Source organism: Pseudomonas brassicacearum (assembly GCF_000585995.1).
Classification (GTDB): domain Bacteria; phylum Pseudomonadota; class Gammaproteobacteria; order Pseudomonadales; family Pseudomonadaceae; genus Aquipseudomonas; species Aquipseudomonas brassicacearum_A.
The window spans coordinates 4,232,437-4,463,122 of record NZ_CP007410.1; the positions used below are offsets into that span (position 1 = coordinate 4,232,437).

The window sequence follows — 230,686 nt, forward strand, 5'->3', positions numbered from 1 at the left end:
GATAAATAGGTACTTGCCGTCGTACTTGCCGTCGGTCATGGATAAATGCGGGTGGTGGCAGTCGCCGTTCTGGAATTTGGCGCTGTCACCCATGATCCGCTTGCTTTCGTTAGTCAGGCCCCAGCCGGTGGCGGAATCGATGTTGAACACCGGAATGCGCAACAGCTCGCGCATCGACGGGATGCCCATGATCCGCACTTCGCCCTGGTGGCCACCACTCCAGAAACCATAGTAATCATCCAGATCGCCCGGCCCCACGTGGACCTTCGATTGCGCGTCCTTGGCCGCTGCCGCCCAGGTTTCACGGGTGAATACCACGCTACCCAGGGCCGTGGCGCCGGCCAACGCGACGCTGGCTACGGCACTCGTGCCGAGGAAACCGCGACGGCTCAGGCCGGTCGATTCCGTCTCCTGCTTTGCTTTCATGGTTTCATGATCGCTTTTCGACTTGTTATCGCTCATGGGTGTTGCTCCATCGGGGGCAGATATGAAAAAGCTCGGTCAATCGAGTCTTGATACCTCGTTTGCAGCGAGGTGGCTCAGGGCTCGAACACTTGCACAACAGGAATCAACTCTTCGCGATCCAGCACTGGCGCAGGTTTGCTCCGCGTTTTGCGCTTGTTCTTGATGACCAGTGGCGGGCATTTGTTTTCGTTGTGATAGGTCATCTGGCAATCGAGGCAGTAGTGGCACTCGTTGGCGTTGATATGGCCGTCCGGGTGGATTGCCTGGATTTCGCATTCCTTGGCGCAGAGCTGGCAAGGGGTACCGCACTCTTTTCGGCGTTTTAGCCAGTCGAACAGCCGCAGCTTGGTCGGAATCGCCAGCGCCGCGCCCAAGGGGCAGACGTAGCGGCAGTAAACCTTGCGGGTAAAGATATTGATCACCAGCAACGCCACCGCGTAGGCCACGAACCACCATTGGCGATCGAATTTAAGGGTGATGGCGGTCTTGAACGGTTCCACCTCGGCAAATTGCTCGGCAGTGGTCATCGACTCCAAGGAGATGCCGAACAGCAGCAGCAGGATGATGTACTTGATCGCCCACAACCGCTCATGGACCGCGAACGGCAACTCGTATTGCGGAATCTTCAGCTTGCGCGCGGCTTCGTTGATCAACTCCTGCAAAGCGCCGAACGGGCACAGCCAGCCGCAGAACACACCACGGCCCCAGAGCAGGATGCTGGCGGCGGTGAAGGTCCAGAGGATGAAAATGATCGGGTCCGTGAGAAACAGTTCCCAGCGGAAGTTCTCGAACAGGGCATGGACGAACGTCAGCACATTGACCACAGAAATCTGCCCAAGGGCATACCAGCCGATGAACACCACGGTGAAGACCAGATAAACCCGACGCAGCCAGTGGAGGAAGCGTGGGTATTTGGTAAAGGAGTCCTGCAGGAACAAAATCACCATCAACACGGCAAGGGCCGTGCACAGTACCCCGATCTGAAACGCTTTCTGGTACCAGATATTCACCCAGGTCGGCCGGTTGGCAACCTCGATGGCAGCCAGTTCTTCGGCAGTGGGCGGTGGCCGCAGGAGGTATTGCTCGGGCATCTGGTAAGACAGCTCGAAGCTACTGAACACGCCGCTGACTGCGCCTGTTTGACGACGTACCAGCAATTCCAGCGACCAGGGCGATCCCGGATCGAACCGGGCCGGTTCACGCACAATGAAAATCGACATTTCATCGAATTCCGGCATGCCCTTGGCAAACACGTCGGAGAGCCGCTGGTGGTCCATGTCGCGGAAACTGATGACATTGCCGAACTGGCGCAATTGCACCCGGTCGAAAATTCCGCCGCGCACATAACCCGAGCCCTTGTAGGAGAACAGGCCGCGGCCCAACACCGCGATGGCCTGCTCGCCCGGCTTTAGATCCTGCATGAGGAAACGGTATTGATTGTCGCCTAGCAGATTGCGACCGATGGCTGGCGGGTTCAAATCGGCGATGTACAGCTCAATAAAGGTGTCATCGACTTGATCGGCGGCGGCGTTGTCGATACCTTCGGCTTCGGTGCCCTTGAAGGCGGCATCAACCTGGCCACGGGTCAGGTTCAACCGGCGCACCGCGCCGTTACCGGTCAATTGCTCCCAGGTGGCGGGTTCGTAAAAGTCCTGGCGCACAGTGGCGGGCTTTTGTGCTGCGCCGGCCCTGTCCTCGATCAGCTTCAGCGATACGGCGACCTTTTGCGCGGCGCGCATGATGATCTCATTGACCACCATGACGGTCACCGTCGCACCGGAGATCCCATCAACGGTCACCGCCTCTAGATCACTGGACCGGCCAACGACCACCCTTCGGTCGGCCTTGACCCCTTTGTATTTGGCATCGAAAGCATGAAGCTTTTCCACGGGAATGCCGATCAGCAAAATCGGCTCATGGTGCTCCAGCACGTAGGCATCCTGGATGACGCCGTGGGTATCGAGGATGACCTGCATGTTGATCGGTTTGCCCGAGTAAGCCGGAATATCCACCACGTCCTGACTCTGGAACACGTAACCGAGCACCTCTTTGCCGGTGCGGATGGTGCGAACCTTGAACTCGCCGTCAGGCTCGGAAAGTCCATCGCTACCGGGAAATATGGCTTCTACACGCTGCTGCTCGAGCCCGCCATAATCCTTCGCCTGTAATCCGAAAAACCCATCGAACATCAGGCACAACAAAATGATCAGCCCATAGTGAAATGGACGCCGGACACCGGGCATTGGGAGTTTGGAAGCACGCATGGATTCGCTGAGCGATCGACCTCTGAAAAAACACCCGTCGAGCAACGATTATGCTCAATCGCTCTTAACTGAAATTATGTGATCAACACTCCTCCTTACTCACGAAAATAGCAATCATATTCTATAAACGGGTCAAACCAATTATCAGCACCAGTGGTTCAATATTTATTTAAAAGATTATCCAGTAGACAAATAGCATCTCCCAACAGGTCGATATATTTTTCCTCATGGCACGAAAACCTCTCGTGACGGGCATTCATGCCTGATTTTATCGCCTTTCGTCTAAAATACAGATTTGAATAGATTATTTATTGACTATGACCGAAATTTCCGCCCCCCCCCCCTGCAAATATAATTTCAGGCGACGGACCATCAATCGATGGTGAAGCGTTTAACCCTACGCCTAAGCCTTCCAAGAGACAGTAAACGGAGTCGATGTTCATTGTCATAGTTAGCACTCTTGGTATTGTTGGACCGAGCCAATATTCAAGTTGCAGCAACTTACATATCCGAATCGCGCCCACACTAATGGACTCTGGATCAGATAAAGTTTTCATAACTATGGCGACCATGCATCGTCCGAAGAACTTGAACAGGCTTTTTTTGCGTTTGCAAGAACTCAGTCAGGACCAGCGATGCGATCCTATGTGGGAGGCCGTCTGGTGGCGTTGTCATCGCAGAATCATAGCGGACTACCTTCTCTTTGATTACTAGCTTTTCCAAGGCAAGAGCTCGGATATGAAGGCAGACTAATTCGGCACCCGACAACTCTGGAATCTCGGTAGCCGCCATGATTGCAGTTCTACTGCTGCTCCCTTGTTGCCCGCGCCGATGCGTCGCACCTTCTCAGGAGGTGGATTGTCTATTAGCGGCGCTTCACCGTCTGTCCCGTAAGCTGGCGCCGAATAAGCCACCAGTCGAGAAGTCATATTGACTATTGTTTTGTCATTATGACCCTTTCCGGACTAGGTCGTAATGACCATTCAAATACTTAACTAATTGATATTGTTGAATAAAATTCTTGGCCCGTTTTGTGTATTGAGTATTGAACTTAACGCAAACCCCAAAGGGACAATGTCATGACTCGTTCAATCGCGCTCAGTTTTACCCTGTGTACTCTACTGTCTCCGCTATGCCTGGCAGACCAGATAATCCGTGAAGTCCCCGACACAACTGCCGGCAAGGGTTTCGGCGCCTTGACCGGAATGATGGTTGGCGCGGTAGGGGGGCCGATTGGTGCATTAGTCGGCGCAGCTGGCGGTTTTTTCGCAGGCAGTGCGGTGCAAACAGGGATTGGTAAATCTGAAACCGCTTATCAAGTAAAAAACACACAAGGTGAGACTAGTACAGTGCGCTCACCCAATGCCAGATTTGAAGTCGGGCAGCAGGTCACGCGTAAAGGTGCGCGACTGGTGGCAGTTGAGGAGTAAGAAGCCGGAACAGTTTCATGCGACTAATAGCCCCCCCTTTTTAGGCCCGCTTGCGGGCCTTTTTAAGTCGTTTTTGATATCTATCATTAACGATTCGATGTTTGATCAGATTCCTAAATGGATTCCCACCGTTCGGACTTTTTCGAGCTGCGCCGCCCTTGATTACTCGATCGACTCTATCTAGATCGGAAATTTGAATCCCGGATCATGAAAAGAGACGAAATACCGATCTCAAAATATCATGAAGCCATCGAGCTTACGGTTGACCATGACTGAATGCCATGCGCCTCCGCCCTCAATAGAGATATGCTGATCATTTGCTTCACCTGATTATTTCAATTTCTTCTATGTATCCGTCACTACGACTTGTTAAAATTTCATAGAATTTCTTGACAGCCATGCAAAGCCTACTACCCTCAAGATCATTCATTCTCACAACTTGAACCACCACACTCAAATATGCAGCGCTTGGTATCGTTAATAATACCCAACCGGCAGAGCGCTTTTCCAAGAACTTTCCAACTGCACTTTCTACTCGGGATGCAGCCGTGCAAAAAGCTTTGAAGATAGTCAGCTATGCCGTGCTCGTGCTGATGGCCAGCGCGGTCGTTTATGCCAGCGTTATCGGCATCACCTATTGGACGGGTATCGGCGTCTAGGGAGTTCGCAATGAACAAACGCCAGACACGCTCGTTCGCGCTGATATCGACGGCCATCGCCGCCATTGTGTTTCTTGGCATGACGGTTGATAGTCACCGGCAGTTTCCAAAATTGACCAACGCTCAACAGATCACGCCAGAAGTCACTCGCGGCAAGGATGTATGGCATGAATACAATTGCATCAATTGCCATACGTTGTTTGGTGAAGGCGCGTATTACGCTCCGGACCTTACGAAAATCACCCAGCAGCGCGGCACCCCCTATCTCACCGCGTTCCTCAAAGACCCCTCAAAGTTTTATGACGAGCAACGTCATCGCCGGTTGATGCCGAACCTAAAACTCAACGACGAAGAAATCGCGGCGTTGATCGCCTTTATGGATTGGGTGAGCAAGGTCGACAATCAAGGCTGGCCGCCGCGGCCGATCCTGGTGACCGGCACGTCGATTCCCGGCATGGACCTCACCGTTGCGCAACAGAATGTCGCCGGTGGCAACCAGCCACCCGCCGCACGCCCGGTGTCCGACAAGGAAGACCCGATCGCCCTGGGCGAGGCGCTGTTTCGAACCACGGCCACACCGGTGTGCAGCGCTTGTCATTCGATTGCACCGGGAGTCAATCTCGCCGGACCGACACTGGCCGGGTTGGCTGCTCGGGCCAAACAGGTCATTGCCTCGCCTGACTACAAGGGCAAGGCCAAGGACGTCGAAGGCTTCATCCGCGAATCCATCGTCACGCCAAGCGCGTACCTGCATCCGGGCGACATGTATTCCGCCAATGGCATGTCTTTCATGCCGGACACCTTCGCCAAATCGCTAACGCCCGAACAGATCGATCAACTGGTCGCCTATCTGGCGTCGTTCCAGTAATCAAAGGGGATGACCATGCGTTACAGATCTCAATCCGTCGCTTACTGGTACTTCGCCGTTGCCATGGCGCTATTCGGTCTGCAACTGGTATTCGGCTTGCTCTCGGCGGCCAAATACCTCGGACCGGATCCCCTGATGGACGTGTTGCCCTTTGATGTCACCAAGGCAATACACACCAATCTGTTGATCGTCTGGGTACTGACCGGGTTCATGGGGGCAACCTACTGGATGGTGCCGGACGAGTCCCGTGGCGAGTTGCACAGCACCAAACTGGCGTATATCCAGCTCGGGTTGTGGACGGCCATGGGGGTCACCGCCGTGCTGGGCTATCTGTTCGGTTATGGCACCGGGAACAAACTGCTCGAACAACCGCTGCCGCACAAGATCGTGATCGTGATCTGCATGCTGATGTTTCTCTACAACATCGGCATGACCATCAAGAAAGCCGGGCGTTTCACTGCCACCGAAGGCGTTCTTTTGTTGGGCCTGGCCAGTGCCGCCGTGCTTTATTTGCCTGCACTGCTGCATTATGAAAACTACGTGGTATCGATCTACTACCGCTGGTGGACGATTCACCTGTGGGTCGAAGGTGTCTGGGAAATGATCCAGGGCGGCTTTCTGGCCTATCTGCTGATCAGACTGTCCGGTGCTGATCGCGAGGTCATGGAGAAGTGGCTGTACGTGATTGTCGGCCTGGTGTTCATTGCCGGTATCCTTGGCACCGCCCACCATTATTACTGGATCGGCGTCCCCCATTACTGGCTTCCATTGGGCGGTTTCTTCAGTGCACTTGAGCCTATGGCGCTGGTCGGTATGGCGATCTACGCCTACAACGCCATGCGCCGCTCCGGCCTCTCTCATCCCAACAAACTGGCCTTGCACTGGACCATGGGCAGCGCCCTGTTCACCATGTTTGGCGCTGGCCTCCTCGGTCTGGCTCATACCTTCCCCGACGTCAACAAATGGACCCATGGCACCCTGATTACCGCAATGCACGGCCATGCGGCCTTCTATGGGGCCTATGCCATGATAGTCCTGGCGATGATCACCTACGCACTTCCAGGCATGACCCGTCGTCCCGTGGAAGAAAGCAGTATCGGTTATTGGGCATTTTGGCTGCAGTTGGGAGGGATGTTCGGCATGACCCTGTCATTTGCCACTGCGGGCATTGCTCAGGTGTACCTGGAACGCATTCTCGGCATGGGCTATCTGGATGTGCAGTTGAAGATTCAGGTGCATTTCCTGATGCTGGTGGCGACGGCGTCGATGTTCAGCCTGGGTGTCGGGCTGTTTATCTTCGATTTTTTCCGCCATGCGCCGCAATTCAATGTCGATGAAGCCGATCCGGTTCTGGTGCCTCGTGCGTCGGGCGCAGCGTTGTAATGGATCGTTCGCGAATGCAGCAGAACCTGTCGGCCGCAGAATCCGCGCCGCAGCAAGCTGAACCCTATTACCAGTCCAGCGGCGACGAGGTGGCGATCTTCGATCAATGCCATGCACAGCAGCTGGCTGTCATGCTCAAAGGACCCACCGGGTGTGGCAAGACCCGTTTTGTCGAACACATGGCCTGGCGTCTCAAGCGCCCGCTGATCACTATTTCCTGCCATGACGACTTGAGTGCCAGCGACCTGGTCGGGCGCTTCCTGATCGGTCACCAAGGTACCCACTGGACGGAAGGCCCGCTGACCCGGGCGGTGCGCGAAGGCGCTATCTGTTACCTGGATGAGGTGGTCGAAGCGCGGCAAGACACCATTGTCGTCCTGCACCCGCTGACCGACCACCGACGCATTCTGCCCCTGGACAAAATCGGCGAAATCGTTGAAGCCTCGCCACACTTTCAATTGGTGGTGTCCTACAACCCCGGCTACCAACGAATACTCAAGGATTTGAAGCCGAGCACTCGACAGCGCTTTGTGGCGCTGGATTTCGATTTCCCGCCGGCCGAGCGCGAAATCGCCATTGTCATCCATGAAGGTGGAACCGACTACGCCATCGCCCACGCGCTGGTCACCCTCGCCCAGCGAATACGCGCCCTGCAGGACCGGGGCCTGGCGGAAGTCCCCAGTACCCGTCTGTTGATTGCCACTGCGCGACTGATTACCAGCGGCATTGCTGCGCCCATCGCCTGTCGGGTCGCGTTGATCTCGCCGCTGTCCGACGACGCGGTACTGGTCGCTGCCATGCGCGACCTTGTCGACCTGACATTTATCTAAATGGCCGAAGCCGAGGACCTCATTACCGATGTTGCACGTCACGCGACGGTGTATGCACAGGCATTGTGGCGTCGTCACCGCCCCCCCTCGGAAACTGAAAAAATCGTCACCCTCGGGGATGTCGCACAACACCTCGACTTGCTGATCAAGGCAGTGTTCAACACCCACTATTCGCTGCGCGTCGCGCAACCGCCCTCGCCCCCTACGCTGTTGAAGAAACTTTTTGTGCGTCACGAAAAGCCGTGTCAGCAAAGCGCCGTCCCAGCGACCGATGGCGTGACTATATGGCTACCGCAGGATTTGGGAAGCAGCGAGAATCCGCCCACCCTGAAGCGTTATAGAGCCCTGGCCTTGCAACAAGCGATGCGCGCCCAACGAGGCAGTGCAAACGCCCTGTCAGCCCTCGACAACCCGATGCAGCGCAGCGTCTATCTACTTCTCGAAGCTTGGGCGGCTGATGCGGATTTGATACGCCTGTTGCCGGGATTGGCGCCCTCGATCCATGACTTGCGCCAGCATGCCCTGGCGACCCGCCCGCCGCTTCACACCTTTCCCAGCCAGCGACAACCCCTGGAAAACTTCCTGCGTTTACTGCTGAACAATGAATGCGGCGCGCCTCTGGAAGAGTTGGCGACCCCCACCCACACCGCCGATTCGCTGCAACTGTCGGAAGCACTCGCGCAACGTCTCCTCCTCTGCGAAGAATCTCACGGGCTCGGCCCAGACAGGCTTCTCCTTGATGCCTGGACCGGCGACCTGCGCGAACCGTCGGCGGGTCAGGAAGTCTCGCCCCCGCCCGGTGAAGTCGACACCGACGATGCCCTGCCACGCAGTGCCCGCCTCACACGTCAGCCCACTGCGCGCGAGGCCTGTGCCGATGAGGACGACGATCAGGAACAAGGCCTATGGATGGTGCAACCCGCCGAACCGCTGGAAAAAGCCGAAGACCCCATGGGCATGCAGCGCCCGACCGACCGGGATACCGATACCCCTGCGGCTGATTTCGCTGAGTCTTTGTCCGAACTCAACGAAGCCCGGCTGGTGGTGACGGCAGGTCGCCCGAAAGAAGTGCTGCTGTCCCTCGACCCGCCACGGACCCGATTTCAGCACCGTGCACGGGACCTCGCAACCCACGCGATCAGCTATCCCGAATGGGATTATCACCACCAGGTGTACCGTGATCCGGGGGCGACCCTGCAACTGTGTCCTGTTCGGGAAGGCCCGCAGCAATGGGTCAAGCGAACCCTTGATGCTCATCGTCCGGTGCTGGATGCCATCCGTCGGCAATTCGAAAGTCTGCGGGCCCAACGCGTCAGGCTACGCAAACAATGGGACGGAGACGAAATCGATCTGGAAGCGTATATCGACGCTTGCGCCGAGGCCCGAGCTGGCCTGAGCATGCCGCAGGCGCTGTATCAGACCCAGCGTCGTGGCCGTCGCGACATGGCGATCATGTTGCTGATCGACGTCAGCGGCTCCACCGACAGCTGGCTGTCCTGCCATCGTCGGGTCATTGATGTCGAGCGCGAAGCGTTGCTGCTGGTCTGCCTGGCGCTAGAGAGCCTGGGCGAGCCTTATAGTGTGATGGCGTTTTCCGGCGAAGGGCCGCAGCGGGTCACGATCCGAACTCTGAAAACCTTCGATGAGCGTTACAGCCTTGAAGTCGGTCGGCGCATAGCGGCTCTCGAACCGGAACGCTACACCCGGGCCGGCGCCGCCCTGCGCCACGCCAGCACGTTGCTGATGCGCGAAGCTGCCACGCACCGTCTCTTATTGCTGATCTCCGATGGCAAACCCAACGATGTTGACCAGTATGAAGGCCGCTACGGCGTCGAAGACATGCGTCAGGCCGTAACCGAAGCCAAGCTCCAAGGCATCTATCCCTTCTGTTTGACTATCGATCGCCAGGCGGCGAACTACCTGCCAGCGGTATTCGGCTCGCGGCAATATGCCTTACTGCACAGACCCGAGTTGCTACCCAGTGTGCTGCTGGACTGGATCAAACGACTGGTATCAGCGTGAACGAGAGACGCCCGCCAAGGTTTTTTCATGGCAGGCGGTTTTCGGCTCATGACTGAAGTTTCCCGTCAGTGGGGAGATGACTTCATGACTGCGCCTTTTCCTGAATCCATTGGTTCCTCCTGAAGATAGGTCAGAAGGTGTAAACCTTATTCAGGACGAGGCACTGCGATGACGCGCACAGTAACTTCTAAACCTAAATCTTTGAATGCAGAGCAAGCTGTGTCGCGCAGGCCAGGCCGCGCAGTGCCTCGATGGCGCCTTTGGCATCAGCCAATACACCGAGGCCGGGTGCTCAATAACCGGGAGCAGGCCTCCACGACGCTGGATCCGACAGAAATCCAGAGCCAGATCAAAGGTTGCACGCATCAAGCCACAAGCCTTTACACCCACCAATGCCGTTGTCGAACTGAAGCAGGCCTCGATCATTGGCGAATAGTCTCTTGCATACCGAATGGAGGATGGTTGTTCATATTTCCGACAGCTTTCGAAATCTCACTGCACGGTCGACGCTGTTGACCATTTGGGATGCAGCATGAATCGTCAAAGGGTGCTGGGTAAAACCCGGTCTAGGCCGAATGTAGCCAGCCATTTCACGCGCGACCGTAAGCTGTTGATCCGTCCCTTGGGCGAGCAACGCGATAACCAGATTTTCCAGTGCAATCACACGAACACGAAGGTGAACCAACTCGGTATTTGATAATTCAGGAAACTCATTAATGCCTTGGGTGGGAAAAGCTTTTGATGTGTCTTCAGCGTCCCATCTCGAAAGCGTCATCTGAAGTTGTTGTGCAACAACCGACGATGGGGTCTTGTCTTTAGGCATAAGAGGACTCTCCAAAGAGAAGGCGAATTGTGGAGGTTCAAGCCATCACCAGCCTTTTGATCCCCTTCACGCCGGGCAACAACTCGGGTCTGGGCAACAAGGCGGATTGACGCGCGCCAAATACCGCAGGCAGATAGTTTGCTGCCTGCCGGTGGATGGTCAAACAGAAGGAATAGATGCCTTGTAAATCAGCTTCGGTGACTGCCTGGCGCATGTCTTCTACACCATAACGACCATTATGCTGATCGATATCATTAGGTTTGCCATCGGAAATCAACAATAGCAGACTATGACTGCTCACTTCGCGCATCGTAAGGTGCTGGCGTGGCTTATGGCGAACCCTGCCCCGGTGTAGCGTTCCGGTTCGAGTGCGGCAATGCGCAGTCCGACATCGTTGCCAGCCGCGAATGCTTGAGGCGCTCAGCGAGTACTCTGCCGTCTTCGACCACGATCGTCGGCCCGCCATCGAGCACACGGAAAAACCAGCGTGAGCGCTGTTTGACCAATGAGAAACCAATGTCAATGGCGTCAACGTGACAATGACCAAAACGGCGTTGGTCAACGAAAAATCATCGCCCAGCAACACCTGCTGAGCGGCCTCGCGGATCACCATCAATAACACTAGGTCGAAGGTAGTGAGTTGCGCCGGGGAGCGCCTGCCGACGATCTGAACAGAATCATCAACATCAGGTAAATGGTGTGGGACGGTCAAGAGCCCACGCCATATCGAGTTCTATCGTGTGGCAAACGACGACGTGATCGAAGTCGTCCGACTCCTGCATGACGCCCTAGAAGTGCAACTGCACCTGACCAACGACTGAACACCGACCTGGCTCAAGGGGTTAACTGGCCATGAACAGCGAAAGTCAGCCCCCTCTACATCTGAACCTGAGCGCCTAGCTGTCAGTCGACGGAGCAGTCAATTGAAGCGGGAGGTTCTGGGTCCGACCGGATGTTTGAGGCCCGCAACCAGAAACAAAATGCTCAACTTGCATACCACTTTCAATGCTGAGCAACCGCTTTTTAGGCATTTTTCATGACCAGGAGCCTAGCGATCAGCACCCTGGCCACATCATACAGAACGGGAGCATCCCAAGACCAATTTCAGGAAAGGTACTAAGCGAAATACGAGGCTGCTTGATCGCCTACACTCATGCACTTCAACGCAGTGTGGAAAAGCCAGAGTTGGCGCGAAGCCTTTCCTCACTCAATCAGTTCATCGAGATGAAAGAGCGAGCCGGCCGGGAGCGCGCGACATTGGGGGTGGTGTTCAACCAGAACCGTGTAGATTCAGAACTGCTCTCAACCTTCAGCCGAAACCTCGGCGAATTTTCAGCTTATGCTGAGGGCTTTCGCGGCAGTGCCGATGAGGCCTACGTCCGTCAACTGGACGATAAGATGGCGGCAGCCGACGCTATGGAAGTGGCTAGGCTTCAGCGACTGATTTTCGAAACGCCTATGGGCCACTCGCTCGACGTCCCAGCCGAGTCTTGGTTTAAGCTATCGACAGCCAGAATAGACCAGATGAGTGACGTCGAAAATGCGCTCAGCCTGCACATATGCAAGTTGGCCAATCAGGCGCACGACCACGCATATTTCGTGTTATGGGTTGTCCTAGGCTCGGTAGGCGGTGCAGTGGCGGCAGTGACCCTGCTGTCGTACTGCATCATCCGTAACATTAGGGCAGCAGTAGGCGAAGTCAATAACGTGCTGATCGCTCTTTCCGAAAGAGAACTCACCAGCCGCGCCACTTATGAGGGGCGGGATGAGTTCGGCACAATTGCCAACAACCTAAATCGCACGGCCACCGAGCTCAGTCAAATTATTCAAGAAATTGGAACCGCGACCGCGCAAGTGGCCACTGCAGCAGAAGAGTCTTCGGCTGTCACATTTCAGACCAGCCAGAGCCTTGAACGCCAACGCCAGGGAACGGAACTGGTGGTCACGGCCATCAATGAGATGAGCGCTACGGTTCGTGATGTTGCGCAGAGCACCGGCGATGCGGCAGCCCTGTCACAACAGGTGAGCCAAAGCACCGAAAAAGGCAGAAAAGAAATCGAGGCGACCGTCCGTGTCATCCAAGACCTGTCCGAGCAAGCGGATCAAACCGCCGCCATCGTTGTCGAGCTGAAAAATGAAAGTGATTCGATTTCCACTGTGCTAGACGTTATCCGTGGCATCGCCGAACAGACTAACCTGCTGACTCTGAACGCAGCCATCGAAGCTGCGCGGGCCGGCGACCATGGACGTGGTTTCGCGGTGGTCGCGACTGAAGTGCGTACGCTTGCTCAAAGAACCCAAGAGTCCACTGGAAACATCCAAGACATGATCACCAAACTGCAGGCTGGCTCGGATCGCGCCACCAGTTCGAAGCAGGAAACCTTGAGCAAGACGCGCACCGGTGCCTCCAATATCGAGCGCGCGGGGGAACTACTGGCGGAGATTGCCGTGGGCGTTTCGAGCATCAGCGACCGCAACATGCAGATCGCCACCGCTGCCGAGGAGCAAAGTGCCGTTGCGGAAGATATCAACCGAAATGTGATGGAAATCAACGATGTCGCTATTCAGGTCAGCGCCGGAGCTGATCAAACAGCAGCGACTAGCCCGGAGCTAGCCAGGTTGGCAGAACACCAACAAGTCATGGTGAGTCGTTTCAAAATGACTTGATATTCTTATGTACCCAGCTCGTTGGTGAATACTGATCTTTACTATTTTCTAACTCAAGCGCAGCGATAGGACGTCGCTGCGGAACCGGGAGCAAGCTCCCTCTCCCTAGAAAATAAATAGTAGATGAAGAACAGGACTTGCCGCTGTTGGACTCATATGGGACATAGCCGCTCGTCATAAAAACTGGACAAATAGGCCAGTTTGATTTTTCTGTCCTAGTATAAATTCAGGTTCGGCTGGAGAAGCCCCAATGTCGTTGGCTGAAGAACGCAAACCTGATCGCCGCAAGGAAACCCGGCTGTTCCTCTTCCTTGTCGTGTTCCTCTTTCCGCTGCTGTCGGTCGCCATCGTCGGCGGCTACGGTTTCCTCGTCTGGTTTTTCCAGATGCTGTATGGCCCTCCTGGCCCACCCCTCTGACCGGTGGCTTTTTCTTGAGGCTATTGGAGCCCGTTCATGGACGAAACCTTGCATATCGCCAGTCTTGTCGTACTTGCCCGACCGGAGATGTTCGACGCGGTCAAGGCCAACCTGCGCCTGCTCGATGGCCTGGAACTGCATCAGGAAAGTGCCGCCGGAAAACTGGTGGTAGTGCTTGAAGCCGTGCATGAAAGCCAGATCCTGCAACGCATCGACCAGATCAACAACCTGCCCGGCGTACTCAACGCGGCGTTGATCTATCACGAACTCCTCGAGCCCGAAGGAGACATCGAATGAGCATGACCCGCCGTGCATTCGTCAAGACCCAGGCCGCCGCCATTGCAGCCGCCGCTGCGGGCCTGCCGATCGTAACCTCTTCCAGCAACCTGGTAACCGAAGCGGATATGGTCACCCTGGACTGGAACAAGGCGCCCTGCCGGTTCTGTGGCACCGGGTGCAGCGTGATGGTCGCGACCCGGGATAACCGGGTGGTCGCCACCCATGGCGACGTGAAGGCCGAAGTCAATCGTGGGCTCAACTGCGTGAAAGGCTATTTTCTTTCAAAGATCATGTATGGCGTTGATCGCCTGACCCAGCCGCTGTTGCGCATGAAGAACGGTCAGTACGACAAGCAGGGAGAATTCCAGCCGGTCAGTTGGGAGCAAGCCTTCGACATCATGGAGCTGAAGTTCAAGCAAGCCCTGAAAAACAAGGGGCCGGAATCGGTCGGTATGTTCGGCTCCGGACAGTGGACGGTCTGGGAAGGCTACGCCGCCAATAAACTGATGAAGGCCGGCTTTCGCACCAACAACATCGACCCCAACGCCCGCCATTGCATGGCTTCGGCGGTGATGGGGTTCATGCGCACCTTTGGCGCCGATGAACCCATGGGTTGTTATGACGACATCGAAGCCACCGATGCCTTCGTGCTCTGGGGCTCGAACATGGCCGAGATGCACCCGGTGCTCTGGAGCCGGGTCACCGATCGCCGCCTGAGCCAGCCCCATGTGAAAGTGGCGGTGCTGTCCACCTTCGAACATCGCAGTTTCGAGTTGGCCGACATCCCCATGGTGTTCAAGCCGCAAACCGACCTGCTGATTCTTAACTACATCGCCAACCACATCATTGAAAGCGGCGCGGTGAACCAGGATTTCATCAGCAAGCACACTCGCTTTGCCCGGGGTGCCGACGACATCGGCTACGGCCTGCGTCCTGACGACCCACGGGAAACCAGCGCGAAGAATGCCGGCAAGGCCAACACCTGGACGGATATTGACTTCGAGGCGTACGCCGCCTTCGTCAAGCCTTACACGCTGGAGCGAACCGCCAGGGAGACGGGGGTTGCACCTGAGCGACTGAAAAGCCTGGCGCAGTTGTATGCCGACCCCAAGCGTAAGGTCGTGTCGTTCTGGACCATGGGGTTCAACCAGCACACGCGTGGCGTCTGGGCCAACAACCTGATCTACAACATCCACCTGCTTACCGGCAAGATCAGTGAGCCGGGCAATAGCCCGTTCTCGTTGACTGGTCAACCGTCGGCCTGTGGCACGGCACGTGAAGTGGGGACTTTTTCCCACCGACTACCGGCCGACCTGGTGGTCACCAATCCCAAGCATCGCGCCACCGCCGAGAAAATCTGGAAGCTGCCCGCCGGCACCATCCAGGAAAAGCCCGGCTTCCACGCGGTGGAACAGAGCCGCATGCTCAAGGACGGTGTGCTCAACGTGTGCTGGACCCAGGCCAGCAACAACATGCAGGCCGGACCGAACATCATGCAGGAAGTCCTGCCGGGTTGGCGCAACCCGGACAATTTCATGATTGTCTCCGACGTCTACCCCACCGTTTCCGCCCAGGCCGCCGACCTGATTCTGCCCAGCGCCATGTGGGTGGAGAAGGAAGGCGCCTTCGGTAACGCTGAACGACGCACGCAATTCTGGCATCAGTTGGTGACGGCACCGGGAGACGCCCGGTCGGACCTGTGGCAGTTGATGGAATTTTCCAAGCGCTTCACCACCGATGAAACCTGGCCCGCCGAATTGCTCGCCAAGGCACCTGAGCTCAAGGGCAAGACCCTCTTCGAGGTACTGTTCAAAAATGGCCAGGTGGACCAGTTCCCCGTCGAGCAGTTGGAAGCCGGCTACAAAAACGATGAAGCCAAGGCCTTTGGGTTTTACCCGCAGAAGGGGCTATTCGAGGAGTACGCCCAATTCGGTCGCGGCCATGGACATGACCTTGCCGCGTTTGACCGTTACCACAGTGAACGGGGCCTGCGCTGGCCGGTGGTGGATGGCAAGGAAACCCGCTGGCGTTATCGCGAGGGGCTGGACCCCTATGTGGAGAAAGGCAGCGAGGTGCAGTTCTATGGCTATCCGGACAAGAAGGCGATCATTTTCGCCCTCCCCTACGAACCGCCGGCCGAGGCACCGGATGCGGACTACCCGTTCTGGCTGAGCACCGGGCGCGTTCTTGAACACTGGCACACGGGCAGCATGACCCAGCGAGTCGAAGAACTCTACAAAGCCGTGCCGGATGCGCTGGTGTACATGCATCCCGAGGATGCCAAGGCCTTGAAAGCACGGCGCGGCAGTGAAGTGAAGCTGATCAGCCGACGCGGTGAGATCCGTGCGCGCATCGAAACCCGCGGGCGCAACAAGCCGCCTCAAGGATTGGTATTTGTGCCGTTTTTCGACGCCAACAAGCTGATCAACAAGGTCACGCTCGATGCCACCGACCCGATCTCCAAGCAAACCGACTACAAAAAGTGCGCGATACGCATCGAGTTGGTCAGCGTGGCCTGAGGAGAACCCTGATGCTTTTTCGAATGCTGCCCTTGTTTCTGCTTGCCGCGATTGGCGTGGTGATCGCGGCTGAAATCGACTACCCGCTCGACGCGCCAGCTCCGGATGGGCGTCGCCCCGGCGGCACTCTGTCCCAGAACATGCCCGCCCCGCCCATTACCGATGAAGAAAACAAAGACCTCAAACGCGAGCGTAATTACCCGGACCAGCCGCCGACCATTCCCCACACCATCCGTGGCTATCAGGTCGACGCGAACGGCAACAAGTGCCTGTCCTGTCACAGCCGTGCCAACAGCGCACGGACCCAGGCAACGATGATCAGCATCACCCACTACATGGACCGCGATGGCCAAGCGCTGGCGGCCGTCTCACCACGTCGGTACTTCTGCAACCAGTGCCATGTACCGCAGGCGGACGTGAAGCCTTTGGTGGGAAACAATTTCGAGACAATCGACAAACTGCTGCAAGACAACGCCAACGCCAACGCCACGAAGAAACCTTGAGGAGGCAACATGAAAGCACTGTTCGCCTTGCTCAAGGACTACTGGGGCGTCCTGCGTCGTCCGAGCCTGTATTACAGCCTGGGTTTCCTGACGCTTGGGGGCTTTATCGCCGGTATCGTTTTCTGGGGCGGCTTCAACACTGCCCTGGAGGCGACCAATACCGAGACGTTCTGCGTGTCCTGCCATGAAATGCGTGACAACGTGTTTGTCGAGCTCAAGGACACGATCCACTACACCAACCGCTCCGGCGTACGCGCCAGTTGTCCGGACTGTCACGTGCCACACGAGTGGACCCATAAGATCGCGCGCAAGATGCAGGCCTCCAAGGAGGTCTGGGGCAAGATTTTCGGCACCATCGACACCCGCGACAAATTCCTCGCCCTGCGACGTGAACTGGCCGAGCACGAATGGGCCCGACTCAAGGCCAACGACTCGCGAGAATGCCGCAATTGTCACAACTTCGAATTCATGGACTTCACCCGGCAAAGCAAGCGCGCCTCGAGCATGCACTCGACCTCACTGGCCAATGGCGAGGCAACCTGCATCGATTGCCACAAGGGCATTGCTCATAAGCTGCCTGACATGAGTGGGGTGAAAGGTTGGTAATCAAAGTGGTCGGGAGCCAATAGTCTTTTGTGAGAATGAATCCCCTCCATCGATATCAGTGCAAGGTGCTATTGGCAGCACGGTCACCGCCTCGATTTAAGCGATGGCGACTGAACTGTCCTGAAGGTGTCTGGACGGGGCTGACGCCACAAAGGGAAGCAAAACTAGATCCCGAGCGAAAGCAATCGCTGTTGTCTCCAGCTGTCGGTAGAAGCTGGGCGGCTGTCTCCTTTTCGATATACATCGCCCCAACAGATCCAGCAGCTACGCTTCACTTCTCTACCCCCTTTGTCTAAATTGATTTTAGGAAAAACGGGTTAGGTTCCTCCGAATTCGAATGCACACCAAGCCTTTGTCGCCCAGCCCGACCGATGGGCAACATAGTCGATGGCGCACGCTCTCCGGAGCAACAAGCAAAAGGATTTCGAAACCTACTTCGTCTGATAGGGTCGACGGAAATAGAGGGCGATAACGCCTCAGCCAGCGAAGGGCAAACTTGCGTGTACGGAGTACGGAACGTCCAGCGAACCTTTCGATTAGCCAGTCGGGGCGTTATGTAGTGGCTGGCTAACCTGGACGGCAGAATTCCCCTCTCCGGCCCTCCACTCATCCCGATGCATAGATAGGCTTAAGGGAGCACGCCGTGCCGCCGGTCAGTGCAATGGCGTAGAGGCGTGAGTCTATGGGCACAAAGTTAGCATTCAGATGTGTTGCACGCGATCGCTCTCAAGCCCGGCGACGGTAGACCGACGGTGTTGGCATAACCCGATTCAGCATTGCTTGAACCCCATCGCACGACGGCAACATCTTCGGGTGGTGCCGCGCGCCTCTCCCAAAAGCCGAGGATCTGCAGCACATCAACGCTAAAACGACGCTCAGGAGGTGTTTTGCAGGTTCAAAAGCTTGGCATTGCGCTCAAGGCGCCGCTGATCGCGGGGATCGATACCCTTCGCGACCAGCGCCCTGGCGATATCACGCAGAGCGCGAGCATCGCGTAGCGCTCGCTTATTCAACCGCCCTTTGTTTCCACCCCTTCCGCTGCTACGCTCTTGAGTCCTTGATTGGAGCCAAAACGATGCCCAGCGAATATTCACTTTCTGATGTTCTTGAGCGGCTATATCAAAATCAGCTCGCCTTGGAGGCTGCGGTGATGGAACTGACCTTGAAGGTAGAAAACCAAAGTGCAACAGATATTGGCGCCAACGTCCGAGGGGCACTTCACACGATCGGCGAGAACGCCGGACATATCAAACAGGGCTTGGCTAAGCTGAGAGCCCAGGGTCACTGATCAGCGGACCCAACGCGCCGGCGAGCTTGGCGGTTATCCTGCACAGCATAAAGGCTGGACTCGCCGAAGTCTCAGACTTCCCGCGCGTTGCGCGGCGACATCGTTAAGATACGGGGGCTCTCAACCTTTCGTTATAAGAAGCGGCGCACCTTGAGAATCTTGCCCGAAGCTACCTTATGCTTGGGCTTGGCCACTCGAATAACCTTGTGCTGACCATCGCCTACTGTCTCAACGAGCATGCCATCACGGACTTCCATCACACTGAATCCGGCCGCCAGCGTATTGATATAAGCCGCATGAATTGCGCCCTTCGCCATGGCTGGAATTTTATCTTCCAGCCGGCTCACCAGTTCATCATTCAACGGTTGGTTGGCGATCATAACGAGCTCCGCATCCAAGGCCAGCACGGAGCCAGCCATCGTGTCCCTGCTGCGATCTGGGACAAGCACCGTTCGTTCCTGGGGATGCACACGAGACCTATTGATCGTCGATGTTTCATCAGGCCCGTACCAAACTACCGCCAATGCCCCTGAAAAGCCCGCTGACATCAGCGTTGATCTTGAGATTGGGGAATGGCAATTCCTACCTCATAGAGCGAATTCGAGGGTCAATGTTTGGCCCTTTTGACTCAGCTTTTTCCCGCGATGATAACGACCCCAACCCGCTCTGCCAGATTGAGCACCGTGTCGAACACAGTCGAGTCGCCGGTCAAGCTGCGTGATGCCCCCTGCGGATGGAGTGCGCCGTCAGGAATCCGGTCACCAAAGAGCACCACCGCACGTGCCGAATCATCTTGTCGCGACACCCAAGACAGCCCTTGCGCATCTGGACACTGACGGTGGATTGCCTCGGCCCATTTGCGCGTCGCAGGATATTGATCTTTCTCAGTGTCGATCAATTGCTTGCGTGTGATGCCCAACTTACGCAGGGGCACGCTGGACAAATCCACCACGTGCAGCGGTTGGCTAACCTGGACGGCAGAATGCACCTGTCCATTTAGCTTGCCTTTGTCGAAGCTCTTGAAGCCAGCCGTATGGGGAACGTCGTGAAAGACAGTCTCCATCAAGGCGCACTCAACCGTCGTGCCGCCATACAAGGTAGGAATCGCCCGCCCCTGATCATCCTGGATCGGGCTGAAGCGTGCGTTGCCGTGTACACCGGGATTGAATTGATCAGGCTGATACTTATCCTGATGCACACGATGAAGCACATCGCCTTTGGCGATCACGGTGAAAGTGACGTGCAACGTAGCCGCAGGCGCTGGTGTGACGGACGCCGTCAAATCGGTGACAGGCGTCGCCCTACCCTCACTGGACTCGGTACGCTGCTTAGCCATGGACAATGCCCTGGATTTCATCCTGTGCGGCAGCAATCACCCGATCAGGCGCCGATGCCAGCAAGTCCTGGGGCCTTTTGCCGCCCAGAAAACTGTTATCTGAGCGGAACCAGTAAGCCATACCCCAGCCGTCCTTATGGCCAGCGAAAGCCTCAATAACTTTGGCTAATGCCTTGAACGGCCGATAGCCCGCATCCGGATCCAAGCCATAACCAGGGAAATAGTCGACCCCACCGTGACTGATGGCAAAGATTTGCCCCTGTTTTTTCCATTTGTTGGGCTGGGCACTCGGGTTGCGGGTACTCAACTGGGCCACCTGGGCGATGTCCGCGGCGGTCAGCCAATCACCGCTTTCCAAGACTGTTTTACGGGCTTGGACCAGCATTGCCGCTTCCTTGAGCAGGCGAGGCGACGGCGGCTTACGCGTCACAAACACCTCGGCCAGTCGCTCCAGCGACTTCGGATCCTGACGCTCCTGCAGCACCTCATACATTGAGGAGGCCACATTGGCGAAGTTTTCCGCCAACACCTCAAATACGCTGAGGTTGACCTGATCGAAGGACACGACCAGCACTCGGTCCGCATGCGAGCGGCTCAAGCTGGCCCGAGCCTCCTTAGGCGTACCGATCAAGGTGGAGACGCCCGATTGCTCTGTAACGCTCATGGAAATCCCCTCATCAGTTATCTGCGCTATTCAATCCTAGCATATCTTTGATAACCCCAGCCCTGGCCTAGCCTCCATTCATCCGGATGCATAGATAGGTTTGAGGGAGCGCGCCGTGCCGTCGCTCAGCGCATGGCGTTGAGGCGAGAAGCCCAAGGACACAACCTTGACATTCAGATGCTGCGAGCGAACTCGTTCAAGACATGCGTTGGAAACCGCAAGGAGCGGCATAGCAATGTGGCGCCGTCAGCAGACCACAATCTCATCACTGCAAACAATTCAGCGCACCACGAGATTGAAACTGCATGACGTCAACGCCTAAGGCCGCCCTGGAGGTGCTTTGACTCGATACTCATCACGCCCTACCGGGTACGAACTACTCCAAAGCCAAGAGCTTTTTAACTTCTGCGATGATGACATCTATGTCGAATGGCTTTGGCAACACCACATCAAACAAATCGGATCTCTGCATACCGATGTGTGCCTGAGCACCGCTCATTAAGATGATTGGCAAATGGTTGCTGGAAGGAAGAGCTCGCACAGCTGTGGCGAATTCTTGGCCGTCCATAACCGGCATCATGAAGTCGGTAAGAATCAAGGCTGGCCGCTCCCTTTCGAGCACCTCGAGTCCTTTCCGGCCATTGCTGGCTTTTACGACCATGAAGCCCTCATCCTCCAGCGCGAAGCTGAGAATGTCAGCGATCAAATATTCGTCGTCGACGACCAGAATGGTGGTAATTTTTTCAACCAGTTCAAAGACTTATGAAATTGAACCAGGCAAAGGCTCAGTCGCGACTGAAGGTTCATTTCTCAAAGCCTTTTTCAGGAAAACATCTTGATCACGAATGACCACCTCAAATCGCGAGGGGTCATAAGAACTATCTCGTACTTTAAGAATGGAAAGCGTCCTGCTTAGTTCAGAGCGACTCTCAAAGAAACGCATGAGCATCAGGTTATCGACGATGCTTGATAGGTCAGAGTTCGGTGAACTGACCTCGGAACCGAATAGGTCACGCATTTCCCATGAAGCGAATACCGTAACGCCCCTGGAGCGCAGCTCGTTCATTAGGGCGCTGTAGAAGTCTGTAATCCGTCCCGGATTTGTCGAAACGCGCGTCATGCCGCTCAGACTGTCGATGAACAGGCGCTTGATGCCCTTTTCTTTAACGATGCTCAACAGTCTTGAGCCGAGTCCATCCAACAAACCTTCAGTGGTGGGCTGCCAGACGATACTCAGCGCACCGCTTTCTTCCATGGCTTCAATGTCGATGCCCAGCGAGAGCCCTTTCAGTCGTAACCGCTGTGGACTTTCATAGAATCCAAAATGTAGGCCTGGGGCATCTGCCGTCGACTTAGCCAAAAACTTGAGACCCAGCGTCGTTTTACCGATCCCGGATGGCCCCATGACCAGAGACACACTAGAGCTGTGTAGGCCCCCGCCCAATATGTCATCCAGTGAATCAATCCCACTGGCGATACGCGTCATGTCTGCACTGTCGGACGACGAAGGACGACTGTACAAGCTTTCCAGGCGCGGGTAGACAACTAAGCCGTCATCATTGATTTCGCACTCGTGGAGGCCGGTCAATGCGCTGCTGCCTCGCGTCTTGCGTAGTTGAATACGACGTACCGAACGAGAACCGAATAGCTCTTCTCCCATTTCGATCACACCATCGACCATCGTGTGCTCTGGACTACCATCGTCAAGCCGCGAACTGGTGAGGAACAATACGGTACAACCAGCGAACGCTGCGTGGCCTTGCAGCTCTAAGATGAATTTCTTGGTATCGATAGGCGAGTCGGCCTTCGAGCGTGCATTGAGCAAACCATCGACGATCATGACGGTAGCCTTCTGCCGACTGATCTCACGCCGAAGCAATTTTACTACTTCATCCAAACCTTCGTTTTCCAGCGTATCAAATGCGCTGACGAACTGGATTTCAGCCCCAACTTTGGATGAGTCGAAAAAGCTCAAAGTAGAGAGAAACTGAAACAGACGATCATGTGACTCGGCCAGCAAGGTGGCGACTAAAACACGACCTCCATTGCGTACGTGATGGAATCCAAGCTGGTTGGCTAGGATAGTCTTGCCTGAACCTGGGCGGCCTTGGACTATGTATGAAGCACCCTCGACCAGCCCTCCATTAAGCAGAGCGTCGAGCCCGTCGATTCCGCTTTGAAGGCGTTTTAGCTTTTCCACAATGTGACCCTGATCTGAAAAACAGGCTTTTTTAGCCGGATGAACGAAATGCTACCGCCATTCCTAATTCGAGGCTATTCAGGTTGAGTAGAAAGTTGACGAGGAAGATCGTTCGCTTTGGGTGCTAAGTAACCACCCAAAAGCGAACGCTTCCGGTCCTAAGCTGCCAGTCGATGCAGCTTTTCGCCTAGCCTTCGCTAGGATTGGCTTGTCTCAGACATGGCCGATGAACGGGCGAGTTCTCGGCGGCATAAAATGACGTTAACGAGGCTCCAGCCACCTATAGTGCTAGCTGTATTTCTGACTTATCCTCTGATCCCTACAATCCCGAGGCTGCATCATGGATAGACTAAGTAGGGCCGAAATAGAAGATGCCCTGGGCCGCTTACTGCCTGGTAGCACGGTCAAATGTATCTTGTGCGCTGACGGTACTGCCTCACTTACGGTAACCGGTGAGACCGGGGAGTCATTTGCAGTTGTGGGATTGGTGAGAAGCGACTATCGAGGTGAAGCTGGATTAAAAATCCTCGCGAAACATATCTTTGGAGATATTCAGCTAGCCCGACAGGGCTTGAAAACCCACAGAGCGCAGCCGCTCGACAATCTCAACAATCAATCCAGCATGACCATCCCGCTGCGACACAAAGTCCGCCACTAGACGGGTTTCTGTTTGATCTTTTTCGCTAAACTCGTGTACGAAACTTCCGCGATGGATCGGGCGTAGAACGCTACAGCTTCCTCAGCAAGCCCGCGCCATTCAATGTTAAGCGCATGCGGACAATTCGACGCAGTGACTATGACGCCCTCGCTAAGCAGGCTGAGCGCGAGCTGCTGGAATGCTTCGGCGACCTGAAGATTATGCCCTGATTTCCCGCCGCATCACATGGTCTAAGTAATCTCCAGGGGGCCACGTTGAGGATTTGTAGGCATCAAGCCTTGCGATAAATACCCAGTCGAGCCGTAGATGGAAGGGGTAACAGCTTCGTCGACGTGAGAGTCATGGCCCTCCCTACACCGAACGCTAGCGCTGTACTCATAGACTCCCCCGGCCGCTCCTTATAGTACTCCTCAAAAAGCATCGAACCTTCTCCGTCGTAGGCACCAACAAACAATTGAACCGCCCCAGCGCGGGAAGTCCGCACCTGCACATCAATCTGCCCCCCGTCTGAGAGCAAGCCATCGTGACAACGATTGTGAAGCTCGCTATCGGACCATTCCCAAAACACTCGCCTTCGTTGTTTTAAATACATCTGTCGTGGCCTTGGGGAATTATTTTTATCTTTTACTCCTTATTTAATCTGAAAAGTAAAGAAATCGAACTTTTTATTGAACTATAATCGCGCGGCGCGGTATTAGCAGGCCCGTGCCTCTTCTTACCAGCTTGCCGGTGAACCGGGCGAGAATGTCGATAAAAAATCTGCTGCGCGATGCTGCGATTGGCGCCAAGTTCGGCTTTAGAGAGCGAATTCGAGGGGCGCTGCTCGGTCATTTTTGACTCAGTTTTCCCCGCGATGATGACGTCCGATCAGGTCCGCCAAATCTAGCACCGTGTCGAACACACTCGAATCCTCAGTCAAGCTGCGCGATGCCCCCTGCGGATGGAGCGCACTCTCAGGAATCCGGTCACCGAAAAGCACCACCGCACGTGCAGAGTCATCTTGTCGCGACACCCAAGACAGCCCTCGTACATCAAGGTATTGACGGCGGATCACCTCTGCCCATTTGCGAGCCGCGGGGTATTGATCTGTCTCAGAGTCGATAAATTGCTTGCGAGTGACGCCTAGCTTACCCAGGGGCACGCCGGACAAATCAGCCAAGTGCAGTGGCTGCACCTGACCCGCCCTCCACTCATCCCGATGCATAGATAGGGTTAAAGGAGCACGCCCTGCCGTCGGACAGTGCAATGGCGTAGAGGCGAGAAGAAGGACACGAAGTTAGCATTCAGATGTGTTGCACGCGGTCTCTCTCAAGCCCAGCGACGGTGGAACGAGAGTTGGCATAACCCGATTGTATGCGTCCGGCAAAGTCATCTAGCATAAGTTTGCCAGCTCGGCGAAACCTCAGGAACTCAGTCCCAAAGAGGCTGCATGCTAGGTCTGGTATAACCCCAAACGCGTGGCACTCCATCCTCTAGAGAAAAGGGAAGGTTGTGCTTTCTTAGCGTGGAGAGTAGCCAATCCAGTGAAACCGCTCTGAGTTCGATCCACTCAATTTCTGCTACCGGATGGATGTGGTAATGCCATTCTCGCTCCCAATCTGTGCAGTAATCGCTTGGAGCTAAGGTACTGTGCAATCTGAACTCTGGCTTCATTTGCGGGGCGTTAATCATTGCGTTGATCAGCTCAGCCCATCTGGTGTTGTTCATGACGGGAAAAATGATGCCCGCAGTCAGCAGCCTGCGAATTTTCGCTTTTGTAATCTCGTCGAGTTCAGGCAGCTGATACATAAGATTCGCGCAATTGTATGAAGTGAGAACAGTCTAACCCAACACACATTGCGTGATTAAACGGGCGCCCACCTGTGTGGCAGCAACTCAGTAATCTCACTCATCCGCTGCGTCGGCAGGCGATTGAGGACATCTTTCAAGTACGCATACGGATCATGTCCATTGAGACTTGCCGACTGGATCAAACTCATGATCGCAGCTGCACGTTTACCGCTGCGTAAAGAGCCCGCGAACAACCAGTTCGAACGCCCAAGTGGCCAAGGCCGGATTTGGTTTTCGCACCAATTATTGTCAATTGGGACGGCCCCATCATCGAGATAGCGCGTCAGCGCTATCCAGCGTTTGAGGCTGTAATCCAAAGCCTTGGCAATGGCCGATCCCTCAGGTACAAGCTGCCTCTGGGCGATCATCCAGGTATGAAGTACGTCGATGATTGGCGCTGCTTTCTCTCGCCGTATTCGCTGCCGATCGCCCGGTTCCAGCTCGCGGACTTCTCGCTCAACTTCGTATAAAGCTGCGATGTAGTGCAATGCCTTTTCGGCGATCTGGCTCTTGTTGGTCGCGTGCAAGTCGAAGAACTTGCGTCGTGCATGGGCCATGCAGCCGATCTCCGTAACACCCAGTTCAAATCCTGCTTTGTAGCCAGCGAAGTCATCGCACACCAGCTTCCCGTTCCAGTGGCCGAGGAAGTTCCGGGCATGTTCGCCAGCACGGCTCTGACTGAAGTCATAAATGACGGCCGCCAGATCGGAGAACTGGCTGGTGGCATAAGCCCAGACATAAGCGCGATGAGTTTTCTTCGCGCCTGGCGTCAGCATTTGTACCGGGGTTTCGTCGGCGTGGACGACACCATGCGTCAGCACGGCTTCACGCAGCGCGTCCACCAGCGGCTGCAATTGCACGCCGCAGTTGCCCACCCATTGCGCCAAGGTCGAGCGAGCAATAGGTAGTCCGGCGCGGCCGAAGATTTTCTCCTGCCGATACAGCGGCAGATGGTCGGCAAACTTGGCCACCATGACGTGGGCCAGCAGGCCCGCTGTCGGTATGCCTTTGTCGATAACATGCGCCGGTACCGGCGCCTGGATCAGCGTTTCGCATTGTTCGCAGGCCCATTTCCCACGGATGTGGCGCTCGACCGTGAACACGCCGGGCGTGTAGTCGAGCTTTTCGCTGGCATCTTCGCCGATGCGTTTTAAGGCGCAGCCGCACTGGCAGTGGCTGTTTTCCGGTTCGTGATGGATCAACGTGCGAGGGAACTGCGATGGCAGCGCAGCGCGCTTGGGCTGCTGGCGAACTTTGGCTTCGACTGCTGCTGGTTGCAGCGCCTCAAGTTCGGCTTCGATAGCCGCGATATCGGTGTCGATCAAGTCGTCGAGCAAGCTGGCTTGATCCGAACTTAGCTGCTCGCTACGCTTGGCAAATTTGAAGCGTTTGAGCAACGCGATCTCGTGGGCCAGCTTCTCGTTGACCGACTTGTGATGGGTAATTTGCTTGTCCATCGTCTCGACACGCTGGATCAACTGCGCCGCCAAGGCACGCAGTTCTTCAGGGTTTAATTGATCGAGATTCGGATGCGAAGTCATGCCGCCGATTTTGCCAGAGAGGGCTAATGGCGGCGATAGACTGATGGGCCAATTGCGCTGGCAAGCGCGCCATGGCGGGTGTTAAAGCGTCGAGATAATTCCGCCTGCACCGACGCGTTGCCAAGGTAAACCGAGTACCAGGGCCTGAAGTTGCTCGGCATCCAACTCAACTTCGGAGCCGTGGCGCACACTAGGCCAAAAGAAGCGCCCTTGATTCAAGCGCCGGGCTGCAAGCCAAATCCCTACACCGTCATGCACCAACACTTTCACGCGATTGGCGCGGCGGTTGGCGAACAGATAAGCACAGTGCGGCTTCGCCGCACCGAACACCGCCACGACCCGCGCGAGTGCGGTTTCAGTGCCGGCGCGCATGTCCATGGGCTCGGTGGCGAGCCAGATGAAGTCGATGCGGATCATCGCAGCAGGTCTCGCAGGAAAGCAGAACACGCCGCTGCGTTTTCTGCCGGCCAACTCACCACGACTACGCCTTTTGAATGAGGCACTTCAATCCTAATCGTGGCAGGAAGGGCTTGATGCACCGCTGCCGATGGCGATGCCTTGATCGGGATGAAGGCGGTTTGCAACGCCAGAGTTTTCTGCGCATGCACCCGAATCCATTTATGGACGAGGTTGGCATTGAGGTTGTGGGTCAAAGCGACATTGGCAATCGAGATGTCAGGCTGTGCGCACTCGGCAATGACCTGGGCCTTGAAGGACTTGGAATAGGAACGACGTTCTTGTGACATGGGCGTCCGCTTAAAAAGGCTAGAAATGGTGTCCACTTAAATTTAGGTGGACACCATCGCCTCAAGCGACGGTGTCAGGAAGGTGTATTGCCCGGACGGTTACACCCGATTCAGCATTGCTTGAACCTCAGTGCTCGACGGCAAAATCTTCGGGTGGCACCTCTCTCCCAAGGACCGAGGATTTGCAGCACATCAACGCTAAAACGACGTTCAGGAGGTGCTTTGCAGGCCCAACAGCTTGGCATTGCGCTCAAGGCGTCGCTGATCGCGGGGATCGATACCCTTCGCGACCAGCGCCCTGGCGATATCACGCAGAGCGCGAGCATCGCGCAGACCTATTTCAGGATAAGTACCGAGCGAAATACGAGGCTGCTTGCCCGCCCAGGAAAAGCGGAAGTGCCAGCTCTTGGTGCCTTTCGTATTCACGAAAAGTGCGAGGCCATCAAAGTCAGGAAGGGTATAGTTTTTGGCGCGAGGTTTGGCGTGCCGGATCGCCGTATTGGTAAGGACCATCGTATTAACTCCCTCATGTGAAATGAAGGTGTGTTGTACAGTTTTCAGAGTACCAAGCTGCTCAAAAAACTGATTTACCAAGCGTCGAATTGATGTACTAAAAAATGTACTAAAAAATCGTGGATGCTAATGTATCAGAGTAGACTTTACTGGAACGAAAAAAGAGGCCGAGGCCTCTTTTTTTGACTTCTAAATACTTCAATGGAAGTCTATAGAAAAATAATTGGAGCGGGAAACGAGACTCGTATCTGGTGTCCGACTCGTTGAAATATAAGGGGTTTCTTTTCTTTGCTGGGCAGGAGAAGACTTGATTCTGGACTTGTTTTTAAACTGTATCAAGAGCAAAAGTAGTCGCAATTCCAAGCCAAGCTGTCGAGATCTATTGACAGCCAATCGGGGGGAGCAGTCATTCAACCAATGACCTCTATTTCGCTGGATTGGCTCGGAGCTACATACCGCCGAAAAAAGTGCGGCCCCACACCCTCCAACCTTCACGTTGACAGTCGACCGCTTAAACAAGAGCGTTTTCGGTGATTGAATGCTTCTCTCGTGCTGTCTGACAGTTGCGCCGATCGACTGGCCCGATTATATCGAAATATGTCCTTCAGGCCACTATTGTGATACGACGCAGTAGGCAAGAATGCGGTTCTCTACAGATTAATAGGATCAAATCCAATGATTTTCAGAAAACTGCCCCTGGCACTCAGCTTCGCTTGCGCTACTGCCAGCACATGGGCATTCGCCAATACAGATATCTCGCCCGCACCGATCACGACCCAAAAAGTGGATTTTCAGCAAATTCGTAACGCAACAGTGAAAATCACCTACGGCGACACAACGTTTCTGATCGATCCGATGCTCGCGAAAAAGGGAACCTATCCTGGTTTTGAAAATACGTACCGAAGCGATCTCCGCAACCCAATGGTCGATCTCACCGAATCACCTACCGAAGTAATCACTGGCGTGGATGCTGTCATCCTCACACACACGCATCTTGACCATTGGGACGATGCCGCACAGAAAGCGCTGCCTAAGGAAATCCCTCTATTCACTCAAGATGAGGACGATGCGAAACTGGTTCGTTCCCAAGGCTTTAAAAATGTGCACGTACTGACTGGCGAAGCTGAGTTTGGCGGAGTCAAAATCACTAAGGCAGGTGGTCAGCACGGCACCGATGAGATGTATGCCGTGCCTCCCCTCGCGAAACTTCTGGGCGAGGCAATGGGCGTTGTGTTTCAAGCCCCAGGCTACAAAACTCTTTACCTTGCCGGCGACACCATCTGGCGAAAGGAAGTAGATCAGACCATTCAAAAATATCAGCCCGAAGTTATCGTACTTAATACCGGGAAGGCGAAGGTGAATGGGTTCGATAGCGCAATCATCATGGGCGAGGACGACGTCCTACACGCATCCCAAGCGGCAAAAAACGCGAAGATAGTCGCCGTGCATATGAATGCTATTAACCACACCTCGCTAACACGTGAAGCGCTGCGCATTTACGTCAAGAAGCAAGGTATCGAAAGTCGCGTCGACATTCCAGAAGACGGTGCTTCGCTGGAATTTTGACTTAAACCTTCCAGGGGCGGGGTAATAGTTCTTTACTCCCGATCCCAGCTTAATCTCCAAATTATTGGACAATCGACGGGAGACCGTTCATGAAACGAGGTCTTGTAGTGGTTGACCTACAAAACGAATATCTACCTACCGGCAAATCACCGCCAAGTACCATTCTTCGAAATTGAACTGCACTTCCTGCTAGATCAACCCCACTCTGGTAGCCTGCTTGAAAGTATTTTTGCACTAAGCCACTTTGCAGCGCGCCTTCGGCCAGGAGCAATTTATTAGCAGAACTTTTGAGAAGTTCCTGAGCCTCAGCACTGGCCAAATCCGTATTTTTGTTGGTTCTGTATATAGATATAGAAACTAATAAAAGCACTATCAAGCCGAGACATGCACCCACCATTACAAGCATGCGAAACTTAATTGAATCCCTGAGCAAGATCATCGCATATCCTCGAAATTAGTACGGAGACCACATCAAGAGATGCAAAGTCGATCCGCGCTGATCGCTTCCATTATTTTTCAGTGAGCAATACGAAAAGACCTCATGGCCAAGAGAACAAGAGTTTGCTCCCAACGAATCATGAAGTCCTCAACGCTCTAAATCTTCCTAAACTTTATTCAGTCAAGAACATTAGCAAGCTACATGGATAGGCCCTGAGTGACTTGAAAACCCTCAAGGCCTGCGGTACCTACTCAATAGGCTCGTAAGGAAGCCCCACGTAATTTTCTGCAATCGTCCGGCGTCCAGCCTCAGAACGGACAAAGTAGTCGAGCTCGGCCTGCTTTATTCGCTGCCCAAAATCATCATTACCAGGGAAACGATGCAGTATTGAAGTCATCCACCACGAGAAGCGCACGGCCTTCCAGATTCGGCGCAGACAAACTTCAGAATAGCGTTCGAGAAGATCCGTACGCCCCTCTTGGTAAACCTTAACAAGAATGCGACTGAGTGTGCTCACATCGCTGGCCGCAAGGTTAAGGCCTTTTGCACCGGTTGGAGGCACAATATGCGCCGCATCACCCAGTAGAAAAAGGCTCCCGTACTGCATAGGCTCGACAACGAAACTCCGAAGTGGAGCAATACTCTTTTCAATGGATGGGCCAGTCATGAGCCGGTGAGCTATTTCTGTAGGGAGCCGTTTTTTCAGTTCCTGCCAGAAACGATCATCAGACCATGCTTCGACTTTCTCATCGGTAGATACCTGAATGTAATAGCGGGTACGCGTAGGCGACCGCATGCTGCATAAAGCGAAACCGCGCTCATGGCTGGCATAGATGAGTTCCTCACTCACAGGAGGTGTATCCGCTAACACCCCCAACCAACCGAATGGGTAGACACGTTCAAACTCCTTGAGAACCCCTTCCGGGATTGTCTTGCGCGACACGCCATGAAACCCATCACAGCCTGCGATGTAGTCACAGTCCAAGCGAACAGTCGATCCATCATGATCAAAGGTAATGTAAGGCGCCAGTGATTTCATATCTTGCGGTTGTACGTTCGTGGCGCTGTAGTAAGTAATACCTCCGCTGGAGCTTCTAGCCTCCATTAGATCGCGAGTGACTTCGGTCTGACCGTAAACCATTACCGTTTTACCGTTGGTCAAACCTCTCAAGTCTATATGCTCACAACGCCCATCGAACGCCAAGTCAAATCCGTCATGAACAAGACCTTCGCGATCCATTCGCTCAGCAACACCCGCCTGTCGCAGCAAATCTACAGTCCCTTGCTCAAGCACGCCGGCACGGATACGCCCCAGTACATAATTAGGGCTCTGCCGTTCGATGATGACATTATCAATACCAGCCTTTAGGAGCAGTTGACCAAGCAGTAGACCAGAAGGGCCAGCGCCGATAATTGCAACTTTTGTTCTCATCGTTTTCGTCCTAAACGGGTGAATGCCACCATGGCGATTCTTTGTAATTTTCAGCTAAGTCGAATGCTTTATGCCGCAACTGACACAAAGCCAAACTACTAACCCACGCATGCGATTATTGGCGAAGGGATCTAGAAGGAAGTTCCTACGATGAGCTGTACGTACGTATTGATGTCATCACCACCTAACTGCGAACCTCCTTGGCTGGCAGCTTTCTCCGGCTTATACAATCCCAACACCGGACTGACGAAAATATGATCAGTTATCGCTACCTCGGCATATATGTCGAACTCCCTTCCGCCGAGGTTCGCTAGGCTACGATCAACCGGATCAAAATCGAAGTAAAGCGCTCCTAACGTAAGGTTTTCACGTGGAGTGACCTTCAAACCGACATGATGGACGCGCGTATTACTGTTGAAAGGGCCTGCATAGTTAGAGGCCACTTCACCCTGAAACCATGTGCCATACCCACGGCTATTGCCATAGAACAATGGGTCGAATGATTCAGAGAAGCGACTATAACGATAAGTGGCTATGGGCGACCATGGGATAGCTGCAAAAGTCCAACTGCCCTCAAGATACCAGGCGTTCTCTCGACCACTGTCTCGGGATTGAGTGGCATATTCGACCGCAAGATTTAAATTCTGGACTCCTAGAGAGCCTGCTCCCCGTAGACTGACGGTTTGCATACCGTCACGCTCTGATTGGAACGGGGTTGCAAAACGCTCATTGACATCGAGACCTTTGATGTACGTGAGACCCAAAGCTCCCTCATCGGCCACATGCTCTAAAGTAGCCACAGCTAACTTGGTTTCTGCTTGGGCTCGATTATTTGAGCCCAGCCACATGAGGTCTCCCCTCCACCCCTTTTCCCCACCCACACGAAGCACAGCTGTCTTATCAAACGCCTTACGAGCAGCTAAATAATAAGCGCCGCCCCGATCATAGTTATCACCGAGATCGACATCGCCCAGGCTAAGTGCATCACCTTTAATTAAGAATCCGTCCCCAACAATCACTTCCTGGCGACCGGTGGAAATCTCAATACCATTTTCGCCAAGGCTAGGAAAAATGCTTCCTGAGCGCCAACCAAGATAGGCATCTTCAACCGCGGTCCGCCGCTCAGTGCCTTCCGTGAAGCCTGCTGCATCGCCGTCACCCCACGTCCCTGAACTCAGAAGGCTAAAAGCGCCATACACACTTGCTTTGCCCTCAAGTTCGCTGCTTCCATTTAGCCCATACTTGACAAAGCCTTCTCGCCAGTTCGAAGAGTCAGAATCCCGCGTCCCAGTCGTGGCGTAATTTTCGTCACTGTGCATCGCGGCAAATACGGCCTCGACCTTAGCATTAAGTACCTGGCCGCCCTGATTGTAGAGTTCGTAAGCCCGGGACTCTAGCGGAAGAGCCAATGCACCTACGGCTAAAGCGACCGAGGCATATCCACATTTCTTAGCTTCATATTTAAACGACATAACGAACCCCTTATCTTATATTTATTATTGGATTTTACGCTAGAGAATTACTGCAACATTCAAAAACAAATATTCCCACAGTACGACTCGATACTTTTTCCCACACAGTCAGCCATAAATTCACCTTCGGGCAGACTGATTTTTTGGGCGTAGCGGTCTTCTTGGCAATGGCGTTTTGCTGATCGAATGATCGCCAGTTAAGATTAAGTCGCGCACACGCGCAGATGCAGATTAAGCATACGTATCTCATGAGCTGTGCCTAATTCGCGCGTGACTACGTGCCATCGAGCAAACGTCGGTTCAATCACCGGCTATGATCGAACGATCAGCGTTTGAGGATTGCCAGCCTGAACCGCTGGGAGAAAAATCGGGGTTACCAATAACAATTCAAATCCCGTGTTCAGGGGAGGCCTGTATGCAAAGTGAGCCAACACAGCCTGGGCTCAAGCCCAAGTCTTTAGGTGTCTCCGACATCGTCTTTTTTGTAATTGCAGCTGCGGCGCCGCTCGGCGCTACGCTTGGTGCTGGCCCTGTGGTTTTCGCCATGGGAGGCACAGGCGCTCCCGGCATCTATCTGATCGCCTCGCTCGTATTGCTGCTGTTTGCAATTGGATTTGCAGCGATGAGTCGCCATGTGATCAGTGCAGGAGGCTTCGCCGAGCTAGTGACTCACGGATTAGGGCGAGCGGCTGGCAACGCAGCTGGTGGAATTGCGCTGCTTGCGTATATCACCATGTTGACTGGCATTTACGGACAATTCGCTGCCTTTGGGGCAGACCTTGCTATGTCGATTGCGGGATTGCAGGTGGACTGGCGCGTCGTAGCTCTCCTTATCATCGGACTGGTAGGAATCTTCGGCTACATGGACGTTAAGGTGTCAGCCAAGGTGTTAGGCGTGCTGATGATCTTCGAGATCCTGATCTTGCTTGTCTTTGACGTCGCGGTCATAGCCCAAACGAATGCAGAGAGCTTCACTTGGAATGGCTTCATGCCCTCTCAGATATTCACTCCTGGTCTCGGGGTGGCATTGATGTTCGCGTTTTGTTGCTTTGTAGGGTTCGAGTCCACAACCATTTACGGAGAAGAAGCTAAGAACCCAAGTCGCACCGTTCCCCTTGCTACGTATGTAGCTATCGCCATTATCGGTATCTTTTACACGCTTACAACTTGGTGCCTCGGCCTGGCTTATGCAAATAGTGACGTCCAAAGTGTTGCCGGCGCAGACATGATCAATTTTGTGTTTAATGCCAACACACAGTACGTAGGCCCCCTTTCCACAGAAGTCATGAAAATTCTGGTAGTCACGAGCGTGTTTGCGGTCTTGCTCTCCTTCCACAACGCTCTCAGTCGCTACCTTTTCGCACTGGCTCGCAACCATTTCGTACCTCGACAGCTCAGCCGAGTACATCCCAAACACGCAAGTCCGCACGTCGCTAGCGTTGTGCTTTCAATCACAACCCTTGTTGCAGTGGGATTATTTATGGTCACCAATGCCGACCCAATCCAGCATCTCTATCTGTGGATGGTTGGGCTTGGCACCCTCGCCGTTCTCGCCCTACAAACCCTAGGTGCTGCCGCAGTCGTCGGATTCACTCTCAAGACTCAAAAGTGCAGCAGGTGGCAAGGGATAATCGCCCCAACGCTAGGTGGATGCGGATTGGCAACTGCTGTTTTTCTCGCCGTGGCGAATTTTGACGAGCTGACTGGCGCTAAGGAAGGTATCGCAACTCTGCTGCCTTGGCTCGTTGTGATAGCGGCATTGGCAGGAGTTATTAACGGACTTAGGGCCAAAGAGAAATTTCCTGTCACACCAGTAGTTTCGTAGAACGGCAACCTTCCAACTATTTAAATTGAACAACAGTTACAGATGATTCCTTACTCGCGGAGTCATCTCGTGAAGGCTGCGACGCAAAATTAATTCCACGTCGCCAATAAATTCGGAGAATAACTTGAACAATCATCAACCTTATAGCGACTTCAATCTGCAGCTAATAGGAGGCGTTTGGCGGGAAGGTCGGACAGGACGATCAATGACTGTTAGCGATCCTTTCACCCAGCAGACTCTGCTCGAAATCCCTTTGGCCAACAAGGAAGACTTGAACGAAGCTTATGCAAGAGCTAAAACAGCCCAGCCTGCTTGGGCGGCCATGGGGCCGTCCGCGCGAGCCGGAGTGCTGCTAAGAGCAGCTCAGATTTTTGATAAGCGCCACGACGAGTTGGTTAATTGGATCATTTCGGAATCAGGAAGTACGCGCATAAAAGCCGAGATTGAATGGGCGTCAGCGAAAGCTATCACTTTGGAAGCTGCTTCCTTTCCAAGCCGGGTTCATGGTCGCATCGTGGAGTCCGATGTGCCGAACAAGGAAAGCCGAGTATATCGACGCCCGCTCGGCGTAGTTGGCGTGATTAGTCCATGGAACTTTCCATTCCATCTCACCCAGCGATCGCTCGCCCCGGCATTGGCACTCGGTAACGCCGTAGTTGTGAAACCTGCCAGCGATACTCCAGTAACCGGAGGCTTGCTGCTTGCACGCATCTTTGAAGAGGCCGGGTTGCCAGAGGGTGTGCTCAGTGTAGTGGTAGGGGCGGGCTCGGAGATTGGAGACGACTTCGTGCTACATCCAATACCGAGCTTTATATCCTTCACTGGGTCCACGCCGATTGGCCAGAATATAGCCCGCCAGGCAAGCAGCGGCGACTACTTGAAACATGTCGCGTTGGAACTAGGCGGTAACAACCCCTTTGTGGTGCTCGCTGATGCGGATCTCCAGCAAGCAGTTCATGCGGCTGTTGTTGGCAAATTTCTGCATCAGGGTCAAATCTGCATGGCCATCAATAGGATTATCGTGGAGGAGCCGATTTACGACTCATTCGTTTCCCTGTTTATCCAGCGCGTGAGCCATTTGGTAATCGGTGATCCTAAAAATTCGGCAACCTCGGTTGGGCCCGTCATCAACCGGAAACAGTTTGACGGATTGGTACGCAAGATCGAACAAGCGAAGTCAGAAGGCGCAACGTTGGCTTACGCTGGCGAATCTGCAGGACTGGTATTTGCGCCGCACGTTTTCACTGAGGTGACATCCGATATGGAGCTGGCCTACGAAGAAATTTTCGGGCCTATTGCAGGAATAATGCGCGCGAGGGATGCCGATCACGCATTAGAACTGGCTAACGCTACTCGTTTTGGACTTTCCGCTGCGGTCTTCTCAGGTGACATTGACCGCGGCGTCCATTTCGCGAGGCAAATCCATTCTGGCATGGCCCATGTGAACGACATGCCTGTGGCAGATGCCCCTAACGTCCCATTTGGTGGGGAAAAGAACTCAGGCCTCGGAAGATTCAATGGCGACTGGGCAATCGATGAGTTCACCACCACTCAATGGGTGTCTGTCCAGCGGAAACCACGCCATTACCCCTTCTGAGAATCCCCTCCAGTTGATTGACTGGAGGGCCAGAACAACACACTCCTGGGGGGCGCGAGCGGCTAAGCAACTTCGAAGCGACGAGCCTCAGGAATACATGAAAGAGAGTTTTCAAGGGTTTCTGTCACACAGCGTCGCAGCGATCTAACAGCTGGCGACCTGTTGCCAGCAAGTGTCGCCAAAGCCAACGAGCTCCTTGGCGCGTCAGCCAATGGCACATACCGCACGCCCGGGTGACTGAACAAGCGTGTGGCGGTAAGTGGGAAGGTATCAAACGCGCCACCATAGGCGACCGCAGCCAAACTCTCTGGAATCGATTGGACATACGCGCCAATCCGGCTAGCCTCCTGCCGCTCTGAGCCCAAACTCCAGTAAGCGGCCCATTCAGTCGGGGCTCCCTCTCCCGCTACTGCAAACGGTTGCTCGATCAGATCTGAGATTGTAAGGATCGAGGCCTGCGCCATTTCGTGGCTGGCCGGTACGGCAGCCACTCGCGGCTCGTCAAACATCACATCGAGTTCAAGACGCGGGTCGCTGATCGGTAGCCTGACGAGGGCGGCATCCACTTTGCCCGAGATCAGCGCCTGCACTTGGTTTGTCATGGACAGCTCAGTAAACACTAGCCGAATGTCAGGATTACTCTGCTGGAATAACGTAAAAATAAGGTGAGTAAGTTCGCCCGCTGCATCGCCAAAGAAGCCTAACTTCAATACACCCCGGCTGTTTTCAGCAAGGGCACGGCATTCCAGGATCGTATTGTTCATGTTTCCCAAAAGCGTTCGAGCTTGCTCTACGAATCGCTGGCCTGCCTCCGTCAAAGAAACACGATGACTGGTGCGTTCAAACAATTTGAAGCCTAGCTCGCTTTCAAGTTTGGCAATTTGAGCGCTCAGGCCAGATTGAGCAATGTTCTCGATTTCGGCTGCCTTGCCGAAATGAAGGGTCTCAGCAAGCCTGGTTGCCAAGAGAAGCTGTCTAGTGTCCATTGAGGGGTACCCTCTATTCACGGAGCGTGTATGAACCTAACATCTAGCAAGATTCATGCTAATTTTTGACTTCACTGGTGAATAGCGATGGCTATCGATCTGTGGGTTAGCCGGGGGCCTTTACCTAGGCCGACACCGCTCCCCAATCGAGCAAATCGCAAAAAAAACGCACTCGCGTAGCATATCTATGACGTTTGACACTCTTGCGCAATGAGCTCTAGGTTCAAAATGCCGATCAAGAACCCGTAGTACCTTCGCGCCCCCTCAGAAACGTTACTAGCCAGTACGCATCATGGGCAGGTAGGAAGCAGTCGGTAACAAAGCCTTTTCCCACGGTAACACACCGGCGCCCCAGCCTCGGCTGCGCCGAAGCAGCATTACTTCCCAATTCAAGCCCTTCAGTTTGAGTCCTTTCGATTCAGGAAATTGAAGAGGCTACGCATTATTTTTAACGATATAGCTTTCAGTCTATGGAGGCTTCTTGAAAATACCAGCGATCACGAAACCTGATCAAACGATCTACAAATGACCATTGCTCTGATACTAACAGGAAAAATACTATGGCCTAAGCTTTAGTCAAGTGCACAGGAACAGAAGCTGTACTAGTGATTATAATCCGGAACAATCCGGCAGCTCATGAATTTTAATTTCGGCGTCGAATCCCAAGATAGAAATATGCATAAACCATTGGCAAGTCTGAGACTTTCAAAACAACCATAATTTAAGTAACTTTGGAAATAGCCATGAAGCTTAATTACCAGCAGTCGCTAAATAATTTCTCTGAAGCCTTTCACCTTTCAAAGAAAGAAACCTCGAAAGGAAAGGAATACATTCCAGGAGGTTTTAGCAGACGAACATTTGGCTATGGCCCACATGCGATTTTCATCGATAAGGGCGAGGCTCAATATCTTCATACTATCGAAGGAAAAAAGCTACTCGACCTCAATAATAATTTCGCTACTAATGTATTGGGCCACAATCATCCAGCGATCATAACGGCAATTCACGAAACGCTGCCAAATGGATTCTCATTTGGAAACCCTACGAATCACGAGCTCGATCTTGCCAAGCTGATTTGCGAGCGCATTGACTCCGTTGAGCAGGTTAAATTCTTTTGCTCTGCCAGTGAGGCATGCTTGAGTGCCGTGCGGATCGCACGAGGCTATACTGCGCGTAAAAAAATTGCGAAATTTGAAGGTGGTTACCACGGTTTTTCCGACGACCTAGCGATCTCGGCTCACCCTAACCCGAACAATTTCCCCGGCCCGGATACTAATCCTAAGGCACTTCCAGATTCCGATGGGATCCCTGCGTATAAAAGCGACAACGTCATCGTTTTAACTCAAAACGACTTCGAGTCTTGCGAAAAAATTCTCCGGGGCAATGCGGAAGAAATCGCGTGTCTGATCATGGAGTTACAGACCTGCGCGGGAGGTATCGTAGAGCTCGATAAAGATTTCGTGCAAAAGCTTCGAACTCTTACAAAGGAACTGGGAATCCTTTTAATCGCTGATGAGACCATCACACTTCGAGCGAATATAAAGGGTCTGCAAAGCGAGTATCAAATCAAGCCAGATTTGACAGTCCTCGGCAAAATGATCGGTGGGGGCCTACCTATCGGGGCGGTGGGCGGTAGCAAAGAGGTTTTTCGAGTCATCGAGGAAAACCAGGTCATGATCTCGGGCACCCACCATGGCCACCCATTGGCATGCGCAGCGGGCATTGCCTGCCTTAAGGCCATGGATGAGAAGGCTTATGCACGACTCAACGAAATGGCGGCTAAGATCAAATTCGAGCTGAATACTTGGGCGAAAGAATCCAAATATCCGTTTACCGTTTTCGGCTCCTTTTCGGTATTCGCCTATGCATTCACTAGAGAGCTAGGTCAGACCATCAACACGCATCGTGACTACTGGCATAAAATCGACGAAAACAGCATGGGCATCTACGCATTGGAAATGGCGACTCGCGGCTACTATCCTGTCCACCGTGGCCAGGTAGGACTCACACTTCCGATGACTGACGAGGACGTCGACGGCTACATCGAGACCACAAAGGACATTATCCGTCTAATTTACTCCTAGCCATCAAAGGCTTGCGTATCCGTATCGGATACGCAAGCCTTTGTTATCAGCATTCAAAAAGCAAATTTCTGACTATCACTCTACAAATGTCCTTAATAGCATTTGTTCGCTGATGAACTGTAAGCCCGCTCCGGATAGTCAATATCTGCTCGCTGACCAGAAGACTAACACCGTCATTGCCAAACTCTCCTCTCTCAATTATTCCGTTAGCCTGCTGGGCGTGAACAAGGTGCGACACTGCGATTTATTTCTCGAAGCCTGAAAATAAGAAAATTTTATTTTAAGACAAAGAGTTACGGAAAAACTAGCAGCACGGAAACTTGTAATTGAAGATACCTGCGTTATTGATGAGAGCATCCACACCACCAAATTAGTTGTCCGCTACGCCAACCTACGCTATACCCGTAACTGTTCTGGCGATGTCACCACCATGTACACGAACTTTACTGCCTGGGGCATAATTTTCTTGCGGCCCCGGTAATCTTTTCGGCATCCCTGCCACCTAACACAAACCAGGAGAAAGATTATGTTGATATCCTACGCAGAGCGGCTGAGGCCTGATCAGTGATCAGTGATCAGTGATCAGTGATCAGTGATCAGTGATCAGAACTGGGATTTAAAGGCCAATTTGAGATCCCAAATTATAAACTATCTGCAATCCGACGACGGCTCCATTGCTGCTAGCCTCGGCCTGTGGATTGTAGAAGTTGCTGGGGTTGAACACGTACTGCACGCTTGGCTGGAGTGCTAGATAAGGTGTCGCCTGCCACACCATGTTGAGCTCTACTCGCGACTCTCCTTTCGACACTCCTTGGTCAACACCGGTGGCCAGAAGTCGCTGGTCATGCTGATATTGAACTTGCTTGTCTCCCAAACGTAGATAGCTCGCTTTCAAGCTGACTGAATCTTGAGGGCGCCCGAATGGGCCAACACGGGTTACACCTGCCTCCACGAAGTGTTCGAAAGGCTGTAGATCGTCAGCACTCCAAGTCCATGCGCCGAATACTTGCCACGCTTTGTCTGGGTTTCCGGCAGAAGAACCGCCTTCGCGAGATAGCGTTTGCATAAAGCGGTAAATTAAGCCGCTGCTTCCACGACGGGTCGAGCCATCCAATATGTCGGTCTGTTCGGAGGTATTGTAAAAACTATTAAGCTCGTAGTGATAGGCCAAGGGAGTCTGCGCGAAGTTTTTTTGAGCACCGATGCCTGCCAACCAAGTGATACCACTCGCGTCGCCCGGGTCCCAGTTCCACCCCTTGGTGCGTTTGATGTAATGAGTAGGGTTGGACTCGAAAGCGCCAGCATGTATGTACTGACCATTGTCGAATGAGTAACGCGAGTAACCGCCCCAGCTACCGTATGGGTAAGGTAATATTCCGGTGGTGTTTTCAATGATTGGGTCATTACAAGTAACCCAGTTTTCGCAATTTATGATGTAAAAATGCCGCTTAGGATTGCTACGACCAACGTCGATCTCAAGATGGTTATCCAACAGCATTTGTTGGTATTCAAACTTCGACAGATATCCCTTGTCGATGTCGTTACGCATAGCTGCGCCACCTAGTGCACTACCTGTGGCTCCTTGCCAAGCGTTAGCAGTCGGCTGACCTTCATTGCGCATCCACGGAAAGAATGTGTATTCAAACTGGAACGTGCCGCCTGTCAACCCCATGATTTTTGACATGTCAAAATCGGCGCCAGCGAAAACTGCACCAGCGTTGGCGAATGTATGGGGACGAGGTCCAGTGTTAAGGTTCTCCAGCATCAGATCGATAACGATCAGGTGTGCCTTGACTGGACTACTGTCTGTGGTCGACGAATCGGCCCATGCCGAGTTCGCCATACTACCCAAAGCCAAACCAGCGGTTACACAAAATCGGCGCGCAGAAGTACCTGCGACGAGTGAGATCGCGTTCATTCATTTAATCCGAGAAAGGTTTTTGGTCGCGCAGCCAGTGCAGTTGCGCTTAAGGTAAGACCAGCCGATCAGTGTGCGATGGGCGAAAGTGGGCCAGGCCCCCAGATCGACTCAAGCGTGCGACCGATTGCCAGAAGTTGGGCATCCGTTCCAGGCAATCCGTCAATCTCCATTCCTACTGGAAGTCCGGACTCTTTCCCAACACCTACGGGAATACTAAGACCAGGCATCTTCACGTTGCTGCTCGGGTCGGTATTTCGAATAATCCGACCAAATTTTTGAGGCGTTCCGGCGTCAGGGCCGGCCTTGATTGCCACCTCTGGAACCGTGGGGAACAGAAGAGCATCGAGCTTGTTCTCCTCGAATGTCTTTTTATAGAGAGCTAGCAAGGCTGGGATACCCGTCTTGATCGCTTGCGCATAAGCCGGGCCGCCAGGAATCATCTTTCCATCAGACCCAACGACATTACCAGGCACCACCATAGCCGAGAAAATACCTTGGACGTCGGGACTCGAAATTTTGGTGGCCAGGGTTTCGAATGACACTCCGGTGGATTGTGATTTCAGGTAGTCAGTCAGGGCCTTACGCGCTTCCATTATCGCAACTGGCGTTGCCACAGCTGATGCCAATTGCCCCATACCCGGCATGCTGACTGAGACGATCTCTACTCCCGAACTGCGGAGCTTCTCTACAGCGGCGTTAGCTTGTGCCGAGACTTCCGGTTCTAGATCAGCCCAGAAAAAATCTGGAATGCCCAGTCGAATATGATGGGCAGGTATTGGCTTCAGAAGAGAGGCACCGCTGAGAATCGAATCCAGCAGTATGATATCTCCGACGCTGTTGGCCATTGGACCTGCCGTATCGCGACTGGTCGAAATAGGTGTGATGCCTACACTGCTGTATCGCCCAACCGTTGGGCGAAATCCAACACAGCCATTCAACGCGCAGGGCGCACGGCTTGAGCCACCTGTGTCCGTTCCCATTGCGATCGGAATCAACCGAGCCCCCAGGGCGGCGGCACTCCCCGATGACGAACCACCGGCAATGCGAGAGTTATCAAACGCATTGCGTACACCGATCAGCCGTGGAAGATGAAAGGCAGTGTTGTAACCGGTAGCGCCAAACGAGAGCTCATGCATATTGGTCTTGCCGATCACAATGGCGCCTGCGGCCTGAAGCTTATCGATAATCGGCGCATTTACCTTCGGAAAGAAATTAACGAGAGCTGGAGTACCGGCTGTGTTCGTAAAACCAATGACCTGAATGTTGTCCTTTATCGCTATAGGGACGCCACCCAAGGGAAGGCACTGCTCACCCTTAGCGAGTCGCGCATCAGCAGCACGGGCCTCGCTCAAGGCTCTCTTTGGGTTTAAAGAAATGAAAGCGTTGAGCTCGGGATGCGCGCCAATGCGGCCCAGCCAGTAGCTGACAACCGATTGACTGGAAACCTTCTTCGCGCAGATGGCTTGTGCCGTCTGCTCAGCGCTCATCAAGTAGAAGTCTTTCGGTATGTCCGACGCCGATACGCCAGCGCTTGCTGCCATAAGGCCGATCGCTAAGCAAGAGAGTCTGGTCTTCACGGATATTCCTTGCGAATCATTCGATCCCCACTGCAGGTCTCGATTATTCATTTACGCACATGGAAATATCCGTCAAACATCCTCATTAATGAGGAGGTGTCAGTGCGCGCCCATACGCATGGCAAGCTCGGTTCGATTACCAGAGTTTGTCTTGATCATCGCGTTCTTCAAATGAGTTCGAACCGTGGTGAAACCTATGGACATTATACGGGCGATCTCTTTATCGCTCCTACCTGCCGCAACGTGCTCTACAACAGCCCGTTCTCGTGGACTCAAAGCACCCTTAGGAGGCATTTCAGCTGCAAGTGCTTTCTGAAAATAGGGTGTTAGCGCGTTAAGCAGTGAAAGCTCTCTAATTCCAAACGCAGGTTGATCGACGCTACGCCATATGCGCAAATCACCCACATCCCGACCTTGGTTGAAGAAGAAAATGTTCACTCCATGGTGCATCCAGCACGGCTTGAGGAATTCGGCGTAGAGCTCACTTTGCTCTAAGCTTCGCCGGCTGATCACGTCGTCGACACAGATAGCTTGGCGCCTGGATCTCAACGCCGGTGTTAAGATATCGTTCACGTGAATTCGCTTGTCATACTCCCTAAGCATTTGCGCATCAATATTGACCGCCGCGCAACGGGTCGATCGACTCAGTCCGCTATCCCAAAGGTACGAAGCTCCAAAGTCTGACCGCAGTAACAGCGTAACATCACCAAGCACCTGCTGACGCACGTCGTCACCCGCGCCACCTGTGCGGAGTCGCCAGACGACTTGAGCGAATAAGTCAAGCTCATAACTCGTCATAGTCATTTGGTTGATTTGCATGGCATGCCTCTGTAATTAACCCGGACGTCCGAGCAATTTCTGGGCCTGATTGCGTTGTCTGGTAATGCCAAGAGCCTCAAAAAATCGTGATATCGGTCGTGATTTCACTAGCGTAGGGCTCTTGCACTTATCTCGCTGCGATTTTCAGCCGGTTAGAAAATGGTTCCTATAGCACTGCTGATTGACACAGTTTTCTCCCTTTTTAGGTGAGTCGAATATTCTCCCCAAACGATATGTAGCTTCGATAAGTAACGTTCTTGGCACTGCGACTTCACTTAACGACGACGCAACATAGCCATGATCAATAGATTGCCTGACCATCTCCCGCTGAGCCACTGACGTCGAACGCTAACGCCAACAACCAGACAAAGGCCTACTGCACAGCCTTGCCCTCGTCAATGGAGTCTTGGCTGTCCAGACCGTCCCAGCGAAGCTGGCCCATCAGCACATGGAGCATCTGGCCCCAGGCCTTGCTTAAGGAAATCTTGCCATTCCGCAGAACCCCAAAATTGGCAATTGAAGCCAATATTCCCGCGGGTGCGCTGAACATTTTGATCGGTGGCGGCTCTAGTAGGCAGAGGTTTGGTCGACCCCACGGGCACAGACAAGGTTTTTCGTTCACCGGCTCGATACCGACCGGTATCGCTATCGGCGAGAGTGCCATGGGGCCAGACTGACCCGTACCACGCTTGAACTGGGCGAAAACTCCGCACGCTTCCTGCGTGATGTCGCGCTGGTCAGGGCTATAAGCGGCATTATCGAAGCCGAATTCCTGCATCCTAGAAAATCTGCGCTACCAGCAAGCTTTCCTCTGTCCATCGCTTCCAGCTCAATCCAATCATGGACGAACTGCCGCAATGCATGGGCAAACTGAACATCAACTCGCCCCTGGGTAAAAGCACTGATTCAGTCCGGTCACTAACCGCGCGCGTCAACTTAAACCCGGTTATTTTTTTTAAAGGCTTGCGCATAAACAGCACAATGATGCACACCATGACCGGATTTCTGCCGACGCACGAGACCATCGCGCTCCAGCCGACTGAGAACCCCGGTCATGCTTGGCACGAGAATGCAAGCATGGTGAGCAAGCTGATGGCTCTCAGGCGCCCCCTGCTGACGCGATATCCGAATGATCCGCCATTGCTGTTCCGTCCGATTGTGCTTGTTAAGTGCCGGTCGAAAAAAAGCCATTGCGGCTTCGCGGGCTTGCAATAACGCCAGTGTCAGGGAAAGTCTGGGGGAGCCATATCGAAATACTTGAATGGGCGATTCGGCAGCTTAGTATCGCCAGCCTACCGGCCCAGCGCCCGCTTGCCCATCCCTCCCTCGGTCAAGATCAATGCATCTGCTGCCGAAGCGCTCTGAAAAGTGCAATTAATTCACCGTAAAAGCCATTTTTACGTACCCAATCGGCGGCCATGATCATCAGCACAAGATCAATAAGACAACAGCCAATTCACCTATGCTCTGCTCAACGCAACCCCGGCTACCGCTGGCGATACTCCCCTGGAATGATCTGCGCGTAGCGCTGGAAGAACCGACAGAAGTAAGCCGGATCCTTGAACCAAAGCTGATAGCAGGTTTCATTGGCGGAACTGTCTGTGAACAGCAGCAGACGCTTAGCTTCCTGCATCAGACGTTCCATCATAGACCGTTTGGGCGGCAGGGCGGCCATCCTCCGACACACGTCATTGAGCCGTGCTTCCACCACTCCGATACCGTCAGCGTAACGCGACAAGGGTCAATGTTGCAGGGAATGAGCTTCAATCGATTCATTGAACCGGTGGAAAATTTTCATATCCTCGTGCCAAGCCGGCCTTGCTTCCAACGAGTTGGAAAACAGGCACAACAAATTCACCATGGTCAGTCGCGTCAAACTATCCAGCGCCGCGCTGCGCCCGGGACGATAACTCACCATCTCTACTCTCACTCAACTCCTCGAACAAATAATCAAGGTTCCGGCACCAGTCATAGAGGCGGCCAGTACAGCTTCGAGGTGTTCGCCGAGATCAAAAACGCATGTATTTCGATGGGCGGTCATCACCTTCCACGCTGGGGGATTGAGCAATACCGGAATCCCCCTAAAACAACAACGATTTCAGGAGAATTATCATGGGCGAAGTCGTCCTGGCCGCGAAAATCTGCCACGTCCCCTCGATGTATTTGTCGGAGCTGCCCGGCAAACACCATGGCTGCCGTGAGGCGGCGATTGCCGGCCACAAGGAAATCGGCCGGCGTGCCCGTGAACTGGGCGCCGACACCGCCGTGGTGTTCGACGTGCACTGGCTGGTCAACAGCGCCTATCACGTCAACAGCGGCGAGCACTTCAAGGGTGTCTACACCAGCAACGAGCTGCCGCACTTCATCAAGAACATGGAGTACGAATACTCAGGCGCCCCGGAACTGGGCGAACTGATCGCCGCCGAAGCCAATGCCGTCGACGTGCGCACCCTGACGCACAACATACCAAGCCTGGAACTGGAATACGGCACGCTGGTGCCCATGCGCTACATGCACATGGATGTCCCGCAAGACCAGAAACTCAACGTTGTGTCGATTGCCGCCTGGTGCGCCTGGCATCGCCTGCAAGACAGCTTCGCCTTCGGCGCCGCCGTGCGCCGGGCCATCGAAAAAAGCGATCGCAAGGTGCTGGTGCTGGCGTCCGGCTCGCTGTCCCACCGTTTCTCCGATGATCGCAACGCCGAAACCAACATCCACAACTGGACGCGGGAATTCGACAAACAGGTCGACCTGCACGTCGTCGAAATGTGGCGCCAGGGCCGCTGGAAAGAGTTCTGCGCGATGCTCCCGGACTATGCCGAACACTGCTTTGGCGAAGGCAAGATGCATGACACCGCGATGCTGCTGGGGTTGCTCGGCGGGCCGGATTACACCAAGCCCGCCGAGATCATCACCGAACCCTTTGGCAGCTCGGGCACCGGGCAGATCAACGCCATTTTCCCTGTTTGAGCGCATGGCCGCCCGGCATCCCGCGCGGCCTGAAGGAGCCACCATGCCCCACTTCATTGCTGAGTACACCGACAACATCGAGCAACACGTGGACCTGCCCGGCCTGTTCGAACAAGTCCACGCCACCCTGGGCGATAGCGGCGTGTTCCCGCTGGGCGACATCCGCAGCCGTGGCGTGCGGCTGGACACCTGGCGCATGGCCGACGGCAAACACGACTACGCCTTCGTACACATGACCCTCAAAGTCGGCCATGGCCGCGACTTGGCGACACGACAGGCCGTCGCCCAACGCCCGTTCGATGTCATCACCGCGCACTTCGCCGACCTGCGAGCCCAACGCCTGCTGGCCTTGTCGTTTGAAATGGTCGAATTGCACGAGCAGCTCAACTTCAAGCAAAACAATGTGGCGCCTTCCTCAAGGCACAGGTGAGTTAACCCGCCCCAGCCCGTTCGTCCCATCGGCCTCTCAAACAAAAAGTATAAAACCATGAGCACAGCCAACACCGCCGACACTCTTGCGACCATCGCCCGCGACCGCACCCACAGCGCCATCACCTGGCGGCTGATGCCGCTGTTGCTGATCTGCTACCTGTTCGCCCACCTAGACCGCATCAACATCGGCTTCGCCAAGATGCAGATGAGCGCCGACCTCAACTTCAGCGACACCGTCTACGGGTTCGGAGCCGGCCTGTTCTTCATCGCCTACGCGCTGTTCGGCGTGCCAAGCAACATGGCCCTGGACCGCGTCGGCCCACGGCGCTGGATCGCCACGCTGATGGTGGTGTGGGGCGCGCTGTCGACCTGCATGTTCCTGGTCGACAGCGCGAGCGGCTTTTATGTACTGCGCTTTTTGCTCGGCGTGGCCGAGGCGGGTTTCTTTCCGGGCATCCTGGTATTCCTGAACCGCTGGTACCCGGCCGGTCGGCGCGCACAAATCACTGCCTTGTTTGCGATAGCGGTGCCGATGGCCGGGGTGATCGGCGGGCCGCTCTCGGGCGGCATCCTCGAACACTTTCATGACCTGGGCGGCCTGCGCGGCTGGCAGTGGATGTTCGTGATCGAGGGCGCACCGGTCATCCTGCTCGGGCTGGTGGTGCTCAAATGCCTACCGGACAGTTTCGAGAGCGTCACTTGGCTGACACCTGCGCAAAAACTCCAACTGCGCGAACAACTGCACAGCGAAGAACAACGCAAATCCATCACCTCGTTTTCCGCGATTCTGCACAACCGGCAGGTGTGGTTGCTGGTGGCGGTGTATTTCGCGGTGATGCTGGCGGTCAACACCCTGGCGTTCTGGATGCCGACGCTGATCCACGGTGCCGGGGTCGGCAGCGACGGCAAGGTCGGCCTGCTCAGTGCGGTGCCGTACCTGGCCGGGTGCTTTTTCATGATCGGCTGCGGGCGCTCGTCTGATCGGCACCGCGAACGCCGCTGGCACCTGTGCATGCCGTTGCTGATGGCGGCGGGCGGCATTGCCCTCGCCGGGCTCGCCCCTGCCAATCCAACCCTGGTGCTGGGCGGCCTGATCATCGCCGGCATGGGCGCCAGTGCGGCGTTGCCGATGTTCTGGCAACTGCCGCCGGCGTTCCTGTCCAACCACACCCAGGCCGCCGGCATTGCCTTGATCAGCTCTTTCGGCAGCATCGCTTCGTTCTTCGCGCCCTACCTGATCGGCTGGATGCGCGACACCACCCACAGCGCCAGCCTGGCCCTCTACGCCCTGGCGCTGCTCATTGCACTCGGTGGCGTGCTGGTGCTGCGCACCCAGGCAGCCATCGTCAACCCTCACTAAGAGATCCTTGTCATACTCGATCAACAGCTTATTCAGCAAGCCGCCGCGCGCCTAGACCGCGCAGAGCGTTCAGGCGAGAAGGTGCGTCAGTTTTCTCTGGACCATCCAGGGATCGCCATAGAACACGCTTATGCCAAAAATGCTGGAGATGGGTATGAATTGCCTACCGGTTTTAAGCCTCAGCCATGTCTCGACGATTCTTAAGGATCAAATCCAACTCAACAGCTATTTCATCAGCAGCGGACAGCAATCATCGCCTTGCCCACGTCCATAAACGATGACGCCAATGCAGGACGGTATGAACAAGCAACCAATACCCAAGCAGCCTTACTAACCGGCAGCAAAGCCATGGCCATCGTTGCCTGGGGTCAAACCATTGAGCGCACATTAGGTGACAACCCAACACATTTACCGGACATGCTCGCGTGATGGGTTGAGCAATATACTCATGGCTGCAACTCGTTGGGTAATGGACCTTCAGCTTCGAGGATTCGAACACTTGAGGGTTGTCGCCCCAACGAAGATGTACGCAATTTGGCTCAGGGAAACGCTATTGCTAGCACAGTGATAAAGAGTATGGACAGAGGATCTGAGGCGGACATGGCCCGCCGTTGATCCAGCTCCGAATTAGAGCTTGTATGTCCTTCATCAGAACAGGGCTCCCTAACTAGGCTCAGTCCGTCCGTTATCAAACGCAGCAAGTCTTCTTTCTTAGCGCGCCCGACTATCGTCAGTATGGCCGCCGCTTCGACCATGTGCTGTTCGGTCCATTTGATTCAGCTTTTTCCCGCAATGACGGCGGCCCCAATACGGTCAGCCAGATTGAGCACCGTGTCGAACACAGTCGAGTCGCCGGTCAAGCTTCGTGACGCCCCCTGCGGATGGAGCGCACCGTCAGGAATCCGATCACCCAAAGAGCACCACCGCACGTGCCGAATCATCTTGTCGTGACACTATGACAGTCCTTGCACATCAGACCATTGACGGTGGATTGTCTCAGCCCATTTGCGTGTCGCGGGGTACTGATCTTTCTCAGTGTCGATCAATTGCTTGCGCGTGACGCCCAACTTACGCAGCGCCACGCTGGACAGATCAACCAGGTGCAGCGGCTGGCTGATTTGAACAGCAGAATGCACCTGCCCAGCCAGCTTGCCTTTGTCGAAACTCTTGAAGCCAGCCGTGTGGGGAACGTCGTGGAAAACGGTCTCCATCAAGGCGCAATCGACTGTCGTGCCGCCATACAAGGTGGGAATCGCTCTGCCCTGATCATCCTGGATCGGGCTGAAGCGTGCGTTGCCGCGTACACCGGGATTGAATTGATCTGACTGATATTTATCCTGATGCACACGATGGAGCACGTCGCCCTTGACAAGCACCGTGAGAGTCACGTGCAGCGTAGCCGCAGGCACCGGAGTGACGGACGCCGCCAAATCCGTGGCAGGCGTCGCCCTACCCTCACTGAACTCGATACGCTGCTTAGCCATGGACAATGCTCTGGATCTCATCCAGTGCGGCAGCAATCACCCGATCAGGCGCCGGTGCCAGCAAGTCCTGGGGCCTTTTGCCGCCCAGAAAACTGTTATCTGAGCGGAACCAGTACGCCATACCCCAGCCGTCCTTGTGGCCAGCGAAAGCCTCAATGACTTTGGCTAGTGCCTTGAATGGCCGATAGCCTGCATCCGGATCCAAGCCATAACCAGGGAAATAGTCGACCCCACCGTGACTTATGGCAAAGATCTGCCCCTGCTTTTTCCATTTGTTGGGCTGGGCACTCGGGTTTCGGGTACTTAATTGTGCCACCTGGCCGATGTCCGCGGCGGTCAGCCAATCACCGCTTTCCAACACCGCTTTGCGGGCTTGAACCAGCATTGCTGCTTCCTTGAGCAGGCGAGGCGAAGGAGGCTTACGCGATCTGCTTGGTGCTCTCAGCGCACCAGAACCTCGCGTGCTAACACTCCATTACACCACTGAAAGATTGCATGACATCAACGCCGAAGGACCGCTTCGTATGGGCTATGCATGGCCAACCGTATGGCATCACGCTCAGACCATCCCTACTGCGCTTGCATGTATGGGTCGTAGCAGGCACTCGATGTTCATGGCCGCAGCACACTTTAGTTCCTGCGCGTCGTCTCGACCTTGAAGGGCGGACGCTAGCGCTGATTCGGCCCTACATCGCGTACTCGGAGTCATCTTTTAAATGCTACACGTGAGTTTTGCTGAGTGGCTCGTAGATTTGTACGACGCCAAAGGATTGTGCCGACGGATAGTTAATGAAATTAAATTATCACCTGCTCGCTGGGATAGAAGGCGCCAAGCAGCTCAATGAAGGACTGACGCAACCAACGATTCGCCGGGTCATGGTGGAACCGCGTATGCCAGTACAGGTGGATGTCGTAACCGCAAATGTCCCAAGGCAGGCGGACCAGGCGCACATCGGTGATTTCGGCGAAACGGCGGCCGACCGCCAGAGGCACGGTGGCGATCATGTCGGACTCGGCCACCAGAAACGGCACGCCCATGAACCGTGGCAGGCTGAAACGCACCCGGCGCGTGACGCCATGGGCGGCCAGTTCACGGTCCAGCACACTCATGCCACGCTCTTCGGCCTGGACCGCGACGTGCACGGCCCCCTGGTACTGTTCGGCGCTTATGCTGTCGCCGATAGTGGGATGATCGTTACGCACGATGCACACGAATGAGTGACTGTACAGCGCCCGGTGCCGGATCGAGGTGTTGAGCAAGCGCGGGAAATAGCCGATGGCCGCGTCCACCTCCCCGGCGTCCAACCCCTCCTCCAATTGCTCCGACGACAAGGCCTGGGTGCGAATTCGCAAATTTGGCGCGGTTTTGTCGAGCATGCGCATCAGTCGGGGCAGGAACACCATTTCACCAATGTCCGACATGCACAGCACCAGTTGTCGGTCGGAGTGTTCGGGGACGAACCCCGTGGACGGCAACACTTCGCTGCTGACCATCTCCAGGATGCGTTGCACCGGCTCGGCGATCTGCAGGGCCCTGGCGGTAGGCTGCATGCCGCGGGAGGTCCGGATGAACAAAGGATCGTCGAACAACGTGCGTAGCTTGGCTAGGGCGAAACTCATGGCAGGCTGGCTGAGGCCCATGAGATCACCGGCCAGGGTCACGCTTTGCTTTTTGCGCAGCGCATCGAAGACCTTCAGCAGGTTGAGATCGACGTCCTTGATATCCATATTTTGGATTTTATCTATAAGTGAAATAAGGTTTTCGGATTCTAGGTCGAAGCCTAGACTCGGCACAAGATCGTTAACTCGATTAACCGAATTGGCATCCTCATAACAATAACGGAGCACACCATGCCCAAGAAACTGCGCAGCAATTTCCCCTATGGCTCCTATTTATGGGCTGTGCGCGCCGCCCAGTGGCGTGCCTTGGGCATTGACGAAAGCGAGTTGGAGAAACCCAAGATCGCTATCGTGAACTCATCGTCCAACCTGGCGATCTGCTTCAGTCACCTGGATGGCATCGCGGAGGTCCTCAAGCAGTCAATACGCGAGGCCGGTGCCCTGCCCTTCGAAATTCGCACCGCCGCGCCCAGCGACTTCATCACCGGCGCCGGTGCCGGGGGCGCCTACATGCTCGCCGCCCGCGACCTCATCACCAACGACATCGAAGTCGCGGTCGAAGGAGCGCAGCTCGACGGCATGATCTGCCTGGCCTCTTGCGATAAAACGGTACCCGGCCAACTGATGGCGGCCGCCCGCCTGAATATCCCGACCCTGGTGGTGGTGTGCGGGTACCAGCCAAGCGGCGAATACAACGGCAAGCATGTCGATATCGAAGACGTGTTCATCAGTTCCATGCATGTGGTGACTGGCAAATTGCCGGTCGAGGAGCTGGCCGGCATGGCCCGCAATGCCATCAAGGGCCCCGGGGTCTGCTCGGGGATGGGCACCGCCAACTCGATGCACCTGGTGTGCGAAGCCCTGGGCATGGCCCTGCCTGGCAGCACGCCAATTGCCGCCAACAGCCCGCAGATGTTCGACTTCGTGCGCCAGGCCGGCCAACGTATTGTGGAAATGATCGAGGAAGACCTCAAACCCCGGGATATCCTGACCCCCCATGCCTTCGCCAACGCCGTCGCGACCATTCTCGCCGCGGGCGGCTCCGTCAACACCATCAAACATATGCAGGCGGTGGCCGCCGAAGGCGGCGTTGAGGTCGACGTCTACCAACTCTTCAGGGACCTGGGAAACAAGGTGCCGGTGCTGGTCGGTGTACGGCCGGTGGGAGAACACAGCATCGAGCAAATGGAGGCCGCGGGCGGTGGGCGTGGGCAGCTCAAGCGCCTGGAACCGCTGTTGCATGGAGACGTGCTGACGGTCACCGGAAAAACCCTCAAGCAAAACCTGCAAGGGGTGACCGTCAGTGATGACGCGGTGATCCGCCCGTTGGACAACCCCTTCGCCACCCAGCCCGCCATCGTGATGCTGAGCGGTAACATCGCGCCCCAGGCGGGCATCGTCAAATACGGCATCGACCCGAACAAGATGCGCCGCTTCGAAGGCCCTGCGATCTGTTTCGAGCGCTCCGCCGATGCCATCGAAGCCTTGCAGGATGGGCGCATACAGCCTGGCCACGTGGTGGTCATGCGCGGTGCCGGTGTGCGCGGCGGCCCGGCCATGGGCGGCGGCGCTTCGAAAGTGGTGTTCGCCATCGACGGCGCCGGGCTCGGCGACCACGTGGCCATGCTGACAGACGGCCACCTTTCAGGGTTGGTGTGCAAGGGCCTGGTGGTGGCCGAAGTCGCCCCTGAAGCGGCCGTCGGTGGTCCGTTGGCGCTGGTCGAGGACGGCGACATCATCACCATCGATCTGGACCACAACCGCCTCGACGCCCATATCAGCGAAATCGACATGCAGGCGCGGCGCGCCCGTTGGCAGCCTCTGGCACCGCAGTTCGGCGGCGGCTGGCTGGATATCTACCGCCATAACGTGTCCTCCATGGAACGCGGTGCGGTACTGATCAAGCCGCGCGACATCACCCACGCCGGAGAGCAACCGCAATGAGATTGCGCGACGACGAGAAAGCCATGCTCGCCGGCGATCAAGGCCCGGCGGTGCAGAAAGCCATGGATCTGCTGGTGCGTTATGGTGAGGCCCTGGATGCACAGTGCTTGGTGGATACCCGGAATGTGGCCGGAACCATCGGTGCCACCACCCCTTTCCTGCGTCAGTACGCCGAGCGTGAGGGTGGCATGGACGCGGTGTTCAGCGAGTTCAACCTCGACAGCGCCGAGGTGGTCCAAATCCCCAAGGTCAAGGTATTCAGCAGTCACCTGCAGCAAGGCATCGACCCCAGGCACGCCAGCCGCCAAGGCATTGGCGAAGACGTGGTGCGCATTTATGAAACCGGCCAGGCCTACAGCAGCGGCCTGGGCGTACAGCCGTTGAATACCTGCACGCCTTATCAAGTCGGCAACGTACCGGTGAAAGGCGAGCACTGCGCCTGGATGGAATCCTCAGCGGTGATCTATATCAACTCGGTCCTCGGCGCCCGAACCAATGCCGAGGGCCGGGAAAGCACTGGCGCGGCGATGCTGACCGGCAAGATCCCCTATTGGGGCCTGCACTTGGACGAGAACCGTCGCGGCACCCACCTGATCCAGTTGGATATAGACGTGAACACCACCGCCGACTGGGGACTGCTCGGCTACTGGGTCGGTGAACAGGTGCAGGATTGCATCCCGGTCATCGAGGGTGTGAGCCACCAGCCCAACCTGGCTCGCCTCAAGCACTTCGGCGCGGCGGCAGCTTCCAGCGGTGGCGTGGAGATGTATCACCTGGTCGGGGTCACGCCTGAAGCACCCACCCGCGAGCAAGCGTTCGGCGCTACCCGGCCTTCAGCCACCTTGCGCTTTGGTGAAGCCGAACGACGCTGGGCCTACGAGCAAGTCAACGTCACGGGGCACGATGCGCAAGTCGATTTCGTCATGCTGGGCTGCCCGCATTACAGCCTCGAACAAATCTGGGAAATCTGCCAACTGCTGGAAGGCCAGCGCCTGAATGCAAACACCGAGCTCTGGATATTTACCGCGGCGTCGATCAAGCAACTGGCTGACGTGGCCGGCTACACCCGCATCATTGAGCAGGCCGGTGGTCATGTGATGACCGATACCTGCTCGGCAATCGGCAAGGTGCTGCCCAAGGGCACGCGGGTGGCGGCCGTGGACTCGGCCAAACAGGCCCATTACCTGCCGGCGATCATGGGTATCCAGGCGTGGTTCGGCACCACCGCCGAATGCATCCAGGCGGCCATCGACGGTCGTTGGAAAGGAGTACTGAAATGAGCGCGACCTTTACGCTGCGAGGCCGCAAGGTCGTTGGCGGCTGCTTCGAAGGTGAAGCCTTGGTGACCCGTGACCGCATCTCTGGCTGGGGCGGCATCGACCCACGCAGCGGCACGATCATTGAGACCCGCCACGAACTCAAGGGCATCAGTTTTGCTGGCAAGGTCCTGGTGTTTCCGGGCGCCAAGGGCTCGTCCGGCTGGTCCTCGCAGTTCCATATCGCGCGTCTCGCCGGCGTGGCCCCTGGCGCCATGCTGTTCAATGAAATGACCGCAAAAATGGGCCTGGGCGCGGTGGTCGTACACGCACCCGCCATGACCGGTTTTACCGAGGACCCGCTGGAGCGGATCCGTACCGGGGACTGGGTGCGCGTCGATGCCGACGCCGGGATCGTCGAAGTGACCCCGCGCCTATCGCGCAGTGACCCGCCCATACCGCAACAGCCCAACGGTCCGCAACGAACGCCGGCGCCGTCATAACCCGAAGATACCTGCTGAACACAACCGCTCCCCGTGGCCACCGGCCAACGGGTTCGGGCTCGGCTGCCTTTTTTACACCTCAAAGGAAGTTTTATGGCTCATGTCATTCGCACGGTACGCCGTACCAGCGCCCCCACCCCTCAACACCTGCAGGCTGACGTGTGCATTGCCGGCGCGGGTATTTCCGGTATTTCCGCCGCCCTGGAGGCCGCCGCGCTCGGCAAGCGGGTCGTGCTGTTCGATGCCCTGCCCATGCTCGGCGGCCAGGCGGTCGGTTCGATCATCGGGACTTTTTGCGGATTGTTCTCCAACGGTCCGAACCGCCAGTTGCTGACCCATGGCATCGCCGACGGCATCCTTCGCGACCTGGGCGCCTCGGGCGATTTGCACCAATCCATCGGCCCCTTGACCACCGTGGTTTACTATGACGAGGTGGCCCTCGGTCGCTGGATGGGGCAAAAGGTGCTCGACGCTGGCATCACCGTGGTGCTCGGTGCGGTGTTGCGTGACGTGGTGCGCGAAGGCACGCGGGTCCAGGAAGTGGAGTTGGCCACCCGTTATGGCGACGTCCGCGTGGCGGCCAATGGCTTTATCGATGCCAGTGGCGATGCGGCACTGGTCTGGAACGCCGGGCTCGCCTGTCGCGAGCCGGATACGCCCATCTATGGCACCCAGATGTTCGTCCTCGAGCATATCAATGAAGCGCACCTGCCGACTCGCGCGCAATTCACCGAACGGGTCAAGGAAAAAGCCAGGCACTACGGCATCGAGCGCGACGACGGCTTGTTCTTCCAGTTCCCTGGACGCGGCACGGCGGCGTTCAACATGACGCACATCGAAACGCCCCTGGATCCGATCGCCGCGTCTCACGTCGCCATCGCCGGGCGCCAACAGGTGGACCAGGTGATCAACTTTCTCAAAGCGGAGTACCCCCAGGCCTACGGCAAGGCCAGGGTACGGGCGTATGCACTGCCAGGCATTCGCCAGACCCGCTGGATCGTCGGCCAACATCACCTGACCGCCGATGAAGTACGAGCCGCGACGATGTTCCCGGATGCGGTGGCGCGCACGTCCTGGCCGGTGGAATTGCACGGCAACAGCACCGGTTATCAGTGGGAGCCCTTTGGCGACGATCATGTCCACAGTGTGCCGCTGCGCAGCATGCTCCCCGAAGGCAGCGATAATCTGGTGGTCGCGGGCCGCTGCATCGACGCCGACGCGGCCGCGCTGTCGAGTGTGCGCGTGATGGGACCGTGTATCGCCATGGGGGCCGCCGCCGCCCACGCGCTGGATCTGGCTGGCCCGGACGGCCGCCTGAGTGATATACCCGCGCAAGTCTTGCGCGAACGGCTGGCCTTCAATCTGGAATAGGTTTTCAAGCAGTTCGATGCGCCCACCGCGTGAACGGGGGGCGCCACTCCGACAACAATAAGAAATACAGTGGAGAACGCACATGTCACAGTCCCGTACCCTGGATGTCGCGGCGCTTATAGAGGCGCGCAAACTGTCACGGTTCAACTACGTGGTGATTCTGGTTTCGGTATTGATCACCTTCCTCGATGGCTTCGACTTGCTGGTGCTTTCCCATACCGCCTCCTACATCGCCGATGAGGTCGGTCTGGACAAGATCCAACTGGGCGAAATTTTCTCCATCGGCCTGCTGGGCATGATGCTGGGCGGGTTCTTCTTCGGCTACCTGGGTGATCGCATCGGACGGCGTCCCACCATTCTGTTCTCTACTTGCTCGTTCGGCCTGTTGACGTTGCTGTTTGTCATGGCCGACAGCTACGCATCGCTGATGGTCCTGCGTTTTTTCAACGGCTTCGCCCTGGGCGCCATGTTGCCGTTGTGCTGGGCCTTGAACATCGAGTTCGTCCCCAAGCGTTACCGCTCCACGGTGGTGACCATCATCATGGTCGGGTTCAGCCTCGGCAGCGCGATGGCCGGCCCGCTGACGGTGTGGCTGGCGCCGCATATCGGTTGGCAGGGCGTGTTCGTGTTCGGCGGCGTGGTCACGCTGTTCGCCTGGGTGCTGTTGTTGTTCACCCTGCCCGAATCGGTGCGTTTCCTGGCCAGCAAGCGTAAGGCTCCGGAGAAAATCGCTGCGATTCTCAAGCGCATGGACCCGAACCTGGACGTACGCAGCACTGACCAATTCGTCCTGTTGGACGAGCCGGACATCGGTCGCCAGGCATTTCGGGTCAGCCAGCTGTTCATCGGTCGCTTGAAATGGATCACGCCCATGATCTGGCTGGGCTACTCCGCCAGCTCCATGGCCATGTATTTCCTCGCTTCCTGGAGCCCGCTGGTCTACCAATACGCCGGATTTGATCGCGCGACAGCGTCGTGGGTCAGCTCGCTCGCATCGTTCAGCGGTGCGATGGCGGGCCTGGCGATGATGCGTTTCGTCGATACCCGTGGGCCGTACATGGTGATGATCTATCCGTTGCTGGCCTTGCCTTTCCTGCTGGTACTGGGCATCACCGGCATGCAAGGCACCGCGTTCCTGATGTTGAGCCTGGTCGGCGGCGTGTTCGTCAAAGGCTCTCACTATGGAATCCTCAGCATCGCCGGGGTGTTCTACCCCAGTGCCATTCGCGCCAATGGCGCCGGCTGGGCCACCTCCATCGCCAAGATCGGCTCGATCCTCGGCCCATTGCTCGGCGCCTATGTACTCAACAGCGGCCTTCCGGTGGTCAAGAGTTTCCTGGTCCTGGCGATCTGCCCGGCCATGCTGGCGGCCTGCGCCTTCGTCATCGGCCACCTGACTCGCCGCCCTCCTGCGGCAGACCCGTTGCCCGCCCCGTCTCAAACCTGAGCACCTTCCTGCCGGCTTACAGCGCCTGACCCAGGCACCCCGTGTCGCGTCGCTATCGACGCGGTCAGGCAAAACTCGTCCTGAATAATCCTACTGATCCTGAGACCAATAAAAATGAACAGGAACCTTCTCCTTGCCACCGCCCTGACGCTCTGTGGCCCAGTCACCTGCGCCCATGCGGACTTCATCAAAGACAGCAGCGCGACCCTGACGACGCGCAACTTTTACTTGAATCGCGACTTCCGCCAGAGCGACGCGCCTCAGGCCAAGGCCGAGGAATGGACCCAAGGCTTTATCGCCGAATTTCAATCCGGCTACACCGACGGCACGGTGGGCTTCGGCCTCGATGCCCTGGGTGAACTGGGTATCAAGCTCGACTCCGGCGCGGGCCGTCGTGGCAGTGGGCTATTGCCTTATGGCCCCGACAGCCATCAACCGGTGGACGACTACAGCGAACTGGGGCTGACCGCAAAAATGCGCCTGTCCAAGACCCAGCTCAAGGTCGGCACGCTGATGCCGATTCATCCGCTGGCGTATTACAGCGATACCCGACTGCTGCCCTCCACCTTCACCGGTGCCTACCTGACGTCCGGCGAGCTCGACAACTTGACCGTCACCGCAGCCAGACTGACCAAAGCCAATGGCCGCGACTCATCCAGCAACGACGACGTCAGTTATGCCGGCCAAAGCAGCGATCACTTGGACCTGCTCGGCGGCGATTACACCGTCGGCAAGCAGTTGACCCTGCGTTACCACTACGGTGAGCTGCAAGACATCTACCGTCAGCAGTTCGCCGGCCTGATCCATGTATTGCCCTTGGGGGAAGGCGTGAGCCTGCGCTCCGACCTGCGCTACGTCGACAGCGACGATGTCGGTGTTGGAAAAGCCGGGAGGATCGATAACCGCAACTTCAACGGCATGTTCACCCTGACCGTCGGGGCCCAGCGCTTCTCTGCGGCGTTCCAGCGCCTGTCGGGCGAGAGCGTGTTTCCAGTCATCGATACCGGTACGCCCTATGTGGCGAACCTGGTCACCTACAACTCGTTCACCAAAGCCAACGAAAAGTCCTGGCAGTTGCGCTACGAATATGACTTCGCTGCGCTCGGCGTGCCCGGCCTGACGTTCATGACCCGTTACGTGAAAGGCAGCGATATCCATACGCGCACGGTCAGCGACGGCAGTGAGTGGGAGCGTGACACCGACCTGGCTTACGTCTTCCAAAGCGGTGCCTTGGAAGGCCTGAACGTGCGTTGGCGTAACCTCACCTTCCGCTCCGGGAATGGCCTGACCCAGCGACTCGATGAGAACCGCCTGATCGTGGCTTACACCTGGAAACTGTGGTGAGCCCCGCCCACCGGAACCCGCTCGCATACGTCTTACCGGGAGAACACTTATGACGTCGTCACGCGCCATTGATGTCGCCGCCCTGATCGAGGGGCGCAAGCTGTCGGGCTTCAACTATCTGATCATCTGCGTGTCGGTGTTGATAACCTTCCTCGATGGTTTCGACTTGTTGATGCTGTCCCATACCGCCGCCTATATGGCCGAGGAAATCGGCCTGGACAAACTGCAACTGGGCAACATTTTTTCCATCGGATTGTTCGGCATGATGCTGGGCGGGTTCTTTTTCGGTTATCTCGGCGACCGGATCGGCCGCCGTCCGACCATCATTCTGTCCACCAGCGCCTTTGGTGTGCTGACGCTGCTGTTCACCTTTGCCGACAGCTACGCCTCGCTGCTGGTACTGCGTTTCCTCAACGGTTTTGCCTTGGGTGCCATGCTGCCGCTGTGCTGGGCACTGAATATCGAATTCGTGCCCAAGCGCTACCGTGCCAGCGTGATCACTATCATCATGGTCGGCTTCAGCCTGGGGGGCGCGGCAGCCGGTCCACTGACCGTATGGCTCGCCCCGCAGTACGGCTGGGCCAGTGTGTTCGTGCTGGGCGGCATCGCCACGCTGCTCTCCAGCGTCCTGTTGTTTTTCACCCTGCCGGAGTCGGTACGGTTCCTGGTGAGCAAACAGAAACAACCGCAAACCGTGGTGGGCATCCTCAAGCTCCTGGATCCCGGCATCGATGTGCGCGCCGGGGACCGCTATTTTCTCGCCGATGAAATCGACATTGGCCGCCAGCCATTTCGGGTCGGGCAACTGTTCATCGGCAAACTGAAATGGATCACGCCCATGATCTGGATCGGCTTTGGCGCAAGCTCCATGGCCATGTATTTCCTCGCGTCATGGAGCCCTCTGGTGTATCAGTATGCGGGCTTCGACCGGGCTACTGCGTCCTGGGTAAGCTCCTTCGCGTCCTTCAGCGGCGCCATGGCCGGGCTGGTGCTGATGCGAGTGGTCGACACCCGGGGGCCCTATGCGGTGATGATCTACCCCCTGCTCTCATTACCCTTCCTGCTGGCGCTGGGCATTGGCGACCTGCAGGGTAACGCCTTCATTGCGCTGAGCATGGTCGGCGCCATTTTCGTCAAGGGCAGTCACTACGGCATCACCAGCATCGCCGGGATTTTCTACCCCAGTGCCATTCGCGGCAACGGCGCCGGATGGGCAGCCTCCATGGGCAAGTTTGGCTCGGTATGCGGGCCGCTGCTCGGTGCTCATGTGCTCAACAGCGGCATGCCTGTCGTGAAGAGCTTCGCGGTATTGGCTCTGTGTCCGGCGGTGCTTGCCGTGTGCGCCTACACCGTGGCGCGCATCGATAGGCGCTCGTCCATGAAAGCCGAGGCAAGCTCCTGCACAACCTAGAAGTACAACTCAGCAAGGTACAAAGAAAGCACTTCAAGTCACTCGTCTTTGCTTTACGTCTGACGGAGTTTCTCCCTCAACGATTCAGCGCCGTTTTAGCGCGTTGCTGAGAGGAAGAGCCAGAGGTGTAAATACGGCTATTTGAGGTCTCGCTGCCTGAGCGATTAAGAGATTTGCGCGAAGATATCTTCGACGCCGGCTTTGCTCGCTCTGAAGATGTTGGAGGCCCAGGCTGTATGACAAACACCTTTGATCGTTGCCATGGCCGCGCGTAGCCCGATTTTGGCCTTGCGGCGAACTCCACTGGCAGAAGCATTGAGGTAGGCGATGGTCGCTGCAACCCATTTAATCGAAGCGCTTTGAGGTTCGCATAACGCTAGTCCTATTTACAGTTGAAATCGACATGAGGCACGGGCTATGTCGCCGATGATCCGGGTTGTCCGCATCACCGGCGATTGGCTTTTATTGTCCGTTTTTAACCCGACTCCAAACACGCGTGCGCAGCCGGTCGGTCTCCAGCGGCATCGCTTCCAGCACGAAGAGTTTCTTCATCACGCTTTCAGGCGGGTACACCATTGGGTCGTTGAGAATGGCCTTGTCGACCATGCCCTCAGCGGCAGCGTTGCCGTTGGCATAGTGCACGTGGTTGCTGATGTCAGCCATGACGTGGGGGTCCAGCAGGTAGTTCAGAAACGCGTAACCGGCCGCTTCATTCGGAGCATCGGCGGGCATGGCGACCATGTCGAACCACATCGGTGAGCCTTCCTTGGGGATGGCGTAAGCAATCTGCTGGCCATTGCCGGCCTCATTGGCTCTGGCGGCTGCCTGCATCACGTCGCCAGAAAACCCCACGACCAGGCATACGTCACCCGTTGCAAGATCGCTTGTGTACTTGGAGTTGTGGAAGTAATTCACATAGGGCCGCACTTTGAGTAGCAGGGCCTGGGCCTTCTCGTAGTCGGCCTTGTCCTTGCTGTGATGCGCAAGCCCCAGGTAGTTCAAGGCGATGGGAAGGATCTCGGGGCCGTTGTCGAGCATGGCTACGCCGCATCGGGCGAGTTTTTTCATGTTCTCCGGCTTGAACACGATGTCCCATGAGTCTATCGGTACATCGCCCAGGACTGCCTTGACCTTGGCCACGTTGTAGCCGATGCCGGTGCTGCCCCATAGGTAGGGAAAACCGTATCGGTTGCCCGGATCGTTGGCCTCCAGAACCTTCATCAGCGTCGGGTTGAGGCTCTGCCAGTTCGGCAGTTTGCTGCGGTCCAGCGGTTTCAGCGCACCGGCCTTGATCTGCCGGGCCATGAAGTGGTTGGAGGGAAACACCACGTCATACCCGGAACGGCCGGCCATCAGTTTGGCGTCGAGGACCTCGTTGCTGTCGTACACATCATACTGAGTCGGGTGCCCGGTATGGCTGGTAAAGTTTTGCAGGGTATCTGGGGCAATGTAACTGCTCCAGTTGTAGATCCTGACGGTGTCTGCCGCCTGAGCGGTGGACGCGATCAACAGTAGCGGAACGATCGACTTCAACATACGAGACCTCAACCTTTGTTCTTTACGTTATGGGTGAAGGCAGTTCAGAAAATCAGCACGTAGCTTTTGCGAACGGTTTCTTGTATATCCCAGACTCCCGTGGTGTTCGCAGGCAACATCAATGCGTCGCCGGCCTGGATATGAAGGATCTCACCGCCATCCGGGGTGAAGGTGCAGCGCCCCTGGATGAAATGGCAGAACTCCTGTTGCACGATCTGGCGCCGCCAGCGGCCGGGGGTGCATTCCCACACCCCGGCTTCGACGCCGTCATCGCGCTCAACGCTTGTCGTGGCAACCTGTGAAACCGGCTCACCCAGCGGTATACCGACAGCGCCCGATTCCACGAGAGACAAGCGTGGGGTGTCGCGAAAATGATCGATCTTCATGGGAACGGCTCCTTGGACTTCATCAGACGTTCCATGCAACCCGCCAGGCCCTCGGCCATCCGGCGACGCCAGCGCGGTACATGGAGGTTGGCCAGTATCCGATCCTCGTGAACAAAGCTCTGGATAATGGCGTTGTAACCCAGCCAGCGCAGGGGCTCTGGCTCCCAGCGCGGCAACGAGGCCAGCGGACGGTCGGACCACACCCAAGGCTGGCGGGTCAGTTCGTTGTCCTGACCAAGAATCAGCGCGGCCACGGTGCGACCACCCAGGTTGCTGGCGCCTACGCCTTCGCCGCCATAGCCACCGGCGAGTGCAATTTTCTGGCGGCGGTCGGCCAGCATGTGCGGGTGAAAGCGCCGCGCGACGCCCAAGTTGCCGCCCCAGGCATGAGTCAGACGAACATTGCGCAAAATCGGGAATAGTTCGCTAAACAAGTACTGACGCAACTCACGTTCGGCCTGACTGAGGTTGAAGTCACTGCGCAGGCGACCTCCAAAGCGATAGCCACCGCGGGCACCAAATACCAAGCGGTCATCGCGGCTGCGCTGACCGTAGGTGACCTGTCGGCTGTTTTCGCTGAAAGCCTGGCCACGGCTAAGTCCAATTTCGGCCCACACATCGGCCGGGAGCGGCTCAGTTGCAACGATCAGGCTCTGGGCGGCCAGTTGATATTTGTTTAACGGGGGCAAGGCACTGGCATATCCCTCGACTGCCGGCACCACCCAATCGGCGCTCACCCGACCGTGCTCGGTTCGAACTTGGCCTGCCGTCCAGTCGAGCACAGCGCTTTGCTCGAAAATCCGCACACCCATGCGTTCCACGACATCGGCTAGCCCCCGTACCAACCGGGCAGGTTGAAGGGTCGCGCAGTGAGGTGAATACAGGGCGCCGTACGCCTGGGCCACATTCAATTGTTCGCACAAGGCCTGAGCGCTCAACCAGCGATAATCGTCCTCACCCAGGCCTTGGGCACGGGCGGCAGCGAGTTGTTCGCGCAGGCGCCGTTCTTGCTCGGGATACCGCGCCGCGCAGTACAGCACGCCACCTTTACGCAGTTCGCAATCGATGCTTTCGACGTGGCACACCCGCGCCACTTCATCGGGGATTCCGTGCAGCAGTTGATATCCTGCATGACGTTGGGCGGCGGGCAAGGGCCCCAGGAGTCGGTCTTCGCCGAGCAGATTCCCCATCAACCAGCCGCCATTGCGGCCGGAGGCGCCGAAACCGGCAATCTGTGCTTCAACTATGACGATATCCAGGTGCGGTGCTTGCTGCTTGAGGTAATAGGCCGTCCAAAGGCCGCTGTAGCCGGCACCGATGATCACCACATCGGCTCGCAGATCCTGATGCAACGTCGGACGCGGCGTCAGCGCCTCGTCGACTTGCTCCATCCACAAACTCACACCACCCCAACCAGCCATTACCTGCTCCATCGTTTGATTGCCGACAGAGCTTAATGCGCAGCGAAGGGGCCTGTGTTATCTGCGGGTACGCGCGCAATTGGCCTTCAACCAGGCTTTTGGTGTGCAGCCGGTATGGCAGCGGAAAGCCTTGTAGAACGCAGAGGTGGAATTGAATCCGGCAGCCACTGCGAGGGCATCGATGGGTGCGTTTTCGTCGTAACTGGCGAGGCGTTCAAGGAGGTAGGCCAAGCGAGCCTGAGTCACGTAGCGATAGAAGCTTTGCCCGAGCACTTGATTCAATAAGTAAGACAACTGATTACGGCTGTACCCGGTGGCGCTGGCGATCCGTGCAAGATCCAGGTCAGGGTCCAGGAATGGCTGCTGGCGGGTAAAGTAATCAGCCAAGTCTCGCGCCATGAAGCTCAACTGGCGCGCCGATAGCCCTAGCTTACTGATGGCGGGGGCGCGACGCCCGGCGTGCGGCTCGCCGTCGCGCACGAGTGACGCGTATTCGTTGACACGCAGGATCTGACCCTCACATACGATGATCGCTTCGCTGGTGCGAAAGACCACCCGCTCGCCACTGCCCTTCAGAGCGGTCTGGTACTGGATGAATGCCGTGCAGCCGTCAGCGCGGATGCGGTCATTGTGCTCAAGATATTCATCGGGATGGCGCGGCAATGTGCCAGTGATGTAGGCGCGCAGCTCGGTCAGGCCCATGCTGCGATTCTGGAAAAAATCGTTGTACTGCACATGCGGGTGATAGAGCGCGAGTATCGCCTCCAGGTCGCGGTGCTTCCAGGCCATGTGATAGCGCAGCACCACCTCGAGGGTGAGCTTCGTCTGTTCGGCGGTATCTGACGGGACGAGGAGCATGGGTTGACGGGCCTTATGACTGGGCGGCACCAGTCTAGTCCTTGAGTGGTTGAGCGAACAAACTCAGGCACGCCCAGGCGCACATGATTGAGCGAGCGGAGCCTCTAGCTGCCTGTGGCTCTGCCATGCTTGCCACCCAGCACCAACGCAACGCCGCCCAGTACAGCAATGGATGCCAACACCATCCTTACGCTCAGGCTTTCCCCCAGAAAAACGATGCCCGCCAGCGAAGCCAGGATGGGCACGCTCAGCTGCACCGTCGCGGCTTGAAACGCTGCCAAATGACGCACCGCGACGTACCAGACCGCGTAGCCGACGCCTGACGCCAGCGCGCCGGAAAGAACCGCATAAAGTATCCCCTGCGGATCCCAACGCAGCGCAGAGAGAAACGGCAAGCTTGCCATCAAGACCAGGGGAATCGAGCGCAAGAAGTTGTCGGTTGTGGTGGCCAGCGGATCGGCGACAGTTTTGCCAAGCAGTGAGTAGATCCCCCATGCCACCCCCGATAACAGCATCGTGAGTGCGCTAACGGGGTCAGGTGCTGCGGCACCTGGAAGCAGCAGGCTAACCAAGCCAACAATCGCCAGCACAAACCCAACGACTGCCAACGTGTGCATCCGCTCGCCTTTGAACACGCCGTACAGAACCATGCTCAGTTGAACCGCGCCAAACAACAGCAGCGCCCCCGTCCCGGTCTCCAAATGACGGTACGCGAAAGAAAAAGCAAAGACGTAAACGAACAAGGCTGCGGCGCCCTGCCAACTGCCTTTGCCTATGGTTGAGGTCCGCCTCAAGGCACACAACAGCCATAAAACCGATGCCCCGCTGGCCAGCCGGACCACGCTGAAACTCGCGGCATCGATGTTGGTGTGCTTAAGCGCCAGGCGGCACAGCAGCGAGTTCGCGGCAAAGGCGAGCATGGCGAAACAGATCATCGCGATCAATCTTGCCGAAGCTGACGAGCTGGACGCCTTCGTTACGGGGTTGCTTATTGTCATGGTCGATCCCAATGCCTAGGCAGGCTCTCAGAACTCTTGACGCCACCGCGCCCTTAAAAACACGTTAAACGCCTCTGTACCGATCGGTCAATACAACTATCTTCCTGCAACCATGGGATGAGCTTCGCCCGTTTGTATCCTTCACCGCGCACGCATGGGTATGATTGGCGCTCAACCGGTTGGAATTGACCCATGGGAAAAAAGAACGCCGTCGTCGCTGCCGAACCTGCTGAAACAAGCACTAAGGAGCGGATACTGAAGATCGCTGCGCAGCTGTTCTCGACGCGCGGGTTTCACGCAACCGGCATGGCTGAGTTGGAAAAAGCCACTGGCCTGGCTCGAGGCGCGCTGTATTACCACATCGGCAGCAAGGAAGAGTTGCTGTTCGAAATCACCAGCCGGTATTTGCGAGTGCTCATCGCAGAAGGTACGCCCCTGTGCGAGAGCGACCAGCCTGCAGAAGATAAATTTCGCCAATTCTCGGCCATCGTGATGCGCACGATTGTCACCCACCTGGCCGAAATGACGGTGTGTTTTCGAGAAGTGTATTCGGTCATTGGCGAGCGCCAGACTGAATTGCTCGACCTGCACCGGCAGTATGAAAAGCTCTGGTCGAATATCCTCAAGGCTGGCGTGAGCGAGGGGACCTTCCGCACATCTGACTCGTTAGCCGTGAAGGCTATTCTTGGTATCCACCACTACAGCTACTTGTGGATCAAGCCCGGTGGCCCGCGCTCTCCGGAATCCATCGCGACGTTCTTTTGCGACACCCTCCTGCCCGGACTGAAGGTTGAGCCGCGCCCGGCTTGACTGTTATCAGCGGCGCTTCAAGTGCGCCGCTTTCCTCGCTCCCCTCATTCACGTGCCATCACCGATGGTCGTCCTTGCGACTGGACCACGCGCGTTTTTCGTTCTAGGCTTACCTACAGACCGACCGATCGGTCTGTAGAATCGCCGTTGGGTCCAGCCCGACAAAGGAATCAGAGGGAACAACAATGACAAAAAAATCCATGGTCCCCGCCAAGCAAGACATGCCTCAAACATCTTTGGCTCGCAGGGATTTCTTGATTAAAAGCGGGGCCGTTATCGGTACTGCTGCCTTTGCTCTGGGCGATAGCGACCTGGTCAGCGCAGAGACGACCAACGTCGCCCCTCTTGATCCGAACCTGCCCCTTGAAGTCCCGCAATGGACCCGTAGCCTTGGCGCTCCCACTGCAAGCCCTTATGGCAAACCTTCAACGTTCGAAACCAAAGCGGTCAGGAATTTATATCCCGGCCTGAAGGACACGATGTCCGCCTACAGCACCTCGCCACTTCAAGAGTTGGACGGCATCATTACCCCGAACGGCCTGTTCTATGAGCGCCATCACGCGGGCGTCCCGCAAATCGATCCGGCGCAACACCGGCTGGTGATCCACGGCCTCACCGAAAACGCCTTGATCTTTACCGTGGACGAGATACGCCAGTTCCCCGCCGTGTCACGCGTGCACTTCATGGAGTGTTCGGGCAATCCATCGTTTCTACCTCCCTGGGGCAAAACCGCCGCCGAAGTCAGTGGCCTGGTGAGTTGCGCTGAATGGACGGGCGTTCCCCTGAAGACCCTGCTGGATGAAGCAGGGCTCAAGCCGCAAGCCAAGTGGATCATCGCCGAAGGGGCGGACGGCGCGGCAATGACACGCAGCATTCCCATCGAGAAATGCCTGGACGATGTGATGGTTGTCTACAGCCAGAACGGCGAGCGTCTAAGGCCGGAACAGGGCTACCCGCTGCGCCTGTTTGTCCCCGGCTACGAGGGCAATACCCACATCAAATGGCTACGCCGACTTCATGTCACCGATGCGCCCGCCTACAGCCGGGAAGAAACCGCCAAATACACCGACTTGATGGCGGACGGCAAAGCTCGGAAGTTTTCCTTCGTCATGGAGTGCAAATCGCTGGTGACCTACCCTTCCGGCACCCAGAAACTGACACGCAAGGGCCTGCATGAGATGCGTGGCATCGCCTGGAGCGGCCACGGCAAAATCACCCGCGTTGACGTTTCCGTCGATGGCGGCAATAACTGGACGCAAGCCAAATTACAAGAACCCATTCTGACCAAGGCGCTGACTGTCTTCAGGGCGCCTTTCGAATGGAACGGCCAGGAATTGATGATCATGAGCCGCGCCATCGACGAGACCGGCTATGTTCAGCCGATGCTGGAACAGTTGATTGATGAACGTGGCAAGGTCTCTTTCTACCACAACAATTCGGTGCAACCGTGGCGTGTTTCCAGCAATGGGGAGGTGACCAATGGACGGGCTTAAAGGTGGATCGTTTCTCATCGGTTTGCTGTGCGCCTGTGCGCTGACTCATGCCTCGGCACAATCCCAATACGGTTTGGGCACCAAGGCTACCGAAGCGCAGATCGCCAGTTGGAACATCGACGTGGCGCCCGACGGCAAGGCCTTGCCTCCAGGGCGCGCAACGGTGGCTGATGGGGAAAAGGTCTACATGAGCAGCTGCGTCAGCTGCCATGGCGTGAAGCTCGAAGGTGGCATCGGCCCCGCGTTGGCGGGGGGCGCTGGAACGCTGACGACTGAAAAACCGCTCAAGACAGTCGGCAGCTATTGGCCCTATGCAACGACGCTTTTCGACTACATCCGCAGAGCCATGCCCTTCCAGGCGCCACAGTCATTGTCCAACGAACAAGTCTATGCGGTGACCGGCTACATCCTGCACATGAACAAGCTGCTGGACGCCAACGCGACCGTGGATGCATCGACCTTGGCGGATGTAAAGATGCCGAATCGAGACGGTTTTTATACCGACGACAGACCGGACAGCAAGGCGGTTGCCTGTATGTCGAACTGTTTAAAAGCTCACTGACGGATCAAAAAATGTAAAATCCGCTCGCCGATAAACCGTTCCTTCTCAACGAGCTTTGCTGATGAAGCTGGCCAGCCGCGAAAAATCGATGATTGCCTGGGTGCTGTACTTCAGCATCCTGTTCGGTTCGTTGCTGTGCGCGATGGGCCATGGACAAATGGCCGGCTTGCGATTGAGCGGTTTGGACGGCGGACTGTTTTGCTCTACTGACGGCGGGGCAATATTCGAGGGCCTGCAGGATGTGCCCGCCCCTTCGCTGCCCGTCGTCGCTGATTGCGTCATTGCGAGCCTGTTCGGTGCGATCCTGCTGGCGGCGTTTTTCGGGCTGCTCGCCCTGCTTGCCGGCGAGCCAACCAAGCCCTTGCCCGCACAACCGACCCGTTGCCTACCCAGGCAGCGATGGCCCTTGATCAATCCTCGCGCCTCCCCCGCCCTGCTTCCCTCGCCTTGACATCATCACCACTTGCCGCTGCATGACGCGCGGTCGGTGTGTGCTCATCGAATTAAGCCAGGAAGCTTTTCATGTTTCGCTTGACTACTTTAGCGCTGCTCGCGGGCAGCACCTGCGCGTGGGCGCAAGACACGACACTGAACTTACCCACCAGCTACATCAACGCCTCGGCCGACCAGCCGAAACCGGCCACCAGCCTGGACCTGGACACCCCCATCGAAAGCGGCTCGCGCCTGAACCTCAGTGCTCGGGAAAATCCCGCCTCTGTGAGCGTGGCCGATCGCAAGACAATGGAACGCATCGGGGCACGCAACTTTCAGGACGCGGCGAACGCCCTGCCTGGGGTGAACGCTTCCGCGCCGCCCGGCTGGGGTGGCTATGTGTCGTACCGTGGTTTCAACGGTGCCCAGATCAGCCAGTTGTTCAACGGCATCAATCTGCAATACGGCGGCGCAGCACGTCCGGTCGCCGCCTGGATTTATGACCGGGTGGAATTGCTCGGCGGCCCCTCCTCGTTCCTCAACGGCAGCGGTGCCGTGGGTGGCAGCCTGAACGTGATCACCAAGCTTGCCAACCGCGACGAAGATACCTTCGAAGGCCGGATGAGCTACGGTCGCTACGACACCTGGGAAACCGCGGTCGGCTTCAATAAAGCGCTCAACAGTGGCGATGGCCCACGCCACTACGCGCGCCTCGACTACAGCCGCACCAACAGCAACGGCTACATCGACCGCCAGGAGAACGGTGCGGGCAACCTGGCCTTCTCGCTGCTCAGCGACATCAACGACCGACTCTCCCATACGCTGGCGATCGAGTACCTGGAGGAGAAGGAAGACAGTCCCTACTGGGGCACGCCGGTGCTGCAACCGCTGACCGGCAAGCTGCAGATCGACAAGCGCAACCGCTTCAACAACTACAACGTCGAGGACGGTCGCTACGAGCAGAGCACCCGCTGGATACGCTCGATCACCGACTACCAGCTGGACGACAACACCCAATTGCGCAATACCTTCTACCACTACGATGGCCAGCGCGATTACCGCAACCTTGAGGTCTACCGCTACAACAGCGACAACAGCGCCATCGCCCGCTCCGGCGGTTACCGCCAGCGGCACGACCAGGAGGTCAACGGTGACCGCATCGAGCTGACTCACCAGGCTCAACTGTTCGGCCTGGCCAGCGATTGGGCGCTGGGCGTGGATTACAACACCAACCAGCAAACCAACTACCCGTTGTCCAAAGGCGCCTTCGACACCATCGATCCAGATGGCTTCGAGCCGGGCCACTTCCTGGACATTCCGGGGATGGATGCACCGCGCAGTAAAGGTCGCAGCACTTGGACTGATACTTCTTCGGCGTTCGTCGAGAACCGCACGCGCCTGACCGAGCAACTGGCACTGATCACTGCGCTGCGCTATGACCATATCGATTTCGAGGTGGTCGATCATGCGGCGCAGGCCAGGCTCGACAAGCGTTGGGATGCAATCACGGGACGCCTGGGCCTGGTGTACGACCTGACGTCGAATGTCAGCCTTTATACCCAATATAGTACGTCGGCCGAGCCGCCGGGAGGGACGCTTACCAGCGCCTCCATTGCCCAGGTGGGCGACTTCGACTTGAGCACCGGTCGCCAATTCGAGGTGGGCAGCAAGTTCGATTTTCTTGACGGTCGCGGCTCGGCCACCGCCGCGGCCTACCGCATCGTGCGCAAGAACATCTCCGTCCCCTCCTCGACGGTGCCCAACACCACCGAACAAGCGGGTCAACAAACCTCCACCGGCATAGAGCTGGCCGCGTCATTCAAGATCACGCCCAAGCTATTGGCGGCCGGTAACTTCAGTTGGGTAAGGGCTGAGTACGACGAGTTCAATGAAACCATCGCCGGTGTTGTGTTCTCGCGCAAAGGCAAGAATCCGGTGAATATTCCCGACCGCGTAGCCAATCTCTGGCTGACCTATGACGTGGCTCCTGACTGGCAGCTCGGGGCTGACGTGCGCTATGTGTCGTCGGTCTACGCCAACACCGCCAATACGACCTGGGTGCCCTCGTACACTGTCTATGGTTTGTCCATGACCCACGATCTGGACAAACACGTACAGGTCAGCGCGCGCCTGCGCAACCTGACCGACGAGGTCTATGCCCGTTTCATCCACCAGAGCAACACCCAGTATTACGTGGGCGAGCCGCGCAGTCTGGAAATCGCTGTGCAGTGGAAGTACTGACGACCCCGAACGGAATGCAGCACACGGTCTGGCGACCTGACAGGTCTAATCATGATTCGGAGCGCAGTCCTTCCCGCGTTGATCAGCCTGTTTGAATGGCCCGCTGGACGGGACCGCCAGGGACGGCGGCTTTCACTGTTTTTTCTCTGGGCTCAACGCTCATGGGGCTTACCCTCTAATCGGCAATTGAGCGTCCATTGTTCGTACGGACTAAAACTTGAAGCGCCCGACCAATCCTTGAAGTTGGCCAGAAATGGCCGTCATTCGCCCCGATCCGGCATGGGCTGAATGCGCGAACTCCTCTACCATCTGCGCATCGGCGTGGATCTGTGCGATGTGCCGATTGATCTCCTCCGCCACTTGATGCTGCTCCTCTGCCGCCGTGGCGATCTGGGTGTTCTGGTCGCGAATCGAGTCCACTGAAGCGCGGATCTTGTCGAAGCTGTCGCGGGCCCGCTGGATCCGCTGCACGCTAGCCTGGGACGCTTGCAGGCTGCCTTGCATCTGCTGGGTGACTTCCTGGGTGCGGCGAGCGAGGTTACCCAGTAGGCTGTCTATTTCGCCGGTAGAGTCGGAGGTGCGACGAGCCAGGGCGCGAACTTCATCCGCGACCACTGCAAAGCCACGCCCTTGATCACCCGCACGGGCGGCTTCGATGGCGGCGTTGAGCGCCAGCAAGTTGGTCTGCTCGGCAATCGAGCGAATGGTGTCGAGAATCGCATTGATGTTATTGCTGTCTTGCTCGAGCAGCTGCATGGTCTGGGTCGATACCTGCAGCTCCTCACTGAGCTTGAGCACGCTGCCGGTGGCTTCGCTGATTTGCTTCTGGCCATCGTGCACGTCGCGGTAGCCTTCGTCAGCACTCGACGCCGCGGCACTGCAGGAACGTGCGACCTCATTGGCAGTGGCGAGCATTTCATTGAAAGCGGTGCTTACCAATTCCACCGCCTCACGTTGGCGGCCGGCAGCCAGGTTCATGTTATTGGCGACTTCGTTGGTGTCAGCGGCAGCGACTTGCAGATCGGACGACGCATTGCCAATACGCTTCACCAACTGAGCGATCATGCTTAGAAACTGATTGAACCAACCGGCCAGGTTGGCAGTTTCGTCCTTGCCCCGTACTTGGAGTTGACGTGTAAGGTCACCTTCACCTTCGGCAATCTCTTGCAACCCATCAGCCACGCCACGAATCGGGCGCACGATCACGCTGGCAAAACCAGCACCAACGATGGCGAACACCACGGCCAATGCAACAGCGATGGCTGCAATCAACCAGGTCAGGCTCATGGCGTCGGCCATCACTTCATCACGCTTGATCAGGCCAATAAAACGCCATCCCAGGCCATCGGAACTCAGGACGTTGACCATGTATGGCACACCATCGATCTCGACTTGAGTCACCCCATCAGCGCTTTTGGCCAATTCGGCATAGCCGGGTCCTAGCTCACCTAACGGCTTGAAATTGTTTTTGGCATTTGCGGGATCGACCAAGACATTGCCATTGGCCTCGACCAACATCAGGTAACCACTCTTGCCCAACTTGATGGCTTTGACCAATTCAGTCAGTTGCTTGAGCGATACGTCCACGCCAACGACGCCCACCGCGGCACCGCTCGCGTCATTGATCGTGCGGACCGTGCTGACCAGCACCATGTCATCGGGTGCCCAGTAATACGCGCCCGTCCTTACGGTTGAGCCTCGTGCGGCTTCCATGGCAGCCTTGTACCAAGGTCGCACCCGTGGGTCGTAGCTGGCCATTGTCTGGTCATCGGGCCAACCTGCAAAACCTCCGTCATTGAGTCCAAGGGAAATGGAAGCCGTGGTTGGGTGGGTTTCTGCGAAACTGTCGAATACCACCTGGATCTGTCGATCGACCTTCGTCACAGGCGTTTTCGGGGCGTCAGCGGCCGTATAGTTCTTCAATCCCTGAACGTTGGCGATCCGAGGGTCTTTGGCAAGGTATTCGACGTTTTGGCGGATGCTGTCGAAAAACTGCCGCATCCCGCGGTCAATCTGCCTGATTTCGCGGCCACTGCTATCCAGGAAACTGGCTTGCGCTGCGCTACGCAAGTTCAGTACGACAACCATTGCGACCAATATGACTGGCGCGCAGGCGATAGCGGCAAACGCCCACGTGAGTTTCTGTTTGATGTTCATGAGTATTCCTGGGCAGGCAGATGGAACGTGGGCGCCCATGGGTAAAAGCGCCCGCGGCGAGTGCCGTAAACGTTGCTCACACGACGTGGAAACGAGACAACTCGGTCGTCATTTTTCTTTCAGATAATGCCTGCCCTCCTCTCAAGAGGAGGGACGAGAAGGCCGACGCATCGTCAATTCAGAAACGCCCAGGAGCGAAGGGTGCCGGCTCTACCACTGGTGTTTCTCCCATCATTAATTCCGCAAGCAGCCGGCCACTGACCGGACCTAGCGTAAAACCTTGATGAGCATGGCCGAAGTTGAACCAGAGCCCCTTATGCGACGGCGCGGCACCAATGACCGGTTTCATATCAACGGTACAAGGTCGCGCACCGCTCCATGGCGTCCGCTCAACCTGAGATCCCAATGCCAAGAGTTGTCGGGCCGCGCTTTCGGCCTTCCCTAGCTGCACTGGGGTCAGAGGCGCATCGAGACGGGCGAATTCGGCCCCCGTTGATAGACGCACACCACGCTTCATCGGCGCCAACATGTAGCCTTGCTCGGTATCAAGCACGGGGCGACTCAAGTTTGCCCCGTCGGCGAAATGGGCGTGATAACCACGCTTGATAAACAACGGGATGCGGTAACCCATGGGCCTCAGCAACTCTTGGGCCCAAGGACCAAGCGCCACGACGACCTGTGATGCTTCGACCGGCCCGGACTCGGTGGAGACTCGCCAGCCAGCTCCCGCTTGGCGCAATGAACGGGCATCGCCGCGTTCAAACTGTCCGCCCTCACGCAAGAAGAGCTCGGCATAGCGTTGCACCAGCTCTCCCGGATCAACACAGGTCCAAGGTTGAAGCCAGTGAATCCCCCCAACGAGAGCTTCACCCAAAGCGGGTTCTGCGAGCCTGAGCCCGGCGCCGTCCAACGCTTGCGACAATACACCGTGCGCACTCACACGCTGGGCGCTCTCCATCGCCTTTTCATATTTTTCCGGGGTTCGAAAAGCTTGAATCCAACCTTTGCGCACGATCAGGTGTTGGGCCTCGCTTTGCTCGATCAACTCGGAGTGCTCGCTGATTGAATGCTCGACCAAGGTCCGAAAGGCGTCCGCAATAGCTTGGTAATGCCTTGGCGCTGAGTTGGCCCAATACCTGGTCAGCGTAGGCATGTACTCCGGCAGCGCACGCAGATGATAATTGACGCCGATATCGCGCTTGGTCACCACTCTCATCAGGCTCGCCAGGTCCCTTGGGAACCCGTACGGTTCAACGGCCTCGCGCTGGATGATCCCGGCATTACCGTATGACGTCTCGCGCCCGGGCGCCCCCTTGTCTACCAAGGTCACCGCACAGCCCCGGCGTTGCAGATGCAGGGCCGTGCTTATACCAACGATGCCGGCACCCAGTACTACTACTTGTTTGTCGTTCACGCTGCCTCCAACTCAAGCACGCTGCTGCGCGATGACACTGATTTCAACCAACGCATCCACCACGAGGCCGGCACAGACGGTAGCGCGAACAGGCAAATTGGCCGTGAAAAACGAAGCATAAATCCTGTTGAACTCGGCGAAGTTACTCCGCTCGGTCAAGTACACCGTGACGCTCACAACGTCATCCAACGACAGTGACTCAGCTTCCAGTGTTTGAGCAATGCGCATCAAGGTCAGGCGCGTTTGTGCCTCGATACCCTCCGGGAAGCTGCCATCCTCATTGAACGGCAACTCTCCAGACAAAAACACGAGACCTTGGCTGTGGCGGACTTTTGAAAAGGGCAGATTGCTAACCGTCATTGTGGTGATTCTCTCTAAGCGGACTTATGAACGCGCCTATAACAGGCGCCATTTTTAGCCATCGACTCGACCGAGCGTGTCACAGCAGATCGGAAATCGGTCTACAAGCTTTATCGATGGATAAGTATATACAGGACTAAGCATTTAACGTGCCTGTTAGACAAGGACCCCCTTCAGACCCCTGATCCGAAGTGGATCGAGCACTACTTCTGTCCAAAATACTGTCCGCAGAAAGCCTTACCATGCGCTTCCTTTCGACTCATCAATGAGATACCGGAAACACTCCGATGCAACCTTCAGTTACACCTGAAAAAATATTCATGTGAGCCCCCCCTGGCCTGGAAGGCGTTTACGAGCAGCGATCAACAGAAAAGATAAGGCTTGGCCTGAACATTGCGTTGCCTATATATACAGGATCATACAGCACCACTTCCTTGTGGCCCTGCACCTAAGAGGTAATCAATGAAAAAACTGCACCAGATGACTGCCGCGACTACCGAAGGGATGAGCCTCGCAGACCGGATCGCCGAATTGGCGACACTCTTCCACTACAGCCTCCCGCACGAAATCCTTCAAAGCGCTGAACAGCCGAGCCCGCAGCGTCCCCTGCGGCACCATCCAGATCGCAATACCTTCCAGCAAAATTCCCGAGAGGTTAGCCTTGTATGAACGCCAACGACCTGACCCTGCTTGCTCGCGCTGAAGTACGCGAATTGGCCAGTTACAACGCCGGCCTCGCCGCTGATGCAGTGCGCAAACGCTTCGGTCTGACACGCGTCGCTAAATTGGGCAGCAATGAAAACCCAATGGGCACCGCCCCCGCTGTCAACGCCGCGACCACCCAAGCCTGCCATGAGATTGCGCTGTACCCCGACTCTGGCTGCCAGGCACTACGCTCCGCACTCTCGGAAAAACTTGATGTTCCGGAAGATCGCTTCGTGTTCGGCAACGGTTCTGAGGATTTGCTGAGTGTCATCAGCCGAGTGTTTCTGGACCATGATGATGAAGTGGTTACCGTAGTGCCCTCCTTCGGCTTGCATTTTATTTTTCCAGTGGCAGCCGGCGCTCGGGTAATCGGTGTCCCCATGACCGACCAAGGCACTTTTGACGTGGCGGCCATGATTTCCGCCCTTACACCGCATACCCATGTGCTGATGTTTTCCTGCCCCTCCAATCCGGTTGGCTGCACCTTGAGCGCAATCGAATTGAAGCAATTGCTCGATGCATTACCTCCGAAGTGCTTGCTGGTGTTTGACGAAGCCTATTACGAATACGCCCAATGGGAGCCTGAGTACCCAGACTGCCTCGGCTTGATCCAGGCCAGCGGCAAGCCGTTTATCCTGCTTCGAACCTTCTCCAAGGCCTATTCATTGGCAGGTTTACGCATCGGCTATGGCATTGTCAGCGACCCGCTACTGGCCGATTTGATCAATCGCCTGCGCACCCCCTTCAACGTAAACCGAGTGGCCCAAGCCGCTGCGGTCGCCGCGCTGGCCGATGAAAATCATCTGAATGCTGGCCTCTCCCACGTCGCCAGCGAACGCCGACGACTGGAGATCGCACTGCAAGAGCAAGGCATCACAACTGCCCCCTCCATGGCTAACTTCCTTTTTTTCAGCACCCCTTATCCTGCCGAAGTCATCAACCAGGCATTGCTGCGAGAAGGGGTCATCATCAAGCCTTGGCGCGAAGCGGGATATACTCAGTACTTGCGGGTATCTATAGGAAGCTGTGAGGATAACGATCTTTTCCTCCATTCCTTGGCAAGAGTCCTTGCCGCACAAGAGACACGGACCGACTGATGATCAAAAATGCACCACAAGCGCTCTACCGACGCGCGAAGGAATTTGTGCTGGACCAACTTCGAGCGGGCGTTTGGAAACCTGGCGACCTGATCTACTCAGAGAACCAGTTGGTGCAAGAGCTGGGCATCTCGCGCATGACCGTCAATCGAGCCCTGCGCGAGCTGACCGAAGAAGGTCTATTGGTGCGGATTTCAGGTGTTGGAACATTCGTAGCCGAAAGCAAGCCGCAATCGAACCTGTTGCGCATCACCAACATCGCTGACGAGATTCTCGCTCGGGGTCATAGTTACGGCTGTCGCGTCCTGCACCTGGGACGCGAATCCGCATCGATGTCAGTCGCTTCCGCCCTGGGCCTGCCCACGGGCTCTTCGGTTTTTCATCTGGTTTGTGCGCACAGCGAAGAAGACGTGCCAGTGCAGCTTGAGGATCGTTACGTCAATCCCGAGCTGGTGCCAGAGTTCCTGAAACAAAAATTCGGCGAACACCTGCAACCGGCCAAATACCTTTTGCAAGTCATCAAGCCCGACGAAATGGAACATATCGTAGAGGCCTGCCACCCCAGCGCAGAGGAGAGCAAACATCTGCAAATCGATGCAACTGAACCTTGCCTGGCCCTCATACGCCGGACTTGGAGCCAAAACAAAATTGTCACCTTTGTGCGGCTCGTCCACCCCTCCTCCCGCTATCGACTGGGTAGTCGCTTACCCATGAATGCAGCTCACAGAGACGTCTGACTCTTCGACACATCTGCCGTAAAACTTGACCAGCGCCGCTTCCAAAGGGCGTCGGTCGCTTTCTGATTCATACATCACAATAGACCCAGGCCCTACGCCCGTAGTGACCGGAAAAACGAAACTGATCACCCCCTCCCCTCAGCGTTTCCAGCCCTTCTTCCACCCATGCACATCCGAGCAGATAAATGGCTGCTTGATTGGCTATGCCTGTATGTACAAGTATGTATTTACGCGGTAAAGTCGATCCGTCACCTCGACACGCTTAAACCAAAAAATGGGCTCTGTGTACCACTCCCATAGCGACACACACGAGCTCCGTACCGCATCCGTGCGCTCAAGCGCTCTTTGGTCCTTAGGAATAAAAACAATGAAAAAATCTATTTTGACCCTCTCCGTACTGGCGTTGTGTGTGGCTGGCAGCTTTGCCTCGGCCAAGGAGTACAAGGAGTTGCGGTTCGGCGTTGACCCCTCTTATGCCCCTTTCGAGTCCAAAGCTGCCGACGGTAGCCTGGTGGGCTTTGACATCGACTTAGGCAATGCGATTTGTGCTGAATTGAAAGTGAAGTGCAAATGGGTCGAGAGTGATTTTGACGGCATGATTCCCGGCCTGAAAGCCAACAAATTCGACGGCGTGATCTCCGCCATGACCGTGACATCCTCGCGCGAAAAGGTCATCGACTTCTCCGATGAGCTGTTCTCCGTTCCTACCTCCTTCGTTTTCAAGAAAGGCTCCGGCCTGACCGAAGATATCAAGACGCTCGTCGGCAAGACGGTTGGTTATGAGCAAGGCACCACAGAGGAAGCTTATGCAAAAGCCGTACTGAACAAGGCCGGGGTCAAAACCCAAGCCTATGCCAACCAGGATCAGGTCTATTCGGACTTAGTGACTGGCCGTCTCGATGCCTCGATCCAGAATATGTTGCAAGCCGAAATGGGCTTCTTGAAGTCGCCGCAAGGGGCGAATTTTGAGGTAAGTAAAGCAGTCGAGCATGAACTGTTGCCCGCGAAAACCGCGGTAGGTCTCGCCCAAGGCAACGCCGATCTCAAGGCCCTGATAAACAAAGGCATCAAGGCACTGCATGAGGATGGCAGCTATGTAGCCATCCAGAAAAAACACTTTGGTGATCAGAATATCTACAGCGGTAAATAACACGCTGCGCCCATTTTCGGATGGGCGTTTTTTCTTGATTGACGAAGGGCTGTCCAATGCTAGAAAACCTATTGCAGACTCTAGGCTTCAGCCTAAAGGGTTTCGGCCCGCTGTTGCTGCAAGGCTCCTGGATGACTGTCAAATTATCCGCACTGTGCTTGTTGCTGAGCGTGGGCCTGGGCTTGATCGGTGCCAGCGCGAAACTCTCGAAGTCAGCCTTGCTACGCATCCCTGCGCAAGCCTACACCACGCTTATCCGCGGCGTGCCCGACCTGGTCTTGATGCTGCTGATCTTCTATAGCCTTCAGACGTGGCTGACGAATCTGACCGATGCCTTTGGCTGGGAATATATCGAAATCAATCCGTTCAGCGCAGGGGTCATCACCCTGGGCTTCATCTACGGTGCGTATTTCACCGAAACCTTCCGCGGAGCGATTCTCGCCGTTCCAAAGGGGCAATTAGAAGCAGCCACGGCCTATGGCCTGACCCGCGCCCAACGATTCCGCCTGGTGCTTTTCCCGCAAATGATGCGCTTTGCATTACCGGGCATTGGCAACAACTGGATGGTGATCCTGAAAGCGACCGCACTGGTCTCGATCATTGGTCTGGCTGACCTGGTCAAGGTTGCCCAGGATGCAGGAAAGAGTTCCTATCAACTGTTCTTCTTCCTGGTCCTTGCAGCGTTGATCTATTTGGTTATCACCACCGCATCAAACTATGTCTTGCGCAGGCTGGAAAGTTTTTACGCCGCAGGCACTCGGGAGGCCGTGCGATGATCGAGCTATTGCAAGAATATTGGAAACCCTTCCTGTACCACGATGGTTATCACATCACGGGCTTGGCGATGACATTATGGCTGCTCAGTGCCTCGCTCTTCTTCGGCTTCTTGATGGCGGTCCCGCTGTCGATTGCCAGGGTATCAAGCAACCTTTTCGTGCGCTGGCCCGTGCAGTTCTATACCTATTTGTTCCGTGGCACACCTCTGTATATACAGCTACTGATCTGCTACACCGGCATCTACAGCCTCGCTGCGGTGCGCTCCCAACCGCTTCTTGATGCATTCTTTCGCGATGCGTTGAACTGCACCATTCTGGCCTTTGCCTTGAACACTTGCGCCTACACTACGGAGATCTTCTCCGGGGCGATTCGCAACATGAATCATGGTGAAGTCGAAGCAGCGAAGGCCTTTGGGCTTCGAGGATGGAAGCTTTACACCTATATCATCATGCCGTCTGCATTGCGTCGCTCACTGCCGAACTACAGCAACGAAGTGATACTGATGCTGCATTCCACCACGGTCGCTTTCACCGCCACGGTACCGGACATCCTCAAGGTTGCCAGAGATGCCAATTCAGCAACATTTCTGACCTTCCAATCGTTCGGCATCGCCGCAGCGATTTACCTCGTTATCACTTTCTCTCTGGTCGGTCTGTTCCGTCTGGCTGAGCGCCGTTGGCTGTCATTCCTCGGCCCAGCTCATTAATTCAGGGTGCTTGAATATGTACAAACTGACCGTAGAAAACCTGCATAAAAGTTATGGCGACCACGAAGTCCTCAAGGGTGTTTCACTGAACGCAAAGGCCGGCGACGTCATTAGCCTGATCGGTGCCAGCGGGTCGGGCAAAAGCACCTTTTTGCGCTGTATCAACTTTCTGGAAATCCCTAGCAACGGCGCCATGAGCCTCGACAATCAGCCCATACGCATGATCCATGACCACCACGGCATGCGCGTTGCAAATGCAGATGAACTGCAGCGGCTGCGCACGCGACTGGCGATGGTATTCCAGCATTTCAATCTGTGGAGCCACATGACCGTGCTCGACAACATCACAATGGCCCCTCGCCGAGTGTTGGGGGTCAGCAAGAAGGATGCAGAGGAGCTGGCTCGGCGTTACCTGGACAAGGTTGGTTTACCATCGCGAGTTGCCGATCAATACCCGGCCTTTCTCTCGGGCGGCCAGCAGCAGCGCGTCGCGATAGCCCGGGCGCTGGCCATGGAACCGGAAATCATGCTGTTCGATGAACCCACTTCTGCCCTGGATCCTGAACTCGTGGGAGAAGTGCTGAAGGTCATTCAGGGCCTCGCCGAAGAAGGCAGAACCATGATCATGGTGACGCACGAAATGAGCTTCGCTCGTAAGGTATCGAACCAGGTGTTGTTCTTGCACCAAGGGCTCGTAGAAGAGCAAGGGCCGCCTGAGGAAGTGCTGGGGAACCCTAAGAGCGAGCGTTTGCAGCAATTTCTCAGCGGCAATCTGAAATAACCGAAGTGCCTTAAGCCGACTGGACACTTACCGCGCCTGAAAAATGTTTTCAGGCGCGCGATTGCGGCCGGAATGGTTCGCCGTTCTGTTGACTAGAAGAGCCCCGTGCGAGAGCAATCCCAGCGTCTTGCTATGGCTCAGCTCATGATCCCTGGCTGAAACTGTCACGGCGCGCCCAGTGCGCAAAGCTTGATGGCAAAACCTGCATCAATGCCATTCGAACGAAAAAAACTAATCACGTGAAGATAATCATGCCGACAACAATAGCGGTCAAAAATCTGCTTGATTAGGCTTGTATATACATGATTATATTTACTCGCCTGATGTAGCGAAAACCAACAATAAGCTGCAAGTCATTTCGAGAGGATTACCGGTGAGCAAACCACTCCATTTCCGCAATATCGAAATCCGCGCCCCTCGCGGTAACACGCTGACCGCCAAGAGCTGGCTGACCGAAGCGCCGCTGCGGATGTTGATGAACAACCTCGATCCGGAAGTGGCCGAGAACCCCAAGGAGTTGGTGGTCTACGGTGGCATCGGCCGCGCGGCGCGCAACTGGGAGTGCTACGACAAGATCGTCGAAAGCCTCACCAACCTGAACGACGACGAAACCCTGCTGGTGCAATCCGGCAAGCCGGTGGGCGTGTTCAAGACCCACAGCAACGCCCCTCGCGTACTGATCGCCAACTCCAACCTGGTGCCGCACTGGGCCAGTTGGGAGCACTTCAACGAACTCGACGCCAAGGGCCTGGCCATGTACGGCCAGATGACAGCCGGCAGCTGGATCTACATCGGCAGCCAGGGCATCGTGCAGGGCACGTATGAAACCTTCGTCGAGGCTGGTCGCCAGCATTACGATTCCAACCTCAAGGGCCGTTGGGTGCTGACCGCCGGCCTGGGCGGCATGGGCGGTGCGCAACCGTTGGCCGCGACCTTGGCCGGCGCATGCTCGCTTAACATCGAGTGCCAGCAGGTGAGCATCGATTTCCGCCTGAAAACCCGCTACGTCGACGAGCAGGCCAAAGACCTCGACGACGCCCTGGCGCGCATCGAGAAATACATCGCCGAAGGCAAGGCGATTTCCATTGCACTGTGTGGGAACGCGGCGGAAATCCTGCCGGAAATGGTCCGTCGTGGTGTGCGTCCGGACATGGTCACCGACCAGACCAGCGCCCACGATCCCCTCAACGGCTATCTGCCGGCCGGCTGGACCTGGGACGAATACCGTGCCCGCGCCAAGACCGAGCCCGCCGCCGTGGTGAAGGCCGCCAAGCAATCGATGGCCGTCCACGTCAAAGCCATGCTGGCCTTCCAGAAAATGGGCGTGCCGACCTTCGATTACGGCAACAACATCCGCCAGATGGCCCAGGAAGAGGGCGTCGAAAATGCCTTCGACTTCCCGGGTTTCGTCCCGGCCTACATCCGTCCGCTGTTTTGCCGCGGCATCGGCCCGTTCCGCTGGGCGGCGCTGTCGGGTGACCCGCAGGACATCTACAAGACCGACGCCAAGGTCAAGGAACTGATCCCCGACGACGCCCACCTGCACAACTGGCTGGACATGGCCCGCGAGCGCATCAGTTTCCAGGGCTTGCCGGCACGGATCTGCTGGGTTGGCCTGGGCCAGCGCGCCAAGTTGGGCCTGGCGTTCAACGAGATGGTGCGCAGCGGTGAGCTGTCGGCGCCGATCGTCATCGGCCGTGACCACCTCGACTCCGGTTCCGTGGCCAGCCCGAACCGTGAAACAGAATCCATGCAGGACGGCTCCGACGCCGTTTCCGACTGGCCGCTGCTCAATGCCTTGCTCAACACCGCCAGTGGCGCGACTTGGGTATCGCTGCACCACGGTGGCGGCGTCGGCATGGGCTTCTCCCAGCACTCGGGCATGGTGATCGTCTGCGATGGTACCGATGAAGCGGCCGAGCGGATTGCCCGCGTGCTGCACAACGATCCGGCGACCGGCGTGATGCGCCATGCCGATGCCGGTTACCAGATCGCCATTGATTGCGCGAATGAGCAAGGCTTGAACCTGCCAATGATCACTCTTGTTAAAGGAGCCAAAGCATGAAAACACTTAACGTTATCCCAGGCCAATTGAGCCTTGCCCAACTGCGTGCCGTTTACCAGCACCCAGTAAAAATCACCCTCGACCACAGTGCCTCTGCGCAAATTGAAGCCAGTGTCGCTTGCGTGGAGCAGATCCTCGCCGAGAATCGCACCGCCTACGGTATCAATACCGGTTTCGGCCTGCTGGCCTCGACCCGTATCGCCAGTGAAGATCTGGAAAATCTGCAACGTTCGCTAGTACTGTCCCACGCCGCTGGTGTGGGTGAGCCGATCAGCGATGCGCTGGTGCGGTTGATCATGGTGCTCAAGGTCAATAGCCTCAGCCGTGGTTTCTCCGGCATACGCCGCGTGGTGATCGATGCTCTGATAGCATTGATCAACGCCGAGGTGTATCCGCATATTCCGTTAAAAGGTTCGGTCGGCGCATCTGGTGACTTGGCACCTTTGGCGCACATGTCCCTCGTGCTGCTGGGAGAAGGCAAAGCCCGTCATAAGGGCGAATGGCTGGAAGCCACCGAAGCACTGAAGGTGGCCGGTTTGGCGCCGTTGACGCTGGCTGCCAAAGAGGGTTTGGCGTTGCTCAACGGTACCCAGGTGTCCACTGCTTATGCTCTGCGCGGTTTGTTCGAGGGCGAAGACCTGTTTGCAGGCGCCTTGGCCATCGGTGCGTTGACGGTCGAAGCTGTCTTGGGCTCCCGCTCGCCGTTTGACGCACGTATCCATGCCGCTCGCGGCCAGAAGGCCCAGATTGATACAGCTACTGCTTATCGCGACCTGCTGGGCCAAAGCAGTGAGGTCGCCGATTCGCACAAAGACTGCGGCAAGGTCCAAGATCCCTACTCTCTACGCTGCCAACCTCAAGTCATGGGCGCATGCCTGACCCAGCTCCGTCAGGCCGCGGAAGTATTAGTCGTCGAAGCGAATGCCGTATCCGATAACCCACTGGTCTTTGCCGTTGAAGGTGACGTGATCTCTGGCGGCAACTTCCACGCCGAGCCAGTGGCCATGGCCGCAGACAATATGGCATTGGCCATTGCTGAAATCGGCTCGCTGAGCGAGCGCCGCATTTCGTTGATGATGGACAAACACATGTCACAACTGCCGCCGTTCCTGGTAGCCAATGGCGGCGTGAACTCGGGCTTCATGATTTCTCAGGTGACAGCAGCAGCGCTGGCCAGCGAGAACAAGGCGCTAGCTCACCCCCATTCCGTAGACAGCCTGCCCACATCCGCCAATCAGGAAGATCACGTGTCGATGGCACCCGCCGCCGGCAAACGGTTGTGGGAAATGGCTGAAAACACCCGTGGAATCCTGGCTGTGGAGTGGCTAGCGGCCTGCCAAGGTCTGGACTTGCGTGACGGCTTGAAGACGTCGCCCAAGCTGGAACTGGCCAGGAAGAGTCTGCGAAGCAAAGTGGCCTATTACGAGAAGGATCGCTTCTTCGCGCCGGATATCAATGCGGCCAGTGAATTATTGGCTTCCGGCTGCTTGAACGACTTGGTATTGAACACATTGTTGCCCAGCATCTGATAGATGATATCCGCCATGATCGCGTGAGTTATTCTAGCTGATAGTCCCGTACGCGTTAAATGCCCAGGCAGTTTTTTGCTCCACAGCTATGACGATAGATTCTCGTTTTGGCTGTGGAGCTTTTTATTGCTTCCCAGTAATAGTCTTATGTAAGTGCGCGGGAAAATTAGCTTGACAACAGCATTACCCCCCTAAGGCTCCTTATGCGCTCAAAATTCTGATACCAGCAGCATTCCCTGATCACGCGAACTCCGCTCAAGTACCTCCTGGTTCTGAGCCGGGAGAGCTCATCACTACAAATAAGGCATTAACGTCAATGCCCTCTCATCACACCAGCTCACCCCTTCTACGTCGACCGCACGATCAAGCATTTGTAAGACACACTTGCATACCTACCAACTGGATGGTATGTTTTGATCGGTTTCACACCTCCCCTACACCTACAGGGCATCGCGCCCAAAGTGGAATATCCCATGCAAGATTGGAAGCAAACTCGAAAAGACGTCAGCGCCCGCCTAGTGCAACTGAATGGCCTATCCCCAGAGACCATGAAAGGTTTGGCTTCTTTAGGGAGCGCCGGCGAAAGAACAAACCACCTCGACGCTAAGACTCGTGAACTGATCTCACTCGCAGTTGCCGTCACCACCCGTTGCGACGGCTGCATCGCTTTCCACGCAGCTGAGGCCAAAAAGCTCGGCGTAACGACTGAAGAGGTCTCAGAAGCTTTGGGCGTTGCGATTAATATGAACGCTGGCGCTGCATTGGTTTACAGCACTCACGTTTTGGATGCATTCGATAAATCTTGATACCCAGCAGTGCGGAAGGATCAATAATAGTAGAGGCTTAGCTACCCCCGTCGCCAGTTAAATCTGAGAAGTCGCTAAAGCCCTATAAGCTGTTCTGCATGCCATTAGCCAACCACGTCGTTGTGCTGATGGCCTGCCGATGAAATCAAAGTCTTTACATTATCCGAACTTCGTTATCGCTGATACTCCGGCTGAAGCGTAACTGTATTCAAGCAAAGGCTACGCTGGGCTAAACATGGCCTGGCCGGTCGCAAAGCGGAGCTTAGCTTGCCTATACGCCAGTCGGACACTTAGCCCAGCAACATCCTGACGCGCTTCCTACACTCATTCGGACAGTCAATTTGAGAGCGCATCGAAATTTTAGTCCGACCTACAGAACATCCTTTAAGTCAGCTAAGACTGCTTTCTTCAACGCGGCAGCCGATCGAGAGCCAGCCAAAACCAAACGTAATCGCCCTTCGTAGAAAATCGCCAAGGATGGAACCGACCGGACACCATGCATCTGGGAGATCGTGGGCGAAACAGCCACATCAATCTTCCCGAATGCGGCGCGCGACTGCAGCTTTTCTGCCAGCTCATTAAAAACCGGTTTCATTTCTTGACAGGGCTTGCACTAGGACGCCGAAAACAGCACAGCGCAGTTACCTTTTGCAACGAATCGGGCGAACTCTCCGGCTTTCACGTCTACAATACGGCTCATCTGCACTTCACCCACAACATCATTCCAAACCCAGAAATTGCGGCACCAACAGTGCCGAAGCATCTCTGGTATTAATTACATCCATCAAGCCCGCAAACTTGACTGCTGGACGACTCATGTTCGTCACTTGGTTCGAAATACATTTGATTGAGTGCTTGAGAAAAGATCTCTTGAGGCTGAGCCCCCGAAATAGAAAATGAACTATTGAAAACAAAAAACGGGACGCCCGAGTGAAATTGCCCCATAGCACGCTCGTCTTCCTGCATCCGGTGAAACAATTCATTAGATGACCACGCGAGTCGAATCGACTCATCAGAAACACCTACAGATTTTGCAATCGACTCTAAACTACCTCGGTCAAATAGTGACTTACCCTGGGTAGTACTTTGCTCATAGAGCGCCTCCACCAAGTGCGTCTTCAATACTTCATCGTCAATCGCTTTGACGAGGACATGCGCATCCGCGGTGTCACCAAACATCATGGTTTCAAAACGGTAATCAAGCCCTAAAGATTGGCCATATTGCTTTACCGCACTCATCATATTCAAAACAGCGGTTGAACTGCCTAATTTGACTTTAAGGGCTCTCACCATAGACTCAGCAGTATGGTTAGGGGCAAGACGATACGCTCTCACGTTTACCTGTACATCGTCTTTGTACGGAAAGTCCTCAAGCGCATTCTCAAAACGACGCTTGGCGACCCAACACCAAGGACAGACGAAATCAGACCAAATATCCACTACAAACTTTTTCGAAATAGCGCTCATACACCCCTCTATATTAAAATAAATAAAAAACGCTGCTACCCATTGAGCAAAGTTCAAAAACCGTTTAAAAACAAAAAGCAACGCGCTCAATTACAATAGCAAAGGTAGCAACGCCAGTAGGCCTTGCCTACTGGCGCTCTCAAGGTTGTAAAGATGAAAGATCTGATAATATCAGTCCTCACGAACCTCGAGGGTTGGCACCATGCGGATGGCTTTGGAGAAATTCGCGTAATTAACTGATGTTTTAATTACATTTTTGTGCAGTTCTTCTACACGCTCAAGAGGTGCATCGGTGTGAAGACGGATTACGACCCGCACTTGGTCGTACCCTGGGTTTACGCTCTCGTCGATGCCCAGAAAACCACGCAAATCGAGAGTGCCGTCGGTCTCAATTTCCAGACTGTGGATTTTAATGCCCATCATGGCTGCGTTAGCTGCGTAACCTACCGCCATACAGGCGTTCAGCGCGGCCATCAGCAGCTCTTGAGGATTTGGCGCCGAGTTCTGACCTAACAGTTCAATTGGCTCATCGGCGACGATTTCGAAATCACGCGAATAGGTTTCACCGGCTAAGCTGTAACGGCTGACTTTCGCCACAGAGCGCGTCTGGCCTTTCCACTGGGTATTGACGTTGAAGCTCGCGTGACGCTTATTCGCATCCTCCGCAACACCTTGAGCAAACTGCTGCAGAGCTACGACATCAATACCATTCAGATTAGTTGTCATTAAAAAACCCTCTATTGAACGCATTTTTTGGCTGGATAAATGTTACGCACAGCAATCCTACCTATTAGTAGGTTTGCTAGCAATAAAATTCTTTGACCTGGTACCCCACCTCCCACGTGCTAACGGTGCGATCAGCTCCTATCCCTAATTAAACGTAGCTTATGGCGAAGTACCGCCTGTCCGATCTGACAGGCGGAGAAACGCTTGGAAGGTGTGTGCGAACAGAAAACCTATTTGTGGGATTAGATCAGCTGTTGAGGTGGACTGCAGAGGGGGTAGAAATATGAAGCCCACCTAATAAGATGGGCAAACACAACGTGAAAGGCTTCCTACTGATTTTGGTAATCTGATTCTCAGTGTATATTACGAAACGACAATACTATTCAATATCAAATCAAACCCAGACTGATCAACAACTGTATCATTGAGCGCCCAAGATACAAAACTGCTACCCTCAAGCAAGCTCAATATCGCCCGTGAAACTGTTCTGGGATTAAGATCCGCCTTTATAACCTTTTCAGATTGACCCAATGCGAGATTATTTTCCAACCAAGCAATATGGATTTCAAAAAACCTCCTAGTCAAATCCTTAAGACTGTCCGGCAGAGCAGAAAGTTCGGCAGCGAGCGCACCACATAAGGGTAGCATTCCATTTTTTGAGCTATCAATAAACAGCTTAGAAAACTCTCTCAACCGAACGATCGTGTCGGTGCTCTCTTCATTTATCAATTCTAGACTCTTCACAAACCTAAAAAGATAGCTATCAATAACGGCAATTCCAAGCCCTTCCTTTGTAGGAAAGTGATGATGAATACTCGCCTTTTTTATACCAATTTCGTCAGCCAAATCGGCATAGCTAAATGCAGCGTACCCTTTGGTACGCAGCAACAGCTCGGCAGTGGTTAAAAGGTCAGAACGAGTACTCATAAATCTTACCTTGCATTATTGACACACGCATATTAACTGCTTTACAGCAACGATTCAACTTAAAGCGATGAAAGCACGTCATAAACCGTGCTCTCATTGGCATTAAGCTATACTCCTACATGGCTCGAACTGTTCTCTATTTTTTCCGAGCGCACGGCTTTGGAACGGACGGCCTTTGCCCAACCCAGCATTAGAGCTCCAGCGACTACCGGTATAGATAAAACAGTATATGTTCCATTAGGATAATCGAAACCCAATAGCACCAGCACTACGAGCAAGAAACCCAGGGTCAGCCAAGAAGTAAACGGAGCACCTGGCATTCTAAACGAGACCATCTCGGCTTCACCTCTCTTCACCGCACGACGATACATTATTTGAGAAAGTACAATGAATGCCCAAGTGGAAAGGATCCCCAGAGAAACTAGATTAAGCAGCAGCTCAAATAGCTGGGACGGAATTAGAAAATTCAATAGCACGCCAAATACGTTGATCCCCATTGTCACTAAGATCCCCATATAGGGAACCCCTTGGGTGCTCATACGTTTAAACATCTTGGGGGCAGATCCTCCCATGGCTAGCGATCTCAGTACCCGCCCCGTTGCGTACAAGCCTGAGTTCAGACTAGAGAGTGCGGCAGTCATTACAACGATATTCATAACGGAGCCAATTCCAGGAATGCCGAGCGCTTCAAAGAACGTCACGAAAGGGCTGACATTAGCGCTGTAGGCCGTCCACGGCAATACAGTGACTAGCAAGAATACCGAGCCTACGTAAAAAAGCCCTATTCTCCAAACCACGCCATTGATTGCTTTAGGGATGACCCTTTTGGCATCTGCCGTCTCACCAGCAGCGGTTCCCACCAACTCTATACTCGCATAAGCAAAAATTACGCCTTGCACGATAATAATCGCCGGCAGAAAGCCATGGGGAAAAACACCTCCATTATCCGAGATCAAATGCAGACCCGGGATGTGCCCCGCCACCTCGTGGCCAGTTGCAAAAAAAAACGAGCCGACAATCAAAAAAATGCTGATAGCTGCCACCTTAATAACAGCAAACCAAAACTCCATTTCACCAAACCATTTGACACCAACCATGTTCATCAATGTCACAACGCCCAAGGCGCTAAGCGCGAATATCCACTGTGGAACGTCCGAAAAAACGCTCCAGTATTTCATGTATATCGCAATCGCTGTTATGTCAACTACACCCGTTAGTGCCCAAACCAAGAAGTACATCCAGCCCGCTACAAAGGAGGCGCGCTCCCCCATAAACTCTCTAGTATAAGATACAAAACTCCCGCTGCTAGGGCGGTGCATAACCAGCTCACCCAATGCTCTTAGTATGAAAAAGGCGAAAACTCCACACACTAAATACACCACCGCAAGTGCAGGCCCGGCAATTTGAAGTCTGGCCCCTGCTCCCAAGAACAACCCAGTGCCGATAGCTCCGCCGAGTGCCATCATCTGCACATGGCGTTTTTTTAGGTGTTTTGAGTAGCCACTTTCATGAGAGTCAAGCCAGTTCGATCTGTCTCTCAATTCGCTTTCACACTGAACGGCTGGAGCGGGCTGTACGTTTTTCTTTTTCATGTGTCACCCAAACAATTAATTTGCAGATATTTTTCTTATCCCTTGCAAACTTAAGTCTTTCCTCCCCAGCTTCAAAGAGAAGAAAGAGAGCGCACCGCGCCTTCACCATTACGGTTATTAGGCCTCGCTCTAGAAATGTCCTCGCGCGCCATAAGCATCACATTTCGGTCGAAAAGGCCGAAACCATCAGGCACGAAAAACCTACCATCTACTCGGTAGCCATGCAATAGATTTTATAATACAAGGATAACTCTCTGTTTTTAAAGACGTTTTTACTAAACGCAAACCAGATGGTAGACATTTAATAAATTTAGTACTTTAATCTCAGTGACACGCGCAACGACACGCCCCCACTACTCAAGAAATGGCAGCCTGTATGAAGAAATATAAAACCGTGCAAACCCTGCTCGCCCATGCTTCTATCAACCCCAATCAGCATCATGGTTTCGTGAATACACCGGTTTACCGGGGCTCCACCGTAGCTTTTCCTACATCGGAATCGATGCGCGAGGGTCGCCAAAAATATTCGTATGGCCGGTGGAATAACCCTTCGACAGAGGCATTGACTCAGGCCCTCCAGCAGTTGGAGGGAGCGGAAGGCACGGTTCTTTGTCCTTCAGGGCTCTCGGCATGCACGACTGCCATACTGTCTGTCGTGGGAACTGGGGATCATCTGCTAGTTGCCGACAATGTGTATGCGCCGATAAGGGCTTTTTGTGAGCAGGTGGGTCAACGGCTGGGGATTGAGGTCTCGTTTTACGATCCGACAATAGGAGCCGGAATCGTTGACTTGCTCAAGCCGAACACTAAAGCGATCTATACCGAATCTCCTGGCTCCTTGACTTTGGAAATACAAGACCTCCCTGCTATAGCCAAGGTTGCACATGATCATGACATCCTAGTTATTGCAGACAACACTTGGGGCACCCCGCTTTACTTTCCTTCATTGGAACTTGGTGTTGATCTGTCCATCATGGCAGCTACGAAATATATCGTCGGTCACTCCGATGCGGTTCTTGGCACCGTATCAGCCTCCAAGCGCGCGTGGGACAGCCTCAAACGATTCCATTTCAGCATGGGCTTATTTGCGAGTCCAGATGACGTGACGCTGGCGCTCCGGGGCATGAGAACACTTGATGTGCGACTGGAGCGTCATTACAGAAACGCTACGATTGTCGCCAAGTGGTTGGAGACACGCGAGGAGGTGAAAGCGGTTTATTATCCTGCATTAGAATCTCACCCTCAGCACCAGTTATGGAAGAGGGATTTTAAAGGAGCGTCCGGTTTACTCTCCTTCGTGACCAAACCTTCAACACAAGTAGCGGCAGATGCACTTTTGGATAGCCTATCGTTGTTTTCAATTGGTTACTCTTGGGGTGGTTTTGAAAGCTTGGCGATGATTGCCGACCCCAAACCCGTCAGAAGTGCGACCTCTTGGGAAGTCGACGGGCACCTGGTGCGGCTTCATATCGGTCTTGAAGATCCATCTGATCTTATCTCCGATCTCGAAGAAGGCTTTGCGAGGTTCAATATGTTACGTAGCCAGCAGATTATCGAATACTCATGAAACTGTGTTAGGCACAGCGCATTATGGGCTGTGCCTAACGCGTGAAGGCGATCAACCCGAAGGGTTTGGCCGCCCGGCACCAACTCATGTTCTCGCTTCATAACTCGACCCGGTGTCGCGGCAGCAAAAGTCGTTTTCCAAACAGGAGTACGGTGTTCGAGGGGGGGCAGATGCAAAGTTTCCTGAAGTGGTCTGCTCATCTCTCGTTTGTCAATGAGTAACACCTGACACACTCGATCGAACCAGAGGCGCTTTCTTGTCGGTCTTACTTTACTCAATGTTTGTAAACACTTGACACTCAAACCCACTGGGCCATCACGAGGATAACCGCTGGAAGTGCTAATCCTGCCAGCATGGTCTGGCAAGCGATGATCCCAGCCATAAGGGGGGCGTCTCCCCCTAATTGCCTTGCCATGATGTAGGAGGATGAGGCTGTGGGCAGTGCCTGGAATAGAAGTGCTGCAACCGCGGCCTTTCCTTCAAGTTCGAATAGGTGGCACGCCAAAAGCGTAACCAGTGGCATGATTATAAACTTGGTCAGCGACGAGTAACCCACCGGGCGAAACCATTGTCTTATGCTTCCGAACTCAAGCGCAGCACCAACGCAGAGCAATCCGAGCGGCAGTGACGCTTGTCCCAAGGCCTTGAGCATCGGCTCAATACCGACAGGCAGTCCCCAGCCCGAGACCTGGATCAATCCGCCGGCGAAGCACGCGAGTATCAGTGGGTTCAATGCCAACTGCTTGAGGACTTTGCTAAATGGCATCCTGCCGGCTGACCCGTACTTCGCGAATACCATTACGCACAGGATGTTCACGCTGGGCACTATGGCCGCGTTCGCGACCGCTGCCAGGGCTATACCCTGCACACCGAACAGGCCCGCGGCTGCCGACACGCCTACGTAGTTATTGAAACGTATCCCACCCTGAAAAACCGAAGTGAACGCAGCATCGTCCATGGTGATCAGCGACTTCGCGCCCAACAACATTAGCGATACCACCACAGTCGAGAATACGAGCACCGAAACCATGCTTTGAAAGGGCACGCCATCAAGGTTGGCGGTCGCCAGTCCGTGAAAGAAAAGAGAAGGCAGCAACACGTAATACGCCAGGCGCTCTGCCTGTGCCCAAAAAGTATCCGTCAGAAATTGACGACGCTTGAGCCACGCGCCCAGCACGATCAGTAGTGCGATGGGCAACAAGGCAGTCAACAAGGAAAGGGTCATACGCGTGCCTTGGTTTTTTGTGCCGACGGTTCACATCCCACAATCAGTCGGCTCATCAGCGGCATGTCTACGGCAGGTCCAGTGATCATGGTGCCCTCAAGAACTCACTTGTACGAGGACCACGATAAGAGGTCGGACTCCAAAATAAAAACGTTTTAAACTTCAGCAATCAACAAGTATTACTCATGGTTTATCGTGCAAGACATGCGCTTTCACCGCGTTCGCCAGGGCTACCGCCAGTCGCCCAAGGGGACGATCTTCGCGCTCCAGCAATACCACGCGCCTGGTTTTTTGAGGCATGCCGAACGGCCCAACGGCCAGTGTTTTCAAGCTTGCGACTTGATGTCCAGAGAGTGGAATGATGGATACGCCCAGTCCGCTTGAGACCATCTGGATAATCGCATCCTGGCTATCCAGTTCCATGCTGGTCTGCACGCGCAGCCGCATAGCGCGAAGCTCTCGCTCAATCGTTCGACCTGCCCAGGCGCGAGGATCAAATCGAATGAACGGCTGGCTTTTGAGTAGAAGCTTCAAGTCCTCATGCGCATGAGACACCGGCGCGATGATCCAGAACCCTTCCTCGTAAAGTACCGTGCTTGCCAGGCCATAAGGGTGTGGCTTCACCGGCTCCGTGGTGATCGCAACGTCAAGCTCGCCCGCCTCCACGCGCGTGGCCAACTCAGCGGACATTCCCGACGCAACAGTAATGCGCAGGTGAGGATGCTCAGCACGCATTGCCGACAACGCGAGGGGCAAGGCGCTCGCCAGCGCTGTATGAATGGCACCGATTCTGAGCCTGCCGCGCAACTCAGTGTCGCCTCCAATCTCGGAGGAGATCCCGTCGTATAGGGCTAGAATTTCTCGCGCGCGCTCAACGGCAATATGGCCTGCATCCGTCAGCACCGGCAACCGTCGTGAGCGGTCAAACAGGCGTGTATTGAAATCCTCCTCCAAAGACCGAACATGAAGGCTGACAGCTGATTGGGTCAGGTGCACGGCGTCCGCTGCTCTAACAAAAGAACCGTATTGGGCAATGGCAAGCAGTGTTCGAAGCGCGCGTAATGACATAGCCATTCATCCTGCAAATTGGTGGCCGAGCTTACCAGTTGGGGCAGGCGCATGGTTTGGATGGAGCCTCGCTCCTGCCTCTCCAATGACCTGAGGCGATATGGCGCACCCGGGTAAAATTTACTTCAGTCATTAAAGCGGGCTAAATAGCCGCCCCTTCGCGGCGATTTCATCTATGGGTTCGTTGAAACGCATTTGTCCCTGGATTGCCTGTCTGGCCGTACTACTCAATCTGTTCGCCATGCCGATGAGTCGTGCGATGCAGACGCCGGACGTGCGCCTGATGCTTTGGGGTGGTTTTTGTTCGGGCGGGAACTTGAGGGCCTTGCCAGCAGACCTCGGCAAGATGATTGATGCCTTGCAGCTGCCCCAGTCGAAACCTGTCATGCAGCATGGCGACTGTTGTTGCGGCCATGCAGGATTGGCAGCGTTACCGTCCAACTACTACCGGCACTTTCTCCCGCAGTACACTTCCAACGCTGCCCTCGAAAACCCTGAATTGCCGACGCTGCATCCGCGGATCCGTTGGCCCAGCTTGAGTCCACGCGCCTCCCCCTTCGCCTGATCACAACACCGCTAACAGTGCGGTGCTGCCATCTTTAAATTCTTTAGCGACCTGCGATGGACGCTGAACGCCCTTAAAGTTTCTTGATCATCAGGAAGTGCGTGCTATGCCTGCTTCAACTACTTTGCGCCCCGCAACGCGTTTGTCTGTGCACCGTCCCCTATGGCCCCTGTTTTCAATAGGCGTGCTCACGTTGAGCCCGATGTCAGTGGCATTAGCTGAAGCCAGCAGAGTCGAAAGTTCGACCCTGACCCTGGGTGCAGTCAGCATTCAAGGTTCCGCCAGCGGACCGTTAAGCACAAGTAGCGTGCTTAGCTCAGTTGATATTCTGGGTGCTGACATCCTTGAAAAGATGCCGGTCAACTACAGTTGGGAGCTGTTCAGCCGCGCGCCTGGGGTGATGCTGACCGAGTTCAATCAAGGCACCACCTCTGGCAAAATCTCCTTTCGAGGCTTCAATGGCGAAGGGGAAGTGAACGCGGTCAAATTGCTGATCGACGGCATTCCGAGCAACAGCAATGACGGCAACATGCCGTACATGGACATGATTTTCCCCATGGAGCTGGACAGCATCGAGGTGGTGCGTGGCACCAGTGATGCGCGTTATGGACTGAATAACATTGCTGGCAACGTCAATATGCTGACCCGCACGGGTGGCGACTACAACAAGGCGCGGCTGCGTTATGGCAGCTTCAATACTCAGGAAGCCCAAATCGCCAAGGGCTTTGAGAGCAGCAACTGGACTCAGAATTACTTCTTCGCCTATCAAAAATCCGATGGCTACCGGGATCATGCCGAGGCAGACAAGTTCTCAATGTCAGGCAAATGGTTCTATATGCCGGACGACGGCAGCTACCGCATCGGATTGGTCACTCGTCATTACGAAACCGAGGCTCAGGAGCCAGGTTATCTGGCTGAGGATGATGCCCGACATCATCCGGAAATGACTAACAGCTTCAACTCAACCGACAAGGGCACCCGGCGCATGAACCAGGTCAGTCTGCATTTCGATACAGACCTGGCTGACACCCTTGCCTGGTCAGCGAAGAGCTACGTCAACACCTTCGATGACAGGCGCTGGACACAATACTGGAGTTCGAGCTCGCAGCAGGAGCGTGACAACTACGAAACGCAATATGGGGCGCTCACCTCTCTGACTTGGCGCCCGGAAGTCAGTTGGCTTTACGATTTCGCCCTGGAAGGTGGTACAGACATACAACAGCAGCAAAACAAAAGTGAGCGCTATCGCACCAAAGACCGTGCGCGTCTGGCGACTACGCGCGACCAGCAGTTCGACTTCGATACCTATGGCGCTTATGTCCAGGCCGAGATCAAACCGCTTGAATCTCTGAAGATCATACCGGCCTATCGGGTCGACAAGATCCAAGGCGATTTCACCAATGAGATGACCGGCATGGACTACGACATCAACGACTACGGGTTGATCAAACAGCCGAAAATCAACGTCGTGTATTCGCCGTGGGATGTGGCCAGCTTCTACGCGAATTGGGGACGTACCTTTCAAGTGGGCACCGGGGCTGCGGCTTATAAGATTCCGCCCAGGGATACCGACCTAGCACCGTCGATCAACGAAGGCTGGGAAACCGGAATCAAGTTCACGCCGGCTGACTGGGTGGACGGGCGTGTTGCCTATTGGCAGCAAGAGGCTTCAGGTGAAGTCAGTCGCCGGCTGAACGACCCGAGTGGTGAGTCAGACAACGTTGGTGAAACTCGGCGGTGGGGTTATGACTTGCAGATGAACCTGCACCCAAACGATCGCACCGAAATATGGATGGCGTACTCCTGGCAGTATTCGAAAATCCTCCAGCCGAGCGCCACTCTGCCTAACAGCGAAGGTCAGGAAATCGACCATATCCCGCATCACCTATACAACGTGGGCATCAGCTATGACGCGACACCTGCATTACAGCTGACTGCCTGGATGAACGGTCAGACTAACTACTACCTTGAACGGGAAAACACGAAGGGAACTTATGGCGGCTACGTGCTGATGAACCTTGGCGCAACCTACAAGGTAACGCGGTCAGTGAGCGTCGATCTGCAACTGAAGAACCTCACAAACCGATATTACGAATACGTCTGGTACGACCCGGACGGTGCTCAGGCATCCCTCCACTCGCCAGGTGATGGTCGCGCGTTTTATACCGGAGTGACCGTAGATTTCTAGGGGCGATAATGACTGAAGCTTTTCGGTTCCAGTCATTAGCTAGACAGTTCGGCAGTGTGCTCACTGTTGCTCGTCTTTCGGACCGGGCTCATTTCACGACAAAACATTCGCCTGTACTCAGAAGGCGAGGTGCCGAGCTGAACGCCGAATTGTTGCCTCAAGGATAAGGTGGTGCCAAAACCTGCTCAACCGCTTCAACAACTACAACGTCGAGGATGGCCGCTACGAGCAGCGCACCCGCTGGATACGCTCGATCACGGACTACCAGCTGGACGACAATACCCAGTTGCGCAATACCTTCTACCACTACGATGGCCAGCGCGATTACCGCAACCTTGAGGTCTACCGCTATAACAGCGACAACAGCGCCATCGCCCGCTCCGGCGGTTACCGCCAGCGGCACGACCAGGAGGTCAACGGTGACCGAATCGAGTTGACTCACCAGGCTCAACTGTTCGGCCTGGCCAGCGATTGGGCGCTGGGCGTGGATTACAACACCAACCAGCAAACCAATTACCCGTTGTCCAAAGGCGCCTTCGACACCATCGATCCAGATGGCTTCGAGCCGGGCCACTTCCTGGACATTCCGGGGATGGATGCACCGCGCACTAAAGATCGCAGCACGTGGACCGATACCTCGTCGGCGTTCGTCGAGAACCGCACGCGCCTGACCGAGCAACTGGCGCTGATCACTGCGCTGCGCTATGACCATATCGACTTCGAGATCGTCGATCATGCGGCGCAGGCCAGGCTCGACAAGCGTTGGGATGCAATCACGGGACGCCTGGGCCTGGTGTACGACCTGACGTCGAATGTCAGCCTTTATACCCAATACGGTACCTCGGCCGAGCCGCCGGGAGGGACGCTTACCAGCGCCTCCATTGCCCAGGTGAGCGACTTCGACTTGAGCACTGGTCGCCAATTCGAGGTGGGCAGCAAGTTCGATTTTCTTGACGGTCGCGGCTCGGCCACCGCCGCGGCCTACCGCATCGTGCGCAAGAACATCTCCGTCCCCTCCTCGACGGTGCCCAACACCACCGAACAAGCGGGTCAACAAACCTCCACCGGCATAGAGCTGGCCGCTTCATTCAAGATCACGCCCAAGCTATTGGCGGCCGGTAACTTCAGTTGGGTAAGGGCTGAGTACGACGAGTTCAATGAAACCATCGCCGGTGTTGTGTTCTCGCGCAAAGGCAAGAATCCGGTGAACATTCCCGACCGCGTAGCCAATCTCTGGCTGACTTATGACGTGGCTCCTGACTGGCAACTTGGGGTCGACGTGCGCTACGTATCGTCGGTCTACGCCAATACCGCCAATACGACGTGGGGGCCTTCGTACACCGTCTATTGTTTGTCCATGACCTGGACAAACACGTGCAGCTCAGCGCGCGTCTACGTAACCTGACCGACGAGGTCTACGCCCGTTTCATCCACCAGAGCAACACCCAATATTACCTGGGGGAGCCGCGCAGCCTGGAGGTCGCTATGCAGTGGAATTATTGACGAGCAAAGTGCCATAGCGCTGCAGCGCTATGGTCGAACATGACGCAATTAGCTGGCCGTTCTACACGCGAACGGCCCGCTAGCAGCGCTTACATGTCACCCGCCATATTTATACGGGACTACTTTGTGGAATCAATTAGTCTTCCGACCAGCCATCACAACCGATAGCCCCGTTCTTTTTCATGACGGTTCAGAACTTTGAGATTCATCGGCACACGCTTGAAGTCGCAGGCGATATTGTCCGGGACTCTCCCCAGTCCATTTCTTAAACGCACGATGAAAGGCACTGGGTTCCTGGAAGCCTAGTTGAAAAGCTTTTGAAAAGGCCGCACGTTTCAACGGTGAAGCGTTGCACCAGCTTCAGAAGCACGAGATACCGCTGGTGGGCCTCGATCCCGCGATGACGTTGGTGTATCGCCAGGAGTATGCGAAGACGCTTGGCAGTCACAAGGTTCCTACCGTACTACTGCCGCAGGAGTGGCTCGCCAATATGCTTCCACAGTCGCAGATTGTGAAAGATGCCGATCCCTATCATTTCCTTCCCCACTGCACTGAAAAGACAAATGAGCCAAACAGCATCGTCCTTTGGCAACAAGTCTATGAGCGCATGGGACTGAAAATGAGCGTTCAAGCCAGCGGGTGCTGCGGCATGTCCGGCACCTATGGGCATGAGACGAAGAACACCAGAACTTCTGTAGTGATCTACAAACAATCCTGGGCGCCGCTTGTGAAAAGATTTAATGCTTCTGGCCGGTTAGTGGCCGACGGATATTCTTGCCGAAGCCAGGTGAAACGACAGGATGGAGTAACCGTCTCACATCCGCTGCAGGCGCTGCTCGCTGTCGTCAGGAATCTTGCTGCCTGAGCCACGAGGCATGATTAAACTTTTACCTGGGAATGGGTAAATGACTCGGCCGTGTGCTCATTGCCGCCCGCCTTCGGGCCTGGCTTCATTTCACGGAAAAACATTCGCCGATACTCAGAGGGTGAAGTGCCAAGGTGAACGCCGAACTGTTGTCTCAACGACAAAGGCGTTCCGAAACCCGCCTCACCGGCGACACACTCGATAGGTAAGTCGGTCGTTTCGAGCAGCTGTTGTGCTCTGGCGACTCGCTCAGCATTCAACCATTTTGAGACGGTGCTGCCGGTCGCCTCCCTAAATCGCCTGGTAAAAGTGCGCCGACTCATTTTCGCCATGTCCGCCAGCAAATCGAGCGACAGATCACTCGCAAGGTTCATTCGGGCCCACGCCAGTACATTAGACAAATGAGTCTCGCTAGACAGCTGCGGCACAGGATGCTCTACGTACTGAGCCTGGCCTCCCTGCCTGTGCGGCGGCGTCACCAGCATCTTCGCAGTGCGATTGGCAACATCAGCACCGAGTCGCTGACGTATTAGATGCAGACAACAATCAATTGCTGCCACAGTTCCCGCAGAGGTGATGATGTTGCCATCACTGACATACAGCACTTCAGGCCTGAAACGAACTTCTGGGAACCGTCGCCCAAACTCGTCTCTGACTGCCCAGTGAGTGGTTGCTTCTTTGCCATCAAGAAGTCCTGCATCGCCGAGCACGAATGCTCCCAGACATAGCCCGACGATGAGCTTGTCTTGGGCATTTGCACGCTGTAAGGCTTGCACAAGCTGCGCAGACGCTGCGACAGAATGATCGCCCCACGCCGGAATGACAATTACGTCGGATGTCTCCATCAGTTCCAGGCCATGATCGACCGCTAAGCCTATGCCTTGGTCGCTTATCACCATTCCCGGCGTCTCTGCACAGTAACTGACCTCGTAATGAGGTTCACCGGGTGCGGATTGAGCTGTTCCTAGCACCATTCCAGGCACGGAAAGATGAAACAGGCTGACACCGTCAAAAGCCAGAACAGCAACGCGTGTGGATTGCATCAGTCAGCCTCATATTCGAGAACAGCGCAGGTATCGTGGCCCAATTATATCGGAATCTGTCATTCAGGCCACTGTTGAGTCCCAGAGCATTGGGCAACAATAGAGTCACTGATGCAATAACAGGATTAACGAGATGAACTTTAAAACACTTCCAATCGCCCTTAGCCTTGCCTGCACTGCCGCGGCCTCACCCGCATTTGCGAGCTCCGACACTCCCAATTCCCCGGACGCGGCCCATAAAGTCGACTTGCAGCAAGTTCGTAACGCAACGGTAAAAATCTCCTACGGTGGCACAACCTTTCTGATCGACCCGATGCTGTCCCAAAAGGGAACCTACCCAGGATTTGAAAATACCTACCGTAGTAACCTGCGCAACCCACTTGTCGATCTGACCGAGTCGCCAGAAAAAGTAATCTCTGGTGTTGACGCCGTCATCGTCACTCATACGCATCTCGACCACTGGGATGATGCCGCACAAAAAGCGCTGCCGAAAGACATCCCGCTGTTCACGCAGCATGAGGACGATGCGAAGCTGATTCGCTCGCAAGGGTTCAAGAACGTACGCGTTCTGACAGACGAAGCGGAATTCGGCGGCGTCAAAATCACCAAAGCAGGTGGTCAGCACGGCACCGACGAAATGTATGCCGCTCCCCCACTCGCCAAACTTCTAGGCGAGGCCATGGGCGTTGTGTTTGAAGCGCCAGGCTACAAAACTCTCTACCTAGCCGGCGACACTATCTGGCGTAAAGAGGTAGACCAAACTATTGAGAAATATCACCCTGAAGTCATCGTACTCAACGCCGGGAAAGCGAAGGTAAACGGGTTCGAGGGCGCGATCATCATGGGTGAAGAGGATGTTCTGCGCGCTTCACAGGCCGCAAAAAACGCCAAAATTGTTGCCGTGCACATGGACGCAGTCAACCACATGTCGCTGACCCGCAAGGAATTGCGCACTTACGTCAAAGAGCACGGTATCGAGAGTCGCGTAGAGATACCCGAAGATGGCGCATCACTGGAGTTCTGACTTAAATTTTTTGAGGTTGGAAATGCAGGTGTTCTATCTGTCGACTTCAACCTTCAAGCCGCATGCTTAGCTCGGATAATTCGACCGGAGATCGTTCATGAAACGTGGCCTTGTAGTAGTTGACCTGCAAAATGAATACCTGCCCACAGGCAAATTGCCGTTAGACGGCATCGTAGCTGCTGTAGCGAATGCTGTCCGAGTGATCAGCCACTCGCGCGATATAGGAGCTCCGGTTTTTCACATACGGCATGAGTCCAACGATGAACGCGCTCCAATCTTCGTCAAAGGCTCGAACGGTGCGCAAACCCAGCCTGCTGTTGCACCTCTGGGTAATGAGCCTGTGATTGTAAAAGCACACATCAACGCCTTCCGGGAAACGGATCTTAAGCAGCAGTTGGAAGCAGCGGACATCGAGGAACTCGTGGTAATCGGTGCAATGAGTCACATGTGCATCGATGCCGTAGTGCGCGCGGCGGCAGACATGGGCTACCCCGTTACGGTGCTGCATGACGCCTGCGCCACCCTGGATCTCACATTTGGTGGTGTTAACGTTCCTGCTGCTCACGCACACGCCACGATGATGGCAGCGTTCGAGTTCGGTTACGCCACCGTCAAGTCGGTGGAAGATTACCTCTCGGCCTGACCGCGTGACGACAAAACTTGCCGGGGCCCATTGGGCCCTGGCTTTCATCGTAAACGCATAAATAAGCTGATGGCGGGGGCAACCCTCCACGTTTCCATGGCCTCGGGATCGGTCAGGCTGACCTCTCGGAACTCTCCGTTCGCGCGTTAGCCGTCTATACCTATTTCTTTGAGCAACCCTTGCTTGCAGCTCAATAACTCCTCAACGTAAACACTGCGATTCCTTTCGAAACGCAATGTGGGGATGGGCATTGATATTGCGAAACGGCCTAACACGGTATCTAGCGCGACTGCTGTAGTGGTGATGCCCTCAATGAGTTCGCCGTGATCGCTTGAAAGCCCTGTTTTCCGAATATCGGCCAGCTGATTGAAAAGACTCTGGAATTCCGACGTGTTTCCCTGGGTAGCGCTTTCAGCTGCAAACAACTCTTTCACATCCTCATCTTGGTCTAAAGCGAGAAGAGCCCGTCCAGCAGACGTTCCATAGAGTGGCGTATCCAGTTGGCCAAGGCGTGGCATCACCTGCAACTCACGATCAGCAACTACACGATCCTCAACGATCAGTTGGATTCCGGCAGGTCTAGAAAAGACAACCGTCTCTTGAACCCTCTCGCTCAGCTTATGCAGCCAAGGGCGGACGACGGTCATACGGTCGACATGGGCGTTCGCGACGAGCCTCAACAAACCCGCGCCAAGGCTGATTCCGCCAGCGCCTTCAGTACGAATCATTCCCTGCTCTTCGAGCGCTCCTACGATGCGTTGCACCGTTGAGCGAGGCAAATCTACAGCTTGGGCTATTTCGCCCAAACTCATCCCGCCAGCGCTTCTTCCCAATACATTCAGAATTTTTGCCGCGCGTGCAATGACCTGAATACCCCCACTACGCTCATCGCTGACGCCTGCTTGAACCCGCTCGTCCATGGACACCTCCACTTTTTCGGTCACTGTATCATATTGCGATACAATATTATTTTGCGGTACAGTTACCGCATTGCGATACATCACAAGTGCGAGGCTGACGATGTTGCGTGAATTTTCAGTCGCAGGCCTGCTGATTACCCCAATGGTGATCTGCGTTGGCGCTGCGGCATCCCTGACCTGGATTACGTATGTGCTCATTCCGCAATGGGCAATACAGCAATGGATTTGGAAGCGCTCATGGCTGGGGCTTTCCCTATTCGTCTTCTACATCGCCAGCGCCCTCGCCTTTCTCGATGGTGGATGGAAATGAATTCGGCAATTCGGGTCTGCGTGACGTTACTGATCTCATGTTGCGCGGTGCTGGCGGGGTCGTGGACATGGAAGCACTACCAACTCTCACCCTGGACGCGAGATGGGCGAGTTCGGGCCGATGTAGTGGTCGTAGCACCCGATGTAGCGGGCTGGGTGACCAGGCTCGAAGTGCGAGACAACCAGGTGGTAAATAAAGGCGATCTGCTTTTTGAAATTGATCCCGTCCGTTATCGCTCCCTCGTGAACGAGTCGAAAGCCCGAATGGAACACTCAAAGCACGCTTGGGAGCTTGCAGCACTTCTGGAGAGCCGCCGTGTTCCATTGGCCAGGATCAACGCCATAAGCGCTGAGGATTTGGATAACGCCCACTCCCAAGTCTTGCTGGCCAAATCCCAATATGAGGTCAACAAGGCGCAGTGGGAAACCGCGAGGATCAACCTCGCCCGCACATCCGTGGTTGCGCCAGCTGACGGTACGATCACCAACGTCAGATTGCAGGAAGGCAACTACGTAGCCCAGGGGGCTCCCGCCTTCTCACTCATCAAAAACGATTCGTTTTACGTGACTGCCTACTTCGAGGAAACGAAGCTTCTCGATATACGTGAGGGGGATATGGCCGAGGTGTCGTTCATGTTCGGAGGGCCTTCGATTAGTGGCCGCGTCCAAAGCATCGCCAGAGGCGTCGCCAATACCAACACACAAGCAGATCCAATGTTGCTGCCTCAAGTACAGCAGGCATTCAACTGGGTGCGACTGGCGCAACGCATACCGGTCGACATAAAGCTGGAGGCGAACGCTGCGAGCACGCGCTTGATCGCTGGCATGAGCGCATCGGTGAGGATTCATCAGCGCCCCACTGAGAGGGGCAGACCATGAGAGACGCACTGAAGCACTACTTGGCGCCTGACTTGCGCAGCTTGGTATTCGCTTGCAAGGGGCTGTGTGCCGTTACGCTCGCTCTAGCGATTTCGATGAGCCTGGATCTGGACAAGCCATTCTGGGCGATGGTGGCGTCAATGATGCTCCAGGCTCGCCCCGAGGCCGGATTGGTCATCGAAAAAGCGGCATGCCTTGCTCTGGGATCAACGGTTGGCGCCGTGATAGCGGTACTGATCTTGGACAATTTGACGCCATATCCTGTGTTAGCTATTGGAGCACTCGCGCTGTGCGTTGCCGTCACTTCTACAATCGCCTCGACCATGCGGCATGTCAATTTTGTATTCGCAACGTCATTAGTGAGTGTTACAGCGATTCTGATTGTACTTTTCGCCTTGGCCGATCCTGCAAATACCAGCAGCGGATCGATCTTTATGGTGATTCGGGCTCGGTTGAGCGAAGTTCTGGTCGGAGCCAGCAGTTCCATCCTGACCAGCGTCCTGCTTTATCCCTTCAAGGTGCAGAAGGTGCTGGAGACGGGTATGAATCGCCTACGGGATTTGAGCCTCACCCACGTCTCGGCGATTCTTCACGCTCAATCAAATCCAGCAGCTGTCCATCAGCAGCGCATAGGCATCATCGCCTTGTCCACTTCCATAAACGATGACGCCAATGCAGGACGCTATGAACTGGCAAGCAATATCGATGCAGCCCTACTCGCCGCCAGCAACGCCTTGACCATCGTTGCATGGGGACAAACCATCGAGCGCATATTGAGTGATAACCCAAAGCGTTTATCGGAGATGCTGGCCCGTTTCGTCGATCACCACGCTCATGGCTGCAGCTCGCTCGAGGCAGAGAGCCTGAAGAAAGTATCCGAGGCACTTTCAGCGATGCATGGGGCCTGCGATTCAATCGCTGAAAGATCGCACGGGACGCAGCGCTTTCCACGGTTCAATCGACATCGTGACTGGCTCGTCGGACTGAGAGCGGCGCTGCGAAGCTCACTTGTTTTCCTGAGCGCTATCGCCATATGGATTCTGTCAGGCGAACAAGCCGCACTCATCATGATGATCGTGCTACCTGCCTTGCTCTCCCAGGCATTCTCCTCACACCCAGTGCCGCGCGTGGCAACCGCCAAGTTACTGGGGGGAGCCTTGATTGCCATCCCTATTGCCATCCTGTTTGTACTCAGTTCGCTTGCGCAGGGTTCGGGCGATTTCGAGATGTTGATACTGGTGCTTTCTGCACCTCTTTTTCTGGGGCTGATGAGCATGACTTCACCGTCACTCGCACCTTACGGTCTCGGTTTTTGCCTCACCCTGGCGGTGCTTGTTCAGCCAAGCAACTACATGACATTCGCAATTGATCAGTGCCTGTCCACTGGATTGGGAATCGCAGCAGGCCTCGGCTTGTTATACGCAGGATTTGATCTTATAGGGCCGCCCAAACATACATGGCTTCAGCGACGAGTTATCAGAGCACTCTACTTAGACCTGAAAGAGATGGGTAAGAAGGGGCGATCAGCCGATTGGCTCAACCAACGTGCAGCCGAGCGTCTTTCCTGTCTCGCTGCATACGAGCCGCAAACGCCGACCGGCAGGGCATTGACGCTGCGCGGGCTCAACTTACTCGAGTCTGGCCACCGCATGAAGCTCGCATCAGATGAACAATGAAAGCTTCGAATTTACCTCCACTCCTTAACACCGAACTCAAAGGTACTCCGAAATGCACAACCATCAGGCTGACGCAAACTACATGGGCGACCTGCAAGACGCCGCTCCCGAGATGGTCGCAGCTTTTTTCAACTTCGATAAAGCTGTCTTCAACAAGGATGTCGGCAGCCTTAACCTAGCCACACGGGAGCTGATCGCCGTGGGAGTAGCCGTCACTACACAGTGTTCCTACTGCATTGCCGACCATGCCAAGCGAGCAGTCAACGCGGGTGCGTCGAAGCAAGATGTGGCTGAAGCAATCATGGTGGCGACGGCCCTTCGTGCTGGTGGAGGTATTACCCATGGCTGGCAAGCGATGAAAAACATCGCTGACACGAAGTAGAGGCCGAAGAGCTTTGCCCAGACCATGAAAACCTAACGATTGAGGCAAAGCGGCTCTATTGTCAGAGAGATCGGGTACGAGCTTAAGGTTGAGCCGCCACCTGCAGCGCAGCCGACGCTCGTTACAATTGATCTCTCTTTTCCAAAGTAGTGACGCCCTGCCAAGCAGCACCGACTGGCAATACGGCGCAATCCTGGTGACTTTGAGCGTTGCGAACTCTCTAAGCCGTCGTGATATCGAAGCTCTCTGCAGCCGTTGCCGAGCTAAATGTAACGCCTATTGCCGCCAGGCAGCGCCTTCTCAACCTGCGTTCGAGGTAGGGCAATTCCTTGTTTTAGCGCTCAGGCAATCCGTCCATCAAAAAATCATGACGATGTTCCGAAAAAGCGCATAGATATCTATTGCGAGAGGGCGATCGAGTGCTCAAAATTGCTCCGTAAGTCGTCAGTGAACGTGTCCAGTCTTTGCCTCTTGGAATAGCTGTTTATGCGCCCCAAATCCATACAGTTCATCACCTACCCGAACGTAAGTTTGCTTGACTTGGCAGGGCCTCTCGACGTGTTCACGGCAGCCAACCGCTTCTCCCGCCAAAACCATCAACCGTATACGATTTCCATTTTAGCGTTAGATCCAACCACTGAGATATGCTCAAATTTCTCAATAAACACTGAAACGCTGCAAGCAGAAACCTCTTCACCGCACACCTTAATTGTACCCGGCGGACCAGGCATATATGATTTCTGTAAAGACCCGAAGTTCGTCACACACTTCATAAACCATGTAGACAAAGCCGAGCGCCTGATTTCTGTTTGCACTGGTATATTCGCACTAGCCTGCGCCGGAAAACTTGACGGCCGGAAAGCAACCACTCACTGGTCGGCGTACGACGAACTGGAAAGAAACTTTCCATCAATAATAATTAAACGAGGCCCAATATTTATTAATGATGACCACATATGGACATCAGCAGGTGTGACATCAGGGATTGATCTAGCATTATCGATCGTCGAGAAAGATTTGGGACATACCGTTGCGCTGGAGGTTGCTCGATATCTGGTAATGTTCCTCAAACGCCCTGGAGATCAGAATCAATTCAGCTCTTCCCTAACCCTGCAATCGAAGAGCAGTCAATTCTCAGATTTGCATGCATGGATTAGTGAAAACCTAAGCACCGATTTAACAGTACCAGTGCTCGCAAACTTCATGAATATGAGCGAAAGAACCTTCATACGCAAATACTCGGAATCGATGCAAAAAACACCAAGCAAAATGGTGGAACTGCTCCGACTAGACGCTGCCCGCGATATGCTTACAAGCTCAAACAAACCACTCAAAACCATAGCCCAGTACTGCGGGCTAGGTAGTGAATCAACCCTCATCAGAAGGTTTGTGAAGAATTTTGGCATCACCCCCAAGGAGCATCGCGCACGCTTCAATTCGACCGAATAACGTTGCCAACGCTCACAACGCAGCGATATTTTTGGCAAAAAACGCCTTCCCCAATCCTGAGCGTCATCTCACCTATCAATAGCAAAGAGCTAAATAGCTTGATCGCCTTGAAGCGACATCCGCCAAAATCTGGCGGACATGATCAATATTTTGTCATTTCCTCATGAAAAATTTTCTTTAAATTACCCCACCTCAAATAGCCTGTTCAGAGGCGACAGAGACTAAGACTTGGAGATCAAACCTTAGCATCTAACACCGTATAGATAACACGCTTGGATACCTTCCTTCATGTTCAGCGTCAGAGACTCCCCCATGTCCAAACTGGCAATCAACACAATCGAGCTACAAGTAAAATTGGATAACAACCTGCACATGGAGATCTTATCGCGACTAAAAAACATAAAAAGACTTTCGCCACAATGCGTTGAGTACGATCTCACGCAAAGTACAAACCTCAACAGCTGGATTATAAAATTCACTTGGATTGATGCAGCCTCAATGCATAATCACTTTTCCTCTGAATCATTGCAGACCCTTCTAACGTTATTAGCTTCCAGATGTACGAAACTTTACTTTGAAAAAACCTTGAACACTGAAGGGTAAGACTACTCCGCGGCTCTGAGAAGGCGCTGCCACAAACCAAAATCCAAAAATCCTCCGAGCTCCGCATGTACCCACAGTTCGTACGCGGCCCCGATTTGATATGCACTCGCGCATGAGTCCAAGACGATCCTTAAACAGTCGCAGGAAGCAGTTGCCCGCACCTCCTGGCAAAGTCATGACGGCGACTCGTGTCTGGAGATTGTGTGCTGTCTGATCTGCGTTTAATGTCATGCCGCGAACGCGTGATCACCAGAAATTGTGGAACGCCTTCACATAAATTCTGCGCGCAGCGTTGTGGGCGCCCCCCCTTCGGCAGATTTGGACTTACCGGGTCAAAGCACTCGAAAGTCGGCATAATCGACTTCGACAAAAATCTTCGTGCCGCAAAATCCGGAACAATTTAAAGGGATCAATACCAATCATGAAAGACGCCACCATCGCGCTGCACCATGGCTTCAAGTCGGACCCGACCACCAAGGCTGTCGCAGTGCCTATTTATCAGAATGTTGCTTTCGAATTCGATAACGCCCAACACGGTGCTGACCTATTCAACCTGGACGTGCCGGGCAACATTTACACCAGAATCATGAACCCCACCAATGATGTGCTGGAACAAAGGATGGCCGCCCTCGAAGGCGGCGTGGCAGGGCTGGCCGTATCGGCCGGCAGCGCGGCAATCCATTATGCGATCCAAACGTTAACCCGCGCAGGTGACAATATCGTCACCACTCCACAGCTCTATGGCGGCACCTACACTCTCTTCGCACACCTGTTGCCAAGCTTTGGCGTGGATGTGCGTTTTGCCCGAGATGACTCTGCCGAGGCTATCGCCGAACTGATCGACGACGACACCAAGCTGGTGTACTGCGAAAGCATCGGCAACCCGGCGGGTAACATCATTGATCTCGAAGCCCTGGCTGAAGCTGCTCACACCCGCGGCGTACCGCTGATGGTCGACAACACGGTGGCTACGCCTATCCTCTGCAAGCCGATTCAGTTTGGGGCCGATATCGTTGTGCATTCCGTGACCAAGTACGTCGGCGGACACGGCAATTCCCTGGGCGGTGTGATCATCGACAGCGGCAATTTCCCTTGGACCCAATACCCGCAAAAATTCCCCAGCCTCAACCAGCCCGAGCCGGCGTACCATGACGTGATTTATACCGAGAAGTTCGGGCCCGCCGCCTTCATCGCGCGCGCACGCACAGTGCCATTGCGCAACACCGGCGCGGCACTGGCACCCATGAACGCGTTCCTGCTGCTGCAAGGCCTGGAAACGCTCGCGCTGCGCATGGAGCGTCACACCGACAACGCCCTGAAAGTTGCGCAATTCCTGCAGAGCCATGCTGAAGTGGAATGGGTCAGCTACGCCGGTCTCCCGGACCATCCTCATCACGCACTAGCACAAAAATACATGCAGGGTAAACCGTCGGCGATCCTATCGTTTGGTTTGAAGGGCGGCTATGACGCAGGCGTGCGCTTCTATGATGCTCTGCAAATCTTCAAGCGACTGGTCAACATCGGTGACGCCAAGTCGCTTGCCTGCCATCCGGCTTCCACTACCCATCGGCAAATGAACCAGCAGGAACAAGCAAAGGCTGGCGTGAAGCCCGAAATGATTCGTCTGTCGGTAGGCATCGAGGCGATTGAAGACCTTATCGACGATCTGAGCCAGGCGCTGGGCTCGTCTCAAATGTGAGGCGAGAAGGTCGGCTAGGGCGTTATATCCTATCCGCATTGCTCATTCAGTAGGCGGCCATAGGTTCTGCGAAGCCGCAGATGTACTGTGTGGTGATGCCCTTTGCTTGACTACAATCGCCGTATATTCACTGTTCTTAATTTTTCGCGAACGTCGCCAAGTCCCGGAGAAAACAGTTCGGGCACCTGGCGCCGTCGCCCTCCTCTGATACCATCGACCCAATCCTAATAATGGCGAGCCCGAAGTCCAATATGGCGTAAAAAATCAATAATTTGACATTTTTGCGAGAAGCGAACGTAGCACCATGATAAAAATAGAATTTATTTTATAAATTGCATCTTATTGATAAAATATCAGATAAATCTGGCCCATAAGAACATTATACAAAAAAACAACCTCGCAGTTTAAAACTTGCAACCCCGTCAACGCCGCGGACCTCAACCCCCTGTTTTTTTCTGCCAAGATCAAGAGAACTCACACGACGAACAACAACTTCCACAAACACACCAATAAATCACCTCTTCTATAATCATACAAAATATAAATACACCATTACGAAACGATCATCATATATCTCAACCGTGGCGCCCCCCCCCTCTCTTTAAGACTCGGGATTCGCAGCACACCAAAATAGCCATACGTTCACTTGCAAGCTAAGGAGCAAAACATCTCAATGGAGTGATTCGTTATGTACGCAAACCAAAGCTGTAACCTTTATGCAAAACTCTTTTACAGACCCGTTGATGCAGCCTTGCGCTGGTGCAACTTGACCACCTATGAAAGAGAAATACTCGAAGTGGCTCAGCACTGTCCAAGCAGACTCAAAACTAATTTCCCGCAGTGGCCCTGCCTGCATGTAAACACGGAAAAAATTCTCGATGCCATTCAACATGGGGAGCTCGCTTATGGATGTTTCGGCGTACCGGTGGCCATTGGCACTCCCGTTAATTACGACCACATAACCGTCCGTCACACTGATCTAAAATGTTGGATGTCGCGATATTACCCTGACCAACGACCAGAGTTTCTCTTTGGGGAGCCCCTCCATCAAAAAAATGGCATTAGCATTGAAACATACTTAGAATTGCAAGCGGATCGAGAAGCATTGCAAGTAAAACTAAAGGCTTTGGAGGCAGCTCATGAGCAATTACTTAGCGACCTAGAAGCCATTGGACTAGAAAGAAAGAACATACATCACTTGCTCAAGACTAATCATAAAGTCAGCGATCGTAGCGAAGCCGTTTATCTAAATATTATCGGGTCGATGGTCAACCTGTTTCTCGATAAGTCCCCGTCTGGAAAACCATTGTCAGTTTTCCAATCCCAAGCGGCCATCGTTGACGCGCTAACCGCTCACTATAAAAACGTACCGGGCATAACCAAGCGTACGTTGGACGAAAAATTTGCTGCTGGTAAGCGCAGCCTCATAAATCAATGAGACGGATTGCGCTGCAATCACTCCCGTTGCGGCGCAATGACTCCCGTCCTTTTTTGCTATTCAATTCTGGTCACTTCTCACTACGCGCACGCAGCGCCACGGAGTGTCGACATGTTATCCCAAACCGCCCCGAACGCTTCTGATAATCAACCATCGCTAGAGCGTCATATCATGCGGCGTGACGAGGTGGAGCGAAAAACCGGCTTCAAGCGCGCGCACATCTACAACTTGATGAAGGAAGGTAAATTCCCTCAAGCCAAACGCATTGGGCTGCGCGCAGTTGGCTGGGACTCGCTGGAGATCGAGCAATGGATCAATGAGCGTTTGGCGCAGCAGGCCTGATGCCATGCGCGTGGTATCAGTGGTGTCCACCAAAGGTGGCGTAGGCAAAACCACAGTAGCCGCCAATCTCGGCGGTCTGCTGGCGGATGCGGGTCTACGCGTGCTACTGCTCGATCTGGATAGCCAACCCACCCTCTCCAGCTATTACGCCTTGAGCCAAAAAGCTGTTGCTGGCGCCTACGAACTCATTGCTTTCAACTTAACAACGCCTGCACAGATAGTTTCCAAAACCGAGATTGCGGGGCTCGACCTGATCATATCCAACGACGCTCAAGGCCAGTTGAGTACCTTACTGCTGCACGCCCCCGACGGGCGATTACGGCTGCGCAATTTGCTCGACGATTTCCGTCCCCGTTATGACCTGCTTGTGATCGACACCCAAGGCGCACGTAGCGTGCTACTGGAGATGGCCATCCTCGCTTCCGACATCGCGCTCTCTCCCGTTACGCCGGAAATGTTGGCTGCCCGAGAGTTACGTCGCGGCACGTTGAAGCTGTTCCGTGAGCTCGAACCATTCCGTCACCTGGGCATTACACCGCCGCCGTTGCGACTGCTGCTGAACCAGGTGAACGCCATTCGGATGGACACTCGGATGATTATTCGTGGCCTGCGCGAGACCTTTGCTGGCGTTACCAATGTTTCGGTTCTAGACACCGCAGTTCCGGACCGTGTGGCGTACCTCAATGCTGCCTCCCTCGGCCTACCCGTCCACCGAGTTGAAACGCGCCGGTCACGTACACAACGCTCGCCATCTGCGCTGGAAACCATGCAAGCACTGGCCATCGAACTGTTTCCAGAATGGCGCGAAGCGATTTCTAGAGTGAGCAGATACGCAGAGGTTCGATAAGGCGAATTCCGAAGACGGTATTTCTCGCCGAATCATTTTGTTTGTTTAACCTTGGGCCAACAGCGCTTGGCCAGGAGTCTTTTGATGTTGGCTCAGTTTCCCATCATCGTTCAGCCAGCCATTCGACAAGATCACCCACCAAGCGAGGAATACTGCACCGTGGTCTTTCGCCTGCAGGGTGGGCGCTCGGCCATGGGTGGGTTTCTCGCGGAACTGTCTCGGTATTTCGAAGGTTCGGGTACAGCCGAGATCGTTAAGTTCAAGGTCGGTGACCATTTGCGCAACCGGCGCTAACTGAGGCTGTTCAAATGAAAAAGCTCAGTCCGAAGGAGATCACCGACAAACTGCACCAGGACCATTTTCCTCGGGGTCCAGAACTGGAGCGACTGTCCGATCCAGTCATCGACACCCCGATGCTAGTCACGCTGGAGCAGTTGCGGCCCTACGAACACAACCCACGCTTCATCCGCAACCCGCTGTATGACGACATAAAAGCCTCGATTCGTGAACGCGGGCTGGATCAATCACCGCCGATTACCCGCCGCCCGGGAGAAACCTATTTCACCATCCGCAACGGCGGTAATACGCGCTTGGCAATTCTCGGCGAGTTGTGGCAGGAAACCCGCGATGAACGCTTCTTCCGTATTCATTGCCTGTTCCGACCCTGGAGCAGTGAAATCACTGCCCTACTCGGCCATCTGGCTGAAAGCGATCTGCACGGCCAACTCACCTTCATTGAGCGTGCTCTGGCAGTAGCCAAACTCAAAACCATGTTCGAACCAGATGGAGCGGCACTCTCGCAACGAGAGCTGGCACGACGTCTTGCCGCTGGGGGCTACCCCATTTCACAGTCGCACATCAGCCGGATGCTGGACACCCTTGAACATTTATTGCCCGCCATTCCACAAACCCTGTATGCCGGGTTGGGGAAACCAAAAATTGAACGCCTAATTGGTCTGCGTAGCCAGGCTGAAAGAACCTGGAATCGTTATCCAACCGACGCCATCGCTTTTCCCGAGTTTTGGCTCGACACCTTAGGACAATTTGATGCCGACCCAGAGTCCTTCGACATTGAGCAAATCCAGGATGAGCTGCTCGGACGCATGAGTCGCTTACTCGGACAGTCCTACCGCATGTTGGCTCTGGAGCTGGGCGATACCCAACGGGTTATCGGGACGCCCGGCGTTGTCGTCACGCCCCCGGAGAACAACCCTCTGCCAAGTGTCGGTGAGCCCGCAGCCGAGCCTCCCCCCTCCGAGCCGCATTCCAAATCAGCTGAAACCAGGACGCAGACCGAAACAGAGCGAGAGCAGCAGCTCACGCTGCCCGAACCGAATGTGGTATCAGCCGTTAGCCCTCCGTCACGTGTCCAGCAGATCCGCGAACAGATTGGTCGCGCCACTGCCTCCGAACCAGCACAGACCGTCGCAACCTGCCCGATCGAAGACATCTGGATCATCGCACCAACACTGGATACCCCCGAACAACTGCGTTTAGCCATTGCCGGCCTGACTAGGGAAATGGCGGCCTATGCCGGACATCCCGAGAGCATCATCGACCAAAAGCACGGCCTGGGTTTCGCCCTCAGCATCGAGCAGCTTGATCTTGCAGCCCCTCGTGCGGCCGGCGTCCACCTGTTGCTCCTGGCCCTGCTGCGTGCCCAAGACGAAGTGAACTGGGCGGATCGCAAGCAATTGCCCTCAGCCCTGTTCGGGCAACTGCTATTGGGAGTTTATCAACTCCCGCTGGCAGATCGTCCAGCCGTGGACGTAGGACTGGAGCGACTGCCCGACTATCTGTTAATCAAACTGTATCGCCTCATTCGCTTAGCCCGGCGCCTGATCGACTTAACGCTTACCCATGAAGACGATTCAAGAAGGGAGCTGCCATGAACCTGTCCTTCAATGTGCTCAACCAGGCCATGCTGACCCAGGTCCTTCACGAGTTGCGCCTGGGTAATCTGCAACGCTGCAAAGCACTCGGACTGGGTGAAGAGGACATCTACCTGTTGCAATCATTACCGCCGACCACGCTGTCACGGCTGGCCCATGCCGCCGTCCCCTGGGTTGAGGTCAAGATTGATTCGCCGGTGCTGCATCGGTTGATCGACCAGGCCGAACGCGACGAACAAAACGAGCGCCTGATCAACCGAGCGCTCAAGCTCGGTGCCAGCAGTACCATCATGTATCAGTACTTCGGTTTGGCGCATTCGGAAACCGCCCTGCGCCGACGTCTGCTCAAGATAGAAACCCGTATGGGCCGCCCCCAGAACTTGAGCGAAGCGCAGGAACATGCGCTCTGGCAGCGTTGGTGCCAACTACGCGCTGAGGACGGTGTTGAGGATCAGCTCGACGCCATGATGATGTTGGCAGAAGAGCAACAGATCAGCTTGACCATCGTTTGGCAGCAGATCGACCATTACAGCAACGAAAAATGAACATTGCCGCTTCCAGTCGCTGGCAGCGTGTTCTGCAGCAATGCACCCAACAACTAAGTGAACGTTGGCCCGCACGCCCCACCACCGAACCACCTTCCAACCAGGCACTGCAGGCGGGCTTTTTGTTCAGTGGCCAATCTCACGAAGTCGTGCCGCGTCGCTTGCTGCAGGATAGTCGGCTAACGCCATTGGAACGGAATGCCTGGCAGGTGTTTCGACTCATGCTACACGGTCAGGGCGTCGTCACACCGCGCTATGAAGATCTGCAGCCTTATCTGTCGAGCGTGCCCTACGGTGCGTCAGCCTCCCGTGAGACCATCGCTCGCGTCTTGACGATGCTCAGGTTGACGCGCTGGCTTAGCTTGGTGAGTCGTGGCCGCGATCAGTTCAGCGGACGCCTGCAAGGTTCTCTGTACGTCCTGCACGATGAGCCGTTGACACCCGCCGAAGCCATGGAGCTGGATCAGGATTATCTGGAGCTGGTCGGACATGCCCTCACCCATGCAACCAAGGCTGTGCGAATTGTCGCTCAGCATGTTTTGGAAGAAATTCGTCAGGACACGAATATCGATCTAGGTCGACTCCCCTCCCGGCTCGACAGTTGGAGCGACCATTGGACACAGCAAGGATTGGATCAGACGACCGATGAAGCGTTACACGATTCCGAACGGGGTGGCGATCACCGCGTTCGGAATCATGCGGGACCACGTTCGGATTCCGAACCGGGTCTGAACGCCCATGTTTCCGGCACCGTTCGGAATCCGAATGCCGCCTGTACTGTATTAAAAGAAAGTATATGTACTGTACCGCGCGCGACCCCAGCAGTGGATAACCTGCACTGGCCTGATCCGTTGCACCTGAGTCCGAGCGAGCGGCAGGCCGTCACCGTGACGCTGAACAAGCTAAAACCAGCAAATCGGCAGGCGGTGCTCAACGAAGCGGGCGCGCGATGTGCGGCAGGACGCGTCCGCAAACCCGCGGCGTATCTGATGGGCCTGATCCAGCGGGCGCTGAAAGGCGATTTCCACCCTTGGGCAGGTCAGGCTGAATCGTTACCCATTGCAGAACCGCCACCCGCTCCCCCGTGCCAGCTTAGGAAAAAGGGCGAGCCCGCCTCTGCCCTCGCCCAAGCGTGCCTGGATGAACTGCGCCAGCTGCGTAGCAAACGCCCTGGACGTCAGTAGATTTGATGCCACTGGCATCACTAGCGAGCGTCTCGAAAATCAACCGTCTCGAACCAAATCGAACAAACAGCATTCAGCTTTTCGGATGTCCATTACCTTCGTCTGTCGCAACGTTCCCGTCCAAGCCTATGCGAGGACGACACCGTGGCCGATCACTATCAGCTCAATCTTGGCTCATTGCGCAGCAGCATCACCCTGACACTGCACACCCACCACGCCGCCCGAATCTGGCAAGGTCGAACCGCACGCGAAGGCGTCCACTCGATCATGGGCATGGCGGGCTACATCAGCGTCACTAACCTGATCAAACAGGCCGCAGCGCAGGACGATCCTTATGCCGACTGGGCGATCATGCAGCTCGAAGAAACATTGATGCAGGCCAAGGCTGGGATGCTGGAACTGACCCAGCAGTTGGACCGGATCAGACAGGACTTGCCGACACAGATCGACATGGGCGACAACCTCAACATCCATCCCGTCACCTTGCCGTTGTACATCGGCAGCCAGCTGGGCTTCCTCGCCGTCTACCTGCTGACTGACTACGACACCTTGGTGCGCCATACCTTGTTGGCCCATCACACCGCCTTGATTGGTCGCCGAGACATGGAAGCCTGGATCGACGACGGCGCCCATCTGCTACGCAGCCTGTTCGGCCAGGCCCAGCGCTATCGGCATGCTGGCGTCACCCGTGATGACATGGCGGCGAACAACGCTCGTGCTCTGGCGGCAATCGAGAGAATGGGTTTGCCCCCTACGGATATCCTTGAGGGGCATCGCCGCTCCCAGTTCGCGCCGCCCATCGTTCGTCGTGGTGCTGTGGCAGCGGATGACGCTGACGCGTTGGCGGAGAACGCGGCAGAGCCATCTGCGACAGTAGATGAGTCGGAGGACGAAGCATGAAGCCCATTATCTCGACTCAGCCAATCCCCCTCGAAACACTCACGCCGGATGCCTATCGACACCTCGAACACGCTACCTCCCTAAAAGGCCTTTTAAAACCTTTTAAGGGTAAGGGGGAACTGGAATACCTGGCGCAGGTGGCGAGGGAAACCGAGGCGCAGTTATGTCGCCTCATGGAGGCGGTGGCGCTGCAGGCCGGACAACCGCCTTTCTCGCTGCTGGATATTCGATTGGTGCTGCAGAACACCAGTGCGGGCAGCACCTTTTTGCGATGGCGCACCCGTGACTTCGCCCGTATGGGCGTTGCGGTCTGGGAACGCCAGGCCTCCAACAAGGCCTTGCCGCAAGCCGTACGCGAGGGAATGCACCGTTTCGAATGCGAGCGCATTGCACTGAACTTGCAGATGAGCGTGGTGCATTCGCTCTACCGTCAGGCTTCAACCTGCGCAATCAAAATGGCCAGCGCCGAACGGCTGCTGCGCCAGTTCACGCCAGCAGCGGAGTTATCACGATGAGTACTTTTTTCGTCGGCGAAGGCAACATCGGCAGTGCGCCAGAGTTTCAGGAGTTCCCGTCAGGCAATGATGAGCCACGGCGTTTGCTGCGCCTGAATGTATACTTCGACAACCCCGTGCCACGCGATGGCAGCTATGAGGATCGAGGCGGCTATTGGGCGCCGGTTGAGCTTTGGCACCGCGAGGCTGAACACTGGAGCACGCTGTACCAGAAAGGCATGCGCGTGTTGGTCGAAGGCCGCACCGTGCGCGATGAGTGGGAGGACAGTGAAGACAATGCGCGGGTCACCTTCAAGATCGAGGCGCGTCGTGTCGGCATCCTGCCTCATCGCGTGCAGAACGTGGCAATGCGGGAGCGCTCCAATGATCCAGCCCAATCTGCGGCTCACGTCGGGCAGGCTACAGACCAGACCAGCTCGCCTGCGTCGAAGTCCAAAAAGCGCAGAGGGCAGCCACCATCGGCATGACGGACTTGAGGCATAAAAATTGCGCCTTTGCGTGAAGTCCCCCGGGCTGTCATTACTCGCTGCTCGTGAAGCACTGTCGTCCATGTGACTACAAGGTAGCCGCCTCGCCCCCATTCAAGGTTGCCCTCACCGGCTAATATGAGGAACCTGCCATTCAGGTTTCTCATAGCTTGCCACTGCTGTTTCCAACAACGCTGCTCCGAACTCAACCCGGAGCAGTTCTATGCGTCTCTTTCTCTGCGAGAAACCCTCCCAAGGTCGTGACATCGCCAAGGTTCTCGGAGCCAGCCGACGTGGCGATGGTTGCTTGATCGGACGCGAGACAACCGTCACCTGGTGTATCGGTCACCTGCTGGAAACGGCCCCACCTGAAGCCTATGGCTATCAATACAAAACCTGGTCGTTGGATCATCTACCGATCATTCCCGCGCAGTGGAGAGTTGAGGTCAAACCCAAGACTGTCGCGCAGTTCAAAATCATCAAACAGCTGCTCAGCGAAGCTACCACCGTCGTCATCGCCACCGACGCCGATCGCGAAGGTGAAATGATTGCCCGCGAGTTGCTGGAGCTCTGCAACTATCGTGGTTCTGTTGAGCGCCTCTGGTTATCCGCACTCAATGAGGCGTCGATTCGCAAGGCATTGTCCTCGCTGAAGTCAAGCGATGAGACCCTCACGCTGTATCACTCAGCCCTCGCCCGCAGCCGCGCCGATTGGCTAATTGGTATGAACCTCAGTCGTTTGTTTACCCTCCTGGGACGGCGGGCGGGTTATGACGGCGTACTGTCGGTTGGACGCGTCCAAACGCCCACTTTGCGCTTGGTGGTTGATCGAGATCGTGCGATTGCCAGCTTCGTCTCGGTGCCGTACTGGGTGGTGAATGCGCACCTGTCCTCAATGGGGCAACAACCATTCATCGCATCGTGGATACCACCAAGCTCAGGACGTGACGAAGCCGGTCGCTGCCTGCAGCAGGCGCTCGCAAGTCAAGCCCTCCAAGCGATTTCTAGCAGCAAGACCGCCACCGTAGTCTCGCTGCGGACTGAGCATTTGCACGAAGCGCCACCCCTGCCCTTCGACCTGAGCACACTGCAAGAAGTCTGCTCACGCAAGCTGGGAATCGGCGCTCAGGAAACCCTGAACATCGCCCAAGCCTTGTATGAAACCCACAAAGCCACCAGCTATCCGCGCAGCGATTGCCGTTATTTGCCAGAGAGCATGTTCAACGAGGTAGCCGCGGTATTCGATGCCCTGCTTAGAATGGATCCCGCGTTACGCCCAGCGCTCGGAGGCATCGATCGATCATTGCGCTCACGAGCATGGAACGATGCCAAGATCACCGCGCACCACGCCATCATCCCCACCACCGAGCCGGCGAACCTTGGGCGGATGTCTGAACAAGAGCGCCAAGTCTACGAACTGATTCGTAGCCACTACCTCGCGCAATTCCTGCCGCATCACGAGTTTGATCGAACCGAGGTCGAACTGGAGTGCGGCGCCGAGCGTTTGACTGCTGTTGGCAAACAGATCCTCGTCCAAGGCTGGAAAGGCTTACTCTCCGACAACCCCGACGACGATGAACCTAGTCAAAAGTCCCAGGTGTTGCCCGCCCTACAACAGGGTAGGCAGTGCGCAGTGGACGACGTTGAACTCAAATCCATGCGCACCGTTGCGCCCAAATCGCTCACCGAGGGCGATCTGATCAAGGCGATGAAAAACGTCGCCAAGCTGGTCAACGACCCGCGCCTTAAACAGAAACTTCGGGATACTACCGGTATCGGCACGGAAGCCACGCGAGCCGGCATCATCAAGGGCTTGATTGATCGCGGTTACTTGCTGAAGAAAAAACGTGCCTTAATGGCCTCCGCAACGGCCCATACGCTGATCGAAGCGGTACCCGCTGCAGTCGCGGATCCGGGTATGACAGCGATCTGGGAGCAAGCTCTGGATGAAATCGAAGCGGGACGTCTGACCTTGGATGCATTCGTCGCCAAACAGGCGAACTGGATTACGCAGTTGGTCGAGCACTACGGAGCGCTCACCTTGTCGGTAGCGGTCGAAGCCGGACCGCACTGCCCCATTTGCAACGCCTCAATGCTTAGGCGGAAGGGAAAATCAGGACCGTTTTGGTCATGCTCCCACTACCCGGACTGCAAAGGCACTGTGCCGATCAGCAAAGGGCCGCGTCGGCCATGACGCACCGTTGGTGATCACATGAATCTTTGGGGGCTGATGTACGGGTCAGTGCATCATCAACGGCAGTTGATCCTTCTCCAAGTCGCTTAGCGGTTGTCCGATTTCACGGGCCAACGCGATGCCTGTCGCGATCCATATCTGCCCCAGTTCGTTGAAAGCTTTCAGGTGAGCAGGATCTTCGTTGAGCCAATGAACAAGGCGGTCGAGGTGTTCGGGGTTATCAGGGCAGTCATGGATCTTGATGAACAGCTCCAGTGTTCGATCCCAGATCAGGTCCATGACGTTCTCGCGCTGCTCATCCATGCTCAACCTTTCCTCCGTTTGGCCCTATCAGACCGCTCAGTCTTGCTGGTCGCTTCGGCCTCTGATTCCTGGAGGAATAGATGTCACGTCGCGACAAACAGCTATTTCAGTCAATATAACAACCCTAAAAGTCGATACTCAACCGTTAAGGATGTTCATGTCAATGGGTCTTTGCTCAACCATTCGGGTTGAATTGGAGAACTCATCACTTGGCACATAAACATCCAACCCAAGCCCAAATCGGACGCATGATCGCGAAGCACCGCACCCAGCGTAATCTGACCCAGGAAGAGGTGGCTGAACGCCTGGGGATCGGCAGCGAAGCCATTTCGCGTCTTGAGCGGGGTGTAGTGGAGCTTTCCGTGGTCAAGCTGATGCAACTAGCGGACATCTTCGACTGCCGGATGGATGAACTGCTGACGGAGTCGAGCAATCGTCCCAATGACCAGGGCCAGATGATCGCGGGTCTGCTGAACGGCCTTCAAGAAAGCGACCGTGCCTTTGTCCTGGCTACCGTCCAGCAATTGGCTGCTCATCTCGCCAACAAATAAGCTCATTCACTCGTATTCGATCTAGAGGACTTGAGGGTTGCCCTCTGTCTTGACGTCATCCTTCCCTCTCTGCTGTAGTGCCTGTCGGATCACCGCCAACGGCGGCCCAAGACCGATGCGCTCCGGGTAGCTCGGTCGGACTCTTCGAGTTCGGAGCCTTCTCTTCTGCGGAATTTCATTCCTGTTTGTGCTCGACCTGATCGTGGTGGCGGATGACCACTGTTGCCTCTGCCAGGCAATAGCGGTCATCCGCTTCGGCGATCGTATTCAGGCCCGGAGCCCGCCGGGGAAACACTGGGCACCCTTTGTGCGCGGATGCGTGCCAGCATGTTCCGACCCAGGCCACGACAAGGGTCGGTTGGTGAATCATGGTGCAGTCAAGCCAAGTATTGCGAGGCGCTTGCCGATTGCGTCAGACAACTAAAGGTGGCTTTTCTCTTCCTAGCCTGGCACCCCGCCAGGCCCGCTCTTCGATTTCTTCAGTCCAGTGACTACCACTGTATTCCGGCCATAAAAAATCGGCTTACGGCGTCTTGACGCTCCCCTATGACAGGCTTATACAAAGGGTGTGGTTCGCTGTCATTGACAGCTCAGCCCAGGTAGCTTGAACCTTCAAGGCTACGCCACGCTTGTGGTGGTTTACCCAAGTGCGATCAGCGTTCGGAGGCTCGCACGATTGCCGCTTCAGCGGCGATGAATGCCTACTACCCCAAGCCCGCAAACCACTGCCGCGGACTCTCTTCTGCTGCACCGCTATTCCTCAGGCGCATCGTTCTGTTTGTCATCGGCTTGCCGGTGTCGTGTCGTCATCGCTTGCCTTCACCTTACCCACCCTGACGGGACTCACTTCCCCGTCAGGGGTTGTGCGTCGCCGTTTTCCCTTGAAAGGAGAACCACCATGGCCCACGCCAACCAATCCCAAGAAGCGACCTCTTACTTCAATCTGCACACCGCCGGTATCGGCTACCTCAACCGTGTTCGTGAAGTACAAGTCCGCCGCGGGCAGCCATTCATGGCGTGCGATATCGCAGCCCTGCATGGTGCCACCGATGCGGTGGAGTACACCCGCTTCGACTGCAAAGTCGCTGGGGGCGAAGCTGAACGCTTGATTCGTCTCTATATGGACGCCGTCAAAGCCGAGAAAAAGGTCTTGCTGTCGTTCCGTATCGGCGATCTGTGGATCGACCCGTTTCTCTATGAGAAAGGCAATAAACAAGGCCAACCGGGCGCCAGCCTGAAAGGTCGTCTGCTGTACATCGACTGGATCAAGGTCAACGGCACGTTCGAGTACAAGGCGCCCGCCAGGCAGGAGGCAACAGCACCTGCTGAGCAAGCGCCAAACGGTGAGCCATCCCCAACGTCGGCTGATGCCGAAGCTGAGGATACCGAAAACCCAACAGAGTCCAGGACTGAACCTGAATCTCCACCCACTCCCCGCACGGCCCGCCGTGTCGCCACACGTACTGTTCAGTCCGCCTGAACAATTCACGATGTTTTACATCAAGGCGCTCAATCGAGCGCCTTTTCTTCAGTCAGCACAGGAGAACCAACATGAAATCCTTCTGGCTTTGCGACGACTGCCTGTTCGCTGCGGCTTACGAGGACTACAGCACGTTATCGCTCTACTACACGACGGATGAGATCGAGAAACGCATCGCCGGTCTCCATCAGGAACTGGTTCGATTAATGCCCATCAGTGCCGACTTCGATCCCGAAACCGGCCGGGGGATAAGAACCTTCTCCCCATTGCCCTGCGACGGTTGTGATTCACACCTGCCCGGACAACGCCACCGATTCACTCGGCTTTAAACAGCGCGTCATCGGGCAATGCCCGTGACTCTATATGCACCTCGGGGACACCACTCCCCTTGGGTGTGTACCCCGGATTGTTCCCTTCGGAGGTACCCCATGAGCACCCAACTCACGCTGATTGAAACCTCGGATGTCGAGGCTGATCGCATTGCCCAAGAAAACCAGCTGATCGAAGAAGCGCTGCATATTCTGGATCGTCGACTGTTCACCCGCGGCCCCGGCCTGACGTCACCCGACACCGTGGCCTCATACCTAAAACTGCATATTGCGCCACAAGAGCATGAAGTCTTCGGCGTGATTTTTCTCGACGCCCGCCATCGCGTTCTGGCATTCGAGATCCTCTTTCACGGGAGTATCGATGGCGCCAGTGTTTACCCCCGCCAAGTTGTCAAGCGCTCCCTGGCACATAACGCAGCAGCTGCCATTGTCGTTCATAACCACCCCTCCGGTTGCACGGAACCCAGCCTGGCGGATCGCGCCTTGACCGAACGGTTGAAAGAGGCCTTGGACTTGATCGAAGTGCGCGTATTGGATCACTTCATCGTAGGCGAAGGTCGTCCTCTCTCCCTCGCCGAGCATGGCTGGCTTTAACCCTCAATAGGCGTCTTCGGACGCCTTGTTCATTTCCTTCTGGAGAACCCAATTCATGAACCCTTCACCCCAACTCCCAGCTCTGCTGGAAACCTCAAACCCATTTGCTCGCGGCTACGACAACTTGCATATCGAACGACTGCTACAGATCACCTACGCAAATGACTGCCCTCCCTGCTTTCGCTCCGTAGACGACGCACAATCCCATCTGCCCGACGATGCGTTAGAACAGTTTCCCTGCGTGTTCAATGATGACTTCGCTCTGATCAGCGAGGGTCAGCCCATTCCGGATGAATTGGATGAACGCTTCCAGTCAACCGGGCTGGTGCGGCAAGTGATCTATGCCGTGACGGGCGAGATGCTCAACGAGCGACATCACGTCGGTGACCTGTACTCCCTGGAAGAAGCCCAAGCCACGATCCATCGTTTGAGCTTCGAAACGGGCCACTACAGTCGAGCCTGGGAGATCAGTACCACACACCTCACTGACGAAGCACTGCGCTACTTGGAAAACCGGGTTGGCAATTTCGACTCCAAGCCAACCGGACTGCTGTTTGAACCTTTTGCCCTGCCAGACTGCAATGGCGTCGGGTGTAAGCTGATCGGCACGCCCTGGACCGACGATAACTTGGTGAAGATCGAGGGCGCTCCTTACTCGTCGCTTAGGCAAGATCAGCTCGACGCCGGTACGCCGGAGGCCTTGGTCAACGTGCTGTATCTGGCGGCATTGGCGGATGTGCGATTGTTGATCTTTGACCCCGACGCTAGCGTTTTGGATGGGCTAGCCATTTATGACGAAATAGCAACGCGTTCAACTTAAACACGACCCGTCTTGAATCAACTTACTCACTGAATCGCTCCTTCACCTCATGTCAAGTTCTGCACTGAATCTGACATGAGGTTTTTTCCATGGAGCGTTTTTTCACGCCTGTCTGCCTGCTGGGTTTGTTGAGCGCCTGCACGGCGCAGATCCCTAATACATTGCCGACCCATCCGGAGGTCGACAGTGGCTCCAATCGGGTCCAGCGCTCGAAGGACGCAGTTGAAGAAAGCCCTCGGGCAGAACTCCGCTATGGCCGCTATACGCTGGTTAGCACCGAGCCCACGACAGAGCAACGTGATCTTCTGGCTCAAATCATTGACGTGAGCATTCCGTCCAACCTAAATCCCTCGGTACAGGAGGCGATGCACTACGTGCTGCAGCGCTCAGGCTATTCGCTCTGCCCTGCTGCCAAACCAGTAAAGATACTATTTACCCGGCCTCTGCCCGCCGCCCATTACCGGCTCGGCCCGATTTCATTAAGCAACGCTCTACAAGTACTGGCTGGCCCCGCCTGGCAACTCACGATCGATGAGGTCAGCCGTTCGGTCTGCTTCGAACGGCAAAAAAATGATGCTGCCGTCGTGCGGGTCGCACCCAGCGTGCCCCATCAGCCGGAGGCACGCCCATGAAAGCCTCGACGTTTCAAACCCTCATTGTCGGCTCACTTTGCCTGGCGGTCTCCGGGCTGAGTGGTGGTTTGTATAACCAGTATCAACGCGTGACCGAGCTGGAAAATGCGAACGCCCAACGCGTACAGACCCTGGATACCCTGCAACGTGATTCAAGCACCCTCTTGGATGCACAGGAGAAGCTGCAGTACGCACTGAAAGACCTGAAGCAGATGGTCGACTCCGGTGAGCAACAGGCCAATACCCTCGATCCGATGTTGGATCAATGGGCGCAGGAGATACAGGAATTGCGCGATGGTCTGGCAGCCCGTGCTACCGAAGTCGACATGATCGCGCTACGCGCACGACTTGAGCACGTCGAGCAGCAACTCCTGGACCTCAAGAGCCAGCCACCACTCCCACCACCGACGCCTTCCACGGCCAAGCCGAAAAAAACCGCTCGCGCCAAACCTGCCCCGCTCTCACCGCCATTCTCAATGCTGGGTGTTGAATCTCGCGGTGGCGAGCGTTTTCTGGCCGTCTCACCTCCTGATAGTCGCTCGCTCACAGATATCCGGTTGCTGCACAACGGCGAGCAGCTCGGCACATGGCAGCTGAAGGCGCTGGAGCCGAACGCGGCCATCTTCACGGTGCCCACTCAGCCAGACCAGACCGTGCAACTCCCTTGAGAAACGATCATGAACAGAGCGCTACTGTCCCCTGTCGTCTGTCTCGTTTCATTGCTTAGCACGGGCGCTGCGATGGGTAACCCTGTCACGACACCGTCACGGACCCAGGACACGCAGCCTGCTCCGCTGGAGCGTTCGCACTCAGAACAGGCGGCAAGCTGGGGTCTGACGGAGCAGGAGTGGACACGCTTCAAACAGATCCAAGCCGGCCCGCGTGGTTACTGGAGCCCGAATCTCGATCCGCTGACTGCACTCGGCGTCGAGGCGGAGACCGACCAAGAGCGTCAGCGCTATGCGGAGTTGCAGGTAGCGCTGGAAGCCAAACGCGCCGAACGCGAGTTGGCCTACCAAAACGCTTACACCGCGGCCTGGGCCAAGCTGTTCCCCGGGCTGCTGCCGATCCAGGGTATGGCATCCCCGTCCCCTGCCAACTCATCGGTAGAGCCGCGCCAAGCTCTGTTTGTCGAGGACCATTGCCCAGCGTGCACCGCTGAAGCGCAGCGTCTGCAAAGCAGTGATACGGCGTTTGATATTTACATGGTGGGCAGCCAGGGCGAGGATGAACGCGTCCGTCGCTGGGCTCGGCAAGCGGACATCGATCCGGCCAAGGTTCAGCGCCGGCAGATTACCCTGAACCATGACCGAGGTCGCTGGTTCAGCCTGGGTGCTGCGGGGCCATTGCCCGCCACATTTCAACAGGTGAACGGACAATGGCAACGCTTAGACTGAGTGGACTTGCGCTCATGCTGACGATGCTCGCAGCCCAGGCTGACGAACTTCCGCCGCCTGCCTATCAACTAGCGGCGCATGACGCCAGCATCCCTTCAAAGGTGCTGTTCGCGATTGCGCTGCAGGAGAGTGGTATCCGCGTCCGTGATCAACTGCTGCCCTGGCCCTGGACCCTGAACATCGCAGGAATACCTTACCGATTCGCCACCCGAGCGGCCGCCTGTCACGCCTTGCTTCAAGCACTCGTCCGACATGACGCCAAGCGGGTTGATGTCGGTCTTGGACAAACCAACCTGGGTTACCACGGACAACGTTTTCCCAACCCTTGCGAAGCCCTCGATCCCTACCGAAATCTCGCCGTGACTGCCGCGCTGTTGCAGGAGCATCACGCCGCTACCGGTGATTGGGTGTCAGCTGCCGGCCGATATCACCGCCCGGCAGGAGGAACGCCGGCCGCGCGTTACCGCGCCGGCTTTTCCCGCCAACTCGAACGACTGCAGGTTTCCTTCAAACAGGGCACACCACCATGAAGCGAATACCCCTTATCTGCTATTTCATCCTGCTCTTGGCTACTTTCGCCCAGCCGGAACTGACCGTAGCCGAGGATCAGCCTAGCGACTTCACCCGCCTCCATTTTCAGGTCGCCAGGCCGCCAATAAACAACGAGATCCAGCCTAATCGGGCCATGCATGCGGACCTGTCCACTTTTGCCGATGAAGCCTGGATACTACCCGTCCGCAGCTCTCACTTGAGCCCCGGCCAAATCACGTCTCGCGCCCTGAACATGCCGGACTTACGGCCATTTTTCCTGGTAGGTGAGGATCCCCAGTCACTGGCTTGGTTGCGTCAACGCGCGACTGAACTGCAGGAAATGGGCGCGGCAGGTCTAGCGGTTGAAGTAACCGATACCGAAGCTTTGGCCCGAATTCGAGCAGCCGCTCCGGACATCACCATCCTGCCGGTCAACGGCAACGACATCGCCACCCGCCTGCAGATTGAGCACTACCCCGTCCTGATCACCGCCACCTCATTGGAACAGTGAGTCAGGTCATGGCCGAGCATGCGATGGAGTCCAAGCTCCGGCCAGCAGTGGAACTGTACACCGTAGCGATCTGCATCGCCGCCGCGGTGTTGTGCGTGTACTCGCCTTGGGCTGTGGCCCTCTCACCCGAGATCGGCCTGGCTGCGGCGCTGGCCTATACCCTGTTCGGCCTTATCCGCCTGCGACAAGCCTGGGAGGTGCTGCGCTATCGGCGCAATCTCCGCCGGCTGCCCCGCTACGAACTGACCAGCAAGCAGATTCCGGTCAGCCGTACGCGTTTGTTTATGGGTCGCGGCTTTCGCTGGACCCGCCTGCACACCCAGCGCTTGGTCGAGGCCCAGGATCCGGCGGTCGCCCACTATGTCGATCAACCGACCAGCTATCGCCTGGCCCGTGAACTCGAACGACGCCTGGAACATGCACCGTTTCCGCTCTCGACATTGGCCCAAGTCACGGCTTGGAACAGTGCCTTCAATCCGTTGCGCCCTTTGCCCCCGGTAGGTGGCTCGTCGCTGTTGCATGGGGTCGAGCCCGACGAAATGGAAGTCAGTCTGCCGCTGGGCGAACGGGTCGGACATACCCTAGTGCTGGGCACGACCCGTGTCGGCAAGACGCGACTCGCCGAGGTGTACATCACTCAGGACATTCACCGCATCGAACATGAGGTGGTCATCGTCTTCGATCCGAAGGGCGATGCCGACCTGCTCAAACGGATGTACGTCGAAGCCAAACGCGTCGGCCGGGAAAAGGAATTTTATGTTTTCCATCTGGGCTGGCCGGAGATCTCCGCTCGTTACAACGCCGTGGGGCGTTTCGGACGTATTTCCGAGGTGGCATCACGCATCGCCGGGCAGCTCAGTGGAGAAGGCAACTCGGCGGCCTTCCGTGAGTTCGCTTGGCGCTTCGTCAACATCATCGCCCGCGCCCTGATCGAGTTGGGCCGACGTCCGGACTACCTGCAGATTCAACGGCATGTGGTCAACATCGATGCATTGTTCATCGAGTACGCCCAGCAGTTTTTCGCCAGAACCGATCCGAAAGCGTGGGAAGTGATCGTACAGCTTGAAGGCAAGCTCACCGAGAAAAATATTCCCCGGCATATGGTGGGACGCGAAAAGCGCGTGGTGGCCATCGAGCAGTACCTGGCGGTGAAACGGGTATTTGATCCGGTTCTGGACGGGCTGCGTTCGGCGGTACGCTACGACCGTACTTACTTCGACAAAATCGTGGCCTCGCTACTGCCGCTGCTGGAGAAACTCACCACCGGCAAGACGGCACAGTTACTGGCTCCCAACTATACCGATCTGGACGATCCACGGCCGATCTTTGACTGGATGCAAGTCATCCGAAAACGCGGCATCGTGTATGTCGGCCTCGATGCGCTGACCGACGCAGAGGTCGCTGCCGCGGTGGGCAACTCCATGTTTGCCGATCTGGTCTCCGTGGCAGGACATATTTATAAACACGGCATCGACCATGGCCTGCCCCAATCCGGCAGCAGCGGTGACAAGCTGCCGATCAACCTGCACGCCGATGAGTTCAACGAGTTGATGGGCGATGAGTTCATTCCGCTGATCAACAAGGGTGGCGGTGCCGGCATTCAGGTGACGGCCTACACCCAGACCCTCAGCGACATCGAAGCGCGAATCGGTAACCGGGCCAAGGCCGGCCAGGTGATCGGCAATTTCAACACCCTGCAGATGCTACGCGTGCGTGAAACCGCTACCGCGGAGTTACTCACCAAGCAGTTGCCTATGGTGAATGTACTTACGAAAACGCTGGTGTCCGGTGCCACCGACACCTCCGATCCCGACGCCAACACAGACTTCACTTCGTCTTCGCAGGATCGCGTCAGCAGCACCAGCGTGCCGTTGATCGAGCCCGCTCACATCGTCAGCTTGCCCAAGGGGCAAATGTTCTCCTTCCAGGCCGGTGGGCAGCTCTGGAAAGTCCGCATGCCTTTGCCTAAGCCCTCCAACGATGATGCCATGCCTAAGGACCTACAGGAGCTTACCCAGCGGATGCGGGCCACCTATAACGAACAGGCGGGCCAATGGTGGAGCGCGAGCGGTGGCGGCCCAACAACCAACTTCGATCTGGATCAGGTGAGGTAGCCCGCCCCGCTACAGGTTTTGATTCAGCAATTACGTATTCGGCAGGCGCCGTGGCGGCATCGACTCAACGGTGCGCAATGGAGTAAACGATGGCGACTTCCTTACAGAACACGCCGCCACAACCGATCCAGCGCCCGGGACTAATCGTATTGGCGATTGGATTGGTTTTACGCATCATCAGTTTGCTGATCGCCTCGTTGCTGTTTTCGATCCTCATTGAGTTCGCCGGTTTGCTGCTGTTCTGGGGCGATCAGGGTTGGCGACACAGCCAGGTCATGCTGAATAGTGAACTGGGGTGGCTCAGCGAGCACTTCAAAGCTTCACTCATCCTCCAACAACCCGGGCGAAGGATTGTTCAAGTACTGGATTTTCTCAATCAATGGTTGCTGGTCAAGACTGGCTTTGCGGATTTCGCCCAGCAGGCACGAGTGGCGAGTCAGGGCAACGGTTTCTGGAGCAGGGTTAACCAGCTCTACGTGAGTATCGAGGACTTTGTACTAGCGGCGGTGTATGTCACCTTCACTTTCGTGGTGCGCCTGACCATTCTGGTTCTAGCCATACCCTTATTTCTGCTGGCCGTGGCCACTGGTTTTGTCGATGGATTGATGCGTCGTGACCTGCGAAAATTTGGCGCGGGGCGAGAAAGCAGCTTTGTCTATCATCGCGCTAAGCGAGCAGTGATACCCCTGCTGATCGTGCCCTGGATCATTTACCTGTCCCTGCCCTTTTCGCTCAATCCGATGGCCGTTTTTTTGCCTTGCGCGGTGTTGCTCGGAGTAACGACAGCTATCACCGCAGCGACGTTCAAAAAATATATTTAAGTGCAGCACAAGTGCTGATTTTTTATTTCAGTCGATACGATGACACGCGTGCTTGACGGCCGCAGCCCTCCTAGCTAAGCGTACCGCACATCTTGCGAGGCCACGACCTGATTGACCCCGTAACCGGTTCGAGCATCGGATGTGCTGATCAAGCGCTCGACGGCCTTTGCCAGATCAGGATTTACCGTTGCACTCTGGCTATCCCTGAAGTAGCGCATCACCGCCCCCGCCACGACATCCGCTATCTGCAGGCCAATGCCTTCGTGCGACTGCGCAAACGTGAAAGTAGCCATCTCTTCGAAAATAAAGTCCGAGTGTGGAGTGTATGGAACCTGCCTTTGGTCCTTCTGGGCTTCCACAGTCGCTTTCCCCAGATGCAGGATATCCTCGAGTTCCAACTGCTGATCGTGAACGATGTGGACACCTTGCAGATTCCGTCTGAAGTAGAGATTCAGGCGCGCGTAGATGTTGGCAAACGAGGTCAGATTGGGAAGCATCCAAACACGCTTGCTGCGCTTGTTGTGATCAGGTGGCGGAAGGAACTGGAGAAATGCGTCAGGATCCTGCTCCTTAAGTTCCAGATACTCGTTACGGGCATCTTCCACCATCATGACTACGCCTCGGGCAATATCTTTCTTCCCTGGGATGTCCAGAAGGCGCACGCCCAGATCCTGAAGCAATGAAAGAGACTGCAGCAGGTGCGCCTCAGAAGGCTCTAGGCAGGCTTGGACAAATGCGTCGAGCACCTGATCCGGAGCTTCAGCATTCAGAAAGTCCGCAACAGTATTCCTAAGGAAGGTCATGGGTGCACCTTCGGGGAACCCCATGCAAGATGGTAGCAACTGAAAACTCGTGATGTGCACGCAGATGAAATAGCGTTTATCCACGAGCTCGACAAACAGAGGCGCACCGATAGACTCCAGGTAGTCTATAACCTCCAAAACAAATTTGGGCTTGGCCATCAGAGACTTGGACTTAAGCTCACCAGGTGAAATCCTGTGCAATGCACGCAGCTCTTCGATTCGAGTGACAACTGCCGACTCGTCACTCACCCCCACCGCAGCCAGTACGAAGTACGGTTGCCCTTTGAAGTCGAAGCCGTCACCGCTGTTGACTATGTCACCGCTATGACCACTCTCGTCGAGGTAGAACGTCATGCTCAAGGTTGGTCTCCCCACATTGTAAAATGTCTCCAGGCCCTGCCACATCATGCGCGTGCCAGGATACGGCCCAGGGGACTATTGATTGCCGTGAAGGCGTCGATGACGCCATCTAGGACAAAGTCGAGCGCACGACCATAACCTTGATGCAATGTAGCCGTGTCGAAGTCTTGATCCTGCAACCTCTCGATCTTGCTCACGGCGTCATGGGCATCGGCAATGCGAAGATCGTAGGTGACGAACAGCATTGCAATGTCGCTGTTTTTCGCATTCCAGCCTTCTGGTTCATCCTTGCTTTTTAGTGCGTCCGATGCCTCGCAGTTTTCGTCGAACCTGGTCAGGATGTTCAGTAAGCACTGCAGAAGCTTTAGCTTCCCCAAAGTGGCGATCAACTTTCTCGGGACACCCATAGCTTCCAGAAGCTGTTTGAGGAAACCGTCGGGCAGCTTCTGCCAAATTTCATGGATGGATTTGCATCGAGCGAGAAAGGCCTGCTGGGTCATGTTCAAGGGCGCGAACTGAGCGAGTTTTGCAACCTGCGGATAATGTAGCCAGCCATCGGCTGCAACTTCTTCCCGTGAGAACCCGAGCAGTTCAACAGCCGGTTTTTCGATGCCCAGCGCGGTCCCAAGCCGAGAAAGGTTTTCTCCCAAGGACAGCATTTGCGTGAGGAACCGATCAACTTTGGAAACGATGTGTTCTTCAGTCAGGTCGCACTGTTTCACGATCGCAGGATCCAGGGCGTGGACATGAGCATGCAATGTTTCCCGCTCCGGGACGCCTTTGTACAGATCCCGTAAATCCACCTCGATTAGGTTTCGCCCGATTCTCCGGCACCCAGTGAAAGACCACTGCCCAAGATAAGATGGACTGCAATACCAGCCACCATGCGCGTCTACAGGTGTGCTTCCGTACAAGCTGTTTTGTTCATAACGTTCGAGAAATCTGTCGTCGAGATAGACCGTCGTATCATTTCTCATGATGTCATTGGCACTAGCGTGCGTAACCTTTCCAGCAACACCTGGCCAAGTCAGCCCATCAGCTGTCTGCTGAGGGCAGAGGTTGCAGGAAACTGCCACTACTGTCGCCCATACCTGGAGCAGTAAGCCGTTCTCTGTTTCCCGAAGATCGCCATCAAGCCAGCTCCCCGGCTCGCCAAGAGAATGAAAACGTTCCCCGTTCATCAGCTTGCGCAGTTGCGGGCTGTCTGCGAGCGTCGCCTGATAGAAGAAATGGCGAACGCCGCGTCCTCCCCTCAACCACAGATACTTGCGCAGATACTCGTTTGACATGAACCAATTAACATCCCGGGACGGCTTGAAGTGGTATTGCAGCGAAACCTCACCTTCAGCGACTCCGAACTCTGGAAGGCTCAAATCGTCGTAAACCAAACGCTGATGCTCATTGCCAATGCATCGTGGCGTTAAACCCAACGCCATCCATACCTTCTCGGCCAAGGTGTATGTGAAGAACAAGCTGCTGCCCCAGGAGGCAACGATGTAGTCATACCCGCTCACATTCGGTGTGAAGTCTTTCACGCCCCCTTTCTCACTTGGAGTCGGAACCCCGTGCGCCACCACACCCTGACTATGTAGAACGGGTATCGCGTTACCGTCATCGGGAACTACAGCCATCAACATATGAACCGTCTCGCGGTTCGACTCTGAGCGTTCGGTTTCCGTGAAACTACTCACCTCGACTCTCTGCAACGGATCAGTTCCCACTGGTTCTAGCAGTGAGCGCAACCGCTGCGGTAGCAGGTCGGTCGGAATAGGAAATCTCCCCACGTAATCAAACATCAGTCCTTCTCCTTGAGTGTCGCAAACAGCCTATCAGTCCACTCCCCGAAAAAGCGACTGATCACACCTCAAGTTTCTTAATGAACAATTCGACCTCTGACTTGATTCTTTTCCCAGATCAACATGGGCCAGCATCATGCCAACTACCGTCTTTCGCTGTTTACTACTCTCGCTGGCTATCGTCGATGGCAGCAGCTACGCCGCATCTGCTCATGAGCAGGATCAGCTCAGCCTCGTCCAGCAGCAACTCAACATTATCGAACGCCTTGCGACACGTACTGAGACAGCCAACAGGTCTGAACCCGACGAGCGCTATCGCTTCGACTATCCCCGCCTGATTCGGGACATCCAACGCATCCGTCATGGTGTGCAGGGCTACCTTTCCCCCTCTCGCGCTCAACCCCGCGATCCCACTGAACTGATCGGCGATTACCGCGTTGACACTCCGCCTGCGGAGCCTTTGCCATGAGCATGACTGACGCGCAGAGCTCAGCGTTCCAAAATGCCTCCGGCGTCTCGGCACAGAGCAGTTCGACACTGTGGCTGTCACTGGTTCTCGTCCTGGCTTTGCTTTGGTGTGCATGGGTGATCTGGAACGCTTACCGGGGATGGGCGGCCGGCAGTGTGCGCTTCGGCGCGTTTGGCGGCAGTACTGCCCGTGTCCTGCTCACCTTGCTGGTTTTGATGTTTTTTACCCTGTCCTAATCCAGGAGATCACCGCCATGCTCAAATGTTTTGCCCCTCTGAAAAACAACCTGTGTGATCGTGCCAGCCAGCGCTTGATCGGTCTGCTGCTAGTGCTCGGTCCAGGCCTGGCTTTTGCTGAACTACCGACCATGGAAGCTCCTTCCCGCGGCGAAGGAACCGGCCTGATCGAGACGATCAAAAACTATGCCTACGACGGCGGCATCCTGCTCGGCCTTCTGATCGCCCTGCTCGCCTTCTTAGGGGTGGCCTGGCATTCGTTGACCGTGTATGCCGACGTGCAAAACCAGCGCAAGACCTGGAAAGATCTCGGCGCGGTGGTCGGTATCGGCGCCCTGCTAGTGGTGATCATCATCTGGTTCCTGACCAAGGCTGCTGCAATTCTGTGAGGTTGGCATGAACGACACTATCGAACGCTTTGCCGACGGCACCTTGGTTTTTCTGCCCGAGCGACTCAATCGCAACCCTGCCGTACTGCGCGGTTTGACCAATGATGAGATCTGGGTAGCGCTGGGTACCGGCGCAGTCATCGGCCTGCTGCTGGGCGTTCCTCTGGCGACCGCCACCGCTTCCATTGCCGTAGCGCCGACCGGCATGATCGCAGGCATGGCCGTGGTGTTGTTGGCCGGTGGCACGCTTTTGCGTCGAGCCAAACGGGCCCGTCCCGAGACCTGGTTGTACCGCAAGATCGAATGGATACTGGCTAGCCGTTGGCGCTTGGGTCGCGGCAATCTGATTCTCCACTCCGGTGGCTGGACGGTCCGCCGTTCACGTCGGCTGCGTCCTGCCCTGTCCCGGTGGCAGCCATGAGCCGCTTTCGGAACAAGGTGGATGCCCAACAGGCCCATATCTTCAGCCTGCGCCTGGCGGTAATGATCCTTGCCCTGGTCTGTGCCGGGCTCTGGTACGGCTGGCGCTCAGCACCCACCGATCTGACCGTGCATGTACCACCGGATCTGCGCTCGGGCAGCACGCGCAAGTGGTGGGATATCCCTTCAGAGAATGTGTATGCCTTTGCCCTGTATATTTTTGGTCAGCTCAACCGCTGGCCCTCGGATGGCGAGCAGGACTATCGCCGCGCAATCTATGGCTTGCAGTCCTACCTTACACCCGCCTGCAAGGCCTTCCTCGACGGTGACTACGAGTACCGCAAGGCCGCTGGCGAGCTGCGCCAGCGGGTACGTGGCGTCTACGAAATTCTGGGCCGAGGCTATAGCGAAGATCCGGAACTCAGGGTCAAGCAACTCGATCGCGACAGCTGGCTGGTCAAACTCGACCTCAACGCCGATGAGTATTACGCCGCCGAACCGGTGAAACGGGTGGTGGTGCGTTATCCATTGCGTGTGGTGCGTTTTGATCTGGACCCCGAACGCAATAAGTGGGGGCTGGCACTGGATTGTTATCAGGGCACTCCGCAAAAGCTCTCCCTGCCTGGAGGTGAGCCATGAAGCGGATGTCTACACTGGGACTCACCGTCGCACTGATGCTATGGGGAGCGGCAACGCAGGCCGTCGAACTGATGCACTGGGAACGCCTCCCCCTCGCGGTCCCACTGGTGATCAATCAGGAGCGGGTGATCTTTGTCGATGAGGCTGTTCGCGTCGGTGTGCCCTCAACCCTGACGGGCAAGCTACGCGTGCAATCAGCCGGTGGCACGCTGTACCTGCGGGCGTCGGAAGCCATTGCACCGACCCGACTGCAACTGCAATCAGTCGCGACGGGCGAGATCATCCTGCTGGACATCGCGGCCACGCCTGGCGATCAACCGTTGGAGCCCGTGCGTATTCTCAAGAATGCTCAGGTGCAAGCTACCGAGGCTGAATCTAGCACCGCCCCTGTTCAAGAACGCACGCCGATCCCGGTCGCTTTGACGCGCTATGCCGCACAGAGTCTGTACGCGCCGTTGCGCACCGTGGAGTCCCTGCCCGGTGTACGCCGCGTCCCGCTCAAGCTGCGCACCGAACTGCCAAACCTGCTGCCGACCGAAAACGTGTCCGGCACACCCATCGCCGCCTGGCGACTCGGGGAGTACTGGGTGACGGCGGTGAAGTTGCGCAACCGTGGTTCAGTGACGGTGCAACTCGATCCGCGCCAGCTTCAGGCCAAGTTGTTCGCCGCGACCTTCCAACATGATTTCCTTGGGCCTATCGGCAGCCCTGAAGACGCCACGGTTGTCTATCTTGTCACCCACGGTGCCGGCCTCGAACGCGCCGTGCTGCCTCCGCCCATCGCGCGAGGTGCTGACGATGAAAGCTAACGCCTTGCTCAAATGGCTGGTACCGGCTGTGCTGCTCGGCGTGGTGTTCATCATCCTGAAATCTTGGGTCGCGGGTGGTACCACGCCTTCGCCAGAAAGTCCGACGGCTCAGGACAACCTCCAATTATCCGCCGAGCAGGCCAAGTCGCTCGGTATTGCGGGTGATACCCCACGCGACACGGTTGCCACCTTGGTCGGCCAGGTGAAGGCCATGCGCAGCGACATGCTCGGCCTGAAAAAACACAACGATTCGCTGCTGGCGGAGAACAACCGCCTTCGCGAGCGGGAAAGCAGCGTCGATTCGCGTATCCAGACGGCGCTTGGCAGCGTGACCCAGCAGGTCGACGAAGGCCGTCGCCAAGCCAACGAGGCCCGGCTCAAAGCGGAACAAGACAGTCGCCAGGCCCGTGGTTTGCTGACGCAATTGCAGGAACAGCTGTCGGGGCTGACCGGCAAAGGCAAGGAAATGCCGATCGGATTGGGGCTTGAGCCGGGCGACGGTGCTCAGTTCGAAGGGCAGCATTCTGCTAATGATGTACTGCAGTGGATTGAGCCCTCGGATGCTCTGCCCACCGATGCCCAGGACAAAACCAAAACCGCGTCCGCCCTGAGTCTGCCTGCTGCCTTCAACTCACTGGAGGATTTGAAGGACAATGCCATCGACCGCAGCCAGAAGCAGTTACGCGAGGTCACCAAGGGTGAACGTGACCTGACACGCTCCGCTGATCGTACCGAAGGCGCGAAGCCGGTCTACACCATTCCCGAAAACGCAACATTGATGGGTTCGGTCGCCATGACCGCGCTGATCGGCCGAGTCCCAGTCGACGGCACCGTGAATGATCCCTATCCCTTCAAAGTCTTAGTCGGCCCGGAGAACCTGACCGCCAACGGGATCGACCTGCCAGACGTCGCGGGTGCCGTAATGAGCGGCACGGCGTCCGGTGATTGGACCCTGTCGTGCGTACGCGGACAGGTCGAGTCGATCACTTTCGTATTCACAGACGGCACCATCCGCACGGTGCCTGAGCCGAAGGCGGTAGCCAGCCGCAATGCCTCCACCACCCAGAGCTCGAACACCGACAAGATTCGTGGCGGACTCGGTTACCTGTCCGATCCATATGGCATCCCGTGCATTGCCGGCGAACGCCGCTCAAACGCTCAACAGTACCTCGGCAGCCAGAGCTTGATCACTGCCGCCGGCGCCGGTGTGGCCGCCTTGCTCGGGGATGAGCAGAACAACAGCAGCGTGATCAGTTCGGGCGGCAGTACGCTTGGGGTCACCAGCAGCAGTGGCAATAGCGCGCTGAATTCAATTCTCAGTGGTGGGGTCAGCGACATTCGCGAGTGGATCAACAAACTGTATGGCGAGACCTTTGCTGCCGTGTACGTGCCACCGGCCGCCCAAGTCGCGCTGCACCTCGACCATGAAATTACTATCGACTACGAGCCCAAGGGCCGGAGCGTTCGCCATGAAAAAGACCACGTTTCTCTGCCTGACCTGGATTAGCGTGTTTTCCTTGGTCCTGACGGGGTGTTCCACCGATAAGGAGACGCTGCTGCCCCATGGCGAGCAAACCATGCTGGACATCTGGAACAACGCCGGTTCGCAAGGCACTCAGCAGCAACTGCTGGATGCTCGGCAGCAGTTACGCCGCCCGTTAGCCCCAGCAGATTTCTCGGTCTCCCTCCAAGAGCCGTATACGCGTACAGCGGCGAACGAGATCCACAATCTGTTCCCTCGCCTGCCCAATCCCGATCTGGTGCTGTACGTGTACCCGCACCTGAGTGGTACCGAGCAGGCACCGATCCCAGGTTACTCGACCGTCTTTCCGTTCTACCAACGGGTGCAGTACGCATTGCCGGGTGAACGTCAGGAAGACTTGTAGTGCGTACCGGCGATTCGGGCAGCCGCACTTCTGCGTGGAAAGCCTGGCGCCACCCATTGCGCCCTCGTGCCACCTTGGCCGATGAAGCTGCACTGTATGTACACAACCCCAGCTTCACCGATCATCTGCCTTGGGTCGAATACCTCGACACCGAGCAGTGTTTTCTACTGGATGACAATCGCTCGGTGGGGGCGGTGTTCGAGTTGCTGCCCATCGGCACTGAAGGGCGCGAACCCGATTGGCTTGTGACAGCCCGCGATGCCCTCGAAGACGCCCTGCAGGATAGCTTTGACGAACTGGACCAAGCGCCTTGGGTGGCGCAGTTTTTCTGCCAGGACGATAACGATTTCACCCCCTACCTGACGCGGCTCACCGATTATATTCAAGACAGCGCGCGAGGCACGGTCTTCACCGAAACGTTTTTGGAACTCAGTCGTCGTCATCTGAAGGCCATCGCCAAGCCGGGAGGTCTGTTCGAGGACAAGGCCGTCACGCGCCTACCCTGGCGCGGCAATAATCGACGGGTGCGCCTGGTGATCTATCGCTGGCTTGAGGATGGCATTGAGGAGACGGGACTTACCCCGGTGCAATCCCTGCAACAGGCTTGCGAACGTATCGTGGCTTCGTTGCAGGCATGCGGGGTGCAATCGGCGCGAGTCGATGGCCACGGTCTGTATGCTTGGTTGTTGCCCTGGTTCAATCCGGCGCCCAGGCTCACGGATGAAGCGCCCGAGGATTTCTACCAATGCGTGGCCTATCCGGAGTCAAGTGATGGCGAGTCGCTGGAGTTACCCTTCGATCACGACTTCGCCGAGCGGCTGTTTTTCAACGAACCGCGTTCGGATGTGCAACAGGGACTTTGGTACTTCGATGGACAACCCCATCGGGTCATGGTGGTGGACAAACTGCGGCGGCCTCCCTTGATTGGTCAACTCACTGGTGAAACTCGCAAGGGCGACGCGGTGAATGCGCTGTTCGACCAGTTACCCGAAGGCACGGTGATGAGTCTGACCCTGGTGGTCAAACCCCAAGATGTGCTCGAGGAGCAGCTGAACCGTCTGGCGCGCAAAGCCATCGGTGAAAACCTGGCCTCGACCCAGACCCGCCAGGATGTTGAAGAGGCTCGCGCGATCATCGGCCGTCAGCACAAGCTATACCGGGGCACCCTGGCATTTTACGTGCGCGGTCACGATGAACAGCAATTGCACCAGCGATCGGTCAGCCTGGCCAACGCGCTGTTGGGCGCGGGGCTGCAACCGGTACGTGAGGGTGATGAAGTCGCCGCGTGCAACAGTTACCTGCGTTGGCTGCCGATGACTTACAACCCGGCCCGCGACACACGCAACTGGTACACACGCCTGATGTTCGCTCAACACTTGGCAAATCTCGTTCCCATCTGGGGTCGCAGCACCGGCACCGGCCACCCGGGCATCACACTGTTCAATCGTGGTGGCTCGCCGTTGAGCTTTGATCCGTTGTCACGCCTAGACCGAGCCATGAACGGCCATCTGCTGTTATTCGGCCCGACCGGCGCCGGTAAGTCGGCCACCCTGGTCACCCTGCTGATGCAGGTCATGGCGGTGTACCGCCCTCGCCTGTTCATCGTTGAGGCCGGTAACTCATTCGGTTTACAGGGCGACTACTTCGCAACGCAAGGCCTGTCGGTCAACAAGGTCCAATTGAAACCTGGTACCGCGGTCAGCCTCGCCCCGTTCGCCGATGCCTGGCGCCTGGTCGAGCAGCCGGATCAGGTGGCGAGTCTATCGATCGATGAGTGGGACGATGAGGTGGTAACCAGTCGCGAAGACCAGCGCGATGTTCTCGGCGAACTGGAAATCACCGCCCGCCTGATGATCACCGGCGGCGAAGCCAAGGAAGAAGCGCGCCTGAGTCGAGCCGATCGCAGCTTGATTCGCGAGTGCATCCTAGATGCGGCACAGACTTGTGTCGCAGCGGAGCGCCAGGTACTGACCCGCGACGTGCGCGACGCGTTGCTGCGCGTCGCCGCCGACCCGCATTTGCCGGAGAAGCGTCGTGAGCGTGCCCAGGAAATGGGCGAGTCCATGGACCTGTTTTGCCAGGGTTTCGAGGGTGAACTGTTCGATCGTGAAGGCACGCCTTGGCCCGAGAGCGATGTGACCATTGTCGATCTGGCCACCTACGCTCGCGAAGGCTACGAGGCACAGATGTCCATCAGCTACATCAGCCTGATGAACACCGTGAATAACCTTGCCGAACGAGACCAGTACCTGGGCCGACCGATCATCATGGTCACCGACGAGGGCCATATCATCACCAAGAACCCGCTGCTGGCACCCTTCGTGGTCAAGGGCACGAAGATGTGGCGCAAGCTCGGCGCGTGGTTCTGGCTGGCGACGCAAAACCTTGCCGACTTCCCCACCGCCGCGCAGACCATGCTCAACATGATCGAATGGTGGATTTGCTTGAACATGCCGCCCGCGGAAATCGAAGAAATCGCACGGTTCAAGAAACTCACGCCGGCACAGAAAGCCTTGCTGCTCTCCGCCAGTAAGGAGCCGGGGAAATACACTGAGGGGGTCGTGCTATCGAAGAAGCTCGAGACGCTGTTTCGGGCCGTGCCGCCAAGTCTTTATCTCGCCCTGGCCATGACGGAGCCCGAGGAAAAAGCCGAACGCTGGACACTGATGCAGAGCACCGGCTGCTCGGAACTGGAGGCGGCTTACCGGGTAGCTGAACGGATCGATAGGATGCGAGGAATTAAGTGAAACGGAGCTGATCCTAGGTTTCGATCAACCCGGCAGCAAATCCTTGAAAACCTTCTCCACGTAGGCTTGCATGAACCAGTCAGGGATCTCATCAGCCCTGAATTCAAGGTCAGTCCCGTCTGTTACTTCAGCGAGCAGCACCAGATCAGCGCCGGAGTTATCAAAGATATAAGCCCGGTTCGAGGCTGCGATGGCTGCTGGCAATAGGTTCAGGCAACGACCGTAGCGCTGCACAATTTTTTCCGTGGGGACTGGGTGCCCACCTGCCGCGACACGGTTCTTGACCCTGTTGATATTGATGTCAGGATCTTCAGTGGCGACAAAGTAGAGGTAGGTTCGATATCCCGACGCTTTTGCCTTAAGCATAAAAGCGACTTTGTCCTCGCTAGACATCACCGTTTCGAAGGTGAAAGACAACTGGGCTTCAAGGAGCTTGTGCCGCATGAAATCAGAGAGCACGGAAGCAAAATAGGAATTCATCGCGACGGACTGGAAATTCAGGCCGTTATTGCTGAAGTCTATATTGGATGCCTCTTCAACGAGCTGGGTCGACCGAATCAGTCGGTGCGCCTTGATAAAGCCGAGAACCTCGTCGCCTTCGACTTCCAGTTGAAAATCGCTGAATTCCAGGCGTCCGCCCTCTTTGGCAGCCTTTTCGATTTCATCCGGGTTGATGTAGATCCCGATCAGGTGGGAAGGGACGGCACTTTTCATTGTGCTTTTACCGGAACCATTAGGGCCGGCAAACACCCTCAGCCGAGGGACGGTCATGAGCAGCGGTGCACCTTGATAATCCCGCCCAAGGTCACTTTATGCTTGGGCTTGGCCACTCGAATAACCTTGTGCTTACCGTCGGCAGTCGTCTCAACGAGCTTGCCGTCCATCACTTCCATCACGCTGCGTCCGGCCGCCAGCGCGTTGATATAGGCCGTATTGATCGCACCTTCAGCCATGGCTGGGATTTTACCCTCCAGTCGGCTCACCAGATCGTCACTCAACACTTGGTCGGCTTTCATATCGCGCTCCACGTTCTCAGAGCGTGCAGAATCTGCACTTATCAGAATCCTAGCTACGTAAATCTGTTTATCACAGACCAACGCCACTTCTGTCAGATCTCCATTCTAGAGGAATGGAGCCTGGAACCATACCTTCCAGTAAATTTTCCCGTGTAGGCCATATCGTCAGGGTTGGAGCCGCACGGCTACGGTGAAACGCCTTGAAGCCGTTGCTGAACTCTCAATAAAAATCCTGCTTCGAAAGCATCCTGAGATTCTCCTGCCGGACAAGTCTTCCGAGACTGCGCCAGTTCCCACCACAGTGGTACGTCACCGGGTGTATTAAGCCAGGCCTGGGCGCATTGCACGCCACGTTCGATCATAGGCGCAAATTCGCTGCCCCACGGTGTCAAAAGGCTCGGGCAGCCGTCCGCCGCCGGAATTGAAACGTAATTTTCGTCCATAGACACCTTAGCTTTCGATTATTTATTAATGCTCGGTCTGTTCTAAGCAGCATAGAAACAAAATTGACACTCGGCTTAAGCATCAAAAAAGCCCGAATCAGAGCCAATGTAGACTATATCCCGTGGATTGAGAGTCCCTCAAGGCGCAGTTTGCGCGCATGACTCAAGACTTCGAACAGCTCCGTCTGCAACTCGCGGAAAATATCCGCTCGATGCGACGCATGAAGAACCTTACCCAGGAGCAATTGGCGCTCATGGCCGAGGTGGATCGTACCTACGTGAGTCAAATCGAACGAGGGGTAGGCAACCCGTCGTTATTGGTCCTCTGCAAACTCGCCAACATTTTCGAGATCAAAACGGATCAGTTGCTCATCGAGTCTGACGCGCTTGCTCGTACGCTGAGCGCTGAATGACCCTCTGCTGATCTAGAAGATCGTTATAAACCGACAATCCTGCGTTCGGCTTTCTCACTGACACCCCTCTCTCGATTATTGAACCTGTCCAGGCCATACACCCAGAGCCTGGATCATGTCTGCTGCCTGCCCGCACATTTCGCCCCAGAAATTACATCCGTTGATGCTGAGCATTCTGCTGGCATCCGGGTCAAGCGTAGCGCTGGATACCGGCAACATTACCGCCTCCGTACTTTCTCCAGACTGCCTCGAGTACAGAGTCGTCGGCATCTGCTTTTGGTTGCTCTGCACCCCCTTCGGCTGCACGGTTAAAACCTCAACCAAGGTTCGTCACTTCATTCCTGAGCTGGTGGTCTCGAGCTATGCCACCACCGGTGCCAATCCTTGGACCGAGATGGCCACCCTATCCTCTCCTATCAGTGGTGCGGAAGGAGGCGGTAACCTGATCACGCCGAACACCCAGCGCGATAATCTGCCTCGTTTCAAAAACGTTGATGCCATCGGTCATCCAGGTGGCTGGGCCGCCACGCAACTGGCCTCGCAATCCGGCTACGCCTGCGCCAGCGGCGCCACTGCGTTCATGCCCTATTACCTGAGCACTTTGGACTCACTGGCCTGGCGTCATGGCATCCCAGAAAGCCTTTACCCCGAGTCGCTTGTGCCCGGGATCCGTGAAATCGGTCGTCAGCTCGCGGGCAACATGTGGGGCAACGTCTATCCCCGGCAAGGATTTCTGGTACAACCCGACGACTTCAAAGCCGCTGCAGTGATGGCGCAGCGAGCGGGTGACGTCATTACCCGCAACTGGCAACCGCACGTGTATGTCCCGCTCACACCCGTACCACGCGATGGTTATTGGCCGCCTGGCCCAATCGTTGAAAACGACGCTTCGACCCACAAATGGCAATTGCTCTCCCCCCGGGTTCAACCCACATGTGCCATCTTCCCCAGTGAACCGGTGCAGAGCGTGGATGGCGGCTACTCCTGGTCGCTGTGGCGTCCCTATAGCTGCTGCAAGCGTGAGGGACAGACCTTCCTGTTCAGCATCGACTTCGAAGGTGGTACGTCATGAGTCGACTTCTCGCAGGATCATGGTTGGGCCCGATGAGCTTGTTGCTCTGCGGGCTGCTCGCCGTGGCCACGCATGCCCATGCCGCCGAGGACGATTACCGTCTAGGCACTCAAGGCGAAGTGCTCGATGACCGAGTGATGTACACCATCGGTGGCGGCTCTGCAGCGGGCTCGCCGAGCTCGCTCTATCGCCCTAACGGGCTCGGTGTCGGCGGATCCTGGCAGGCGAACATGATGTGCGGAAACATGAGCCTCACCAACACCTTGCAAAACCAGTTGAACGGCGTCACCGAAGGTTTCCAGCAGATCATGGGCAGCATTGTGCAGAACGCGACCCAAGCGGTGATGTCGCTGCCTGCGTTGATCATCCAGCGCGCCAACCCGGGTCTCTATGAGTTGTTGAGCAACGGAGTGATGCAGGGGCGTATCGACTTCGACCGTTCCAAGCTGACCTGCCAGGCCATGGCTGAGAAGATGGCGGACAAGGTCGGTCAAGCCGGCTGGGGCGCATTGGCCAAGAACCAGGAAATGCAGGGCAACCTCGAACAAACCGGCGGTGATGCGGTGGCTGCGGTGAAAAACACCGAGGCCCGTAACGGCAACAATGGGGTGTCTTGGGTCGGCGGGAAGAAGGCTGGAGGTAGCGGACAAACACCCATCCGGGCAACCTCCGATGTGGTGCGCGCGGGCTACAACCTGCTGCATAACCGGTCCGTGGATGACAGCGCGTCGATCAGTAGCAGTGATTGCCTGGGCGGCGCTATTTGCCAGGCATGGACCTCACCCCAAGAGGAATCCGAATGGGCTGTTCGAGTGTTGGGCGAGACCGAAGTCGCAACCTGCGACACCTGCGAGACTCTGCGGGCTACCGCTGGCAGCGGACTGACGCCGCTGATCCAGGAGGCCTACGGTGAACATCTCAAGACCCTGCAAGGATTGCTGTCCGGTTCTCTGCCGCCTACCCCTGACAATCTGAGCAAAGCCTCCAGCCCGATGCTGCCAGTGACCCGTGGTGTGATCGAAGCCCTGCGCGACGATCCTGATCAGGAACTCCTGGCGCGGCGCCTGGCCAGTGAGACGGCCCTGTCCAGTGTACTAGACAAGGCACTGCTGCTACTTCGCACGCTGCTGGCAGGCAGTCACGAACCGAACATCGCCTCCGCCGAGCCGGCCCAGACCGCCTTGACGAAAAACATCGACGCCCTGGAACGCGAAATCCGCCTGCTGCAGACCGACCTGCTGGTTCGGCAGATGCTGGCCACCAACACCGCCAGCCTGGTGCTCGATCGGCATGCCGGTGGTGCCGATGCTTCGCGCACCGTCGAGCAAGGCGACCCTGAGCCGGGCCGACTCAACGACGCTGACGCCAGGCGCAAGTGAGCCATGAAACGCTCACTGCTATTCACTTTGCTTTCAAGTCTAGGGATCGCCGCAGGGATGATCCTGACCGCCGCACTGATCGCCTGGATCGGCTGCACTGCGCTGGGCAGTTTCGGGGTCTGGCAGCAAGCCTTGGAATCGATACGGCCTTATCTGCGGTGGTGGCGTGTCCTGCTCTACGGCGTCCTCTTTGCACTCTGGTGGGACCTGCTGAGGCGCTACCGACATCGACCACAGGACCGACTGCGCGTGAAACGCGCCGGGACATTAGGGCTCTTGCTCTTTACCTGCGTCGAGCTCACTCGGTTGTGAGGTCACCACCATGCTCATGAGCACTAACAGCTACCTGGAGTTTTACCTTTCCCTGCTGGCCTGGATCATCAACAACGGTATCTGGAACATCCTATCCGATACTGGATTGTTCGCCGCGCCCTTCGGCGCGATCATCTTGCAAGAATGGTTGTCGGCCCGTCAGCAAGGCGCAGATGAAGGCAACAAGGGATTGCTCTCGGTACCTCGAATCGAGAACCGGCTTTGGCTGGCCTACATTGTCGTATTGTTCGGCTGCGCGCCGGTCTTTCCGCTAAACCTCGCTTCAATGGCGTTTGATGATGCAGCGAGCCAACGCTGCGGTGTCAGCGTGGCCAAGCCAGCAGAAACTGCCTGGGGTACCACTTTCAACACCATCGGCGAACGCTCTGCAAACGTGCCAATCTGGTGGTTTCTGGTGCACGCCCTGAGCAAAGGAGTGACCGCAGCGGCCACCGCGGCCATCCCCTGCGCACCGGATATCCGACAGATGCGCATGGAGATCGACAGTTCTCGCATCGATAACCAGGTATTGCTACAGGAAGTCGCCGATTTTACTCGCGACTGCTACGGCTATTCCCGCTCTCGACTTTTCACCAACCGTCCTCAGTTAGACAAGGCACAAAGTCACGATGCGTCCTGGGTCGGCTCACGCTATTTTCTCGACACGCCGGGCTACTACGACACCGATCGCTCACGGACACCGCGAGTCAGCTGGCCCTATGATGAAACCCGCGATATTTCCTTGCCACGGTTGGAGAATGGCGCGGGCTACCCCACTTGCAAACAATGGTGGAGTGACAGCGGTATCGGGTTGCGCGAACGGTTGATCGAGCAGCTTGATCCGTCGCTGCTGACTCAACTGAAAAGCTGGTTGACTGGCCGTTCAAGCAACGAAATCGAGGATGCCACGCTGCGCGACCTGGTCAGCCCGCGCCAACAATCGATGTCCATGTCGCCCGGACAGGTGTACCAGGACTATGGCTCCAGTGCTCGCGGAGGGTCGATCAATCAGGGGCTCAATAACCTGGCGACCAACACTGGGCTGGCCCTCGGTTCCTTCAGCAACTTCCCGGCGATGAATGCGCTACGCGCCGCCCTACCCATGGTGCAGGCTTTCCTGATCATGGGCGTCATCATCAGCCTGCCACTGATCCTGCTGGTCAGTACCTACCAGCTAAAGACCGTCATGACGGTGACGTTCGCGCTGTTCACGCTGCACATGCTGACCTTCTGGTGGGAGTTGGCCCGCTGGGTCGACTCCAGCATGCTCGATACCTTGTACAACCAAGTCTCGGCGTCCAATCAGGTGCTGTTGTCGCTGCCGACATCCGGATTTATGGATGGAACCGTCACGGCACAGGTGATTGAGTATGTGATGGGGGCGATGTTCTTGGTTCTGCCAGGACTATTTCTAGTTGCCATGAGCTGGGCAGGCTACTCAATTGGCAGCAGCCTTGAAGGGATGCTAGGAAGTGCGAGCAAGGCAGCGCATGGCGCGGCAAGCAAAGGCACAGATCAGTTGATGGGAGCTACGAAAAGGATCATCTGACGTCACTACTCGATGATTTGGAATGCCCGATGTAATGGCCGTTGTCGTCGTAATTGCCTAGATAGGAGTTGGCCCCTAAAAAGTCTGGACCTGGATCATTGCCTTCAAGATCCCCATCAATGGCAGCCCTGGACAATAGGAGACCAATCACAGCAATCATCGTTACGACAGAAGCTACCAACCAGAAACCGATAAAGAGCAACCCAAGGATGAGTGCCAGCTTCGTAACCAGAAAGCTCCCACGAACCAATAGCCCACCCGCAGGCATACCTGTCGCCACCGCACGTTTAGCCACACGAGATTCAAATCCTTTCAACCTGCGATAAACACGTTTTACGGACATACCGCATGCATATGCCCAGCGGTGTGCGCGGGAGATCTGAAGTGGCTGCTGAGCCGGCATGGTTGCGCCCTCTTCTGAGCGTGTTCCTGTGGAAATCGAGATTACAGACTACTACTGAAAACCGCCCATGCTTAACCGTTTATCAGCTTGCTCGGTCGAAAAACTCTTCACTGGAAGACAGAAGACGCAGCTCGTGCACCAGCGCCTCTAAGGCCGTTGACCCATCCATATCATCCAGCTACATAGAGGGTACGGATCGCTGTTATCGACAGCACCTTCCCAGGTAGCCAGAGCCTTCAAAGCTACGTCACTCCGGTGATGGTTCCCCCCAAGTGCGATTAGCGTTCGGTGGCTCGCACGGTCACGCTTCACGGTGATGAACGCCTACTGCTCTCCCGAGCGTCTTTCGAGCTCGGCTCGTCCTAACCCCTCTTGTTTTTCTTCAACCCGCCGCGGGGAAATTCTTTCCCCTATGGGACAGGTTTCTTCGCGCTTTCAACGGAGGCACACCATGTCCGACTCACTCACAAGCGAAGCACTGAACACTCTGCGCTTGCCCGTTGTGTTCACTCCAAACGCGTGGCAACACGCAGTATTGCTCGGTGGTTCAAGTCATCCTGAAAAGCTGCAGCTCGACAGGCTGAGCAATGTGGTACGCGCAGCCTTCAAAGCTCACCTGGCCGATCCAAACGCACCCTACGTGGTGTTTGAGGTAGCCAAGTTCGGCTCAGTGAGTGATGCAGAACATGAACCATTGCTGCGACTGAGCCTCCGCCTGCTTCAGGCATCAGACCAACCTAACGCCTTACTGATAGCGCTTGCGGAAGAGCAGCAACGCTAAACGCAAACGGCCATACCCGGCCACTGATCCAACTCAGGCTATACGCAGTCCTGCACCAATCCAATCAACACCCACCGGGGAACCCTCCCCGACGGGCAAGGCGTTCCTCCGGTTTTTCGAGGAACATGCCATGCGCAATATCTACCAAGACGTGACAGACAAGATCGTTACCGCGTTAGACCAAGGCGTAGCGCCCTGGATCAAACCTTGGTCCTCAAATGGCTCAACTGACGTCACTCATCACCAGCCCTATCCCATCAACGCCATCACGCAGCGTCCCTATTCGGGCATCAATTTACCGTTGCTCTGGGCCGAGGCCAGGTTGCAAGGGTTCACTCAAGATCGCTGGCTGACCTTCAATCAAGCCAAAAAAGCCGGCGGGCACATCCGTAAGGGTGAGCACAGCACTCTGGCAGTGCTCTACAAACCGATGGAGCGCGAGGAACAGACCGAATCAGGCCAACCCGTACTCGATGAAAACGGTCAGCCCAAGGTCGCTCACTTCGGCATTCTCAGGACACATTTTCTGTTCAACATCGAGCAAACGGAAGGGCTCGAAACGCTCAACGAAACTTTAATCGAGACGGAACCGAGCGATCCCTTCTTCCCCAACGCTGCTGCAGAAAGTTTGTTGCGAAGTTCGGGCGCAAATATCATTCATCGATTTGCCGACGAAGCCTTTTACCACCCGATCAGGGATCTCATCCAACTGCCGACAAAAGCGCAATTTCACGATCAGGGTGGGTACTACGCCACCGCGCTTCACGAGCTGACGCACTGGACTGGGCATCACTCTCGGTTGCAGCGTGAAGGCGTGACCACACCTTGCCCATTCGGCTCGCCAGGTTATGCATTTGAAGAGTTGATCGCCGAAATGGGTGCCGCTTTTTTATGTGCATATGCCGGTATACAGGGAGAGCTTCGGCACGAGGGCTACATCGACTCCTGGCTCGGCCTGCTCAAGGCTGATAACCGCGCGATTTTCCGAGCCAGTGGTCAGGCCCGATGCGCCTCGGAGTATGTGCTTAACCTGGAACAGCAACGGAAGCAGTCGGGAATGGATGGCTCGCGATGCCTGAACGATGGCGCCTGATCGCCACCTCACTACTGCAAGCGCTTAATAGGGTCCAACACGAGCTGGACCCTTTTTTATACTCAGAAAATCCCCACACTGCGGAGCTCTGACGCAAAGAACATGAGGTAATCCCGTAACTGCAGTACGCCGCTACGTATCCAGATTCTCCGCCAGGTAATCCACCAGCTCGAGTGGACTTCGACTGTCGATCACCTTGTAGATCAGATCGCGTTTGCTGCGCGGAAGCTTCTTGACCACGCTTTTCGCCGAGGCCCTGACGGCTTCGTCTGTTCCATGGATACGAGCTGCGAGCAGCAGCACGAGCGTGGCGTCAGTGAGGTTCATGGCAAGACCCGATAAAATTCGCACCGCAGTGTACCGACACTTGCCTTTTTCGTACCAGCATGCGCATCCAACAAAACGGCACCAGGACAAATCGATATTCCGATTGCCGCATAAAGGGGTACACGGCAAAAGGACAAGCAAGGGTCGGAAGGGGAATGGGGATTCAAGGGTAAGAGCCCTATCCGAAAAGGCTAAAAGGCCACTGATTCCGCCATTTCCCTGGAGGCCGCGATGCTCAGTCTGTTTCGTCAAAAAAGGCAAAAACCTCCTCCGCCACCCACCGTAAACCTCGCCGAAGGCTACCTGCCCGTCGAATCGCCCCAGAGCTTGTTAGCAGCCGAGCACCGCCGCCAGTTGCTCGATCGCATCTGGCAGTACACCGCCCTCTCCCATCCGCAATTCAGCCAGCTCTATTTAAATCCGATCCATCGATACGCCGAGCTGGTCCAGCAGCTTCCAGCCAGCGAGACGCACCACCATGCTTATCTTGGCGGCATGCTAGACCATGGGTTGGAACTGGTCGCTTGTAGTTTGAAATTGCGTCAGTCGTATCTGCTTCCCACCGGCGCCGCACCTGAAGACCAAGCCGCCCAGACTGACGCTTGGTCCGCTGGCATCGCCTATGGCGCGTTGCTGCATGACATCGGCAAGATTGCTGTAGACCTGCTGGTCGAACGCCAGGATGGCCGTGTTTGGCATCCTTGGCAGGGTTCCCTGGATCAGCCGTATCGTTTCCGCTATCTCAAGGGGCGCGACTACCACTTGCACGGCGCGGCCGCAGGCTTGCTCTACACCCAGATTCTCGACCGCTCAATTCTCGATTGGCTCAGTGGATTTCCATCGCTCTGGGCCAACCTGCTGTATGTCCTAGCAGGTCAGTATGAGCGTGCTGGTGTGCTCGGTGAGTTAGTGATGCAGGCAGACCGTGTTTCCACCGCACAGAACATCGGCGGAAACCCGAGCAAGGCGCTGCAAGCGCCGATACATTCGCTGCAACATCACTTGATCAGCGGACTGCGTCATTTGGTTCAGCACGAACTGAAACTCAACCAGCCGGGTGCCGCGGGATGGCTGACCCAGGACGCGCTCTGGCTGGTCAGCAAGACGGTCACAGACAAGCTGCGAGCCTATCTGCTGTCGCAATCGATTGAGGGCATTCCCTCGTCCAACCTCGCGGTGTTCGATGAGCTGCAATCGCATGGGCTGGTCGAGTCGACTCCAGAAGGTAAAGCGATCTGGACTGCATTAGTCGCCCAGGGAAACTGGCAGCAGAGTTTTACCTTTTTGCGCATCCAACCAGCACTGATTTGGGGGAACGAAGACCGGCCTGAGGCTTTCAGCGGAACGGTGAGCATTGCGACCCATGACCACTCAACTGGCACCCCGGTACCAACACCAACGCCCGAGACAGCCAGTACAAGATCAGGTCAAAGTCAACCGCAGCCGGATACCCGGATGGTAGAGGATGCCGACTACCTCGGTGCGCTGCTGGACATGTTCGAATTGGAAGCGCCTGAGGGCAGAGACGCACTGTCAGAAAGTACTGTCGAAACTTCGACGCTTCAATCGGATAGCCCAGGCCAAACATTTCTGAATTGGGTCAAGGAAGGCATTCTCAGCCACAAGCTGATCATCAACGACAGCAAGGCCAAAATCCACACGGTGAGTGGCAGCGTATTGCTGGTCACGCCAGGCCTCTTCCAACGCTACGCGCAGGAGTTTCCCGGTATCTCTCAGGGCACCTGCCAAGAGATCGAAGAATGGCGTTGGGTGCAAAAGCAGTTTGAGAAGCTGAGGATTCACAAGAAGCGAGACAACGGTCTAAATATCTGGACATGCCAAGTGCAAGGCCCTAGGAAGAAAACAACTTTGAAGGGCTACTTGATTGAGGATCCCAAGCTATTTTTTGAATTGATGCCTCTCGATAATCCTTTTCTTAAAATCGAAACGAATTAGGTATCCGGAGTGCCCCATTGGTCGTCCCTTGCTCACGAAAAGCACATGATCAGGGGATTGATCGCCTCAGGCTTGAACAAGCGGATGCCCTGCTCCACCAGCCAAGTCCCGACCGGCCACACCACTTGGATAACCATCAGCAGTGTGAAGCCCAGGAATGCCCTCAAGAGATATTCATGAGTCATCTTGATTCCGGTGATTTTTCTGTTCACGAGTGGGTAGTTACAAAGGACCGCTATTGATAGCTGTTTGGCCAGAGCCGCTTTGGGGCTGTCTTTTTTCCAGCTCGCGGCGATTTCACCAGGCCCAAGCTGAGTAAACCCAGATACCTTTAATGTGCTGAATGCCCATGCGCCGGCGCGCAGCAAATACGTAACTGCCCAGGCGAAGACGAAGAGCCCAGTGAAGCCAAGCACCTTACTCAATTTGTCATTCCAAAGGCTTGGCAGCAGGGAGACCAAGACAGGAATAAGTGCCGTTATAGCGGCAAGGTAAATGCCGGCTTTGGCATCAGCACCCTTTCGTCGATCAACCTCAGCATCAAAAAGGCGGCGAGACTCATCAAGCGCAACCTCGCTGTCCTTCGACCAATTCCCCTGCCTTACCGATGTCGCGATGCTACGCATCCATTCATCATCAGCAGCTTTTTGTGCCGAAGACAGATCGACCACAACCGGCCATGTCAACCGTATTACTCGGTTCAACCGCCCCCACCCATCAGCCATGAGAAATTCCGACTAGGTTGTCCACAATAGCGGAAGCGATCGGGTACCCGGTTAGATTCTCAATCCATGCCCACTGGCCGTTCGGGTTGATTTCCAAGAACCACAGTTTGCCTTGTCGGTCGCAGATCAAATCGATTGCCCCGTATCGCAGTCCTAGACGCGAGACGAGCTCTAGGCACTGCCGCTCGATCTCGACAGGTAGATTGATTTTCTCGTGCCGTAAATCTGGCCTGCTGCCCTGGCGCCAGTCGACTTCGGTCTCGCTGTGCTCCTGCGACCAAATCGCAGTGGCGAAGAGGCGCTCGCCTACTACGGTGACCCTCACGTCATATTTTTTCACAACCTCGGTCTGGACAATGAAAGGTGTCAACGCCATCGCTCTTGCCTGACCGTCGTCCAAGGTATCGAGGCGCTTGGTGAAGATGACACGTTCGCGTTCGCCAGCCAAAACGGCCTGGCGCAACGGCTTGCCAATGGCTTGATCAACCTGGGTAATCTGACGCGCTGATCGAATGTCGTTAGTGATAATTACGGCCGGCACATTAAAGCCAATCTCGTGAGCCATTAACAGCTGAAGGGGCTTGTCCTCGGCGTTGAAAATCCTGGCAGGTGCATTCAGCCAGCAAGCATCCAGACGCGTATAGAGACTCTTTAAAAAGCTGCTCCATTCGGCTTCGATGTAGGCTCGCTCTCCCGGATCGACCACCTCATCAGGCACGATAGGGGCGCCAGGCCGGCGGAAGTAGGCGCCCGTCACTTGGTCGCCACGGATGGTTTTGCCATCCAGCGTAATTGACCACGCTGTACGAGGATGACTATCCATGGTGCACAAGGATTGTGGGAGCAACTCCGTGTTCACGCGAAAGTATGGAGTGTTACGACGACGCACCTCGGCGACAATGTAATCCATCGTGATATCACGACGGTTGGTAACCAATAACAACATGAGCGTCTCCCCCATCAGCCTTCGTAGTACCGGGTATCCAGTCCGAAGGTGGGATCGCCATTGTCGTCGTGCTCCAGTTGGAGATTAGTCTTGGTGATCAACTCAAGGATATAAGTGGCTTCGCAGCGGTCGTCGCGTTCGGTAGTCGAATCGGTCTTGGTCACGAGTTGAAGGAGATGGTTTGCTTCCCGAGTGTACTCGTCATCGCTTTCGACTTTTTGGGCAGTCTTCGTCGTCAGCTCCAATTGCCAGGTAGCCTCATCATCCTGCTCAGCATTTACCTTCGTCTTGGTGAGGAGCTCGCTCAGCGCCCCTTGCGCGATGATGGGTTTTACGCCCTCCGCGGTATCGACAACCCACATGTCAAGGGCAGCAGAGTAGTAGCCTGGGATCTTTTCCTCACCAGTTCGCGTCGTAGCGCCATCCGCCAGAAAAGGCGAGGACGCCAACGTCTTTTCCATTGCACCCATACGTCGAACCTCCTGTTGACCTGTCGCGCCAGCGCGGCGGGTAGCTGACAGTACCATCAGGCCATCATGACGGTAAATATTAACGATCGGGATAGTGGCTGCGTACCACTACCGCCATCCTTGGAGAGATGCCTTTAGCTCATGCCAAGCGAGCGAACGACATGGTTTTTAGATTTGCAGAGCGGTGGGGCATCCGCGGTAAGGCCCCACGTAGGATCCGCCCAAGCAAGCGCAAGTCCAAAGACGTGGTCGCACACCCTTTCCGCAGGTCGCCCACGAATACACTTTCGAAGGTCTTGCTGTTGGCGCTGGCGTCGAATTGACCCATTAGTCGATGCCATGATGTTCCAACAGCAATCCGCAAAAAACCAGCACTGGTAACGGTTCATAAGGTAGAAGGTTGGATCAGTAAGGTTTCAGCCACTGGCTCAATGCTGTGCTGGCGATAACACCTGCGGCTAAGAACTGAGCATCTCTGCAGCTATGTCACTGCACTGTTCGAGAAGCGCCGCTATCACAACTTGTAACTTACTCGCATCATAGGCACCTGATTCAATGGCTTCAGGGGTCGCCTTATAAAACGCCTTCGCATAGCAATCTTTGTAGTCGAGCGAACCTTGGTATATACCCAGCGACTCCTTGTAATTCGTCCAAGTGACCTGCGGTGATGGCCGGCCCTTCAGCCTGAGGTCGAGGTAACATTCGATAGCCGCCGCGCAGCCGTTGATATCAGCATTCGCAACCCCACTCGGCCCTTTAGCCGGGAAATCGCGCAACTCATCCAAATCAGGGAGCGTCATCACTCTCATGTTCACAGGGAATTTAAAGCGCTGAAGGAGGTTCCGGTAGGTATCAATGCCTTCGGCATCGTTGTCTAAAAGGAAGATCACGCGATTGTGAACATCAATTTTTACCAGCCCTTCCGCGAATTTGGAGAGATTACCGGTACCGGAGAAAGGGTGACGCTCTTCGGTATCGATGAAGCGGAAAAAATCCTCGATATCTGGCCTTAGCAGCGATAGGCCGCGCTTCAAAATGTGAGTATCAGATGTGCCTTCAGTCGCGATTAAATAAGTCTGGGTTCGACGCGCGCTGTCGACGAAATCCTCGTTTTTTGCCCAGCCGGCATCAACGAAGTTGCCGTAATCCCAGACAACATCCTCGTTCAGGTTGGCAGGATTTTCAGCAAGGACCCGAAGGGTTGAGTACGGGCTCAAGAAGCCGATCAGAGAGCCGAAGTGGCTGCGCTCCGAATAACCTCCGATGTCGCGGTCAAAAACCCCGCCCGGCAATAGCGAAACCGCTGGATCAGCGGCGAAGCGGCCTTGTCCATGCGCATGTTCAGCATCATAGCCGTCTACATACTCATTTTTAAGGTCCCTCAAAGCATGCGCCTTGATGAAGTCTACAAACTGTTCGAACGTCAAACGCTCGGGCCGTACTTCGGTGGGCTCATACTCGGCGAACTGGTCGCGGTCGAGCACGACCTGCTTTTCATACTCCGATTTGACTGATCCCATTGTGTACCCGAGTAGCTCCAGCCGTGACACCATGGAACCAAGAGTTCGGCAAAAACATAACTCCATTTGGTGAAGACCTTCAGGGCTATGGGCGTAGTCGTAATCAATATTGCCATAACGACGGAACCGGCGGTCGCTCTCCTGATAGAGCATACCGTGGTCCATACCCATGTAGCCCGTATTATAAGTGAGATCAATATCGCCCACAGACAGTGTGATTGGAGTGCTCATGAAAACCTCATCACCTAGCGTTGATCTGTTATTGATATCCCGATGCTGGCCGCAATGGCGGTACACCAGACATTCTCCAACTTTAGAACCGAGATAACGCCCGTCGATACCAAACACCTTCCCAAAGCGGCGATACGCAAGCCCCTGAAGATGGACACCATTTTGGTACGCAAATCTATTACTAAACTTCCGTACCATGTCATTACCGCAGCCTGTCGACTCCCTGCTGCTGCGCTCTTCGTGCGTACCTACTTCAAAGCAGGAAGCTCCTCAAAACCAACTGCACGTAACTCGTCGCGCAACTCTTTGATGCAGGAAATGGGCACTGCCAACCAGAACAGATTTCTTGCTCTGGTTACCGCCACATAACCGATACGACCCTCTTCGACATCGGTGCCTGCCAATAACGCTTGGACATTGGACTTCTTCGCCACATACAGCACTGCGCCGATGGACTCACCTTTTACCTGATGGACCGTGTCTACCCTGATACCCGGCCCCTGTTTGGCATCTGCACCTTCACCAGCAAGAGGGAGCTCAAGAAGCTTGGTCTTTGCCAGCTTGTTACCAAGGGTGCCAACTGCCTTCAATCCAAACTGCTTTTCGATCGTCGCAAGCAGGATTTTAAGATTCTTCACAAGCCAGGGATGCCAATCGGTTTTGGCAATGAGAGTTGAGGACGGTAAACCATCGTTTTCATTGCGAATAAAGGCCCATAGCAGTCGCCTCAACCGCAGCATCCATCCCTCATGCGGGGCACCTTGTAACTCGGTACTGAGTCCGTGGGGAGGATCATCCAGCAAACCTACGACAGCTCTGCATACACATTTAAAGCACTCCTGATAGCGCCCTTGCTGATCGCGTAGCAACGCCGCTTCACTGAACATGGCAACGGTGCCTTGTCCCGGAGGGGCGACCTTTCCAGCCAGCACCATCGCTCGATCCGCCGATCTGCAGATAATTGCCGCATCGTCGTGCTGCATTTCCAACTCGTCGATTCGAGCTTTGAAGGAGTCAAACAGCCTGGGGAGCTCCGAATCTTTGTACCCAATGAAATAAGCTCCCCCCGCCTCGATATCTCGATCTGATTTGTCGTTCCTGCCACAAAGTCGGTTCGCAATGTCGATGATCGGTGGTAACGAACGATAATTTCGAGTCAGTTTGTATGGGGTGACACCGGCCCGCGCCGCGTAGGTGTGCAGAAACATACCGTCAGCGCCTGCGAAAGCGTAGATGCCTTGATTGACGTCCCCGATGAGGGACACGGTTGCACCGGCCTTTATCAGGAGTTCCAAGATAGCCTGATGCAGCGTGCCCAGATCCTGAGACTCATCAACGAGGATTTGCGGGTAACGGGCTACTAAAGCTCGAAGCACAGCCGGCTGCTCTACCAAGGTTCGATAAACCCAGTAGCGTCCGAGGTCATGGGTGTAAGCGCCTATGCTTCCAAGCCGTGTAACAGAATCTAGCGCCTTCCAGGTGACTAGGCGTGCTGGCCCTGCGTGGGTATCGACGAAGAAAAACGGACTCCCGTCTTCCATTCCTACCTTTAGTTCCTTGACCGAGAGCGGGCGGTCGTCGCCCCCTGGCCAATACAGATAGTTACTCAGGAACGGCTCAGAACCTGCTACGAGGTAGGCAGCCTTGGTCGCTGCCATGGACCGATAGGCATGAGGTCGAAGTACGTGCTGCGTAAAAAAACCATCCAGCGTGTTGACCTCCACTAGCTTGCGATTGACATCATCCGGCAGCGCCGACGCGAGCTGTTGGTATCCCTTGTTGAACGTGTTGACGGCCACATTGGAGAACGACAACAGCACGACACGACCCCGGCTTTTTTCCATCTTCTGCCGAACTGCGATCAGGCGTCTGATTGCGGTAGCAGTTTTTCCGCTTCCAGCACACGCCGTTACTGAAATCGGACCCAACTCGGCGTCGATGACATTTTTCTGTTCATCAGACATCCTCATGCTTGTTCACTCCCTTGCAGACGTGCCGTATCGCTTGCTCCAGGTACTCGGGTACCTTACAGCCAGGTTGCTTGGCAATGTACTCGGCGAGTGCCTGGGCGTAACGGCCTTTCTGCACATTGCTGCTACTATCTTTGCGCTCGAACATGCCGCAAAACAGTGCTTTGGCCTTCGCCGTGTTGTCTGGCTGAGCGTTGACGATCTTGCCCAACGCCTTGGCAATTCGTGGATGGGGATCGCCGAGAGCCGCCAGCATGGCCTTACGATTCTCCTCAAGAAGCGCCAAGTCATATTCCAGAGTTTTTAAACCATGGAAGATCTTCACAAATGCATCTTCCATACCCTTCATCTTGGTTGTATTGCTGGAGATCCGCACCTCATCCCCAAGGGACGGATAGACCTCAACTCGCTTGACCTTTTTCTTTTTCGCTCCGACTTCGGCTTCAGCTGGATCTTCGTCCTCTGGCTCACCGGCCTCTTCCTGGTAGCTAGCCTCAGCGAGAAGATCTTCGATCACTTCGTCGCTCAATTCACCCTGTGCCTTGCCCTGAATCTCAACCTCTTCGAAAGGGTCGGCGTCAGTGATTACAGAAACCGGAATCCGCAAACCTTTTTCGCCGAACAATGGCAGGAAGGAATCGAAATTGAGCCCCTCCACGCTGATAAGGCTGACACCATACTCACGCAGATCGAGATTTATGAGTTTTGCGAGTGCATCGACCAGCATGAGCTCGGCTGCACCTTCGACGAAGATCACTCGACGAGCAAAAAACAGCTCGGCTCTGGTTACATCCAGATAGCGTTCGAGCTTTTCGCGCTTCCCCTTCTCAAAGGTTATGTCACGGGGGAAGAACGTCTGCACACCTGCCTCGTTCTCGACCAGACAGACCAGCGCCTCAAGCTCTGAGTTACTGGCAAAATTGGGGGAATGGCTTGTGACGAAGAGTTGGACTGATTTGTCGCCCTCACTTTTAGGCACGCTAGCGAGGTAGCGAAGTAGAACCCGCTGCAATTGCGGATGCAGGTGCGCCTCAGGCTCTTCTACAATCAAACTCCGATAGGCAGCATCGGGATTTTTAGCCAGCTCGCTCAGCACCACAGCCATGAAGATCAGGTTGTTGAAGCCCAGGCCGTTCTGCTCAATCTCCAACGCCTCTGCAGTGATGGAGAGTCTTGCCGAAAGACGCTGGAAGTCCGTGGCAGTTAGGCCAATAGCAAGCGCCTGCGCCAACTGCTCACCCATCATCAAGCCGTGACGGGACGAAATTGCGGCATGAGTGCTCTTGAGTGACTCGTTCAATTGAAGTTCGTCATCCAGCTTCTTCAGCGCATCATTAATCGTCTTGCGGCCATCGTCATCGGTCAAAAGATGAAGCAAGCGGGCCAGTTGGCTGTTTCGGCTAGGACGCAGTCCCTGGGCCGCATCACGCAGAGGCTGCAAATAGACGCCGCGAAGATTCTCCATCATATCGGAGGTGAGCGCGACCTCCTGATGATCGCCGCACCATCGTTTTACTTTGAATCGTCCCGTCTGATCCGCGTCGGTGTACCGGACATGGATGTGCGCCTCCATGGTGTTGTCTTCACACGGTTTTAGCGCCGCAATGAAGTCTGCTTCATCCTCATGGCTGAGTCCTTTAAAGACAAAATGGAAGGTGATGTCGCCTGCCGGCTCGCCTTCGTTGGGACGGTGTCGGTCAGAAGTATCAAGACGGGGGTACGGTTCATCATGACCGGCGAGAAGGGTCCGAAGCGCGTCGACTACGGCGCTTTTGCCCACATTGTTTGGGCCTACCAACACATTCAGTCCCGGCTGAAATTTCAGCTTGGCGTCACGCAATTTGCGAAAGTTCTTGATCGTCAGCTCAGCGAGGTACATGAAAGACTCCATCCTTGTTTTGCAGATCAAATCCTATTGAGCTGAAGCGTGCAATAACGGATACGTGATGGATGCTGCCTCAATCGCTCCAAGCTGGAGCAGCCTCTTGCTTGCACAGTGACAAAGCCGTCCGGAGTCATGCTGGAATTTGTCAGGAACTACCATTCTCGATCGCTCACATATCGAGTGCGGTTGGGAGCAAATAATGAGGTAAATTTCATTTTTCTCTGCCTGGAACTGCCGTTCTAGAGCCAAGCCAAAATGTTTTTGGCGACCGTGAGAGTATTTGAAGAAGCCTGGCACCGCCGATAAGCTATTCAAAGACAGGCTTTACACATGCCTTCCGAGTTTTAACTCCTCAATTACGAGCCCCGCCCCTAGGTAGTCAGCTATCGGAGAGAGAATGAACGCAGTTGACGTTGGCGGGATATCAGTGCGCGACACGTCACTCACCGCTAATCCTGCGGGCGTCGACGGACTGATTAGGATCAACCCCTCCTGCTTCTGACTTTAGCCCTGACGTAACGCTGAGGTAGACTCATCGCATTCAGCCCCACAAGCGTGAGATCAATAATGGCTAGAGACACAATTACCGAAGGGGGCGGCGAGCGCTCGGCAACCCCTTTAGAAATCTATGGACGTAAGGCCAATGGGCAGTATCTCCCTCGGCTCGCACTCGCCAATCAGTTGCTCAAATGCGTGAATGTCGAAGTCACAAACATCCAGATTCATGCTGGGCGCCCGCTTGATCTGACTCCTGTCTTCGAAGCGCTTAGGGCATTACCACTGCAGCTCCAGCACCAAGCGCTGCTCAAGAGCTACAAAGGTGTACTCAATCTCTACGAAAGCTACCTCCACCATGGCGATGAGCTGTATCTCAAGGATGTGCTACTAAATTGCGCCAATGAGGTACCAGGATTCGATTCGGCGCTGGCTGAGACGCTGCAGACCCTGGTGCCTGATCCATATGATTATCGCTTCAGACAAACCCACTTGGAACCGCTCAACAGCCTCTGTAATTCGTACCTCGGCATGCTGGCCTACAACTTCCACGCCGTGACGATCTATCACCCAGCGACTGCAGCCAACGAGCCAGTGATCCAGGGGTTCGTCAACCGCGCGATTATGTTGCTCAAAACGAAGCTGGGTGAAACCCTAAGGCCCAACGGTGCTATACAGGGCTCGCTGTATCTTGAGGCATTCCACGAGGTGGACACAGATCGATTCGAACGCTACTTAGCTTACGATGACCGGAATGATTCTAGTCGGAGCATTCGTACATTCGTAGCAAATGCCAATCGCAACGAGAGTTGGGAAAACGAAGTTCGACTGGCAAAGCCGAAGGTTGACGATAGCTCCCGATGGCTCGCCGATAAGCTGATTGAGCTCATTGATCGATTCCAAGCACTAAACACCGCAAAAAATAGCTTCGACCCACAAGTGAACGACGAGCCAGGCCTCCCGATCGAAACCTGAAGCTGGCCTGAAGGGCGGCGTCAAACTCAACGCTACGACAATGCGCGTCGCCCATTCGCCACCAAACCGCAAAACCGCAAAATCCACGAAGCTTCGCAGCTTCGGCGTCATCCGTCCGGTCTTGGGCATACAAGAGATTCAAGGAGCGAGCAGGAACTGCGTACTGGGGGAGCAGCTCAACCAGTAAGGGTGATGACAAGTAATCAGGCTGCCCCGAACTGCAACCGGTTTAGACGATGGTGGCCACTTCGTTCGGAGCAGTTCCACTCACATCGGGGTGCCTGAGACCACTTCAACGTATCGGTATTTCTTACGGGCAGCCTTGATTGCCTGCTGCTCTGCCAACAGAGTGCTGAGCGTGTCAGCCTCATGGATCAGCTCAAACATGCGGCCTTCGTACTCGTTGCTGACATGTAACGTGACTTTGATCCTTGGCCTAAATGGTTTGGTTGCCTTCTTCTTGTCTGTCGGAGCACCAGGCCTGGAGAATATTACGCTTGGAACGGACTCTGGCTGGGATGCCACCCTCTCTGGCACAGCAGATTCAATGCTACCGAACAACGCTCGGCGCATCTCATCTTCGCTCAATTCAGTACCACATAACTCCTCAGGTGCAGTAGCAAACCTGCAGGATCTCACCATCATGGTAGAGAGCCACTGCACCCCGTCGACTGAACGATGCATGCTCAATTAAGCTTTCTCAGAAAGTCTGAGGCAATCGCTTTCAATCACTTACCCCCGCACATTTCCCAGTGGACTGTCGGCAGATAGGTGCCTCGCGTTTCGGACAGCAGAGCCCTCATCCACGAGCTCTCGCCGTCCCCTACCCTCAACCGTTCCTCAGCACTTCTAGACCCCGATCCATTGCAAGAGCAGCCGTTACAATCGTGTTGACCGCGGCTCGATCAAACTCATGATCTTGCTGGGAGTCATGCGTCCCGCTGTTCAGATAACTCCATTCAATGGAGGCCCCATTGATGTGAAGCAGAGCCTCAAGCCCAGCAAGGAAGTCCTGAAGGCCCTGGGCAGGATTCGGAATCCGACCAAGCGCAGCTCGAAGCTTGAGACATTTGTTGTTCAATTCCCATTTGGCTCGGGGGCCGCCAAGCTTGAGCTCTAATCGTCCATCCTGACGTTTCCCAAACCATGTCCATGCCCGATCCGTCAAACTTTCAATTGCCGCCCTTGAGTGGCGCAATGCATCGCGCTTCTCTTCGGCTTGCAACGCCGCATTGGCAAGCAAAACGTAATTCTTTGTAGGTGGGTCGGTGTCGATGCGTAGATGATGCTCGCCATGGTGGGGAAGGAAGCGGTACCGACGAATCTGCGCTGCCCGCTGGGCGCCAATCTCCTGCTGGATTCGGTGCAAAAATTCCTCGGCATGCGAGGTGAGGATGACCTGCTTGGCATCGAGCAGACCACTCTCAAAGAAGGTACGCCAGATGCCATCTCGATGCTCATCATCAATCGCGTTGACGACATCGTCGAAGATCACGATTGGGCAGTCCTCTGCGAGATTTTTCGCCAGAAGAATCGCCAGACCCAGGCACCGGATATGTCCCTCGCTCAAGATCAGCAAGGCGTCATAACGTTCACCTGGCTGACCTACGAATTCAATTTCGATTTTCCCGTTTTCAGCCAATGGCAGCCATAGCGCATTGATCTGAGCTGGCCGTGGATCTTCCCGGTTGAACAGGTTGTAGAGATCCCGAGCACTGTCACCCAGCCCCTGCAGCAATTGAGCAGGCAATGCGGCCAGGTACGCCTGCAGCTGGAGCAGATAGGCATCGTAAGCAACCTTGATCCGCCTATTGTGCTCAAGCGCCAGCGCCTCGCGCCCCACCTCTTCGATCAATTGCTGATTATCAGTTTCGAATTGGGTGATCGTTGCTTGCGCCTGAGTGAACTCTTGAAGTGCTTGAGAGCGCATCAGCCTGCAGCGCTCGATTTCACCTCTGAACCCATCGAGCGTCTGACATTGCTGTACAAAGGTCTGTCTTTGCTCGACGACCTGACGGCTAGCAGCATCCGCCTGCTCAATGAAAGTCATCAGTTGCATCAGCGCTTGCCACGACCTCTCACTGTCACTCATCCAGGGCTGCAGCCACTGACCGACAGAAGTGGGAGGAAGTACGGGCAATTGAGCTGCCTGGAATTCGTTTGGGCATACCTGTGACGCGACATCGCACACCCGCCGCATTTCAATGAGCAACGACCGCAAGGCTTCATTGCAGTTATTGGTGGCGTCCACTGACTGTTGCTGCAAGGTTCTAAGCTCGGCGAGTTGCGCCAATCCCGTTCGCGCGCGTTCAAATGGATTATAAGCGACCCTATCCAGTGGCGTACCACACGCCGGGCACGCAGCTGCACCCTCTGCCAACTGCAGGAGGGAATCGTAGAGGTTGGAAAACGAAACGTCCGCCGCTCTGGCATTGAGCGCCTGCTGCGCTGCTTGGCTTGCCCCATGCCACTCATAGACCTGTGCGCGCATTTGCCATAGGCTCGCGGCAGTGCACCCATGGATGATGGGTAACGGTGACTCCAGGACACCTTGCAAATACGCCAATTGGCCCTGCCTCTCCTGCGTGCCAAAAATCCAGTCGACACAGCCTTGATAAGTGCTGCCCGGATAAATTCTGGCTGCCAACGCCTCCTCTCCCTGAGCAATCCCTACGAGCCGTTGTGGATAGCCATCCAAGGTCTGCTGAGAGGCGGCGACCTGGTTGCGCCTTCCCTCCAATTGAATAGCTTTGATGCTGGAAATACTAAGGTTTTCATCCAGCGTGGCATTGAAGCCCCTGACAAATTCGCTGAACTGGTCGACGCCGAACAAGGTGGCGATCAATTGGCGCTGATCACCTGGAGTTCTTGCGGCGATGCGACCGAAGTCATCGAGCCGGTTTTTCTCCACGAAGCAGAAACGAAAGCTCTCTTCGTCTGCCTGCACCTGAGCCGCAGTAGCACCGTTTAGCGAACCCATCAACCGCGGCGCTACATGGCGTCCCAAGCGTGCGTTATTACAGTAGGCGCGATTATCAAATCGCTTGGCCTCTGCCTCACTGATCGAGCCGAGCATGGCCATTTCGAGCGCTTCGAAAAAGCTGCTTTTCCCTGTCCCGTTCGGCCCGTAGATCAAGGTGATATCACGGTTCAAGTCGAATGATTCGGCCTGCATGAACCCTCGAAACGGGCCGACCTCCAATCGGTCCAGGCGCAAATGACTGCGAGCGGCTTGAGCAAGCTGAGTGGCCCCAGGTAGCTCTGCAGGCGTTTGAGCAAGCTGCTGAAGCGCGAGAGGAGCCAGCCTCGTAGAGCGCCCCCGTCTTTGGGTACCCACCTCCGCCAGAATGCGAAGATTTGCCATGATCAGGTTCGCCATGCGCCGGACGTCATCGTGCACTGGCTGGCCGGCCAGATAGACCAAAAACCGCTGATATTCCGCCTGTAAACTAGACATGACCGCTCCCTATGTTGATCAAGTAACCGCACTCCCTCTTTGGGGAGCTCGGCAAAGAGCGTAGTCGGAAAAATGCGGTACTAGCATGCGGCAACTCCCTGGCGAGGAGTGTTAGCGACCACTGTGCAGAGTGATAAGAGAAGCAGAGGTGCAACCAAGCGGCATTGTCAGCCAGAAGCGGCGATGATAATGTCAGCACTAGGTGCTCGGTAGGTGCCTGCAGTCCACACTCGTGAAGCTTTAGCACTATCGTGATCGTTGAAGTACCCCGACCTGACTCTCATCAGGTTGCCTTGTAGTGGACGCCGGGCAAGCATTGCAGGAGCTGCTCCATGCAGATTACCTACAGCCACATCAAGAAAATCAAGCGTGTCGCGAAAGAACTGAAGCACACTCACCCTTCCCTCAAACTCGGCCAACGGCAAGACATCGCTGCCGTCCAAGAGCTTGGTGTCAGGAACTACTATGAGGCAAGTCGTCTGTATGACAGATGGCTCATGGAACATGTCCACACTCCCCCAGGTGGCACTGGCGTAAGCAAATGCTCGTTCTGTGAGTTCAGCTTCTCAGCTGACCTCAAGCAGGATCGTGATCTTCATCGTGAGATCCATGAGCGCTACCATGAAGTTAGCGAAGCGTTGGGATATGTCCCGGCTGGTTTGATGGATCGCGAACGGATGAAGCGCAACGGACGTAAGCAGGCGCTTTCTACAGAAGACCTGGAAACAAGGCTCGAAGGGCTGCTACAGGCACTGCATGGCTGGTTCGACCGATCGCTCTCAAGCGCGATCTACGGCGGATACTGGCGCAAACATCCGACCTTCGACGACTACGTGTCTATGATCCAGGACACGCTCTCCGACAACTATGAAAAACTGAAAGCCGAACTCAAAACCAGATACGGGTACAGACCGGGACAGATTGCTCCCGGTGACAGTAATTGGTATCCGAAGACGCGCTAATCCTGGTGTGGGCCTTACCTGATGGGTAAGGCCTGCTGGAGAACCCAGCCTAGATGCAGATGCCATGCTCAAGCCGCATCAACCAATCATGGACATCTGAGTATCCTGATGGCCGGGACAGCAGGACGCACGGAGCTTTATGACCTAGGGCCTGGAATAACTTTGCATTTGGTTACCCAGAGGGGATCCGGCACGTTTACTCAATTGCCGGAAATAGCCCGACACTGCCTGCAACCGCGTATGCTCGAGATGCATTGACCAATATTGTGGCCGACGGCTGTGATGCCGGTATACGCGTGGGCGAGGGTCTGGCCGAACACATGGTCGCCGTCCCGATCACGCCGCCATTGTCGATGGCTGTTGTGGGCACGCCAGCCTATTTCAAATGTCACGGCCAGCCCTAAACACCCGCTGATCTGGCGAAGCACAATTGCCTGCGCTTTCGCCTCCCCAGCGGCGCCATAGCCCATTGGGAGTTCACGTCACCGAGCGAGGATGGCCACTCGTTTACTCTGGAGCCTGTTGGTAACCTCACAACCAACGAGGATGACAGTATGATCCGTGTTGCCCTGCAGAATGTGGGATTGGTGCAACACATCGACATCGCAGTGCGTGAGCACCTGGAGTCAGGCGCGCTGGTACAGGTGCTGTCAGAGTGGTGTAAATCCTTTGCAGGTTTCTACATTTACGCACCTACCCGCGCGCAGATACCAGCAAAAGTCAGTACGTTGATTGATTTTCTAGTAAAGAAACGGGAGGCATTGGCTGCCAGGCGCCCACGGTCGTGACAGGAGATTTGCCATTGAGGCCTGGATCGCAGAAGACTACCTTCCCACTACGGCAGTGAATTGAGGCTCCGCTGAAGACCACCATGCAACACCATCGGCTTCTGTCAGAAATCGCCATTCTCGATCGCCCCCATATCCCGCGCTACTGGGGGCAAAACCGGGGGCATATTTTAGTTTTTCCGACCTGGGAATACTGCACTAGAGCCAAGTCAAAATGTTTTTTGGACACTTTGATCTTCAGCGGACCATCGACCTTTTCGCGCGCTCCCACCAACAAACACCGAGTGATGACGGGAGTTCACCGAAAGCAGTAAATTCAGGGCAAGCCCCGCCACTTCCCCGAAGATGGAACATTATCTCGGACCCAGGGCCCCGCAGACGATCCGCAGGGTAAATTCGAAATTATCCGTAGTGAGCACATCGATTGGCGAACGGCCCTTCAGTCGTTCATGGGGCTCACAGACCGTCCGATAAAGCCTCCATGCATCGACCCCCGGAAAACGCGCTAACGCAGCAACTACCAACTTGTGCCGCAGTGGATCAAGCTGCCAATCGGGAATGCGCTGACCACGATTCCCAAGGCTCAGGGACAGAAGGCGGCGAGCCTTGATATCGCGATTGATCTGATCACGGGATTTTCCTGCGAGTTTGGCGAAGACCAGCAGCGGTAAATTACTCGGAGCCTCATAGATGGCAAGCATCTCGGCGCGTTCGCGCTGGATGTCAGACAAGTGAAATTGATGCGGTTTTTCACTCGGCACCGAACACGGTACGACAGGCGACTGGTGCGACGCGATAAGAGCTGCCTCGTTGCTAACCGAATCCTTAGGCTCCGAGACGGTTGTCATTGGAAAGCTGCCGTTGAACTGAATGGAATTTGCGCCCACGTTTTCAAGTGACGGCAGCGAAGCGGCCCCCTCCAACCGGATGGTAAGCGGGGAACTTGCCGCTTTCAGCTGTCCCTGCCCCCATAGATCCAGACGGTTCGCCCAATCCTGCATCATGGTCCGGCGCTGCTCCACGTATTCCGCGTGATTGTAGGCCGCACTCACCTTGTCCGGATCGGCATGGGAAAGCTGAGCGTCCACCCATACCTTGGGATATCCAATCTCGTTCAGCGCCGTCGAGATCGTTGCCCTCATCCCATGACCGGTGAGTTGGTCGGCGTACCCCATCCGACGCAACGCGCCATTCAGCGTGTTCTCGCTGATGCGCTTGCTCAGGTCGCTTCGATGCGCAAACAAGTAGCGCTGCGCGGGAACAACCTGATCCAGCAAGTGACGCACGATCTCGAGCGCCTGCACCGACAGCGGCACGATGTAGGGCGGTACGTTTTGGATCTGCTTACCCGGCTTTCGCATCGCTAACTGGAGCTGCTTCACCACCTCCGCCGGTATGACCCACAAACGCTTCTCCAGATCGAACTGTTCGGGCGTCGCCAACCGCAGCTCGCCCGTGCGGACACCGGTCAGCAGCAACAATCGAAGGCCAAGGCGGGTTTGGTTTGCGCCACCATAATTTCGAAGAGCAACCATCAATGCCGAGAGCTCGTCCATTCGGAGAAACGGATTGTGCGCAACCGGAGGTTTGGGGAGAGCGACAACATCAAGGTCTGAAGCCGGGTTATGTTCCAGCCCCTCGATCTTCACCAGCGCATAGCGGAACAATTGGTTGAACCAGGTCCGGCATTTTTCGGCAGTCGTTAAGGCCTTGCGCTGTTCGATCCTGCTCAGCAAATCCAATAGATCGTGACGATTGATATCGTAGATGGAGCGTCCGCCCAGCGTGGGCAGGACGTCCTTATTGAAGATTCTCAAGATCTGCGAGAGCGTGCTCTGGCGCCCTTCCTTAAGGCTTAGCCTGCGGAACGCTATCCACTGATAGAACACGGCCTCGAAGGTGTGCTCCTTCGCAGCATGAACAGCAAGTCGCTGTTGTTTACGATGCTCATAGGGATTGATGCCCTGGGCAACCAAGGCGCGCGCCTCGTCACGTCGAGTACGTGCATCTTTGAGGGAGATTTGTGGGTAACAACCCAAGGACATGCGCTTCTGCTTGCCCGCCCAGTAGTAGCGGAAGAGCCAGACTTTTCCGCCTCTGGCCGTCACATTGAGTGTGAGACCATCACTGTCACCGAGGGTGTAGTCGTTACCAGTGATTCGGGCATGCCGAACTGTCATTTCTGAGAGTGCCATCGCGAGCTCCTGAACAGAGTCAGGGCCAGATGCTCATCTCGCTACACAATCTGCTCCAGCATTAAACCGATTCAGTGCTCGTCAGAATCCTGGACTCAATTCTGGACTTAAACGCACCGGATAGTGCTGGATTTCAGTGGTTCCCGCTGGAACGAAAAAAGGGCCTAAAGGCCCTTATTTCAATCACTTACAGAATTCAGTGGAACTCTGTAGCGCAATATTTGGAGCGGGAAACGAGACTCGAACTCGCGACCCCGACCTTGGCAAGGTCGTGCTCTACCAACTGAGCTATTCCCGCGTCTTGGTGTGGCGCATTCTATAGGTTCAGAATACGCCGTCAACCCTTTGATTCAAAAAAGTTTATTTCGGGTCCACGTCAGTCCGCAGATGCGGCCAGGCGGCGCGCAGGTACTGGACCATTGACCACAGCGTCAAGCCTGCGGAAATCAGCAGCAGCGCATAGCCCAACAGCACCCAGAAACTGAAGTCCGACGGGTTGGCCAGCAGGATCACCAGCGCCAGCATTTGCGCGGCGGTTTTCCATTTGCCGAGGTTTGACACGGCAACCTGGGCGCGGGCGCCCAGCTCGGCCATCCATTCACGGAGTGCCGATACGACGATTTCGCGCCCGATGATCACCGCCGCCGGCAAGGTCAGCCAGAGGTTACCGTGTTCCTGCACCAGCAGCACCAGGGCCACCGCGACCATCAGCTTGTCGGCCACAGGGTCGAGGAAGGCGCCGAAAGGCGTGCTTTGCTCCAGGCGTCGGGCCAGGTAGCCGTCCAGCCAGTCCGTCGCGGCGGCGAAGGCGAAGACCGAGGCCGAGGCCATGTAGCTCCAGTGGTACGGTAAATAGAACAGCAATATGAAGATCGGGATGAGCAGGACGCGTAGGACGGTAATCAGGTTTGGGATATTCATCGGCACAACTGGCTACGAGGTTGACGGGCATTCTACTCGCTGTGCAGGTTTGCATAAATCGACTCAGCGAGCTTTTTACTGATACCGGGTGCTTTGGCTATCTCTTCGATGCTGGCACGAGACAGCTCCTGCAATCCACCAAAATGTTTTAGCAAGTCGCGTCGCCGCGTCGGGCCGACCCCGGCCACCCCTTCCAGCGTAGACGTACGGCGGGTCTTGCCACGACGGGCGCGGTGTCCGGTGATGGCGAAACGGTGGGCTTCGTCACGGATCTGCTGGATCAAGTGCAACGCCGGCGAATCGCCCTTGAGGGTGAACTCATGGGCGGCATCGTTCAGGTACAGGGTCTCGAAACCGGCCTTGCGGGTTGCGCCCTTGGCCACGCCCAGCAGGATCAGGTCGGGGACCATCAACTCATTGAGCACATCGCGGGCCATGGACAGCTGGCCCTTGCCACCGTCCACCAGCAGGATGTCCGGCAACTTGCCCTCCCCGTCCTTCAGCTTGCCGAAGCGCCGCATCAGCGCCTGGTGCATCGCCGCGTAGTCATCGCCCGGCGTCACGCCTTCGATGTTGTAGCGGCGATAATCAGACTTGATCGGGCCTTCCGGACCGAACACCACGCAGGACGCCACGGTGGCCTCGCCACTGGAATGGCTGATGTCATAGCACTCCAGTCGCTGCGGTGGCTCGTCCAGGTTAAGCACTTCAGCCAAGGCATCGAACCGCGCCGCCACGTGTTGGCGATTGGCAAGGCGCGCACCCAAGGCCTGTTCGGCGTTGGTCACGGCCAATTGCTGCCAACGCGCTCGGGTGCCGCGTACGCGGTGGCTGATGGTCAGTTCGCGACCACGAAGCGTATCGATGGCTTCAATCAGGGTCGGAAAGTCTTCGTGGACCACGTTGACGATCAACTCGGCAGGCAGGTCGCGTTCCGGACTGCTGATGTAGTACTGGCCCAGAAAAGCCGCCATGACCTCGGAGACGTCTTCCTCGATGCCCACTTGAGGGAAGAAGTTCTTGCTGCCCAGCACACGACCGCCGCGCACGCTGATCAAGTGCACACAGGCGCCGCCCGGGTTGATGAACGCGGCGACTACATCGACGTCGCCACTGCCACCTTCCATGCTTTGCTGGTCCTGCACGCGCCGCAACAGCCCGATCTGGTCGCGCAACTCGGCGGCGCGCTCGAACTCAAGATTGACCGCCGCGTCTTCCATCGCCGCTGACAGCTCGTCGGTCAACGCGTTGCTGCGACCTTCCAGGAACATCACCGAGTGACGCACGTCCTCGGCATAGACCTCGGGCTCGACAAATCCCACACACGGCGCCTTGCAGCGTTTGATCTGGTATTGCAGGCAGGGCCGGGTGCGGTTCTTGTAGTAGCTGTCTTCGCACTGGCGCACAAAGAAAGTCTTCTGCAACAGGCTCAGGCTTTCACGAATCGCCCCGGCGCTGGGATAAGGACCGAAATAGCGGCCCTTGGCCTTCTTCGCCCCTCGATGAATACTCAGGCGCGGGAACGCCCCGTCGGACAGGAACACGTACGGGTAGGATTTATCGTCACGCAGCAGGATGTTGTAGGGCGGCCGCCACTCCTTGATCAGCGTCTGCTCAAGCAGCAACGCCTCGGTTTCATTGGCGGTGATGGTGGTTTCGACTTGCGCGATACGCCCCACCAGGGCAGCAGTCTTCGGTGCGAGTCCGGTTTTACGAAAGTAACTCGCCAGGCGTTTCTTGAGGTTCTTGGCCTTGCCCACATAGAGCAGGCGCGCGTCGCTGTCGAACATGCGGTACACGCCTGGGCGACCGCTGCAGGTGGACAGGAACGCGCTTGGATCAAACAATTCAGTCATTTTTCAGGCGCTGGCATCGACCATGCCATGGCGCACCGCCAGCAGTGTCAACTCGACGTCGCTGCTGATCGATAGTTTCTCGAAGATACGGTAACGGTAGGTGTTGACGGTTTTGGGCGACAAGCACAGCTTATCGGAGATGATCTGCACCTTTTGGCAACCGACGATCATCAAGGCAATCTGGATTTCCCGCTCCGACAATGCGTCGAAGGGCGAATCGTTGGTCGGCTGGAACGACTTGATCGCCAACTGCTGGGCGATTTGCGGGCTGATGTAGCGCTGCCCGGCAAAAACCAGACGAATGGCCTGGACCATCTCGTTCAAACCGGCGCCCTTGGTGAGGTAACCCGCCGCGCCAGCCTGCAACAACCGCGTGGGGAACGGATCTTCTTCGCAGACGGTTACCGCGACCACCTTGATGTCCGGGTGACTGCGCAGCAGTTTACGCGTGGCTTCAAGACCGCCGATGCCGGGCATCTTGACGTCCATCAACACCACGTCGGGTTTCAATTCACGCGCCTTGATCAGCGCCTCTTCACCGGATTCAGCCTGGCCTACCACCTGCAGACCGTCGATATCAGCCAGCATTCGTGTAATGCCCGTACGGACGAGATCGTGGTCGTCGACCACTAACACCCTAATCAAGCAGACACCTCACGATTTGGTCTTATTTGGGTTGCCCCACACCTTAGCAAAAAAGCAATCGACAGACCTAGCGCCAAGGGACAGATAAAAGTTACAACGCATCTTCATGCGTCGCACTCTGCGAGGCCTCAAGCCCCGGCGTCTCGCTGCATCCTCAGGAAACACTCATCCTCGCCGACAACACGCAGCCCCATGCGCTCATACAGCGCCCTGGCCGGATTACCTTTGAAAACCGTCAGCCGCAGCGCCGGCCGACGCTCCAGCGTCATCATGTGCCAAACCTGTCCGATCGCCCAGGTACCGGCGCCCTGCCCACGAAAGGCCTTATCGATCTGTAATTCTCGGATATACAGGGCCCGAGCGTCCCGGCTGAGGCTGGCTAAGCCCAGCCTCTGGTCCCCACGGCAGATGATCCAGTTCTGGCGAATGATCCAGGCCAAGTCGAACGCTTCGTCCTGCCACAGCAAATCATGTTTGAGGTAATAGGGAAGCATGTTGTCGCAGGTCAGTTTACGGGCGAAGTCGATGTCGGCGGTCGTTGCCGCACGCCACTGGAAGCTCATGGGCACCTCATCAAAGGGTTGCCACCAGCATGACTTGCCCTACCCAACCATCAGCGTCGCGGCGAGCAATCACCAACAAATCCCCCGCTCCCGGGGCTGCCGCGATCAGCGAACCGTCCGGACCCCATACCGCACTGCGGCCGGCCGACTCCCAGCCACCGGTAGCGCCACCATGATTGGCCATCAGGACGGTCATGGCATGTTGCTTGGCATAACCTTGCAACAACGTCGTATCGGGCACGTAGCCACCTTCGGTGATCAATACGCCGGCTGCATACAGCGTAGCGCCCTGCCCGGCTGCGGCGGCGGCATGGCTGCGGTGAGAGAAATCGGCACACACCGCCAGCGCGATGTGATCCTGGCCCATCGCCAACATCGAGCCGCCGTGGCCCGGGGCGAAGGCGACCTCTTCCCCTGGGTGCAAATGCTGCTTGCTGTACACCCCGAGGGAGCCGTCGGCGCCGAGCACCAACGCACCGATCAATACCGGCGCGTCTACCGCAAGGCGAATCGGCATGCCAACCACCGCGGTCAGGCCAAGCTCGCGCGCCAGGTCACGCAGCGGTTGCAGTACGGCGTCCTGCGGCAGGATGGCCAGGTCCGCCGCCAGGCCGCGCTCGTAGCCGGTGAGTGACAGTTCGGGAAACACCAGCAACTGCACGTTCTGTTCAGCGGCGGCTTGCATGAAGCGCTGATGGCGCAAGAGATTGGCGTGGACATCCCCGGCGATGGAAATCGACTGGGCGGCGGCGAAGGCTGTGGCGGTCATGGTTATCCTGGAAGGTGGCGCAAGACTGAAGTTTGTCATAAAGCCCACCGGACTCAAGCCGGGCTGAACAATTGCATGTCGGCGATAGAATTTTCTGATTGAACCGACACACCGCCGTCTAGTAAGCTCGGGGCCATCCATCGGAGACAGACCATGTTCAACGCCCTCTCACCGCTTCAAACCGCCAGCGCCCCGCGCTCGGTTGCGGCTGCCTGGGTGAACAGCGTGCGCACTCCGGCCAGCTTTTATTTTGGGTATTGGTTTAGCCACTGGCGCGCCTGATACCCAACCGGCGCCCATTTTAAACGGGTCGCCTTCCAGAGTTTTCAAACCCCCGGTCGGCCTCCCGACCGGGGGTTTTGTTTTTTCCGGCCATAACATTTGCAACACCGACATATTGAGGATTGAGCCATGAACTACGCCACTTATTACCGTTACGACAGTTTTTCCGCCTGGCGATTTACCAGCCACCGCTCGGGACAGCCTGCCGCCTCCGATCGGTCACCTACCGGTGGCAAGCCTCAATTGCGGGCCAATACGGCCAATTGTCGAACACCCCACTAGGGCCGGCGCGCGGGAACGAACCCGCCGCTCGTCCAGGAAGCCAGATCATGAATTCGTCCGTCTCCGCTTTGCCGTTGTCCACGCTCAACCCTGCCAATGAAGCGCTGACCCTGCGTCTGCCCAGCTCTTTGCAGCTCAAGCATCAATTGCCCCTCAGCACCGCGCTGAGCCAGCAAGTCGAGGCCCATCGCCAGGCCGTCCGCGCGATCCTCGACGGAAAAGACGCTCGCCTGTTGGTCATCGTCGGCCCCTGCTCCATCCACGACCCGAAATCCGCCCTCGAATACGCCGCCAACCTGGCGCGTGTTGCCCACGACGTGAGCGACAGCATGCTGCTGGTGATGCGCGCCTACGTGGAAAAGCCCCGCACGACCGTGGGCTGGAAAGGCCTGGCCTACGATCCGGGCCTGGACGGCAGCGATGACATGGCCGCCGGCCTGACGCTGTCCCGGGAGCTGATGCGCGAGGTGCTGCTGCTTGGCCTGCCCGTTGCCACCGAGCTGTTGCAACCCATGGCCGCCAGCTACTTCGATGACCTGCTCAGTTGGGTCGCCATTGGCGCTCGTACTACCGAATCACAGATCCACCGGGAAATGGCCAGCGGCCTGGGCATGCCAGTGGGTTTCAAGAACGGCACGGACGGCGGGGTCGGCATTGCCTGCGATGCCATGCGTTCGGCGGCCCATCCTCATCGGCATTTCGGGGTCGACAGCCAGGGCCATCCGGCGATCATCCAAACGCCAGGCAACCCCGACACCCACCTGGTGCTGCGCGGCGGCCATCGCGGGCCGAACTATGACCGCCAGAGCGTCGCCCAGATCCACAACGACCTGACCCGACTGAAGATACCGGCGCGGATCATGGTCGATTGCAGCCATGCCAACAGTGGCAAAGACCCGTTACGCCAGCCGCAGGTGTTCAATGACGTGCTGGAGCAACGGCTGCAAGGCAACCGCTCCCTCATCGGCATGATGCTGGAAAGTCACCTGTTCGAAGGCTGCCAGCCGCTGGGCCCGTCGATGCGCTACGGCGTCTCGGTCACCGACGGTTGCCTGGGTTGGGAAGCCACCGAGCAGCTGTTGCGCCAGGCCCATGGGAAATTGCTGTCCACTTGAGACTTTCCTGGGTTATGTGGCGAGGGAACTTGCTCCCGCTTGCGTGCGAAGCGCTCACACAAAAGGGCTGCTGCGCAGCCCAGCGGGAGCAAGCTCCCTCGCCACGGGTTCTGCATCTGTTCAACTCTGCACCTTGGAACGCACCTGGACCGTGACCCAGCCGGATTGCTGGCTGACGTCATCCAGGCGCTCGACCTGATAAAACAGGCGCACCGATCGGTCACGCTGGTCCTGCCAATACGCCGCAGGCACGACAAAGTTGAGCGGCTGACCGGCCGTGGCCTCGGTAATTTCCCGCTCTTCGACGTGGGCGTAGTTGCCATTGCACTGGAACCAGACCAGCTCCCCCGCCTCAAGTCCAGCGCCGTCGATGACCACCGTCAGTCCACCCTGAAGCTCATCGACCTCCAACACACCCTCCGCCAACCCCAGGATACGAGGCGCCTTCAACGCAGGACGCAGCAGAGGGCCTATGTGCAACGACAAGGGCTCGGCGCGGCGTACCGAATGCCCGTGCCGGACAACATAAGCCAAGCTCAGTTCGTGGCCGACATGGGGGGCGATATTTGAATGATCGATCCAGAACGATACCTCGCGGCCGATTGCGTGGGCCTCGATCTCCAGCACATCGCGCCAGAGCGCCTTGGCCTCCCGGCTGGCAATCAGGATCAGGCGGTCCCCTACGGCCATTCTGGGATAGGGCCGGACGGTCAAACGCGTGCCTTCTGGCACCCGAGCCGGATCAAGGCTGCCGCCCACCGCATCGTCGGCAACGCCGGCCAGCAGTTGCAAGGGTGCGTCGCCGATCTGCAGTTGAAGGAGCTCCGAGTCCAGCGTGGCCGGCAATTGCTTGCCAGTCACTTGGTAGGAAATCGCCAGCGAGCCGCCATCCAGCTCGGCGATATGCCGCTCTCGTACGACGAAAACGAGGTCTCGCCCAACCTGGCGCTCCGTCACGAACCGGCTTTCTTCATGCCAGTAGGGCTGGCCGTCTGAATTGAGCCCTAGCCAACACAGCAACACCTCATCCCCACACGCCATCAGCGGATAAGGCTTCACGGTGATGACCGCTTTCCTCCAGGCGGGATTGATCACCCCGCCCTTGGCGGCAGGCAGAGAAGGCGCCGACAGCTTCGCTGGCGATCTGAGCAGGGTTCGTTGGGCGGATCGATAAGTGGTCATGCATAAGCTCCAGTCCTTGGATGAAGGCACCGTCCACATGACGGCGCCCGACAAAGCCATTAAAACCCCACCGCCCCCACCCCGCAGTCAGACAAGGCAGCGGCATCAGTGGTCCCTGGCGCTTGAAGCTGTAGCTGCAAACCACAGGCGCTATCGGAAGTATCCAGACACCTTTCGCTCCGTCGGCTTCCCTTCCAATTCTTCCTACTTCTTTTATTCCAGTTTCAGTGAGTCACTGCGGTTTCTTCCTACACCGCCGAGCAAAAGCCTGCATTAGAGTGACGTCGCAATCTCAACGTGAACCTCTTCGAAAAAGGTACGAACATGCAACGGAATGCAACCACTCAATTTCCCATCCTGCTGGTCCATGGGTTGTTCGGGTTTGACAGGATCGGCGGCTTCGAACTTTTCCAGGGCATCAAACAAGCACTACGCCTGGCCGGTGCCCGGGTGTTCATCCCGTATTTGTCGGCCACCCATTCCAATGAGGCCCGGGGCGAACAGCTGCTGGCGCAGATGGATCGGATCCTGGACAGTACCGGCGCGGCCAAAGTCAACCTGATCGGCCATAGCCAAGGTGCGCTGGCCGCCCGCTATGCCGCCGCACTGGCACCCGACAGGGTTGCCTCGGTGACGTCGGTCAGCGGTCCCAACCATGGTTCCGAACTGGCTGATTTCCTGCTCAAGGCCCTCACCCCCGGACGGCTGCCGGGACATGTAGCGAGTAAAATCGCCACGCTTTTCGCCGATTTCATCTCCTTGCTCAATGGCCAGACGCAGCTCCCGCCAGCCGCCATCGCAGCATTAAAAGCCCTGACCACCGAAGGTGTGGGCGCCTTCAACGACAAATATCCCCAAGGCCTGCCAAGGAACTGGGGGGAACACGGTCCGGACAAGGTCAACGGCGTGCGCTACTACTCATGGAGCGGCACGTTGCCAGACGCGCCGGAGGAAAGACTCGATGCAACGAATCCCTCGCATGCGTTCTGCCGTGCCTTTTCCGAATACTTCATTACCGAAGCCGGGCAGAACGACGGCCTGGTCGGGCGCTTCAGCTCGCACCTGGGCAAGGTCATTCGCTCCGACTATCCCATGGACCACATGGACACCCTCCACCCAGGAGCCGAAAAATTGCGCAAGGATATCGACCCGACGGAGCTTTATCTGCGCCACGCCGAGCGCTTGCGCAAAGCCGGCCTTTGATCGCCAGGTTCAAGGTTTTGACGCAATTTTGACAACAATCCGTCAATGAATCCGGTAGGCTCAACACCTTCAAAAAATATCGAAAGGAATGACCCCATGGCCAAAGCCACTGCCCGCCACATCCTGGTTGCCACCGAAGACAAGTGCAACGAACTCAAAGCCCAGATCGAAGGCGGCGCCGATTTCGCCGAAGTCGCCAAGGCCAACTCCTCGTGCCCATCCAGCCGTCAAGGCGGTGACCTGGGTTCGTTCGGTCCGGGCCAGATGGTCAAGGAATTCGACACCGTGGTCTTCAGCGCCCCGATCAATGTGGTCCAGGGCCCGGTCAAGACCCAGTTCGGTTATCACCTGCTGGAAGTGACCAGCCGCCAGGACTGATCCCGTTTTATCGACATGACGGCCCGCCCTTCGGTGGGCCGTTGTGTTTGGGTCACACAGGGCTGGCGATCCATGCGCCGCTCGCGTACAAATCGTGCTCATCGATCACCCGGCTTTAAGGCTGACAATGCGACTGGCGTTCCCTTCACTGCTCTTCACTGCCGTGGCCCTGCTGACAGGCGCCGTTGGCGTGAATGCCGCACCGCAACATGCCCTGACCGTCTATGGCGAACCGGCCAAGTACCCCCAGGGCTTCAGCCATTTCGCCTACACCAATCCCCTGGCGCCCAAAGGCGGGACCATGCGCCGCTCGGCCATCGAGATCGGCCATTTCGACCATGTGCTGCCCTACATCGACAAAGGCATCGGCGTCAGCCAGATCGATGGGCTGTTGTATTCGCCACTGGCCCAGCGTTCGCTGGATGAACCCTATACCGTCTACGGCCTGGTGGCTGAGAAGATGGAGCGCGCCGACGACGGCCTGTCCCTGCGTTTCTACCTGAACCCCAAGGCCCGCTTCGCCGATGGCAAGCCCATCACCGCCCAGGACGTGCGCTACAGCTTCGAGTTGCTGATGACCCAGGGCAGCTTACGCTATCGCACCCAGCTCGCGGCCGTCAAAGGGGTCGAGGTGGAATCCGAGCGCACCGTTCGGTTCGACTTCAAGAACAACGAAAGCCGCACCCTGCCCCTCGACATCGCCACCCTGCCGGTCTTCCCCGAACATTGGTGGAAGACCCGCGACTTTGCCAGCGGAGGCGGCTACGAGGCGCCACTGGGCAGCGGTCCATACCGGGTCGGCAAGGTCGATTCCGGGCGCAGCATTACCTTCGAGCGCAATGCCGACTGGTGGGGCAAGGACCTGCCGGTCAGCCGCGGGCTCTACAATTTCGACCATTTCAGCATCGAGTACTTTGGCGACACCGACGTGGCCCGCCAAGTGCTGCGCGGCGGCGCCTATGATTACAACCGCGAATTCTCCGCCACCGGCTTTTCCATCGGCTATGACAGCCCGGCCCTGCGCGACGGTCGCTTGCAAAAGGCCCACCTGGCCACCGAGGCGCCCCAGACCGCCCAGGGTTTCGTGTTCAACCTGCAAAAGCCGCAGTTCCAGGATCGCCGTGTACGCCAGGCCCTGGCCATGCTCTGGGATTTCGAATGGAGCAACCGCCAGATGATGCGCAACCTCTATGTACGTCAGCAGAGTTATTTCTCCAACACTGACCTCGCGGCCCGACAACTGCCCGATGCCGGCGAGCTGGCGATCCTCGAACCGTTGCGCGGACAAATACCCGACGAAGTCTTCACCGAGGTCTTCCAGGCCCCTAGGACCGACGGCAGCGGCGTGATCCGCGACAAACAATTGCAAGCCCTGGCCTTGCTGGAAGAAGCCGGCTGGAAACCCGACGGCGACCGCCTGGTGAATGCCGAGGGCGAGCCGCTGAGTTTCACCTTCCTGAACACCCAGAACGGTTTGGATCGCCTGCTGCTGCCCTACAAGCGCACCCTGGCGCAGATTGGCATCGACATGAGCATCCGGCGCATCGACGCGTCCCAATACGTCAATCGCCTGATGAGCCGTGACTACGACATGATCATCACCGGCTACCCCGTCAGCACCTCACCGGGCATGGAACTCTACAACTACTTTGGCTCAGCGGCGGCCAACGACCCGGGGGCCAACAATTACATGGCCCTGAAGAACCCGGCGGTGGATGCCCTGATCGACGGTCTGGTCAAGGCCACGACCAAGGCCGACATGCTCCGCCACGCCCGCGCCCTGGACCGGGTGCTGCAATGGAACTACTACTGGATCCCCAACTATTACCCGCCGGGCAGCTCGACCGTATGGTGGAACCGCTTCGGCATTCCGAAGGTGCAAGCCAGTAACGACGAAGCCATCGAAAGCTGGTGGGAGATCAGCACCACGCCGCTGACCAACGAGCAGATGACCGCTGAGCGCCTCAAGCGCGGCACACCCGGAGGGCCGCGTTGATGTGGGCTTATATCGCGCGGCGCCTGCTGCTGATCATTCCGACCCTGGTGATCATTCTGCTGGTGAACTTCGTCATCGTGCAGGCCGCGCCAGGCGGGCCGGTGGAACAGGCCATCGCTCACCTGCAGGGCATCGGCGGCGCCAGCGTCGGCAGTTCGAGCAACACCATGACCAGCAGTTCCCGCGCCAGTCGCGGCCTCGATCCACAGCTGATCAAGGACATCGAAAAACAATACGGTTTCGACAAACCGGCCCATGAGCGCTTGTGGCTGATGCTCAGCAGCTACGCCCGCCTGGACTTCGGTAAAAGCTTCTTCCGCGGCGCCACGGTCACCGACCTGATCCTGGAGAAAATGCCGGTGACCATTTCCCTCGGGCTCTGGGCAACACTGATCACCTACTTGGTGTCGATTCCCTTGGGGATCCGCAAGGCCGTGCGTCACGGTTCCGCGTTCGATGTGTGGAGCAGCACGGCCATCATCATTGGCTATGCCATGCCGGCGTTCCTCTTCGCGATGTTCCTGATCGTGATGTTCGCCGGCGGCACGTCGTTGAACTGGTTTCCGGTGCGCGGGCTGGTGTCGGATAACTTCGAGTCCCTGTCGACGCTGGGCAAGGTGGCCGATTATTTCTGGCATTTGGTGCTACCGGTGACGTCACTGGTGATCGGCGGCTTCGCCACCCTGACGATCCTGACCAAGAACTCGTTCCTCAACGAAATCACCCGCCAATACGTGGTCACGGCACGGGCCAAGGGCATGAGCGAACAACGAGTGCTGTATGGCCACGTGTTCCGCAACGCAATGCTGCTGGTGGTGTCCGGCCTTCCCCAGGCGTTCATCAGCGTGTTCTTCGCCGGCTCGCTGCTGATCGAGGTGATCTTTTCCCTCGATGGCCTGGGACGCATGAGCTACGAGGCCGCCGTGTCCCGGGACTATCCGGTGGTGTTTGGTTCGCTGTTCATCTTCACGCTGTTCGGCCTGCTCATCAAACTCCTCGGCGACCTCTGCTACACCCTGGTGGACCCGCGCATCGACTTCGCCGCGAGGAACGCCTGATGTTCAAGTTTTCACCCTTGGGCCGCCGGCGCTTCGAGCGTTTCAAGAAAAACCGTCGGGGCTGGTGGTCGCTGTGGCTGTTCATCGGCCTGTTCATCCTGACCCTGGGCGGCGAACTGATCGCCAATGACAAGCCGCTGGTGGTGAGCTACCAGGGCTCGCTGTATTTCCCGGTGTTCAAGCGCCACACCGAACAGGAGTTTGGCGGGCAATTGCCGTTCCAGGCCGACTACCGCAGCAGCTACGTGCAGAACCTGATTCACAAGGACGGCGGCTGGCTATTGTTCCCACCGATCCCGTTCAGCGACGACACGCCCAACTATGACCTCAACCAGCCCGCCCCGAGCCCGCCCTCATCGGTGAACTGGCTGGGCACCGATGACCAGTCCCGGGACGTGCTGGCCCGGGTGATCTTCGGGGCCAGGGTGTCGATCCTGTTCGCCCTGGTGCTAACCGCCATCAGCGCGCTGATCGGCATTGCCGCGGGTGCGTTGCAAGGTTATTACGGCGGCTGGGTAGATTTGCTGGGGCAGCGTTTGCTGGAAGTCTGGTCCGGGCTGCCGGTGCTCTACCTGCTGATCATTCTGTCCGGCTTCGTGGAGCCGAATTTCTGGTGGCTGCTGGGGATCATGGCGCTGTTTTCCTGGCTGGCCCTGGTAGACGTGGTACGGGCCGAGTTCCTGCGCGGGCGCAACCTCGAATATGTGAAAGCCGCCAGGGCCCTTGGGCTCAGCGACCGCAAGGTGATCGTCCGGCACATCCTGCCCAATGCGATGAACGCCACCCTGAGCTACCTGCCTTTCATTCTCACCGGGGCGATCTCGACACTCACGGCCCTGGACTTCCTCGGCTTCGGCATGCCGGCCGGCAGCGCGTCGCTGGGCGAGTTGATCGGCCAGGGCAAACAGAACCTGCAAGCGCCATGGCTGGGACTGACGGCGTTCTTTACCCTGGCGCTGATTCTTTCCCTGTTGGTATTTATCGGCGAGGCGTTGCGAGACGCGTTCGATCCACGCTCTTGAAAACAGCCATGAAGCGGGACCTTGAGATGAGCGACAACCTGATCGAAATCCGCGACCTGAACGTGGCCTTCAACGACCAAACCGTGGTGCGCAACCTGTGCCTGGACATCCGCCCCGGCGAGTGCCTGGCGCTGGTGGGCGAGTCGGGCTCGGGCAAGTCGGTGACCGCACACTCGATCCTGCAATTGCTGCCCGAGAATGAAGCCCACACCAGCGGCAGCATTCGTTATCGCGGCCAGGAACTGGTGGGGGCCGACACCCAGGCCCTGCGGGAGCTGCGCGGCAATCGGATCGCGATGATCTTCCAGGAGCCAATGACGTCGCTGAACCCACTGCACAGCGTCGAAAAGCAGATCGGTGAAACGCTGATGCTGCACAAGGGCCTGGGGGGTAAAGCGGCGCGCCAACGCATTCTGGAACTGCTGGCCCTGGTTGGCATTCAGAACCCTGTCGAGCGACTCAAGGCCTACCCCCATCAACTGTCCGGCGGTCAGCGACAGCGGGTCATCATCGCCATGGCGCTGGCCTGCGAGCCGGAACTGTTGATTGCCGACGAACCAACCACCGCATTGGACGTGACCGTGCAGCGCAAGATTCTGCTGCTGCTCAAGTCGCTGCAGCAACGGCTTGGCATGTCCATGTTATTGATCAGCCACGACCTGAACCTGGTGCGCAGCATCGCCCAGCGGGTGTGCGTGATGAAAGACGGCGAAATCGTCGAACAGGCGCCTTGCGAAACCCTCTTCAGCGCGCCGAAACACCCCTACAGCTGCGAGCTGCTGCACGCCGAACCGGAAGGCGAGGCCCTGCCCCGGGACGACCGCGAGGACGTGTTGCAGGTACAAGACCTGCACGTGAGCTTTCCCCTGGGGGGCGGGCTGTTCCGGCGCAAGGAATACCTGCACGCTGTGGACGGTATCAGCCTGAACATCCAACGCGGCAAGACCCTGGGCATCGTCGGCGAATCCGGCTCCGGCAAGTCCACCCTCGGCCAGGCGATCCTGCGGCTGATCGAGTCCGAAGGCAGCATTCGCTTCCAGGGCCAGGCCCTCGATCATCTGTCGCAGAAAGCGCTGCGGCCGTGGCGCAAGCAGATGCAGGTGGTGTTCCAGGACCCCTTCGGCAGCCTCAGCCCGCGCATGTCGGTGCAGCAGATCATCAGCGAGGGCCTGGAGGTCCACCAGCCTTCCAGCCCCGAACAGTGTGAAGCCCGAGTGATCCAGGCCCTCAAGGAGGTCGGCCTCGACCCTTCGACCCGTCATCGCTACCCCCACGAGTTCTCCGGCGGCCAGCGCCAGCGCATCGCCATTGCCCGGGCTCTGGTGCTCAAGCCAGCGTTGATTTTGCTGGACGAACCCACCTCGGCACTGGACCGCACCGTGCAGAAACAAGTCGTCGCCCTGCTCCGTCAGCTCCAGCAGAAGTACGACTTGACCTACCTGTTCATCAGCCACGACCTGGCAGTGATTCGCGCCCTGGCCCACGACATGATCGTGATCAAGGACGGTAAAGTGGTCGAGCAAGGCGCCAGCCATGACGTGTTCGACTCACCCCAGCATCCCTACACCCAGGAGCTGTTGGCGGCGGCGCATCCCGGGTAATCCGTCAGCTTGTCGGATTGCGTGCCATGACGATCCACGCCGCGCCGTCCATCATCACCGACCGCTCGCCAGGGAGGCCCGCGAAGGCAGCACGAACCGCGGCCCAGGCGCGGGCGCGGATGTCGTCGGGCTGATGAGCGAGCAGCAGCGACAATGGGCCGCCCTCGAACGCCATCTTCACCGCGTCGTCGATCGCCGCGTCCCGCGTCCCGCCCTCGCCGAACGGGATGGCAGCATCGAAGGGCGCGATAGCGATATCGGTGAAGCCGGCCGTCGTCAGGATGCGTGTCAGCCGCCCCCGGTCACCGAACGAGAACGGACCGGGCGCTTCGGGACCGGGCGGCGCGGGTAGCGGGACGATGTCCTTGATCGCGCCCATCGGCAGGCGCACCCAATCGTTCTCGGCCACGCCGCGCCAGCAGACGAAAGCGACCCGCCCGCCCGGCCGCAGCGCACGCCGCATATGGGCAAACGCCCCAGTCGGATCGTCGAAGAACATCACCCCGAAACGCGAGAACAGGATGTCGAACGCGCCCTCAGGCAGCTCGGCGCTGCTGGCGTCGGCTACCCGGAACTGGGCCGGCGTATCCTGTGGCGCCAGCGCACGCGCTCGGCCGATCAGCGGTTCGGATATGTCCACGCCCAGCACATGGCCGCCCGCGCCGACGCGGCCCGCCAGTTCCAGACTCGACGCGCCCGCGCCGCAACCGACGTCTAGCACGCGTTCCCCCGTAGCGGGGGCGGCGGCTTCGATCGCAGCCTGGCCGAACACCGCAAACATGGCGTCGAGCCGGGCCTGGTTGGCGGCCCAGTACTCACCGCTTTGGCCATTCCAGTCGGCGACTTGATAGGCATTTTGCTCTGTCATGACATCTCCTCGTCTTGATTCGTTCTTCAGGCCACGCAAAAGCCGGGGACGGCGACCTTCTGGAACAGGTGCGGGCTGGCTACAACGGATGACGGATATGCTGGAAGTTTCGCGAGGAACGCGGGATCAGTGAAGGCGGCGCGGACCGCCTCGGTAGATTCCCACACCACATAGTTCAGGTAAGTCGGGCTATCGCCGATCGCTCGATGTAATTGCATGGAAATGAAGCCCGGTTGCTTCGTTATGATCTCGGCAGCTGCCTTGAAAGCGTCCAGAAAGCCCGCTTCATCGGCGGGATCGACGACCATGAAGAGGTTGATAAGCACGAGAGGCGCGGCCGCGATACCGAGTTGGCGGTCAAACGGAAATTTCTCGTCTAGAGGTTTGAATGGTTTTATGGCGGGCATGGTGGCGCTCCTGTCTATTGTGCAATTGAAACTGGGGTGATCGATGCTGCTTGCCCTCAAACCAGCATCGACTGCTGGGCGGAGATGCCCGCCGTCGCGCCTTGCCATGATGCCGTGGTGACCGAGGGCATTCCGAGGCTGGCGAGGTCGCCGGCGGCGTAGATGCCGGGCACGCTGGTTTCGCGGCGCTCGTCGACCTTGAGGACGATGCCCTGGGGCGTATCGACCGTGGCGAGGCCCAGCGATTCATGCAGGCGTGCGGACGGCTTGTTGCGCGGATGCGCGAAAAGGATGTCGACCGCAACAGAGGGACCGACGTCGAGCCTGACGGTGGCGTTATGGCTCTCGTCATGGTCGATTTCGGTGATCCGGCCATCGACGACAGGGATGCCGCGGCGCGCCAGATCGGTCTGGATGTCGGGTGGAATGTCGTGACCGTTGGCGAATACCGTCAATGTGTCGGTCCAGTCGTGGTACAGCCTGACGTAGTTGTGCGACGGCGGGCCGGACCAGACGAGGCCCCAATGCCGGCCGGCAACTTCAAAGCCGTCGCAATAGGGACAAGGCACGATGGAGGTTCCCCAGCCTTCGGCAAAACCGGGAAGTTCAGGCATCTGGTCGGCGACGCCATAGCTCAGGATCAGGCGGCGCGCCCTGAGGCTTTCGCCCTCGCCCGTGAGAACGGAGAAATCGTCGATGGCGCCGGAGACGCTCTCGGCCCGGGCAGTGACCAGCTGGATTGTGGGATAGCGCGCCAGCTGCTGCCGCGCCTCGGCCAGAATCTCCAGCGGTGGCTTGTGGTCGTGGCCGAGCAGGCCATGAGAGTGGTCGGCGAAGCGATTGCGCGGCAGGCCGGTATCGAGAACGGTGACCTTGCGGCGGGCACGGCCGAGCTGCAGGGCGGCGGCAAGCCCGGCAAAGCTGCCGCCGATGATGATGACGTCATTCATGATGATAGGCTCCGCGTATGGATGAAGGAAGATTGGCTTGCAGCTTTAAGATACTTTGAAGTACCGTAATTCAAGAATTAGAATACTGTCAAGTACTGGAATTTTTTATGACCGAAAACAACCAGACCCGGCGCGGCCGTCCCGCCAACGAGGCGCTTGGCCAAACGATAGTCGACGCCGCGGGCGAACTTTTTGCGGAATTGGGTTTTCAAGCGACGACAATGGACAAGGTCGCCCAGCGGGCGAAGATCTCCAAACTCAGCATCTATCGGCACTTCGAGAACAAGGAGGCGCTGTTCAGCGCGGCCATCGCAGCCCACTGCCAGCAGTTTGCGCCACAGACCCTTATTGAAGGCGTCGGCGGTTCGGCGGCAGATCAACTCATGGCGGTGGGAACATCCCTGCTTCGCACGTTGTTGAGCCCGGATGTGCGCAGTGTCGAAGCCATGATCGTGGCCGCCAATACCAATCAAAAGTCGCTAAGCAAGCTCCATTACGAAGCCGGCCCCGCCTATGTCATCGCTCAGATCGAGGCCCTGTTGCGTCAGTTGCACGCGAAGGCGGTGCTGAACGTGCCCGATCCCCTGGGGTCCGCCCGCTTGTTTGCCGCGCTTTTCAAAGGATCCGATCTGCTGATGATCGCGCGCTTCGATGAGGCGAGAGCAGAGGACGACAACGAAATCGAATCCTATTGCCGGTCGGCCGTCGCCATGTTCATCGCCGCGCACGGTGGCGACGACAAACCCCTCCTCTCTGGAAATGCCCGATGAACCCCACCGAAAGCCTCAAGGATTACAAGCGCGTACGCACGCTGGCGATCCGTTCGTTGTTCGAGATCATCGAGCAGTCCAGCGAAGGCACGGTGATTGTCGACCGCGATGCGAATATCGTCTGGATGAACGAACGCTATGCCCGGCGCTTCGGCCTGAACTCGGCGCAGGAAGCCATCGGTCGCGCATGCGAGAGCGTGATCCCCGGCAGCCTGTTGCGGGAAGTGGTGCGTACCGGGCGGCCGATCCTGCTGGACATGCAGGACACACCCAAGGAACCGCTGGTGGTGATGCGCCTGCCGATCCATGACAGCGCGGGGGCGGTGATCGGTGCCATCGGTTTTGCCTTGTTCGATGAGTTGCGCAGCCTGTCGCCGATGCTCAAGCGCTACCTGAGCATGCAGGAAGAACTGGCCTCCACTCGCTCGTTGTTGCGGGCACGACAAACCAAGTACAACTTCGCTCATTTCATTGGCACCAGCAACGCCGGACTGGAGGTCAAGCGGCGTGCCCGGCGCAGCGCCAGCGCCGATTCGCCAGTGTTGCTGCTCGGCGAAACCGGCACCGGCAAGGAGCTGCTGGCCCAGGCCATCCACAGCGCTTCGCCCCGGGCGCACAAGGCGTTCGTCAGCATCAACAGCGCGGCGATTCCTGAATCGCTGCTGGAAGCCGAGTTCTTCGGTACCGCTCCAGGGGCCTTCACCGGTGCCGATCGCAAGGGCCGCGCCGGTAAACTGCAGATTGCCCAGGGCGGCACACTGTTCCTCGATGAGATCGGCGACATGCCGTTGCCGCTGCAAAGCAAACTGCTGCGGGTGCTCCAGGAAAAGGAATACGAACCAGTGGGTTCCAACGAGGTGCTGCAAAGCGATGTGCGAGTGATCGCCGCCACGTCCATGGATTTGGAAGCGGCCATCAAGCGCGGGGAGTTTCGCGCCGACTTGTATTACCGCCTCAACGTGCTGCCGATCCAGGTCCCACCGCTGCGCGAACGCCTGGATGACCTGCCCGCCCTGAGCGAGGCGATCCTCGAAGAACTGCGCAGCCAGCATGAACTGAACCGCGATGCACTGGACCTGCTGAGCCAACACGCCTGGCCGGGCAACATCCGCGAACTGCGCAACGTATTGGAACGGGCCGCGTTGCTCAGTGATGACCTGGTGCTCACGGCGGCGGACATCCGTGCGGCCATCGGCACGTTCACACCGGTCACCCGCACGGCGAGCCCGAGCCTTGAGCCGCTGCCCCATGAAACCTTTAGCCAGGCCCGGGCGCGATTCGACCGGCACCTGATCGAAACCACCCTCGCGCAATGCGGGGGCAAGGTAGTCGAAGCGGCTGAGCGGTTGGGGCTGGGCCGGTCGACGCTGTACAAGAAAATGGTGGCGTTGGGGATTGCATAGTCTCAATAAAGAGACTTTATTCTCAAAACATAGACTACCGGTTTTGGAGCGCTTTGCGCTCTATCGCGAGCAAGCTCGCTCCCACAGTGGACGGCGTCATCCCAATAAACACGGTCAACCTGTGGGAGCGAGCTTGCTCGCGATGAGACCAGCACAGCCCACAAAATCTCAAAACAGAGACAAAACTCCAAACCTGCTCGGCGAAATTTCATAATTTCCTTATATTTCATAAAGTTACCAACCTGGCACAGAACTCGCTAAAGCCTCTCCCACAGCTTCATCACAACAATAACAATCCAGGAGACACACCATGAGTGTGATCATTGCCTTGGCAGCCCTCGCGCTGCTGATGGTCGCCGCCTACCGTGGCTACAGCGTTATCCTCTTTGCCCCCATCGCCGCCCTCGGCGCCGTCCTGCTCACCGACCCTTCCGCCGTCGCCCCTGCGTTCACCGGGGTGTTCATGGAGAAAATGGTCGGCTTCATCAAACTGTATTTCCCGGTGTTCCTGCTCGGCGCGGTGTTCGGCAAGCTGATCGAGTTGTCGGGCTTCTCCCGCTCCATCGTTGCCGCGGCGATTCGCTTGCTGGGGACGCGCCAGGCTATGTTGGTGATCGTGCTGGTTTGCGCCCTACTGACCTATGGCGGCGTGTCGCTGTTTGTGGTGGTGTTCGCGGTCTACCCGTTTGCCGCCGAGATGTTCCGCCAGAGCAATATTCCCAAGCGCTTGATCCCGGCCACCATCGCCCTGGGTGCGTTCTCGTTCACCATGGACGCCCTGCCCGGTACGCCGCAAATCCAGAACATCATCCCCAGTACCTTCTTCAACACCACGGCCTGGGCCGCGCCGTGGCTGGGCGTGATCGGTACGATCTTTGTGTTCAGCCTCGGCATGCTGTTTTTGCAGCGCCAGCGCAACAAGGCCCAGCGCGTGGGTGAAGGCTACGGCACCGAACTGCGCAACGAGCCGGAAACCGCCGAAGACATCAAGCTGCCCAACCCCTGGATCGCTGTTTCGCCGCTGCTGGCGGTGGGGATCATGAACCTGCTGTTCACCCAGTGGATCCCCCAGTGGTATGGCAAGACCCATAGCCTGGCACTGCCGGGCATGGCGACACCGGTGACCAGTGACATCGCCAAGCTCACCGCGATCTGGGCCGTGCAGGCGGCGTTGCTGGTGGGCATCATCATGGTCCTGCTGTTCGGCTTCCGGGCCATTCGCAGCAAATTGGCCGAAGGCAGCAAGAGCGCGGTGGGTGGTGCATTGCTGGCAGCGATGAACACCGCTTCGGAATACGGCTTCGGCGCGGTAATCGCCTCGCTGCCGGGCTTCCTGGTACTGGCCGACTGGCTCAAGAACATTCCCAACCCTCTGGTCAACGAAGCCGTGACCGTCACGCTGCTGGCGGGCATCACCGGCTCCGCGTCGGGCGGCATGAGCATCGCCCTGGCGGCGATGTCCGAAAGCTTCATCAGCGCCGCCCACGCCGCGAACATTCCCCTGGAAGTGCTGCACCGCGTCGCCGCCATGGCCAGCGGCGGCATGGACACCCTGCCCCACAACGGCGCGGTGATCACCTTGCTGGCCGTCACCGGGCTGACCCACCGGGAAGCCTACAAAGACATTTTCTGCATTACGCTGATCAAGACCCTCGCGGTGTTCTTCGTGATCGGTGTGTTCTACGCCACTGGCATTGTGTGAGGTTCCTATGACAACTCCTCTTTCGGGCAAGACCGCCCTGGTCACCGGCTCTACCAGCGGCATCGGCCTGGGCATCGCCTTGAGCCTGGCCAAGGCCGGTGCCGACCTGATCCTCAACGGCTTCGGCGATGCCTCGACGGTGATCGCCGAGGTGAAACAGTTCGGCGGCAAGGTCGGCCATCATCCCGCCGATGTCAGCGACCCGGCGCAGATCGCCGACATGCTCGCCTACGCCGAGCGCGAGTTCGGCGGCGTGGACATCCTGGTGAACAACGCCGGGATCCAGCACGTGGCCGCCGTGGAAGATTTCCCGGTGGAGCGCTGGGACTCGATCATCGCCATCAACCTGTCCTCGGTGTTCCACGCCACCCGCCTGAGCCTGCCGGGCATGCGCGCCAAGGGCTGGGGTCGGGTCATCAACGTCGCCTCGGTGCATGGCCAGGTCGGCTCGGTGGGCAAGGCCGCGTATGTCGCGGCCAAGCATGGAGTGATCGGCCTGACCAAAGTGGTCGGCCTGGAAACCGCCACCAGCAATGTGACGTGCAATGCCATTTGCCCCGGCTGGGTGCTGACGCCACTGGTGCAAAAGCAGATCGACGACCGCATTGCCACAGGTGTCGATCCGCAGCAGGCGCAGCATGATCTGCTGGCCGAGAAACAGCCATCCCTGGAGTTCGTCACCCCGCCGCAACTGGGGGAGTTGGTGCTGTTCCTGTGCAGCGAAGCCGGCAGCCAGGTGCGGGGCGCGGCTTGGAATATTGATGGTGGGTGGTTGGCTCAGTAACACCGCCCTACTCTGGCGGACGCGCCTTGTGTGGCGAGGGAGCTTGCTCCCGCTCGGCTGCGCAGCGGCCGCCTATTGGGACTGCTACGCCGTCCAGCGGGAGCAAGCTCCCTCGCCACAAGAAGCACCTTGTGCTGCAATGCTTGTAAGCCCCATAAAAACAAGAGGCCCTCCCATGTCCGACATCCTCTGGCAACCCAGCCCCGAACGCATCGCCCAGTCGCGCATGAACGCCTTTCGCCGGTTCGTCAACGCACGGCATCACCTGCAACTGAGCGACTATCCGGCCCTGCACGCCTGGAGCATCGACCAGCGCGTAGCTTTCTGGCAGGCCATCGTCGACTTTTTCGAGATCCACTTTCACCAAGCACCCAGCGAGGTCCTGGTGGAAGGCCCGCAGATGCCCAGCGCCCAGTGGTTCCCGGGGGCGACCCTGAACTTCGCCGAACACCTGTTGCGCCGCCGCGACGAAGCCGTGGCGGTGGTCGCCATCGATGAAAACGGCGGCCAGGAACAACTGACCTGGGCCGAGCTCGCCGCCCACGTTGCCGGCCTGCAAAAAAGCCTGCAAGCCGCTGGCGTCAGCCAGGGCGACCGGGTGGCCGCGTGCATGCCCAACACCTGGCAGACGCTGGTGGGTATGCTCGCCACCACCAGCCTGGGGGCCATCTGGTCGTGCTCGTCGCCGGACTTCGGCACCCAGGGCGTCATCGACCGCTTCGGCCAGATCGAGCCCAAGGTGCTGATCACCTGCGCCGGTTACCGCTACGCCGGCAAGGTCATCGACCAGCGGGCCAAGGTCAATGAAATCCTCGAGCGGCTGCCGTCGTTGCAGCAGTTGATCGTGCTGCCCTATGCCCAGCCTGATGCACGTTCGGATGATTTCAGGACCCCAGCCAGCGTCGCGCTATGGGGTGACTTCTACCAAAGCGGCGGCGAACCGCAATTCATCGGTGTGCCCTTCGATCATCCGCTGTACATCCTCTACTCCAGCGGCACCACCGGCGTGCCGAAGTGCATCGTCCATGGCACCGGCGGCGTGTTGCTGCAACACGTCAAGGAACATGGCCTGCACGTCGACCTCGGCCCCGAGGATCGCTTGTTCTACTACACCACGTGCGGCTGGATGATGTGGAACTGGCTGGTGTCGGCCCTCGCCGTGGGCAGTGCGGTGGTGCTCTACGACGGCTCACCGTTTCATCCCGGCCCCGAGCGCCTGCTGGACCTGATCGACCAGCAGCGCATCAGCGTGTTTGGCACCAGTCCCAAATACCTCGCCGCCCTGGAAAGCCAGGGCCTGAAACCGCGACAAACCCATGACCTGGGCAGCCTGAAAACCCTCTTGTCCACCGGCTCGGCCCTGGCGCCCCACTGCTACGATTACGTGTACCGCGACTTCAAGGCCGACATTTGTTTGGCCTCGATGTCCGGCGGTACCGACATTGTGTCGTGCTTCGTCAACGGCAACCCGCTGGCACCAGTGCGCCGGGGCGAGATGCAAGGCAAGAGCCTGGGCATGGCGGTGCAGGTCTGGAATGAAGCCGGCCAAGCGGTCATCGGCGAGAAAGGCGAGCTGGTGTGCACCCGGCACTTCCCGGCGATGCCCATTGGCCTGTGGAACGATCCTCACCAGGAAAAGCTCCGTGCCTCCTACTTCGCCCAGTTCCCCGGCGTGTGGGCCCAAGGTGATTACGCCGAAGAGCTGCCCCACGGCGGCCTGTTGATCCATGGACGCTCCGACGCCGTGCTCAACCCCGGTGGCGTGCGCATCGGCACAGCGGAAATCTATCGGCAGGTGGAGAAGGTCGAGCAGGTGCTGGACAGCGTCGCCATCGGCCAGCAATGGCAGGGCGATGTGCGGGTGGTGCTGTTCGTGCGTCTACGCGAGGGCGTGACGCTGGACGAGGCGTTGGCGCAGCAAATCCGCCAGGTCATCCGCGCCAACACCACTCCACGGCATGTACCGGCAAAGATCCTGGCGGTCAGCGATATTCCGCGGACCATCAGCGGCAAGGTGGTCGAGTTGGCGGTGCGCAACGTGGTGCATGGCGAAGGGGTGAAAAACACTGATGCGCTGGCCAATCCGGAAGCGTTGGAGCAGTTTCGGGATCGGCCGGAGCTGGCTACCTGACGCTGGCTATCTGTTGGCCATGAGGGCCTCTTCGCGAGCAAGCTCGCTCCCACAAGGGGTCGGCTGTGAACACAGAAATTGCAGTCACCCTAGAACCCTGTGGGAGCGAGCTTGCTCGCGATGAACGATAACGCGGTCTGACTTTGAATGATCAATCCACCAACCCCCACTCCCCCGCCGCCGGGTCAGGTGGAGGCGCCGCGCCCGACTCGGCATGCAACTTCAAACGCAAGCGCAAGTTGTTCGCCGAGTCGGCGTTTTTCAAGGCTTCTTCCTCGTCGATCGCCCCCTCTACCACCAGGTTGAACAAGGCCTGGTCGAAGCTTTGCATGCCCAGCTCCTCTGACTTTTCCATAATCCCCTTGAGTTCGCCGAGCTCGTTGCGCCGGATCAAATCGGCCACCGTGGGCGAGCCCAGCATGACCTCCACCGCCGCCCGGCGCTGGCCGGTACGGGTGCGCACCAGGCGCTGGGAGACAAAGGCCTTGAGGTTGTTGCCCAGGTCATTGAGCAACTGCGGCCGGCGCTCTTCCGGGAAGAAGTTGATCACCCGATCCAGGGCCTGGTTGGCGTTATGGGCATGCAGCGTGGAAATCACCAGGTGCCCGGTGTCGGCGAAGGACAGCGCGTGTTCCATGGTTTCGCGATCACGGATCTCGCCGATCAGCACCACGTCCGGCGCCTGGCGCAAGGTGTTCTTCAAGGCGGCATGAAAACTGCGGGTGTCGACACCGACTTCCCGCTGATTGATGATTGATTTCTTGTGCCGATGGATATACTCCACCGGGTCTTCGATGGTGATGATGTGGCCGCTGCTGTTGCGATTGCGGTAATCGATCAGTGCCGCCAGGGACGTCGACTTGCCCGAGCCTGTCGCGCCAACGAACAGCATCAGCCCCTGTTTCTGCATAATGGTGTCCAGCAATACCCGCGGCAGCTTCAGGTCTTCGAAGCGCGGAATGTCCAGCTTGACGTTGCGTATCACCATGGACACGTCGTTGCGCTGCTTGAAAATATTCACCCGGAACCGCCCGACACCGGCCATGGAGATCGCCAGGTTCATTTCCAGTTCCCGATCGAACTCAAGGCGCTGTTCGGCGTCCATCAAAGACTCGGCGAGCCCGGCAATGTCGCCGACCTTGAATGCCTGGTTACCCAAGGGCTTGAGCACGCCCTCGAAACGCGCGCACGGTGGCGCGCCGGTGGACATGTAGAGGTCGGAGCCATCCTGGCTCGCCAGGATTCGCAACAAGGGATCGATTTCCATGGACTGAAACTTCCGCGAGACATCAATTGAAACAAGCTGACCTGAGCATGAAACCTTTCAGACCAACCCGCGCATACCTGCTTCAGAGGATAGTAGACGCCGAGGCAGTGACACGACTTCCAGGGGGCCACTATGAACGCAACACCCTCCGGCAGCGACATACAGCACCTGATTGCCCGATTGGACTGGGCCTCCAGCCCGCTGGGCGCTGCCGAAACCTGGCCGCAAAGCCTGCGCACCGCCGTGGACATCGTGCTCCACTCGCCGATGCCGATGGCCTTGCTGTGGGGCCCCCAACTGATCCATTTCTACAACGACGCCTTTGCCCGATTGGCCGGCGACAAGCATCCGCAGGCGTTTGGTCAGCCGACCCACACAGCCTGGCCCGAACTCAGGGACACCAGCGCACCGATTTATCGCAGCGTGTTGCAAGGCCGCACGCACAGCAGCCGCGATCAACAATGGCGCCTGCCCTTCGCCGGCCGCCTCTGCGACCTGTGGCTCGACCTCACCTACAGCCCCGTGCACGACGAAAGCGGTAGCGTCGCCGGCATCCTGGTCACTGCCCTGGAAACCAGCGAGCGGCGCCGACTCGCCCTGGAGTTCGAACGGCGCTCCGAGGCCAGCCTCAAGGCCCAGCACGAAAGCGAAGAGCGCCTGCAACTGGCCCTGGCCGCCACGGATGCGTTGGGCACCTGGGATTGGGACATCAGCGAAGACCGCTTCATTGCCGACGAGCATTTCGCCCTGCTGCATGGCGTCGATCCGAGCCTGTCGCGCCAGTTGCCCATCAGCGCCTATCTTGAGGGCGTGCACCCCGAAGACCGGGCGATGATCGCCCGCAGCATCAAGCACTGCATCACCCACGGCACCGAATATGCCGAGGAGTACCGTTTGCTGCAGCCCGACGGCGAGCTGCGCTGGGTGTTCGTGCGCGGGCGTTGCTACAAGGATCGCCATGGCCGGCCCAAGCGTTTTCTCGGCGCAGCCCTGGACCTGACCGAGCGCAAGCACACCGAGCAGGCCTTGCGCCAGAGCCAGACCGAGCTGCAACTGATCATCAATGCCATGCCGATCCTCATCAGTTATGTGGATCGCGAAGAGCGTTTCCGGCTGAACAACAGCGCCTACCTGGACTGGTACGGCCTGACGCCTGAGGAACTCTATGGCAAGACCGTCCGCGAAGTGCTCGGCGAGCAGGCCTACGCGGCTCGCGCCGAACAGATCGCCGGCGCCCTGGCCGGCAAGCCCTGCAGCTTCGCCGTGCAGTCGGATCATCGCGACGGTCGCCCACGCCATGCACTGATCAACTACCTGCCCCGCCACGGGTCGGACGGTGCGGTGAACGGTTTCTATATCTTTGTGATCGACGAAACCGAACGCAAGAAAACCGAGGAAGCCCTGCGTAACCTCAACGAAACCCTGGAAGAGCGAGTCATCGCCCGTACCCAGCAACTGGCCGAAGCCAACCAACGGTTGCAAAGCGAGATGTTCGAACGCGAGCGCGCCGAAGAAGCCCTGCGCCATGCCCAGAAAATGGAAGCCGTGGGCCAGCTCACAGGCGGCATTGCCCATGACTTCAACAACATGCTCACGGGCATTCTCGGCAGCCTCGATCTGATCCAGCGCTACATCGCCAACGGTCGCGCCGCCGAGATAGGTCGCTTCACCGAAGCAGCGGTGTCCTCGGCCAATCGCGCCGCCGCCCTCACCCATCGACTGCTGGCATTCTCCCGACGCCAGTCGTTGGACCGCAAACCCATGGACCCCAATCAGCTGGTGCACTCACTCGAAGATTTGCTGAGCCGCACCACCGGCGATCACATCGTGCTGCGGCTGCAACTGGCCGATGAGCTCTGGCCGGTGAGTACCGATGTCAGCCAGTTGGAAAACGCCTTGCTCAACCTGGTGATCAACGCCCGGGACGCCATGCCCGATGGTGGTGAACTGACCATCGAAACCGCCAATGTCTACCTCGACGGCAATGACATCAACACCCTGGAACCGGTGAAGGCCGGGGACTACGTGATGATTGCCGTCAGCGACAATGGCAGCGGCATGACGCCCTCCGTGCTGGCAAAGGCCTTCGATCCGTTCTTCACCACCAAGCCCATCGGCCAGGGCACCGGCCTGGGGCTCTCGATGATCTACGGGTTTGCCCAGCAGTCCGGTGGGCACCTCAACCTGGACAGTGTGCCAGGCCAGGGCACCCGGGTGCAGTTGTACCTGCCACGGCTGCACGTCGCGCCCACCGAACAGCCGGCGGCGTCAGTGGCTGTCGACGCGCCCGCGGCGATCGCCGGGGAAACCGTGTTGCTGGTGGAAGACGAACCGGCGGTGCGCATGCTGATACTCGATCTGCTGCATGCCCTGGGCTATACCGCCCTTCAAGCCCAGGATGCCAAGTCGGCCCTACCCCTGCTGGAGTCGGACCAGCGCATCGACTTGCTGGTAACCGACGTCGGTCTGCCGGGCATGAATGGCCGGCAACTGGCGGAGATCGCCCGCCAGCACCGGCCCGACCTGAAAGTGCTGTTCATGACCGGTTATGCGCAAAAAGCCGCCGAACGCCAGGGGTTCCTCGACCAGGGCATGGACCTGGTCGCCAAGCCTTTCACCCTCGATCTGCTGGCGACCAAGATTCGGACGATGATCAACCATGGCCCCTGACTTGAGGCATAATCCCCAGCCCGTTACGTTCAGGTCCGCGCTGCAATGAAAGCCCAAGCCCGCCATATCCTGGTGAAAACCGCCGAAGAAGCCGAACAGCTCAAGCAACGCATTGCCAAGGGCGAAGCCTTCGATGTGCTCGCCAAGAAGTACTCCACCTGCCCCTCCGGCAAACGCGGCGGCGACCTGGGTGAAGTGCGGCCGGGGCAAATGGTTGGCGCGATCGATGCAGTGATCTTCAAGAAGCCGCTGCGGGTGGTGCATGGGCCGATCAAGAGCAAGTTCGGCTATCACCTGGTGCAGGTGTTTTATCGGGATTGAAAAATGGTGGTGTGCTGCGAACACCATCCCTGTGGCGAGGGAGCTTGCTCCCGCTGGCCTGCGAAGCAGGCCCCAACAAACAGAAACGGCTGCTGCGCAGCCGAGCGGGAGCAAGCTCCCTCGCCACAGGACACATCCAACTTTCGGTATAGTCAGTCCTTGGGCATCAACGCCCCCGGCACCTGGATCACCCGGCTCGCCAACAAATGCCCCGCCTCGGCCGCCTCCTGCGGGCTGCCACCCAGCAAGCGGCTCGCCAGGTACGCAGCACTGAATGAATCTCCCGCCGCCGTTGTGTCCACCACGCGCTCGACCCGTTGAGCGGGAATTTCATAAGACACGCCATCGCAACGAATCAGACACGCCTCGGCGCCGCGCTTGAGCACCACTTCCGGCGTACCGAATTGCGCATAGGCGGCGAACACCGCCTCACTGTCGGCATAGCCGAACAGCGCCTGCTCGTCGTCCACCGTCAACAGCGCCAGTTCCACGTAAGGCAGAACGCTGCGATAGACCGCGCGGGCCGCTTCGACTGATGCCCAGAGCCTGGGTCGGTAGTTGTTGTCGAACACCACCTGAGCCCCGCGCCGGCGCGCTTCGATCAAGGTTTCGATGAGTTTGCCCCGGCCCTGTTCGCCGAGTACCGCCAGGGTCACGCCGCTGAAATACAGCACATCGTAATCCAGCAACGCAGCCAGGATCGGCCCGGCGGCCGGGGTGGTAAAGCAATCGCGCACCGCCGCCTCGTTGCGCCAGTACAAAAACCGCCGCTCCCCCGCCGCATCGGTCTGGATGCAATACAAACCCGGCAAGCGGCCGGGTAAACGCTGAACCCGTTCCAGGCCGATGTTTTCCGCTGCCCAGCTTTGGCACATGGCATCGCTGAAACTGTCGTCGCCCAGGGCGGTGACATAATCCACCGAGCCGCTGTCACCCAAGGCCCGGGCCAGGTACACCGCGGTGTTCAGGGTGTCGCCGCCGAAGCTTTGCAGCAGGCTGCCGTCGACGCGTTGTTGCAGTTCGATCATGCATTCGCCGATCAGGGCGATGCGGGGTTTTGGGTTGGGTGTACTCATAGATGATCCTGGGATTTCGGTGGTGTTTTACAGGCCGTCTTCGCGAGCAAGCTCGCTCCCACAGGGGGATTTTTGGCGAACACAAACTCTGTGTTCAGACCTGTCCAAATGTGGGAGCGAGCTTGCTCGCGATAGCCGCGACGCGGTCTTAAGCCCTAGAAACAAGTCTCCATGCTCTCCACCACCCGCAACCCCTCATCCACCAGGCACCCCACCCGCCATTTGTCGAACGTCAGGCACGGATGCGAAGTACCGAACGAAATAATATCCCCCACCCGCAACTCAACTCCCGGCGCCACGGTCATGAACGCATGCTGGTCCATCACCGCTGTCACCTTGCAGGTGCCCACGTCCTCACCCACCACCGAGTCCGAACCCGGTTTATAGCGCTTGAGCGGCACCGGCAAGCCGGCGTCGTAGGCGACGTCGCGCTTGCCCAGGGCGATCACCGCAAAGCCTGGTTCCGGCAGCGATTGCACATGGGCCCAGACTTCCAGGGCCGGACGCAGGCCTTCGTGCAGGTCGTTGCGCCGCTCCAGCACGCAGCACTGGGCCTCTTTGTAGATGCCGTGGTCATGGGCCACGTAACTGCCGGGACGCAGCACGCTGAGGAAACGCCCGTGGGCATTCCGGGCTTCGAAGGATTCGGCGATCAGGTCGTACCAGGCCGAACCCGAGGCGGTGATGATCGGCTTGTCGATGGCGAACGCGCCGCTGTCCTGCAACTGCACCGCCAGCCCCACCAAAGACGCTGCAAAGGCGCGGATGCCACTGATGGCGTGGTCACCATGGATCACCCCTTCGTAGCCTTCAATGCCGGTCAACGCCAGCGCCGGTTGCGCCCGGATCGCCTCGGCCAGGGCCAACACCTCGGCCTCGCTCCGGCAACCACAACGGCCACCGACTACGCCGTACTCGATCATCACGTTCAGCTTCATACCGCGCGAGGCGAAGAACGCTCCCAGGTCGGCGACGTTGTCCGGATGATCGACCATGCAATGGAATTCGAACGCCGGGTCGGCCAGCAGATCGGCGATCAGGGCCATGTTCGGCGTGCCCACCAGTTGGTTGGCCATCAGCACCCGGCGTACGCCGTGGGCGTAAGCGGCACGGGTCTGCACGGCAGTGGCGAGGGTCAGGCCCCAGGCACCGGCATCGAGTTGGCGGCGAAACAGCGCCGGGGTCATGCTGGTCTTGCCGTGGGGCGCCAGTTCGGCGCCACTGTCGGTGACGAACGCTTGCATCCAGCGAATGTTGTGCTCCAGCGCCGCGCGATGCAGCACCAGCGCCGGCAGGCTGACGTCCTTGAGCAGGTGGGCGCCGACGGCGGCCGCGCCCTTCTCTATGTCAGCATTGGAAATGGCAGAAGACATGTTCGAACTCCTCGCACGCGGCCGCTTGCAGCCGCGACTATCTATTCATTGATGCGCCGGGCCAGGTTGTTGGCGCTTTCGATCAGCACCCGGCGGTAGTCGGCGTAATTGTTCCTGGCATCGGCCCTTGGGGCGACAATGCACAGGGTCGCGATGGCCACGCCGCTGGGGTCTTTGACCGGGGCGGCGAAGCAATGGGTGAAGGTGTCGGCGACGCTGTCGAACGAGAAAAACCCGTCGAGGCCGGCCTGGCGGATTTCCTTGAGGAATTGCTCGAGGGGCAGGCGCTCACCGTCCGGCAGGATGAAGTCGTCGGGGTCAATCAAATCGACAATTTGCTGGTCACTCAAATGTGCCAGCAGCAGGCGACCGGACGCCGTCCAGGGAATCGGCGCGTTTTCGCCAATGTCCGATGAAATGCGGAAATGCCGCTCGCCCTCCTTCATCAACGCCACGGTGTATTTGCGCCCATTGAGCAGGCACATCTGTGCGGTTTCCCGGGTCTGGCTGACGATCTCCTGCAAGGCGTGGTCGGCCTCGCGACTCAGGTCGAAATGCCGCAGGTGTGCCTGCCCGAGAAAATACAACTGGCGGCCCAGGTAGACGTGACCTTCCTTGCCCACCGGTTCGAGGATGCGCCGCTCCAGCAGCGACGCCACCAGTTCATAGACCGTGGACTTGGGGCTGCCGATGCCGCTGGCAATATCGTTCGGGCGCAGCGGCTGGCCGATTTCCTTGAGGAAATCGAGAATATCGAACGCCCGATCCAGTCCCCGGGCCCGGCGTTTGATGGTGTCTTCGGTCATGTTTTCGGTTCCCAATCAGTTCGCCGCGAGTGTAACCAGACTGCAAGCTGACCACAGCTCCTTGTGGCGAGGGGATTTATCCCCGCTGGGCTGCGAAGCAGCCCCAACAAGCCAATGCGCTGTGCCAGGCAGGATCGCAATCAGCCTCACCAGGGCAGCTCTGCAGCCCAGCGGGGATAAATCCCCTCGCCACAGGTGATCACTTTTTCTTGTAGGCCACACAATCGATCTCGACCTTGCAATCGACCATCATGCTCGCCTGCACACAGGCCCGGGCCGGGGCGTGTTCAGGGCTGAAGTACTCGCTGAACACCTTGTTGAAACTCCAGAAATCCCGCGGATCATCCAACCACACGCCGCAGCGCACCACGTCCTTGAGCTCGTAACCGGCCTCTTCGAGAATCGCGATCAGGTTCTTCATGGTCTGGTGCGTCTGCTCAACGATGCCGCCGACAATGATCTCGCCGTTCACCGCCGGCACCTGACCGGACACATGCAACCAGCCATCGGCCTCCACGGCGCGGGCGAATGGCCGTGGCTGACCGCCGCCTGCGGAGCTGCCGGTGCCGTAGCGCGTAATGCTCATGGGTGTTTCTCCTTACTGAATAAAATTAAAAACGAGTGTTCTTGAGGAATTCCGCCAGCCGCGGCGACTGCGGCCGCTCGAACAACTCTTTCGGTGGCCCCTGCTCTTCGATGCGACCCTGGTTCATGAACACGATCTTGTCCGACACCTCGAAGGCAAAGCGCATTTCGTGGGTCACCAGCAGCATGGTCATGCCGTCTTCGGCCAGCCCCTTGATCACGTTCAGCACTTCGCCCACCAGCTCCGGGTCCAGGGCCGAGGTGACTTCGTCGAACAGCATCAGGCTGGGGTTCATGGCAATCGCCCGGGCAATCGCCACGCGCTGCTGCTGGCCGCCAGACAACTGACCGGGGAAGTGATTGCGCCGTTCCAGCAGGCCGACCCGCTCCAGCCATTTCTCGGCCAGGGCCACCGCTTCGTCCTTGGGCAGTTTTTTCACCTTGAGCAGACCCAGGGTGACGTTCTGCAACGCGGTCAAATGCGGGAACAGGTTGAATTGCTGGAAGGCCATGCCGGTCATGGCACGATGCCGGGCGATGACTTTTTCGGCGTGGCGCACGCGCTTGCCGTCGACGTCGTCATAGCCGATGGATTCGCCGTCGAGCATGATCTGCCCGCCCTGGAATTCTTCGAGCATGTTCACGCAGCGCAGCAGCGTGGTCTTGCCCGAACCGCTGGAGCCGATCAACGTGACCACATTGCCGCGCTGCATGCTCAGGTCCACGCCCTTGAGCACTTCCACCGGGCCGTATTGTTTGCGCAATCCGCGAATGTCCAGCAGCGGCTGGGTGTTGGAAGGAGTCGAAACGTCAGTCATGGCAAGGCCACCCGCTTTTCAATGTGCCGCCCGAGCAATTCGATGGCGTAATTGATGATGAAAAAGAGAAAACCAGCGAACAGGTAAAACTCCAGGGTCATGAAGGTCCTGGCGATGATCTGCTGGGTGCTGAGCAGCAGTTCGGCCACGCCGATCACCGACAGCAGCGTCGAGGCCTTGACGATCTCGGTGGAGGAATTGACCCAGGTCGGCAAGATCTGCCGCAACGCCTGGGGCAACAGCACATAGCCCAGCGACTGGTAGAACGTCAGGCCGATGGCCTGGCTCGCTTCCATCTGCCCACGGGGCAACGCCTGCAAGGCACCGCGCACGATCTCGGCCACGTGGGAGCCGCAGAACAGCGTCAGGCCCAGCACGCCGGCCTGGAACGCGCCGATCTGCCAACCCAGGGCCGGGGCCATGTAGAAGCAGGCCAGCACCAGCACGAACACCGGCGTGCCGCGAATCAGGTCGACGTAGAAGCGAAACGGCGCACGCATCCAGACCCGGCCGTAAGTCAGCACCAGCCCTGCGACCAAGCCGATCAACGTGCCCAACACAATTGCCAGCACCGAACACTGCACGCTGGTGAGAAAACCGGCCCACAAGGTGTCCCGGGCGACCCATAACTCATGCAACCAACTGGGGGATTCGTACATGGGACACTCCTAACGGCGGATCGCCAGGCGCTGCTCGAAATACCGCAGCAGCATGGCAATGAGGTAACAGGCCGCGACATACAGGGCCGTGGTCACCAACCAGGTTTCGATCACCCGGTAGCTCTCCACGTTGATCTTGCGGGCGTAATAGGTCAGCTCCGGCACGGCAATCGCCGCCGCCAGGGAGGTGTCCTTGAACAGCGAAATGAAGTTGTTCGACAGGGCCGGCAACACGTTGCGCAGCATCACCGGCACGGTAACGTAGGCCTTCACTTGCCACTCGCCCAGGCCGATGGCCAAGCCCGCCTCCCGCTGCCCCTTGTGAATGCTCAATAACCCACCGCGAAACACTTCGGTGAGGTAGGCCCCGGCATACAACGAGAGGGTGATGACGAACGACGGCAGCTTATCCAGGCGAATGCCCAGGCTCGGCAAGGCGAAGTAAATCAACAGGATCAGCACCAGGATCGGCGTATTGCGGATCACCGTGACATACACCGACGCCAGCACCCGCAGGACCCGATGCTTGCTCAGCAGCGCGAACGCCATCGCCAGGCCGATCACGCAACCGATGGCGATCGACACCAGCGCCAGGGAAAGCCCCAGGCCGAGCCCCGCCAGCAAAGTGTCGAAATCGCGCCAGACGGCGGCAAAGTTCAACTGATAATTCATGGTCGGCAGTACCTTCGCCAGGGCGCCCTCAAGCGGCGCCCCGGGCTCACAGGGTCATTTGAATTCAACAGGGAAACCAATCGCCGGCGACGGCAGCTCGACGCCGAACCACTGCTTGAACGATGCGGCGTAGGTGGGGAATTCCACGCCGGTCATGGCTTCATGCAAGGTGGTGTTGACGAAGTTCAGCCAGTCCTGGTCGCCGCGCTTGACCGCGCAGGCATAGGTTTGCGGGCTCCAGGCGTAGGCCGGGCTGCGATAACGGCCGGGGTTCTGCACCATCAAGTACTTGACCGAGGATTGGTCAGTGGCGGCAGCATCGGCGCGACCGGAGTTCACCGCCTGGTACATCAGGTCGACGCTGTCGTACTGGTCGACCTTGGCCTTGGGCAATGCCTGGTGCACCAACTCTTCAGCGTAGACGTTTTGCAGCACCGCCACGGTGACGCCGTCGCCGCCGGCCTTGAGGTCTTCGATTTCCTTGTACTTGCTGTTGGCCGGCAGCAGCAGGCCCACCCCTTCGCGGTAGTACGGCAGGGTGAACGCCACTTGCTGGGCGCGGCTGGCGGTGACGGTGATGAACTGGCAGCTCATGTCGACCTTGTCGGTCAGCAGGTTGGGAATCCGCGCATCGGACGACTGCACCACGAACTCGACCTTCTCCGGGTCATTGAACAGGCCCTTGGCGACCATTCGTGCGATGTCGATATCAAAACCCTGCAACTTGCCATCCGCTCCCTGGAAGTGCCACGGCGCATTGGTGCTGCCCGTGCCCACGATCAATTTCCCACGTTGCAGCACGCTGTCCAGCTTGCTGTCGGCCGCCTGGGCGACCCCCACGGCAGCCACCGTGGCCGCGAAGAGAAAAACACATGTTTTGAACAAGGAAGGTCGGCGTTGCATGGCAAGCACTCCAGGATGAGTTTATTCCGCTATACCGGAACATGGTATGTAACAACGGAATAGACAGCAGAAAGTGTGCCACAGGATTGATGCCCACGGGTCAGGAAAATGGAAAGTCAAGGAAATCAGGGAGATGGGAAAACAGACCCGCGGACGCCGGCGCTCGCATGTGAATGCTGTTGCTACCGTTAGCTACGACGCACGGGTAATAAGGCCCCAAACCGGGTACTCGCGCACCGAAACGGAGCCACTCTGGAGTTGTAGATGGATACTGTGGGAGCGAGCTTGCTCGCGATAGCCGTAGATCAGTCAATGTTGATGTTGAATGACCCGACGCTATCGCGAGCAAGCTCGCTCCCACCATTGTTCGGCGGTGTGCCTGGTCTATTTGCGCTTGTAGCTCTTGCTGCCGCCAGGCGTGAGGCAATAGACCCCACCCCGGGGGCCGACGCAGTAATTGCCACTCCCGCATTGGCAACCGTCGGCGGACTTGAGCAACGACTGCGGCCGAGCCTCGTTCCGAAGCCCCAGCACAGCGGAACAGGACTTCTTCGAAGCACTGATTGAGCCGTCATTGCAGAGGAAGGTATCTCCGTCACACCCGGCGATCCCGCCCTTGCGCCCGGAACACGGTTGATTGGCGGCAAGGGCCGAAGTGCCCAGGGCCAACAACAGGATCGCGACACAGGTGCGAACTAAAGCGGACGTTCCGTGACACAGTTTCATGGCAGCTTCCTGGCTGATAGATGGCCCTACGATATCATCGGATCATCTGCTGCGCCTAACGCCCGCAAAACCTCACCCTGGACAACATCCGCAAATCCCCCTCGCGGTAATAGTCATCGCTCCAACTGTCATCCACCGCCAGCGGCTTGACCTGCTTGAGCGCGAGTTTTTTCGCGAAGTAGCGGAAGCGGTAGTGCTCATAGAAACGCAGCAATTCCAATCCGTAGCGGTCGGCCAGGTGGGTGTCGCCCTGGATGATCAGGTAGTTCTCGTCGTTGCCGCTGCTGGCGGCGGCGCTCAGGTTGTGGCTGCCGCTGATGATGGTTGGCGTGTCGCTGGTGAAGTCGGTGACGATGGCCTTGGTGTGGACCAGCAGGTTGCCCTTCTGGCCTTTCATGGTTTCCTTGAGCCAGCCTTCCAGGCCGGTGTTGAGCAGTGCGGTGGCGGCGAATTCGGCGGTGCGGTCGGCATGGAAGCCGGTGATGCGGCTCTTGGTGTTTTGCAGGCCGTAACGCAGCACGTCGTCATTGGGTTGGCCGAGCACGGCATCCAGAATCCGGTCGGGCAAGACGAATGCGGTGACGAACAACAGATCTTTTCGAGCCGCATTGATGATGTCGACGAAGCGGTCCAGGTCGCCCTCTCCCGTGCGTGGCGAAAAACCGATGAACAACGGTTCTTCCGGGACCATGGGATTGTTCTGATTGACCCACTCACGGGTGGTCCCGACGTCCTGCGGTACGGCCCAGATCTGCTCGAACACCTGGCGATAGCTGTCGCTCACCCGCGGATCGTCCAGCACGTGGACGACGTTGGCCTGGCGGTAGACGCCGTTGGCGGTGAAGTTGGTACTGCCGCAGAGCACCGCCTCCGGTTGTAACGCACCGCTGCCATCGACCTTGCTCAACACAATGAACTTGTCGTGGAAAATATTGTGGGTGACCCGCCCGCGCTTGTTGGCCGCCGGAATTTTTTCGAGGTTGGCTTCGTTGCGCAGCGTGGTGTCGTCGCCTGGCTCGGCATGGTAAAGCACGCGAACCTGGGCGCCGCGCGCATGAGCGGCGTTGACCGCGTCGACGATCGCCGGCAATTCGTATTCATAGATGGCGACGTCCAGGGCCCAGCTGGCATCCAGCGCCCGGTCGATGAAACCGGTCAAGCGCCCCAGCAAGCCATTTTCCAACCAACGGCGCGGGGCATCGGGCCAGTCATCGATGGACAGGTTTTTGTTGGCGCTAATCAACGCGTCCACTTCGGGAAACTTGCGCTGGAACGCCTGGCTGGCGGCCACGGCCCGATTGAATATCACTCGCTGGTTGGTTGGCTGACCGTCGTCGCTGGTGACCGTGACTGCCAGGGATTCCCCCAGCTGCGGCGCGTCGGGGCTGCCATAGGCCAGGTGCACGCGGTAATGGATCGTCACGCCAGGGTTGACGGCGTAGTCGGCCCAACGAAATTTCTGCAACGGTGCCTTGTCACTGGGGGTGGCATGGAACTGGGGAAACGTGTGGGCCTTGTCGGGGAAGGTCAGGCTGTTGAACAGGAACAACCAGGGTTTGTCGCCCTGCTGCTTCTCGATGGCAAAGCCCAGCAACCCCTTGCGCCGGGGTTCGGCCAGGTCCATGGCAAGCAGCACGCCGTTGGTACCGGCATAGGCCTTGACCCGAAAATCGTCCTGGGGGTTGGTGACGAGTACGCGCATGGTTCACTCCTGTGACGGGCTGCCTGAGCATAGTGCAGTGATGCGGGTCAGGTGGGCAGGTCATTGGAACCGAGGGGATGCCATCGCGAGCAAGCTCGCTCCCACAGGGGGCCGGGGTATTCATCATTCATGTGTTCACAACAAAACCCGTGTGGGAGCGAGCTTGCTCGCGATGGGGCCCTGACAGTCACAGAGCCTCTCAATCAGCCTCATCGATATGCCGATACTCAGCCCCCAACCGCCCCGCCAACTGCCGGGCCCGGCCCAGGCGGATCGGGCCGCGTTCGATGTCGATCAACAGGCACGGGCACTCCAGGAATGGCAGTGACAGACCCTCTTTGACACGCCCATCGGTCATCACCAACACCCGCTGTTGCTCCGCCGGGAAGCGCTTGCGCCGGGCCGTCAACCAGCGGCCGGCCTCGTTCAGCGCCGCCAGCAACGGTGTACCGCCGCCGGCGCCGAGTCCATCGAGCCAATCCCGCAGCCCGGCTGAGGCCTTGAGCCCTTGCACCTGCCAAGTCGGGACGGTGCCGCTGGCGGTCAACAGCGCCAAACGGGCCCGTTGCCGGTAGGCGTCGTCGAACAGTTGCGCCAACAAACCTTTGCCGTCACTCAAGGCGCGATGCCGACGGGTCGAGGCCGAAGCATCGACGACGACCAGCCACAGCTCATGGAACGAGCGCTGGCGGCTGTGAAAACGCAGGTCTTCATGCCGGCGGGGACGACCATTGAGCAAGGTACCCGGCCAGTTCACCGCACCGCTGGCCGCCGCTTTGCTCCGGCCCTGGCGTCCCTGCTCCAATTGTCCTGCACGGGGTCTGGCATTCGCCCCCGCCGTTGAACGAGGGCGAATGCCTAGGGCTTTTTTGGCCAGCTCGGCACGTCACGCCGGGCACCGGTCGGCTGTGCCCGGGCCGGCAGGTCACCCCATTGGCCTTGGCCTTCGTTGGGCTTGGCCGTTTCATTCGCAGCCGTTTGCGGCGCCTGGGACGACGCAGGTGCCGAGTGCCCGTGTCGCCGATGGCGCAAGGCAAACTCGGCGACCGCATCAATGTCTTCATCGGCAATCGCATCCGCTCCGCGCCAGGCGGCATGGGCCCGGGCCGCCCGCAGCCAGACCAGGTCGGCGCGCAAGCCATCGACCCCGGCGGCAAAGCAGCGCTCGGTGATTTGCGCTAGCGTCGCATCATCCAAGGCAATCCCGGCCAACCGATTGCGCGCCTGCTGGCAGCGTTCACGCAGCTGTTGCTGGGTCACCTCCCACTCCGCGCAGAACGCCGCCGGATCACTGTCGAAATCCAGCCGCCGACGAATGATCTGCCCGCGCTCAGCCGGTGCGGTGTGACCGTCGAGGGCCACGTTCAAACCGAAACGGTCGAGCAACTGCGGGCGCAGTTCGCCCTCTTCCGGGTTCATGGTGCCGATCAGCACAAAGCGCGCCGCATGCCGATGGGAAATACCGTCACGCTCGATCAGGTTGGTACCGCTGGCGGCCACGTCCAGCAGCAGGTCCACCAGATGATCGGGCAACAGGTTCACTTCATCGACGTACAACACGCCACCGTCGGCCTTGGCCAGCACGCCGGGAGAGAACTGCGCTCGCCCTTCCCCGAGGGCAACGTCCAGATCGAGGGTGCCCACCAAGCGTTCCTCGGTGGCACCCAAGGGCAAGGTGATGAACTGACCGCTGGCCAGCAGATCCGCCAGCCCCCGGGCCAAGGTGGACTTGGCCATGCCACGCGGGCCTTCTATCAACACGCCGCCGATTTTCGGATCGATCGCGGCCAGGCACAGGGCCAGTTTCAGGTCATCGGCGCCGACCACGGCGGAGAGGGGGAAATGGGGGGTGTGGGTCATGTTGCAGGCCTCATGAATGTGCGAGGTTCCCCTGTGGCGAGGGAGCTTGCTCCCGCTGGGGCGCGAAGCGGCCCCCAGAACCTGAGGTCCCAGTGCCCTTCCAGGAAGACGACTGCTGCGCAGCCGAGCGGGAGCAAGCTCCCTCGCCACAAGTGCGCGTCTGTAGTCCTCATTTCAACCCTCCTCCTCGATGTCCAACAACAAATTCTCCAACGCCTCGCGATACTCACCCGGCTCCTGCCACATCCCCCGCTGCTGCGCTTCGAGCATGCGCTCGGTCATGTCCCGCAGGGCGTCTGGGTTGTGCTGGCGGACGAAATCCCGGGTGTCCGGGTCGAGCAGGTAGGCATCAGCCAGCAAAGCGTACTGGTGATCGTCAATCAGCTGCGTGGTAGCGTCGAAGGCGAACAGGTTGTCCACCGTCGCCGCCAGTTCGAACGCGCCTTTATAGCCGTGACGCTTGACCCCGTCGATCCACTTCGGATTGGCCGCGCGGGAACGGATGACGCGGTTGAGTTCTTCTTTCAGCGTGCGGATCCTGGGCAGATCCGGCTGGCTGTGATCGCCATGATAGCTGGCCGCGGTTGCCCCGCTGAGGGTCTCCACCGCCGCCAGCATGCCGCCTTGGAATTGGTAGTAATCGTTGGAATCGAGCAGGTCGTGCTCGCGGTTGTCCTGGTTCTGCAACACCGCTTGCACCTGGCTCAGACGCCGAGAGAACTGTTCCCGGGCGGCGGTGCCTTCATCGCTGCCGCCGTAAGCGTAGCCACCCCAGTTCAGGTACACCTCGGCCAGGTCTTCGCGACTCTGCCACAGGCGACCGTCGACAGCGCCCTGCACGCCCGCGCCATAGGCTCCGGGCTTGGCGCCGAAGATCCGCCAGCCGGCCTGGCGTGCCGCCGCTTCTGGCTCCAGGCCCGACGCCAACAAGGCTTCGCGTTCGCCACGGACCTTGGCCGCCAAGGGGTTCATGTCGTCCGGCTCATCCAGGGCGGCGACGGCCTGCACCGCCGCATCGAACAGCCGGATCAGGTTGGCGAAGGCATCCCGGAAGAACCCGGAGACCCGCAGCGTGACATCGACCCGCGGCCGGTCCAGCAGGCTCAACGGCAGGATCTCGAAGTCATCGACCCGCTGGCTGCCCGTGGCCCACACCGGACGCACGCCCATCAGCGCCATGGCCTGGGCAATATCATCGCCGCCAGTGCGCATGGTGGCGGTGCCCCACACCGACAGGCCGAGCTGGCGCAGGTGATCGCCGTGGTCCTGCAAGTGCCGTTCAAGGATCAGGTTCGCCGATTGGAAACCGATGCGCCACGCCGTGGTGGTGGGTAGGTTGCGCACGTCCACCGAGAAGAAATTGCGCCCGGTGGGCAGCACGTCCAGACGTCCGCGACTCGGCGCACCGCTAGGGCCGGCCGGCACGAAGCGCCCGTTCAATGCATCGAGCAGGCCACGGATTTCCGCCGGCCCGCAGGCGTCCAGGCGCGGGCCACGACAGTGCGCAGGTTTTCGATGATGCTGCTCACCTCCTCCCAGCCCGGCGCGTCGAGCTGCTCGACCGTGCCGTCCAACGCCTGATCGATCAACTGGGCTGCGAACAGCTCCAGGCGCTCGCGCGTATCACCAGCGGTGCGCCAAGGCTCGTCGCTGACCCGACGCAAGGCCACGGGGCAATCACCCGCCCAAGACTCAGCCAGGGCGCAATCCAGCGGATCGAAGCCCAGCCCGAACGCCTTGGCCAGCGCCCGCAGCAGGCTCGACTGCGCGCCCTTGCCGTCGCCCCGAGGAATGCGCAACAGCGCCAGCAGGGTGTCGATGCGCAGACGACCGCTGGGCGATTCACCAAAAATGTGCAGGCCGTCGCGGATCTGCGACTCCTTCAAGTCGCACAAGTAAGTGTCCAGGCGCGGCAGCCAGAGGGCGGCGTCGGCGTCGCTGTCGAGGGCCGCGTCGAGTTGCAGCTCGCGGTCGATGTGCGTCTCGCGCACCAGGTTGAGGATGTCCCGTTGCAGTTCCCGGGCGCGGCGCGGATCGAGCAATTGCGCCTCGTAGTATTCGTCGGCCAGCAGCTCGAGGTTGCGCAGCGGTCCGTAGGTTTCGGCGCGGGTCAGCGGCGGCATCAAATGGTCGATGATCACCGCCTGGGTGCGACGCTTGGCCTGGGCGCCCTCGCCCGGATCGTTGACGATGAACGGATAGATGTTCGGCAGCGGCCCCAGCAGCGCGTCCGGCCAGCAGCTCTCCGACAGCCCGACGCCCTTGCCCGGCAGCCACTCAAGGTTGCCGTGCTTGCCGACGTGGATCACTCCGTGCACGCCGTAGGTGTTGCGCAACCAGAAATAAAACGCCAGGTACCCGTGGGGCGGCACTAGATCCGGGTCGTGGTACACCGCACTGGGATCGACTTGATAACCCCGGGCCGGCTGGATCCCGATAAACGTCAGGCCCAGGCGCAGGCCGGCGACCATCAGGCGACCGTCACGGAACATCGGATCGTTCTCGGGCGAGCCCCAGCGCTCCAGCACCGCTTGGCGATTGGCCTCGGGCAGCGCGTCGAACATGGCCTGGTAGGCATCGAGGGCCAGGCTCTGGTGACACGGACGCAGGTCGAGGCTGTCCAGATCGTTGCTGACTCCGCCGAGCAACTGCTGGATCAGCGCGGTGCCGCTCCCAGGCAAATCAGCCGGCAGTGGATAGCCCTCGGCCTGCATGGCCCGCAGGATGTTCAACGCCGCCGCCGGGGTGTCCAGGCCGACGCCGTTGCCGATGCGACCGTCCCGGGTCGGGTAGTTGGCGAGGATCAACGCCACACGTTTTTCTGCGTTGGGCAAACGCGCCAATGTTGTCCAGCTCCGGGCCAGCTCGGCGACGAAATCCATGCGCTCAGGCACGGCCCGATAGCAAACCACGTCGCTCTGGCTGCGCTCGCTGCGCCAGGCCAGGTCCTTGAAGCTGATGGGGCGGCTAATGATCCGCCCGTCCAGCTCCGGCAAGGCAATGTGCATCGCCAGGTCTCGCGGGCCCAGGCCCTGTTCGCTGGCGCGCCAGCCCGGTTCGTTGTCCTGGGCGCAGATCGCCTGGATCACCGGGATGTTGCGCCGGAACGGCCGCAGATGCGGCGCCTCAGGGCTGGATTGGGCGAAGCCGGTGGTGTTGAGGATCACCCCGGCTTCCACCCCATCCAGCCAGTCTTCGACCAGCGCCAGGCAACCGGGCTCCTTGAGGCTCGCCACGGCAATCGGCAGCGGATTGAGCCCCGCCGCTTGCAGGCGCTGGCAGAACACGTCGATGAACGCGGTGTTCGCCGCTTGCAAGTGGGAGCGATAGAACAGCACCGCCGCCACCGGTTGTCCGGCCTGCCAGTCGGCTTGCCAATCGTCGAGGCTGGCGTTGGTTTTTCCGGGATGGTAGATCGCCGTGCGCGGCAGGACTTGCGGCTCGGCCCAGGGATAATCGCGGCCGAACCATTGGCTGGCGAGGTTATGGAACAGGTCCAGGGCATTGCCCAGTCCGCCCTGGCGCAAAAACTGCCAGAGCCGGTCGCGGTCCTCGAAGGGCACGTTGCTCAGGTCGCTGAGCTCCGGGTCCGGACGATCGTCCCCGGGCACCAGAATCAGCTTCACCCCGCGCCCGGCCAGTTCCATCAGCCGTTCAATGCCATAGCGCCAATACCCGATGCCGCCGTGCAGCGACAACAGGATGACCTTGGCGTGACGCAGCACGTCTTCGAAGTACAGGTCCACCGAGGCGTGGTTCTGCACCTGCATCGGGTTGGCGAGGCGAAACTCGGGATAATCGCCCGGCAATTGCTTCGCCGCTTCGGCCAGGAGCGCCAGGCTGGAATCGCCGCTGCACAGAATCACCAGCTCGGCAGGGGTTTGCCCCAGGTCGGCAATGTTGTCATCCGACACGAAACCGCCGGGCTGGGTCCTGAGCAGGTGCATGGCTTAGGCGCTGAGAGCTGCGCGCAACTGCGCTTCAAGCAATGCGGCGTCCAGCGCCTGGCCGATCAGCACCAGACGGGTCACCCGCGCTTCATCGGCGCCCCACTGACGATCGAAATGCTTGTCGAAACGCGTGCCAACGCCTTGGATCAGCAAGCGCATCGGTTTGTTCGGGATCGCCGCGAAACCCTTGACCCGCAGCACGCCGTGCTGGACCACCAGTTGCGTCAGCGCGTCCAGCAGCAGGCTCTCGTCGGCCTGGGGCAGCTCGATGGAAATGGAATCGAAGGCGTCATGATCGTGGTCGTCATCGTCGCCGTCATGGTGGTGATCGTGATGGCTGTGGCGGCCGTCGATGTGCTCTTCGGAGCCGGCGCCCAGGCCTATGAGTACTTCCAGTGGCAGGCGACCGCTGCTGGCTTCGATGACCTTGACCGCCGGCGGCAGCTCTTCGGCCACTTCCAGGCGGACTTTCGCCAGGTCTTCAGGGCTGATCAGATCGGCTTTGTTGAGGATTACCAGGTCGGCGCTGGCCAACTGATCGGCGAACAGCTCGTGCAGCGGGGATTCGTGGTCCAGGTTCGGGTCGAGTTTGCGCTGGGCATCAACCTGATCCGGGAAGGCCGCGAAGGTGCCAGCGGCCACGGCCGGGCTGTCGACCACGGTGATCACCGCATCGACGGTGCAGGCGCTGCGGATTTCCGGCCACTGGAAAGCCTGGACCAGCGGCTTGGGCAGGGCCAGGCCGGAAGTTTCGATGAGGATGTGGTCGAGGTCGCCGCGCCGCGCCACCAGCTCGCGCATCACCGGGAAGAACTCTTCCTGCACCGTGCAGCACAGGCAGCCGTTGGCCAGTTCGTAGACGCGGCCGTTGGCTTCTTCTTCGGTGCAACCGATGGAGCACTGCTTGAGGATCTCGCCGTCGATACCCAGTTCGCCGAACTCGTTGACGATCACGGCGATGCGCCGGCCCTGGGCGTTGTCGAGCATGTGCCGCAGCAAGGTGGTTTTACCCGAGCCGAGGAAACCGGTGACGATGGTGACGGGGAGTTTGGCCAGTGTTTTCATCGGATGCCCTTTGGCAAGGTGGCGGGCAAACGGGACGACAACCGCTGGCACAGGTGCGCGCGGAAGATTTCGCCACCGGATCACCCCGCCCGGTTGTAGTGAAAAATCTGTCTCGAGGCAGGTCTCCTGGCTGACGGTGGGCCAGTCATTCGACTGGCAATCACTGCGCCTTCCCGTGCGCCCCGGAAAAAAGGGTATGCACAGTGGCCTTGCAGAAACATCACCGTTCACAGTTGCGGGGGCAGCCGCGGCTTGGACCGCGTTCCCTTCTTAGCTTCGGCGCAGGCCGAAGAACCTCGAAGGCGCAAGGCTACGCAGGGTGTGGGGGCGGGTCAATCTCCAGAGTTCTGCGGTGCATGCAGGGGCCTCATCGCGAGCCTGCCCGCGATGGGCACGACTCGATCTCGTCTGAGAACTCTCCAACTGACGCCCCAACCTCTCCCATGGCTGCCCGTAAGCCACACAAGGAGACAGGTATACTTTCTGGGCGTGCTTGCATCAAAACAATGGCAAAAATTACAAGCACCACCAATCTAACTGGTGGAAACAACTCAAACCCAGTCAATTTTTTAAGCAATAAAAAAATAGCCATCATTGTGAAAGCAACGACCAATCCCAACACCACATCCATGAGTCCTACACAAAGCTCACTCCAGCCCCCCATCTCACCTCCGATATAATCAGCCCGCGCCCCGATACAAAATAGTCAAAGACTTACTTCCATAAAAATCGCCAGCCCCTCAGCCACACAAAGGGACAGGTACATTATCTGAACATGCGCGCACCATGATAAAGACAAGTACCCATAGAACCAGAATTTTAGCGGGTTGCGAAAATTCAAACCCAATAACTCTCTTAAGCCATAAAAGCACACAAGTTATAACAAGAGTAGCCACCCTCCCCATACCAGGCCCGTGGCCAACACTCTACAAAACCCCTCCCAAAACGGCACCGCCCTAACCCCTTAAAAATTAATCAACCCCCTCAAAATCTTTACAAATCAAACTCCGCAACAGAAGGCCATATCCCGCGTTGAGGACACTCGCGATAGCACCCCACGAAATTCCGTGAGCCTTAGCGATGAACTTCCAACTGTGAATTCAAGTTAAGAAACTAGGCACCACCACCACCACCACCACCACCCCGACTAAAGTAACCGGTCGTCAAACCACCATAAAAACCCAACATCGCCCCACCGGCAGCTTGTGCAGTGGTGGTGGGCGTAAAAAAGCCAAGGCCCGCACCAACGACCATGGCTTGACCCGCTCCAGTCCAGGTAGCTGGCGAACCGCTTCCTGCCTGGGCTCCAACATATGCCGCACCAGCTGCAGCGGCGCCAGCGACTGCGCCCAATGGACCTACGGCCCCACTAACGATCTCAATTTCAGCCAATGTCAAATCACGCATTACCCCTCTCCTTTCATTGAATGATCAAGCTAAGTCAGTCAACTGGATAGTCACTTCCGTCCGACAAACTCAGACCTACATTTTCGTTTTTACCGTGTAGCTTTTTTGGTTTCCACACGGAGTGTAATCATTCCCTCTGCGCATCCAATGTACTTTACTGACACCCTCCTCCCGAAAAATATCCTTCAGCCTCGCTACAGCTTCTTTTGCGCCTCCCGAAGGAAAACAAAAATCAATAATCCAAGTCCTCCCACCTTCGTTCCATTCAGAAGGATGAAGTAAAAATTCCGGATCAGTGAGTAATCGCTCCTCAGCATCGGGCGCCAAGTACGCCCAAGTCACATACCCCATAGGCAACCCAGTACAAGCAAAGAAGAACACAATCTGCCTATGATCAATTGCAGGCGACAACCAGAAATCCAATGTAAGCATCCGAAAGGTGGAATAACGCCTACACATAAACATGACCATGCTGGCGAACCCTAAAAACTTTGCCTTTTCTTCAGTTGTAGAGGAGCGGCATTCCGTACGCAGATCAAACGTCATCTTCACTTAGATACCTCCTGACTGTTCTCCGTAGTTGTCGAGCAAAACGTCTCCACCCAAAAAATTTATGGTATGAATCACCTGATTCAACTGCCGTGACTTGAAGTGGATTAAATATCACTCAATGCTGGATGACTACCCTACATGTGTAGGGGTTAGGCGTGGCAGCACCTCGCCAATTGACGCCCTACCCCCGCCCATGCTCTCCTGTGCGCCTAGTTACGGGTGCCCTTCACAGGGTGAAACGGGAAACCGGTGAATCGTGTGCTTTACTCCAAAGCCACGTCAGTCCGGTGCTGCCCCCGCAACGGTAAGCGAGCGAAGCGTCTAAACCACTGTGTATGCCCTGCTACAAGGGCGCATGGGAAGGTGACGCTTGCAGGCAAGGCTCAGCCCCTGCCCCTCGCGAGCCCGGAGACCGGCCCATGACTCATGCATCAACAACCCGCGGTGGGCGGGCGCTGTTCGAACCTTGGCGAGCCTTCGTCTGGGGTTTCATTGCGCTCGATTCACCCGCTGACAAGACCAGAGGGAAGCGCCATGTCGACCATCAGCAGCACCGCCCGCACCGCCAGTAGCACCACCACCCTGAGCCAACGCCTGAGCGCCGCGATCTTCGCTTCGATCCTGGGTGCCGGCCTGGTCTATTTCGCCGGTTTCTCCCACATCGAAGCGGTCCACAACGCCGCCCACGATACCCGTCACAGCGCCGCATTCCCGTGCCATTGAGACCTGACGACATGATCAAGCGTATCGCCCAGACTGCCGGTTTCAGCGGACTGCTGGCCGCCCTGCTGCTGACCCTCCTGCAAAGTTTCTGGGTATCGCCGCTGATTCTGCAGGCCGAGACCTTTGAGAAGGCCCCGACCGCCGAAGTCCATGAACACGTCGACGGCGCTGCCCACACCCATGATGCCGAGGCCTGGGAGCCGGAAGACGGCTGGCAGCGCGTGCTGTCCACCACCGGCGGCAACCTGGTGGTTGCGGTGGGTTTCGCGCTGATGCTGGCGGGCCTGTACACCTTGCGTGCGCCGACTCGCACCTCCCAAGGCCTGCTCTGGGGGTTGGCCGGTTATGCCACCTTCGTCCTGGCGCCGACCCTTGGCCTGCCGCCGGAACTGCCCGGCACCGCAGCGGCCGACCTGGCCCAGCGGCAGATGTGGTGGATCGGCACGGCGGCGTCCACGGCGGTGGGCATTGCGCTGATTGCCTTCGGCAAGCATTGGCTGCTCAAGTTGCTGGGCGTGGCGACGTTGCTGGTGCCCCATGTCATCGGTGCGCCGCAGCCCGAAGTCCATTCGATGCTGGCGCCCGAAGCGCTTGAAACTCAATTCAAGATCGCCTCGCAAGTGACCAACGTCGCGTTCTGGCTGGCCCTGGGCCTGATCAGCGCCTGGCTGTTTCGCCGTGATGGTCTAGCCCGCCACGACACATGAACAATGGGCCGATGCTGGTGGTCGGCCTCGGCTGCCAACGCGGTTGCCCGGCCAGCACGTTGCGGGCATTGCTCGACCAGACGCTACTGGCCCACGGCATTGCAATTGATCAGGTGCAAGCCCTGGCCAGTATCGATCTCAAGCGTGACGAGCCGGGCTTGCTGGAGTTGGCCAGGCAACTGGCGCTGCCGCTGACCTGCTTCAGCGCCCGGCAGTTGGCCGGTTATCAGGATCGACTCAGTCACCGCTCCGAAATCGCCTTCGAGCGCACCGGCTGCTACGGCGTCGCCGAAAGCGCCGCCCTGGCCCTGGCCGACCAGCTAGGCACAAAGCCCGCAACCCTGCTGATTTCCCGCCAGAAGGCCCCCAGCGTCACGTTGGCATTGGCGCTCGTGTCGTAAATCCCGATAATTCGCCCTCAGGATCATGAGCGATCTTCATCTGGGCGACGCTCACTCACTTTTACAGGAGCCGGTCATGACCGTTTACTTCATCGGCGCCGGCCCCGGCGACCCGGAACTGATCACCGTCAAAGGCCAGCGGCTGATTCGCCGTTGCGCGGTGATCATCTATGCCGGCTCCCTGGTGCCGGCGGCCGTGCTTGAAGGCCATCGCGCCGAACAGGTGGTCAACAGCGCCGAGCTGCACCTGGAACAAATCATCGAACTGATCAAAACCGCGCACCTCAAGGGTCAGGACGTGGCCAGGGTGCATTCCGGCGACCCGAGCCTGTACGGCGCCATCGGCGAACAGATTCGGTGCCTGCGGGCGCTGGGCATCCCCTTCGAGATCATCCCGGGTGTGACCGCGACCTCAGCCTGCGCCGCCTTGCTGGGTGCGGAGCTGACCCTGCCTGACGTCTCCCAAAGCGTGATCCTCACCCGCTACGCGGACAAGACCGCGATGCCCGCCGGGGAAGAATTTTCCATCCTGGCACAGCACGGGGCGACCATGGCGATTCACCTGGGGGTCAATCATCTGGAAAAAATCGTCAGTGAATTGCTGCCCCACTACGGCGCGGATTGCCCGATCGCGGTGATCCACCGGGCGACATGGCCAGATCAGGATTGGGTGCTGGGCACGCTGGCTGATATTGCCGAGAAGGTGCAGGCCAAGGGTTTCCGTCGAACGGCGCTGATTCTGGTGGGGCGTGTGCTGGGCAACGACGTGTTCAGCGAATCGTCGCTGTACCGCGCCGGGCATGCGCATCTCTACCGGCCCTGAGTACAAAAAGGACCCTGTGGGAGCGAGCTTGCTCGCGATAGCGGTGGGTCAGCTTGCAAGGATGTTGAATGTGACGCCGTCATCGCGAGCAAGCTCGCTCCCACATGGGTTTCGAGATGGTCATTCTTGTGGCGAGGGATTTATCCCCGTTGGGGCCGCGGGGGCCCCAACAAGCTACCTGACTTGTTGCAAACAAGATCTGGGGCTGCTGCGCAGCCCAGCGGGGATAAATCCCCTCGCCACAATCAGTAGTAGGCGTTTTCTTTCTGCGTGTGGTCGGTCACGTCGCGTACGCCCTTGAGCTCCGGAATACGCTCGAGCAAGGTGCGCTCGATGCCTTCCCTGAGGGTCACGTCGGCCTGGCCGCAGCCCTGGCAGCCGCCGCCGAACTGGAGCACGGCGATGCCGTCTTCCACCACGTCGATCAGCGAAACCTGGCCGCCGTGGCTGGCCAGCCCCGGGTTGATTTCGGTTTGCAGGTAATAATTGATGCGCTCGTTGACCGGGCTGTCGGCGTTGACCATCGGCACCTTGGCATTCGGCGCCTTGATGGTCAGCTGGCCACCCATGCGATCGGTGGCGTAATCGACCACCGCATCATCCAGGAACGCTTCGCTGAACGAGTCGATATAGGCGGTGAAGCTCTTGAGCCCCAGCGCGGTGTCTTCGGGTTTTTCTTCCCCCGGCTTGCAGTAGGCAATGCACGTCTCTGCGTACTGGGTGCCAGGCTGGGTGATGAAGATGCGGATCCCGATACCCGGGGTGTTCTGCTTGGACAGCAGGTCAGCCAGGTAATCGTGGGCGGCATCGGTAATCGTAATGGCGGTCATGGGAACTCCTCACAGGCTTGCCGGCAGTTTACGCCAATCATCGCGCCGGACAAAGTCCTAGTATTTTTGTCGGGAAAGCAGCCGCTGGCGGCGCGAGTTCGCCGCCGGGCCTCCCGATCAGAGGTTCTGGTAGCGATTCATATCCAGAACACCGGCTTCCAGAGGCTCCGTTTCCTGGATGTATCGGTCCAGGTCATGGAAGTAGTACCAGAACTGCGGGTGGCTGCGACGAATCCCCCAACGCTCGACGATCCGCTCGAATGCCGGCGCGTCCTGGGCGTTTTCCATGGCATCGACAAACGCCGGCACTTGCCCGGCGGGGATGTTGAACATGAAGTTCGGGTAGCTGCTCATCACGCCCGGATACACCGTCAGCGTGTCCAGCCCCGGTTGGTAACGCGATGCTTCGCCAAGCAGGAATGCCACGTTACTGTGGGCGCGATTGCGCAACAGGCTGTAGATCTCGCGACCACCGCTGGCGGTTTCGACACGCAACATGGTCGCTTCCGGCAGCTGATTGATGACGCTGAGCCCCGCCGCCGGCCGTGACACCAGGCGACTGAGGGCCTGTTCGGCATTCTGCAGGGTCGGATCAATGTTCGGCCGGGAACAATAGGCGCCGTCGCAGCGGTTGATGGGATCGGGTCGCGCGTTCAGCTCGCCATAACGGGCCAGCAATTGCTCGGCGAAATCGCGTTTGGGGTCGTGTTCATCCAGCTTGAGTGCAGTCGGCTTATCGTCGTCGATGGCTTCGTAATCCAGCCACATCTTGAATTTGCCGCCGGACTGATACCAATCGTTGAGGTAATCCTCCCGGGAATCGGCCGGCATCAGGCGCAGGAAATTCTGCTCCGCGCCGTTGCGGATCAGGTCGAAATACAGCCGGGTCTGGGCCTGGTGGGACACGTTGCCGAACACATCGAAATTCACCGCCAACTGATAATAGGTACGTTCCAGCAGCGGAAAATCGAACAACCACATCGTCTGCGGCACTTCGCCGATCAGCCCTTTGCTGACCGAGGCACTGTCGAAGTGGCGGAAAATACTCAGCAGCGCATTGTCGTTCCCGGCCCACAGCGTCGACCAGCTTGGCGCCGGGACATCAGCATAGCTGTCGCGGCGCAAGGCTTCGTACGCGTTGCGCTTGTCGCGATAGTCGAGCCACAGGCTGACGACGCTGCCCACATCGTCGTTCTGCCCCGGCATCGCCAGCAACGGCGTGGCCTGGCCCCGGTAGTTCGGGTCGGTGATGTACAGGTCATGCTCGGGGGCCTGGAACAGCGCCCAGAAATTATCGCGGATCACATCCGTGGCGATCTGCCCGCGACACACCGGGCCCCGGATGAAAGTGCGTACGAAATACTCGGCGTTATCGAGCATGAACTGGTAGCGGGCCTGGGCCGGGATCGCCTCGAACGTGGAAAACGGATTGGCCCGGCGCTCCGGCCCGTAGCCCGGCAATGCATTGACCTGCCAATTGCCGCTGTAGAACAGGCTTTTGATCCGCGCCATCTTGGCCGCGCTCAAGCCGTAGGTGATGTGGGTCTTGTGCACGATCACCCCCTGCACCGGCCAGAGCCGGTAATACACGCGGGTGCCGGGATCGTCGTTCGGACGGCGGGTATTGATCAAGTCAATCGGCTGGCCGGTGGGCGTGCGCGAACGCACCCACTGGAAGAAATGCCCCGGTTCGCCGTCCTTGAAATAAATGTGCGCCAAGAACCAATGCTCGAACAACCAGCGGCCCACCAGGCTTTCCCGGGCTCCAGGGGCGTTGAGCAGGTTTTCCCATTGCACCACTTGCAAGGCTTCGGCGGCGCTCGGGGCCAGGGCCTGCTGGTCAATGGGCGCGCCTGCGGCCAGCCAGCGTCGCAGGGTCTGGTATTGCGGGTCGGTCAGGCCGGTGACGGCCAGGGGCATGCCCTCCCTGGGATGGGCAGCAGCATATTCGTCGAATTGATCCGGCATCGCGCAGCTGTTCTCTCGATTGAGACCCAGCACGATCTCCTCCGGCAGCTTGGCGTTGGGTTGCAGCGGCGTGCGGTGCCCCAGCTCCAGCATCCGTGCCATCAACGCCGCCTGGCTGCCCTGGGCATCGAGCACCGAATAGAAGCCCTTGCGCTGCCAGGCCTGCGGGCCCGAGGCATCATAGAACAAGCGGGTCGGGTCGGCGGCCTGGCGCCGCTCGCCGTCGTACACCGACAGTTTGCTCGCGCCCCGGGACGCACCTTCACCACTGCCCAGGTTCAACTGGCAAGCGGAGTCGTAGCAAGCGTGACACGCCACGCATTTTTCCGTGAAGATCGGTTGTATATCGCGAGTGTAAGAGATCGCGGGAGCAGGACTCCCGGCGGCTGCGCTAAAAGACAACAGCAGCAGACTGCCGAATAAGACGCGGTACGGCATGTCTCGGGTCCCTAAGAGATAGTCCGGCGATTCTACCGGGCCAGCATCGCCTTGCAAACATGAGCGATATTCATGCAAAAGCCCGCCATGATCAAATCCCACACAGGTTTGTTATCATTCCGGCCTTCGTAATGGTCTTTTTTTCCCCAGGTAGTCCTATGTCCGATCGCAGCGCTCGCCTTTATCTTCTCCAGCAGGCTCTCAAGGAACGCATCCTGATCCTCGACGGCGGCATGGGCACGATGATCCAGAGCTACAAGCTCGAGGAGCAGGACTACCGTGGCAAGCGCTTTGCCGACTGGCCGAGCGACGTCAAGGGCAACAACGACCTGCTGGTGCTGAGCCGCCCGGACGTGATCGGCGCCATTGAAAAAGCCTACCTGGATGCCGGCGCCGACATCCTGGAAACCAACACCTTCAACGCCACCCAAGTGTCCCAGGCCGACTACGGCATGCAGGCCCTGGCCTACGAGCTGAACCTGGAAGGCGCGCGCCTGGCCCGCAAAGTGGCCGACGCCAAGACCCTGGAAACCCCGGACAAACCGCGTTTCGTCGCCGGTGTGCTCGGCCCGACCAGCCGCACCTGCTCGCTGTCGCCGGACGTGAACAACCCCGGCTACCGCAACGTGACCTTCGATGAATTGGTGGAGAACTACACCGAGGCCACCAAGGGCCTGATCGAAGGCGGCGCCGACCTGATCCTGATCGAAACCATTTTCGACACGCTGAACGCCAAGGCGGCGATTTTCGCCGTGCAGGGGGTCTACGAAGAGCTGGGTGTCGAACTGCCGATCATGATCTCCGGCACCATCACCGATGCCTCCGGCCGCACCCTCTCCGGCCAGACCACCGAAGCCTTCTGGAACTCCGTGGCCCACGCCAAGCCGATTTCCGTGGGTTTGAACTGCGCCCTCGGCGCCAGCGAACTGCGCCCGTACCTGGAAGAGCTGTCGAACAAGGCCAACACCCACGTCTCGGCCCACCCGAACGCCGGCCTGCCCAACGAATTCGGTGAATACGACGAATTGCCGGCCGAGACCGCCAAAGTCATCGAGGAATTCGCCCAGAGCGGCTTCCTGAACATCGTCGGCGGTTGCTGCGGCACCACCCCGGCGCACATTGAAGCCATCGCCAAGGCCGTTGCTGGCTATGCGCCGCGGCCTATTCCAGAGATTCCCCGGGCCTGCCGCCTGTCGGGCCTGGAACCGTTCACCATCGATCGCAACTCCTTGTTCGTCAACGTCGGCGAACGGACCAACATCACCGGCTCCGCCAAGTTCGCCCGGTTGATCCGCGAAGACAACTACACCGAAGCCCTGGAAGTGGCCCTGCAGCAGGTCGAGGCCGGCGCCCAGGTGATCGACATCAACATGGACGAGGGCATGCTCGATTCGAAGAAGGCCATGGTGACCTTCCTCAATCTGATCGCCGGCGAACCGGACATCTCCCGAGTGCCGATCATGATCGACTCCTCGAAATGGGAAGTGATCGAAGCCGGCCTCAAGTGCATCCAGGGCAAGGGCATCGTCAACTCCATCAGCATGAAGGAAGGTGTCGAGCAGTTCATCTATCACGCCAAACTGTGCAAACGCTACGGCGCCGCCGTGGTGGTGATGGCCTTCGACGAAGCCGGCCAGGCCGACACCGAGGCGCGCAAGAAAGAAATCTGCAAGCGCTCCTATGACATCCTGGTCAATGAAGTTGGCTTCCCGCCGGAAGACATCATCTTCGACCCGAACATCTTCGCCGTCGCCACCGGCATCGAAGAGCACAACAACTATGCCGTGGACTTCATCAACGCCTGCGCCTACATCCGCGACGAACTGCCCTACGCGCTGACCTCCGGCGGCGTGTCCAACGTGTCGTTCTCGTTCCGTGGCAACAACCCGGTGCGCGAGGCGATCCACTCGGTGTTCCTGCTGTATGCGATCCGCGCGGGCCTGACCATGGGTATCGTCAACGCCGGCCAGCTGGAGATCTACGACCAGATCCCGGCGGAACTGCGCGACGCCGTGGAAGACGTGATCCTCAACCGTACCCCCGAAGGCACCGACGCCCTCCTCGCCATCGCCGACAAGTACAAGGGCGACGGCAGCGTCAAGGAAGCGGAAACCGAGGAATGGCGCGGCTGGGAAGTCAACAAGCGCCTGGAACATGCCCTGGTCAAGGGCATCACCACCCACATCGTCGAAGACACCGAAGAGTCGCGCCAGTCCTTCACCCGGCCCATCGAAGTCATTGAAGGCCCGCTGATGGCCGGCATGAACATCGTCGGCGACCTGTTTGGTGCCGGTAAAATGTTCCTGCCCCAAGTGGTCAAGTCCGCCCGTGTAATGAAGCAGGCCGTGGCCCACCTGATTCCGTTCATCGAGGCGGAAAAAGGCGACAAGCCGGAAGCCAAGGGCAAGATCCTGATGGCTACGGTCAAGGGCGACGTCCATGACATCGGCAAGAACATCGTTGGCGTGGTGCTGGGTTGCAACGGCTATGACATTGTCGACCTGGGCGTGATGGTGCCGGCGGAGAAGATCCTGCAGGTGGCCAAGGAGCAGAAGTGCGACATCATCGGCCTGTCCGGCCTGATCACCCCATCCCTGGATGAGATGGTGCATGTGGCGCGCGAGATGCAGCGCCAGGATTTCCACCTGCCATTGATGATCGGTGGCGCGACGACTTCCAAGGCCCACACGGCGGTAAAAATCGAACCCAAGTACAACAATGACGCGGTGATCTACGTCACCGACGCCTCCCGCGCCGTGGGCGTGGCCACGCAATTGCTGTCCAAGGAACTCAAGCCGGCGTTCGTCGAGAAAACCCGCCAGGAATACGTGGACGTGCGCGAGCGTACGTCCAACCGCAGCGCCCGCACCGAGCGCCTGAGCTACCCGGCGGCCGTGGCCAAGAAGCCGCAGTTCGACTGGAGCAGCTACCAGCCGGTCAAGCCGACCTTCACTGGCGCGCGGGTCCTGGACGACATCGACCTCAACGTCCTGGCCGAATACATCGACTGGACGCCGTTCTTCATTTCCTGGGACCTGGCCGGCAAGTATCCGCGCATCCTCACCGACGAAGTGGTCGGGGAAGCCGCCACCGCGCTGTACGCCGATGCCCGGGCGATGCTGCGCAAGCTGATCGACGAAAAACTCATCAGCGCCCGCGCCGTGTTCGGCTTCTGGCCGGCCAACCAGGTGCATGACGACGACCTGGAAGTCTACGGTGACGACGGCAAGCCGCTGGCGCGCCTGCATCACCTGCGCCAACAGATCATCAAGACCGACGGCAAGCCCAACTTCTCCCTGGCCGACTTCGTCGCGCCGAAGGACAGTGGCGTGACTGACTACGTCGGCGGCTTCATCACCACCGCCGGCATCGGCGCTGAAGAAGTTGCCAAGGCCTATCAAGAGGCCGGCGACGACTACAACTCGATCATGGTCAAGGCCCTCGCCGACCGCCTGGCCGAGGCCTGCGCCGAATGGTTGCATCAGCAGGTGCGCAAAAACTATTGGGGCTACGCCCAGGACGAGAGCCTGGACAACGACGCCCTGATCAAAGAGCAATACACCGGTATCCGCCCTGCCCCCGGTTACCCGGCCTGCCCGGACCACACCGAGAAAGCCACCCTGTTCCGCCTGCTCGACCCCGAGGCCAGCGAACTGAAGGCCGGACGCAGCGGCGTGTTCCTCACCGAGCACTACGCGATGTTCCCAGCGGCGGCGGTCAGCGGCTGGTACTTCGCCCATCCCCAGGCGCAATACTTTGCCGTGGGCAAGATCGATAAGGACCAGGTGCAGAGCTACACGGCGCGTAAAGGCCAGGAGTTGAGTGTGACGGAGCGTTGGTTGTCGCCGAACCTGGGCTACGACAACTAAAGATCCCGCAGTCCTCTTAAGATCGCAGGTTTCGCCAGCGCCTACAGGGTTTTGTGTGTTCCCGTAGGCGCTGGCGAAGCCTGCGATCTTTTTTTGTCTATGCTTGTCCCACACACATGGCAGACGAGGGGTTTATGGACGATCCAGTCGACAACAAGCCGCCCACCCTGTGGCAGATGATGCACAGCGTGCTGGCCGCCGCTTTCGGCGTGCAAAGTGGCAAGAACCGCGCCCGTGATTTCACCCACGGCAAACCCAGTCACTTCGTGATATTGGGCATCGCGTTCACGGTGATATTCGCCCTGACGCTGTTTGGCATCGTCAAGTTGGTGGTGCATTTGGCGGGGTTGTAACGCGCTCCAACACAACACATGCCCCTGTGGGAGCGAGCTTGCTCGCGATAACGGTGTACCAGTCGACATCAATCCGACTGAACCATCGCCATCGCGAGCAAGCTCGCTCCCACAGGTTTCTCATCGCCTGGGATAACCGCTTATTGGTGACTGACCCAGAATACTGCGGTGCCCACCACCAGGATAATCAGGAACAGAATGGCCCAGGCATCAACAGAACTGTCGCTTTTCCTTGCTTTGGTCGGATTGCTCATTGCATCGCCTCTTGTCGGTTTTGTAGGTGATTGCATAGGGACTCGACCACAGTTAAGACGATGATTGCCCGTACGACAAATGTGGGTTAGGCAATAATCAATCTCGATAGTCGATTTGGTTCTTTACATATACTCAAACATCACTTTTGCGCATAACCCAAAACAGGTATCTTGCACCGGCTCCTTTAGGAGTGCGCGGCCGTGCGCGCAGAATTGCCGAGGCAGAATCCGATTCCAGCGAGCCAACACGCAGCTGTTTCTGATCGGCCCAAGCCTGAGAACGAGACTTATATGTACGTATATGACGAGTACGATCAGCGAATCATCGAGGACCGCGTCAAGCAGTTCCGTGATCAGACCCGACGCTATCTGGCAGGCGAGCTGAGCGAAGAAGAATTCCGCCCTCTGCGCTTGCAGAATGGCCTGTATATCCAGCGCTTCGCCCCGATGCTGCGCGTGGCTGTGCCTTATGGCCAGCTGACTTCGCGCCAGGTACGCATGCTGGCCAAGATTGCCCGCGACTACGACAAGGGCTACGCCCACATCAGTACCCGGCAGAACGTCCAGTACAACTGGCCGGCGCTGGAAGACGTACCTGAGATCCTGGCTGAACTGGCCACCGTACAAATGCACGCGATCCAGACCAGCGGCAACTGCCTGCGCAACGTCACCACCGACCAATTTGCCGGTGTCGCCGCCGATGAGCTGATCGACCCGCGTCCATGGTGCGAGATCGTCCGTCAGTGGACCACATTCCATCCGGAATTCGCCTACCTGCCGCGCAAGTTCAAGATCGCCATCAATGGCTCGAGCTCGGACCGCGCAGCCATCGAAGTCCACGACATCGGCCTGGAGACGGTCTACAACGCCGCCGGCGAGCTGGGCTTCCGTGTCCTGGTAGGTGGCGGCCTCGGCCGTACGCCGGTGGTCGGCGCGTTCATCAACGAGTTCCTGCCGTGGCAGGACCTGCTGAGCTACCTCGACGCCATCCTGCGGGTATACAACCGCTACGGCCGTCGCGACAACAAGTACAAGGCGCGGATCAAGATTCTGGTCAAGGCCCTGACGCCTGAAGTGTTTGCCGAGAAGGTCGAGGCCGAAATGGCTCACCTGCGCGGCGGCCAGACCACCCTGACCGAAGCCGAAGTCCACCGTGTGGCCAAGCACTTCGTCGATCCGGACTACAAGGCCCTGAGCAATCAGGACGCCGAGCTGGCTGCCCTCGACAAAGAACATCCAGGCTTCGCCCGCTGGCGCACTCGCAACACCCTGGCCCACAAAAAGCCGGGCTACGTCGCGGTAACCCTGTCCCTGAAGCCAACCGGCGTTGCGCCGGGCGACATCACCGACAAGCAACTGGACGCCGTGGCCGACCTGGCCGAGCGCTACAGCTTCGGTCAACTGCGCACCTCCCACGAGCAGAACATCATCCTGGCGGACGTTGAAGAGAGCCAGTTGTTCACCCTGTGGGGCGAGTTGCGCGAGCAAGGCTTCGCCACCCCGAACATCGGCCTGCTGACCGACATCATCTGCTGCCCGGGCGGTGATTTCTGCTCCCTGGCCAACGCCAAGTCGATTCCTATCGCCGAGTCGATCCAGCGTCGTTTCGACGACTTGGACTACCTGTTCGATATCGGCGAGCTGGACCTGAACATTTCCGGTTGCATGAACGCCTGTGGCCACCACCACGTCGGCCACATCGGCATCCTGGGCGTGGACAAGAAAGGCGAAGAGTTCTACCAGGTTTCCCTGGGCGGCAGCGGTAACCGCGATGCCAGCCTGGGCAAGATCCTCGGTCCATCGTTTGCCCAGGATGACATGCCTGACGTGATCGAAAAGCTGATCGACGTGTACATTGAACAACGTACCGAAGACGAGCGCTTCATCGACACGTATCAACGTATTGGCATCGACCTCTTCAAGGAACGCGTCTATGCAGCGAATCATTAAGAACAACGAGGTCATCGACGAAACCTGGCACCTGCTGCCCAAGGATGCGTCTTTCGATGGCATCTCCAACTGCGATGACCTGATCGTTCCCCTGGCCCTGTGGCGCGATCATGGTCACGCTCTCAAGGCTCGCGACGGTGGCCTCGGCGTGTGGCTGGATGCCGACGAGGAAGCGGAAGAGATTGGTGATGATGCCAATCAATTTCAGGTTATCGCCTTGAACTTCCCGGCCTTTACCGACGGACGCAGCTACTCCAACGCTCGTTTGTTGCGTGATCGCTATGGTTTCAAGGGTGAATTGCGGGCGATTGGCGATGTGCTGCGCGACCAGCTGTTCTACATGCGCCGCTGCGGTTTCGACGCCTTTGCCCTGCGCGCTGACAAAGACCCCTATGAGGCCCTCGAAAGCCTCAAGGACTTCTCGGTGACCTACCAGGCCGCCACCGACGAGCCGCTGCCGCTGTTTCGTCGTCGCTGAAACAGCCCCATGAAAAAGCCCTGATCCGGGTGTCCGGTTCAGGGCTTTTTTGTTTTCGGTATCTTGAACCCATCTCGCTCCCACCCGCCTCAGAACCACTGTGGGAGATAGCTTGCTCGCGATAGCGCTGGATCAGCTTGCATCTATGTTGGATGTGCCGCTGCTATCGCGAGCAAGCTCGCCCCCACAAGGGGGGTAGGCACTCTCTCTGCAATTACCAGAAACGCTGCTGGGTCAGGCGACTCCACCAATTCAGCAAGACCCGATCCACCGAACCGCTGGCCGCCATGCCGATGCGTTCTTGCAGGCTTTTGCGTTCGGCGTAGTGCAGGTGGTACAGCTCGGCAGCCTTGGCCCGCTCGGCGAGGTATTCGTCGCTGGTCTTCAGTTCGTCCACCAGCCCCCTGCCCAGCGCCGCGACACCCAGCCAGACTTCACCAGTCGCCACTTCGTCAATGGCCAGTTGCGGACGGTAGTTGGACACAAAGTTCTTGAACAGCTCATGGGTGATGTCCAGCTCTTCCTGGAACTTCTCCCGGCCCTTCTCGGTATTTTCGCCGAACACCGTCAACGTGCGTTTGTATTCACCGGCGGTCAGCACTTCAAAATCGATGTCGTGTTTCTTCAGCAGCCGGTTGACGTTGGGCAACTGCGCAACGACACCGATGGAGCCAAGAATGGCGAACGGTGCACTGATGATCTTCTCGCCGATGCACGCCATCATATAGCCGCCGCTGGCCGCGACCTTGTCGATGCAAACTGTCAACGGCACGCCCGCCTGACGGATACGCGCCAGTTGCGAGGAGGCCAGGCCGTAGCTGTGGACCATGCCCCCGCCGCTTTCCAGGCGCAGCACCACTTCATCCTTCGGCGTCGCCAGGGTCAGCAGCGCGGTGATTTCATGACGCAGGCTCTCGGTGGCCGAGGCCTTGATGTCGCCGTCGAAATCCAGCACGAACACCCGCGGCTTGGTCGCTGGTTTGTCCTTTTGCTTCTTCGCAGACTTTTCAGCCTTGCTTTCTGTCTTGCGCAGGGCCTTGAGCTGGTCCTTGTCCAGCAGCGTCTGCTCCAGACGCTCGCGCAGACCTTTGTAGAAATCGTTGAGCTTGCTCACCTGCAACTGGCCGGCCGACTTGCGCCGACCCTTGCTGCGCAGCGCAGCAAAACTGGCCAGCACCACCAGGATGGCGATCACCAGCGTCACGGTCTTGGCCAGAAAACTGGCGTATTCGATGAAGAACTCCACAATGGCTCCTAGTCAATTCAAAACGCCGCTCAAAAGCGGGCACCTAACGCTCCCAGCATACCCATGCGCCTGCCTCGCGACCAGCCATGAAACCTGCGGTTACCTTGGCGCTCCTTGGAATACAGGCTGCACACTCAAACGCGAGCAGGGGGCCTGGCCATCGGCTGTAACAGGCATTTCAAACAAGCGTATGTTTTTTCATTGACAGCTCACCGCCATCCTCATAACCTCGCCAAACCTTCAACGTACCGGGATGACGCGGACGTGGGCAGCATCTATCTGATTCGACATGGCCAGGCCTCCTTCGGTGCGGACGACTACGATGTCCTGTCGCCCAACGGTGTGCGCCAGGCGCAAGTGCTCGGCAGCCACCTGGCTGAGCTCGGTGTCGTATTCGATCGTTGCCTCTCGGGAGACCTGCGTCGTCAACAGGACACCGCCACGGGCGCGCTGGGCCAGATGTCCGCCGCCGGGCTACCGGTTCCCGAGCTGGAAATCGACGCCGCGTTCAATGAGTTCGATGCCGACGCGGTAATCCGCGCCCTGCTTCCAGATATGCTCCCCGAGGAACCCGGAGCCCTGGACATCCTGCGCAACGCCGCACAGAACCGCGCCGAATTCCAACGCATCTTTGCGTTGATCGTCGAGCGCTGGCTCAGCGGCCGCTACGACCCGCCCGGGTTGGAAAGCTGGCTGGGGTTCGTCGAGCGGGTCCAGGCCGGTCTGCAGCGCATCCTGGAACAAGCCGACAATACGCAGAAGATCGCCGTGTTCACCTCCGGCGGCACCATCACCGCCCTGCTCCACCTGATCACTCAGATACCGGCCCGACAGGCTTTCGAAATGAACTGGCAAATCGTCAACACCTCGCTCAACCACCTGAAATTCAGGGGCCGCGAGGTGGCCCTGGCTTCCTTCAACAGTCATGCCCACCTGCAACTGCTGAAGGCCCCGGACCTCATCACCTTTCGCTGAGTCCGGATTACTGTAGACCCTTGCTGTATCACTCAAATAAGGATCGAAACCATGACCTCCGTAGCCGACGCCGTACAAGCCATGAAAGCCAAGTTCAACCCAGCCGCCGCTGCCGGCCTGGACCTGGTATTCGGTTTCCGCATCGACGATACCAAGAATTTCTCGCTGATCGTCAAGGACAGCACCTGCGAACTGCAGGAAGGTGAAAACCCGGACGCCCAGGTGACCCTGGTCATGGACGGCGAAACCCTCGAAGGGATCGTCAGCGGTGAAACCGACGGCATGCAAGCGTTCATGGGCGGCAAGCTGCGCGCCGAAGGCGACATGATGCTGG

205 protein-coding genes, 1 tRNA gene, 18 pseudogenes and 2 riboswitches (2 of these 226 running past the window's edge) are annotated in these 230,686 nt (G+C 57.3%); of the genes and pseudogenes, 128 read left to right on the plus strand and 96 right to left on the minus strand.

Going from position 1 to position 230,686, the window contains the following annotated elements; translation table 11 throughout:
- Both nosZ and nosR read right to left on the minus strand, forming a co-directional pair.
- Window positions 1-462 carry the beginning of a TAT-dependent nitrous-oxide reductase gene (gene nosZ / locus CD58_RS17845; protein WP_025214363.1) on the minus strand. It extends 1,476 nt beyond the left edge of the window, so 462 of the gene's 1,938 nt are visible here — the first part of the coding sequence; the start codon lies at window positions 460-462; its stop codon lies beyond the left edge, outside the window.
- Between the two features lie 77 nt (window positions 463-539).
- Window positions 540-2,729 carry a transcriptional regulator NosR gene (gene nosR, locus CD58_RS17850; RefSeq protein WP_025214364.1) on the minus strand — a complete coding sequence of 730 codons (2,190 nt, stop codon included), beginning with the start codon at window positions 2,727-2,729 and terminating at the stop codon, window positions 540-542.
- 1,079 nt (window positions 2,730-3,808) lie between these two features.
- Between nosR and CD58_RS29370 the strand changes: the two genes are divergently transcribed.
- From CD58_RS29370 to CD58_RS17880, 5 genes are all read left to right on the plus strand, one after another.
- Window positions 3,809-4,159, plus strand: coding sequence for a hypothetical protein (locus CD58_RS29370; RefSeq protein WP_034114485.1), 351 nt, complete (start codon window positions 3,809-3,811; stop codon window positions 4,157-4,159).
- A gap of 669 nt (window positions 4,160-4,828) precedes the next feature.
- The gene (locus tag CD58_RS17865) at window positions 4,829-5,686 is read left to right on the plus strand and encodes a c-type cytochrome (protein ID WP_025214367.1); all 858 of its coding nucleotides are present in this window, start codon (window positions 4,829-4,831) and stop codon (window positions 5,684-5,686) included.
- A 15-nt stretch (window positions 5,687-5,701) separates the two neighbouring features.
- Entirely contained in the window at window positions 5,702-7,069 is a 1,368-nt protein-coding gene (locus CD58_RS17870) for a cbb3-type cytochrome c oxidase subunit I (protein WP_025214368.1), read from the plus strand.
- A gap of 14 nt (window positions 7,070-7,083) precedes the next feature.
- Window positions 7,084-7,899 carry a CbbQ/NirQ/NorQ/GpvN family protein gene (locus tag CD58_RS17875; RefSeq protein WP_025214369.1) on the plus strand — a complete coding sequence of 272 codons (816 nt, stop codon included), beginning with the start codon at window positions 7,084-7,086 and terminating at the stop codon, window positions 7,897-7,899.
- The gene (locus CD58_RS17880; protein ID WP_025214370.1) at window positions 7,900-9,921 is read left to right on the plus strand and encodes a nitric oxide reductase activation protein NorD; all 2,022 of its coding nucleotides are present in this window, start codon (window positions 7,900-7,902) and stop codon (window positions 9,919-9,921) included.
- A 466-nt stretch (window positions 9,922-10,387) separates the two neighbouring features.
- Here CD58_RS17880 and CD58_RS17885 read toward each other — a convergent pair whose 3' ends face one another.
- From CD58_RS17885 to CD58_RS31685, 3 genes and pseudogenes are all read right to left on the minus strand, one after another.
- Complete coding sequence (locus CD58_RS17885) at window positions 10,388-10,744, minus strand: hypothetical protein (RefSeq protein ID WP_025214371.1); 357 nt, start codon at window positions 10,742-10,744, stop codon at window positions 10,388-10,390.
- Between the two features lie 37 nt (window positions 10,745-10,781).
- Window positions 10,782-11,140, minus strand: a pseudogene (locus tag CD58_RS17890) (hypothetical protein); the annotation flags it as partial.
- Window positions 11,141-11,142: 2 nt separating this feature from the next.
- Window positions 11,143-11,431: pseudogene (locus CD58_RS31685) on the minus strand (DUF421 domain-containing protein); the annotation flags it as partial.
- A gap of 14 nt (window positions 11,432-11,445) precedes the next feature.
- On the opposite strand from CD58_RS31685, the pseudogene CD58_RS31690 reads away from it, so the two are divergent.
- The 8 genes and pseudogenes from CD58_RS31690 to CD58_RS17920 form a co-directional block, all read left to right on the plus strand.
- A pseudogene (locus tag CD58_RS31690) lies at window positions 11,446-11,565 on the plus strand (type II toxin-antitoxin system RelE/ParE family toxin); the annotation flags it as partial.
- Window positions 11,566-11,749: 184 nt separating this feature from the next.
- Window positions 11,750-12,550: pseudogene (locus CD58_RS31925) on the plus strand (nitrate- and nitrite sensing domain-containing protein); the annotation flags it as partial.
- 288 nt (window positions 12,551-12,838) lie between these two features.
- Window positions 12,839-13,411, plus strand: a pseudogene (locus tag CD58_RS31930) (methyl-accepting chemotaxis protein); the annotation flags it as partial.
- Between the two features lie 250 nt (window positions 13,412-13,661).
- Entirely contained in the window at window positions 13,662-13,829 is a 168-nt protein-coding gene (napE, locus tag CD58_RS17900) for a periplasmic nitrate reductase, NapE protein (RefSeq protein WP_025214373.1), read from the plus strand.
- 36 nt (window positions 13,830-13,865) lie between these two features.
- Window positions 13,866-14,126 carry a chaperone NapD gene (locus tag CD58_RS17905; protein ID WP_025214374.1) on the plus strand — a complete coding sequence of 87 codons (261 nt, stop codon included), beginning with the start codon at window positions 13,866-13,868 and terminating at the stop codon, window positions 14,124-14,126.
- The gene (gene napA / locus CD58_RS17910) at window positions 14,123-16,627 is read left to right on the plus strand and encodes a nitrate reductase catalytic subunit NapA (protein ID WP_025214375.1); all 2,505 of its coding nucleotides are present in this window, start codon (window positions 14,123-14,125) and stop codon (window positions 16,625-16,627) included. The genes CD58_RS17905 and napA overlap by 4 nt, the downstream gene beginning before the upstream one ends.
- A gap of 11 nt (window positions 16,628-16,638) precedes the next feature.
- Window positions 16,639-17,130 carry a nitrate reductase cytochrome c-type subunit gene (locus CD58_RS17915; RefSeq protein WP_025214376.1) on the plus strand — a complete coding sequence of 164 codons (492 nt, stop codon included), beginning with the start codon at window positions 16,639-16,641 and terminating at the stop codon, window positions 17,128-17,130.
- A gap of 9 nt (window positions 17,131-17,139) precedes the next feature.
- Complete coding sequence (locus CD58_RS17920) at window positions 17,140-17,736, plus strand: cytochrome c3 family protein (RefSeq protein ID WP_013692861.1); 597 nt, start codon at window positions 17,140-17,142, stop codon at window positions 17,734-17,736.
- 58 nt (window positions 17,737-17,794) lie between these two features.
- Here the strand turns inward: CD58_RS17920 and CD58_RS29380 are convergent.
- Window positions 17,795-17,965, minus strand: a pseudogene (locus CD58_RS29380) (transposase); the annotation flags it as partial.
- Between the two features lie 846 nt (window positions 17,966-18,811).
- On the opposite strand from CD58_RS29380, the gene CD58_RS17925 reads away from it, so the two are divergent.
- Window positions 18,812-19,024: a hypothetical protein gene (locus CD58_RS17925; protein WP_025214377.1), complete on the plus strand. Its 213-nt coding sequence runs from the start codon at window positions 18,812-18,814 to the stop codon at window positions 19,022-19,024.
- A gap of 131 nt (window positions 19,025-19,155) precedes the next feature.
- Here the strand turns inward: CD58_RS17925 and CD58_RS17930 are convergent, their stop codons facing one another.
- From CD58_RS17930 to CD58_RS17985, 12 genes and pseudogenes are all read right to left on the minus strand, one after another.
- Window positions 19,156-19,404, minus strand: a complete 249-nt coding sequence (locus tag CD58_RS17930; protein ID WP_025214378.1) for a hypothetical protein — start codon at window positions 19,402-19,404, stop codon at window positions 19,156-19,158.
- A gap of 248 nt (window positions 19,405-19,652) precedes the next feature.
- Window positions 19,653-20,360: an RES family NAD+ phosphorylase gene (locus CD58_RS17935; protein WP_025214379.1), complete on the minus strand. Its 708-nt coding sequence runs from the start codon at window positions 20,358-20,360 to the stop codon at window positions 19,653-19,655.
- Window positions 20,353-20,934, minus strand: coding sequence for a hypothetical protein (locus CD58_RS17940; RefSeq protein ID WP_320109833.1), 582 nt, complete (start codon window positions 20,932-20,934; stop codon window positions 20,353-20,355). The genes CD58_RS17935 and CD58_RS17940 overlap by 8 nt, the downstream gene beginning before the upstream one ends.
- A 466-nt stretch (window positions 20,935-21,400) precedes the next feature.
- The gene (locus tag CD58_RS17945) at window positions 21,401-21,763 is read right to left on the minus strand and encodes a response regulator (RefSeq protein ID WP_025214381.1); all 363 of its coding nucleotides are present in this window, start codon (window positions 21,761-21,763) and stop codon (window positions 21,401-21,403) included.
- Window positions 21,764-21,784: 21 nt separating this feature from the next.
- Window positions 21,785-23,227 carry an ATPase domain-containing protein gene (locus CD58_RS17950; protein WP_200868932.1) on the minus strand — a complete coding sequence of 481 codons (1,443 nt, stop codon included), beginning with the start codon at window positions 23,225-23,227 and terminating at the stop codon, window positions 21,785-21,787.
- Window positions 23,228-24,153: 926 nt separating this feature from the next.
- Window positions 24,154-24,474, minus strand: a complete 321-nt coding sequence (locus tag CD58_RS31480; RefSeq protein WP_025214383.1) for a hypothetical protein — start codon at window positions 24,472-24,474, stop codon at window positions 24,154-24,156.
- A gap of 246 nt (window positions 24,475-24,720) precedes the next feature.
- Window positions 24,721-25,086, minus strand: coding sequence for an RES domain-containing protein (locus CD58_RS30600; RefSeq protein ID WP_144238590.1), 366 nt, complete (start codon window positions 25,084-25,086; stop codon window positions 24,721-24,723).
- Window positions 25,087-25,292: 206 nt separating this feature from the next.
- Entirely contained in the window at window positions 25,293-25,670 is a 378-nt protein-coding gene (locus tag CD58_RS17965; protein ID WP_025214384.1) for a DUF6678 family protein, read from the minus strand.
- A gap of 56 nt (window positions 25,671-25,726) precedes the next feature.
- Entirely contained in the window at window positions 25,727-27,253 is a 1,527-nt protein-coding gene (tnpC, locus tag CD58_RS17970; protein ID WP_025214385.1) for an IS66 family transposase, read from the minus strand.
- A gap of 81 nt (window positions 27,254-27,334) precedes the next feature.
- Window positions 27,335-27,670 carry an IS66 family insertion sequence element accessory protein TnpB gene (gene tnpB / locus CD58_RS31485; protein WP_025214386.1) on the minus strand — a complete coding sequence of 112 codons (336 nt, stop codon included), beginning with the start codon at window positions 27,668-27,670 and terminating at the stop codon, window positions 27,335-27,337.
- Window positions 27,667-27,999 carry an IS66-like element accessory protein TnpA gene (gene tnpA, locus CD58_RS17980; RefSeq protein ID WP_025214387.1) on the minus strand — a complete coding sequence of 111 codons (333 nt, stop codon included), beginning with the start codon at window positions 27,997-27,999 and terminating at the stop codon, window positions 27,667-27,669. Before tnpA ends, tnpB begins: the two co-directional genes overlap by 4 nt.
- Window positions 28,000-28,245: 246 nt before the next feature.
- A pseudogene (locus CD58_RS17985) lies at window positions 28,246-28,512 on the minus strand (Arm DNA-binding domain-containing protein); the annotation flags it as partial.
- Window positions 28,513-29,187: 675 nt separating this feature from the next.
- On the opposite strand from CD58_RS17985, the gene CD58_RS17990 reads away from it, so the two are divergent.
- Entirely contained in the window at window positions 29,188-30,078 is an 891-nt protein-coding gene (locus CD58_RS17990) for an MBL fold metallo-hydrolase (protein ID WP_025214389.1), read from the plus strand.
- A gap of 89 nt (window positions 30,079-30,167) precedes the next feature.
- Window positions 30,168-30,242: pseudogene (locus CD58_RS30605) on the plus strand (cysteine hydrolase); the annotation flags it as partial.
- Window positions 30,243-30,764: 522 nt separating this feature from the next.
- On the opposite strand, the gene pobA reads toward CD58_RS30605, so the two are convergent.
- Together pobA and CD58_RS18000 are read right to left on the minus strand one after the other, a co-directional pair.
- The gene (gene pobA, locus CD58_RS17995) at window positions 30,765-31,949 is read right to left on the minus strand and encodes a 4-hydroxybenzoate 3-monooxygenase (protein WP_025214390.1); all 1,185 of its coding nucleotides are present in this window, start codon (window positions 31,947-31,949) and stop codon (window positions 30,765-30,767) included.
- A gap of 131 nt (window positions 31,950-32,080) precedes the next feature.
- Window positions 32,081-33,421: a hypothetical protein gene (locus CD58_RS18000; protein WP_025214391.1), complete on the minus strand. Its 1,341-nt coding sequence runs from the start codon at window positions 33,419-33,421 to the stop codon at window positions 32,081-32,083.
- A gap of 415 nt (window positions 33,422-33,836) precedes the next feature.
- Between CD58_RS18000 and CD58_RS18005 the strand changes: the two genes are divergently transcribed.
- Together CD58_RS18005 and CD58_RS18010 are read left to right on the plus strand one after the other, a co-directional pair.
- Window positions 33,837-35,246 (plus strand): APC family permease, encoded by a 1,410-nt coding sequence (locus CD58_RS18005; RefSeq protein WP_025214392.1) that lies wholly within the window; start codon window positions 33,837-33,839, stop codon window positions 35,244-35,246.
- 124 nt (window positions 35,247-35,370) lie between these two features.
- Complete coding sequence (locus CD58_RS18010) at window positions 35,371-36,843, plus strand: aldehyde dehydrogenase family protein (RefSeq protein ID WP_025214393.1); 1,473 nt, start codon at window positions 35,371-35,373, stop codon at window positions 36,841-36,843.
- A 62-nt stretch (window positions 36,844-36,905) separates the two neighbouring features.
- Here CD58_RS18010 and CD58_RS18015 read toward each other — a convergent pair whose 3' ends face one another.
- Entirely contained in the window at window positions 36,906-37,829 is a 924-nt protein-coding gene (locus tag CD58_RS18015) for a LysR family transcriptional regulator (RefSeq protein ID WP_025214394.1), read from the minus strand.
- Between the two features lie 743 nt (window positions 37,830-38,572).
- Here CD58_RS18015 and CD58_RS18020 point away from each other — a divergent pair.
- Window positions 38,573-39,913 (plus strand): aspartate aminotransferase family protein, encoded by a 1,341-nt coding sequence (locus CD58_RS18020; protein ID WP_025214395.1) that lies wholly within the window; start codon window positions 38,573-38,575, stop codon window positions 39,911-39,913.
- A gap of 616 nt (window positions 39,914-40,529) precedes the next feature.
- Here CD58_RS18020 and CD58_RS18025 read toward each other — a convergent pair.
- From CD58_RS18025 to CD58_RS18055, 6 genes and pseudogenes are all read right to left on the minus strand, one after another.
- Window positions 40,530-41,831, minus strand: coding sequence for a carbohydrate porin (locus CD58_RS18025; RefSeq protein ID WP_025214396.1), 1,302 nt, complete (start codon window positions 41,829-41,831; stop codon window positions 40,530-40,532).
- Between the two features lie 68 nt (window positions 41,832-41,899).
- Window positions 41,900-43,462: an indoleacetamide hydrolase gene (gene iaaH, locus CD58_RS18030; RefSeq protein ID WP_235195274.1), complete on the minus strand. Its 1,563-nt coding sequence runs from the start codon at window positions 43,460-43,462 to the stop codon at window positions 41,900-41,902.
- A gap of 48 nt (window positions 43,463-43,510) precedes the next feature.
- A complete protein-coding gene (locus tag CD58_RS18035; RefSeq protein WP_025214398.1) occupies window positions 43,511-44,230 on the minus strand; it encodes a helix-turn-helix transcriptional regulator in 720 nt (239 codons plus the stop codon).
- A gap of 373 nt (window positions 44,231-44,603) precedes the next feature.
- The gene (locus tag CD58_RS18040) at window positions 44,604-45,008 is read right to left on the minus strand and encodes a hypothetical protein (RefSeq protein WP_025214399.1); all 405 of its coding nucleotides are present in this window, start codon (window positions 45,006-45,008) and stop codon (window positions 44,604-44,606) included.
- Between the two features lie 221 nt (window positions 45,009-45,229).
- A pseudogene (locus CD58_RS29390) lies at window positions 45,230-45,421 on the minus strand (MarR family transcriptional regulator); the annotation flags it as partial.
- A gap of 295 nt (window positions 45,422-45,716) precedes the next feature.
- Window positions 45,717-46,191, minus strand: a pseudogene (locus CD58_RS18055) (helix-turn-helix domain-containing protein); the annotation flags it as partial.
- Between CD58_RS18055 and CD58_RS31490 the strand changes: the two are divergent.
- The 5 genes and pseudogenes from CD58_RS31490 to CD58_RS30610 form a co-directional block, all read left to right on the plus strand.
- A pseudogene (locus tag CD58_RS31490) lies at window positions 46,182-46,292 on the plus strand (hypothetical protein); the annotation flags it as partial. The pseudogenes CD58_RS18055 and CD58_RS31490 sit on opposite strands and share 10 nt — an antisense overlap.
- Before the next feature lie 50 nt (window positions 46,293-46,342).
- Window positions 46,343-47,200 (plus strand): 3,4-dihydroxyphenylacetate 2,3-dioxygenase, encoded by an 858-nt coding sequence (hpaD, locus tag CD58_RS18060; RefSeq protein WP_025214402.1) that lies wholly within the window; start codon window positions 46,343-46,345, stop codon window positions 47,198-47,200.
- Window positions 47,201-47,243: 43 nt separating this feature from the next.
- On the plus strand, window positions 47,244-47,630 hold the full coding sequence (locus tag CD58_RS18065) for a 5-carboxymethyl-2-hydroxymuconate Delta-isomerase (protein ID WP_038436686.1): 387 nt from the start codon (window positions 47,244-47,246) through the stop codon (window positions 47,628-47,630).
- Window positions 47,631-47,687: 57 nt separating this feature from the next.
- Window positions 47,688-48,992 (plus strand): MFS transporter, encoded by a 1,305-nt coding sequence (locus CD58_RS18070; protein WP_025214403.1) that lies wholly within the window; start codon window positions 47,688-47,690, stop codon window positions 48,990-48,992.
- Between the two features lie 12 nt (window positions 48,993-49,004).
- Window positions 49,005-49,127, plus strand: a pseudogene (locus tag CD58_RS30610) (2-oxo-hepta-3-ene-1,7-dioic acid hydratase); the annotation flags it as partial.
- 818 nt (window positions 49,128-49,945) lie between these two features.
- On the opposite strand, the gene CD58_RS18080 reads toward CD58_RS30610, so the two are convergent.
- The 3 genes from CD58_RS18080 to CD58_RS18090 all read right to left on the minus strand — a co-directional run bounded on the left by CD58_RS18080 (window position 49,946) and on the right by CD58_RS18090 (window position 52,204).
- On the minus strand, window positions 49,946-50,476 hold the full coding sequence (locus tag CD58_RS18080; RefSeq protein ID WP_223528795.1) for an RES family NAD+ phosphorylase: 531 nt from the start codon (window positions 50,474-50,476) through the stop codon (window positions 49,946-49,948).
- On the minus strand, window positions 50,469-50,861 hold the full coding sequence (locus tag CD58_RS18085; protein ID WP_025214405.1) for a hypothetical protein: 393 nt from the start codon (window positions 50,859-50,861) through the stop codon (window positions 50,469-50,471). The genes CD58_RS18080 and CD58_RS18085 overlap by 8 nt, the downstream gene beginning before the upstream one ends.
- A gap of 410 nt (window positions 50,862-51,271) precedes the next feature.
- The gene (locus tag CD58_RS18090; RefSeq protein ID WP_025214406.1) at window positions 51,272-52,204 is read right to left on the minus strand and encodes a LysR family transcriptional regulator; all 933 of its coding nucleotides are present in this window, start codon (window positions 52,202-52,204) and stop codon (window positions 51,272-51,274) included.
- A 123-nt stretch (window positions 52,205-52,327) separates the two neighbouring features.
- Between CD58_RS18090 and CD58_RS18095 the strand changes: the two genes are divergently transcribed.
- From CD58_RS18095 to CD58_RS18125, 7 genes are all read left to right on the plus strand, one after another.
- Window positions 52,328-54,040, plus strand: a complete 1,713-nt coding sequence (locus CD58_RS18095) for a dihydroxy-acid dehydratase (RefSeq protein ID WP_200868887.1) — start codon at window positions 52,328-52,330, stop codon at window positions 54,038-54,040.
- Window positions 54,037-55,320: an aconitase X gene (locus CD58_RS18100; protein WP_025214408.1), complete on the plus strand. Its 1,284-nt coding sequence runs from the start codon at window positions 54,037-54,039 to the stop codon at window positions 55,318-55,320. Before CD58_RS18095 ends, CD58_RS18100 begins: the two co-directional genes overlap by 4 nt.
- A complete protein-coding gene (locus CD58_RS18105; RefSeq protein ID WP_025214409.1) occupies window positions 55,317-55,799 on the plus strand; it encodes an aconitase X swivel domain-containing protein in 483 nt (160 codons plus the stop codon). Before CD58_RS18100 ends, CD58_RS18105 begins: the two co-directional genes overlap by 4 nt.
- A gap of 33 nt (window positions 55,800-55,832) precedes the next feature.
- Complete coding sequence (locus tag CD58_RS18110; protein WP_327205550.1) at window positions 55,833-57,170, plus strand: FAD-dependent oxidoreductase; 1,338 nt, start codon at window positions 55,833-55,835, stop codon at window positions 57,168-57,170.
- Between the two features lie 82 nt (window positions 57,171-57,252).
- On the plus strand, window positions 57,253-58,617 hold the full coding sequence (locus tag CD58_RS18115) for an MFS transporter (RefSeq protein ID WP_025214410.1): 1,365 nt from the start codon (window positions 57,253-57,255) through the stop codon (window positions 58,615-58,617).
- A gap of 114 nt (window positions 58,618-58,731) precedes the next feature.
- Window positions 58,732-59,961 carry an OprD family porin gene (locus tag CD58_RS18120; RefSeq protein ID WP_025214411.1) on the plus strand — a complete coding sequence of 410 codons (1,230 nt, stop codon included), beginning with the start codon at window positions 58,732-58,734 and terminating at the stop codon, window positions 59,959-59,961.
- Between the two features lie 49 nt (window positions 59,962-60,010).
- Entirely contained in the window at window positions 60,011-61,372 is a 1,362-nt protein-coding gene (locus tag CD58_RS18125; RefSeq protein ID WP_025214412.1) for an MFS transporter, read from the plus strand.
- Between the two features lie 462 nt (window positions 61,373-61,834).
- On the opposite strand, the gene CD58_RS18130 is transcribed toward CD58_RS18125, so the two are convergent.
- The 5 genes from CD58_RS18130 to CD58_RS18150 form a co-directional block, all read right to left on the minus strand.
- Window positions 61,835-62,908 carry a polyamine ABC transporter substrate-binding protein gene (locus CD58_RS18130; protein WP_123487401.1) on the minus strand — a complete coding sequence of 358 codons (1,074 nt, stop codon included), beginning with the start codon at window positions 62,906-62,908 and terminating at the stop codon, window positions 61,835-61,837.
- A 44-nt stretch (window positions 62,909-62,952) separates the two neighbouring features.
- A complete protein-coding gene (locus CD58_RS18135; RefSeq protein ID WP_025214414.1) occupies window positions 62,953-63,294 on the minus strand; it encodes a cupin domain-containing protein in 342 nt (113 codons plus the stop codon).
- Window positions 63,291-64,715, minus strand: a complete 1,425-nt coding sequence (locus CD58_RS18140) for an NAD(P)/FAD-dependent oxidoreductase (protein WP_025214415.1) — start codon at window positions 64,713-64,715, stop codon at window positions 63,291-63,293. Before CD58_RS18140 ends, CD58_RS18135 begins: the two co-directional genes overlap by 4 nt.
- Window positions 64,716-64,772: 57 nt before the next feature.
- Entirely contained in the window at window positions 64,773-65,573 is an 801-nt protein-coding gene (locus CD58_RS18145; protein ID WP_025214416.1) for a helix-turn-helix domain-containing protein, read from the minus strand.
- Between the two features lie 104 nt (window positions 65,574-65,677).
- A complete protein-coding gene (locus CD58_RS18150) occupies window positions 65,678-66,508 on the minus strand; it encodes a DMT family transporter (RefSeq protein ID WP_038436689.1) in 831 nt (276 codons plus the stop codon).
- A 255-nt stretch (window positions 66,509-66,763) separates the two neighbouring features.
- Here CD58_RS18150 and CD58_RS18155 point away from each other — a divergent pair, with 255 nt between their 5' ends.
- The 5 genes from CD58_RS18155 (at window position 66,764) to CD58_RS18175 (ending at window position 72,109) form a co-directional block, all read left to right on the plus strand.
- Entirely contained in the window at window positions 66,764-67,381 is a 618-nt protein-coding gene (locus CD58_RS18155; protein ID WP_025214418.1) for a TetR/AcrR family transcriptional regulator, read from the plus strand.
- Between the two features lie 185 nt (window positions 67,382-67,566).
- Complete coding sequence (soxC, locus tag CD58_RS18160; protein ID WP_223528798.1) at window positions 67,567-68,874, plus strand: sulfite dehydrogenase; 1,308 nt, start codon at window positions 67,567-67,569, stop codon at window positions 68,872-68,874.
- Entirely contained in the window at window positions 68,861-69,436 is a 576-nt protein-coding gene (locus CD58_RS18165) for a c-type cytochrome (protein WP_025214420.1), read from the plus strand. The genes soxC and CD58_RS18165 overlap by 14 nt, the downstream gene beginning before the upstream one ends.
- 61 nt (window positions 69,437-69,497) lie before the next feature.
- Window positions 69,498-69,887: a DUF2946 family protein gene (locus CD58_RS18170; protein ID WP_025214421.1), complete on the plus strand. Its 390-nt coding sequence runs from the start codon at window positions 69,498-69,500 to the stop codon at window positions 69,885-69,887.
- 71 nt (window positions 69,888-69,958) lie between these two features.
- Window positions 69,959-72,109, plus strand: a complete 2,151-nt coding sequence (locus CD58_RS18175) for a TonB-dependent receptor (RefSeq protein ID WP_025214422.1) — start codon at window positions 69,959-69,961, stop codon at window positions 72,107-72,109.
- 210 nt (window positions 72,110-72,319) lie between these two features.
- Here the strand turns inward: CD58_RS18175 and CD58_RS31935 are convergent, their stop codons facing one another.
- From CD58_RS31935 to CD58_RS18190, 4 genes and pseudogenes are all read right to left on the minus strand, one after another.
- Complete coding sequence (locus CD58_RS31935) at window positions 72,320-73,174, minus strand: methyl-accepting chemotaxis protein (RefSeq protein ID WP_371925671.1); 855 nt, start codon at window positions 73,172-73,174, stop codon at window positions 72,320-72,322.
- Window positions 73,175-73,183: 9 nt separating this feature from the next.
- Window positions 73,184-74,305: pseudogene (locus tag CD58_RS31940) on the minus strand (cache domain-containing protein); the annotation flags it as partial.
- Window positions 74,306-74,444: 139 nt separating this feature from the next.
- Window positions 74,445-75,680, minus strand: a complete 1,236-nt coding sequence (locus CD58_RS18185; protein ID WP_025214424.1) for an NAD(P)/FAD-dependent oxidoreductase — start codon at window positions 75,678-75,680, stop codon at window positions 74,445-74,447.
- Between the two features lie 12 nt (window positions 75,681-75,692).
- Entirely contained in the window at window positions 75,693-76,040 is a 348-nt protein-coding gene (locus CD58_RS18190) for a RidA family protein (RefSeq protein WP_025214425.1), read from the minus strand.
- Between the two features lie 462 nt (window positions 76,041-76,502).
- Here CD58_RS18190 and CD58_RS18195 point away from each other — a divergent pair, with 462 nt between their 5' ends.
- From CD58_RS18195 to CD58_RS18240, 10 genes are all read left to right on the plus strand, one after another.
- Window positions 76,503-76,709, plus strand: a complete 207-nt coding sequence (locus CD58_RS18195) for a hypothetical protein (RefSeq protein WP_025214426.1) — start codon at window positions 76,503-76,505, stop codon at window positions 76,707-76,709.
- The gene (locus CD58_RS18200) at window positions 76,706-77,842 is read left to right on the plus strand and encodes an aminotransferase class I/II-fold pyridoxal phosphate-dependent enzyme (protein ID WP_025214427.1); all 1,137 of its coding nucleotides are present in this window, start codon (window positions 76,706-76,708) and stop codon (window positions 77,840-77,842) included. Before CD58_RS18195 ends, CD58_RS18200 begins: the two co-directional genes overlap by 4 nt.
- Complete coding sequence (hutC, locus tag CD58_RS18205; RefSeq protein WP_025214428.1) at window positions 77,842-78,579, plus strand: histidine utilization repressor; 738 nt, start codon at window positions 77,842-77,844, stop codon at window positions 78,577-78,579. The genes CD58_RS18200 and hutC overlap by 1 nt, the downstream gene beginning before the upstream one ends.
- A gap of 367 nt (window positions 78,580-78,946) precedes the next feature.
- The gene (locus CD58_RS18210) at window positions 78,947-79,729 is read left to right on the plus strand and encodes a transporter substrate-binding domain-containing protein (protein WP_025214429.1); all 783 of its coding nucleotides are present in this window, start codon (window positions 78,947-78,949) and stop codon (window positions 79,727-79,729) included.
- Window positions 79,730-79,785: 56 nt separating this feature from the next.
- Entirely contained in the window at window positions 79,786-80,505 is a 720-nt protein-coding gene (locus CD58_RS18215) for an ABC transporter permease (protein ID WP_025214430.1), read from the plus strand.
- Entirely contained in the window at window positions 80,502-81,212 is a 711-nt protein-coding gene (locus CD58_RS18220; protein WP_025214431.1) for an ABC transporter permease, read from the plus strand. Before CD58_RS18215 ends, CD58_RS18220 begins: the two co-directional genes overlap by 4 nt.
- A 16-nt stretch (window positions 81,213-81,228) precedes the next feature.
- On the plus strand, window positions 81,229-81,993 hold the full coding sequence (locus CD58_RS18225; protein ID WP_025214432.1) for an ABC transporter ATP-binding protein: 765 nt from the start codon (window positions 81,229-81,231) through the stop codon (window positions 81,991-81,993).
- A 373-nt stretch (window positions 81,994-82,366) separates the two neighbouring features.
- A complete protein-coding gene (gene hutU / locus CD58_RS18230; protein WP_025214433.1) occupies window positions 82,367-84,058 on the plus strand; it encodes a urocanate hydratase in 1,692 nt (563 codons plus the stop codon).
- On the plus strand, window positions 84,055-85,587 hold the full coding sequence (gene hutH / locus CD58_RS18235) for a histidine ammonia-lyase (RefSeq protein ID WP_025214434.1): 1,533 nt from the start codon (window positions 84,055-84,057) through the stop codon (window positions 85,585-85,587). The genes hutU and hutH overlap by 4 nt, the downstream gene beginning before the upstream one ends.
- Window positions 85,588-86,060: 473 nt before the next feature.
- Window positions 86,061-86,393 (plus strand): carboxymuconolactone decarboxylase family protein, encoded by a 333-nt coding sequence (locus tag CD58_RS18240; RefSeq protein WP_025214435.1) that lies wholly within the window; start codon window positions 86,061-86,063, stop codon window positions 86,391-86,393.
- 370 nt (window positions 86,394-86,763) lie between these two features.
- On the opposite strand, the gene CD58_RS18245 is transcribed toward CD58_RS18240, so the two are convergent.
- The gene (locus CD58_RS18245; RefSeq protein WP_223528801.1) at window positions 86,764-86,988 is read right to left on the minus strand and encodes a thioredoxin family protein; all 225 of its coding nucleotides are present in this window, start codon (window positions 86,986-86,988) and stop codon (window positions 86,764-86,766) included.
- Here CD58_RS18245 and CD58_RS31495 point away from each other — a divergent pair.
- A complete protein-coding gene (locus CD58_RS31495) occupies window positions 86,890-87,168 on the plus strand; it encodes a hypothetical protein (protein WP_235195341.1) in 279 nt (92 codons plus the stop codon). The two genes, CD58_RS18245 and CD58_RS31495, sit on opposite strands and share 99 nt — an antisense overlap.
- Here CD58_RS31495 and CD58_RS18250 read toward each other — a convergent pair.
- From CD58_RS18250 to CD58_RS18265, 4 genes are all read right to left on the minus strand, one after another.
- Entirely contained in the window at window positions 87,165-87,860 is a 696-nt protein-coding gene (locus tag CD58_RS18250) for a DsbA family oxidoreductase (RefSeq protein ID WP_025214436.1), read from the minus strand. The two genes, CD58_RS31495 and CD58_RS18250, sit on opposite strands and share 4 nt — an antisense overlap.
- 171 nt (window positions 87,861-88,031) lie before the next feature.
- Window positions 88,032-88,586, minus strand: coding sequence for an OsmC family protein (locus CD58_RS18255; protein ID WP_025214437.1), 555 nt, complete (start codon window positions 88,584-88,586; stop codon window positions 88,032-88,034).
- 363 nt (window positions 88,587-88,949) lie between these two features.
- Window positions 88,950-89,513 (minus strand): TetR/AcrR family transcriptional regulator, encoded by a 564-nt coding sequence (locus tag CD58_RS18260; RefSeq protein ID WP_025214438.1) that lies wholly within the window; start codon window positions 89,511-89,513, stop codon window positions 88,950-88,952.
- A 107-nt stretch (window positions 89,514-89,620) separates the two neighbouring features.
- A complete protein-coding gene (locus CD58_RS18265; RefSeq protein WP_025214439.1) occupies window positions 89,621-91,105 on the minus strand; it encodes an amino acid permease in 1,485 nt (494 codons plus the stop codon).
- 376 nt (window positions 91,106-91,481) lie between these two features.
- Here CD58_RS18265 and metC point away from each other — a divergent pair, with 376 nt between their 5' ends.
- Window positions 91,482-92,672, plus strand: a complete 1,191-nt coding sequence (metC, locus tag CD58_RS18270) for a cystathionine beta-lyase (protein ID WP_025214440.1) — start codon at window positions 91,482-91,484, stop codon at window positions 92,670-92,672.
- A gap of 298 nt (window positions 92,673-92,970) precedes the next feature.
- On the opposite strand, the gene CD58_RS18275 is transcribed toward metC, so the two are convergent.
- Window positions 92,971-93,897, minus strand: coding sequence for an AEC family transporter (locus tag CD58_RS18275; protein WP_025214441.1), 927 nt, complete (start codon window positions 93,895-93,897; stop codon window positions 92,971-92,973).
- A 183-nt stretch (window positions 93,898-94,080) separates the two neighbouring features.
- Window positions 94,081-94,965 carry a LysR family transcriptional regulator gene (locus tag CD58_RS18280; protein ID WP_025214442.1) on the minus strand — a complete coding sequence of 295 codons (885 nt, stop codon included), beginning with the start codon at window positions 94,963-94,965 and terminating at the stop codon, window positions 94,081-94,083.
- 175 nt (window positions 94,966-95,140) lie between these two features.
- On the opposite strand from CD58_RS18280, the gene CD58_RS18285 reads away from it, so the two are divergent.
- On the plus strand, window positions 95,141-95,530 hold the full coding sequence (locus tag CD58_RS18285) for a DUF2946 domain-containing protein (protein ID WP_025214443.1): 390 nt from the start codon (window positions 95,141-95,143) through the stop codon (window positions 95,528-95,530).
- 202 nt (window positions 95,531-95,732) lie between these two features.
- Window positions 95,733-97,718: a TonB-dependent receptor gene (locus CD58_RS18290; protein ID WP_038436690.1), complete on the plus strand. Its 1,986-nt coding sequence runs from the start codon at window positions 95,733-95,735 to the stop codon at window positions 97,716-97,718.
- A 35-nt stretch (window positions 97,719-97,753) separates the two neighbouring features.
- Here CD58_RS18290 and CD58_RS31500 read toward each other — a convergent pair.
- Window positions 97,754-97,903 (minus strand): annotated as a pseudogene (locus CD58_RS31500) (GlxA family transcriptional regulator); the annotation flags it as partial.
- A gap of 2 nt (window positions 97,904-97,905) precedes the next feature.
- Here CD58_RS31500 and CD58_RS18295 point away from each other — a divergent pair.
- Window positions 97,906-99,221, plus strand: a pseudogene (locus CD58_RS18295) (TonB-dependent receptor); the annotation flags it as partial.
- A 180-nt stretch (window positions 99,222-99,401) separates the two neighbouring features.
- Here CD58_RS18295 and CD58_RS29395 read toward each other — a convergent pair.
- A pseudogene (locus CD58_RS29395) lies at window positions 99,402-99,536 on the minus strand (helix-turn-helix domain-containing protein); the annotation flags it as partial.
- Between CD58_RS29395 and CD58_RS18300 the strand changes: the two are divergent.
- Window positions 99,535-100,086, plus strand: a pseudogene (locus tag CD58_RS18300) (hypothetical protein); the annotation flags it as partial. The pseudogenes CD58_RS29395 and CD58_RS18300 overlap by 2 nt on opposite strands.
- A gap of 14 nt (window positions 100,087-100,100) precedes the next feature.
- Here CD58_RS18300 and CD58_RS18305 read toward each other — a convergent pair.
- Window positions 100,101-101,129, minus strand: coding sequence for a GlxA family transcriptional regulator (locus CD58_RS18305; RefSeq protein WP_025214446.1), 1,029 nt, complete (start codon window positions 101,127-101,129; stop codon window positions 100,101-100,103).
- Window positions 101,130-101,262: 133 nt separating this feature from the next.
- Between CD58_RS18305 and CD58_RS18310 the strand changes: the two genes are divergently transcribed.
- The gene (locus tag CD58_RS18310; RefSeq protein WP_025214447.1) at window positions 101,263-102,153 is read left to right on the plus strand and encodes an MBL fold metallo-hydrolase; all 891 of its coding nucleotides are present in this window, start codon (window positions 101,263-101,265) and stop codon (window positions 102,151-102,153) included.
- Window positions 102,154-102,250: 97 nt separating this feature from the next.
- The gene (locus CD58_RS18315) at window positions 102,251-102,796 is read left to right on the plus strand and encodes a cysteine hydrolase family protein (RefSeq protein ID WP_025214448.1); all 546 of its coding nucleotides are present in this window, start codon (window positions 102,251-102,253) and stop codon (window positions 102,794-102,796) included.
- Window positions 102,797-102,942: 146 nt separating this feature from the next.
- Here the strand turns inward: CD58_RS18315 and CD58_RS18320 are convergent, their stop codons facing one another.
- Window positions 102,943-103,914: an IclR family transcriptional regulator gene (locus tag CD58_RS18320; RefSeq protein ID WP_223528804.1), complete on the minus strand. Its 972-nt coding sequence runs from the start codon at window positions 103,912-103,914 to the stop codon at window positions 102,943-102,945.
- Here CD58_RS18320 and CD58_RS31945 point away from each other — a divergent pair.
- The 17 genes from CD58_RS31945 to CD58_RS18405 all read left to right on the plus strand — a co-directional run bounded on the left by CD58_RS31945 (window position 103,859) and on the right by CD58_RS18405 (window position 121,037).
- The gene (locus CD58_RS31945) at window positions 103,859-104,026 is read left to right on the plus strand and encodes a hypothetical protein (protein WP_375538861.1); all 168 of its coding nucleotides are present in this window, start codon (window positions 103,859-103,861) and stop codon (window positions 104,024-104,026) included. The two genes, CD58_RS18320 and CD58_RS31945, sit on opposite strands and share 56 nt — an antisense overlap.
- Entirely contained in the window at window positions 104,023-104,904 is an 882-nt protein-coding gene (locus CD58_RS18330; protein WP_025214451.1) for an HlyD family secretion protein, read from the plus strand. The genes CD58_RS31945 and CD58_RS18330 overlap by 4 nt, the downstream gene beginning before the upstream one ends.
- Entirely contained in the window at window positions 104,901-106,580 is a 1,680-nt protein-coding gene (locus tag CD58_RS18335) for an FUSC family protein (protein ID WP_025214452.1), read from the plus strand. Before CD58_RS18330 ends, CD58_RS18335 begins: the two co-directional genes overlap by 4 nt.
- Window positions 106,581-106,632: 52 nt before the next feature.
- Window positions 106,633-106,962: a carboxymuconolactone decarboxylase family protein gene (locus CD58_RS18340; protein WP_025214453.1), complete on the plus strand. Its 330-nt coding sequence runs from the start codon at window positions 106,633-106,635 to the stop codon at window positions 106,960-106,962.
- Window positions 106,963-107,448: 486 nt separating this feature from the next.
- Complete coding sequence (locus CD58_RS18345; RefSeq protein WP_025214454.1) at window positions 107,449-108,411, plus strand: GlxA family transcriptional regulator; 963 nt, start codon at window positions 107,449-107,451, stop codon at window positions 108,409-108,411.
- 1,024 nt (window positions 108,412-109,435) lie between these two features.
- Window positions 109,436-110,713, plus strand: coding sequence for an O-acetylhomoserine aminocarboxypropyltransferase/cysteine synthase family protein (locus CD58_RS18350; protein WP_025214455.1), 1,278 nt, complete (start codon window positions 109,436-109,438; stop codon window positions 110,711-110,713).
- Between the two features lie 688 nt (window positions 110,714-111,401).
- Window positions 111,402-112,151 (plus strand): hypothetical protein, encoded by a 750-nt coding sequence (locus CD58_RS18355; RefSeq protein ID WP_025214456.1) that lies wholly within the window; start codon window positions 111,402-111,404, stop codon window positions 112,149-112,151.
- Between the two features lie 111 nt (window positions 112,152-112,262).
- The gene (locus tag CD58_RS18360; RefSeq protein ID WP_025214457.1) at window positions 112,263-112,493 is read left to right on the plus strand and encodes an AlpA family transcriptional regulator; all 231 of its coding nucleotides are present in this window, start codon (window positions 112,263-112,265) and stop codon (window positions 112,491-112,493) included.
- 4 nt (window positions 112,494-112,497) lie between these two features.
- Window positions 112,498-113,340, plus strand: coding sequence for a ParA family protein (locus CD58_RS18365; RefSeq protein WP_025214458.1), 843 nt, complete (start codon window positions 112,498-112,500; stop codon window positions 113,338-113,340).
- Window positions 113,341-113,424: 84 nt separating this feature from the next.
- Window positions 113,425-113,634, plus strand: a complete 210-nt coding sequence (locus CD58_RS18370) for a hypothetical protein (RefSeq protein WP_025214459.1) — start codon at window positions 113,425-113,427, stop codon at window positions 113,632-113,634.
- Between the two features lie 14 nt (window positions 113,635-113,648).
- Window positions 113,649-115,232, plus strand: coding sequence for a ParB family protein (locus CD58_RS18375; RefSeq protein ID WP_025214460.1), 1,584 nt, complete (start codon window positions 113,649-113,651; stop codon window positions 115,230-115,232).
- Window positions 115,229-115,777 carry a DUF2857 domain-containing protein gene (locus CD58_RS18380; RefSeq protein WP_025214461.1) on the plus strand — a complete coding sequence of 183 codons (549 nt, stop codon included), beginning with the start codon at window positions 115,229-115,231 and terminating at the stop codon, window positions 115,775-115,777. The genes CD58_RS18375 and CD58_RS18380 overlap by 4 nt, the downstream gene beginning before the upstream one ends.
- Window positions 115,774-116,961 carry an STY4528 family pathogenicity island replication protein gene (locus CD58_RS18385; RefSeq protein ID WP_025214462.1) on the plus strand — a complete coding sequence of 396 codons (1,188 nt, stop codon included), beginning with the start codon at window positions 115,774-115,776 and terminating at the stop codon, window positions 116,959-116,961. Before CD58_RS18380 ends, CD58_RS18385 begins: the two co-directional genes overlap by 4 nt.
- A 144-nt stretch (window positions 116,962-117,105) precedes the next feature.
- Window positions 117,106-117,861, plus strand: coding sequence for a PFL_4669 family integrating conjugative element protein (locus CD58_RS18390; RefSeq protein ID WP_025214463.1), 756 nt, complete (start codon window positions 117,106-117,108; stop codon window positions 117,859-117,861).
- The gene (locus CD58_RS18395) at window positions 117,858-118,376 is read left to right on the plus strand and encodes a DUF3158 family protein (RefSeq protein ID WP_025214464.1); all 519 of its coding nucleotides are present in this window, start codon (window positions 117,858-117,860) and stop codon (window positions 118,374-118,376) included. Before CD58_RS18390 ends, CD58_RS18395 begins: the two co-directional genes overlap by 4 nt.
- Complete coding sequence (locus tag CD58_RS18400) at window positions 118,373-118,843, plus strand: single-stranded DNA-binding protein (protein ID WP_025214465.1); 471 nt, start codon at window positions 118,373-118,375, stop codon at window positions 118,841-118,843. Before CD58_RS18395 ends, CD58_RS18400 begins: the two co-directional genes overlap by 4 nt.
- A 223-nt stretch (window positions 118,844-119,066) precedes the next feature.
- Entirely contained in the window at window positions 119,067-121,037 is a 1,971-nt protein-coding gene (locus CD58_RS18405; RefSeq protein WP_025214466.1) for a DNA topoisomerase III, read from the plus strand.
- A gap of 45 nt (window positions 121,038-121,082) precedes the next feature.
- On the opposite strand, the gene CD58_RS18410 is transcribed toward CD58_RS18405, so the two are convergent.
- Window positions 121,083-121,340, minus strand: coding sequence for a hypothetical protein (locus tag CD58_RS18410; protein WP_025214467.1), 258 nt, complete (start codon window positions 121,338-121,340; stop codon window positions 121,083-121,085).
- A 209-nt stretch (window positions 121,341-121,549) separates the two neighbouring features.
- On the opposite strand from CD58_RS18410, the gene CD58_RS18415 reads away from it, so the two are divergent.
- The 12 genes from CD58_RS18415 to CD58_RS18470 all read left to right on the plus strand — a co-directional run bounded on the left by CD58_RS18415 (window position 121,550) and on the right by CD58_RS18470 (window position 131,120).
- Complete coding sequence (locus tag CD58_RS18415) at window positions 121,550-121,891, plus strand: helix-turn-helix domain-containing protein (RefSeq protein WP_025214468.1); 342 nt, start codon at window positions 121,550-121,552, stop codon at window positions 121,889-121,891.
- An 898-nt stretch (window positions 121,892-122,789) separates the two neighbouring features.
- Window positions 122,790-123,371, plus strand: coding sequence for an STY4534 family ICE replication protein (locus CD58_RS18420; RefSeq protein WP_025214469.1), 582 nt, complete (start codon window positions 122,790-122,792; stop codon window positions 123,369-123,371).
- Between the two features lie 71 nt (window positions 123,372-123,442).
- Entirely contained in the window at window positions 123,443-123,700 is a 258-nt protein-coding gene (locus CD58_RS18425) for a hypothetical protein (RefSeq protein ID WP_025214470.1), read from the plus strand.
- A 99-nt stretch (window positions 123,701-123,799) separates the two neighbouring features.
- Complete coding sequence (gene radC, locus CD58_RS18430; RefSeq protein WP_025214471.1) at window positions 123,800-124,294, plus strand: RadC family protein; 495 nt, start codon at window positions 123,800-123,802, stop codon at window positions 124,292-124,294.
- Between the two features lie 55 nt (window positions 124,295-124,349).
- Entirely contained in the window at window positions 124,350-125,114 is a 765-nt protein-coding gene (locus CD58_RS18435; RefSeq protein ID WP_025214472.1) for a hypothetical protein, read from the plus strand.
- Between the two features lie 89 nt (window positions 125,115-125,203).
- Window positions 125,204-125,746, plus strand: a complete 543-nt coding sequence (locus CD58_RS18440; RefSeq protein WP_025214473.1) for a PilL N-terminal domain-containing protein — start codon at window positions 125,204-125,206, stop codon at window positions 125,744-125,746.
- Window positions 125,743-126,414 (plus strand): chemotaxis protein, encoded by a 672-nt coding sequence (locus CD58_RS18445; protein WP_025214474.1) that lies wholly within the window; start codon window positions 125,743-125,745, stop codon window positions 126,412-126,414. The genes CD58_RS18440 and CD58_RS18445 overlap by 4 nt, the downstream gene beginning before the upstream one ends.
- Window positions 126,415-126,423: 9 nt before the next feature.
- A complete protein-coding gene (locus CD58_RS18450; protein ID WP_025214475.1) occupies window positions 126,424-127,143 on the plus strand; it encodes a TIGR03759 family integrating conjugative element protein in 720 nt (239 codons plus the stop codon).
- Complete coding sequence (locus tag CD58_RS18455) at window positions 127,125-127,673, plus strand: lytic transglycosylase (RefSeq protein WP_038436691.1); 549 nt, start codon at window positions 127,125-127,127, stop codon at window positions 127,671-127,673. Before CD58_RS18450 ends, CD58_RS18455 begins: the two co-directional genes overlap by 19 nt.
- On the plus strand, window positions 127,670-128,185 hold the full coding sequence (locus CD58_RS18460) for an integrating conjugative element protein (RefSeq protein WP_025214477.1): 516 nt from the start codon (window positions 127,670-127,672) through the stop codon (window positions 128,183-128,185). Before CD58_RS18455 ends, CD58_RS18460 begins: the two co-directional genes overlap by 4 nt.
- Window positions 128,186-128,193: 8 nt before the next feature.
- A complete protein-coding gene (gene traD / locus CD58_RS18465) occupies window positions 128,194-130,299 on the plus strand; it encodes a type IV conjugative transfer system coupling protein TraD (RefSeq protein ID WP_025214478.1) in 2,106 nt (701 codons plus the stop codon).
- 89 nt (window positions 130,300-130,388) lie between these two features.
- A complete protein-coding gene (locus CD58_RS18470; protein WP_025214479.1) occupies window positions 130,389-131,120 on the plus strand; it encodes a TIGR03747 family integrating conjugative element membrane protein in 732 nt (243 codons plus the stop codon).
- Window positions 131,121-131,194: 74 nt separating this feature from the next.
- Here the strand turns inward: CD58_RS18470 and CD58_RS18475 are convergent, their stop codons facing one another.
- Both CD58_RS18475 and CD58_RS18480 read right to left on the minus strand, forming a co-directional pair.
- Window positions 131,195-132,277 carry a DUF3800 domain-containing protein gene (locus CD58_RS18475; protein ID WP_038436911.1) on the minus strand — a complete coding sequence of 361 codons (1,083 nt, stop codon included), beginning with the start codon at window positions 132,275-132,277 and terminating at the stop codon, window positions 131,195-131,197.
- A gap of 50 nt (window positions 132,278-132,327) precedes the next feature.
- Window positions 132,328-134,079: a hypothetical protein gene (locus CD58_RS18480; protein ID WP_038436692.1), complete on the minus strand. Its 1,752-nt coding sequence runs from the start codon at window positions 134,077-134,079 to the stop codon at window positions 132,328-132,330.
- A 136-nt stretch (window positions 134,080-134,215) separates the two neighbouring features.
- Here CD58_RS18480 and CD58_RS29400 point away from each other — a divergent pair, with 136 nt between their 5' ends.
- Genes CD58_RS29400 through CD58_RS18525 form a run of 9 tightly spaced genes read left to right on the plus strand, consistent with a single transcriptional unit; the run spans window position 134,216 to window position 141,674 of the window.
- Window positions 134,216-134,548, plus strand: coding sequence for an RAQPRD family integrative conjugative element protein (locus CD58_RS29400; RefSeq protein WP_080712582.1), 333 nt, complete (start codon window positions 134,216-134,218; stop codon window positions 134,546-134,548).
- On the plus strand, window positions 134,545-134,784 hold the full coding sequence (locus CD58_RS18490) for a TIGR03758 family integrating conjugative element protein (RefSeq protein WP_025214483.1): 240 nt from the start codon (window positions 134,545-134,547) through the stop codon (window positions 134,782-134,784). The genes CD58_RS29400 and CD58_RS18490 overlap by 4 nt, the downstream gene beginning before the upstream one ends.
- Before the next feature lie 17 nt (window positions 134,785-134,801).
- Entirely contained in the window at window positions 134,802-135,173 is a 372-nt protein-coding gene (locus CD58_RS18495; protein WP_025214484.1) for a TIGR03745 family integrating conjugative element membrane protein, read from the plus strand.
- 7 nt (window positions 135,174-135,180) lie between these two features.
- Window positions 135,181-135,594 carry a TIGR03750 family conjugal transfer protein gene (locus CD58_RS18500; RefSeq protein WP_025214485.1) on the plus strand — a complete coding sequence of 138 codons (414 nt, stop codon included), beginning with the start codon at window positions 135,181-135,183 and terminating at the stop codon, window positions 135,592-135,594.
- On the plus strand, window positions 135,591-136,232 hold the full coding sequence (locus CD58_RS18505) for a PFL_4703 family integrating conjugative element protein (protein ID WP_025214486.1): 642 nt from the start codon (window positions 135,591-135,593) through the stop codon (window positions 136,230-136,232). The genes CD58_RS18500 and CD58_RS18505 overlap by 4 nt, the downstream gene beginning before the upstream one ends.
- On the plus strand, window positions 136,229-137,041 hold the full coding sequence (locus CD58_RS18510) for a TIGR03749 family integrating conjugative element protein (protein WP_025214487.1): 813 nt from the start codon (window positions 136,229-136,231) through the stop codon (window positions 137,039-137,041). The genes CD58_RS18505 and CD58_RS18510 overlap by 4 nt, the downstream gene beginning before the upstream one ends.
- Window positions 137,031-138,548 (plus strand): TIGR03752 family integrating conjugative element protein, encoded by a 1,518-nt coding sequence (locus CD58_RS18515; protein WP_025214488.1) that lies wholly within the window; start codon window positions 137,031-137,033, stop codon window positions 138,546-138,548. Before CD58_RS18510 ends, CD58_RS18515 begins: the two co-directional genes overlap by 11 nt.
- Window positions 138,511-138,927 carry a TIGR03751 family conjugal transfer lipoprotein gene (locus tag CD58_RS18520; protein WP_025214489.1) on the plus strand — a complete coding sequence of 139 codons (417 nt, stop codon included), beginning with the start codon at window positions 138,511-138,513 and terminating at the stop codon, window positions 138,925-138,927. The genes CD58_RS18515 and CD58_RS18520 overlap by 38 nt, the downstream gene beginning before the upstream one ends.
- Window positions 138,927-141,674 (plus strand): conjugative transfer ATPase, encoded by a 2,748-nt coding sequence (locus CD58_RS18525; protein WP_025214490.1) that lies wholly within the window; start codon window positions 138,927-138,929, stop codon window positions 141,672-141,674. The genes CD58_RS18520 and CD58_RS18525 overlap by 1 nt, the downstream gene beginning before the upstream one ends.
- 24 nt (window positions 141,675-141,698) lie before the next feature.
- On the opposite strand, the gene CD58_RS18530 is transcribed toward CD58_RS18525, so the two are convergent.
- The 3 genes from CD58_RS18530 to CD58_RS29405 form a co-directional block, all read right to left on the minus strand.
- Entirely contained in the window at window positions 141,699-142,445 is a 747-nt protein-coding gene (locus tag CD58_RS18530; RefSeq protein WP_025214491.1) for a zeta toxin family protein, read from the minus strand.
- Complete coding sequence (locus tag CD58_RS18535) at window positions 142,442-142,690, minus strand: hypothetical protein (RefSeq protein WP_017529804.1); 249 nt, start codon at window positions 142,688-142,690, stop codon at window positions 142,442-142,444. Before CD58_RS18535 ends, CD58_RS18530 begins: the two co-directional genes overlap by 4 nt.
- A 185-nt stretch (window positions 142,691-142,875) precedes the next feature.
- The gene (locus CD58_RS29405) at window positions 142,876-143,133 is read right to left on the minus strand and encodes a LasR-specific antiactivator QslA (RefSeq protein ID WP_080712583.1); all 258 of its coding nucleotides are present in this window, start codon (window positions 143,131-143,133) and stop codon (window positions 142,876-142,878) included.
- Between the two features lie 158 nt (window positions 143,134-143,291).
- Here CD58_RS29405 and CD58_RS18540 point away from each other — a divergent pair, with 158 nt between their 5' ends.
- From CD58_RS18540 to CD58_RS18560, 5 genes are all read left to right on the plus strand, one after another.
- The gene (locus CD58_RS18540; RefSeq protein WP_025214492.1) at window positions 143,292-143,546 is read left to right on the plus strand and encodes a helix-turn-helix domain-containing protein; all 255 of its coding nucleotides are present in this window, start codon (window positions 143,292-143,294) and stop codon (window positions 143,544-143,546) included.
- A 115-nt stretch (window positions 143,547-143,661) separates the two neighbouring features.
- Complete coding sequence (locus tag CD58_RS18545) at window positions 143,662-144,618, plus strand: TIGR03756 family integrating conjugative element protein (RefSeq protein ID WP_025214493.1); 957 nt, start codon at window positions 143,662-143,664, stop codon at window positions 144,616-144,618.
- Entirely contained in the window at window positions 144,615-145,997 is a 1,383-nt protein-coding gene (locus tag CD58_RS18550) for an integrating conjugative element protein (protein ID WP_025214494.1), read from the plus strand. Before CD58_RS18545 ends, CD58_RS18550 begins: the two co-directional genes overlap by 4 nt.
- A 3-nt stretch (window positions 145,998-146,000) precedes the next feature.
- Entirely contained in the window at window positions 146,001-146,309 is a 309-nt protein-coding gene (locus tag CD58_RS18555; protein WP_025214495.1) for a hypothetical protein, read from the plus strand.
- A 10-nt stretch (window positions 146,310-146,319) separates the two neighbouring features.
- A complete protein-coding gene (locus CD58_RS18560; RefSeq protein ID WP_025214496.1) occupies window positions 146,320-147,858 on the plus strand; it encodes a conjugal transfer protein TraG N-terminal domain-containing protein in 1,539 nt (512 codons plus the stop codon).
- Here CD58_RS18560 and CD58_RS18565 read toward each other — a convergent pair.
- The gene (locus CD58_RS18565; protein ID WP_025214497.1) at window positions 147,851-148,261 is read right to left on the minus strand and encodes a DUF3742 family protein; all 411 of its coding nucleotides are present in this window, start codon (window positions 148,259-148,261) and stop codon (window positions 147,851-147,853) included. The two genes, CD58_RS18560 and CD58_RS18565, sit on opposite strands and share 8 nt — an antisense overlap.
- Window positions 148,262-148,712: 451 nt before the next feature.
- Here CD58_RS18565 and CD58_RS18570 point away from each other — a divergent pair, with 451 nt between their 5' ends.
- Window positions 148,713-149,042 (plus strand): hypothetical protein, encoded by a 330-nt coding sequence (locus CD58_RS18570; RefSeq protein WP_025214498.1) that lies wholly within the window; start codon window positions 148,713-148,715, stop codon window positions 149,040-149,042.
- Between the two features lie 130 nt (window positions 149,043-149,172).
- Window positions 149,173-150,135 carry an ArdC family protein gene (locus tag CD58_RS18575; RefSeq protein WP_025214499.1) on the plus strand — a complete coding sequence of 321 codons (963 nt, stop codon included), beginning with the start codon at window positions 149,173-149,175 and terminating at the stop codon, window positions 150,133-150,135.
- A gap of 132 nt (window positions 150,136-150,267) precedes the next feature.
- On the opposite strand, the gene CD58_RS18580 is transcribed toward CD58_RS18575, so the two are convergent.
- Window positions 150,268-150,462, minus strand: a complete 195-nt coding sequence (locus tag CD58_RS18580; protein WP_025214500.1) for a hypothetical protein — start codon at window positions 150,460-150,462, stop codon at window positions 150,268-150,270.
- 231 nt (window positions 150,463-150,693) lie between these two features.
- On the opposite strand from CD58_RS18580, the gene mobH reads away from it, so the two are divergent.
- Complete coding sequence (mobH, locus tag CD58_RS18585) at window positions 150,694-152,418, plus strand: MobH family relaxase (RefSeq protein WP_025214501.1); 1,725 nt, start codon at window positions 150,694-150,696, stop codon at window positions 152,416-152,418.
- A gap of 32 nt (window positions 152,419-152,450) precedes the next feature.
- Here the strand turns inward: mobH and CD58_RS18590 are convergent, their stop codons facing one another.
- The 6 genes from CD58_RS18590 to CD58_RS18615 all read right to left on the minus strand — a co-directional run bounded on the left by CD58_RS18590 (window position 152,451) and on the right by CD58_RS18615 (window position 160,159).
- Window positions 152,451-153,143 carry a hypothetical protein gene (locus CD58_RS18590; protein ID WP_038436693.1) on the minus strand — a complete coding sequence of 231 codons (693 nt, stop codon included), beginning with the start codon at window positions 153,141-153,143 and terminating at the stop codon, window positions 152,451-152,453.
- On the minus strand, window positions 153,136-154,089 hold the full coding sequence (locus CD58_RS18595) for a 30S ribosomal protein S6 modification protein RimK (protein WP_025214503.1): 954 nt from the start codon (window positions 154,087-154,089) through the stop codon (window positions 153,136-153,138). Before CD58_RS18595 ends, CD58_RS18590 begins: the two co-directional genes overlap by 8 nt.
- A gap of 14 nt (window positions 154,090-154,103) precedes the next feature.
- On the minus strand, window positions 154,104-154,559 hold the full coding sequence (locus tag CD58_RS31505; RefSeq protein WP_049866967.1) for a hypothetical protein: 456 nt from the start codon (window positions 154,557-154,559) through the stop codon (window positions 154,104-154,106).
- Window positions 154,560-155,017: 458 nt separating this feature from the next.
- Window positions 155,018-156,310 carry a HEPN/Toprim-associated domain-containing protein gene (locus tag CD58_RS18605; protein ID WP_025214505.1) on the minus strand — a complete coding sequence of 431 codons (1,293 nt, stop codon included), beginning with the start codon at window positions 156,308-156,310 and terminating at the stop codon, window positions 155,018-155,020.
- A 248-nt stretch (window positions 156,311-156,558) separates the two neighbouring features.
- Entirely contained in the window at window positions 156,559-158,274 is a 1,716-nt protein-coding gene (locus tag CD58_RS18610) for a UvrD-helicase domain-containing protein (RefSeq protein WP_235195275.1), read from the minus strand.
- On the minus strand, window positions 158,267-160,159 hold the full coding sequence (locus CD58_RS18615) for an ATP-dependent nuclease (protein WP_025214507.1): 1,893 nt from the start codon (window positions 160,157-160,159) through the stop codon (window positions 158,267-158,269). Before CD58_RS18615 ends, CD58_RS18610 begins: the two co-directional genes overlap by 8 nt.
- Window positions 160,160-160,732: 573 nt before the next feature.
- Between CD58_RS18615 and CD58_RS18620 the strand changes: the two genes are divergently transcribed.
- A complete protein-coding gene (locus CD58_RS18620; RefSeq protein ID WP_025214508.1) occupies window positions 160,733-161,635 on the plus strand; it encodes a hypothetical protein in 903 nt (300 codons plus the stop codon).
- A gap of 267 nt (window positions 161,636-161,902) precedes the next feature.
- Here CD58_RS18620 and CD58_RS18625 read toward each other — a convergent pair whose 3' ends face one another.
- Both CD58_RS18625 and CD58_RS18630 read right to left on the minus strand, forming a co-directional pair.
- The gene (locus CD58_RS18625; RefSeq protein WP_025214509.1) at window positions 161,903-162,208 is read right to left on the minus strand and encodes a hypothetical protein; all 306 of its coding nucleotides are present in this window, start codon (window positions 162,206-162,208) and stop codon (window positions 161,903-161,905) included.
- A 256-nt stretch (window positions 162,209-162,464) separates the two neighbouring features.
- Window positions 162,465-165,092, minus strand: coding sequence for an AAA family ATPase (locus tag CD58_RS18630; protein ID WP_025214510.1), 2,628 nt, complete (start codon window positions 165,090-165,092; stop codon window positions 162,465-162,467).
- Window positions 165,093-165,424: 332 nt separating this feature from the next.
- Between CD58_RS18630 and CD58_RS18635 the strand changes: the two genes are divergently transcribed.
- Both CD58_RS18635 and CD58_RS18640 read left to right on the plus strand, forming a co-directional pair.
- Window positions 165,425-166,054, plus strand: a complete 630-nt coding sequence (locus tag CD58_RS18635) for a hypothetical protein (protein WP_025214511.1) — start codon at window positions 165,425-165,427, stop codon at window positions 166,052-166,054.
- Window positions 166,055-166,470: 416 nt separating this feature from the next.
- On the plus strand, window positions 166,471-166,842 hold the full coding sequence (locus tag CD58_RS18640) for a LysR substrate-binding domain-containing protein (RefSeq protein ID WP_268747316.1): 372 nt from the start codon (window positions 166,471-166,473) through the stop codon (window positions 166,840-166,842).
- A 353-nt stretch (window positions 166,843-167,195) separates the two neighbouring features.
- On the opposite strand, the gene CD58_RS18645 is transcribed toward CD58_RS18640, so the two are convergent.
- From CD58_RS18645 to CD58_RS18675, 7 genes are all read right to left on the minus strand, one after another.
- Window positions 167,196-169,037 (minus strand): tyrosine-type recombinase/integrase, encoded by a 1,842-nt coding sequence (locus CD58_RS18645; RefSeq protein ID WP_025214513.1) that lies wholly within the window; start codon window positions 169,035-169,037, stop codon window positions 167,196-167,198.
- A 222-nt stretch (window positions 169,038-169,259) separates the two neighbouring features.
- Window positions 169,260-169,335 (minus strand) — tRNA-Gly (locus CD58_RS18650).
- Window positions 169,336-169,397: 62 nt separating this feature from the next.
- The gene (pgsA, locus tag CD58_RS18655; RefSeq protein ID WP_003182757.1) at window positions 169,398-169,958 is read right to left on the minus strand and encodes a CDP-diacylglycerol--glycerol-3-phosphate 3-phosphatidyltransferase; all 561 of its coding nucleotides are present in this window, start codon (window positions 169,956-169,958) and stop codon (window positions 169,398-169,400) included.
- A gap of 32 nt (window positions 169,959-169,990) precedes the next feature.
- On the minus strand, window positions 169,991-171,814 hold the full coding sequence (uvrC, locus tag CD58_RS18660) for an excinuclease ABC subunit UvrC (protein ID WP_025214514.1): 1,824 nt from the start codon (window positions 171,812-171,814) through the stop codon (window positions 169,991-169,993).
- Between the two features lie 3 nt (window positions 171,815-171,817).
- The gene (gene uvrY / locus CD58_RS18665; protein WP_003182764.1) at window positions 171,818-172,459 is read right to left on the minus strand and encodes a UvrY/SirA/GacA family response regulator transcription factor; all 642 of its coding nucleotides are present in this window, start codon (window positions 172,457-172,459) and stop codon (window positions 171,818-171,820) included.
- A gap of 128 nt (window positions 172,460-172,587) precedes the next feature.
- Complete coding sequence (locus CD58_RS18670; RefSeq protein ID WP_025214516.1) at window positions 172,588-173,022, minus strand: GNAT family N-acetyltransferase; 435 nt, start codon at window positions 173,020-173,022, stop codon at window positions 172,588-172,590.
- A gap of 10 nt (window positions 173,023-173,032) precedes the next feature.
- A complete protein-coding gene (locus CD58_RS18675; RefSeq protein ID WP_025214517.1) occupies window positions 173,033-173,791 on the minus strand; it encodes a carbon-nitrogen hydrolase family protein in 759 nt (252 codons plus the stop codon).
- Between the two features lie 411 nt (window positions 173,792-174,202).
- Here CD58_RS18675 and CD58_RS31265 point away from each other — a divergent pair, with 411 nt between their 5' ends.
- Both CD58_RS31265 and CD58_RS18680 read left to right on the plus strand, forming a co-directional pair.
- Window positions 174,203-174,355 carry a hypothetical protein gene (locus CD58_RS31265; RefSeq protein WP_200868888.1) on the plus strand — a complete coding sequence of 51 codons (153 nt, stop codon included), beginning with the start codon at window positions 174,203-174,205 and terminating at the stop codon, window positions 174,353-174,355.
- Between the two features lie 47 nt (window positions 174,356-174,402).
- Window positions 174,403-175,470: a 3-deoxy-7-phosphoheptulonate synthase gene (locus CD58_RS18680; RefSeq protein ID WP_025214518.1), complete on the plus strand. Its 1,068-nt coding sequence runs from the start codon at window positions 174,403-174,405 to the stop codon at window positions 175,468-175,470.
- Between the two features lie 120 nt (window positions 175,471-175,590).
- Here CD58_RS18680 and CD58_RS18685 read toward each other — a convergent pair whose 3' ends face one another.
- Window positions 175,591-176,652, minus strand: coding sequence for a hypothetical protein (locus CD58_RS18685; protein ID WP_025214519.1), 1,062 nt, complete (start codon window positions 176,650-176,652; stop codon window positions 175,591-175,593).
- Window positions 176,653-176,976: 324 nt separating this feature from the next.
- On the opposite strand from CD58_RS18685, the gene CD58_RS18690 reads away from it, so the two are divergent.
- From CD58_RS18690 to CD58_RS18715, 6 genes are all read left to right on the plus strand, one after another.
- Complete coding sequence (locus CD58_RS18690) at window positions 176,977-177,855, plus strand: esterase/lipase family protein (protein WP_025214520.1); 879 nt, start codon at window positions 176,977-176,979, stop codon at window positions 177,853-177,855.
- Window positions 177,856-177,900: 45 nt separating this feature from the next.
- Window positions 177,901-178,233: a peptidylprolyl isomerase gene (locus CD58_RS18695; protein WP_080712584.1), complete on the plus strand. Its 333-nt coding sequence runs from the start codon at window positions 177,901-177,903 to the stop codon at window positions 178,231-178,233.
- Window positions 178,234-178,360: 127 nt separating this feature from the next.
- On the plus strand, window positions 178,361-180,229 hold the full coding sequence (locus CD58_RS18700; RefSeq protein ID WP_025214521.1) for an extracellular solute-binding protein: 1,869 nt from the start codon (window positions 178,361-178,363) through the stop codon (window positions 180,227-180,229).
- Complete coding sequence (locus CD58_RS18705; protein ID WP_025214522.1) at window positions 180,229-181,287, plus strand: microcin C ABC transporter permease YejB; 1,059 nt, start codon at window positions 180,229-180,231, stop codon at window positions 181,285-181,287. Before CD58_RS18700 ends, CD58_RS18705 begins: the two co-directional genes overlap by 1 nt.
- On the plus strand, window positions 181,287-182,309 hold the full coding sequence (locus CD58_RS18710) for an ABC transporter permease (RefSeq protein WP_025214523.1): 1,023 nt from the start codon (window positions 181,287-181,289) through the stop codon (window positions 182,307-182,309). The genes CD58_RS18705 and CD58_RS18710 overlap by 1 nt, the downstream gene beginning before the upstream one ends.
- Window positions 182,310-182,335: 26 nt before the next feature.
- Window positions 182,336-183,910: an ABC transporter ATP-binding protein gene (locus tag CD58_RS18715; protein WP_025214524.1), complete on the plus strand. Its 1,575-nt coding sequence runs from the start codon at window positions 182,336-182,338 to the stop codon at window positions 183,908-183,910.
- Between the two features lie 4 nt (window positions 183,911-183,914).
- Here the strand turns inward: CD58_RS18715 and CD58_RS18720 are convergent, their stop codons facing one another.
- From CD58_RS18720 to CD58_RS18730, 3 genes are read right to left on the minus strand one after another with little or no spacing between them, the layout of a single operon-like run.
- Window positions 183,915-184,778: a class I SAM-dependent methyltransferase gene (locus CD58_RS18720; protein WP_025214525.1), complete on the minus strand. Its 864-nt coding sequence runs from the start codon at window positions 184,776-184,778 to the stop codon at window positions 183,915-183,917.
- A 26-nt stretch (window positions 184,779-184,804) separates the two neighbouring features.
- Complete coding sequence (locus CD58_RS18725; protein WP_025214526.1) at window positions 184,805-185,185, minus strand: antibiotic biosynthesis monooxygenase family protein; 381 nt, start codon at window positions 185,183-185,185, stop codon at window positions 184,805-184,807.
- A 56-nt stretch (window positions 185,186-185,241) separates the two neighbouring features.
- Window positions 185,242-186,135, minus strand: a complete 894-nt coding sequence (locus tag CD58_RS18730) for an NAD(P)/FAD-dependent oxidoreductase (RefSeq protein WP_025214527.1) — start codon at window positions 186,133-186,135, stop codon at window positions 185,242-185,244.
- 107 nt (window positions 186,136-186,242) lie between these two features.
- On the opposite strand from CD58_RS18730, the gene CD58_RS18735 reads away from it, so the two are divergent.
- The 5 genes from CD58_RS18735 to CD58_RS18755 all read left to right on the plus strand — a co-directional run bounded on the left by CD58_RS18735 (window position 186,243) and on the right by CD58_RS18755 (window position 192,925).
- A complete protein-coding gene (locus tag CD58_RS18735; RefSeq protein WP_025214528.1) occupies window positions 186,243-186,905 on the plus strand; it encodes a TetR/AcrR family transcriptional regulator in 663 nt (220 codons plus the stop codon).
- A complete protein-coding gene (locus CD58_RS18740; protein WP_038436696.1) occupies window positions 186,902-188,308 on the plus strand; it encodes a sigma-54 interaction domain-containing protein in 1,407 nt (468 codons plus the stop codon). Before CD58_RS18735 ends, CD58_RS18740 begins: the two co-directional genes overlap by 4 nt.
- A gap of 310 nt (window positions 188,309-188,618) precedes the next feature.
- A complete protein-coding gene (locus tag CD58_RS18745; protein WP_025214529.1) occupies window positions 188,619-190,010 on the plus strand; it encodes a GntP family permease in 1,392 nt (463 codons plus the stop codon).
- Window positions 190,011-190,017: 7 nt separating this feature from the next.
- Window positions 190,018-190,794 (plus strand): 3-hydroxybutyrate dehydrogenase, encoded by a 777-nt coding sequence (locus CD58_RS18750; protein WP_025214530.1) that lies wholly within the window; start codon window positions 190,018-190,020, stop codon window positions 190,792-190,794.
- Between the two features lie 175 nt (window positions 190,795-190,969).
- Window positions 190,970-192,925: an acetoacetate--CoA ligase gene (locus CD58_RS18755; RefSeq protein ID WP_025214531.1), complete on the plus strand. Its 1,956-nt coding sequence runs from the start codon at window positions 190,970-190,972 to the stop codon at window positions 192,923-192,925.
- A 151-nt stretch (window positions 192,926-193,076) separates the two neighbouring features.
- On the opposite strand, the gene CD58_RS18760 is transcribed toward CD58_RS18755, so the two are convergent.
- Window positions 193,077-194,192: a PilT/PilU family type 4a pilus ATPase gene (locus CD58_RS18760; RefSeq protein ID WP_025214532.1), complete on the minus strand. Its 1,116-nt coding sequence runs from the start codon at window positions 194,190-194,192 to the stop codon at window positions 193,077-193,079.
- A gap of 132 nt (window positions 194,193-194,324) precedes the next feature.
- On the opposite strand from CD58_RS18760, the gene CD58_RS18765 reads away from it, so the two are divergent.
- Complete coding sequence (locus tag CD58_RS18765) at window positions 194,325-196,862, plus strand: PAS domain-containing protein (RefSeq protein ID WP_025214533.1); 2,538 nt, start codon at window positions 194,325-194,327, stop codon at window positions 196,860-196,862.
- A 45-nt stretch (window positions 196,863-196,907) separates the two neighbouring features.
- On the plus strand, window positions 196,908-197,183 hold the full coding sequence (locus tag CD58_RS18770; protein ID WP_019690952.1) for a peptidylprolyl isomerase: 276 nt from the start codon (window positions 196,908-196,910) through the stop codon (window positions 197,181-197,183).
- Between the two features lie 152 nt (window positions 197,184-197,335).
- Here the strand turns inward: CD58_RS18770 and CD58_RS18775 are convergent, their stop codons facing one another.
- From CD58_RS18775 to CD58_RS18845, 15 genes and pseudogenes are all read right to left on the minus strand, one after another.
- Window positions 197,336-198,259 (minus strand): sugar kinase, encoded by a 924-nt coding sequence (locus CD58_RS18775; RefSeq protein ID WP_025214534.1) that lies wholly within the window; start codon window positions 198,257-198,259, stop codon window positions 197,336-197,338.
- A gap of 155 nt (window positions 198,260-198,414) precedes the next feature.
- Window positions 198,415-199,632, minus strand: a complete 1,218-nt coding sequence (locus tag CD58_RS18780; RefSeq protein WP_025214535.1) for an amino acid deaminase — start codon at window positions 199,630-199,632, stop codon at window positions 198,415-198,417.
- 41 nt (window positions 199,633-199,673) lie between these two features.
- Window positions 199,674-200,438 carry an IclR family transcriptional regulator gene (locus CD58_RS18785; RefSeq protein WP_025214536.1) on the minus strand — a complete coding sequence of 255 codons (765 nt, stop codon included), beginning with the start codon at window positions 200,436-200,438 and terminating at the stop codon, window positions 199,674-199,676.
- A gap of 199 nt (window positions 200,439-200,637) precedes the next feature.
- Complete coding sequence (locus CD58_RS18790) at window positions 200,638-201,024, minus strand: RidA family protein (protein ID WP_025214537.1); 387 nt, start codon at window positions 201,022-201,024, stop codon at window positions 200,638-200,640.
- 25 nt (window positions 201,025-201,049) lie between these two features.
- Window positions 201,050-201,841 carry an amino acid ABC transporter ATP-binding protein gene (locus tag CD58_RS18795; protein ID WP_025214538.1) on the minus strand — a complete coding sequence of 264 codons (792 nt, stop codon included), beginning with the start codon at window positions 201,839-201,841 and terminating at the stop codon, window positions 201,050-201,052.
- Window positions 201,838-202,500 (minus strand): amino acid ABC transporter permease, encoded by a 663-nt coding sequence (locus CD58_RS18800; RefSeq protein WP_025214539.1) that lies wholly within the window; start codon window positions 202,498-202,500, stop codon window positions 201,838-201,840. Before CD58_RS18800 ends, CD58_RS18795 begins: the two co-directional genes overlap by 4 nt.
- A 9-nt stretch (window positions 202,501-202,509) precedes the next feature.
- Entirely contained in the window at window positions 202,510-203,172 is a 663-nt protein-coding gene (locus tag CD58_RS18805; protein ID WP_014338685.1) for an amino acid ABC transporter permease, read from the minus strand.
- Window positions 203,173-203,226: 54 nt separating this feature from the next.
- Window positions 203,227-204,075: a transporter substrate-binding domain-containing protein gene (locus tag CD58_RS18810; protein WP_025214540.1), complete on the minus strand. Its 849-nt coding sequence runs from the start codon at window positions 204,073-204,075 to the stop codon at window positions 203,227-203,229.
- Window positions 204,076-204,459: 384 nt separating this feature from the next.
- Window positions 204,460-204,801: a hypothetical protein gene (locus CD58_RS18815; protein ID WP_025214541.1), complete on the minus strand. Its 342-nt coding sequence runs from the start codon at window positions 204,799-204,801 to the stop codon at window positions 204,460-204,462.
- Window positions 204,802-204,856: 55 nt separating this feature from the next.
- The gene (locus CD58_RS18820; protein ID WP_025214542.1) at window positions 204,857-206,503 is read right to left on the minus strand and encodes a phospholipase D-like domain-containing protein; all 1,647 of its coding nucleotides are present in this window, start codon (window positions 206,501-206,503) and stop codon (window positions 204,857-204,859) included.
- Window positions 206,504-206,702: 199 nt separating this feature from the next.
- Window positions 206,703-207,308 (minus strand): vWA domain-containing protein, encoded by a 606-nt coding sequence (locus CD58_RS18825; RefSeq protein WP_025214543.1) that lies wholly within the window; start codon window positions 207,306-207,308, stop codon window positions 206,703-206,705.
- A gap of 53 nt (window positions 207,309-207,361) precedes the next feature.
- Complete coding sequence (locus CD58_RS18830; protein WP_025214544.1) at window positions 207,362-208,363, minus strand: ATP-binding protein; 1,002 nt, start codon at window positions 208,361-208,363, stop codon at window positions 207,362-207,364.
- Between the two features lie 174 nt (window positions 208,364-208,537).
- Window positions 208,538-212,310: pseudogene (cobN, locus tag CD58_RS18835) on the minus strand (cobaltochelatase subunit CobN).
- 3 nt (window positions 212,311-212,313) lie between these two features.
- Window positions 212,314-213,378 (minus strand): cobalamin biosynthesis protein CobW, encoded by a 1,065-nt coding sequence (cobW, locus tag CD58_RS18840; RefSeq protein WP_025214545.1) that lies wholly within the window; start codon window positions 213,376-213,378, stop codon window positions 212,314-212,316.
- A 98-nt stretch (window positions 213,379-213,476) separates the two neighbouring features.
- A riboswitch (cobalamin riboswitch) is annotated at window positions 213,477-213,692 on the minus strand.
- Window positions 213,693-214,860: 1,168 nt separating this feature from the next.
- A complete protein-coding gene (locus tag CD58_RS18845; RefSeq protein ID WP_025214546.1) occupies window positions 214,861-215,331 on the minus strand; it encodes a toxin-activating lysine-acyltransferase in 471 nt (156 codons plus the stop codon).
- A gap of 206 nt (window positions 215,332-215,537) precedes the next feature.
- A riboswitch (cobalamin riboswitch) is annotated at window positions 215,538-215,773 on the plus strand.
- Between the two features lie 98 nt (window positions 215,774-215,871).
- Between CD58_RS18845 and CD58_RS18850 the strand changes: the two genes are divergently transcribed.
- From CD58_RS18850 to cobM, 4 genes are all read left to right on the plus strand, one after another.
- Entirely contained in the window at window positions 215,872-216,060 is a 189-nt protein-coding gene (locus CD58_RS18850; RefSeq protein ID WP_025214547.1) for a CbtB domain-containing protein, read from the plus strand.
- A gap of 11 nt (window positions 216,061-216,071) precedes the next feature.
- On the plus strand, window positions 216,072-216,767 hold the full coding sequence (locus CD58_RS18855; RefSeq protein ID WP_025214548.1) for a CbtA family protein: 696 nt from the start codon (window positions 216,072-216,074) through the stop codon (window positions 216,765-216,767).
- Window positions 216,764-217,168, plus strand: coding sequence for a cobalamin biosynthesis protein (locus CD58_RS18860; RefSeq protein ID WP_025214549.1), 405 nt, complete (start codon window positions 216,764-216,766; stop codon window positions 217,166-217,168). Before CD58_RS18855 ends, CD58_RS18860 begins: the two co-directional genes overlap by 4 nt.
- 76 nt (window positions 217,169-217,244) lie before the next feature.
- The gene (gene cobM, locus CD58_RS18865) at window positions 217,245-217,991 is read left to right on the plus strand and encodes a precorrin-4 C(11)-methyltransferase (RefSeq protein ID WP_025214550.1); all 747 of its coding nucleotides are present in this window, start codon (window positions 217,245-217,247) and stop codon (window positions 217,989-217,991) included.
- Window positions 217,992-218,236: 245 nt separating this feature from the next.
- Here cobM and nfuA read toward each other — a convergent pair whose 3' ends face one another.
- Together nfuA and CD58_RS18875 are read right to left on the minus strand one after the other, a co-directional pair.
- Window positions 218,237-218,821 carry a Fe-S biogenesis protein NfuA gene (gene nfuA / locus CD58_RS18870; protein ID WP_025214551.1) on the minus strand — a complete coding sequence of 195 codons (585 nt, stop codon included), beginning with the start codon at window positions 218,819-218,821 and terminating at the stop codon, window positions 218,237-218,239.
- Between the two features lie 117 nt (window positions 218,822-218,938).
- Window positions 218,939-221,227 (minus strand): fatty acid cis/trans isomerase, encoded by a 2,289-nt coding sequence (locus CD58_RS18875; RefSeq protein ID WP_025214552.1) that lies wholly within the window; start codon window positions 221,225-221,227, stop codon window positions 218,939-218,941.
- Between the two features lie 158 nt (window positions 221,228-221,385).
- Here CD58_RS18875 and metH point away from each other — a divergent pair, with 158 nt between their 5' ends.
- The 4 genes from metH to CD58_RS18895 all read left to right on the plus strand — a co-directional run bounded on the left by metH (window position 221,386) and on the right by CD58_RS18895 (window position 228,131).
- Entirely contained in the window at window positions 221,386-225,096 is a 3,711-nt protein-coding gene (gene metH, locus CD58_RS18880; RefSeq protein WP_025214553.1) for a methionine synthase, read from the plus strand.
- 134 nt (window positions 225,097-225,230) lie between these two features.
- Window positions 225,231-225,449 (plus strand): DUF2970 domain-containing protein, encoded by a 219-nt coding sequence (locus CD58_RS18885; RefSeq protein WP_003182858.1) that lies wholly within the window; start codon window positions 225,231-225,233, stop codon window positions 225,447-225,449.
- A gap of 545 nt (window positions 225,450-225,994) precedes the next feature.
- Window positions 225,995-227,653, plus strand: a complete 1,659-nt coding sequence (locus CD58_RS18890) for a nitrite/sulfite reductase (protein WP_025214554.1) — start codon at window positions 225,995-225,997, stop codon at window positions 227,651-227,653.
- Window positions 227,637-228,131 (plus strand): DUF934 domain-containing protein, encoded by a 495-nt coding sequence (locus tag CD58_RS18895; protein ID WP_025214555.1) that lies wholly within the window; start codon window positions 227,637-227,639, stop codon window positions 228,129-228,131. Before CD58_RS18890 ends, CD58_RS18895 begins: the two co-directional genes overlap by 17 nt.
- 214 nt (window positions 228,132-228,345) lie before the next feature.
- Here the strand turns inward: CD58_RS18895 and sohB are convergent, their stop codons facing one another.
- Window positions 228,346-229,377: a protease SohB gene (gene sohB, locus CD58_RS18900; RefSeq protein WP_025214556.1), complete on the minus strand. Its 1,032-nt coding sequence runs from the start codon at window positions 229,375-229,377 to the stop codon at window positions 228,346-228,348.
- 264 nt (window positions 229,378-229,641) lie between these two features.
- On the opposite strand from sohB, the gene CD58_RS18905 reads away from it, so the two are divergent.
- Both CD58_RS18905 and CD58_RS18910 read left to right on the plus strand, forming a co-directional pair.
- A complete protein-coding gene (locus CD58_RS18905) occupies window positions 229,642-230,352 on the plus strand; it encodes a histidine phosphatase family protein (protein WP_025214557.1) in 711 nt (236 codons plus the stop codon).
- Between the two features lie 51 nt (window positions 230,353-230,403).
- Window positions 230,404-230,686, plus strand: partial view of an SCP2 sterol-binding domain-containing protein gene (locus CD58_RS18910; RefSeq protein ID WP_003182883.1) — the 5' portion only. 32 nt of this gene lie beyond the right edge of the window; only the first 283 of its 315 coding nucleotides appear in the window; it begins with the start codon at window positions 230,404-230,406; its stop codon lies off the right edge, out of view.

Coding starts and splice junctions, on each gene's coding strand:
- CD58_RS18000 (WP_025214391.1), bottom strand. CDS start 33,421: ATGTCGTTTAAATATGAAGCTAAGAAATGTGGATATGCCTCGGTCGCT.
- CD58_RS18890 (WP_025214554.1), top strand. CDS start 225,995: ATGTACGTATATGACGAGTACGATCAGCGAATCATCGAGGACCGCGTC.
- CD58_RS17935 (WP_025214379.1), bottom strand. CDS start 20,360: ATGGCTAAGCAGCGTACCGAGTCCAGTGAGGGTAGGGCGACGCCTGTC.
- CD58_RS18260 (WP_025214438.1), bottom strand. CDS start 89,513: ATGAGTACTCGTTCTGACCTTTTAACCACTGCCGAGCTGTTGCTGCGT.
- CD58_RS29400 (WP_080712582.1), top strand. CDS start 134,216: ATGCCAACTACCGTCTTTCGCTGTTTACTACTCTCGCTGGCTATCGTC.
- CD58_RS18250 (WP_025214436.1), bottom strand. CDS start 87,860: ATGAGCGCTATTTCGAAAAAGTTTGTAGTGGATATTTGGTCTGATTTC.
- CD58_RS18535 (WP_017529804.1), bottom strand. CDS start 142,690: ATGAAAGCCGACCAAGTGTTGAGTGACGATCTGGTGAGCCGACTGGAG.
- hpaD (WP_025214402.1), top strand. CDS start 46,343: ATGGGCGAAGTCGTCCTGGCCGCGAAAATCTGCCACGTCCCCTCGATG.
- CD58_RS18420 (WP_025214469.1), top strand. CDS start 122,790: ATGGCCCACGCCAACCAATCCCAAGAAGCGACCTCTTACTTCAATCTG.
- CD58_RS18090 (WP_025214406.1), bottom strand. CDS start 52,204: ATGGATATCAAGGACGTCGATCTCAACCTGCTGAAGGTCTTCGATGCG.
- CD58_RS18790 (WP_025214537.1), bottom strand. CDS start 201,024: ATGAGCATTACGCGCTACGGCACCGGCAGCTCCGCAGGCGGCGGTCAG.
- CD58_RS18105 (WP_025214409.1), top strand. CDS start 55,317: ATGAGCGCGACCTTTACGCTGCGAGGCCGCAAGGTCGTTGGCGGCTGC.
- CD58_RS18750 (WP_025214530.1), top strand. CDS start 190,018: ATGACAACTCCTCTTTCGGGCAAGACCGCCCTGGTCACCGGCTCTACC.
- CD58_RS18350 (WP_025214455.1), top strand. CDS start 109,436: ATGAAAGACGCCACCATCGCGCTGCACCATGGCTTCAAGTCGGACCCG.
- CD58_RS18590 (WP_038436693.1), bottom strand. CDS start 153,143: ATGGCTGATGGGTGGGGGCGGTTGAACCGAGTAATACGGTTGACATGG.
- CD58_RS18760 (WP_025214532.1), bottom strand. CDS start 194,192: ATGGAAATCGATCCCTTGTTGCGAATCCTGGCGAGCCAGGATGGCTCC.
- CD58_RS18695 (WP_080712584.1), top strand. CDS start 177,901: ATGAATCCGGTAGGCTCAACACCTTCAAAAAATATCGAAAGGAATGAC.
- CD58_RS18220 (WP_025214431.1), top strand. CDS start 80,502: ATGATCGAGCTATTGCAAGAATATTGGAAACCCTTCCTGTACCACGAT.
- CD58_RS18595 (WP_025214503.1), bottom strand. CDS start 154,089: ATGTTGTTATTGGTTACCAACCGTCGTGATATCACGATGGATTACATT.
- CD58_RS18355 (WP_025214456.1), top strand. CDS start 111,402: ATGTACGCAAACCAAAGCTGTAACCTTTATGCAAAACTCTTTTACAGA.
- CD58_RS18560 (WP_025214496.1), top strand. CDS start 146,320: ATGCTCATGAGCACTAACAGCTACCTGGAGTTTTACCTTTCCCTGCTG.
- hutH (WP_025214434.1), top strand. CDS start 84,055: ATGAAAACACTTAACGTTATCCCAGGCCAATTGAGCCTTGCCCAACTG.
- napA (WP_025214375.1), top strand. CDS start 14,123: ATGAGCATGACCCGCCGTGCATTCGTCAAGACCCAGGCCGCCGCCATT.
- CD58_RS18175 (WP_025214422.1), top strand. CDS start 69,959: ATGTTTCGCTTGACTACTTTAGCGCTGCTCGCGGGCAGCACCTGCGCG.
- CD58_RS18330 (WP_025214451.1), top strand. CDS start 104,023: ATGAATTCGGCAATTCGGGTCTGCGTGACGTTACTGATCTCATGTTGC.
- CD58_RS18520 (WP_025214489.1), top strand. CDS start 138,511: ATGAAAAAGACCACGTTTCTCTGCCTGACCTGGATTAGCGTGTTTTCC.
- CD58_RS18275 (WP_025214441.1), bottom strand. CDS start 93,897: ATGACCCTTTCCTTGTTGACTGCCTTGTTGCCCATCGCACTACTGATC.
- CD58_RS18510 (WP_025214487.1), top strand. CDS start 136,229: ATGAAGCGGATGTCTACACTGGGACTCACCGTCGCACTGATGCTATGG.
- CD58_RS18490 (WP_025214483.1), top strand. CDS start 134,545: ATGAGCATGACTGACGCGCAGAGCTCAGCGTTCCAAAATGCCTCCGGC.
- cobM (WP_025214550.1), top strand. CDS start 217,245: ATGACCGTTTACTTCATCGGCGCCGGCCCCGGCGACCCGGAACTGATC.
- CD58_RS18780 (WP_025214535.1), bottom strand. CDS start 199,632: ATGTCTTCTGCCATTTCCAATGCTGACATAGAGAAGGGCGCGGCCGCC.
- CD58_RS31480 (WP_025214383.1), bottom strand. CDS start 24,474: ATGTATTTAAAACAACGAAGGCGAGTGTTTTGGGAATGGTCCGATAGC.
- traD (WP_025214478.1), top strand. CDS start 128,194: ATGGCCGAGCATGCGATGGAGTCCAAGCTCCGGCCAGCAGTGGAACTG.
- CD58_RS18380 (WP_025214461.1), top strand. CDS start 115,229: ATGAACCTGTCCTTCAATGTGCTCAACCAGGCCATGCTGACCCAGGTC.
- CD58_RS18240 (WP_025214435.1), top strand. CDS start 86,061: ATGCAAGATTGGAAGCAAACTCGAAAAGACGTCAGCGCCCGCCTAGTG.
- CD58_RS18085 (WP_025214405.1), bottom strand. CDS start 50,861: ATGCTGGTTCAAGCCCGCAAAGCGGTGTTGGAAAGCGGTGATTGGCTG.
- metH (WP_025214553.1), top strand. CDS start 221,386: ATGTCCGATCGCAGCGCTCGCCTTTATCTTCTCCAGCAGGCTCTCAAG.
- CD58_RS18795 (WP_025214538.1), bottom strand. CDS start 201,841: ATGACTGACGTTTCGACTCCTTCCAACACCCAGCCGCTGCTGGACATT.
- CD58_RS18450 (WP_025214475.1), top strand. CDS start 126,424: ATGAACAGAGCGCTACTGTCCCCTGTCGTCTGTCTCGTTTCATTGCTT.
- CD58_RS18495 (WP_025214484.1), top strand. CDS start 134,802: ATGCTCAAATGTTTTGCCCCTCTGAAAAACAACCTGTGTGATCGTGCC.
- CD58_RS18555 (WP_025214495.1), top strand. CDS start 146,001: ATGAAACGCTCACTGCTATTCACTTTGCTTTCAAGTCTAGGGATCGCC.
- CD58_RS18255 (WP_025214437.1), bottom strand. CDS start 88,586: ATGACAACTAATCTGAATGGTATTGATGTCGTAGCTCTGCAGCAGTTT.
- CD58_RS18505 (WP_025214486.1), top strand. CDS start 135,591: ATGAGCCGCTTTCGGAACAAGGTGGATGCCCAACAGGCCCATATCTTC.
- CD58_RS31945 (WP_375538861.1), top strand. CDS start 103,859: ATGGTGATCTGCGTTGGCGCTGCGGCATCCCTGACCTGGATTACGTAT.
- CD58_RS17925 (WP_025214377.1), top strand. CDS start 18,812: ATGCCCAGCGAATATTCACTTTCTGATGTTCTTGAGCGGCTATATCAA.
- CD58_RS18615 (WP_025214507.1), bottom strand. CDS start 160,159: ATGTACCTCGCTGAGCTGACGATCAAGAACTTTCGCAAATTGCGTGAC.
- CD58_RS18290 (WP_038436690.1), top strand. CDS start 95,733: ATGTCAGTGGCATTAGCTGAAGCCAGCAGAGTCGAAAGTTCGACCCTG.
- CD58_RS18470 (WP_025214479.1), top strand. CDS start 130,389: ATGGCGACTTCCTTACAGAACACGCCGCCACAACCGATCCAGCGCCCG.
- CD58_RS18445 (WP_025214474.1), top strand. CDS start 125,743: ATGAAAGCCTCGACGTTTCAAACCCTCATTGTCGGCTCACTTTGCCTG.
- CD58_RS18440 (WP_025214473.1), top strand. CDS start 125,204: ATGGAGCGTTTTTTCACGCCTGTCTGCCTGCTGGGTTTGTTGAGCGCC.
- CD58_RS17930 (WP_025214378.1), bottom strand. CDS start 19,404: ATGATCGCCAACCAACCGTTGAATGATGAACTGGTGAGCCGGCTGGAA.
- CD58_RS18545 (WP_025214493.1), top strand. CDS start 143,662: ATGTCTGCTGCCTGCCCGCACATTTCGCCCCAGAAATTACATCCGTTG.
- CD58_RS17880 (WP_025214370.1), top strand. CDS start 7,900: ATGGCCGAAGCCGAGGACCTCATTACCGATGTTGCACGTCACGCGACG.
- CD58_RS18530 (WP_025214491.1), bottom strand. CDS start 142,445: ATGACCGTCCCTCGGCTGAGGGTGTTTGCCGGCCCTAATGGTTCCGGT.
- CD58_RS18895 (WP_025214555.1), top strand. CDS start 227,637: ATGCAGCGAATCATTAAGAACAACGAGGTCATCGACGAAACCTGGCAC.
- CD58_RS18625 (WP_025214509.1), bottom strand. CDS start 162,208: ATGCGCCGAGCGTTGTTCGGTAGCATTGAATCTGCTGTGCCAGAGAGG.
- CD58_RS18165 (WP_025214420.1), top strand. CDS start 68,861: ATGGACGGGCTTAAAGGTGGATCGTTTCTCATCGGTTTGCTGTGCGCC.
- CD58_RS17905 (WP_025214374.1), top strand. CDS start 13,866: ATGGACGAAACCTTGCATATCGCCAGTCTTGTCGTACTTGCCCGACCG.
- CD58_RS17875 (WP_025214369.1), top strand. CDS start 7,084: ATGCAGCAGAACCTGTCGGCCGCAGAATCCGCGCCGCAGCAAGCTGAA.
- metC (WP_025214440.1), top strand. CDS start 91,482: ATGAAGAAATATAAAACCGTGCAAACCCTGCTCGCCCATGCTTCTATC.
- CD58_RS18675 (WP_025214517.1), bottom strand. CDS start 173,791: ATGACCGCCACAGCCTTCGCCGCCGCCCAGTCGATTTCCATCGCCGGG.
- CD58_RS18200 (WP_025214427.1), top strand. CDS start 76,706: ATGAACGCCAACGACCTGACCCTGCTTGCTCGCGCTGAAGTACGCGAA.
- CD58_RS18610 (WP_235195275.1), bottom strand. CDS start 158,274: ATGTCTGATGAACAGAAAAATGTCATCGACGCCGAGTTGGGTCCGATT.
- CD58_RS18025 (WP_025214396.1), bottom strand. CDS start 41,831: ATGAACGCGATCTCACTCGTCGCAGGTACTTCTGCGCGCCGATTTTGT.
- CD58_RS17920 (WP_013692861.1), top strand. CDS start 17,140: ATGAAAGCACTGTTCGCCTTGCTCAAGGACTACTGGGGCGTCCTGCGT.
- CD58_RS18575 (WP_025214499.1), top strand. CDS start 149,173: ATGCGCAATATCTACCAAGACGTGACAGACAAGATCGTTACCGCGTTA.
- CD58_RS18645 (WP_025214513.1), bottom strand. CDS start 169,037: ATGGCACTCTCAGAAATGACAGTTCGGCATGCCCGAATCACTGGTAAC.
- CD58_RS18630 (WP_025214510.1), bottom strand. CDS start 165,092: ATGTCTAGTTTACAGGCGGAATATCAGCGGTTTTTGGTCTATCTGGCC.
- CD58_RS18320 (WP_223528804.1), bottom strand. CDS start 103,914: ATGAGCACATACGTAATCCAGGTCAGGGATGCCGCAGCGCCAACGCAG.
- CD58_RS18815 (WP_025214541.1), bottom strand. CDS start 204,801: ATGAAACTGTGTCACGGAACGTCCGCTTTAGTTCGCACCTGTGTCGCG.
- CD58_RS18715 (WP_025214524.1), top strand. CDS start 182,336: ATGAGCGACAACCTGATCGAAATCCGCGACCTGAACGTGGCCTTCAAC.
- iaaH (WP_235195274.1), bottom strand. CDS start 43,462: ATGAATAATCGAGACCTGCAGTGGGGATCGAATGATTCGCAAGGAATA.
- CD58_RS18265 (WP_025214439.1), bottom strand. CDS start 91,105: ATGAAAAAGAAAAACGTACAGCCCGCTCCAGCCGTTCAGTGTGAAAGC.
- CD58_RS18710 (WP_025214523.1), top strand. CDS start 181,287: ATGTTCAAGTTTTCACCCTTGGGCCGCCGGCGCTTCGAGCGTTTCAAG.
- CD58_RS18305 (WP_025214446.1), bottom strand. CDS start 101,129: ATGCAATCCACACGCGTTGCTGTTCTGGCTTTTGACGGTGTCAGCCTG.
- cobW (WP_025214545.1), bottom strand. CDS start 213,378: ATGAAAACACTGGCCAAACTCCCCGTCACCATCGTCACCGGTTTCCTC.
- mobH (WP_025214501.1), top strand. CDS start 150,694: ATGCTCAGTCTGTTTCGTCAAAAAAGGCAAAAACCTCCTCCGCCACCC.
- CD58_RS18570 (WP_025214498.1), top strand. CDS start 148,713: ATGTCCGACTCACTCACAAGCGAAGCACTGAACACTCTGCGCTTGCCC.
- CD58_RS18860 (WP_025214549.1), top strand. CDS start 216,764: ATGAACAATGGGCCGATGCTGGTGGTCGGCCTCGGCTGCCAACGCGGT.
- CD58_RS18370 (WP_025214459.1), top strand. CDS start 113,425: ATGTTGGCTCAGTTTCCCATCATCGTTCAGCCAGCCATTCGACAAGAT.
- CD58_RS18405 (WP_025214466.1), top strand. CDS start 119,067: ATGCGTCTCTTTCTCTGCGAGAAACCCTCCCAAGGTCGTGACATCGCC.
- CD58_RS31935 (WP_371925671.1), bottom strand. CDS start 73,174: ATGATCGCTCAGTTGGTGAAGCGTATTGGCAATGCGTCGTCCGATCTG.
- CD58_RS18345 (WP_025214454.1), top strand. CDS start 107,449: ATGCGCCCCAAATCCATACAGTTCATCACCTACCCGAACGTAAGTTTG.
- CD58_RS18785 (WP_025214536.1), bottom strand. CDS start 200,438: ATGACCGAAGACACCATCAAACGCCGGGCCCGGGGACTGGATCGGGCG.
- pgsA (WP_003182757.1), bottom strand. CDS start 169,958: ATGAATATCCCAAACCTGATTACCGTCCTACGCGTCCTGCTCATCCCG.
- CD58_RS18845 (WP_025214546.1), bottom strand. CDS start 215,331: ATGACGTTTGATCTGCGTACGGAATGCCGCTCCTCTACAACTGAAGAA.
- CD58_RS18850 (WP_025214547.1), top strand. CDS start 215,872: ATGTCGACCATCAGCAGCACCGCCCGCACCGCCAGTAGCACCACCACC.
- CD58_RS18140 (WP_025214415.1), bottom strand. CDS start 64,715: ATGGCTGGTTGGGGTGGTGTGAGTTTGTGGATGGAGCAAGTCGACGAG.
- CD58_RS18605 (WP_025214505.1), bottom strand. CDS start 156,310: ATGAGCACTCCAATCACACTGTCTGTGGGCGATATTGATCTCACTTAT.
- CD58_RS18635 (WP_025214511.1), top strand. CDS start 165,425: ATGCAGATTACCTACAGCCACATCAAGAAAATCAAGCGTGTCGCGAAA.
- CD58_RS30600 (WP_144238590.1), bottom strand. CDS start 25,086: ATGCATCGGGATGAGTGGAGGGCGGGTCAGGTGCAGCCACTGCACTTG.
- CD58_RS17965 (WP_025214384.1), bottom strand. CDS start 25,670: ATGTATCAGCTGCCTGAACTCGACGAGATTACAAAAGCGAAAATTCGC.
- radC (WP_025214471.1), top strand. CDS start 123,800: ATGAGCACCCAACTCACGCTGATTGAAACCTCGGATGTCGAGGCTGAT.
- CD58_RS18745 (WP_025214529.1), top strand. CDS start 188,619: ATGAGTGTGATCATTGCCTTGGCAGCCCTCGCGCTGCTGATGGTCGCC.
- CD58_RS18805 (WP_014338685.1), bottom strand. CDS start 203,172: ATGAATTATCAGTTGAACTTTGCCGCCGTCTGGCGCGATTTCGACACT.
- hutC (WP_025214428.1), top strand. CDS start 77,842: ATGATCAAAAATGCACCACAAGCGCTCTACCGACGCGCGAAGGAATTT.
- CD58_RS18875 (WP_025214552.1), bottom strand. CDS start 221,227: ATGCCGTACCGCGTCTTATTCGGCAGTCTGCTGCTGTTGTCTTTTAGC.
- CD58_RS18720 (WP_025214525.1), bottom strand. CDS start 184,778: ATGACAGAGCAAAATGCCTATCAAGTCGCCGACTGGAATGGCCAAAGC.
- CD58_RS18280 (WP_025214442.1), bottom strand. CDS start 94,965: ATGTCATTACGCGCGCTTCGAACACTGCTTGCCATTGCCCAATACGGT.
- CD58_RS29405 (WP_080712583.1), bottom strand. CDS start 143,133: ATGGACGAAAATTACGTTTCAATTCCGGCGGCGGACGGCTGCCCGAGC.
- CD58_RS18135 (WP_025214414.1), bottom strand. CDS start 63,294: ATGAAGATCGATCATTTTCGCGACACCCCACGCTTGTCTCTCGTGGAA.
- CD58_RS18685 (WP_025214519.1), bottom strand. CDS start 176,652: ATGACCACTTATCGATCCGCCCAACGAACCCTGCTCAGATCGCCAGCG.
- CD58_RS18155 (WP_025214418.1), top strand. CDS start 66,764: ATGGGAAAAAAGAACGCCGTCGTCGCTGCCGAACCTGCTGAAACAAGC.
- CD58_RS18150 (WP_038436689.1), bottom strand. CDS start 66,508: ATGATCTGTTTCGCCATGCTCGCCTTTGCCGCGAACTCGCTGCTGTGC.
- CD58_RS18080 (WP_223528795.1), bottom strand. CDS start 50,476: ATGGCTAAGCAGCGTATCGAGTTCAGTGAGGGTAGGGCGACGCCTGCC.
- CD58_RS29370 (WP_034114485.1), top strand. CDS start 3,809: ATGACTCGTTCAATCGCGCTCAGTTTTACCCTGTGTACTCTACTGTCT.
- uvrC (WP_025214514.1), bottom strand. CDS start 171,814: ATGACTGAATTGTTTGATCCAAGCGCGTTCCTGTCCACCTGCAGCGGT.
- tnpB (WP_025214386.1), bottom strand. CDS start 27,670: ATGATCCGCATCGACTTCATCTGGCTCGCCACCGAGCCCATGGACATG.
- CD58_RS18770 (WP_019690952.1), top strand. CDS start 196,908: ATGAAAGCCCAAGCCCGCCATATCCTGGTGAAAACCGCCGAAGAAGCC.
- CD58_RS17885 (WP_025214371.1), bottom strand. CDS start 10,744: ATGCCTAAAGACAAGACCCCATCGTCGGTTGTTGCACAACAACTTCAG.
- CD58_RS18015 (WP_025214394.1), bottom strand. CDS start 37,829: ATGGACACTAGACAGCTTCTCTTGGCAACCAGGCTTGCTGAGACCCTT.
- CD58_RS18120 (WP_025214411.1), top strand. CDS start 58,732: ATGAACAGGAACCTTCTCCTTGCCACCGCCCTGACGCTCTGTGGCCCA.
- CD58_RS18315 (WP_025214448.1), top strand. CDS start 102,251: ATGAAACGTGGCCTTGTAGTAGTTGACCTGCAAAATGAATACCTGCCC.
- CD58_RS18620 (WP_025214508.1), top strand. CDS start 160,733: ATGGCTAGAGACACAATTACCGAAGGGGGCGGCGAGCGCTCGGCAACC.
- CD58_RS18680 (WP_025214518.1), top strand. CDS start 174,403: ATGAATTCGTCCGTCTCCGCTTTGCCGTTGTCCACGCTCAACCCTGCC.
- CD58_RS18225 (WP_025214432.1), top strand. CDS start 81,229: ATGTACAAACTGACCGTAGAAAACCTGCATAAAAGTTATGGCGACCAC.
- CD58_RS18400 (WP_025214465.1), top strand. CDS start 118,373: ATGAGTACTTTTTTCGTCGGCGAAGGCAACATCGGCAGTGCGCCAGAG.
- CD58_RS18810 (WP_025214540.1), bottom strand. CDS start 204,075: ATGCAACGCCGACCTTCCTTGTTCAAAACATGTGTTTTTCTCTTCGCG.
- CD58_RS18040 (WP_025214399.1), bottom strand. CDS start 45,008: ATGCAGGAATTCGGCTTCGATAATGCCGCTTATAGCCCTGACCAGCGC.
- CD58_RS18310 (WP_025214447.1), top strand. CDS start 101,263: ATGAACTTTAAAACACTTCCAATCGCCCTTAGCCTTGCCTGCACTGCC.
- CD58_RS18095 (WP_200868887.1), top strand. CDS start 52,328: ATGCCCAAGAAACTGCGCAGCAATTTCCCCTATGGCTCCTATTTATGG.
- CD58_RS18800 (WP_025214539.1), bottom strand. CDS start 202,500: ATGTACGAATCCCCCAGTTGGTTGCATGAGTTATGGGTCGCCCGGGAC.
- CD58_RS18565 (WP_025214497.1), bottom strand. CDS start 148,261: ATGCCGGCTCAGCAGCCACTTCAGATCTCCCGCGCACACCGCTGGGCA.
- CD58_RS18100 (WP_025214408.1), top strand. CDS start 54,037: ATGAGATTGCGCGACGACGAGAAAGCCATGCTCGCCGGCGATCAAGGC.
- CD58_RS18245 (WP_223528801.1), bottom strand. CDS start 86,988: ATGAAACCGGTTTTTAATGAGCTGGCAGAAAAGCTGCAGTCGCGCGCC.
- CD58_RS18125 (WP_025214412.1), top strand. CDS start 60,011: ATGACGTCGTCACGCGCCATTGATGTCGCCGCCCTGATCGAGGGGCGC.
- soxC (WP_223528798.1), top strand. CDS start 67,567: ATGACAAAAAAATCCATGGTCCCCGCCAAGCAAGACATGCCTCAAACA.
- nosR (WP_025214364.1), bottom strand. CDS start 2,729: ATGCGTGCTTCCAAACTCCCAATGCCCGGTGTCCGGCGTCCATTTCAC.
- CD58_RS17915 (WP_025214376.1), top strand. CDS start 16,639: ATGCTTTTTCGAATGCTGCCCTTGTTTCTGCTTGCCGCGATTGGCGTG.
- CD58_RS18070 (WP_025214403.1), top strand. CDS start 47,688: ATGAGCACAGCCAACACCGCCGACACTCTTGCGACCATCGCCCGCGAC.
- CD58_RS18365 (WP_025214458.1), top strand. CDS start 112,498: ATGCGCGTGGTATCAGTGGTGTCCACCAAAGGTGGCGTAGGCAAAACC.
- CD58_RS18515 (WP_025214488.1), top strand. CDS start 137,031: ATGAAAGCTAACGCCTTGCTCAAATGGCTGGTACCGGCTGTGCTGCTC.
- CD58_RS18885 (WP_003182858.1), top strand. CDS start 225,231: ATGGACGATCCAGTCGACAACAAGCCGCCCACCCTGTGGCAGATGATG.
- CD58_RS18065 (WP_038436686.1), top strand. CDS start 47,244: ATGCCCCACTTCATTGCTGAGTACACCGACAACATCGAGCAACACGTG.
- CD58_RS18360 (WP_025214457.1), top strand. CDS start 112,263: ATGTTATCCCAAACCGCCCCGAACGCTTCTGATAATCAACCATCGCTA.
- CD58_RS18480 (WP_038436692.1), bottom strand. CDS start 134,079: ATGTTTGATTACGTGGGGAGATTTCCTATTCCGACCGACCTGCTACCG.
- CD58_RS18190 (WP_025214425.1), bottom strand. CDS start 76,040: ATGACGGTTAGCAATCTGCCCTTTTCAAAAGTCCGCCACAGCCAAGGT.
- tnpC (WP_025214385.1), bottom strand. CDS start 27,253: ATGACTTCGCATCCGAATCTCGATCAATTAAACCCTGAAGAACTGCGT.
- CD58_RS18700 (WP_025214521.1), top strand. CDS start 178,361: ATGCGACTGGCGTTCCCTTCACTGCTCTTCACTGCCGTGGCCCTGCTG.
- CD58_RS18765 (WP_025214533.1), top strand. CDS start 194,325: ATGAACGCAACACCCTCCGGCAGCGACATACAGCACCTGATTGCCCGA.
- CD58_RS18285 (WP_025214443.1), top strand. CDS start 95,141: ATGGGTTCGTTGAAACGCATTTGTCCCTGGATTGCCTGTCTGGCCGTA.
- napE (WP_025214373.1), top strand. CDS start 13,662: ATGTCGTTGGCTGAAGAACGCAAACCTGATCGCCGCAAGGAAACCCGG.
- CD58_RS18385 (WP_025214462.1), top strand. CDS start 115,774: ATGAACATTGCCGCTTCCAGTCGCTGGCAGCGTGTTCTGCAGCAATGC.
- CD58_RS31495 (WP_235195341.1), top strand. CDS start 86,890: ATGCATCTGGGAGATCGTGGGCGAAACAGCCACATCAATCTTCCCGAA.
- CD58_RS18005 (WP_025214392.1), top strand. CDS start 33,837: ATGCAAAGTGAGCCAACACAGCCTGGGCTCAAGCCCAAGTCTTTAGGT.
- CD58_RS18730 (WP_025214527.1), bottom strand. CDS start 186,135: ATGAATGACGTCATCATCATCGGCGGCAGCTTTGCCGGGCTTGCCGCC.
- CD58_RS18195 (WP_025214426.1), top strand. CDS start 76,503: ATGAAAAAACTGCACCAGATGACTGCCGCGACTACCGAAGGGATGAGC.
- CD58_RS18740 (WP_038436696.1), top strand. CDS start 186,902: ATGAACCCCACCGAAAGCCTCAAGGATTACAAGCGCGTACGCACGCTG.
- CD58_RS17870 (WP_025214368.1), top strand. CDS start 5,702: ATGCGTTACAGATCTCAATCCGTCGCTTACTGGTACTTCGCCGTTGCC.
- CD58_RS18340 (WP_025214453.1), top strand. CDS start 106,633: ATGCACAACCATCAGGCTGACGCAAACTACATGGGCGACCTGCAAGAC.
- CD58_RS18130 (WP_123487401.1), bottom strand. CDS start 62,908: ATGTTGAAGTCGATCGTTCCGCTACTGTTGATCGCGTCCACCGCTCAG.
- CD58_RS18170 (WP_025214421.1), top strand. CDS start 69,498: ATGAAGCTGGCCAGCCGCGAAAAATCGATGATTGCCTGGGTGCTGTAC.
- CD58_RS18500 (WP_025214485.1), top strand. CDS start 135,181: ATGAACGACACTATCGAACGCTTTGCCGACGGCACCTTGGTTTTTCTG.
- CD58_RS18335 (WP_025214452.1), top strand. CDS start 104,901: ATGAGAGACGCACTGAAGCACTACTTGGCGCCTGACTTGCGCAGCTTG.
- CD58_RS18735 (WP_025214528.1), top strand. CDS start 186,243: ATGACCGAAAACAACCAGACCCGGCGCGGCCGTCCCGCCAACGAGGCG.
- CD58_RS18855 (WP_025214548.1), top strand. CDS start 216,072: ATGATCAAGCGTATCGCCCAGACTGCCGGTTTCAGCGGACTGCTGGCC.
- CD58_RS31505 (WP_049866967.1), bottom strand. CDS start 154,559: ATGGGTGCAATGGAAAAGACGTTGGCGTCCTCGCCTTTTCTGGCGGAT.
- nfuA (WP_025214551.1), bottom strand. CDS start 218,821: ATGACCGCCATTACGATTACCGATGCCGCCCACGATTACCTGGCTGAC.
- CD58_RS17990 (WP_025214389.1), top strand. CDS start 29,188: ATGATTTTCAGAAAACTGCCCCTGGCACTCAGCTTCGCTTGCGCTACT.
- CD58_RS18145 (WP_025214416.1), bottom strand. CDS start 65,573: ATGCTCCTCGTCCCGTCAGATACCGCCGAACAGACGAAGCTCACCCTC.
- CD58_RS18455 (WP_038436691.1), top strand. CDS start 127,125: ATGGCAACGCTTAGACTGAGTGGACTTGCGCTCATGCTGACGATGCTC.
- CD58_RS18020 (WP_025214395.1), top strand. CDS start 38,573: ATGAAGCTTAATTACCAGCAGTCGCTAAATAATTTCTCTGAAGCCTTT.
- CD58_RS18690 (WP_025214520.1), top strand. CDS start 176,977: ATGCAACGGAATGCAACCACTCAATTTCCCATCCTGCTGGTCCATGGG.
- CD58_RS18410 (WP_025214467.1), bottom strand. CDS start 121,340: ATGGATGAGCAGCGCGAGAACGTCATGGACCTGATCTGGGATCGAACA.
- CD58_RS18540 (WP_025214492.1), top strand. CDS start 143,292: ATGACTCAAGACTTCGAACAGCTCCGTCTGCAACTCGCGGAAAATATC.
- CD58_RS18460 (WP_025214477.1), top strand. CDS start 127,670: ATGAAGCGAATACCCCTTATCTGCTATTTCATCCTGCTCTTGGCTACT.
- CD58_RS18755 (WP_025214531.1), top strand. CDS start 190,970: ATGTCCGACATCCTCTGGCAACCCAGCCCCGAACGCATCGCCCAGTCG.
- CD58_RS18475 (WP_038436911.1), bottom strand. CDS start 132,277: ATGACGTTCTACCTCGACGAGAGTGGTCATAGCGGTGACATAGTCAAC.
- CD58_RS18215 (WP_025214430.1), top strand. CDS start 79,786: ATGCTAGAAAACCTATTGCAGACTCTAGGCTTCAGCCTAAAGGGTTTC.
- CD58_RS18775 (WP_025214534.1), bottom strand. CDS start 198,259: ATGAGTACACCCAACCCAAAACCCCGCATCGCCCTGATCGGCGAATGC.
- CD58_RS17865 (WP_025214367.1), top strand. CDS start 4,829: ATGAACAAACGCCAGACACGCTCGTTCGCGCTGATATCGACGGCCATC.
- CD58_RS31265 (WP_200868888.1), top strand. CDS start 174,203: ATGAACTACGCCACTTATTACCGTTACGACAGTTTTTCCGCCTGGCGA.
- CD58_RS18425 (WP_025214470.1), top strand. CDS start 123,443: ATGAAATCCTTCTGGCTTTGCGACGACTGCCTGTTCGCTGCGGCTTAC.
- CD58_RS18375 (WP_025214460.1), top strand. CDS start 113,649: ATGAAAAAGCTCAGTCCGAAGGAGATCACCGACAAACTGCACCAGGAC.
- CD58_RS18820 (WP_025214542.1), bottom strand. CDS start 206,503: ATGCGCGTACTCGTCACCAACCCCCAGGACGATTTTCGGGTCAAGGCC.
- CD58_RS18705 (WP_025214522.1), top strand. CDS start 180,229: ATGTGGGCTTATATCGCGCGGCGCCTGCTGCTGATCATTCCGACCCTG.
- CD58_RS18670 (WP_025214516.1), bottom strand. CDS start 173,022: ATGAGCTTCCAGTGGCGTGCGGCAACGACCGCCGACATCGACTTCGCC.
- pobA (WP_025214390.1), bottom strand. CDS start 31,949: ATGAGAACAAAAGTTGCAATTATCGGCGCTGGCCCTTCTGGTCTACTG.
- CD58_RS18035 (WP_025214398.1), bottom strand. CDS start 44,230: ATGCAAATCAACCAAATGACTATGACGAGTTATGAGCTTGACTTATTC.
- CD58_RS18830 (WP_025214544.1), bottom strand. CDS start 208,363: ATGACCCACACCCCCCATTTCCCCCTCTCCGCCGTGGTCGGCGCCGAT.
- CD58_RS18550 (WP_025214494.1), top strand. CDS start 144,615: ATGAGTCGACTTCTCGCAGGATCATGGTTGGGCCCGATGAGCTTGTTG.
- CD58_RS18210 (WP_025214429.1), top strand. CDS start 78,947: ATGAAAAAATCTATTTTGACCCTCTCCGTACTGGCGTTGTGTGTGGCT.
- tnpA (WP_025214387.1), bottom strand. CDS start 27,999: ATGTCACAAGAACGTCGTTCCTATTCCAAGTCCTTCAAGGCCCAGGTC.
- CD58_RS18395 (WP_025214464.1), top strand. CDS start 117,858: ATGAAGCCCATTATCTCGACTCAGCCAATCCCCCTCGAAACACTCACG.
- CD58_RS18725 (WP_025214526.1), bottom strand. CDS start 185,185: ATGCCCGCCATAAAACCATTCAAACCTCTAGACGAGAAATTTCCGTTT.
- CD58_RS18115 (WP_025214410.1), top strand. CDS start 57,253: ATGTCACAGTCCCGTACCCTGGATGTCGCGGCGCTTATAGAGGCGCGC.
- CD58_RS18580 (WP_025214500.1), bottom strand. CDS start 150,462: ATGAACCTCACTGACGCCACGCTCGTGCTGCTGCTCGCAGCTCGTATC.
- CD58_RS18435 (WP_025214472.1), top strand. CDS start 124,350: ATGAACCCTTCACCCCAACTCCCAGCTCTGCTGGAAACCTCAAACCCA.